Origin of the sequence: Allomesorhizobium aridi (genome assembly GCF_043769475.1) — a bacterium.
Taxonomy (GTDB): Bacteria; Pseudomonadota; Alphaproteobacteria; order Rhizobiales; family Rhizobiaceae; genus Allomesorhizobium.
On record NZ_CP171729.1, the window covers coordinates 685,145 to 913,142 of the forward strand.

The following is a 227,998-nucleotide window of genomic DNA, read 5'->3' on the forward strand; positions in this document are numbered from 1 at the left end:
GGCCGAGGAGGCTGTTCATGGCGCACCCACTGATATGACGGGAAATCAGCCCACGATGTAGGCGCGGCGGGCCGGTTCGGCAATGCGCGGCCGGATTTTCACTTCGGCAGGGCCGCGAAACCCTCTTCGAAACCGTTAAGTTCGACGGGAATGCCGATGCCTTCCTCCGGCGTCTGGAAGACGATGAAGGTCGCGGAGGTTCCGCTCTTCAGCGTATCGAGCAGGGGCTTTTCGAGGATCACTTCCGCATAGCAGCCGTCCTGGAAGCAGCGCACGAAATAGGCGCGGCCGATGTCCTTGCCGTCGACGTTAAGGCCAAGGCCGTTGGGCAGCAGCACGCCGAGCGGCGCGAGCACCCGCAGGATTTCGGCCTTGTTGTCGGCGGTGCGCAGCACCACGACCGAAAGCCCCATTTCGGGCCGGTCCTCGGCGATGACGTTCTGCATCATCACGCACTGCTCGGCGGTAGCACCGGCCGGCGTGTCGCAGATGATCGACCAGGCACCGTGGGTGGAGCGTACCGCGCCGCTCTGCTGGGCGCCGGCCGGAAGGGCCGCCCCAATGGAAAAGGCGGCGCCGAGGACGACTTTCGCCAGGCTTCCCGAAAGCCGAGATTTCATGGTGTCTCCATTGCGAGATCACGGCGCTATCGACCGTAACGGTGTCAACTATAGGACAAGACAAGGGCTGAACCAGCCGGATAGGTGAGTTTCCTCGCTTTTCGCGGCCGATTCCGCCCGAATTGCGGCCTTGCCGGCGGCGCGCTCCGGAGCGGCCCGAAGGCGGCTCTTCGCGCGCAAAAATGCCGCACGGCTTCTGCCGCTCCTTTCTTGCGGTTGGATACAGAGTATGGTTTGAACCTGCGACACAAACCGGCGGGATTCCTGTCCCGCGCGGATCGATATTCTTGGCGCGGCGAGCGCGTGGAATCGGGAGACGAAGAGGGCGATGAGGAAAGTCTTTGCAAGCGCCGGCGCGGCAGCAGCGTTTTTCGCGTCGACGGCCCCCCTGTTGGCGCAGGCCGACCCGTGGCAGACGCGCTTCCAGCCCGCGGCGACCGATATGATGCGGCAAATCGCGTGGTTCGAGCTCTACACGCTCTGGTTCATCGTGCCGATCACGCTGCTCGTCCTGGCGCTGCTCGCCTATTGCATCTGGAAGTTCCGCGAGAGCGCGAACCCGACGCCCTCGCGCACCAGCCACAACACGCTGATCGAGGTGATCTGGACGATCGGCCCGGTCATCATCCTGCTGTTCATCGCGATTCCGTCGTTCCAGCTGCTGACCGCGCAATACACGCCGCCGGAAGAGGCAAAGCTGACGCTGAAGGCGACCGGCAACCAGTGGAACTGGGATTACGAGTATCAGCTCGAGGAGCCGCTTTCGTTCAACTCCGCCTTGCTGCCGGATGCCGACCGCGCCACGGCGGGCAAGGAAGACCGCGCGGCCTATCCGCGGCTTCTGGCCGTCGACAATGAAGTCGTCGTGCCGGTCAACACGACCGTCCGCGTTCTGGTGACCGCCAGCGACGTAATGCACGCCTTCGCGATGCCGGCCTTCGGCGTCAAGACCGACGCGGTGCCCGGCCGCATCAACGAGATCTGGTTCAAGGCCGAGAAGGAAGGGCTTTATTACGGCCAGTGTTCCGAGCTTTGCGGCAAGGACCATGCCTTCATGCCGATCGCCATACGCGTGGTGACGGAAGAGCAGTACAACACCTGGCTGACGGCCGCCAAGGCCGACCTGCCGGGCGCAAACCGTGCCCTGATGGCAGCGATCGACGGCGCCAACAAGGTAGCGTCCGCCGGCAACTGATGCCGCGGACGGATAAAGAATTGGGAATGGAGCGGAACATGGCAGGCGCGGCAGCTCACGAACACCACGACCACAAGCCCCGCGGCTGGATGAGGTGGGTCAATTCCACAAACCACAAGGACATCGGTACGCTCTACCTGATCTTCGCGATCATGTCCGGCATCCTTGGCGGCGCACTGTCGGTGGTCATGCGCTGGGAACTCGCCGAGCCGGGCATCCAGATCTTCCATGGTCTGGCGGCGATGGTCTACGGCTTCGAAGGCGATGCGGCCCTCGACGGCGGCAAGCACATGTACAACGTCTTCACCACTGGCCATGCGCTGATCATGATCTTCTTCATGGTCATGCCGGCGCTGATCGGCGGCTTCGCCAACTGGATGGTGCCGATCATGATCGGCGCGCCGGACATGGCGTTTCCGCGCATGAACAACATCTCGTTCTGGCTGCTGCCGCCGGCCTTCATCCTGCTTCTGCTTTCCATGTTCGTGCCCGGCCCGACCGGCGGCTTCGGCGTCGGCGGCGGCTGGACGCTCTACCCGCCATTGTCGACATCCGGCCAGCCGGGTCCCGCGATGGACCTGGCCATCCTGTCGATCCACATCGCCGGCGCGTCGTCGATCCTCGGCGCGATCAACTTCATCACCACCATCTTCAACATGCGCGCGCCGGGCATGACGCTGCACAAGATGCCGCTGTTTGCCTGGTCGGTGCTGATCACCGCCTTCCTGCTGCTCCTGTCGCTGCCGGTGCTGGCGGGCGCCATCACCATGCTCCTGACCGACCGCAATTTCGGCACGGCCTTCTTCGCGCCAGAGGGCGGCGGCGATCCGATCCTGTTCCAGCACCTGTTCTGGTTCTTCGGCCATCCGGAAGTCTACATCCTGATCCTTCCGGGCTTCGGCATCGTCAGCCACATCGTCTCGACCTTCTCGCGCAAGCCGGTGTTCGGGTATCTCGGCATGGCCTACGCCATGGTGGCGATCGGCGCTGTCGGCTTCGTGGTCTGGGCGCATCACATGTACACGACCGGCCTGTCGCTCGACACGCAGCGCTACTTCGTGTTCGCCACCATGGTCATCGCGGTGCCGACCGGCGTGAAGATCTTCTCCTGGATCGCCACGATGTGGGGCGGATCGATCTCGATGCGCACGCCGATGCTGTGGGCGATCGGCTTCATCTTCCTGTTCACGGTCGGCGGCGTCACCGGCGTGCAGCTTGCCAATGCCGGCCTCGACCGCGCCATGCACGACACCTACTACGTGGTCGCGCATTTCCACTACGTGCTGTCGCTGGGCGCCGTGTTCGCGATCTTCGCGGCCTGGTACTACTGGTTCCCGAAGATGACCGGCTACATGTATTCGCCGTTCATCGCGCGCTCGCACTTCTGGATCACCTTCGTGGGAGTGAACCTGGTGTTCTTCCCGCAGCACTTCCTGGGGCTGGCCGGCATGCCGCGCCGCTACATCGACTATCCGGACGCGTTCGCCGGCTGGAACCTTGTGTCGTCCTACGGCTCGTATCTCTCGTTCTTCGGCGTGTTCGTGTTCCTCTACGGCGTCTTCGAGGCCTTCTCGAAGAAGCGCATCGCCGGCGCCAACCCCTGGGGCGAGGGCGCAACCACGCTGGAATGGCAGCTTTCTTCGCCGCCGCCGTTCCACCAGTGGGAACAGCTGCCGAGGATCAGGTAGGCAGCTTATATTCGGGACCGCCGGCCTCGCCGGCGGTTTCCGGCAACGGAATGAATGGACTGCGTGCCAATGGCGCTGGTTGAAAACAACAGGCTGGAAGACGCCGCGCTCCGGATTTCGGACGCGACCGCGGCCGACTTCGTCGAGCTGCTGAAGCCGCGCGTCATGTCGCTCGTCGTCTTCACCGCTTTTGTCGGGCTGGTTGCTGCCCCCACGACGCTCAACCCGCTGCTGGCGGTGATAGCCATCCTCGCCATCGCCATCGGCGCCGGCGCTTCGGGCGCGCTCAACATGTGGTACGACGCCGACATCGACGCCGTGATGAGCAGGACGGCCGGGCGTCCAGTGCCGTCGGGCCGCGTGCGGCCGGGCGAAGCGCTGGCTTTCGGGCTCGTGCTTTCGGTGCTTTCGGTGCTCACGCTCGGCGTGCTGGTCGACTGGCTCGCGGCATCGCTTCTGGCCTTCACCATTTTTTTCTACGTGGTCGTCTATACGATGTGGCTGAAGCGCTCGACGCCGCAGAACATCGTCATCGGCGGCGCTGCCGGCGCATTTCCGCCGATGATCGGCTGGGCGGCGGCGACCGGATCGATCGGCGTCGAAAGCGTCATACTGTTCGCGATCACCTTCCTGTGGACCCCGCCGCATTTCTGGGCGCTGGCGCTGTTCAAATGCGAGGACTACAGCCGCGCCGGCATCCCGATGATGCCGAACGTCGCCGGCGAGGCTTCGACCCGCCGCCAGATATTCGCCTACACGCTGCTGGTCGCGCCCGTCGGCGTCCTGCCCTGGCTGCTGGGCTATACCTCGGCGGCTTATGGCCTTGTCGCCGCCGCGCTCGGCGCCGGCTTCGTGTGGCATGCCTGGCACGTGCTGGCGATGCCGGACGGCGACCGTGCCATGAAGCCCGCCAAGGCCATGTTCGCCTATTCGCTGCTCTATCTTTTCGGCATCTTCGCCGCCTACCTGGCCGACAGCGTGGTCGAGCGGGCGCTGGCATTGTCCGGGAGCTGAGCCATGAAGGACGATGACCTGGTCACGATGACCGAAAAGCAGAAAAAGGCGCGCCGCAGCCGCTCTATAGCGATCGGCCTCGCGCTTGCCGTGCTGGTGGTGCTGTTCTATCTCGCCACGATCGCCAAGTTCGGCCCTGCCATACTCGACCGGCCGATGTGAGGATCGCATGGGCGCGCAAACGAAGATCGATCCAGGCACTCAGCGCTCCAACAAGCTGGTCGCCGGCATTTGCCTGGCGTTTATCGGCGGCATGGTCGGCATGTCCTACGCCGCGGTTCCGCTCTACGCGATGTTCTGCCAGATGACCGGCTATGGCGGGACGACGCAGCGCGTCGAACAGTATTCGGACCGCGTCCTCGACCGCGATATCACCGTGCGCTTCGACGCCAACACATCCAGCGTGCCATGGGATTTCAGGCCCGCGGCGCGCGACGTGACGATGAAGATCGGCGAGACGACCCAGATCCACTACACCGCGAAAAACCTGTCGACGCGGCCGACTTCCGGTCGCGCCACCTTCAACGTGACGCCGGAAATGGCCGGCGCCTATTTCAACAAGGTCGAGTGCTTCTGCTTTACCGACACGACGCTGAAGCCCGGCGAAACGCTCGACATGCCGGTGGTGTTTTATGTCGATCCCGACATTGCCGACGTGCCGGAACTCAGGGACGTGAAGACGATTACGCTTTCCTACACATTCTTCCCCATCGAGGGGGAAAAGCCGGTGGCCGCCGCGCCGCGGGTTGAAACCGAAAACGATACCGACGGAAAAGCCGGGGGCTGACATGGCAGACGCACACGCGAAACCGCAACACGACTATCACATCATCGATCCTAGCCCGTGGCCGTTCCTCGGCTCGGTCGGCGCGCTGGTCATGGCGCTCGGCGGCGTTGCCTGGATGCAGTATCTGAAGGGCGGCGATTTCCCGCTCTTCGGCGTCAACATCGCCAATCCGTGGCTGTTCTTCATCGGCCTGGCCATCGTGCTCTACACGATGTTCGGCTGGTGGTCCGACACCATCAAGGAAGCGCATGAGGGCCACCACACGCGGGTCGTGTCGCTGCACCTGCGCTACGGCATGATCATGTTCATCGCCTCGGAGGTGATGTTCTTCGTCGCCTGGTTCTGGGCTTTCTTCGACGCTAGCCTGTTTCCCGGCGAGGCCGCGCAGGTCGCGCGCACCGAATACACCGGCGGCGTCTGGCCTCCGCACGGCATCGAGGTGCTCGATCCCTTCCATCTGCCGCTCTACAACACCGTCATCCTGCTGCTTTCGGGAACGGCGGTCACTTGGGCTCACCATGCGCTCCTGCACGACGACCGCAAGGGCCTCGTCAACGGTCTGGTTCTCACGGTGGCGCTCGGCATCCTGTTCTCGATGGTGCAGGCCTACGAGTACATGCACGCGCCGTTCGGCTTCAGCGACTCGATTTACGGCGCGACCTTCTTCATGGCGACCGGCTTCCATGGCTTCCATGTGCTCATCGGCACCATCTTCCTGCTCGTCTGCCTGCTCCGGGCGATGAAAGGCGATTTCTCGCCGAAACAGCATTTCGGCTTCGAGGCCGCAGCCTGGTACTGGCATTTCGTCGACGTGGTCTGGCTGTTCCTGTTCGCCTCGATCTATGTCTGGGGCTCGATGGGAGCGACGGTCGCCCACGGCCACTGAGCGCATCGATAAGTTTGGCAGGCGGCCGTGGCGACGCGGCCGCCTTCTCTTTTCGGCGCAATATCTAGCAGATATTGCAAGGTGCGCAGCAGGGAAGCATTCTCCGGTTGCCTCTCCATCAGGCAGGCCTACACACTTCAGGAGAACTCATGTTTGACCACGTCAAATTTGGGGTCAGCGACTATGCAGCGAGCAAAGCGTTCTTCCTCAAGGCACTCGAACCGCTTGGCGTAGCCGTTGTTTCGGAGGGGCCGCCGACATACGGTGTCGAGCTTAGTACAAAGGGAAAGGCTTCATTGTGCCTCTACCAAACCGAGGAGAGGCCCGCGCATCTTCACTTGGCGTTCACCGCCGAGAATCGCCAGCAAGTCGAAGCTTTCTATCGCGCGGCTCTGGAGGCGGGTGGCAAAGACAATGGTGCGCCTGGGATGCGCCCGCACTACCACGCGAACTACTATGCAGCTTTCGTCATTGGTCCGGACGGGCACAACATCGAAGCGGTTTGCCACCAACCTGAGGCCTGACCCTTCCATCCAGGGGGACGCCTGCTTCCAGCCCCGGAACCGGAAATTCCGGGCGCTATCGGTGATTGGCAGCTTTGGGTCTGGCTGCATTGCCGTAACTAACGAGGAGATGGCCGGGATATGGGAAATGGTTCCCAACGGGACGCCGATCGGGATAAGCCAATGAATGACGACCAGACGATCTGGCCTCCGGTCGAGCCCATCGCGGCCGGCATCAAGGGCCGCTGCCCGCGCTGCGGCGAAGGCCAGCTATTCTCCGGCTTCCTGACGGTTGCGCCGCGCTGCGGCAATTGCGGGCTCGACAATTCCTTCGCAGACGCAGGCGACGGGCCGGCCGTCTTCGTGATCCTGATCATCGGGTTCATTGTCGTGGGCTCCGCGCTCTGGATGGAAGTGACGCTGAATCCGCCGCTCTGGCTGCATTTCATGCTGTGGATTCCGCTGACGATCGTGCTCAGTCTCGCCGGGCTTCGCATCGCCAAGGGCATCCTGATCACGCTGCAATACCGCAATAAGGCCGCCGAGGGGCGGCTGGAGGGCAGCGAGTGACGCAGCGGGTCGATTCACGCGGATCGGTAATTCTGCTGCTGGCGGTTGCTGTCTTCGGCTTCGCCACGCTCGTGTCGCTTGGCGTCTGGCAGGTTCAGCGGCTTCAGTGGAAAGAGGCGCTGATCGCCGACATCGACCAGCGCATCGCTTCCGAGCCGAAACCCCTCGACGAAATCGAACGGCTTGCCCGCGAGGGCGGCGATGTCGATTATTGGCCGGTGGAAATCCGGGGGCAGTTCGTCCATTCCGGGGAAAGTTTCTTCCTGGCCACCCATGGCGGCCGGTCCGGCTGGTACGTTTATACACCGCTGCAAATGGCCGATCGCCGCTTCGTCTTCGTCAATCGCGGCTTCGTTCCTTATGACCGCAAGGACGCTTCCACGCGAGCGGAGGGCCAGGTTCAAGGCGAGACGGCCGTGCAAGGTCTGGCGCGCAGCGCGCCGTCGCAAAAGCCGTCGTCGCTCGTGCCTGACAACGACCCCGCAGCCGGTGTATTCCACTGGAAGGATCTGACGGCGATGGCGAAAAGCGCGAACCTGCCGGCCAACGCCGAGGTGCTCCCCTTCTTTGTCGATGCGAACGCCGCGCGCAATCCGGGCGGCCTGCCGGTCGGCGGCGTCACCATCGTCCGCCTGCCCAACAGCCACCTGCAATATGCAGTCACCTGGTTCGGCCTAGCCCTCGCGCTCGCCGGCGTGGTTGGCGTCTGGCTTTGGGGACGTCGAAAACCGGGGTGACGATGCGCCGCCCTTGACAGGGGAGGGGTGCAGACATCATTTCGGCACCATCGCACGCACCGGAACGCCATGCTGAAGACATCCGTCAAATCGCCGCTGACCATCAGGCTCTGCCAGCCGCGCGGCTTCTGCGCCGGCGTTGACCGCGCCATCCAGATCGTCGTGCTGGCGCTGAAGAAGTACGGTGCGCCGGTCTATGTGCGGCACGAGATCGTGCACAATCGTTATGTCGTCGAGGGCCTGCAGAATCTCGGCGCCGTCTTCATCGAGGAACTGGACGAGATCCCGCCGGAACACCGGCAATGCCCGGTTGTGTTTTCCGCCCATGGTGTGCCGAAATCGGTGCCGGCCGACGCCCAGGCGCGGCAGCTTTTCTATCTGGACGCGACCTGCCCGCTGGTCTCCAAGGTGCACAAGCAGGCCATGCGCCACCAGCGCCTCGGCCGCCACGTGCTCCTGATCGGCCATGCCGGCCATCCGGAAGTGATCGGCACGATGGGACAGTTGCCGGAGGGCTCGGTGACGCTGATCGAGACCGACGCCGACGTGCAGAGTTTTGTTCCGGAAGACCCGTCGGCTCTCGGCTTCGTCACGCAGACCACGCTATCGGTCGAGGATACTGCGGGCATCATCCGCGCGCTGCAGGAGCGGTTCCCGCAGATGACGGCGCCGTCGGCCGAATCAATCTGCTACGCCACCACCAATCGCCAGGAGGCGGTGAAGGAAACCGCGGCAGGCGCCGACCTCTTCCTGATCGTCGGCGCGCCGAACTCCTCGAATTCCATGCGGCTTGTCGAGGTCGCCGAACGCGCCGGCGCGAAAATGTCGCTTCTCGTGCAGCGCGCCTCCGAAATTCCATGGGAAGAGATCGGCGAGATATCGACGCTGGGCCTGTCGGCGGGGGCATCCGCGCCGGAGATCATCGTCGACGAGATCATCGACGCCTTCCGCGCCCGCTTCGACGTTTCGGTCGAACTGGCAGTGATGGCGACCGAAACGGAGAACTTCCCGGTCATGAGCGCCTTGCGTGACGTCGAATTGACCGCGGCCGACATGGCTTTCGTCAACGGGACCGCGTGATGGCGGTCTATACCGACGTTTCCGAAAGCGAGCTCGAAGCGTTCCTGGCCGGTTATTCCGTCGGCCAGCTCCTGTCCTACAAGGGGATCGCCGAAGGTTCGGAAAACTCGAACTTCCTGCTCCACACGTCGAGTGGCGCCTACATTTTGACGCTCTACGAAAAGCGCGTCGACAAATCGGATCTGCCGTTCTTCCTCGGGCTGATGGAGCATCTGGCCCGGAAGGGAATATCCTGCCCGCTGCCGGTGCATCGGCGCGACGGCAGCGTCACCGGCACGCTTGCCGGCCGCACGGCGGCGCTGATCACCTTCCTCGAAGGCATGTGGATGCGCCGCCCGACCGCCGCCCATTGCCGCGAGGTCGGCAAGGCGCTGGCGGCGTTGCATCTTGCCGGCGCGGATTTTCCACTGACGCGCCCCAATGCGCTGCAGATCGACGGTTGGCGCAAATTGTGGGACGGTTCGCACGCCCGAGCCGACGAGGTCGAGCCGGGCCTTGCGGCGGAAGTCGATGCGGATTTCGCCGAACTCGGCAAGAAATGGCCGAAGGACCTGCCGGCCGGCATCATCCATGCCGACCTCTTTCCCGACAATGTGTTCTTCCTCGGCGAGAAACTGTCCGGGCTGATCGATTTCTATTTCGCCTGCAACGATTTTTATGCCTATGACGTGGCGACCTGTCTCAACGCCTGGTGCTTCGAGAAGGATTTTTCCTTCAACTTGACCAAGGGCACGGCGCTGCTTTCCGGCTACCAGTCGGTGCGGCCGTTGACCTCGGACGAAAAGGACGCGCTGCCGATCCTGGCGCGGGGCTCGGCGCTGCGCTTCATGCTGACCCGGCTTTATGACTGGCTCACCATCCCCGACGGCGCGCTGGTGCAGAAGCGCGACCCCATGGAATATATCCGCCGGCTGCGTTTTCACCGGCAGATCAAATCGCCTTCAGAATACGGACTGAGATGACAAAAAACGTTGAAGTTTTCACCGACGGCGCCTGCTCGGGCAATCCCGGTCCGGGCGGCTGGGGCGCGATCCTGCGCTTCAACGGCGTCATCAGGGAATTGTCGGGCGGCGAGGCCAACACGACCAACAACCGCATGGAGCTGATGGCGGCGATATCGGCGCTGGGCGCGCTGAAGGAGCCCTGCGCGGTCGACCTCTACACCGACAGCAATTACGTCAAGGACGGCATTTCGGGCTGGATCGAAGGCTGGAAGCGCAACGGCTGGAGGACCGCGGCCAAGCAGCCGGTAAAGAACGCAGAGCTATGGCAGGCGCTCGATGAAGCGCGCAAGCGTCACAAGGTCACCTGGCACTGGGTGCGCGGCCACGCCGGCCATCCGGAAAACGAGCGCGCCGATGAACTCGCCCGCATGGGCATGGCGCCATTCAAGCCGAAGAAAAATCCGCTCGCGAAGCCGGCTTCCGCGGCGCCTGCGGCCGCCCCTCGAAGGATCGCCAAGCCGATCCGGCGATAGCGCCGGATCACTGGTCTGCCTGGTCCTTTTTAGCCGGAAACAGGCGTATCTTGGTGCACGGAAGGACTTGTGAACAAAATTCCGGCCCTCAACGCGCCGGCCATGCCCAAGCCGTTCTGTTTATTGAACGATTTGGCTGTTCATTCCGGCTGCATGGCGGGTTTTGTCCACACTCCGGGGTCGGCTAGAGCTGCTCCAGGATCCGCGCGGCGCCGGAATCGATCGCTTGTCCCGGCTTGCCCTCGAGGTTGAGGGCAGTTACCGTGCCGTCTTCGACGATCATCGAGAAGCGCTTCGAGCGGACGCCCAAGCCGCCTGCGCTCATGTCGGCATCGAGGCCAGCAGCGCGCACGAAATCTCCGTTGCCATCAGCTAGATAGAGCAGCTTGCCTTCGCCGCCGCTGAAGCGGGCCCAGGCGCCCATCACGTGATGGTCGTTGACCGCGACGACCGCGATCGTATCGACGCCGCGCGTGAGAATGGCGTCATGGTTTTCGAGATAGCCGGGCAGGTGATCGTTGCTGCAGGTCGGCGTGAAGGCGCCGGGCACGCCGAACAGCACCACTTTCTTGCCGGCGCAGATCTCGTCGGTGGTGATGTTCTTGGCGCCGTCCGCGGTCATGGTCTTGAAGGTCGCCTGCGGCAGTTTCTCGCCAATGGAAATGGTCATAGCTCTTCCCTGATCGGATGAAGTTTGTAGGTGCGGGGTGCAGTACCGGACTACAGGACCGAGGGCAATCGTCCCGAACTCACATGAATGGTAGGATGCCTCCGACGGAACCGACGCTGGTGACCAGCGCGTAATGCAGCCCGCCGCCAGTTGGAACACTGTCGGGGCGGGCCAGCACGTCGACCGAAAACAGCGTCTTTCCGTCCTTCTCGATGCGCTCCGGCGTGCCGAACGCATAGCCTTCGGCCCCGGCGATGAAAAACTCGGCGGAAGCCGGATCGCCCGGAAACGTCGCCTCGACAAGCAGCTTCTCACCGTCCTTGCCGACAATGGTCGCACCGAATTCCGGTGTTGCAGGCGCCGGCAGGGCGGCCAGCGCTGCTGTGACCGCTGCCACATCCTCCGGATTGTCCGGGTCGCTTGCGGGGTCGAGCGTCAGCCTCGTCTGCACCGGAATGCAGATGGTCTCGCAGACGCCAAGGAACAAATCGGCCTGGATCAGCGCCGCATCGCCGGGCGATTTCAGTGTGAAGGTAATCGGCAGGGAGACCGGCTCGTCGTAGCCGGCCCATTTGAAGCTGCCATCATCGTGGCGCTCGGGCGTCGGGAAGGCGAATTCGGCCGATGCGATGTTGGTGCTTGCCGAGATGTCGATCTGCGGCGGCACGCCGGCATCGCCCGGATCGCGCCAGTAGGTTTTCCAGCCCGGCTGCAGATCAATTTCCAGCAAGCCTTTGAGCACCCCTGCCTCGTCGGGCATCCCCGCCGTCACAAGGCGGATGCGCGCGCCTTGAGTCTCGAACCAGTCCGACGACGAGGCCAGCGCCGGCGACGGATTCGCTCCCAACAGAAGCGCGAGGAAGGTCAAGCCGATGTTTCGCATGCGGCCGATTTGAGCGCTTGCGCAAGCTTTGGCAACGGGGAACCTCCCGGCCGTGAGTCATTTTTTTGTGACACCGCGGACCAATCCGATGGCATTTGGGCCCGGAACTATCTTTCAAGCCGGCCTGAAAAGCGTTAGGTTTACGCCATGGACCTTCTGCGGCAGAAAAAAACCGCGGCAAAGCGCGGGTTTCTCGACGATCAGTTCCTGATTGCCATGCCAGGCATGAAGGATGACCGCTTCACGCGCGCGGTCATCTATGTGTGCGCACATAGCGACGAGGGCGCGATGGGCCTGATCATCAACCAGGCCCAGCAGATGCTGTTTCCGGATCTTCTGGTGCAACTCGGCATACTGGACGAGCACGAGGCGATCCGCCTTCCGGCGCCGGCGCGCGACTTCGTCATCCGCAATGGCGGGCCGGTCGACCGCAGCCGCGGTTTCGTGTTGCACACCGGCGACTACAAGGTCGATTCCTCGCTGCCGGTTTCGGGCGACATCTGCCTGACCGCGACGGTCGATATTCTGCGCGCCATTTCGCTTGGCCGCGGTCCGCGCCGCGCGCTAATGGCCCTGGGCTATTCAGGTTGGGGCGCTGGGCAACTGGAACGGGAGATCGCCGACAATGGCTGGCTGACCTGTCCTGCCATTCCCGAGTTCCTGTTCGACAGCGACATGGATCGGAAATACGACCGCATCCTCGCGTCGATCGGCGTCGACCTCGCCCATCTCAGCGTGATCGCCGGTCACGCCTGAGCGAGCGGATACTGCTCCTTCAGCATTTTCAGAACCAAGTCGCTCGAAATCGGCGCGCCGAACATATAGCTCTGCACGTATTCGCAGCCCATCTGGCGTAGCTCCAGCGCGTCGTTCTCGTCGGCGACGCCCTCGGCGACCACCGACATGCCGAGCTCATGCGCCATGCTGACCATCGATTTGAGCAGGACGGCCCGCTTGGGCGAGGCATCGTCGACAAAGCTCTTGTCGATCTTGATCGTGTCGAACGGAAAGCGCGTCAGATAGGCCAGCGACGAATAGCCGGTGCCGAAATCGTCGAGCGACAGGCCGATGCCAAGCTTCTTCAGCTTCGAGAGGACATGTGCGCTCTGCTCCGGATTGTCCATGATGGAGACTCAGTCAGCTCGAGCCGGAAGCAGCGCGCCCTCAAATTCGCGCGCGCGATCACCGAGCGCACGTCGCTTACCAGATCGCGGCGTATGAGTTGGCGGCTGGAGAGATTGACCGAGACCGACAGCGGCGCGTCGCCGATCTGCTTCTGCCATCCGGCCAGGTCATCGGCTGCGCGCTGCATGGCGAAAAGGCCGAGCTGGACAATCAACCCGCAGCTTTCTGCGACAGGAATGAAGTCGGAGGGCGGGATCGAGCCGCGGCGCGGGTGTTCCCAACGCAATAGTGCTTCGAAGCCGGCGACCGACCTGTCTTCAAGACGCACGATTGGCTGGTAGACGAGGTTGAATTCCCGGCGTTCGACCGCACGATGCAGATCCGATTCGAGTTGCAGGCGGTCGGTGCCGACCGAGCGGAAAGCGGGTCTGAACGGCTCTATCCTGTCGCCGCCGAAGCGCTTGGCCTGATGCATGGCAAGTTCGGCGTCCTTGACCATGTCCTCCGCCGAGGCCTGCGCCGATGTCCAGGTGATGAGGCCGACGGACGCTGTGAGCACGATCTCGCGCTTGGCGAAATTGATCGGAGCGCGTACCGCCTGCTTGATGGTGTCAGCGACCGCCGCGATGCGGACCGGATCCTGTTCCGACAACAACATCAGCGCGAACTGGTCGCCTGCAAAGCGCGAAAGCGAATCCATCGGTTTGAGGAGCCGGTGCAGGCGTCGCGCGATGGTCAGCAGGATTGTGTCGCCGGCCGAAATGCCGAGGCCTTCATTGACCTGCTTGAAGCGGTCGATGTCGATCACGAACACGGTGGGGCGGACTTTCTCCTCGGTTTTGGCGATCGAGATGACCGCCTCCAGCCGGTTCATGAAAAGCTCGCGGTTCGGCAGACCGGTCAGATTGTCGTGCACAGCGTCGTGCAGCAGGCGCTCTTCCGATTTCTTCTGCTCCGTCACGTCGACCAAGGTGCCGACGCAGCGGATGACCTCGCCATCGGACCCGACGACCGGGCGGGCGCGCAGCGAAAACCAGTGATAGTGGCCGTCAGCCCCGCGCAGCCGAAAACTCTGCGCCACGCGTCCGCGCCGGTGTTCGAGCACGACGTCGAGCGTGGTGCGGAAGCTGTCGCGGTCGTCGGCATGCAAGACCGGCAGCCAGTTGCGCGCCGGGCCGCCGAGGCTGTTTGGCGTGAGACCGAGCTGGATGCTGACGTCGGGCCGGGTCACCACGCGGTCGCGCAGCACATCCCAGTCCCAGACGATATCGCCGGAGCCGGAGACCGCCAGCGCCTGCCGCTCCAGGTCGCTGAATAGGCCCTGATGCAGCGCGCCGCCGGCAAATGCGTGCTGGATGACCGTGAAACCGATGAGCAGGATGATGAGGATCAGCCCGCCGCCCAGTGCCGGCTGGACGATGTCGTTGTCTAGCATGCCGGTGACCGTCATCCAGGAGGCGGTGAGCCAGGTCAGCACCATCACCCAGCTCGGCACCAGCATGATGGCGCGGTCGTAGCCGCGTATTCCGAGGAAGACGATCAGGCCGAGCCCGGTCAAGGCGGTGGCTGCGAAGGATAGCCGCGCGATGCCCGCCGCCACCGCGGGATCGATGATCGCCACGCCGGCAATAAGCACGAGCCCGAAGATCCAGACGAAGGCGCCGTAGCTGAAATGGCCATGCCAGCGGTTGAGGTTGAGATAGGCGAACAGGAACACAACGAAGGTCGCGGCAAGGCTGACCTCGGTACCGGCCCGCCAGATCTGCTCGTTGCCCGGCGAGATTTCGATGACCTTGTTGAGAAAGCCGAAATCGACGCTGATATAGGCCAGTACCGCCCATGACAGCGCGGCCGTCGCCGGAAACATCGACGTGCCCTTGACCACGAACAGGATGGTCAGGAACAGCGCCAGCAGACCGGCGATGCCGATGACTATGCCGCGGAACAGCGTGTAGGAATTGACCGTGTCCTTGTACGCCTCAGGCTCCCAGAGATAGACCTGCGGCAGCTTTGGCGAGGCCAGTTCTGCGATGAAGGTCACCACTGCGCCGGGATTGAGCGTGATCTGGAACACGTCGGCGTCGGGGCTGGCCTGGCGATCGAGCGCGAAGCCCTCGCTGGGCGTGATCGCTGCGATCCGGCTGGAGCCGAGATCGGGCCAGAACACGCCTGAATCGACCAGCCGGAAATGCGGCGCGACGATCAGGCGGTCGAGCTGCTGGTCTGTGGTGTTGGCGAGGGCGAAAACCGCCCAGTCGCCGGTCGAGCGCTCGTCATTGGCCTCGACCTCGATGCGCCGCACGATGCCGTCGGGACCGGGCGCCGTCGAAACCTGAAAGTTCTCACCCTGGTTCCGGTAGATTTCGACTGCACCCGACAGATCGAGTGCGATGTCGTCGCGCGCGATCTTGATCGGTTCGACAGCCGAGGCGGGAGAAAGGGCGAACAGAACCGCCAATGCCGCAACGGCAAAGACCAGCAGTGCCCCGCTCCTGAAGAAATTCGCCAAAAATCAGCCCTTTGTCCTTTCGCCGAGCTGATCGTCCGCGATCAGGGCGTAGAGGTAGTGGTCCTGCCAGATGCCGTTGATCCTGAGGTAGGATCGCAAAAGTCCTTCACGCTGGAATCCGGCTTTTTCAAGCACGCGTATCGAGCGCTTGTTGTCGGGGATACAGGCGGCCTCGATCCGGTGCAACCTCAACGTATCGAACGCGAAGCGGGATACCAGGCCGAGCGCTTCGAGCATGTAGCCCTGGCCGGCGAACTGCTCGCCGATCCAGTAGCCGATCTGGCCGGATTGCGCGACGCCATGGCGAATGTTGGCCAGCGTTATGCCGCCGACGAGCTTGCTCGCGCCGGTTTCGAAGATAAAAAAAGCGACGGATGACCCTTGCGCGAAATCCGACCGGTAGCGTGCGAGGCGCTGGCGCCATGCGCCGCGCTCCAACTCATCGGCCGGCCAGCGCGGCTCCCACGGCTCAAGGAAGCGCCGGCTTGCGGCGCGCAAGGCCGCCCATTCGCGGTAATCCGACGCGACCGGCATTCGGAGCATGACGCGCTCGCCTTTCAGCGCCGGATACTCGCGGCGGAAAAAGGGAAGCGCGAACATGTTTGGGCGGAACTTCAGACCGCGAGTTTGCGGATACCGGGATCGCTTCCGGTAAGAGCATCGCGGATTGCCTCATAGGGCGCCAGCGTCCCGACCGGGCCGACCGCGGTGACGGTCGGCTTGGTCGAAAACAGCCGCGACGACAGATCACTCAGCCGTTCTACCGTGAGCGCAGAAAGCCGCTCCATGAGTTCGTCCTTGCCGATCGGCCGGCCGAAAAGCAGCATCTGGCGGGCGATTTGCGAAGCGCGGCTGGCGGGGCTCTCGGCCGACATGATCAGGCCGGCGCGGTATTGGGCGCGGGCCCTGTCGAGTTCCTCCTGCAGGATTTCGTCGCCGGACTTCTGCAACTCCGAGATGATCACCGGAACCAGTTCGGCTATGTCGCTCTGGCCGGTGGCGGCATGGACGCCGAAAATGCCGGTGTCGGAAAATCCCCAGTGAAAGGCGTAGACCGAGTAGCAGAGCCCGCGCTTCTCGCGCACCTCCTGGAAGAGCCGCGACGACATGCCGCCGCCAAGGATCATCGACAGCACCTGCGAAGCGTAGAAGTCGCGCACATGGTAGGCGCGGCCTTCGAAGCCGAGCACGATCTGCGCGTCCATCAGGTCGCGCTGCTCGCGGAAGTCGCCGCCGACATATTGCGCATATTGCGGCATCACGCTGTCAGACTTCGACCGGAAGGTTCCGAGCCGCTTCTCGACATCGCGCACGAATACGTCGTGCTTGATGTCGCCGGCCGCCACGACGACCATGTCGTCTGCGCCGTATTGCCGCTCCATGAAGGCGTGAAGTTGGGCCGAGGTGAAGGATTTGACTGTTTCGGGAGTGCCGAGGATGGAGCGGCCGATCGTCTGGTGGCGGTAGGCCGTCTCGGTGAAACGGTCGAATACCACGTCGTCTGGCGTGTCGTGAGCGGCGCCGATCTCCTGCAGGATCACATGCTGCTCACGCTCGAGTTCGTCCGGGTCGAATTCGGAATCCTGGAGGATGTCGGCGAGAAGATCGATGGCGAGAGGCGCGTCGTCGGCGAGCACCCGGGCGTAGAACGATGTCGTCTCCACGCTGGTGGCGGCGTTGATCTCGCCGCCGACATTCTCGATCTGCGAAGCGATTTCGAAGGCGCTTCTCGTGCTAGTCCCCTTGAACGCCATGTGTTCGAGGAGGTGGGCCATTCCATGTTCGTCATCACGTTCGTTGCGGGCCCCGGATTTGACCCACACGCCCAACGCGACGGATTCGATGCTTGGAAGGGTTTCGGTGGCGACTGTCAGGCCGTTCGACAGACGGCTTACCTCAACACCCATATAGATACTCCCTAACGCGCCGCCCGCGTGAGGCGGCCAATATGATCTTCCACCGTTTTAAGGTCGGATGGCAACACCGTATACTTTTCTTCACGCTCCATCAGGCCCGACAGCCATTCCGGCAGCGCGGGCGCAACGCCACATGCTTCCTCGACGGCGGCCGGAAACTTCGCCGGATGCGCGGTCCCCAAAACGATCATAGGCACATCGCCCGCCGCATGCAAATTGGCGACATGCATGGCGGTCGCGGTGTGCGGATCGAGCAGGTAGCCGCTGCCGGCCAGCGTGGCCTGGATCGTCGCGGCGGCCTCATCCATCGAGGCGCGGCCGGCGTCGAACTCGGTGCGTATCGCGGCGAGCGCCGCTTCGCCGATCGTGAACGCGCCCGATTGCTTCAGGCTGCCCATGTAGCGCCGGACCGAAACCGGATCGCGCTTTGACGCCTCGAACAGCAGGCGTTCGAAATTGGACGAGATCTGGATGTCCATGGACGGCGACGTGGTCGCCACGACCCCGCTCATCCGGTATTCGCCGGTTTCGAGCGTGCGGGCGAGGATATCGTTGTCATTGGTGGCGATCACCAGCCGCTCGATGGGCAGGCCCATGCGCTTGGCGGCGTAACCGGCGAAGATGTCGCCGAAATTGCCGGTCGGCACGGCGACGGAAACGGGCCGATCCGGCGCGCCGAGCGACAGGGCGGAAGAGAAATAATAGACGATCTGGGCCATGATGCGGGCCCAGTTGATCGAGTTCACGCCCGACAGCGAAACGCGATCGCGAAAACCGTGGTCGTTGAACATGTCTTTGACCAGGCCCTGGCAATCGTCGAAATTGCCTTCGATGGCCAGCGCATGGACGTTCGGGGCGGTGGAAGTCGTCATCTGCCGCTGCTGCACGGGCGAGACGCGCCCGTGCGGGAAAAGCACGAACATGTCGGTACGATCGCGGTCCGCAAAAGCGTCGATAGCCGCGCCGCCGGTATCGCCGGATGTGGCGGCCGACATTGTCGCGTGCTGGCCGCGCTCAGCGAGCACATGGTCAACGAGCCGCGCCAGCAACTGCATGGCGACGTCCTTGAAAGCCAGCGTCGGCCCATGGAAAAGCTCGAGAACGAATAGGTTCGAGCCGGTTTGGACGAGCGGGCAGATCGCCTCATGACGGAATGTGGCATAGGCCTCGCGCACGATTTTCGCGAACACCGCCTCCGGGATTTCGCCTCCCAGGAACGGGGTGAGCAGCCGAATCGCCAGGTCGGGATAGGTAAGGCCGCGCATGGCGCGGATCTCGGCCACGCTGAACTCCGGCCAGCTATCGGGAATATAGAGTCCCCCATCGCGCGCCAGTCCGGCAAGCACGGTGTCCGAAAAACCGAGTGCGGGCGCTTCCCCGCGGGTGCTGACATAGCGCATCGTCATCCGTCCATTGTGGTGCATGCCCGCCGCGTGCCGGCAAGCCTGTGAAAATCCGCCGCCGTCAGTCGCATTTTTGCCGCGCGGTTGCTATAGACGGCCTGCGTTTTGAAGGGGATGTGCGGCATATGGAGTTTCGATTGAACAATAGTCGTTTTATCAAGGGGTTCGCACTTTCCGGCTTTATCCTTGCCGTCGCGGGTTGCCAATCGGGCGACAGCGGCAACGTTCTGAATGCCGGCGGCGACAAGGCCGCGGATGAGACGAAGGTACTCGAAAGCGAACTACGCGCCTTTTGCCCGCCGGTAAAGCTGCGCGAAGGCACTGCCTATTTCAACACCTACACCAAGGGCGGCCAGGACGATCCGGCCAAGATGCTCTACCAGGCCTCCATCACCGACGTGACACGAACCTGCAGCAATGCCGGTGGAACGATGACCATGAACGTGGCGGTGGCCGGCAAGGTCGTTCCAGGGCCGGCCGGAGCGCCGGGCAACATCACCATGCCGATCCGCATTGCCGTCACCCGCGGCGACGAAGTGCTTTATTCGCAATTGCACAAATACCAGGTCGCTGTCGGCGACGCCTCTGCCGCCACGCAGTTCGTCTTCAACGACACCAGCGTCAGCTTCCCGACCCCGCAGCAGGCGGATGTGCAGGTATTCGCCGGCTATGATGAGGGCCCGCCGAAGAGCCAATAGTCAGGCGTCCGACCATTCCGACAGCGCCAGGAGCACGCTGCGGAAATCCGCCCAGCGGCGGATGACGGTCTCGGCGCCCGCCTCCGTCAGAACGTCGGCGTGGCCGGGATAGCTGTGGGCCGCGCCGGTAAAGCCGATGACGCGCATGCCAGCGGCTTTGGCCCCGGCTATGCCGTGGACGGAATCCTCGATGACGAAGGTGTTCGCCGGATCGGCGTCCATCGCGGCCGCGGCATGCAGGAAGACATCCGGCGCCGGCTTCGGCTTCATCACTTCCTTGCCGCATGAGGAGAAGACGCTCCCCTTGAAGAGCGGCAGAAGCATCGTCTTCGTCAGCATGATGTCGAGCCGCCCAGGCTTCGAGTTGGAACAGATACAGCGCTTGCCCGAAACGGAGGCGGCCGCCTCGCGCGCGCCTTCGATGATGCGGACCTCGGCCTGAAGGCGGCGATCGACCAGTTCTTCCGCGCGGCCGATCAGCGACGCCTGGAAGGGGATCTGCGACTGCTCCTCAATGCGCAGCATGATGTCCTTGAACGTCAGCCCGGCATAGACCTCCGATAATTCCTCGCCCGAAATCTCGTAGCCGGCTTCGGTCAGAAGCTCGGCCTCGACGCGCGCGGCGATAACTTCCGAATCGACGAGAACGCCGTCGCAATCGAAAATAACGAGATCAGGCTGGGTCATGGCAATCCGGAAAAATGGGGGGGAACAACGCCGAAGGCAATCGTGGCGCGGCATACACTATCGTCGCCGCGACGGCAAATTCCTGACCCGCTTCATTAAATATTTACGCGAAACGGTAACCATAACGGGGTGTAAACAGTAACGCGTATTCCGGGTACCCCAGCATGTCAGCCGTGCGCTCTCTCGCCGAACTTCGCCCCCAGCCGCAAAAGGCCAATTGGCTCGACACCATCATGAAAGGCGACTGCGTCGCGGCGATGGACCGGCTGCCGGAAAAATCCGTCGACCTAGTGTTTGCCGACCCGCCCTACAATCTGCAGCTCAACGGGGACCTGCACCGTCCCGACCAGTCGAAGGTCGATGCGGTCGACGATGCGTGGGACCAGTTCGACAGCTTCGCCGCCTACGATGCCTTCTCCCGCGCGTGGCTGCTTGCGGCGCGGCGCGTCCTGAAGCCGAACGGCACGATCTGGGTGATCGGCTCCTATCACAACATCTTCCGCGTCGGCTCGACGCTGCAGGATCTCGGCTTCTGGATCCTGAACGATGTCGTCTGGCGCAAGACCAACCCGATGCCGAACTTTCGCGGCCGACGTTTCCAGAACGCGCATGAGACGCTGATCTGGGCCTCGCGCGACCAGAACGGGAAGGGCTATACGTTTAACTATGATGCGCTGAAGGCGGCCAATGACGACGTGCAGATGCGCTCCGACTGGCTGTTTCCGATCTGCACCGGCGCCGAAAGGCTGAAGAACGACAACGGTGACAAACTGCATCCGACGCAGAAGCCGGAGGCGCTGCTGGCCCGCGTGATGCTGGCCTCGACAAAGCCGGGGGACGTGGTGCTTGATCCTTTCTTCGGCTCCGGAACGACCGGCGCTGTGGCCAAGCGCCTCGGCCGCCATTTTGTCGGCATCGAGCGCGAGCAGGATTATATCGACGCCGCCAACGAGCGCATTGCCGCCGTTGTGCCAATGGAGGATGCCGACCTGACTGTGCTCTCCGGCAAGCGGGCCGAGCCGCGCGTCGCTTTCGTCAGCCTGATCGACGCCGGCATCATGAAACCGGGCACCGTGCTCTACGATGCGAGAAAGCGCTTTGCCGCGAAAGTCCGTCCGGATGGCACGCTAGCCGCCGGCACGACGGCTGGCTCGATCCATCGGGTGGGAGCCGAATTGCAGGGGCTCGACGCCTGCAATGGCTGGACCTTCTGGCACTATGAGCGCAATGGCGGGCTGACCCAGATCGACGAACTGCGCCGCATCGCTCGCCTCGGCATGGAGCGCGCGGGCTAAAGTGTTGGCATTCAGGTGAGGCCGGCCTGACCTGAATCTCAATCACCCCTAGATCAACTCAGTTTACCGATGGGCCGGGGCTCCAGTCACCGGCTGATCCCGAAACGCTCGAGGTCCTCCTCGAGCGTTTTGGCATTCTGGAACAGTACGGCCTGCCAGCCGGCGGCCTTCGCGCCGTCGACATTTTTCTGGCTGTCGTCGATGAACAGCGAGGCCGCCGGATCGAGGCCGAACGTCTTGGCATGGTGGTCGTAGATGCCGCGATCCGGCTTGATCATGCCGATCTGGCCCGAGACCGTGACGCCGCGGGGACGTTCCAGAAAAGGAAAGCGCCCGCGCGCCTCTGAAAACGTGTCGGCGGCCCAGTTCGTCAGCAAGGTCACGTCGTGTCCGGCTTCGATCAGGCCCTCCATCAGCTCGACGCTATCGTCATAGGCGTGCGGCGCCATCTCGTGCCAGCAGAGGCGGAAGTTGCGGATGTTTTCGGCGTGCTCCGGATGCGTCTTGAGCAGCAGTTCCTCGGCCTCTTCCCAAGTTCGGCCGCGATCCTGCTCGATGTTCCAGGCCGGTGTGCAGACATTCTCGAAAAACCAGCGGCGCTCTTCCGGGTCCGGAATGAGCCGGCTGAACGGCAGGTCGGGATCGTAGTGGATCAGGACCTTGCCGATGTCGAACACGATATGACGGATTTCGCTCATGCATGCCTCGCTGGATTGTCGCGCCGCGCCTTGGTCGCACCGGGTATCGCAGCCTCGATTACCTTTTTCATGACGGTCGGCAAGGCCTCGCCGGAGATTCCGGCGGCCGGTGACCAGCGATGGCCGGCAGGCGCAGCTTTGTCGCCAGCGCTGGCGCGATAAACATCGAGCTCGAGCGCGAAATGGGTGAAAACGTGGGCGATGCTGCCGGCGTGCTGCCAGTCGGCGGCGAATGGAGCGGATTTGGCGCTGGTGTCGCCGTCGATGCGCGCCGTCCAGCCAGTAGTCGGCACTTCGCTCATTCCGCCGAGCAGTCCCTTGTCCGGGCGTGTTCGCAATAGGATCGCGCCGTCGTCCCGAACGGCCACGAAGGCGGCACCTCGCCGCTGCGGCTTTTCAGCCTTTTCCGCACGTACCGGCAGCAATTCGGGATCGCCCGAAAGGATGGCCCGACAATCCTCCCGGACCGGGCAGAGCATGCAGCGCGGCCGCCGAGGCGTGCAGATCGTTGCGCCGAGATCCATCATGGCCTGCGCGAAATCTCCGGGCCGCATGGCTGGAACCAGCTTTTCGACAGCGGCGCGGATTTCCGGTTTGACGTCGGGCAATGGCGTGCGGATTTCGAAGAGCCGCGCCGTGACGCGCTCGATATTGCCGTCGACGACCACCGCCGGGCGGTTGAATGCGATCGCCGCGATCGCCGCCGCCGTGTAGGCACCGATGCCGGGCAGTTTGCGCAATTCGTCTTCGATGTCGGGAAATCCCCCGGGAAGCGTCGCGACGATGTCCGCGCAGGCCTTCAGATTGCGGGCGCGCGAATAATAGCCGAGCCCGGCCCAGGCCCTCATGACCTCTTCGGTTTCGGCGGCAGCGAGCGCCTTGATGTTGGGCCATTTTTCCAGGAATGCGCGAAAATACGGCTTGACCGCTTCGACGGTCGTCTGCTGCAGCATGATTTCGGAAAGCCAGACCCGGTAAGGGTCGGGCCGTCCGCCCGAAGCAAGATCGCGCGGCGCCATTCGCCAGGGCAGCTCGCGATGATGGGCGTCGTACCAGCCGAGCAGGCGGCTGGCTATGTCGCCTTCTTTGGCCTGCCGGACGCTCTTGCGGGTCATGCCTGCTGGTGCCATTGATCGGTAGCTGGGCCTATGGTTGTCTGGTCGCACATTTGTCTGGAGAACGCATATGGCAGGGAAAAGGCCGAACGGCTATCCTGTTCCGGTTAGCGATCTCGCTTCGGAAATCCTCGACCCGGTGCTGCGCAAGCGGGCCGGTATTTCGGTCGGCCTCGTCCAGTCGTGGGAAGAGATTGCCGGGCCGCGCTTGGCGCAAAACACGCGGCCGGAAAAGATCCAGTGGCCCCGGCGCATGCATGAGGACGACCCGTTCGAGCCGGCGGTTCTCGTCATCGCCTGTGAGGGGGCGGCGGCTCTGCACCTGCAGCACGAGACCGGCGAAATCATCAGCCGCGTCAATGCCTTCCTCGGCTTCAACGCGATAGGCCGCATCCGCATAGTGCAGAAGCCGCTGTCATCGAAAGCAGGCGTTCCCAAGTCGCACCCCAGGCCGTTGACGGCGGGCGAAAAGGCCAAACTGTCGGGCACGGTCGAAAAAATCGAGGATGCCGGGCTTCGCGCTTCGCTCGAGCGGCTCGGCGCCACGATCGTCGGGACCAGGAAATAGCAATCTGCAACTCGCGGTTTCGTGATCGCGGGCCCGGTTTTCCCGATTGGATTGGGGACGGCGATGCCTTATTTCGCGCGAAGTCTCGCTTTCTGGTGCATTCGCATCGCAACATCCCAACAGCAGCCAGGTGATCCGCATGATCCGTTCCATTCCGCGCAGGACCATTCTCTCTTCGTTGGTCGCGCTCCCGGCTGCCCTCCTGCTCGCCGCCTGCAGCGACGGCGGCGAAGACAAGGCTGCGGAAGCGGCAAAGCCTGCCGAACCCGCAGCGGCTGCGCCAGCCGAAACCGCTGCTCCCGCCAAGCCGGCGGTTACCGCGCCCCCGTCGCAGGGCACGGTCGACATGGCCAAGCTTCTCGAAGCCGGCGCACTGCCTGAAAAGAGCCTCGGCAAGGCGGACGCGCCGGTCACCATCGTAGAATACGCCTCGATGACCTGCGGCCACTGCGCCCATTTCCATGAGACGACGCTTCCGGCGCTAAAGGAAAAATACATCGACACCGGCAAGGCGCGGCTGATCTTCCGCGAGTTCCCGTTCGATCCGCGCGCCGAAGCGGGCTTCATGCTGGCGCGTTGCTCCAACGACAACTACTTCGCCATGGTCGACGTGCTGTTCAAGCAGCAGGAAGCCTGGGCCGGCGTCGAAAACGCCAAGGAAGCGCTGCTGCAGATCTCCAAGCTCGCCGGTTTTTCACAGGAGTCGTTCGAGGCCTGCTTGACGGACCAGAAGCTTCTGGAGGATGTGAGAGCAGTGCGAGCCCGTGGCGAAGCTGATTTCAAGGTCGACTCTACGCCGACCTTCTTCATCAATGGCAATACCTACAAGGGGGCAATGTCGATTGAGGAAATGTCGGCGATCATCGACGGCATGCTCTGATCTTCATGCAGCGCCGGGGCGCAACCGCCCCGGCTTGACTGCGCGCGTCCGGCTGCGCCGATGAGATTTTCCCGGCTCCGCCTCCTCGGCTTCAAATCCTTCGTCGAACCCGGCGAGTTCGTCATCGAACGCGGCCTGACCGGCGTCGTCGGGCCGAATGGCTGCGGCAAGTCCAATCTCGTCGAGGCGCTACGCTGGGTGATGGGCGAAAGCTCGTACAAGAACATGCGCGCGTCGGGCATGGACGACGTGATCTTCTCGGGCTCCGGCACACGCCCCGCCCGCAACACCGCCGAAGTGACGCTGTTTCTTGACAACAGCGACCGCACCGCGCCCGCCGCCTTCAACGACGCCGACGAATTGCAGGTTTCGCGACGGATCGAGCGCGAGGCCGGTTCGATCTATCGCATCAACGGCAAGGAAGCGCGCGCCAAGGACGTGCAGCTACTGTTTGCCGACCAATCCACCGGCGCTCGCTCGCCCTCCATGGTCGGGCAGGGCCGCATCGGCGAGTTGATCCAGGCCAAGCCGCAGGCGCGCCGCGCGCTGCTGGAAGAGGCGGCCGGCATTTCCGGCCTGCACACCAGGCGTCACGAGGCGGAGCTTCGGCTGCGCGCAGCGGAGCAGAATCTGGAGCGGCTGGACGATGTCGTCGGCGAACTCGAAAGCCAAATCGAGAGCCTGAAGCGGCAGGCGCGGCAGGCGTCGCGCTTCAAGAACCTGTCGGCCGACATCCGCAAGGCGGAGGCAATCCTTTTCCACCTGCGTTGGACGCAGGCCAAGGCGCAGGAGGGCGAGGCGCGCTCGGCGCTTGCAACTGCCACATCGCTGGTCGGCGAGCGCGCTGCCGCGCAGATGAACGCCGCCAAGGAGCAGGCGGTCGGCGCGCATCATCTGCCCGAACTGCGCGAGGCGGAAGCCGCCGCAGCCGCTGTCTTCCAGCGCCTGTCGATCGCCAAGGCGCAGATCGAGGAGGAGGCGGGTCGCATTCGCGCGCGCCAGGCCGAACTCGACCGCCGCCTGCAGCAACTCGACGCCGACATCGCCCGCGAAGAGCAAATGGTGCGTGACAATGCCGATATTCTGGCGCGGCTTTCCACGGAAGAAGCGGGGCTGAATGCCGAGAATGAAGGCGCGGACGAACGCGAGATCGCGACACGGGCGGCTTTCGAGGAAGCCGCCGCGACGCTGGCACTGAGCGAAAGCGCGCTTTCCAAGCTGACCGCCGAGCGGGCGGAGGCGGCGGCCGCGCGCAACCAGATCGAGCGCGCCCTGCGCGAGACGGCGGAGCGTCGCGACCGCTTTTCCCGCCAACTCGCCGAGATCGACCGCGAGGCGGGCGACATTGAAGGCAAGATCGCCGGGCTGGCCGATCCCGCAGAGAAGAAAAAGCTCGCCGACGATGCGCAGGCGGCGTTGGATCGCGCCGAAGGTATTGCAACCACCGCTGAAAAATCGGTCGCCGAGGCGCGGCTTGCCGAAAACGCCGCGCGTCCGCCGCTGCAGGAAGCTCGGGCCGACCTAGCGCGCATCGAAACCGAGGCGCGTACGCTGGCGAAAATCCTGAATGCCGCAAGCGGTGATCTGTTTCCGGCGGTGCTCGAACAGATCAGCGTCGAGCGCGGCTTCGAGACCGCGCTGGGTGCTGCGCTCGGCGAGGATCTCGACGCGGCGCTGGACCGTGGCGCGCCTGTTCATTGGGGCGAGAGCGAACCGGCGGCCAGCGATCCGGCCCTGCCTGAAGGCGTGCGGAGCCTCGCAACCGTCGTGCGCGCGCCGCGTCAGCTCGCGCGGCGGCTGGCGCAGATCGGCATCGTGGACGCGGCCGACGGCGCGAGGCTGCAGAAGCTCCTGGCGCCGGGCCAGCGCCTCGTCAGCCGCGAAGGCGCGCTTTGGCGCTGGGATGGCCTGACCGCGAGCGCCGATGCGCCGACGGCCGCTGCGCAGCGCCTCGCCCAGAAGAATCGCCTTGCCGAACTCGATGCCGAAGCGGTTGCGGCCACACTGAAGGTTCGCGGCGCCGAGGAAATCTTGTCGAGGGCCGAGAACGCCGTGCGCCAGAAAACCGAGGCCGAGCGGATGTCGCGGCAAGCCTGGCGCGACGCCCAGCATGCGGTAGGCGCGGCCCGCGATGCGCTGGCGCGGGCCGAGAAGGCGGCAGGCGAACTGTCGAGTCGGCGCGCCGCGCTCGCCGAGGCGCGCACGCGTATCGCCGAAAGCCATGCGGAGGCCGAGGGCGCGTTCGGCGAGGCGCAGGCTCAGCTCAATGCTGCGCCCGATCTTTCCGAGTTGCAGGCGCGGCTCGACCAGGCGTCCGGTCATGTCGGTCGCGACCGTTCGACGCTTGCCGACGCCCGGGCGGTTCATGATGGGCTGAAGCGCGAGGCCGAACAGCGCCTGCGCCGGCTCGACGCGATCGCCGCTGAGCGCAAGAACTGGACGCTGCGCGCAGAAAACGCCGCAACTCATATCGCCGCACTCGCCGAGCGGCGCGCCGAGGCCGGCGAAGAGCGGGACAAGCTCGCGGATGCGCCCGACGAGATCGATCAGCGCCGCCGCGCTTTGCTGACCCAGCTTTCGCAGGCAGAGACGCTGCGCCAGACGGCGAGCGACCGGCTGCAGGAGGCCGAGACGCGCCAGGCCGCGCTCGACAAGGCTGCGACCGCCGCGATTCAGTCCCTCTCCGAGGCGCGCGAGGCGCGCGGCCGCGCCGAAGAGCGGCTGACCGCCGCCGACGACCGCCGCAAGGAAATCGAGGCGCGCATCCAGGAGGCGCTCAATACACCGCCGCATCTGGTGATCCGCCACACCGGCCTCGAAGCCGACAGCCCGCTGCCTGACACGGCCGATATCGAGCGCCAACTCGACCGGCTGAAGATCGAGCGCGAACGGCTGGGCGCGGTCAATCTGCGCGCCGAGGAGGAGCAGAAGGAACTTTCGGACCGGCTCGAAACGATCGTGTCGGAGCGCGAGGACATCATCGAGGCGATCCGCAAGCTGAGGCAGGCGATCCAAAGCTTGAACCGCGAGGGCCGCGACCGGCTGCTCGCCGCCTTCGACGTGGTCAATGCCCAGTTTCAGAGGCTGTTTTCGCACCTGTTCGGCGGCGGCACGGCTGAATTGCAGCTGATCGAATCCGACGATCCGCTGGAGGCGGGGCTTGAAATCCTCGCGCGTCCGCCGGGCAAGAAGCCGCAGACCATGACGCTGCTTTCGGGCGGCGAGCAGGCGCTCACCGCCATGGCGCTGATTTTCGCGGTGTTTCTAACCAACCCCGCGCCGATCTGCGTGCTCGACGAGGTCGACGCGCCGCTCGACGACCACAACGTCGAGCGCTTCTGCAATCTGATGGACGAGATGGCGCGCACCACCGAGACGCGCTTCGTCATCATCACCCACAACCCGATCACCATGGCGCGGATGGACCGGCTGTTCGGCGTGACCATGGCCGAGCAGGGCGTCAGCCAACTCGTGTCGGTCGATCTGCAGACGGCCGAGCAGCTGCGCGAGGCGAGCTGAGCATTGGCAGGGGCGCCTGGACTTTAACCCGAAATTTTTCAAGCCGCTGATTTTCAATAAGATATTACTTTTCAAAGCCTTTTACGCCTAGGACTGTTCCGGTTTGGTGTTACGGGGATAATATTGCAGGTCGCACTCGCGTTTCGCTATATTCAAGCAACTGAGGAAATGAGGTAGTTGTATGGGCGAAGAGTTGAAGCCGTATATATATAAATATGTCTCACCTGGTAATGTAGATAACGTCTTTTCTCACCCCGGGAAGGCAACTCTAAAATTTTCTCTGCCCAGTGAGTTCAATGACCCATATGAATTGTTTTTAACGATTGATTTCAATCGCGATCCAGAAGAGCTTGCGTTCTATCTGGACCTAATTGGCGAAAATTTGCAATTTCCTACTACGTGCTTCTCCCTATCGCCCAACGTTGTGCCTATGTGGGCGCACTATGCACAGAATCATCAGGGCCTTGTAATCGAATTTTCCGAGAAAAGCTAAAAGATGCGTTTCCAGAGGCGAGTTTTGGGAACGTCGACTACTCGGATAAACCAACTCATGATCTGTCTGATCTGCTCATGAGAGCTCATCAGATCAAGAAATTTCGATATAATCGGTGGTTGGTAAGTGCAGTATTCTCCTCAGCTTACTTCACAAAAACCTTGTGTTGGAGTTATGAGCAAGAGCGCAGGATGATCGTCGATAAGTCAGATACGCGAGCTGCTGGCGGTCTTATGCTCTTAGATGTCCCGCGCGATGCGATTACGGGCATCATTTGCGGAGCAAGGGCGACTGACGAGACGAAGGCAAAGCTCAGGCAGATAGCTCAAGATATCGGGTGCAGATACTTGGAGCTTCGCGTTGGTAGGAGCTCGGCGACACCGTTCATGGTCGACCCGAGCGGAGCACCCTTCGGGTTCGGAGAGGGCCAAATCGATGCGATCGAATATTATTGCGAAGAGTGCCAAGAGCCGACAGCCGACGGCGTTCTCCGTTGTTCGTGGTGTGACATCGATGATGACGTTAGACACCGTGCTGCGATGAGCAATTCGTTTAGAATACTTGATCGGTATGGACTGCTCGATTCCTATCTTGGGCGCGAACGGTAAATCGCGGCTATGTTCGTCACATATTTTGGCCTCGTCTCAATCTGGCAGCGTCAGGGGTAGAAGGTGAGTGATCTTCGACCTATGCGACGGCTCTATGCACCGGAAAATTGTTCCGGTTGCGATTTTTTCTTTTCGACTAAGTGATTGATTTATTGCAAATGTTGGCTGGGGCGGGAGGGTTCGAACCTCCGAATGGCGGTACCAAAAACCGCTGCCTTACCACTTGGCTACGCCCCAACGACCGGGAGCCCCGAGTCGAGCATGTGCGGCCTTATATGCAAGCCCGTTGAAAAGCACAATCGCGGCAAATTTGCCTTTGTGCATTCAGTTGCAGATAATGTGGAGCGAATGCCGCGCCTTGCCGCTCAGCCGGGACAGCCGCCGTTCACTCAGCCCATACGGCCAGTTCGTTGCCGGCGGGATCGGTGAAGTGAAATCTGCGTCCGCCCGGGAAGGAAAAGATCGGCTTGACGATTTTGCCGCCGGCGTTTTCGACCGCCTCGAGCGTCTCTTCCAAATTTTCCGAATAGAGCACCGGTAGCGGCTTGCCCGAAGCCTCGGTGCTTTCGGCTTGGAAGCCGCCGTCGAGGCCCTCGTCGAAAGCAGCGTAGGTCGGCCCGTAATCGGTGAAGGACCAGGAGAAGGCGGCGCTGTAGAACGCCTTGACGCTGTCGAGCGTGCCGCCGGTGGCGGGCATTTCGAGATAGTCGAGCTTGCCGGTCTGTTTCATGGAGGTTCCTCGCGTTCGTGGTATGTTCTATGGCGCGCCAGCTCGGAAATCAAGCTCTCAGCCCCTGCCAATTGCTTAATCGATTGTAAAACCGGCCTGCCGCGTTCGCGCCTTGCCTTTCGCACCGCAGCATTTTAACGCTCTCGCAGTGCCTTCAAATAGTCACCGGACTGACGAGGAGAGTGCATGACCAAGTGGGTCTATACGTTTGGAGACGGGGCGGCCGAAGGGCGCGCCGGAGACAGAAACCTGCTCGGCGGTAAGGGCGCCAACCTTGCCGAAATGTGCAGCCTGGGCCTGCCTGTGCCGCCCGGCTTCACCATCACCACTGAAGCCTGCAACTGGTTTTATGCCAACGGCCGGACCTATCCGCCCTCGCTTGAAGCAGATGTCCTTGCGGCGCTCGATCATATCGGCGCCTTGACGGGCCGTCGTTTCGGCGATCCCGAGAAGCTGCTTCTCGTCTCGGTCCGCTCGGGCGCCCGCGCGTCGATGCCGGGCATGATGGACACCGTGCTCAATCTCGGCCTGAACGACGAGACGGTGGAGGCGCTGGCGACCGATTCAGGCGATGCGCGCTTTGCATATGACAGCTATCGCCGCTTCATCCAGATGTATTCCAACGTTGTGCTCGATCTCGACCACGAGGTGTTCGAGGAAATCCTCGAGGAGGAAAAGGCGCGGCTCGGCTATGAGCTCGATACCGAGCTTTCCGCCATCGAGTGGCAGGGCGTGATTGCCCACTACAAGGCGACGATCGAGGAGGAACTCGGCAGCCCGTTCCCGCAGGATCCAAGAGAGCAGCTCTGTGGCGCGATCGGTGCGGTGTTTTCGAGCTGGATGAACCACCGCGCGATCACCTATCGCCGGCTGCACGACATACCCGAAAGCTGGGGCACCGCGGTCAACGTGCAGGCCATGGTGTTCGGCAATATGGGCGAGACCTCCGCTACTGGCGTCGCCTTCACCCGCAATCCCTCGACCGGCGAAAAGATGCTCTACGGCGAATTCCTGGTGAATGCGCAGGGCGAGGACGTGGTGGCCGGCATCCGCACGCCACAGAGCATCACCGAAAAGGCCCGCATAGACAGCGGATCGGACAAGCCGTCGCTGCAGAAAGTGATGCCACAGGCGTTCGCGTCCTTCGTGGAGATATCCGACCGCCTGGAAAAGCATTATCGCGACATGCAGGATCTCGAGTTCACCATAGAACGCGGCAAGCTGTGGATGCTGCAGACGCGCTCCGGCAAGCGCACGGCCAAGGCGGCGCTGCGCATGGCGGTGGACATGGCGGCCGAAGGTCTGATCGGCAGGGAAGAGGCTGTCGCGCGCATCGATCCTGCCTCGCTCGACCAACTCCTGCACCCGACCATCGACCCGAAGGCGGAGCGCAACGTCATTGCCGTCGGCCTGCCGGCTTCGCCGGGGGCCGCCACAGGGGAGATCGTGTTCTCCTCGCACGATGCCGAAGAGGCCAAGGCGCTCGGCAAGAAGGTCATTCTGGTGCGGGTCGAGACCAGCCCGGAAGACATTCACGGCATGCACGCCGCCGAGGGCATTCTGACGACACGTGGCGGCATGACCAGCCACGCGGCGGTGGTGGCGCGCGGCATGGGCAAGCCCTGTGTATCGGGCGCCGGCTCGCTGCGCGTCGACTACAGGGCTGGCACGCTGATGGTGATGGGGGAGACTTTCCGCAAGGGCGACATCATCACCATCGACGGCAGCAACGGCCAGGTTCTGAAGGGACCGGTCGCCATGCTGCAGCCGGAGCTTTCCGGCGATTTCGCCAAGATAATGGAATGGGCCGATGCAACGCGGCGCATGAAGGTGCGCACTAATGCGGAGACGCCGGCCGACGCCCGCATGGCACGTTCCTTCGGCGCGGAAGGCATCGGGCTCTGCCGGACCGAACACATGTTCTTCGAGGGCGACCGCATCATCGCAATGCGCGAGATGATCCTGGCCAACACCGAGAAGGATCGGAGGACGGCACTTGCCAAGTTGTTACCGATGCAGCGTTCGGACTTCCTTGAGCTGTTCGAGATCATGGCCGGGCTGCCGGTAACCATCCGGCTGCTTGATCCGCCGCTGCACGAATTCCTGCCGAAAACGGAAGAGGAGATCGCCGAAGTCGCTTCGGTGATGAATGTTTCGGCCGAAAAGCTGCGCCAACGGACTGAGGCGCTGCACGAATTCAATCCGATGCTCGGTCATCGCGGCTGCCGGCTGGCGGTTTCCTATCCCGAAATCGCCGAAATGCAGGCTCGCGCGATTTTCGAGGCCGCCGTCGAGGCCGGCAGGAAAACAGGCAACCCCGTGGTTCCCGAAATCATGGTGCCGCTGGTCGGGCTCAAAAAGGAGCTCGATTTCGTCAAGGCCCGCATCGATACCGTGGCGAGGAGCGTCATGGAAGAGACCGGCGCGACGGTTGAGTATCTGACAGGCACAATGATCGAACTGCCGCGCGCCGCGATCCGCGCCCATGTCATCGCAGAGGCCGCCGAATTCTTCTCCTTCGGCACCAATGACCTGACGCAGACGACCTTCGGCATTTCACGCGACGATGCGGCTTCGTTCCTGGACATCTACCGCCAGAAGGGCATCATCGAGCAGGATCCGTTCGTTTCGCTCGATATTGACGGCGTCGGCGAACTGGTGCGCATCGCGGCCGAAAAGGGCAGGGCGACGCGGCCCGACATCAAGCTCGGCATCTGCGGCGAGCATGGCGGCGACCCCGCCTCTATCCACTTCTGCGAGGAGGTCGGGCTCGATTACGTCTCGTGCTCGCCCTACCGCGTGCCGATTGCCCGGCTCGCGGCGGCGCAGGCGGCGGTGAAGAAGGGGTGAGGCGGAGTTATACCAAATTTGCGGATTTGGTATAACCGCTCTTGCTGGCAAAGCTGTCGCCCGTTATAACAAATTTGCAAATTTGTTATAACGGGTTTGAAGCCGTGGTTCGACAACTCGATATCGTCTACACAACCATGATCGCGGAACTGCTTGACCGGACCCTCGATGCGCAGTTCGACGCGGATTTTGACGAAAGCGGACTATTCAGGAAACGACCGGTAAAGGGGCGCGAATACTGGTATTACAAAGCGTCAGAGCGCGGTGCCCAAACCGCGAAGGACATCTACGTCGGTCCGGCCGACGATCCCGAAATCAACCGGCGCGTCGAAAATTTTGCCCAGATTAAAGACGATTATCAAAAGCGCCGGAAAATTGTTTCCACTCTGACACGCGAGGCTAGGCTTTTCAGTCCCGAACCGCGGGTTGGAAATATAGTCGAGGCATTCTGGAAAGCAGGACTGTTTCGGTTGCGGGCGTGTCTTGTGGGAACAATCGCATACCAGACATATGGAGCCGTACTCGGTTGTAGGCTCGCTGGAGCCGCCATGCAAACCGGCGACATCGATCTGGCCCAATTTCATTCCATTTCGGTCGCGGTCGATGACTCGATACCACCGGTTTTGGATGTCCTGAGGAGCGTGGATGAATCGTTCAAGCCCGCTCCCCATCTGAATGATGCGGCAGGCGCGACAAAGTACATAGGCGCAAACGGCCTTCGAGTGGATTTCCTGACGCCAAATCGCGGAAGCGACGATCTGATTGGCAAACCCGCAAAAATGCCATCTCTTGGCGGAGCTGCCGCGGAACCGCTGCGGTTTCTGGATTTTTTGAGCTACGAGCCGGTTAGAACTGTAATGCTCCACAAGGGCGGAATTCCTGTCTTGGTCCCTGACCCCTGCAGGTTTGCGGTTCACAAAATGATCGTGGCCGCGCGCCGGTCTGCCGGCAGCCAGAAAGACCTGAAAGATCTCGGGCAGGCCAATCAACTTGCTGAAGCTTTGAAGTTGGTGGGACGTGCCGAGGACTTGAGGGAGATGTTTCAAGTAGCGCGTGACCGGGGCTCTTCCTGGCGGGAAGCCCTCGATGCCTCGCTGGCAAGAATGGAGTTCCTCGGACTCTCGTCTGCGCCATCGGTTCTGAGGGCCGCCTGACCGATACCCTACGCGAGCAACTCACGTAGGGTATTTTTGCTGGCCGTATTTCGTTCGCGTGGGGTACCGTCCTACAAATCCGCTCCAACCGCGCCGGAACTCGGGTTGGCTTCGATCCGCACCTTGTCTGAATAGAAGGCGCCGTGGTTTTTTATCCGGACCATCTCGTCATAGGGCGCTTCGTAGGCCCACATGATGTCTTTGGCTGCCTCGCCGACCGCGCTGACATCCCAATAGGACGCATCGCCCTTGTAAGGGCAATGGGTCGAGGTGCCGGAAGGCTTGAGGAACTCGAAGTAGATGTCCTTGAACGGGATGTAGAAAACCGGCGGATAGTCTGCCTCACGCAGCACCAGCGCTTCGTCGGAGGAGGCGATGACGGCGTCTGAAAACGTTACCGTGACCGCGCCGTCGAAAGGCTCAACCGTAATGCGGTGAGATGGATTCCGCCGAAATCCGGGAGAAGGATTGGCTGCCTGGTCCATATCGAAGCTCCTTTCACCGGCCACAACGTCAGGCCACCGAGACTGTTCCCTTACACGGTGCGCAGAGCCCCGGTGGAGACCCACGCCTCCGCCTGGCCGAGTCCGACTTCGAACCGGTCGAACAATTCGTTCAACTCGGCCTCACTGATGATCATCGGCGGGCAGACGGCGATCGTGTCACCCAGCGCACGCAGGATCGCGCCGTTTTCCTCGATCAGCTTGGAAGTCTGTGGCCCGACGCCGTTCCTCGGATCGAAGGAGCGCTTGGAGGTCTTGTCGGCCACCAGTTCGGCGGCGCCGACCAGGCCGCAATAGCGCGCTTCGCCAACCAGCGGGTGCTCGCCGATCTTCTTCATCCGCTGCTCGAAAACCGGCATCAGCCTGCGCACGTGGCCGACTATGTCTCGCTTCTGGTAGATTTCGATCGCCTTGACGCCCAGCGCGCAGGAAAGCGGATGGCCGCCATAGGTGAAGCCGTGCGCGAATGTGCCGAGCGTCGCCGAATGGTCGACATAGGCCTGATAAACGTCCTCCGGCACCATCACCGCGCCGAGAGGCGCATAGGCGGAAGTCATCTGCTTGGCCGCCGAGATTGTCTTGGGCCGCATGTTGAAGGTCTGCGAGCCCCACCAGTTTCCGGTCCGGCCGAAACCGGTGATGACCTCGTCGGCAATCATCATGATGTCATGCTCGTCGAGCACAGCCTGAATCGCTTCGTAATAGCCCTTGGGCGGAATGATGACGCCGCCGGCGCCCATCAGCGGCTCGGCAATCATGGCCGCGATCGTGTCGGGTCCCTCGCGCTCGATAAGTTCGCGCAGCGACTTGGCCATGCGGGCCGTGAATTCCGCCTCGCTCTCGCCTTCGATTCCGAACCGGTAATGGTGCGGGCAATCGGTATGAAGCACCCGGTCGACGGGCAGATCCCAGCCATTATGGTTGGAGGGAAGTCCTGTCAGCGAGGCTGCCATGATGGTCACGCCATGGTAGGCCTTGATGCGCGAGATGATCTTTTTCTTGTTCGGCCGGCCCATGGCATTGTTCATGTACCAGGCGAGCTTGACCTGCGTGTCGTTGGCTTCCGATCCCGACGAGGTGAAGAACACTTTCGAGATGGGAACCGGCGCGATCTCCTTCAGCTTCTCGGCGAGTTCGATCGCCGGTTCGCTGCTCTTGGCGCCGAAGATGTGGTAGTAGGGCAGGGCGCGCATCTGTTCGATGGCCGCTTCGATCATCTCCTCGTCGCCGAAGCCAAGGCCGGCGCACCAAAGCCCGGACATGCCTTCGATATAGCCGCGGCCTTGGGTGTCGTAGACGTAGACGCCCTTGCCGCGCCCCATCACCACCGTGCCGGTGGATTTGAGCTGATGGATGGGCGTGTAGGGATGGACGAGGGATTCGATGTCCCTGGTCTGGAGATTGGTCAGCGGCGGATTCTCAAGCATGGACGGCTCCGGGAAAGAGGCGAAACTGCGTGCTCCCTCTTATCCCGTGCGTTCGTGCGCGAGAACCCCTTGTCGACTGGTCCAGCCGAACCGTTCGATTAGGCAGCGGTCGCGAAGGCCTGTGCAAGGCCGGCGTAGGAGGCCGCTATGCGTGCGACCGGGCTCTCGCTCTTGGCCGCGGTTTCGACGCGTAGCCGGCCGCCGCCGACCGGCAGCGTAAGCACCAGGAACTGCTGGCTTCCGCCGTCGCCTATGGCTGCCGCCGCGACGTGCTGGCCGTCGTCGTCGTTGCCGAGGCGCATCTTGAACAGCATGGTGCCATGAACCGCGTCCAGCGCCTGGCGCACGAGATGCTCAAAAGTCTCGTCGGAAACCGCATCGCCGGCCGGCGCGATCTTCAACGCGGTTTCAGCCCCTGTCTTTTCGAGATTTTCCGCTACAGCTTGCGCGTCCATGTGAGGCCTCACATCATAATACCCAACAGAGCCCCCTTAACGATGGTTAACGGCCAGAGTGGCCGGATTATGGCGTGGCGGCCGGTCCAACGGACACTGGACAATCGCGCAGTTCCTTCCACAATGCCGGAAAAACAATGATCGGGAGGAACGCGATGCTTGGACTGATGCAGGAATGGCCGCTGCTTTGCCACAAGATCATCGACCACGCCGGAATACAGCATCCGAACCGCGAGATCGTCTCGCGCTCGGTCGAAGGGCCAATCGTCCGAACCAGCTATGGTGAAGTGCGAAGGCGTGCTCTGAGCGTAGCCCAGCGCCTCGAACGCGACGGCTACCGCCTGGGCGACCGCATCGCAACGCTGGCCTGGAACACGGCTCGCCACATCGAGGCGTGGTACGGCATCATGGGCATGGGCGCCATCTATCACACGCTCAACCCGCGGCTTTTTCCCGAGCAGATCGCCTGGATCATGAACCACGCCGAGGACAAGGCGCTGTTCGTGGACCTGACCTTCGTGCCTCTGGTAGAGAAGATCGCCGCCTCGGTGCCGTCGCTGAAGAAGGTGATCGTGCTGACCGACGCCGCCCACATGCCGGCGACCGCACTTCCCAACGCCGTCGCCTATGAGGAATGGCTGGCGGAAACCGACGGCGACTTTACCTGGCGCAGCTTCCACGAGGAAACCGCTGCCGGAATGTGCTACACCTCGGGCACCACCGGCGAACCGAAGGGCGTGCTCTACAGCCATCGCTCCAACGTTCTGCACGCGATGATCGCCTGCATGCCCGATGCCATGGGCATGTCGAGCCGCGATGTGATCCTGCCGGTCGTGCCGATGTTCCACGCCAATGCCTGGGGCCTTGCCCAGAGCGCGCCGATGATAGGCGCCAAGCTGGTGATGCCCGGCGGCCGCATGGACGGCCCGTCGATCTATGAGTTGCTCGATACCGAGAAGGTGACGTTCACAGCGGCCGTGCCGACGGTCTGGCTGATGCTTCTCCAGCACCTGGAGGAAACCGGCAAGAAGCTGCCGCATCTGAAGAAGGTGATCATCGGCGGTTCGGCCTGCCCGCGGGCCATGACCAAGAAGTTCCAGGAGGACTACGACGTCCAGGTTTGCCACGCTTGGGGCATGACCGAGATGTCGCCGCTCGGAACGCTTGGCACGATCAAGCCGGAATACACCGAATTTCAGGGCGAAGAGCGCCTCGCGATCCAGGAAAAGCAGGGTCATCCGCCTTTCGGCGTCGAGATGAAGGTCACCGACGACGAGAACCGCGAGCTTCCGTGGGACGGCAAGACATTCGGGCGGCTGAAGGTTCGCGGCCCGGCGGTGGCGCGCGCCTATTATGGCGGGGCGGGCGCGGAGCAGTTCGATCCGGACGGCTGGTTCGACACGGGCGATGTCGCGCATATCGATCCCAACGGCTACATGCAGATCACCGACCGCGCCAAGGATGTCATCAAGTCGGGCGGCGAGTGGATTTCGACCATCGAACTCGAAAACCTGGCCGTGGGGCATCCGGACGTCGCGGAAGCCGCGGTAATCGACGTAAAGCACTCCAAATGGGGCGAGCGTCCGCTGCTGGTGGTCGTCCGAAAACCTGGCCGGGAGCCGGAAAAGTCGGACATTCTAGGATTCATGGACGGAAAGGTCGCGAAGTGGTGGATGCCCGACGATGTCAGCTTCGTCGAGGAAATCCCGCACACCGCGACGGGAAAGATCCAGAAGACGACCTTACGCGAGCAGTTCCGGGACTACCGCCTGCCGACCGAAGCCTGATGGAAAGGCGTTTGCGCTTTCAGGCGGAAACGATTTAGGAAAGGGCAAGGGCGACGGAGATCCATGGCGGCGTATCTGGAACAGCGCACATCGCAGGCCGCGGGCTGGTCGCGCACTCTTGCGACGTTTTCGGCCGTGCTGTTCATTGCCGCCGGCCTTGCCCACCGCTACGGGCTTATTCCCACGCCGCCATTCCTGTCGGTCCTTTCCATTGTCGCCGCGCTGGCGATCGCCGCGCTTGCGCTGGCTGCCTACGGCTTTTTGCGTTTCTGGTATCATGGCGATCTCGGCGGCCGTGACCTGACGATCGGAGGTTTTGTCGCCCTCGCAGTGCTCACGCCCTTTCTGCTGTCCGGCTACCGGGCTTTTATCCACCCGCAGCTCAACGACATTTCGACCGATCTCGGCGCGCCTCCGATGCTGGTCGCCGCCGCGATGTCCCGCAGCCCCGACATGAACGAGGTTGCAGAATTCACACCCGGACACCGCAAGCTGCAGACCGATCACTATCCGGAAGTTACCGGCAGGCGTTACGAGATGCCGCTCGACCGCGCGGCGGAGATTGTCGAGACCATGCTGCAGCGGCAAGGCTGGACAATCGCGACGTCGCGGCCGGCTTTCGTCGGCCAGAGCGAGATGACCATCGAGGCGCTGGCTCACACGCCTTGGCTCGGCTTTCCCTTCGATATAGCGGTGCGGCTGACCGACGAAGGAACTTCGACTTATGTCGACATGCGCTCGGCATCGCGTTACGGCCGGCATGATCTGGGCGACAACGCAGCGCAGATCACGGCATTTCTGGCCCTACTGGATGCCGAAATGGCCGCGCAGACCGGGGCAGCGACGGCGGAATAGCATCCGGAGAAACCGTCAGGCGGATGCGAAAATTCCGTCGATCGATGGAGCGCCCTCGGTCGCCGCAACGCCGCGCGTCACCAGATCCTCGAGGTGCGCAAGCACCGACAGGGCGGCCGCGCCATGCAGCCTCGGGTCGGTATCGCGATAGATCGCGCGGACCATGTCGGCTATGGTTCGGTCGCCTTGGCTCAGGCGTTCGATGATTGCGCGCTCTCGCATTTTACGGTGCGTCTTCAGGCCGCGCACAAAGGCGCGGGGGTTCCTGACCGGGCCACCATGTCCGGGCAGGAAAATCTTGTCGTCGCACTCAAGCAGCCGATCGAGCGAGGCCATGTAGTCGGCCATCGCGCCATCGGGCGGCGCCACGATCGAGGTCGCCCACGCCATCACGTGGTCGGCCGAAAACAGGATGCCGGTTCCGTCGAGCGCGAAGACGGCGTGGTTGGCGGTGTGGCCGGGCGTCAGGATGGTCCGGATCGCCCAGCCGTCTCCGGCCGTCACCGAATTGTCCTGCAATGTCAGGTCCGGCGCGAAGTCTGTATCGGCGCTGGCGTCAAGCGGGTTGATCTCGCCGATGCGCAGCGGCCGCGCCGGGCGGTGCGGTCCTTCGGCGGCGGTGATCGCTCCGGTCTGGCGCGCAAGCCGGCAAGCGAGCGGAGAGTGATCGCGATGAGTGTGGCTGACGAAGATGTGGCTGACCGGCCGACCGGCGATCGCCTGCAGCAAGGCCGAATAATGCGCGTCGTTCTGCGGACCGGGGTCGATGATTGCGAGCGTATCGCGGCCGATTACGTAGCTGTTGGTGCCGTGGAAGGTGAATGGGCCGGGATTGTTGACCGTCAGCCGCAAGACCCCGGGGGCAAGCTCGATCGCCTCGCCGTATGCCGGGTCGAATTGCGTGTCGAAGTTCAGAGCCATTCAAGACCTTGAGGAATACGTAAAATTGTTTGCCGCTTAGCATGGAAGCCAATATACGGAAACCCGACCGGCGTTCGCTCGGCCTCAACCGGAAATGGGGAAAACCATGGCAACTGCACTTACCGCCCGCCCGCTTGTTTCGCTTGCATTGCCCGAAAGCGGCGCCTGGCGGCTGGTAGGCCAATGCGCCCTGGCAATTGCCGGAACCCTTCTTTTGACACTCTCGGCCAAGACAAAAGTCGTGCTCGGACCGGTCGACATGTCGCTGCAGACGCTAGCCGTGTTCATGATCGCGGCCGCATTCGGCATGCGGCTGGCCGTCGCGACGCTGCTTCTGTACATGGCGCAGGGCGCGATTGGCTTTCCGGTGTTCCAGGGTACCCCCGAGAAGGGCGTAGGCCTCGTCTATATGCTCGGTTCGACCGGCGGCTACCTCGCTGGATTCGTCGTCATGGCCGCGATCGTCGGCTGGGCGGCCGACCGCGGCTGGGACCGCAACCCGGTAAAGCTGTTCGGCGCGATGTTGACCGCGGAAGTCGTTATGATGGCCATGGGATTCGCCTGGCTGGCAATGCTGATCGGGGTTGAAAAGTCCTGGCAGTTCGGCGTCGTCCCGTTCATCGTTCCCGACCTGATCAAGGTGGCGCTGGCTTCCGCGCTGGTGCCGGCAATCTGGTCGCTGCTGCCCCGGCAGCGCTGAGTAAACCAATCTCGCTTTCATTCAGCCGCGGCCATGCCGCGGCTGAATGCGTTTCAGCGGACGGATTTCATCCCCGAACGCTCGTTTATCCCCGCGGGGAATGGCATTCCACCAGCGTCGCACATCGCGCAAGTTCCGGCCGGTGATTGCCGCGAATTTGGTAGCCTTCTGCTTGAGAAGCCGGCCGCTTGTGGGAAAATGGCGTGAAATCCACATTTCGCCGCGCCACACCGGCAGGCGACGCTTCCAAGGCGTTCTCATGCTTGCCAAACTTTCCCATCTCGACCGGTTGGAGGCCGAGGCCATCCACATTTTCCGTGAGGTGGCGGCGACGTTTTCGAAGCCGGTGATGCTCTATTCGGTGGGCAAGGACTCGTCTGTCCTGCTGCATCTGGCCATCAAGGCGTTCTACCCCGCCAAGCCGCCGTTTCCGTTTCTCCATGTCGATACGACCTGGAAATTCCGCGAGATGATCGAGTTTCGCGATTCGATGGCCGAGAGACTGGGCTTCGACCTCCTCGTCCACGTCAACGAAGACGGCGTGCGCGACGGCATCAATCCCTTCGACCACGGTTCCAATACGCACACCCACGTCATGAAGACGGTGGGCCTTCGCCAGGCGCTCGACAAGTATGGTTTCGACGCAGCCTTTGGCGGGGCGCGCCGCGACGAGGAAAAGTCTCGCGCCAAGGAGCGCATCTTCTCGTTCCGCAACGCCCAGCATGTCTGGGACCCCAAGAACCAGCGTCCGGAAATGTGGAAGATCTATAACACCCGGATTTCCGCCGGCGAATCGATCCGCGTGTTTCCGCTGTCAAACTGGACCGAACTCGACATCTGGCAATACATCCTGCGGGAAGAGATCCCGATCGTGCCGCTGTATTTCGCCAAGAAGCGGCCGGTGGTCGAGCGCGACGGCATGCTGATCATGCGCGACGATGACCGCATGAAGCTCAGGCCAGGCGAGGTCATCGAAAACCGCATGGTCCGCTTCAGGACGCTTGGCTGCTATCCGCTGACCGGAGCGATCGATTCCGATGCCGACGATCTGGAAGGCATCGTGAACGAAATGCTGATCGCCCGTACTTCGGAACGTCAGGGCCGGCTGATCGACCGCGACGAGGCCGGCTCGATGGAAAAGAAGAAGCGCGAAGGGTATTTCTGAGAATGCGCCACATACTGGCAGAAAATCTCGTCGCGACCGAAACTGTTCGCGACTTCATTGCCGAACAGGAACAGAAATCGCTGCTGCGCTTCCTGACCTGCGGTTCGGTCGACGACGGCAAGTCGACGCTGATCGGCCGCCTGCTGTCCGACACCAAGCAGATTTTCGAAGACCAGCTCGCCACGCTAGAGCGCGATTCGAGGAAGTACGGCACGACCGGCGACGATGTTGATTTCGCATTGCTCGTGGATGGGCTGGAAGCCGAGCGTGAGCAGGGCATCACAATTGACGTCGCATACCGTTTCTTTGCCACGCCCAAGCGAAAATTCATCGTGGCCGACACGCCAGGCCACGAACAATACACGCGCAACATGGCGACAGGCGCTTCGACAGCCGATCTGGCCATAGTGCTCGTCGACGCCAGGCAGGGTGTGCTGCGCCAGACGCGCCGCCATTCGATCATAGCTTCGCTGCTCGGCATCCGCCACGTGGTGTTGGCCGTCAACAAGATCGATCTGGTTGGCTTCGACCGCGACGTGTTCGCGAAGATCGTTGCCGACTACACGGAATTCGCGAAGGATCTGGGCTTCTCGTCCATCGTGCCGATCCCGATGTCGGCGCGCTTCGGCGACAACGTGTCCCGGCGCTCCACCAAGACTGGCTGGTATGCCGGCCCGACCCTCATCGACCACCTCGAAACAGTGGCGGTCGATGCCGCGGCCGAACAGCCGTTCCGGTTTCCCGTGCAATATGTAAACCGGCCCAATCTCGATTTCCGCGGCTTCGCAGGGACGGTCGCTTCTGGCTCCATCGGGACGGGCGACGAGATCGTCGTCGCCAAATCCGGCAAGCAATCGCGCGTCAAGCGCATCGTTGCGCAGGGTGGCGATCTCGAACGGGCGGTGGAAGGGCAGGCTGTCACCATCGTCCTGGAAGACGAGGTCGAGGTTTCGCGCGGCAACCTGCTGGTTGCGCCCGAAGCACGGCCGCAGGTCGCCGATCAGTTCGCTGCCAATTTGGTCTGGTTCGACGAGCAGGCGCTTCTGCCCGGACGGTCATACTTGCTGCGCACCGAAACCGACCAGGCGAGCGCGACGGTTTCGGGATTGAAATACCGCGTCAATGTCAACGATTTTGCCCAGGAAGCGGCGAAATCGCTGGCGATGAACGAGGTCGGCGTCGTCAACATCTCGGCGCAATCGCCGATCGCCTTCGACAGCTTCGCAGAAAACCGGACCACCGGTGCCTTCATTCTCATCGACCGCATCAGCAATGCCACGGTCGGCGCCGGCATGATCCTGCACTCGCTGCGCCGCGCCGACAACATCCACTGGCAGTCGCTCGAGGTGACGAAGAACGCCCGCGCCGCCGCCAAGCAGCAGAAGCCGACGCTGCTCTGGTTCACCGGGCTTTCGGGTTCGGGCAAGTCGACCATCGCCAATCTGCTCGAAAAGAAGCTGCATGCGAGCGGCCGCCATACCTATATTCTCGACGGCGACAACATCCGCCACGGGCTGAACCGCGATCTCGGCTTCTCCGATGAGGATCGCGTGGAGAATATCCGCCGTGTCACCGAGGTGGCGCGCCTGATGGTCGACGCTGGCCTGATGGTAATCGTCTCCTTCATCTCGCCGTTTCGCGCCGAGCGCCGCATGGCACGTGAGATGATGGCGGAGGGCGAGTTCATAGAAGTATTCGTCGACACGCCGTTCGAGGAATGCGCCGCTCGCGATCCGAAAGGCCTCTATGCGAAGGCGCTCGGAGGCGAGATCAAGAACTTCACCGGCCTGGATTCCCCATACGAACGGCCGGAAAGACCGGAAATCCATCTTGAGACGCTCGGCAAGTCTCCCGAGGAGATGGTAGATATCCTCGAAAGCTGGCTAAGCGAGCGCGACATTGCGGACCAACAATACGACGACGGCGGCGGCATCTGACGACGAAGCCATGCTGACGATCTTCGAGCGCCTGGCCCTGGTGGCCGGGCGTCTGGTCATGGACGTGTTCCATGCCGGCATTCTGGTCGAGCACAAGCGCGACGCCTCTCCGGTGACGGCGGCCGACAGGGCGAGCGAGAGGCTGATCCTTGCCGGCCTGCGCGCCGAATACCCCGACATTCCCTGCGTGGCCGAAGAGGAGGCTGCCGAAGGACTTGCGCCGCGCGATCCCGGCCAGACCTTTTTCCTGATCGACCCACTCGACGGGACGAAGGAATTCGTCAGCCGCAACAGCGATTTCACGGTCAACATCGCGCTTGTCCGCCACGGTGTTCCGGAAATCGGCGTGGTGTATGCGCCGTGCAGCGGGCGGTTTTTTTCCGGCCGGCCGGGCAGGGCCGAAGCGATCGAGATTTCGGATCACAGGATCGTCGGGCGTCGCAGGATTTCGGTGCGCGAAGGCAGGACGCCGCTGACCATCGTGGCCAGCCGCTCCCACCGCACGCCCGAGACCGACGCGTTCATAAGAGACATCGAGGCGGCGGAGATCGTCTCCGTGGGCTCGTCGCTGAAATTCTGCCTGATCGCCGGCGGCGAGGCGGATGTCTATCCGCGGTTCGGCCGCACGATGGAGTGGGACACGGCGGCCGGCGACGCGATTTTGCGTGCGGCAGGCGGCATGACCCGCACGCCCGATGGGATGCCGCTCGTCTACGGCAAGCGCAGCCAGCCGGGCGAGTCCGACTACGCCAACCCGTCCTTCATCGCCAGAGGCAGCATTTCCTGAGCGGTGGGGACTACTCGGCCGCCTGCGCGGTCTTCATCTCGATGAAGCTGCGGATCGCACCGACGATCCGGTCCTGATCCTCGACCGTGAGGTAAGGGTGCATGGGCAGGCACAGGATGCGCTTGGGCAGCTCTTCGGAGACGGGCAGCCCGCCCGGTGCGACCGGGTAATCCCGGTATGCGACCTGCTGGTGCAGCGGCTTCACATAGTAGATCACCGTCGGAATGCCCCGTTCCTGCAGGTAGACCTTGAGTTCGTCTCGGTACGGCGTCTCGATGGCGTATTGCGCCCAGGCCGAGCGGCTGCCTTCAGGAATGTGGGCGGTCTTGACCAGATTGTGCAGAGCGCCGCGATAGCGCTGCGCCACGGCCTGCCGCGCGACCATCTCGTCTTCAAGGATGGCCAGCTTCTCGATCAGGATCGCCGCCTGCAGCGTGTCCAGCCGTGAGTTCAGGCCGACATGGATGTTGTCGTACTGGGTCTCGCCCTTGCCGTGGAAGGCGAAGGAGCGGAGCTTTGCCGCCATCTCGTCGTCATTGGTGAACATGGCGCCGCCGTCGCCATAGCAGCCGAGCGGCTTGGCCGGATAGAAGCTCGTCGCGCCAATGCTCCCGAAGGAGCCGCACATCCGGCCTCCAGTCGAGCCACCGATTGCCTGCGCGGCATCCTCGATGACCAGCAGGTTTTCGCGTTCGGCGATCTCCGAGATTGCCGCGTAGTCGGCGCCGAGCCCGAACAGGTCGACCGGGATGATCGCCCGTGGCGTCAGCCGCCCCTCTTTCTTGACCATGGCGATCGCGTCTTCGAGGCTGGCGATGTCGATATTGTACGTGTCGGCGTCGACGTCGACGAAGACCGGTTCGGCCTTGGCGAGCGCAACGACCTCGGCCGTTGCTGCGAAAGTGAAGCTCGGCACGAACACCGCGTCGCCCGGCCCGATGCCCGAAGCGAGAAGAGGCAGCAGCAGGGCATCGGTGCCGTTGGCGCAGGCAACCACGTGCTTGACGCCGACATAGGCGGCGAGCTGGTTCTCGAATTCGGTAACCTGCGGGCCGAGGATATAGCGGCCGTCGTCGACCACGCGGTCGATCGCCGCCCTCAGCTGGTCCCGAATTCTTTCGCGCTGCGCGCCGAGGTCGATAAATTGCATGCCTGCTCCGAATGGTGCTCTTTCCGATATCGCGCCGCTGATAGCACGAGTTGATTTGGCCAAGAAAGCTCAAGCCGGTGCGGCATTGCCGCGGCGCTGCGTCACGCGTTACCGGCTAAATGCCGGCATAGGCGCGCAATCCGGCGCATTGGGGCAAATTCTGCTTGCCGGTTGTCGCTTCCCGGAATCACCCGAAACATAAAGTGATGCAGGCCTTGGTGGCTTCAGACGCTTCAGACGATCTCATGCCGCCAGGGCGGATTTGCGCCGGCGCGCGAGACGGTGATGGCCGCAGCCTTTGCTCCGAGCGTGAGCGCGTCGCGAATGGCCTGTTCGGAAAGCTCTTCCAGAGCCGCTTTAGACAGCAGGCCGCCGTCATGCAGCGACGCCAGAATGCCGGCGTTGAAGGTGTCGCCCGCGCCGACGGTGTCGACGACCATAACGCGCTCGGGCATGACGGAAACGGTGTGGCGCTTCGTGTATCCCACCGCGCCCTTGCTGCCATGGGTGACGACGATGAGCTTAGGCCCGCTCTCCAGCCATTTGCGCACCTGATCCTCCTCGGAGCCCTCGTTTCCAAACCAGGCGAGATCCTCGTCGGAAAGTTTGATGATGTCTGCCAGCGCCATCATCCGGCGTATGCGGTCATTATGCTTTTCCTTGTCGGGGATGAAGCCTGGCCGGATATTGGGGTCGAGCATCGTCACGCGCCGGTCGGCTTCCCGCTTCATCAGCGCCTCGTAGGCCGAGCCGCACGGTTCCGGGATCAGGCTGATGGCGCCGAACAGCATCGCATCGACATCGTCGCCGAGAAGCGGCAGGTCGGCTTCGGTGAGCATGCGGCCGGCGGTGTTTTCGTCGTAAAACGTATAGGTGGCATGGCCGTCGGTCAGCCGCACGAACGCCAGCGTGGTCGGCCGCGCCGAAACGTCCGCGTAGCGGGAGCCCGCATTGCTGGAGGCCAGCACCTCCCGGATCTGCTGGCCGAACAGGTCGGACGACAGGCCGGAGAAGAATTCGACCGGCACGCCGAGCCGGCCGAGCGCGATCGCCGTATTGAAGATCGCTCCGCCGGCATAAGGCGCGAACGCCGCTTCGCCAGAAGTGCTTTCACGCGGCAGCATATCGATGAGCGCTTCGCCACAGCACAGGATCATGATTTCCGACTCCGATGGTCATGCGCCCCTGCATGGGCGGCTTTGCAAGCAATAGTGTCTGGCGCGGCTAACCGGCAACCGGCCAGCACGGGCGATCCGGGCGGCATCTTCGCTATCCTCAGGAAAGCCGTGTGTCGCCGATGAGGAAGCGCTCCGATAGCGGCAGGCTTGCGCCGCCGAGCGCGCGTGCATGTATGCCGACCGTGCCCTCTCGAACCAGCGGGACAGTCAGCCCTTCCACATCGACCTTCTGCAGCGAGGTCTTGACCGCTTCGACCAAGCGCTTGCGGATCGGCTCAGGCATCCAGCCCTCGATGATTGCGGCCTCGAAATCTATCACGGCCGAAGCCGAAACGATGGCGTAGGCGAGTGCGTCGGCCGCGGTCGACATCCACAAATCCAGGTCGGGGCCGATGTCTCCCCAATCTTCCGGAGAGGTCCACAGATACGATGCGTCGATGCCCTTGCCGTTGAGCGTACGTTCAAGAATGGCGATGGAGGCGACGTCGATCAGCTGGATTGGCCGGCCGTCTGGGCCAGGCACAGGCATCGAACCCAGTGCGCCGGCATTGCCGCTGGGGCCGGTATAAAGCCTGCCGTTCAGGACCAGCCCACCGCCGGCAAACGCGCCGATGTAGAAATAGATGAAATCGCGCAGCGGCCCACTTTGCCCGAATACCAGTTCGGCGCCGCATGCCGATGTCGCGTCGTTCTGCAGATAGACAGGAAAGTTGCACTCGGCCCGGATCTTTTCGCGTATGTCGAGATGACGCCACTGGTCCATGATCTCGGGTGGCGCTCCGGCCGTTTCCGCCCAGTTCCAGAGCTCGAAGGGCATGGCGATGCCGAGGCCGGCGATGCGCTTGTCCTGCTCCTCGTCGAGGCTGGCGCGCAGCTCCGCGATGCCGGATTTGACGAATTCGATAGTCTCCTCGGACGCCGGAAAGTGATAAGAATGCTGGAGCATGCCACGGACATTGCCGAGGAAATCGATCAGCACGAGTTCGGCGCTGCGCCGGCCGATCTTCAGCCCAAGGAAATAGGCCCCTTCCGGGTTGAGCGACATGGGAATCGACGGCTGGCCGATCTTTCCACGCACCGGCTCTTCGCGCACGAGCAGCCCGTCATCCTCTAGCTCGCGCATGATCACGGAGACGGTCTGCGCCGAAAGCCTGGTCATGCGCGCAATGTCGGACTTGGCCAGGCTGCCGTGGCGGCGAACAAGCGAGAGCACGAGCCGCTCGTTGTGATCCCTCATTCCGCTCTGGTTCGTGCCATGATGAAACCGGCTCTCCCCCAGTTCGCGCGAACCGTGCCTGAGATCGCCGGATTGCACCTATTCCTCCCCGTTGCTCGTTCTTGTCTTTTCCGCAAGAATGACCAGCAACCTTCGGCCTGTCAATAATAAATAAGAGTGATTTAATTATTGACAAACCAATTAGGCTGCTGTTTTCTGATGCGAGATTGCCGAGGGCGACAGCGCCTCGACGTCTGGAAGATGCCGGCTTTCCGGCATCGGTCGTGTTTCACTGGGAGGATAACCGTGACCAAAACCGCAATTCTGAAATCCACCGTTTTCGGGGCGGCTGCCGCTGCTCTTCTGGCGTTTGCGCCCGCCGCATCGGCGCAAGATGTGAGCGCCTGCCTCATTACCAAGACCGATACCAATCCGTTCTTCGTCAAGATGAAGGAAGGCGCCACCGCGAAGGCGACTGAACTCGGCATCACGCTGAAGGCTTATGCCGGCAAGGTAGATGGCGATTCGGAAAGCCAGGTCGCGGCCATCGAAAGCTGCATCGCCGACGGTGCCAAGGGCATCCTGATCACGGCGTCCGATACCAAGGGCATCGTGTCGACGGTCAAGAAGGCGCGCGACGCCGGCATTCTGGTCATCGCGCTCGATACTCCACTCGATCCGCTCGATGCTGCCGACGCAACCTTCGCGACCGACAACTTCGAGGCGGGCCGGCTGATAGGCGCTTGGGCCGCCGCGACGCTGGGCGACAAGGCGAAGGACGCGAAGATCGGCTTCCTCGACCTGACGCCGGACCAGCCGACCGTCGACGTGCTGCGCGACCAGGGCTTCATGGCGGGCTTCGGCATCGACACCAAGGACGTGAACAAGATCGGCGACGAGGACGATCCGCGCATCGTCGGCCACGATGTCACCAACGGCAACGAGGAAGGCGGCCGCAAGGCCATGGAAAACCTCTTGCAGAAGGATCCGTCGATCAACGTCATCCACACCATCAACGAGCCTGCCGCCGTCGGCGCCTATCAGGCGCTCAAGGCCGTCGGCATGGAAGGCAACGTCCTGATCGTTTCGGTCGACGGCGGCTGCCCCGGCGTGAAATCGGTAGCGGAGGGAGTGATTGGCGCCACGTCCCAGCAATATCCGCTGCAGATGGCCGCGCTCGGCATCGAGGCGATCGCCGCCTTCGCCAAGGACGGTACCAAGCCCAAGCCGACAGAAGGCAAGGAGTTCTTCGATACCGGCGTCAATCTGGTGACCGACAAGCCGGCCGAAGGCGTTCCGTCGATCGACACCAAGGAAGGCACGGCGAAGTGCTGGGGGTGAAAAAGCCGACGTGAATTCTACTCCGGCGGCCATCTGACGGCGTCTTCTGCGCTTCCGGTGCTCACGGACTTATGTCCGCTCCGCTCCGGTTCTCGAAGCCATCCGCCATCTGACTCGCCGGAGCGAATTCTCATCCGGCTTTGACGACCTTCAGATCTCCGACCCGGTCGGGACTTGATCCCCGACCGGTTTAGACTGACGATACATCCGCCGAAGCGACGAATAAAACTACGCCGGCAAAGACCGGCTTTCGGCAGGGAAACGCTGCGCTTTTGCGCGATGGGAGTTGATATGGCCGAAGCTCAGGAATTCGAAAAGGTTCTGTCGGGCAGCGACACGTCGGTCGCGGCGTTCGAGGATCACGGCGCATCGTTCGTGATGCGGATACAGCATTTCCTGCACTCGACGCCGGCGGCGGTCCCGCTGATCGTGCTTTTGCTGGCCATCGTCATTTTCGGCCTGAGCATCGGCGGACGGTTCTTCTCCTCCTATACGCTTACCTTGATCCTCCAGCAGATCGCCGTGGTGGGCATTCTAGGCGTGGCGCAGACTCTGGTGATCCTGACGGCTGGCATCGACCTGTCGATCGGCGTCGTGATGGTGATCTCGGCGGTCGTCATGGGCAATTTCGCCGTGGGCTACGGCTGGCCCGCGATCATCGCCATCCCGATTGGCCTGGTGGTTGGCGCGCTTTGCGGACTGCTGAATGGGGCGTTGGTCGCCTATGTGAAACTGCCGCCCTTCATCGTGACGCTGGGAACGTGGAACATCGTCATGGCGACGAATTTCATCTACTCCGCCAACGAGACGATCCGCGACGCCGACGTCGCTGCCCAGGCGCCGCTGCTGCATCTGTTCGGGACGAGCTTTAAGCTCGGAAATGCGGTGTTGACCTTCGGCGTTATCGCTATGGTTATACTGGTTCTAGTCCTCTGGTACGCCCTCAACCATACCGCCTGGGGGAGGCACGTCTATGCGGTCGGCGACGATCCAGAAGCGGCGAAGCTCTCCGGCATCGAGACGAAGAAAGTTCTGATGTCTGTCTACGCGCTGGCCGGGCTGATCGCTGCGTTCGCGGCCTGGGTTGCGATCGGCCGCAACGGCTCGATCTCCCCCTCCTGGGCGGTCACCGACTACAATCTTCAAGCCATCACCGCGACGGTCATCGGCGGCATATCGCTGTTCGGCGGGCGAGGCTCGATCCTCGGCACGCTGTTCGGCGCAATGATCGTCGGCGTCGTCTCCATGGGCTTGAACATGCTCGGCGCCGATCCGCAATGGAAGGTGCTTCTGACCGGTGTGCTCATCATCGGCGCCGTCGCCATCGACCAGTGGATCAGAAAGGTTTCGGTGTAGCCATGACCACCACGCAACCGTTGCTCACCGCGCGCGGGCTGACCAAGCGCTATGGCCGCGTCACCGCGCTCGACAATGCCGATTTTGACCTCTATCCGGGCGAAATCCTGGCGGTGATCGGAGACAACGGCGCCGGCAAGTCCTCGCTGATCAAGGCGATCTCCGGCGCAGTTCATCCCGATGAGGGTGAGATCCGCTTGAACGGCGAGGTGATCAATTTCAAGTCGCCGATGGAAGCGCGCGACGCCGGCATCGAGACGGTTTACCAGAATCTTGCCCTGTCGCCTGCGCTCTCGATCGCCGACAACATGTTTCTCGGGCGCGAGATCCGCAAGCCCGGTTTTCTCGGCCAGTGGTTCAGGATGCTGGACCGCCCGGCCATGGAAAAGCGCGCCCGGGAGAAGCTTACGGAACTCGGGCTGATGACCATCCAGAACATTGGCCAGGCCGTCGAAACGCTTTCGGGAGGGCAGCGCCAGGGCGTCGCCGTCGCGCGGGCGGCCGCATTCGGTTCGAAAGTGGTGATCATGGACGAGCCCACGGCGGCGCTCGGCGTCAAGGAATCGCGCCGCGTTTTGGAACTCATTCTGGACGTGAAACGGCGCGGCCTGCCGATCGTACTCATCTCGCACAACATGCCGCATGTATTCGAGGTCGCCGACCGCATCCATATCCACCGGCTCGGCCGCCGGCTGACGGTCATCGATCCGAAGCAGTACACGATGTCCGACGCCGTGGCTTTCATGACCGGGGCCAAGCCGGCGCCGGAGCAGATGGTGGCGGCATAGCCAAAAGTACGAACTTGCCTGCGGCGTTTAATCGATTGTGCTTGCCGCGGGATCGGATAGCATGAAAACGGGAGGAATCTGGAGCTACGCCGCTTTGACGGAGCTCCAATTCGAAAACGCTCAAGAGGCGATATGACGCTGACGACAACCGAACTCCCACGGCTGAATTTGACAAATCCCGACCCCAAAGCACTCGCTGCCGAAATCCTGGAAGCCCTGAAATACAGGGTCGGCAAGGATGCGGCGGTCGCGACGCGCGAGGACTGGCTGACCGCCGCGATCAAGGTTGTGCGCGATCGTATCGTCGACCGCTGGCACGAATCCACCAAGGAGGCGTACGAAGCCGGCGCCAAGCGCGTCTATTACCTGTCGCTGGAATTCCTGATCGGCCGGCTGATGCGGGATGCGTTCTCCAACCTCGGCGTGATGGACGCAATGCGCGAGGCGCTCGCCACGCTAGGCGTCGATCTGGACGTGATTGCCGCGCTGGAGCCCGACGCCGCACTCGGCAATGGCGGCCTGGGACGGCTCGCCGCCTGCTTCATGGAATCGATGGCGACGGTTGGCGTGCCGGCGCATGGCTACGGCATCCGCTATGCCAACGGCATGTTCCGCCAGGAAATCCATGACGGCTGGCAGGTCGAGCTGCCCGAGACCTGGCTCGACCACGGCAATCCATGGGAATTCGAGCGGCGGGAGCGGTCTTTCGAGGTTGGTTTCGGCGGAACGGTTGAATCGGTGACCAGCAAGGACGGACGCCTGGAGCGCCATGTCTGGAAGCCTCACGACCGGCTGCTGGCCGTCGCCTACGACACTCCCGTCGTTGGCTGGCGCGGCGCCCGCGTCAACACGCTGCGGCTGTGGTCGGGAATGCCGATCGACCCGATCCTGCTGGACGCCTTCAACGCCGGAGACCACATCGGCGCGCTGCGCGAGAGCAACAAGGCCGATGCGCTGTCTCGCGTGCTCTATCCCGCCGATTCGAGCGAAGCCGGCCAGGAACTGCGGCTGCGGCAGGAATATTTCTTCTCTACCGCCTCCCTGCAGGACATCATCCAGCGGCATCTCAGCCAATATGGCGATCTACTGTCGCTGCCCGATAAGGCGGCAATCCATCTCAACGACACCCATCCGGCAATCGCCGTGGCCGAACTGCTGCGGCTCCTGATGGACGTGCATCTGCTCGATTTCGACACCGCCTGGGACATCAGCAAGCGAACTTTCGCTTACACCAACCACACGCTGCTGCCCGAGGCGCTGGAAAGCTGGGCGGTGCCGCTGTTCGAGCGGCTGCTGCCGCGGCACATGCAGATCATCTACGCGATCAACGCGGAGATCCTGCTGGAGGCGCGAGCTTCGGATCAGTTCAACGGCGAGGAGATCAGCCGCATCTCGCTGATCCAGGAGAATGGCGAACGCCGGGTCCGCATGGGCAATCTGGCCTTCGCCGGTTCCCATTCGATCAACGGCGTTTCGGCCCTGCACACCGAATTGATGAAGGAAACGGTGTTCGCCGACCTGCACCGGCTCTATCCCGAGCGCATCAACAACAAGACCAACGGCATCACGCCGCGCCGCTGGCTGTTCCAGAGCAATCCCGGGCTGACGACGCTCATCCGCGAAGCCATCGGCGATCGCTTCCTGGACGAAATCGATGCGCTGAAGGAACTGGACGGATTTGCCGAAGATGCCTCGTTCCGCGAGCAGTTCGCATCGGTAAAGCGCGCCAACAAGGAGCGGCTGGCGGCGATGATCATGGAGCGCCAGGGCATCAGGATCGATCCGTCGGCGCTGTTCGATATCCAGATCAAGCGCATCCACGAATACAAGCGCCAGCTTTTGAACATCATCGAGGCCGTGGCGCTTTACGACCAGATCCGTTCGCATCCCGAGCGGGACTGGATGCCACGCGTAAAATTCTTTGGCGGCAAGGCGGCGCCCAGCTATCACAATGCCAAGCTGATCATCAAACTGGCCAACGACGTTGCCAGGGTGATCAATCGCGATCCGGCTGTCCGCGGCCTGCTCAAGGTGGTGTTCGTGCCGAACTACAATGTCAGCACGGCCGAGATCATGGTTCCCGCCGCCGACCTCTCCGAGCAGATTTCGACCGCCGGCATGGAGGCTTCCGGCACCGGCAACATGAAGTTCGCGCTGAACGGCGCCCTGACCATCGGCACGCTCGACGGGGCGAATGTCGAGATCAAGGAGTGCGTTGGCGATGAAAACATCTTCATTTTCGGCCTGACGGCCGCGGAGGTGGCCGAGAGGCGCGACAATGGCTACGCGCCGCGTTCGGTCATCGAGGGTTCGCCGGAGCTTTCGCAGGCGCTTGCCGCGATCTCTTCAGGCGTCTTTTCGCCGGACGATCGCGCCCGCTACCGCGGATTGACGGACGGGCTCTACCAGCATGACTGGTTCATGGTCGCGGCCGATTTCGACGCCTATGCCGACGCGCAGCGCCAGGTCGACGCCGTCTGGCGCGACAGTCCCGACTGGTATGCCAGGGCAATCCACAACGTCGCCCGGACGGGATGGTTCTCATCGGACCGCACCATTCGCCAATACGCCAACGAAATCTGGAACGTCCCGGCATGATGTGATTTCCTGACCGTAGTGCGGAAGCCTTGAGGAGGGGCGCCGATCATGAAGAAGCCGCGTGCGACCGCCGGGACGAAAGAGCTACCCGGCCTCACCGCGCGCAGCGATGTCGAGGCGATTGTTTCGGGCAGGCATGGTGATCCGTTTTCGGTCCTGGGAGTTCACGAAGCAGATGGCAGGCTGGTGGCGCGCTGCTTCGTGCCGCATGCGGAATTCGTGACCGCCTTCACGCTTCAGGGAAAGAAGGCAGGCGAACTTGCGCGCGTCCACGACGCCGGATTCTTCGAAGGCAAGCTTTCGATCCGCAAGCGCCAGCCGCTGAAATATCTGGCGAGGAATGCCGGCGGAGAATGGCAACTGACGGACCCTTATTCGTTCGGGCCGGTCCTTGGGCCCATGGACGATTATTTCATTGCCGAAGGCTCGCATCTCAGGCTTTTCGACAAGCTTGGCGCACATCTCATCTCACATGAGGGCGCCTCCGGCGTGCACTTCGCGGTCTGGGCGCCCAATGCCCGGCGCGTCTCCGTCGTCGGCGATTTCAACGAGTGGGATGGCCGTCGCCATTCCATGCGCCACCGCATCGATACCGGCATCTGGGAAGTGTTCGTGCCCGATCTCGGCGAGGGGCGACCGTATAAATACGAGATCATCGGGCCTAAGGGCGAAAAACTGCCGTTGAAGGCCGATCCGTTCGCTTTCCGCTCCGAACTCCGACCGGCGACGGCTTCGGTGACCACCACGCCGCTTCGGCACGAATGGGGCGACGAGGCGCACAAGGCGTTCTGGCGGGACGCGGACATTCGTCGCGAGGCGATCTCGATCTACGAGGTCCACGCCGGCTCGTGGCAGCGCCACCCGGACGGCTCCTTCCTGTCATGGGACGAACTTGCCGACCGGCTTATCCCCTATGTCGTCGATACCGGCTTCACGCATATCGAGTTCATGCCGATTACCGAGCATCCCTACGATCCTTCATGGGGCTATCAGACGACCGGTTTGTATGCGCCGACTGCGCGGTTCGGCGAGCCGGAGGGGTTTGCGCGCTTTGTCGACGGTGCGCATCGGGCAGGCCTCGGCGTCATTCTCGATTGGGTGCCGGCGCATTTCCCGGTCGACGAGCACGGCCTGATCTGGTTCGACGGCACAGCGCTCTACGAGCATGCCGACCCGCGCAAGGGGTTTCATCCCGACTGGAACACCGCGATCTACAATTTCGGCCGTCGGGAGGTCGTGTCGTTCCTCGTCAACAACGCGCTGTTCTGGGCCGAGAAATACCATCTCGACGGCCTGCGGGTCGATGCGGTCGCCTCGATGCTCTACCTCGATTATTCGCGCAAGGCGGGGGAGTGGATCCCCAACGAGCTTGGTGGGCGCGAGAACCTCGAAGCGGTGAAGTTTCTGCAAAAGATGAACATCGCCGTCTATGGCGCACATCCCGGTGTCATCACCATCGCCGAAGAGTCCACTTCCTGGCCAAAGGTGTCGCAGCCCGTGCATGAAGGCGGGCTAGGCTTCGGCTTCAAGTGGAATATGGGCTTCATGAACGACACGCTGGAATACCTGTCGAAAGAGCCGATCCACCGCAAGCACCACCATGGCGAGATCACATTCGGCCTAGTCTATGCGTTCAGCGAGAATTTTGTCTTGCCGCTTTCCCATGACGAGGTGGTGCACGGCAAAGGCTCGCTGCTCACCAAGATGGCCGGCGACGACTGGCAGAAGTTCGCGACGCTGCGCGCCTACTACGCCTTCATGTGGGGCTATCCCGGCAAGAAGCTTCTGTTCATGGGCCAGGAGTTTGCCCAGCGCGACGAATGGAGCGAAGCAAGGTCGCTGGACTGGCAGGTGCTCGACCACGCGCCGCACCGGGGCATGCGGCAGCTGGTGCGCGATCTCAATTATCTCTACCGCTCGCGTCCGTCGCTGCATGCGCGCGATTGCGAACCGGAGGGCTTTTCCTGGCTCGTGGTGGACGATAGCCAGAATTCGGTATTTGCCTGGCTGCGCACGGCGCCGGACGGCAATCCGGTCGCCGTCATTTCCAACTTCACGCCTGTGCCGCGCGAAAACTACCGTATTCCGCTGCCGTCTGCGGGGCGGTGGCGCGAGGTCATGAACACCGACGCCGCCGACTATGGTGGATCGGGCAAGGGCAATGCGGGCGTGATCGTGGCGACGGAAGGTGCTGGAGGAGAAGTGTCGGGGACGATGCTTCTGCCGCCGCTGGCCACGATCATGCTCGAATGCATGCCGGAATGAGTAAATGGGAGGGTAACATGGTGGACACGAAACGGACCCAACCGCTGGCGCGCGACGCAATGGCCTACGTGCTGGCGGGCGGACGCGGCAGCCGTCTCAAGGAATTGACCGACCGGCGCGCCAAGCCCGCTGTCTATTTCGGCGGCAAGACCCGCATCATCGATTTCGCCCTGTCCAACGCCCTGAATTCCGGCATTCGCCGCCTCGGTGTCGCGACGCAGTACAAGGCGCACTCGCTGATCCGCCATCTGCAGCGAGGCTGGAATTTCCTACGGCCCGAGCGCAATGAGAGCTTCGACATCCTGCCGGCGAGCCAGCGTGTTTCGGAAACGCAGTGGTATGAAGGCACCGCCGATGCAGTCTACCAGAACATCGACATAATCGAGAGCTACGGCCCCGAATACATGGTGATTCTGGCCGGCGACCACATCTACAAGATGGATTATGAAATGATGCTGCGCCAGCACGTCGAGGCCAACGCTGACGTGACGGTGGGCTGCCTGGAAGTGCCGCGCATGGAGGCGACCGGCTTCGGCGTGATGCATGTCGACAAGAAGGACAACATCATCTCCTTCATCGAAAAACCCGCCGACCCGCCCGGCATTCCCGACAAACCCGATCACGCGCTCGCTTCGATGGGCATCTACGTGTTCCGGACGAAATTCCTGATGGACCAGTTGCGCCGCGACGCCGCCGAGCCGGATTCTAGCCGCGATTTCGGCAAGGATATCATCCCCTACATAGTCCAGCACGGTAAGGCGATCGCGCACCGCTTCGCCAAGTCGTGCGTCCGTTCGACGGCTGAAAACGAGGCGTACTGGCGCGATGTCGGAACGGTCGACGCCTACTGGGAGGCGAATATCGACCTAACCGACATCACGCCGGAACTGGACCTCTACGATCGCGACTGGCCAATCTGGACCTATGCCGAACTGAAGCCGCCGGCAAAATTCGTCCACGACGAGGATGGCAGGCGCGGCGAGGCGATATCCTCGCTCGTTTCGGGCGACTGCATCGTTTCCGGCGCTTCGCTGAGACGTAGCCTGATCTTCACCGGCGCGCGCATCAATTCCTATTCGACGCTCGAGGAAGTCGTCATGCTTCCCGACTGCTATGTCGGGCGCGGCGCGAGGCTGAAGCGGGTCGTTATCGACCATGGCGTGAAAATCCCCGAAGGGCTGGTGGTCGGCGAGGATCCGGTGCTTGACGCCAAACGCTTCCGCGTATCTGAGAAAGGCATCTGCCTGATTACGCAGGAGATGATCGACAGGCTGGACGCCTGACGATGCAGGTGCTTGCCGTAACGCCGGAGATATTTCCGCTGATCAAGACCGGCGGGCTGGCCGACGTGACGGGCGCCTTGCCGGTGGCGCTGGCAGCGCAGGGCGTAGCAACGCGAACCCTGATCCCGGGCTACCCGACGGTGATGAGCGCCTTCAGGAAGAAGAAGGCGCTGTACCAGTATCCCGGCTTGCATGGCGGCAAGGCCGCGATCCACGCCGCCAGCGTCTCGGGCCTCGAACTCTTCGTGCTCGACGCGCCGCATTTGTTCGACCGCGCCGGCGGACCTTACGGCGATGCGACCGGAGCCGACTGGCCGGACAATTGGCGGCGGTTCGCCGCACTTAGCCAAGTCGGCGCGGACATAGCGGGCGGCGCGATTTCCGGCTATGCGCCCGACCTCGTCCATGTCCACGACTGGCAATCGGCGATGACGCTCGCTTACATGCGCTACGGAAAGGCTGGCACCGTTCCGTCCGTCATGACGGTCCACAATCTGGCCTTCCAGGGGCAGTTCGCCGCCGCGATATTTCCGGAGTTGGGGCTGCCGGCGTCGGCAATGGCGCTGGACGGCGTCGAATATTATGGCGGCGTCGGTTTCCTGAAAGCAGGCCTGCAGGCCGCGTCCGCGATCACCACGGTGAGCCCTACATATGCGCAGGAAATCTGTACGCCGGCCTTTGGAATGGGGCTCGACGGTCTCCTCAATTTGCGCGCAGGCGATCTGCACGGCATCGTCAACGGCATCGACACTGAGATCTGGAATCCGGCGACGGATCCGCACCTTATGGCGAACTATTCATCGAAATCGCTCAAGGCGCGCAAGACCAACCGCAAGGCTGTCGAAGACCGCTTCAATCTGGTTTCCGACGACAGCCCGATCGTCTGTGTCGTCAGCCGGCTGACCTGGCAGAAGGGCATGGACATCCTTGCCGCGTCGCTTGATGACCTCGTCGCGGCTGGCGCGCGGCTCGCTGTACTAGGCTCCGGCGATCAGGGTCTGGAAGGCGCGCTGCTGGCTGGCGCGGCACGGCATCGCGGCCGCGTCGGCATTGTCGTCGGCTACGACGAGGCCCTGTCGCACATGATGCAGGGCGGCTGCGACGCCATCGTCATACCGTCGCGCTTCGAGCCTTGCGGGCTGACGCAGCTTTACGGGCTGCGCTACGGCTGCGTGCCCGTCGTGGCGCGCACCGGCGGGCTGGCCGATACGGTGATCGACGCCAATGAGGCGGCGATCGCCGCTGGGGTGGCCACAGGATTCCAGTTCGCGCCGGAAAGTGCGGCTGCTCTCGGCCACGCGATCCGGCGGGTAGTATCGGCGCATGCCGATCCTGCCGTGTGGGCGGCGATGCAGAAACAGGGCATGAAATCTGATGTTTCGTGGGATCGCAGCGCCCAAAAATACGTTCAGCTCTACAAATCCTTGATAGCGAAAGGGCAGCCTGCCGAATGACGAGAACAGTTGAAACCAAACCGTTCAGCGACCAGAAGCCGGGTACCTCCGGCTTGCGCAAGAAAGTGCCGGTTTTCCAGCAGGAACATTATGCCGAGAATTTCATCCAGTCGGTTTTCGATTCCCTCGAAGGCTTTCAGGGCCAGACACTGGTGATCGGCGGCGATGGCCGCTACTTCAACCGTGAGGTCATCCAGACGGCGATTGCCATGGCTGCCGGCAACGGCTTTGGCCGCGTGATCGTCGGGCAGGGCGGCATCCTGTCGACGCCGGCCGCATCGCACATCATCCGCAAATACCAGGCGTTCGGCGGCCTTATCCTGTCGGCCAGCCACAATCCCGGCGGTCCGCACGAGGATTTCGGCATCAAGTACAATGCAGGCAATGGCGGCCCGGCGCCCGAAAAGCTGACAGATGCCATCTTTGAGCGATCCAAGGCGATTTCGCGCTTTTTGATTGCCGATATCGGCCAGATCGACCTCGACCGCCTGAACTCCGTCGATGCGGGCGGCATGAAAGTGGAGGTGATCGACCCGGTCGCCGACTATGCCGAACTTATGGAGACGCTGTTCGATTTCGATGCGATCCGGAATATGTTCAAGGGTGGGTTCCGCATGGCGTTCGACGCGATGCACGCGGTGACCGGACCCTACGCCAAGGAGATCCTCGAAAAGCGGCTCGGCGCGCCGGCCGGCACCGCGCGTAATTTCGTTCCGCTGCCGGATTTCGGCGGCCATCACCCCGATCCGAACCTCGTCCACGCCAAGGCGCTGTACGACGAGATGATGAGCGACAACGCTCCCGATTTCGGCGCGGCGTCCGATGGCGACGGCGACCGCAATCTGGTCATCGGCAGGGGCATCTTCATCACGCCGTCCGACTCGCTGGCGATGCTTGCCGCCAACGCGCATGTGGCGCCGGGCTACAAGGCCGGGCTGAAGGGCATCGCGCGCTCGATGCCGACCAGCGGCGCGGCCGACCGCGTCGCCGAAAAGCTCGGCATCGGCATGTATGAGACGCCGACCGGCTGGAAATTCTTCGGCAATCTGCTCGACGCCGGCATGGCGACGATCTGCGGCGAGGAAAGTGCCGGCACCGGCTCCGACCATGTCCGCGAAAAGGACGGGCTTTGGGCCGTGCTGCTCTGGCTGAACATTCTGGCGGTGCGCGGCGAGAGCGCCCGCGACATCGCAACGAAGCACTGGGCGACCTATGGCCGGAACTATTATTCGCGGCATGATTACGAAGAGGTCGAGGTCGAAGCCGCTAACCGGCTGATGACGGAACTGCGCGGCAGGCTGGCGGCGCTGCCCGGAACGGCGGTGCGTGGCATGAAAATCGCCGCCGCCGATGACTTTGCCTATCACGACCCGGTCGACGGTTCGGTGAGCAAGAACCAGGGAATCCGCATCATGTTCGAGGGTGGCTCGCGCGCGGTATTCCGGCTTTCCGGCACCGGCACGTCCGGCGCCACGCTCAGGCTCTATGTCGAGCGCTACGAGCCCGACCCCGCGCGCCATGATCTCGACACCCAGGAGGCGCTCTCCGAACTGATAGCGGCGGCGGGCGAGATCGCCGGCATCCGCCGCCATACCGGGCGGGAAAAGCCGAGCGTCATTACGTGAGGTTGCTGATGACAGCCACTGGCGGCGCTGTTCTCTGATGAATTTTCGCCCTCCTTTAGGCGCCATCCCGGCCGCCGACGGCATCCGCTTCTCCGTCTGGTCCGGCGCTGCCGAGCGGCTGTGGGTTTCTATCTTCGACGATACGGGCGACCGCGAAATCGATCGGCTCGAACTTGTGGCGGAGGGCGACGGCGTTCACGCCCTGACCGTGTCCGGTCTGAATGCCGGAACACGTTACGGATTTCGCGCCGACGGTGAATATGCGCCTGAACGCGGGCTGTGGTTCGACCCGGCAAAGCTGCTGATGGACCCGTATGCCGTTGCAATTGACAGGCCGTATGTATTCGATCCGCGCATTTCGGCTGGACGCGGCGAAGGTATGGATACGGCTGCGCTCACGCCGAAGGCCATCGCCGCAGTCCTGCCGCAGCCGGCTGCGGCGAAGCCGCCTTTGTTCAAATCCGGCGGGCTGATCTACGAGGTCGCTGTCCGGGCGTTCACGATGCGCCATCCGGCGGTGCCCGAAGCGCAGCGCGGTACAATCGCGGCGCTCGCCCATCCCGCCATCATCGAGCACCTCTCGAAGTTCGGCGTGTCGGCCGTCGAATTGATGCCGGTGGTCGCCTGGATCGATGAGCGGCATCTGCCGCCGCTCGGGCTGACCAACGCATGGGGCTACAATCCGGTTTCGTTCATGGCGCTCGATCCGCGGCTCGCGCCCGGTGGCATCGCCGAATTGCGTAACACGGTGGCGGCGCTGCGCGACGCGGGCATCGGCGTCATCCTAGACCTCGTCTTCAACCATACCGGCGAGAGCGACGAGCTTGGCCCGACGCTATCGCTGCGCGGGCTGGACAACCGGGCCTACTATCGCCATGCTCCCGGCAGTCCCGGAAAGCTGGTCAATCATACCGGAACCGGCAACACGATCGCCTGCGACCATCCGGCGGCGCGGCAACTAATTCTGGATTCGCTTCGGCATTTCGTCCTCCAAGCCGGCGTCGATGGCTTCCGCTTCGATCTGGCCCCAGTGCTGGGGCGCGCCGATGACGGCTTCGATCCACACGCCCCGCTTATGGCTGCGATAAGGAACGATCCTGTCCTGCAGGACAGGATCCTGATCGCCGAGCCTTGGGATATTGGCCCCGGCGGCTATCAACTCGGCAATTTCCCGGCCCCTTTTCTCGAATGGAACGATAAGTATCGCGACGATGTCAGGCGGTTCTGGCGGAGTGATCGTGGCATGATCGGCGCGCTGGCGACGCGGCTTGCCGGTTCGCACGACATTTTTGGCGGCCGCGGCGGGACCCGGACGCGCAGCGTGAACTTCATCGCTGCGCACGACGGCATGACGCTGGCCGACATCGCCCGCTACGAGCGCAAGCACAATGAAGCCAACGGCGAACAGAACCGCGACGGCCACAACGAAAACCTGTCATGGAACAATGGCGTCGAGGGCGACACGGACGATCCCGAAATCGCGGCGCAGCGGCGGCGCGATGTCATGGCCGTGCTGTCGACGCTGTTTGCCTCGCGCGGCAAGATCATGCTGACCGCCGGCGACGAGTTCGGGCGGACGCAACGCGGCAACAACAATGCCTACGCGCAGGACAACGCCATCACCTGGCTTGACTGGAGCGGGCGGGACAGACAGATCGAGGACCATGTGGCCGCGCTGTCGGCGATGCGCAGGGGCGTGGCCGCGCTTCGCGATGTGGGCTTCCTCACCGGTGAGGCGCAGGCCGGTATCCATGACGTCGAATGGCTGGACGAAACCGGGCAGCCGTTGGGCGAAAAGGGCTGGAACGACCCGGAGCGTCGCAGGCTTGCAATGGTGCTCGGAGCCAAGCCCGGAGGCCGTTTCGCGGCGGCCTTCAATGGCTCGATCGTGCCAGCGGAATTCAAGCTACCGACACGAGCCGGATTCCGGTGGAGCCCGGTGGAGAGACTGCCGGCGACTGTTCAGGGCGCGGCCGTGCTTGTTCCCGGCCGAAACGTCGTGTTTGTGGTCGAGCGCGGCACGCCGCAGCGGTAACGAATTTTCAGATCAGGAGCGAACAATGGCGACGATGGACAATGCGGACTGGTGGCGCGGCTCCGTCATCTATCAGGTTTATCCGCGGTCGTTTCAGGATACGACCGGAGATGGCAGCGGCGACCTCAGGGGCATTGCGCAGCGCGTCCCCTACATCGCCTCGCTGGGCGTCGATGCGATCTGGTTGTCGCCCTTCTTCAAATCGCCCATGGCGGATATGGGCTACGACGTCTCGGACTACTGCGCGGTAGACCCGACATTCGGCACGATCGAGGATTTCGACGCAATGATCGAAGCCGCGCACAGCCATGGCCTCAAGGTCATAATCGACCAGGTGCTGTCGCATTCGTCGGACCGGCATCCGTGGTTCATAGAAAGCCGCGCCAGCAGAACCGGCCGCAAGTCCGATTGGTATGTATGGGCCGATCCCAAGCCGGACGGGACGGCGCCGAACAACTGGCTGTCGATCTTCGGCGGGCCGGCCTGGGAGTGGGATTCGACGCGCAAGCAGTACTATCTGCACAATTTCCTGGCGTCGCAGCCGGACCTCAATTTCCATAATCCGAATGTGCAGGAGGCACTTTTGGAGACGGTGCGTTTCTGGCTTGAGTGCGGCGTCGACGGTTTTCGGCTGGATACCGTCAATTTCTATGTTCACGACCGGCAATTGCGCGACAACCCCAAATTGCGCATGAGCAAGGCGGCCAAAGCCAAACAGACCAATCCCTACGAGTACCAGAACCACCTCTTCGATAAGACCCAGCCGGAGAATTTGGGGTTCCTGAAGCGTTTCCGGGCGCTGCTGGACGACTACGGCAACCGCACCTCGGTGGGGGAGGTGGGTGACGGCAGACGGTCGCTGAAGACGGTAGCCACCTACACGTCGGGCGGCGACAAGCTGCACATGTGCTATACGTTCGACCTGCTCGGCCCGGACTTTTCCGCGGCCTATGTGCGCAAACGCGTTGAAGCCTTCGAAGCTGCGGTCGCGGATGGCTGGATCTGCTGGGCGTTTTCCAATCACGACGTGATCCGTCATGTGTCGCGCTGGACGAAGGCGGGCGGCGACACCGACGCGACGGCAAGATTCTCGATCGCGCTGCTCGCCTGCCTGCGTGGCTCCATCTGCATCTATCAGGGCGAGGAGCTCGGGCTGGAAGAGGCGGAACTCGCCTTCGAGGATCTGCGCGACCCCTACGGCATCCGCTTCTGGCCGGGATTCAAAGGCCGCGACGGCTGCCGCACGCCGATGGTGTGGAATTCGAATGAGCCCAATGGCGGCTTCTCCACGGCAAGGCCCTGGCTGCCGGTACCGGACGATCACCGGGCGCGCGCCGTCAACGTGCAGGAGCGCGACGGCGGATCGGTTCTTGCCAGCTACCGGGCGATGCTGGCGTTCCGCAAACAGCATCCGGCGCTGACCATAGGCAGGATCGAGTTGCTCGACGCCGGAAACGACCAACTGGCCTTCATACGCGAAGCCGGCAACGAGCGATTGCTCTGCCTGTTCAATTTCGCCGACATCTCAGCCGAGTGGCGTGTCCCAGCCGGAGCCGGGGCGGTCGTGCCGGTCGATTTTCCCGGAGCAAATGCTACTGTCGATGGCGATCGGATAGCGCTGCCGCCCTTGGGGGTGCTGGTCGCGCAGCTGGAGTAGCCTCAACCCAAGGTTCATCCAAGCGCAGCTTCCTTTACGTGAGCTACGCGCTGGTTGAATTAAGATTTTGCGGTGCTAGTGTCACCGACCAGAACGGCGGCCCCAACGACCGCCGGCTCGTTTGACGAAGCCGAAATGGTTTCGGCTTCAGGGCTTAATAACGACGCTCGCCGTGGCTGAGGGGCCGCGGCAAACCGGGAGAGTAGCATGTTTAAGAATGTTCTGAAGGCGACTGTGTTCGCCACAAGCCTGCTTGTCGTAAATGGAGTGGTGATCGCGCCGGCGATGTCGGAAGTGATCTACAACCGCGGCAACGACACCGATCCGACCACGCTGGATCACCACAAGACCTCGACCATTGCCGAAGCCAATCTGATGCGTGAGCTGTATGAAGGGCTGGTTGTCTACAACGCCAAGGCCGAAGTCGTCCCGGGCGTCGCCGAGAGCTGGGAAGTTTCAGACGACGGTTTGAAATACACGTTCAAGCTGCGCGAAAACGCCAAATGGTCGAACGGCGATCCGGTGAAGGCCAGCGATTTCGTGTTCAGCTTCCAGCGCATCCAGGATCCGGCCGTGGCCGCCCCCTATGCGAACATGCACTACGCGATCGCCAACGCCGAGTCCGTGAACAAGGGCGAGAAGAAACCCGAGGAGATGGGCGTCAAGGCTGTCGACGACCGGACGCTCGAGATCACGCTTGGCGCGCCGACGCCCTATTTTCTCGAACTCCTGACCCACCAGACCGGCCTTCCCGTTCATCAGGCTTCGGTGGAGAAGTTCGGCAATGATTTCACCAAGCCGGGCAACATGGTGACCAACGGCGCCTACATGCTCGAATCGTTCACCCCGAACGACAAGATCGTGATGAAGAAGAATCCTCATTTTCACGACGCGGCGAACGTGAAGATCGACGTCGTCAATTTCATCCCGTTCGAAGACCGTTCCGCCTGCCTGCGCCGCTTCGAGGCTGGCGAGGTGATGTCCTGCTCGGATATCCCGGCCGAACAGATGGATTATATGCGCGAAAAACTGGGCGAACAGGTCCACATCGCGCCCTATCTCGGCAGCTACTATCTGCCGGTGAAGGTGAAGAAGGAGAAGTTGGCTGATCCGCGCGTGCGCCATGCGATTTCCATGGCGATCGATCGCGACTTCCTCGCCAAGGAAATCTGGCGCGAAACCATGCTGCCCGGCTATTCGATCGTGCCGCCCGGCATCAGCAATTACAACGATCCGGTCTTCCTGGAGTACAAGGACATGGACATCCTCGATCGCGAGGACAAAGCCAAGGAACTGCTCAAGGAAGCCGGCGTCGAGGAAGGCGAGCTTTCCATCGAGCTTCGCTACAACACCAGCGAAAATCACAAGAACACCATGACGGCGATCGCCGACATGCTGAAGAACATCGGCATCAAAACCACCCTCTTCGAAATGGAGGGAACCGGCTATTTCGACTACATGAAGCAGGACGGCGATTTCGACATCACCCGCGCCGGCTGGATCGGCGACTACAGCGATCCGCAGAACTTCCTGTTCCTGTTCGAAAGCGACAATCTCGGCTTCAACTATCCGCGCTGGGAAAACGCCGAGTATGACGCGCTGATGGAAAAGGCGGAAACCACGATCGATCTGGCCGAACGGTCCAAGCTCCTGAGCCAGGCCGAGGCGATCTTCCTGAAGGAAGTTCCGGCCATCCCGATCCTCTACTACTCCTCGCGCGCGCTCGTTTCGACCAAGCTGAAGGGCTGGGAAGACAACATCCAGGACGTCCACGGCACGCGCTATCTCTCGATCGAAGGCTGATCCGGCGGGATGCGAACGTCCATGCGAAAGCAATTTCTTGCTTCCGCATGGACGCCCCTCCCGATGGTTGGCATGGTCGATACTGACGCAAACATCGCAGGCGCCGCTTGGCGATCGGCGAAGTCTTCTTGGCCTTCCGCATCGGGAACCCCTCAGATCAGGGGGCGTTATCCAGACGGCCCGCGGAGTTAGCCAATGTTTGCATATGTGCTGAGGCGATTTGCCGGCGCGGTGCCGACCCTTTTCGTTATCGTCACGATCGCCTTTTTCATGATCCGCCTAGCGCCAGGCGGGCCGTTCGATCTCGAACGTCCGCTCGACCCGCTCATCATGGAAAATCTCAACCGCGCCTATAATCTCGACAAGCCGCTTGTCTATCAATACGGCCATTATCTCTGGAACCTGCTCCAGGGCGATCTGGGGCCAAGCTTCACGCGCCGGGATTTTTCCGTCGTCGACCTGTTCCGAACAGGGTTGCCCGTGTCCATTCAACTCGGCGGCCTGGCCATCTCGCTCGCCCTGGTGATCGGCACGTTCCTGGGGGCGCTTGCCGCCCTCAAGCAGAACACGCTTATCGACTACGCGGTCGTTGGAACGGCGACGTTCGGTATCACCATCCCGCCCTTCGTCGTTGCGCCTATTCTGAGCCTGCTCTTCGGCGTCTGGCTCGGCTGGCTGCCGGCGGGCGGCTGGAGCGGCGGCTCGCTGCGGCACATGATTTTGCCGGTGGCGACGCTCGCACTGCCGCAGATCGCGATAGTGGCGCGGCTGACGCGGGGCGCCACGATCGAGGCGCTTCGCTCCGACCATGTACGGACTGCGCGCGCCTACGGTCTGCCGACCCGCATCGTCGTGGGCGTCCATGCATTGCGTGCCGCCATCCTGCCGGTCGTTTCCTATCTGGGGCCGACCGCCGCCGCGTTGCTGACGGGTTCGGTGGTCGTGGAGACGATCTTCGGCATACCGGGCATCGGCCGCTATTTCGTCCAGGGTGCGCTTGGCCGCGACTACACTCTGGTGATGGGAACGGTGGTCGTTATCGCCGTGTTCGTTGTCGTGTTCAATCTGATCGTCGACATCCTCTATGCGTTCCTCGATCCGAGGGTGCGCTATGACTGACCATTCGACGATCGCGACCCATGAAGTCCTTGCCGGAGCGAGCCCCACGATCGCCGGCAGATCCTTGTGGCAGGACGCCTGGCGGCGTCTGCGCAAGAACAAGGCGGCGGTCGCCAGCGCGGCCGTGCTGCTTTTCCTTGCGCTGGCCGGAATATTTGGTCCGTTGGTGGCGCCGCACCCATATGACCGCATCTATCCGCAATATGTGCGCACGCCGGCCAGCCTGGAAGCTTATCCCAAGACGGATCGCATCATCCCGGCCTTCGAAAGCGTGGTGAGCCGCGCGCGTGTCGAGACGGGCCCTGTCGAGGTCGAAGGGTCGACGGTGCGGATGCCGATATCGAGCGGCGAGCAGCTCGACCCGCGCATCGTGCGCTATGTCGACCGGTCGGACCTCTTCGAGAATGCACGCATCGAGGAACTGAGCGCAGATGGCCGCAGCGGCGTCATGGTGGCTGACGTTCACCGGTTGCGCTTTCTCTTCGGCACCGATTCCAATGGCCGCGACCTGCTTGCCCGCATTCTGATCGGAATTCGCGTCTCGCTGGCGATCGGCGTGCTCGCGTCCGCGATGGCGCTGTTGTTCGGCGTGTCCTACGGCGCAATCGCCGGCTATCTCGGCGGCCGCGTCGACGGCGTGATGATGCGCATTGTCGACATCCTCTACTCGCTGCCGTTCATCTTCTTCGTCATCCTGCTCGTGGTGTTCTTCGGGCGCAATTTCATCCTTATCTTCATCGCAATCGGGGCGACGGAGTGGCTGGACATGGCCCGTATCGTGCGCGGTCAGGCACTGATGCTCAAACGTCAGGAGTTCGTGCAGGCGGCCGAGGCGCTGGGCGTCGACAATTCCGGCATTCTAAGGCGTCACATCATTCCCAACACGCTCGGCCCTGTGGTGGTTTTCGTCACGCTTCTGGTGCCCAAGGCGATACTGCTCGAAAGCCTGCTGTCGTTTCTAGGCCTCGGCGTACAGGAACCGCTGACCAGCCTTGGCCTGCTGATCTCAGACGGCGCGGCAAACATACAGGGCGCAACCTGGCTGCTGATTTATCCCGCAATCGCGCTGACGGTCCTTCTGTTCGCCCTGAACTTCCTGGGCGATGGCCTGCGCGACGCGCTCGATCCGAAGGACCGCTAAAATGGAGGACAAGACGGACACCATCCTGAGTATTCGTGGCCTCAACGTGACCTTCGCCACCCATGACGGCGAGGTGCGTGCGGTGAGGAATGTCGATTTCGACGTGCGCCCCGGAGAGACGGTAGCCATCGTCGGCGAGTCCGGTTCCGGCAAAAGCCAATCCATGATGGCGCTGATGGGGCTCCTGGCCTCGAACGGGCGAGCCACCGGCTCGGCCCGCTACCGCGACCAGGAACTGATCGGTATGTCCGAGCGCCGCCTCAACAAGGTGCGCGGCGAAAAGATCACGATGATCTTCCAGGAGCCGATGACTTCGCTCGATCCGCTCTACAAGATCGGGCGCCAGATATCCGAACCGCTGATCCATCATGGAGGACTTCTTACCGGCGCGCAGGCTCGTCCACGCGTGCTGGAGCTTTTGAGGCTGGTCGGGATACCAGACCACGAACGGCGCATCGATTCCTACCCGCACGAACTCTCCGGAGGGCAGCGCCAGCGCGTCATGATTGCCATGGCGCTGGCTAATAATCCCGACATATTGATCGCGGATGAGCCGACGACGGCGCTCGACGTAACGGTGCAGGCGCAGATTTTGGCGCTTCTGGCCGAGCTGCAGAGCAGGCTGGGCATGGCGATTGTGTTCATTACCCACGATCTCGGCATCGTCCGCCGTTTCGCCGACCGGGTCTATGTCATGCGTTCCGGCGAGGTGGTCGAGGAAGGCGGGACCGAGGCGCTGTTCTCCGCACCGAAGCACGCCTACACGAAGATGCTGCTTGAGGCGGAGCCGACCGGCCGCAAGGCGCCGCCGCTCGCCAATGCGCCGATCCTGCTGGAAGGCAGGAACGTCGAGGTGACGTTCACGATCGGCGGCGGCTTCCTGGCGGGCGAGCCGCTGATGCTGCGGGCGGTCAACCGCATCTCCATCGCACTGAAGAAAGGGCAGACCATCGGCATCGTCGGCGAGTCCGGTTCAGGCAAGTCGACTCTTGGGCGCGCGCTGCTGAGACTATTGCCCAGCGACGGCGCTATTCGCTTCGGCGGGCGGGACATTTCAAAGATGGGCCGGGACGAGATGCGGCCGCTGCGGCGCGAGATGCAGCTTGTGTTCCAGGATCCGTTCGGCTCGCTGTCGCCGCGGATGACCATCGGCCAGGTTATCACCGAAGGGCTGCTCGTTCATGAGCCATCGCTGTCGGGTAGAGACCGAGACAAGCGGGCGGTCGAAGCTCTGCGCGAGGTCGGGCTCGATCCAAACATGCGCAACCGTTATGCGCATGAGTTTTCGGGCGGTCAGAGGCAGCGTATCGCGATTGCACGCGCAATCATCCTCAAGCCGAAAATCGTGGTGCTCGACGAGCCGACCTCGGCGCTTGACCGGTCGGTCCAGAAGCAGATCGTCGATCTCCTGCGTGACCTCCAGAAGGCGCATGACCTGTCCTACCTGTTCATAAGCCACGACCTTGCCGTGGTGCGGGCGATGTCGGACTACATCATCGTGATGAAGCAGGGCCAGATCGTCGAGGAGGGGCCGACGGCCGAGATTTTCGATGATCCGCGCGAGGAATATACTCAAACGCTCATGGCGGCGGCTATCGACGTGACGAAATTCCGGATGACTGCCGCAAGCTAGGCCACGTCACCTGAGTTTCGGCAGCGGCGCTTCGGTTCTGGCCACCTTTCGCCGGCTGCCTCAGCCTTCTGCCTTGAAGGTCTTTGCCAGTTCCATGAGCTTCTTGCGGTCGTTGCCGTGGCGGCGAATGAGTTCGCGAGCCTGGTTCGGCGACAGATCGGTGGTCTCCGCCAGATGGAGCGCCTCGGCCTCCAAATCGTCTGTCATGCTTGCCTGATGCTGGCCGTCGCTCTTCAGCTTGTCGTCTGCCATCGCGGGTCTCCTTGCCGATGGATGACTTATCCCAAAACCCCGGGACGCAATCGTTTGTTCCACGTGTTTGCGTTTCCAGCGCGCCTCGACGAGGACACGCCTTGGCTGCGCCTCTATCGAGGGCAGTTGACGCCGGCGGATTTTGCGTGGTTTGCCTGGGAGGCGAAGGATGTTTGCCAAGCTGTTGTTTTTTCTGGTCGGAGTGGCAGGATTTGAACCTGCGACCCCGTCGTCCCGAACGACGTGCGCTACCAGGCTGCGCTACACTCCGTGACCAGACGCGGGCTTATAGCCGCCGCGAAAAATTACCGCAAGCGCTTAAGCGGGCGCTCGCGCGGCCAATGCGACATTTTCCACCGGGCATGGCCACGCTTTTTGGTTTGCCGCGTGGCGAAGAGAGCCTAGAAGGCTTAAGGCGACGGTAAGCCGTTGCCGCTATTGTCGAAAATTCGATCGCGCGCCCGTTGGAGCCTCTGAACCGTGACACTGACGCTCGTTGGCGAAGCCAAGCCCAACACATTCGCCTTTGAAACCAGCGCCCTCGTCAAGCCGACCGGGTTCCGCGAATACGACGCGCGCTGGTGGTTCGGGCACCCGGGATCGCCGAAGGAGCCGGAACTGAACCTGATCGGTGTACAGGCGCTGGGCATGGGGCTAGGCACATTGATCCGCCGCATGGGAGCGGGCCCTGACATTGTTACCGGGCATGATTTCCGCAGCTATTCCATGGCGATCAAGCTTGCGCTGATCTCGGGCCTAATGGCGGCCGGTGCGCGCGTCAAGGATATCGGCCTGGCGCTGTCGCCCATGGCCTATTTCGCGCAGTTCGCGTTCGATGCGCAGTCGGTGGCGATGGTTACCGCCTCGCACAACGAGAACGGCTGGACCGGTGTCAAGATGGGGGCGCAGCGGCCGCTGACCTTTGGGCCGGACGAGATGAGCGCCTTGAAAGCCATTGTGCTGGGCGCGGATTTCGACCTCGGCGGTGGGGGTAGCTACGAATTCGTCCCGGGGTTTCGTGAAGCCTATATCGACGACCTGACGGCCGGAAAGAGCATCGGCCGCAAGCTGAAAGTGGTTGCAGCCTGCGGCAACGGCACCGCCGGCGCATTCGCACCTCAGGCGCTGGAGAAGATCGGCTGCGAAGTCGTCCCGCTGGACGTGGAACTCGACCACACATTTCCGCGCTACAACCCCAATCCCGAAGACATGGAAATGCTGCACGCGATCCGTGACAAGGTGCTGGAGACGGGCGCCGATATCGGGCTTGGCTTCGACGGCGACGGCGATCGCTGCGGCGTGGTGGACAATGAGGGCAACGAGATTTTCGCCGACAAGGTCGGCGTCATGCTGGCGCAGGATATTTCCGCGCTGTATCCGAAATCCGTCTTCGTCGTCGACGTGAAGTCGACCGGGCTGTTCATGACAGACGAAATTCTGAAGGCGAACGGCGCGGTCACGGATTACTGGAAGACGGGGCATTCCTACATCAAGCGGCGCGTGGCTGAGCTCGGCGCCATCGCCGGCTTCGAGAAATCGGGTCATTTCTTCTTCAATCCGCCGATCGGCCGCGGTTATGACGACGGTCTTGTCACAGCAGTAGCCATTTGCCAGATGCTCGACCGCAACCCGCAGAAGACCGTGGCGGACCTTTATCGTGCTCTGCCGGTGACGTTCGGCACGCCGACAATGTCGGCGCATTGCGACGACGAGGTCAAATATGGCGTCGTGGACCGCATAGTTGCGGATTTTCTAACCATGGAAGGGCGTGGCGCACATTTCGCGGGCCAGCCGATCGCCGGGCTGATCACGGTCAACGGCGTTCGCGTGGCGTCCGCGGATGGAACTTGGGGCTTGGTGAGGGCTTCGTCGAACAAGCCGGAAGTCGTCGTCGTTGTCGAGAGCCCGATTTCGGCCGCAAGGCGTCGCGAAATGTTCGAGGCGATGGACGCAGTGCTGCGCCGTAGTCCCGAGGTCGGCGCCTATAACCAGACATTCTGATGGAAACGGAACCGGCGGCAGAGGCATGACAGAACGCATCGTCAGTTTCGTGATGAGCGGCGGCGTCGGCTCGCGGCTGTGGCCGCTGTCGCGCGAAGACAATCCGAAACAGTTCCACGATCTGTCCGGCGACGGTTCGATGCTGGTCAAGACCCTGCGCCGGCTCAAGGCGCGGGAGGAGGGCGAGACGCCGGTCTATCTGATCGCATCGGAGCGGCATGCCGACCGCGTGCGCTCCGACATTGCCGGCATCGATCTGGCTGGCGGCGGCGCGATCTTTGAGCCCTCGGGGCGCAACACGGCGGCGGCCGTGGCTATCGCGACGCTCCAGACGCTTTCGGCGTATGGCGACGGCATCGTTCTCGTCGTCCCTTCCGACCACGAGATTTCGACGGACCGGCAATTCTGGGAAACGGTTTCGCGCGGGGTTCCGGCAGCAGAGGCCGGACGGCTGGTGGTGTTCGGCATCAGGCCGCACCAGCCCGAAACCGGCTATGGCTATATCGAAGTCTCGGGCAAGGGAGACGGCGTGCTCGATGTGTCGCGCTTCGTCGAGAAGCCGGATCTGGCGACGGCGGAAGCCTATATCCAGGCCGGCAATTTCTACTGGAACACCGGCATTTTTCTCTTTCGCGCCAGCGCCATGCGCGACGCCTTCCAGAAATTCCAGCCGGAAATCTGGCAAAGCGCCGAAACGGCGTGGAAAGGCGCGACGAGCGACCTGACCGGCCGCTACATGCCGTCCGATCTCTATGCGGCGATCCCCTCGATTTCGATCGACTACGCCATCATGGAGCGGGCCGAAGGCATCGCCATGGTGCCTGCGGGCTTCCGCTGGAACGATCTCGGCTCATGGCAGTCGCTGCTCGACGCCGGCCCATCCGACAAGGCCGGCAACGTCATCGTCGGCGATGTCGTCGCGATCGATTGCGAAAACTCCTACATCCGCAGCCAGGGGCGGCTGCTTTCGGCAATCGGGCTGAAAGACATTGCCATCGTCGCGACCGTCGACGCCACCTTCGTCGCGCCCGTGAGCCACAGCCAGAATGTCAAGAAGATCGTCGAGCAGCTCGAAAAGAGCGGCCGCCTCGAAACCAAGTTCACGCCGGCGCACGATCGCGTGCTGGTTAGCGGGGCGTGGCGGCGGCGCGTCCGCCACTGGTTGTTCGAGGAGACGCTGCCGCTCTGGTCGACGGCAGGCGTGGACGAGGCGCATGGCGGCTTCTTCGAGGCGCTGGGTTTCGATGCGGCGCCGCTGATGAAGCCGAAACGGATGCGCACCATGGCGCGGCAGGTCTATGCCTTCGCGGTAGCCAAGGCGCATGGCTGGGACGGACCGGCCGACCGGCTTATCGCCCATGGCCTGGATTTCATTGCCGGTAAAGGCCGCACGGACCGCGGCGGCTGGGTGAGGGTGCTCAACGTGGACGGCAGCGTCTCCGACGCGGCCGAAGACGCCTACGACCACGCCTGCGTGCTTCTGGCGCTGGCGCACGCGCATATGAGCGGCAACCCGGACGCGCTGCGGCTCGGCGAGGAGACCCTCGCCTTTCTCGACGCGCATCTCGAGGACCGGCGTATGACCGGGTTTCTCGAAACCTCGGCGGGAGAAGAGTCGCGGCGCTCCAATCCGCATATGCATCTCCTGGAAGCGTTCCTCGCCTGGCATACGGCGACGGGCGACCGTTCGCATCTACGCCGCGCGGCGCGCATCATCGACCTCTTCCGCAGCCATTTCTTCGACGCCGAGAGCTGGACGCTCGGGGAATATTTTGACGACGAATGGCGGCCGGCTAGCGGCGAAAAAGGAACCTGGACAGAGCCCGGCCACCATTTCGAATGGGCGTCGCTGCTCGTCGATTTCGGCAAGAAGAGCGGCCAGAAGGAACTCACCGCCTATGCGCGTAAGCTCTACGCCTCTGCGATCGCTAACGGGCTGAACCGGGCGACGGGGCTGGCCTATGGCGCGGTGTCTCGGCAGGGCCTGCCACTCGACCGCGTCTCGCGCAGTTGGCCTCAGAGCGAGGCGATCAAGGCCGCAATTGCGCTGGATGGCGCAGGCGGCGGTCCCGACCTCAAACCGGAGATCGAGGCCCGCGTCGGCCGGCTGTTCCGCTGGCATATAGACCCGGCCCCGCTCGGCCTGTGGATCGACCAGATCGACGAACGCGGCCGATCACAGGCCAAGGACGTTCCCGCCAGCATATTTTATCATCTCGTCTGCGCGCTGACGCAGTATCTCGACGGGACGGAGGGGACGGGCTCAACCTGAGCGCATCCAAGTTGCGTTGGAGACTACGATGTCGACAAGGCCCGCAAAACAGCTTCCGGCTCCTTTTCCATGACGCGCAGCAACGTACGTGCTGCGCCGTTAGGCTGGCGTTGCCCCTGTTCCCATTTTCTGTAGCCGGATGGGCTCGTCCCGAGAGCAATGGCCATCTGCTCCTGCGTCAGGCGAAGTTTTTTACGAACCGCCTTGGCGTCAACGGTCTCGACATTCACCTGACGCACTTTGATACCGGGAACATCGCTGCCCTGGGCATGTGCCAAAGCTTCCTTCAAGCCCTGAAGAATGTCGCTGCCGATTCTAGTCATGCCTAAACCTTTCGATGAAATGCCTTGATCGCGGCCGTCAGCTTCGCAAAGGCATTGATTTCCGCTTTAGAGAGATTGTCTCTCGTGTTCTTGCCGTAGCAAGTGATGAGATAGAGCGGTGCGTTCTCATTGTAGAAAAGTAGATCACTCGCGCACCACCGCTTTTTCCCTTGTTGCCGATCGCGTAGCGCACCTTTCTCAGGCCACCTGATCCAACGATTTCATCGCCAGCAAATGGAAACCTGCTGAGAAAATCCACAACCTCGGCTCTTTCCGTTTCAGAAAAGAGCCTTTCCGCCTCCTTCAAGAATTGAGGCGTTTCAACAACCGTCAACATGCTGACGTATGACCCATTGGGTTACACATAAGCCAGCCGCAGAGGGCGGTCAAGCTAACAAAGAAAGTAGTCAATACGGGCTCGCAACGTCTCCCGTCTCGACATAGACGGATTTCACCTGCGAGTAGTGGCCGAGCGCGGCGAGTGCATTTTCGCGGCCGATGCCCGACTGCTTGTAACCGCCGAAGGGCAGTTCAACCGGTGTCAGATTATAGGTATTGATCCAGCAGGTGCCGGCCTGCAACTCGCCGATGACGCGGTGCGCGCGCGCCAGGTCGCGCGTGAATACGCCGGCGGCCAGCCCGAACTCAATGTCGTTGGCTCGGGCAATCACCTCATCCTCGTCGTCGAAGACCAGCACGCTCATTACCGGCCCGAAGATTTCTTCACGCGCGATCGTCATGTTGTCGGTGACATTCGAGAAGACGGTGGGCTCGACGAAGAATCCGCCTTCGAAACCCTGCAGGGAAGGAGCGTTGCCGCCGCAGACGAGTGTGGCGCCCTCGCTCTTGCCGGTCTCAATGTAGCCGAGCACCTTGTCGTGCTGGGCCTTGTTGATGAGAGGTCCCATCTGGGTATCGGGATCCAGCGGATCGCCGATGCGGATCTTCTTGGTGCGTTCGGCCAGCCGCTCGAGGAAGCGGTCGTGCAGGCCGCGCTGCACGAATACGCGGGTCCCATTGGAGCAGACCTGCCCGGAGGAGTAAAAATTGCCGAGCATGGCGCCGCCGATCGCGTTTTCCACGTCGGCATCGCCAAAGACGATGAGCGGCGACTTGCCGCCGAGTTCCATCGTGGCGTGCTTCATCAGCGAGCCGGCGAGGCCCATCACCTTTCTCCCCGTCTGCACAGACCCGGTCACCGACACTTTTGCCGTGACGGGGTGCTGAACCAGTGCGGCGCCCACATCGCCATAACCCTGCACGACGTTGAACAGTCCGTCCGGCAGCCCAGCCTCCGAATAGATCTGGGCAAGCGCCAGCGTTGAAAGCGGCGTGTTCTCCGAAGGCTTGAACACCATGGCGTTGCCCATGGCGAGCGCCGGCGCCGACTTCCAACCGGTCACCTGGATAGGGTAGTTCCAGGCTCCGATGCCGACGCAGACGCCGAGCGGCTCGCGGCGCGTGTAGCCGAACGGACCGCCGAGATCGACAAAGTCGCCATTGTAGGTAGCGACGGCGCCAGCGAAGAACTCCAAGGCGTCCGCGGCCGAGGCTGCATCCGCGACGGTCGTTTCCTGGATCGGTTTGCCGGTGTCGAGCGTCTCCAGCCGCGACAGTTCATCGTTGCGGGCGCGCAGGATGTCGGCGGCGCGGCGCAGGATGCGGCCGCGCTCGACCGGCTTCAGCCGCGCCCATGCCGGCTGTGCGGCGCGGGCAGCCTCGATGGCGAGTTCAACAATGTTGGGCGTCGCGGAATGCAGCGTCGCGATCGTTTCGCCGGTGGCCGGATAAATCACGGGTATCGGCGCACCGCGCTCGTCGTCGACGAAGCGGCCGTTTATGTAGTGAGAGGCTTTGGGCTGGGCTTTCATCATGTCCTCACTTCAATCTCAGCGCTGCCCCTCACCCTTACCCTCTCCCCGTAAGGACGGGGAGGGGGTCGCTGGCGTCGGCGATCGCCCGCCAACGTTCTCGCCGGCAGGCAGGTGAGGGGGCATCGTAGATGTCACCGGTCGCTCTCGCGCCAGTGCGGATTAATCCACGGCTCCTGATTGGACGGGGCGAGAGGCGCACGGCCGAGAATATGGTCGGCCGCCTTTTCGCCAGTCATGATCGATGGCGCATTGAGGTTGCCGTTGGTCACACGCGGAAAGATCGAGGAATCGGCGACCCGCAAACCTTCCACGCCGATAACCCGGCATTCCGGGTCGACCACGCTCAGCGGGTCGTCTTGCCTTCCCATACGGCAGGTGCCGCAGGGATGATAGGCGCTTTCAGCGTGTTCACGGATAAACGCGTCGAGCTCGTCGTCGGTCTGGACATGGACGCCGGGAGAAATCTCCTTGCCGCGATACGGCGCAAAAGCCGGCTGGCCGAAGATTTCCCGCGTCAGCCGGATGCAGTGGCGGAAATCCGCCCAGTCGTCCGGGTGCGACATGTAGTTGAAGCGGATTTCCGGCTTGGCCCACGGATTGTTTGAGCGCAGCGTGACCGTTCCGCGCGACTTGGACCGCATTGGCCCGACATGGGCCTGGAAACCGTGTGACTTGGCCGCCGCCCTGCCGTCGTATCGGACGGCTGCCGGCAGGAAATGATACTGGATGTCGGGATAGTCGACGCCGGCCTTCGAGCGCACGAAGGCCGCCGCCTCGAAGTGGTTGGTGGCGCCGAGGCCGGTCTTGAAAAACATCCATTCGGCGCCGATGAGCGCCTTCGAAAACGGGTTCAGGATCGAGTAGAGCGTGATCGGCTGGATCGATTCCTGCTGGATGTAGAGTTCCATATGATCCTGCAGGTTCTGGCCGACGCCCGGACGGTCGACGATCACCTCTATGCCGTTCTGGCGCAGATGTTCGGCTGGCCCGATACCCGACAGCATAAGCAGCTTCGGCGAATTGATCGACGAGGCGGCAATGATCACTTCACGTCGCGCTTTAACGACTTGAATCTGTTTGCGAGCCTGAATCTCGACGCCGGTGGCGCGTTGATTCTCTATGACGATCTTTCGCGCGAAGCCTTTGACGAGACTCACGTTCTGGCGTTTCAGCGCGGGCCGCAGATAGGCGTTCGCGGTCGACCAGCGGCGGCCGCCATGGATGGTTTGCTCCATCGCGCCAAAACCTTCCTGCTTCGAGCCGTTGTAGTCGTCGGTAAGCTCGAAGCCAGCCTGCTGGCCGGCTTCGACGAAGGCGGCGTAGAGCGGGTTCTTGCGTGGCCCGCGCTGGATGTTGAGCGGGCCGCCTTTGCCGCGCCAGCCTTCCTCTCCGCCGATCGAATTTTCCATCCGCTTGAAGTAAGGCAGCACGTCGGCATAGGACCATCCGGCAGCGCCTTGTTCCGACCAATGATCGAAGTCGTGGGCATGGCCGCGAACATAGACCATGCCGTTGATGGACGACGATCCGCCGAGAACCTTGCCGCGCGGGGTGGCGAGAACTCTCCCGCCGAGATGCGGCTCGGGCTCGCTGGAAAAGCCCCAGTCGTAGCGGCTCATGTTCATCGGGAAGGAAAGCGCCGACGGCATCTGGATCAGCGGGCCGAAATCGGAGCCGCCATATTCGATGACGATGACCGAATGCTTGCCGTCCTCCGACAGGCGGTAGGCAAGTGCTGCGCCGGCGGAGCCGGACCCGATGATGACGAAATCGGCTTCAAGCATCGGCGATGTGCTTCATGAAGTCGGCCAGCGAAACATTACCGCCGCTGGCGACCACCAGGACGGTCTTGCTGGTGACGTCTACGTCACCCTCCATAAGAGCTGCGAGCGAGGCGGCACCGGAGGGCTCGAGCACCAGCTTCAGGCGCTCGAAGGCGAATTTCATCGCGCGGCGCACCGAGGCGTCGGTAACCGTCAGGCCGCGCACGCCGGCTGCGTTCACCGCAGCGAAGGGCGCCTCGCCGGGCTTGCGCGCCATCAGGCCGTCGCAGATCGATTTCGGCCCAAGGGGCATGGTTTCGATCGCGCCATGCGCAAGCGAGTTGCCCATGCCGTTGAAGCCTTCCGGTTCGACAGCGATGATTTGCGTCGCCGGCGAGAGATGGTGGAACGCAAGCGAGACGCCGCCGATTAGCCCCCCGCCGCCGACCGGACAAAACAGGATGTCGGCTTCCGCCCCCTTGGCCACAAGTTGGTCGAGCGCCTCGAGCCCGGCGCCGCCCTGTCCGGCGACGATCTCCGGATCGTCGAACGGATGCAGGAGCGCCAAGCCTTCATTGCTGGAGATTTGCCTGGCGCGCTCCGACGCCACTTCCTCGCGGGCGCGGTCGCCGTGGTCCGTCAAAACCACAGTAGCGCCATAGCCGGCCGTGGCTTCGCGCTTGGCCGCCGGCGCGTCGATGGGCATGACGATCGTCACCGGAATGCCAAGCGCCTGGCCGGCGGCGGCGAGCCCCTGCGCGAAATTTCCCGAAGAGTAGGCGACGACGCCTCGTTTGGCTTCGTCGGTGGAAAGCTGCTTCAGCCGCCAGTAAGCGCCGCAGATCTTGAACGAACCTGCCCATTGCAGCGATTCCGGTTTGACGAAAACTTGGCGCGCGCCGGTTTCCTTGGCGAGCGCAGCCGACTCCAGCAGCGGCGTGATCTGTGTCGCCTGCGAGGTGACGGCATACGCCTTCTTCAGATGGTCGAGCGTCGGAACAGTAACGGTCATCATTCGCCTCTCGGAAACCGCTTGCTCTCTTCGAGCACGTTGAGATCCATGTGGTTGCGCATGTAGCGTTCCGACGCCTTTTGCAGCGGCTGGAATTCCCACGGGTAATAGGCGCCGTTGCGCAGCGCCGGATACACCACCCAGCGCCGCGCCTGGCTCTGGCGCACAGCCGCATCGAACGCCGCCATGTCCCAGCGGGCGCGCACTTTTTCCATGAAAGATGCGACGAGTTGGGCGTGCTTGGGCTCGCTCGCGAGGTTTGTCAGTTCCAGCGGATCCGATTCAAGATCAAAAAGTTGCGGCGGGTCGATCTCGCAATGGACGAACTTGAACCGCCCCTCGCGGATCGCGACCATCGGCGAGTATGATCCCTCGGCGGCGTATTCCATCAGCACCGGGGCGCTCCGGGCAGCGCCCTTGGTCAGCGGCAGCAGCGACTGGCCGTCCGTCCACGGCATGATCGCGCTCATGTCGATGCCGGCCAGGTCGCAGAGCGTCGGCGCGACGTCCAAGTTGGAGACGGGAGCGGCGATCATGCCGGCCGGAATGCCCTTACCGGCGATCATCAACGGCACGCGGGCCGAACCTTCGAAGAAGCACATCTTGAACCACAGGCCGCGCTCGCCGAGCATGTCGCCATGGTCCGAGCAGAACAGGATGATCGTATCGTCGAGCATCCGCGTCCGTTCGAGCACGGAGACGAGTTCGCCTACCTTGTCGTCCAGGTAAGAAATGTTGGCGAAGTAACCCTGCCGAGACCGGCGGACATGCTCGGGTGTGATATCGAAGTTCGCGTAGTCGCTGGCGAGATAAAGCCGCTGCGAATGCGGATCCTGCTTTTCCTCCGGGATGAATCCGACCCGCCGTTCGAGTTCGGGGCAATCCTCATACAGGTCCCAGTACTGGCGGCGCGCCACATAGGGATCGTGCGGATGGGTGAAGGAAACGGTCAGGCACCACGGGCGGTGGTTCGGGTCGTCCGAAGCACGAGCGTAGTCGTAAAGCTTCTGCGTCGCGTGGAAAGCGACCTCGTCGTCATATTCCATCTGGTTGGTGATCTCGGCGACACCCGCGCCGATCACCGAACCTAGATTGTGGTACCACCAGTCGATCCGCTCGCCAGGCTTGCGATAGTCCGGCGTCCAGCCGAAATCGGCGGGATAAATGTCGGTTGTCAGCCTCTCCTCGTAGCCGTGCATCTGGTCCGGACCGACGAAGTGCATCTTGCCCGACAGGCAGGTGTGATAGCCGGCGGCGCGCAGGTGGTGCGCATAGGTCGGGATCGACGAGGCGAATTCGGCGGCGTTGTCATAGACCTCGGTGCGCGATGGCAACTGGCCGCTGGTGAAGGCGGCGCGCCCAGGCGCGCAGAGCGGCGAGGCCGTGTAATTGTTGGCGAAGCGTGCCGAGCGGGCGGCAAGCGCCTTCAAATGCGGCGCGTGGAGAAAGTCGGCCGGGCCATCGGGAAACAGCGTCCCGTTCAACTGGTCGACCATAATGATCAGGATGTTGGGACGACGGCTCATGCAGGCTTCTTGTGCTGGAGGAGTTTGGTTTCGAGATAGTCCTCGACGAGCGCGATAGCGCTCGCCGCATTGGGCGTGCCGTCCTTGAGAGCGCGGCGGATGTAGAGCCCGTCGATGAGCGCCGCGATGGCCTCCGCGGCGCGCCCGGCTTCGGAGGACGGCATCAGCTCGGTCAGGCCGCTCATCAGGTTCGAATGGAGCCGCCGCGCATAGACGCGCAACAGCCGCCGCAGCGTCTCCGATTTTTGCGCCTCGACATAAAAGGCGAGCCAGGCGGCGATGATTTCGGGCTGGAACTGCGTTTCGGAGAAGTTGACGGCAATGACCGCGGAGACCCGCTCCCGTGCCGTCCTGCTCCTTGCGAGGGCGTTGCGCGCGTCCGCATTGAGTTCGGACAATATGTGCCGCATCGTTGCCTGAAGCAGCCCGTCCTTGGCGCCGAAATAATGATGCGCCAACGCAGACGATACGCCCGCCCGCCCCGCAATCTCCGACATTGTGACGTCGAGCGTGCCGCGCTCGCCGATCGTCAGGATCGCGGCGTCTATGAGCGCTCTTCGGCGCAACGGTGGCATTCCAAGTTTCGGCATTGCGATCCTCTGCCGGCAATATTATTTTAATTGACTGATCAATCAATGAAAATCCGCCGGCGCCGCGTACTGGACCAACCGCTTGTGCTGAACTACATATCGTTCACAATTGAACAAAAATCAGGACGTTGGATTTCGTCCGCAAATGGCGCACCATGCGCCCCGCCGAAGGAGGTTCTCAATGACTGCATGTATCGTTGGATGGGCGCATTCGCGCTTCGGCAAGCTTGAAGGCGAAACGCTGGAGAGCCTGATCACAAAGGTGGCCGCGGAGGCGCTCGATCACGCAGGCATCGGCCCGGACGATGTCGACGAGATCGTGCTTGGGCATTTCAATGCCGGATTTTCACCGCAGGATTTTACCGCGAGCCTGGTGCTGCAGGCTGACGACCGACTGCGCTTCAAGCCGGCGACCCGCGTGGAAAATGCCTGCGCGACCGGTTCGGCCGCTGTGCGGCAGGGCATCCGTGCCATCGACGCGAAGGCGGCGCGCACGGTGCTGGTGGTCGGCGCCGAGCAGATGACCACCACGCCCGGTCCCGAGATCGGCAAGAACCTTTTGAAGGCTTCCTACCTGCCGGAAGACGGCGACACGCCGGCAGGCTTTGCCGGCGTGTTCGGCAAGATCGCGCAGGCCTATTTCCAGCGCCACGGCGACCAGTCCGATGCGCTGGCGATGATTGCCGCCAAGAACCACAAGAACGGCGTCGACAATCCCTACGCGCAGATGCGCAAGGATTTCGGCTACGAGTTCTGCCGCCAGGAGAGCGAGAAGAACCCGTTCGTCGCCGGGCCGCTGAAGCGCACCGACTGCTCGCTGGTTTCCGATGGAGCCGCCGCACTCGTGCTGACCGATTCGAGCAACGCGCTTTCGATGCGCCGCGCCATCGCGTTCCGCGCCAACGAGCATGTCCAGGATTTCCTGCCCATGTCGAAGCGCGACATCCTGCTTTTCGAGGGCTGCGAGGAAGCCTGGGGCCGCGCTTTGAAGAAAGCGGGCGTGAAGCTGGACGACCTGTCCTTTGTAGAGACGCATGACTGCTTCACCATCGCCGAACTGATCGAATACGAGGCGATGGGGCTGGCCAAGCGCGGCGAAGGCGGCAAGCTCGCACTGAGCGGCGAAACCGCGAAGGACGGGCGCCTGCCGGTCAATCCGTCGGGCGGGCTGAAGGCAAAAGGTCATCCGATCGGCGCCACCGGCGTCTCGATGCACGTCCTGACCTCCATGCAGCTTACTGGCGAGGCGGGCGGCATTCAGGTTCCGAATGCGAAGCTCGGCGGCATCTTCAACATGGGCGGTGCCGCGGTCGCAAACTATGTTTCGATCCTGGACCGCATCAGATGAAGCATTCGGCCATCGTCACCGGCGGCGCTTCCGGCATCGGCATGGCCGTTGTGAAGCGTCTGCTGGACGATGGCTGGCCGGTTGCGGTGATCGACGCCAATGATGTTGAACTGGCAAGGGCCGAGGACGCCTTCGCCGACGACAATGCGATCTTCCTGCAGGCCGATGTCACCGACGAGGATGAGATCTCGGCTGTATTCGACGAGGTGGTGGATCGGCTCGGCCTGATCGGCGGCCTCGTCAATTCGGCTGGCATCGCGCGCGACATTCCGGCGGAAGAAACCAGCGCGGAGCTTTTTCGCGAAGTTCTCGACATCAACCTCGTGGGCTCGTTCATTACCGCGAAAGCCGCGCTGGAGCGGATGGGCGCGACGCTTTCGATCGTCAATATAGGCTCGGTTTCCGGACTTCGCGCCAATCGCGGACGGCTTGCCTACGGTGCGTCGAAGGCCGGCGTAAAGATGATGTCGGAGGTGCTGGCTCTGGAATTCGGCAATCGTGGCGTCAGGGTCAACTGCGTGGCGCCCGGTCCGACCGAGACGCCGATGATCTCGAAGCTGCACGACGCCGACCAGCGCCGCCTGTGGCTTGGCCGCGTACCGCAAGGGCGCTATGGAGAGCCGGAAGAAGTCGCGGCGGCGGTTGCTTTCCTGCTGTCGCCGGAGGCCAGCTTCATCAACGGGCACACGCTCGCCGTGGACGGCGGCTTCCTCTCCGCCGGCATCATCGGCGGCGGCTGATCGAAACGCAAAATCAAGGCTCTGGATCGGAATTTTGAATCATGAAATTGCGCGTGATGTTTTCGGCCCTCTGCCTTCTGCCATGCTTCGTTGGCCAAGCCCTGGCAGCTGACACGCCGCGGAGCATTGCCGAGAAGTTCTGTGCAATCAGGCTTGATGGCGACGAGAAGGCCCTGCGGCCGCTGCTAACGCCGTCGCTTGTCAAGGTGATCGAGGAGGCGGAGGCGCGCAACGACATCATCGCCAAGGCTTCGCCGGACGAGAAGCCGCCATTCGGCGACGGCATTCCCTATCAGAGCTTTCCGGATGCAGCGCCGGTCTGCGAGGTGGGCGACGAGAAGCAGGTTCCAGGCCGGACCGAGATCGAGGTGCGATACATGTTCCCGGATACGGAAGGTGCAAACTGGACGGACAAGCTCGTCCTGCTTGCCTCGGATGGCCGCCTGCTGATCGACAACGTGGTATTCGAGACATCGGTGAACGATACCGACGAGATCAGCCTGCGCAGCGTATTGTTCAACGCTTTCGACCAGTGACGCAGGCCAATTCGGAAGCGGCCTTTGCATTGGCCAGCCGGACAGGCTATCGCGGCCGCTCATTCTTCCAATGGTGACCTCGTGACAAATCCGGTTCTCGTCGAAGTCCTGCGCGGCGGTCTTGTCGAAAGCGCCCATCGCGGCGCGCTTGCCGTATTCGAGGCAGGCGGCAAATCGGTGTGGGAGATGGGGGACACCGACCACCCTGTGTTTCCGCGCTCGGCGGTCAAAGCGATCCAGGCGCTGCCGCTGGTCGAAAGCGGTGCGGCCGATGCATATGGATTCGGCGACAGAGAATTGGCACTGGCCTGCGCGTCGCACAACGGCGAAGCCGCGCACGCCGAACTCGCCCGATCGATGCTGGCGAAGGCCGGCCTGGGCGAAGCTGTGCTCGAATGTGGAGCGCACTGGCCCAGTCGTCACGAGGCGACAATCGCGCTCGCCCGCGCCGGAAAGACACCAAGCAGCCTGCACAACAATTGCTCCGGGAAGCACTCCGGCTTCATTTGCACCTGCGCCCATGAAGGGATCGACCCTCGCGGCTATGTCGCCGCCGGCCACAAGCTCCAGGAGATGGTGCGCGAGGCAATGGAGGACGTGACCGGCGCTCCGCACAGTCCCGACAATCGCGCGACGGACGGCTGTTCGATCCCGACCTATGCGATCCCGCTGAAAAATCTCGCTAAGGGCTTTGCGAAGATGGCTACCGGACAGGGACTGTCTTCCGAGCGCGCCAAGGCGGCGAAGCGCCTGTTCGCCGCCTGCATGGCCGAGCCGTTCTATGTCGCAGGGACTGGCCGGGCCGACACGGCGCTGATGCAAGCTGCGCCCGGCCGTATTTTCGTGAAAATTGGAGCCGAGGGCGTCTATTGTGGCGCTGTTCCGGAACTTGGCCTGGGCATTGCGCTCAAATGCGACGACGGCGCCGGCAGGGCGGCCGAAGCCATGATTGCAACTGTACTGGCAAAGCTGCTGCGCCGCGACGAAATCCTCTCCGCCAGGCTGGACAGGCTAGCCAATCAGCCGATCACAAGCCGGATCGGCGCGGAAGTCGGCTCCATACGCCCGACCGCGGCCTTGCTGGGCATTTGAACTCAGCTGACGTGGTTGCGCTCGACTGTAAGGTGAGGAAAGCCAGGATTTCCCAAGGCAAGGTCGGCGGTGACCGGTTCGGACCAGCGGTGTCCTATGACCGCGCCATTTCGCACCCCGTCAATGACATTGTCCGCGATGACAGCCGAGCCGGCGCCTTCGACCACGGAAACCGCAATGCCGGTTCCGGACTTGCGGATGACGTTGCCGGTTGCCGCCACGTTGCGCATGAACGGGCCCCAGCCGATCTTCATGCCGTATAGCGGCGCGTTCTCGACCATGTTCCCGCTGACGGCGGTATCGGCCTCGACCGTGATGCCAACGCCGAAGCCTGGGGCGTCGGCGGGGTAGGGGCCTTCCGTCGAAAGGTTGCGCACGATATTGCCGGAGCAGACGCCCATGCGCCCGCCTTCGTTGAAATTGACGATCGATATGCCGTTCGCTGCGCCGTCGACGATGTTGCCGCTGATGATCGCGCCTTCGAAAGCGAATTCGGCGTAGAGCGCCGTTTCGCCGCTGCGCATGCAACTGTTGCCGGCGATCTGCAGATTGCTTGAACTGTTGGCGCGGATCGCCGAGAAAGCGCAATCCGAAACGGAATTGTTCGCAACCATCACGCTGTTGGCGCGGAATGTGTTGATGCCGTTGCCATTTTGGCCGGTCCCGCCGTTGCGCGCCGCAATGCGCTCGACGCGGTTTCCGGTCACGATCGTTCCGTCGTCCGCGATCTGCCAGCGATGCACCAGAATGCCGCCATTGGCGCAATCCGAGACGCTGTTGCCGGTGATGTCGAGACGCACGGCTTCAACCGAATAGATGCCGGCGTCTGCAGCGCCTGATATCGTCGACCGGTCGATGCGGCCGGCAACGCGTTCGAGGGCGATGCCGTTCTTGCCGCTGCCGATGACCTGGCAGTTTTCAACGACGAGATGGCCGACGCGGCGCAGATCCAACAGCCCTTGGGCATGGTCGCCGATCCAGCGGTTTGCGCCATCGAGAAGGAGCCCGGAAAGCTCGACATGTCCGGCTTCCTCGGCCAGCATCAGATGGCCGTCGCCGCCATAGATGATGCGGGTCGCGCCAGGAACGCCGCTGAGGCGGACATTGCGCGGCAGCGCAAGGTTGGAAACGATGTAGACGCCGGGCGGCAGGAACACCGGCATGTCGCGGTTCGCGGCCTCCTTCAGCATTTTCGCGAAAGCCTTGCTCTGGTCGTCAAAAGCACCGGGTCGCAGGCCAAGTTCGCCGGCATTGATCGAACCGCGCATGGCGGCCATCCTGATCCCGGAAAGTTCCGAAGCCGCGGTGCTCAGAGGTATGGCCAGGCCCGCCATTGAGAAGCCCGCCGTAGCGCTCAAAAAACTGCGTCTGTTCAACATCGGTACAATTCCGGTGATATTTTGCCCCAACACGCAGGAAACGTACCAACGCAGCAGGCGGGGGTTGTGCGACGGCTAGGCCGGGCTTAGGCTCCCTTGATGAGCAGGGCTTTCACGCGCGGAGACGACAACGACAACGCTCTTTCCGACATTGGCGAGCGGCCGGTAAGTGCACACCGCAACCTGGTGACGCCGGAAGGCTTCGCCGCCATCGACAGGGTGGTCGCCGGCCTGCGCGAAGAATTGGCTAGGGCTGAAAGAGAAAGCGATCGCGAGCGTATCGCGCTGGTTTCGCGCGACCTGCGCTACTGGAACGCCCGGCGCGAAAGCGCGGAGGTCTCGGTGCCCGAGCCCGACAGCAAGGTCGTTCGCTTCGGCATGACCGTGACCATCGAGAGCGAGGACGGAAAGAGCCATTCCTGGAAGATCGTCGGCGAGGACGAGGCCGACGCCGCGCATGGCATGATCTCGCATGTCTCGCCGATGGCGCAGGCGCTGTTCGGCAAGAAGGTAGGCGACCTCGCGGTCGTCAACGGTAAGGAATGGGAAATTGTGGAGGTTGGGTAGGAACCTCTATTGCGAACTGGCAACCCGGTGACGCTGCAACTGCCTTTCAGGTAAGCAGGGCGACCTTGGCATACAGCCTAATCGACCAACAACCCATCCAGCAGCCTCTCAGCCGCCTCCGGAATGACCGTGCCCGGCGGAAATATCTCGGCCACGCCGGCTTTCCGCACTGCGTCATAGTCCTGCGGCGGGATCACGCCGCCCACAATGATCCTGATATCGTCGCGGCCGAGCTTCTTCAGGGCTTCGCGAAGCTCCGGAATGAGCGTCAGGTGGCCGGCCGCGAGCGACGAAGCGCCGACTATGTGCACATCGTGGTTGGCAGCGAGCCTGGCGATCTCCTCCGGGGTCTGGAACATCGCGCCGACGGTAACCTCGAAACCGAGATCGGCGAAGGCGGAGGCGATGACCTTCTGGCCACGGTCGTGGCCGTCCTGTCCCATTTTGGCGACGAGGATGCGCGGCTTTGTGCCCGCCTTTTTCTCGAAGGCTGCGATCTTGTCCTGGACGCGGTCGACGGCTGCGTTTTGGCCGATCTCCTTGCGATAGACACCGGAGATCGTTTGAACCGAAGCGACGTGCCTGCCGAACGCCTTTTCGAGAGCCAGCGAGATTTCACCGACGGTCGCCTTGGCGCGGGCGGCGCGGATCGAGAATTCGAGCAGATTGCCGTCCGATCGAGCTGCATTTGTCAGCGCGTCCAGCGCCGCTTCCACCGCCGCGACGTCACGCGTGCCTTTCAGTTGCTGGAGCTTCGAGAGTTGGCGCGCCCGCACTTCGGCATTGTCGATCTTGAGGACATTGACCTCGATGTCCTTTTCCGGCCGGTAGGCATTGACCCCGACAAGCGCCTGCTGACCCGAATCGATGCGCGCCTGGGTGCGCGCCGCAGCCTCCTCGATGCGCAGCTTAGGGATGCTCTTCTCGACCGCCGCCGCCATGCCGCCCAGTCTCTCCACCTCCTCGATATGGCCGAGCGCCTTTGCCGCCAAATCGTGCGTCAGGCGCTCGACGAAGGCCGATCCGCCCCATGGGTCGATGATGCGCGTCGTGCCGGACTCTTTCTGCAGGATCAGTTGCGTGTTGCGGGCGATGCGGGCGGAGTGGTCTGTTGGCAGCGCCAGCGCCTCGTCGAAGGAATTGGTGTGCAGCGACTGCGTGTGCCCCTGCGTGGCGGCCATCGCTTCTAGCATTGTTCGCATGATGTTGTTGTAGGGATCCTGCGCGGTGAGGGACCAGCCGGAGGTCTGGCAGTGGGTGCGCAGCGACAGCGAGCGGGGATCCTTGGGCGAAAAGTTCTTCTGGATGAGCTCCGCCCAGAGCAGGCGCGCCGCCCGCATCTTGGCGACTTCCATGAAGAAGTTCATGCCGATCGCCCAGAAGAAGGACAGGCGCGGCGCGAAGCGGTCGATGTCGAGACCCGCCGCCACGCCGGCGCGGGCGTATTCGATGCCGTCCGCGATCGTGTAGGCAAGTTCGAGGTCGGCCGTCGCCCCGGCTTCCTGCATGTGGTAGCCCGAAATCGAGATGGAGTTGAACTTCGGCATATGCGTCGAAGTGTATGAAAAGATGTCGGAAACGATCCGCATCGAAGGCTTCGGCGGATAGATGTAGGTGTTGCGGACCATGAACTCCTTCAGAATGTCGTTCTGAATGGTTCCGGCGAGATCCTTCTGCGCCACGCCCTGTTCTTCCGCCGCGACGATGTAGAGCGCCATGATCGGCAGCACGGCGCCGTTCATCGTCATCGAAACGGTCATCTGGTCGAGCGGAATGCCGTCGAACAGTTGCCGCATGTCGAGGATCGAATCGATCGCTACGCCGGCCATGCCGACGTCGCCAGCCACGCGCGGATGATCGCTGTCGTAGCCGCGATGTGTCGCAAGGTCGAAAGCGACGGAGAGCCCCTTCTGGCCGCCGGCCAGGTTGCGCCGGTAGAAGGCGTTGGATTCCTCGGCTGTCGAGAAGCCGGCATATTGCCGGATCGTCCAGGGCTGCTGGACATACATTGTCGGATAGGGGCCACGAATGAAGGGCGCCGCACCCGGATAGGTGTCGAGATAAGGCAGCCCGGCAAGATCATTTTTGCCGTAGGTGCGCTTGACGGTGATCCCTTCAGGCGTGAGCCATGTCTCGGCGTCGTTCGACGACGTGCCGGCCTTCGGTTCGGACCACGCAATCCTGGTGAAGTCCGGGATCATCCGGCAACCTCTAGCAATTCGTCTATGCGCATGGCGTCCAGGCGCTGGCAGAACGCCGCTCCGTCGGTGGGCAAGGGGCGTCGCTTGGCTTCGAGCGTCCGGACCGGCACCTCCTGTTTCGCCGGATAGAGCGTGGTCCCGACCAGCACCCGCTTGCCATCACGGTATTCCTGGGTGCGCGCCTCGCGGGCAGCCAGGACGCGGTTCTGGATGTGGCCTTCGGACAGGCTGGCCAGTATGCCGCCTTCGGCCTCGATCCTCTGGAACTCCTTCCACGCCGCGTCGCAAAGCGCTGTCGTCAGAGCCTCGATGCCTCCCGACCCGGAGGCGGGGTCGGCGACGAAATCGACATGGCTTTCTCCCGCCAGGATAAGCTGCGTGTTGCGCCCGATCCGCCGGGCAAACGCGTCCGGCAGACCAAGCGCGATCGTGTGCGGGAGAACCGAGATCGAATCCGCGCCTCCGGCCGCCGCAGCAAACCCGGCGAGCGTGGTGCGCAATATGTTGGTTTCAGGGTCCTTTGCAGTCATCATCCGGTAAGACGTTTCGGCATGGATGGCGGCCGCCGAGGGTGGGATGGAGCAGGCCTGCTGCGCCCGCTCCCAGAGCCTCCGCAACGCCCTGATCTTGGCCATCGACAGCAACTGATCCTGATCGACGCTGAGCGAAAAGCCGATATGCGGCGCGGCATAGATAAGCGCCTGCCGCGCCTGCTCGAACAGCTTGAGGTGCGACACCGCCGCGGCGAGCACGATGCCGAGTTCCTGCGCCTCGGTGGCGCCGGCATTGTGGAACACCCGGCCGTCCGCCTCGAGCAGGACGCCCGGTACGCCGAGCGCGAAGAAATGCGCCAGCGATTGCGGCATCGACGCCTGCAGCGCCTCGATCGACATGCGCAGACGGCCGGTGCCGGCAAAGATGGCGGCGGAATCGATGCCGAACGACAGGCGCAATTTGGCCGGATCGGCCCGGCGCTTGGTCAGCAGCGCCACCAGCCAATCCGCCATCGCCCGGCTCGCCGGATGAACGTCGATCCTGAGATGAGTGCGGTTGAGGGCAATGTTTTCCAGAACGGCCTGCAGCGTTTCCGCCGTTCCGGGCAAGCCGTATCCGAAAGCGTTGGGAGCGCCCTCGAACACCAGCGACAGGCCGGTAGCGCCTTGCGCGATATCCTCCAGCGCCTGCGCGTTGGCGCGGGCGGGATCGGGATCGTCGACACGCTGCACGATAGTCCACGGCGCCTGCGGGTCCTTGCGCGTCAGCGGCTTGAACTGGGTAGCGCGCTCGTAGAGCGGCTCGACGCGAATGCCGTCGTCGGTGTGCGAAACCAGGGCTTCTTCAAAAGACATGCCGGCCAGGGCCTTTGCGGCAAGCGCCAGCCATTGTTCTTTATCGACCGCCGGGAACTTGACAGTGCCGATCGCATCTTCGGCGTCCATGCGCATTCCTTCTTCCTGCCGCCTGCCTCGCCCCAAATCGAATCTTATGGCCGGAAGCGGTGCGCGGCAATGCGCTCCGAACCCGCCTGTCATTGTTGCCCGCGGATCGCGGCCAAAATTAGCGTTGCGATCCGATTCTGGATTGCCAAACCCCGCCGCCCTCCGCAACCCTTGATCAGGCATTTTATCCGAACGGCATTGTGGCGCTGCAACCGCGCCACTATACCGGTTCGGACGCTGCAACGTCGCAAGTCCCTTTTAGGCCGGTTCCGGAGACTGAATTCATGGCGGGAGAAGACAGCATCTTTATCGGCGCGAGCCGAAAGCCGGACGACAGCTACCAGCAGCCGGAACAACTGCTTCTGAAATACGGCAACCGCCACGGGCTGGTGACCGGTGCTACCGGCACCGGCAAGACGGTGACGCTGCAGATCCTGGCCGAGGGCTTTTCCAATGCCGGTGTGCCGGTCTTCTGCGCCGACATAAAGGGCGACCTGTCGGGCATCGCCATGATGGGCGAAGCGAAGGATTTCCTGGTTGCGCGCGCCGAGGCGATAAAACTCGACCCTTATGAGTTCCAGGAATTCCCGGTCATCTTCTGGGACCTGTTCGGAGAGCAGGGCCACCCGATCAGGGCGACCGTTTCGGAAATGGGGCCGCTGCTCCTGTCGCGGCTGATGAACCTGTCCGAAGCGCAGGAAGGCATCATGAACATCGCCTTCCGGATCGCCGACGAAGAAGGGCTTCTGCTGCTCGACATGAAGGATCTGCAGTCGCTGCTGGCCAATATTGCCGATCGGGCCGGCGAGATCGGCGCGCGCTACGGCAATGTGACCAAGCCTTCGGTCGGCGCCATTCAGCGGTCGCTGCTGGTGCTGGAACAGCAGGGCGCGACGCACTTCTTCGGCGAGCCGGCGCTGAAGATCGCCGACATCATGCGCACGACGCGCGACGGTCGCGGCGCGATCAATGTGCTCGCCGCCGACAAGCTGATGATGAACCCGCGGCTCTATGCGACGTTCCTGCTCTGGCTCATGTCGGAACTTTTCGAGGAATTGCCGGAAGTCGGCGATCCCGACCAGCCGAAACTGGTGTTCTTCTTCGACGAGGCGCATTTGCTGTTCGACGAGGCGCCGAAGGCGCTGGTCGACCGCGTCGAGCAGGTGGTGCGGCTGATCAGGTCCAAGGGCGTCGGCGTCTATTTCGTTACGCAGAACCCGCTGGACATACCCGAGACGGTGCTCGCCCAGCTCGGCAACCGCGTCCAGCACGCGCTACGCGCTTACACGCCGCGCGAGCAGAAGGCGGTCAAGACTGCCGCCGACACCTTCCGGCCAAATCCGGATTTTGATTGCGCCAAGGCGATCACGCAGCTTGGAGTCGGCGAAGCGTTGGTCTCGACGCTTGAGGCCAAAGCCGTTCCGTCCATGGTGCAGCGGACGCTGATTCGCCCGCCATCTTCGCGCCTCGGGCCGATCACGCCCGAAGAGCGCCGGAAGCTTGTCGCCGAAAGCCCGGTGTCGGGGCAGTACGACAAGACGATCGACCGCGAATCCGCCTTCGAACTGCTGCAGAGGCGGGCCGCCGACGCCCTGAAGGCCGAGGAGGAAGCGCAAGGGCGCGAGCAGGAGGATACGGGCCGTTCACGCTGGACCATTCCCGGGTTCGGCGACGACGATGACGGCGACTACGCGCCGTCCCGCAATTCGCGGTCCCGCTCCGCGCCTCGGCCGCGCGCATCGAACCGCCAGACGGTCGCCGAAGCGGCGATCAAGTCGGTCGTGCGCTCGGTCGGCTCGTCTGTCGGTCGCGCACTGGTACGCGGCATTCTCGGCAGCCTGAAAAAGGGCTTCTGAAGCCGCGAAGCACTGATCCTAACGATGAAAATCTGACGCTTGGTACCTGACACAGACTCCGCTTTGGGCGGAAAGCTGCCGTCCGTTTTGCCCATCGGAACCGGCAGTCAGCGCCAAAACCGGACGATGGAACTGCTCCACAACGAGGTCCGTTCTACTGGCGAGCAGATCTCTGCTCCGCTAGAGTCCCAAGTCTCCACCGGGCTGCAGACCGAAAACCCGGAAAACGCTTATCTCATAGTAAGCTGATGCATCTGGAGCGCCTATGATGAAGCCGACCGGATTCACCGAGGCAGTGAGGATCGAGGACCTCGACGACGCGGGGCTGGTTGAACACGCGCGACAGCGTGACCCCGCCGCATTCTGGTTAATCATCAAGCGTCACAATCAGCGGCTTCACCGGGTCGCCCGCGCCGTCCTGAATGACGACACCGAGGCGGAGGACGTACTTCAGGAGACCTATATCCACGCCTTCACCCATCTGGCCGAATTCCGCGCGGAGGCGCGGCTGTCGACCTGGCTCACCCGGATCGCGCTGAACGAGGCGCTGGGACGCCGCCGGAAAAAGCGGCCCACCGTCGACGTGAAAGCCATCGAAGGCATGGTCGCTCCGTTCAGTGCTCACAAGCCTGATCCCGAAGAGGCGGCCGCTCTCGCTGAAATCCGCAGCCTCCTGGAGCGAGCCGTCGGTGGCTTGCCAGAGCCCTTTCGCATCGTCTTTGTCATGCGGGACGTCGAGGAAATGAGCATTGAGGAAACGGCTTTTCTTTTGGCATTGCGACCTCAGACAGTGAGCACCCGTCTTTTTCGCGCACGCCGGCTGCTCCGCGAGGCGCTACGGGACAAGCTCGCCACCGTGTTCACGGATACGTTTCTCTTCGCTGGCGCCCGTTGTGACCGCCTCGCGCAATCAGTCTTAGATCGGCTCGCAATCCGCCTGGTTCAAAAGGATGCTCATCAGTTGAACGCGGCGACTGAGCGCACGTAGACGCCGTCCACGCCGAGATTACGCCGGCTCCTTTCGCGGGGCTGGTGTAGCGGGACGCGGGAATATTTTGGCGGCCCGGACCATCCAATCGTCAGGCAAATGCATTCGGCGCCGCGGTGCTGACAGCGGTGTTGAATCAACAAACATAGGAGACCGCCATGCAGGGCGCATTTCACCTATCCCGGCGTCAGTCGCTTGAGGGACTTGTCGTACTCGGTGCCGGAGCGGCACTCGGCAGAATCGCGCGGCCTTCTCCGATATTGGCACAGGACATATCGGACGAGGACATTTTCCGCTTTGCGCTCAACCTCGAATATATGGAGGCTGAATACTACCTCCGCGGCACCACCGGAAAAGGCATCGACGCAGCCGATGTCGGTCCGAAACCCGGCGACGTCGTTGGTGGAAAACAAGTCTCGTTCGAGACGCCCGCCATCGGCGAATTCATGCAGGAAGTCGCCGAAAACGAACTCGCGCACGTCCGCTTCTACCGCAAGACGCTTGGAGCCAACGCCGTTGACCGGCCGGCAATCGATTTCGACGCGGGGTTCAAGGCCGTCGCGGAAGCGGCTGGTCTCGGTGCGGACTTCGATCCCTTCGGCAACGAAACGAACTTCGTGCTTTGCGGCATGCTGTTTGAGGATGTCGGCGTCACCGCTTATGCCGGTGCGGCGACAGTTCTGAAAAACAAGGACTTCCTCGCCGCCGCCGCAGGCATCCTGGCGGTCGAGGCCTACCACATGGGAATGGCGCGATCGACGCTATACCGGAAGGGAGAGGAAGCCTGGAAGGCGGCTAACGCCGTCTCCGATGCCCGGGACAAGATCGACGGATCAGAAGACAAGGACCAGGGCATCCAGGTGGACGGCAAAGCCAACATCGTTCCTTCGACGCCCGATGCGATCGCGTTCACCAGAACGCCGCAGGATGTGCTCCGGATCGTCTACCTCACCGACAAGGAAGGCGTGAGCAAGGGCGGCTTCTATCCGGAAGGCATGAACGGCACGCTCAAGAGCACCTGAACCGCTTGCGACGAGTGACGACGGGCCGCCGGAAACCGAGCGGCCTGACAGCGGCTGCTCTCGGAGAGAAACCATGAAAAAAGATGATGATGTGAACCACGGATCGGCTGCTTCAAACCGAGTGCTGTCTCGCCGCAGCTTCTTGAGAGTTTCTGTGGCCGGTGCGGCGATTGCCAGCGCCGGCGGCCTTTCGGCCTGCATGTCTCGACCGATGGCAGCCGGAAAGACTTCCAAGGCGGAGGCGGCTTACCAGGATACCCCGAATCGCGGCCAACGCTGCGCTGGATGTACTCACTTCCAAAAGCCAAACGGGTGTGAAATCGTCACTGGTGAAATCAGCCCGAACGGCTGGTGCCGTTTCTACGAAGCGCTGCCGGCTTGATGCAACAAGTTGCGGTCTCCCGCCTTATGTCTCGGGCGGGAGCAACGCGACGTCAGCCTCCGCGTCCGGAGCGGACGTTGGCCGGCCGGCGGCAAGCGTCTGCCTAGGGTCATGAGCATGAATTCGACCAAGCCCAACCGAATTTCCGCCAGGGTCGAAAACAGGTATTTCGGCTCCGGTACCAAGCGTCAGATTTTCACAAATAGTTGGCGGCGACGGCGCCAACTGCTTGACCCCCTCAGGCCATCGGAATGCCGGACGTGACCAGGATCGGCGTCTTGTTGGGGACGCGATCGTAGAGGTCGATGATGTCCTGGTTCATCAGCCGGACGCAGCCTGACGAAACCGATTTGCCGATCGAGTTCCATTCCGGCGAGCCGTGCACGCGGTAAAGCGTGTCCACGCCGTCCTGAAAGATATAGAGGGCGCGCGCGCCGAGCGGGTTCATGAGCCCCGGCTGCATGCCGCCATTGGCGGCGCTGTAGATTTCCAGCTTGGGATCGCGCCCGATCATTTCGGCGGGCGGCGTCCATTTCGGCCATTTACGCTTCCACTGGATGACCGCCCGGCCGGACCATTCGAAGCCGGCGCGGCCGAGGCCGACGCCGTAGCGCATCGCCTGTCCGCCTTCCCGGACGAGGTAGAGGAAATGGTTCGCCGTATCGACCACCACCGTCCCTGGCTGTTCGCCGGTCGGATCCTGGACGATCTGGCGGTAGTAGCGCTCGTCGACCTTCTCAATGGGTATTCCCGGGATTTCGTAACCCTCGTCGATCACAGGGGCGTACATCGATACGTAGCTGCCGAGCGAAGGCTCGATTTCGGGCGTGGGCGCTATCTGCACCGGGTCGAACCCGGCGTAGTGGGGCATGCTGGTGCATGCCGAAACCGTCAGCGCCGCCGCGCCGGTTGCGGCTGCGCCAAGAAACCGCCGACGAGTAAACTGGGAGGAAGAAACTGAAGTGATGCTCATGATGCCCTTTTAATTCCCGAGGCCGGGATGGATAGATTCCGACCTCGCAACAATGCGTGAACGCGTTCCTCCCGTTCGGGGCGCGATAGGCGGTTCCAGATCTGTCGCGAGGGTGAAAAAAGAAGGGCGAAGATGTGTCTGCCAGCCGCTGTTGCAATTCAGCAACGAGCGTCAGGCGCCGGCGAGCAGGCCTTCGAGCGAGGGCAGGATAAGCGCCGGCGGGTGATCGCGGTATTCGTCGGGCTGGTCGGTGCGATTGACCCAGACGGTGCGGAAACCGAACTTCGCCGCGCCGGCGATGTCCCAGCGGTTGGAAGACTGGAACGATATCAGATCTGGGTAAAGACGCCAGTTCGTCGCCACCAGATCGTAAACGGAGGGGTCGGTCTTGAACTTTTGGACCTGGTCGACGGAGAAGATGTCGTCGAGCACGGTATCGAGCGCTGCCGAACGGACGGCCGCCTCCAGCATCGCCGGCGAGCCGTTGGAAAGGATGGCGAGCCGCGCGCCTTCCGCCTTGAGCGCTTTCAGCACCGCCGGCACCTCGGGATAACAGTCGAGCCGCCAGTAGGCGTCGAGCAGGTCCTGTCGCAGCGACCGGTCGGCCGAAGGCACCTTATCGAAGGCGAAGTCGAGCGCCTGTTCGGTCAATTGCCAGAAATCGGCATAGGAGCCCATGAGGCTGCGGACCCAGGAATATTCGAGCTGCTTTGCCCGCCAGATGTCGGACAGCAACTGGCCCTCGGGGCCGATCGCGGCCGCATGCCGCCGCACCGCTGCGTGGACGTCGAACAGCGTGCCATAGGCGTCGAATACGAAGGCGGCGTGGCGCATTCCAGATTGGTTCACCATTGCGAGGCCGGACGCAAGTCTCGCGCCGCCTGAACGCCGGTTCTGGCCCCAACAATTCCTCCGGCTCGGCGGTTGACGGCGCGGGACAAAGCGTCTTCCATTGCGCCGCACAGATTTGGGACTTCACATGAGCTTATCGACGCCCGCGCAATCGACGACCTGGACCTATGTCGACGGAGACTGGCATGAGGGCAATGTCGCGCTCATCGGTCCGCGCAGCCACGCAATGTGGCTGGGCACCAGCGTGTTCGACGGCGGAAGGTGGTTCGAGGGCGTGTCACCTGATCTCGACCGGCATTGCGCGCGCGTCAACGCGTCGGCGGTCTCGCTCGGCCTGAACCCGACGATGGCCATCGAGGCGATCGTCGGCCTGGCATGGGACGGCTTGAAAAAATTCGACGGCAAGACGGCCGTCTATGTCCGGCCGATGTATTGGGCCGAGCATGGTGGCTATATGGGTGTTCCGGCCGACCCGGAATCGACCCGCTTCTGTCTTTGCCTCTATGAAGCGCCGATGATCCCGCCAACGGGTTTTTCGGTGACGGTTTCACCGTTCCGCCGCCCGACGCTGGAAACCATGCCGACCAACGCCAAAGCCGGTTGCCTGTACCCCAACAATGGCCGGGCAATCCTGGAAGCCAAGCAGCGGGGCTTTGACAATGCGCTGGTGCGCGACCTGCTCGGCAATGTCGCCGAAACCGGCACGTCGAATATTTTCCTGGTCAAGGACGGCCACGTTTTCACGCCGGCTCCGAACGGAACTTTCCTCTCGGGAATCACGCGTGCGCGCACAATTGCGCTGCTGGCGGATTACGGCTTCCGCACTACCGAGACCACGCTTTCGGTGCGCGATTTCATGGAAGCCGACGAGATTTTTTCCACCGGCAACCACTCCAAGGTGGTTCCCGTGACCAGGATCGAGGATCGCGACCTGCAGCCCGGGCCCGTAGCCAAGAAGGCGCGGGAACTCTATTGGGAGTGGGCGCATTCGGCTCCCGTCGGCTAAGCCGATAAAAAAGAGGCGAGGGCGCCTGTCGCGGAGTTGTCGCAGCAATATTCCAGCCTATCTCAAATCCGGCGGCTGCGCCGGAAACATTGCCACCGAGGAGTTACGACCATGGCTTTTGAATTGCCCGCATTGCCCTACGACTACGAGGCGCTCCAGCCTTACATGTCCAAGGAAACGCTCGAATATCACCACGACAAGCATCACAAGGCCTATGTCGACAACGGCAACAAGCTGGCTGCCGAAGCCGGCATGGAAGGCCTGTCGGTGGAAGAGATCGTCAAGCAGTCCTTCGGCAATAACGCCGGCCTCTTCAACAATGCCGGCCAGCACTACAACCACATCCATTTCTGGAAATGGATGAAGAAGGGCGGCGGCGGCAACAAGCTTCCGGGCGCCCTGCAGAAGGCTGTCGACAGCGACCTCGGCGGCTACGACAAGTTCAAGGCCGATTTCATCGCCGCAGGAACGACGCAGTTCGGCTCCGGCTGGGCCTGGCTTTCGGTGAAGGACGGCAAGCTCGCCATCTCCAAGACCCCGAATGGCGAGAACCCGCTCGTGCATGGCGCGTCGCCGATCCTCGGCGTCGATGTCTGGGAGCACTCCTATTACATCGACTACCGCAACGCGCGGCCGAAATACCTGGAAGCGTTCGTCGACAGCCTGATCAACTGGGACTACGTCCTGGAAATGTACGAAAAAGCCAGCGCGTAAAACGAAAAAGAAAACCCCGGCAAGTCCGGGGTTTTCTTTTTCGGGCGCGCTCTCGATCACGCGGAAATCACGGAAGCGTGACAGGCAGGCTGGAAGCTTTTCGGGCAGTTTTCGTTTTCCCAAGGCAGTCCTTTTGCAACCCAGGGGTCACTCAATGAAGAAATTTGTTATTGCCGTTTCCGCAATTGCGCTCGCTACCACCGCCGCGTTCGCCGACGTGATCGCCGACCGCAAGGCGGTCATGAAGGAGAACGGAAAGCAGGTCGGCGTGCTGGTGAAGATGGTCCAGGGCGAGGCCGATTTCGACGCCGCAGCGGTCATGGCGGCTTTGACCGCGCTCAACAATAATGTGCAGGCGATCGATGTCGCGGCGTCCTTCCCGCCGGGCAGCGACAAGGGTGACACCACAGCTTCCCCGAAAATCTGGGAAGACATGGCCGGCTTCCAGGCCGCTGTGGACAAGTTCAAGGCCGTCACGGCCGAGGCCGCCGCCGCTCCGGCCCAGGATCTCGAGGCGCTGAAGCCGCAGGTTGCCGCGATCGGGCAAAGCTGCTCAAGCTGCCACGAGGCGTTCCGGATCAAGAAGGGCTGACGCCAACCTATGAATTTGCCTGGAAAGCTCGCCGTCGCCGCCGTGATTGCGGCCGGCGTTGGCGGGCTGGCATTCTGGTACCTGACCGAGCCTGCTCGCATCGATGCCGAGACCGAGGCTTTGCTCGGATCCGGCGACGCGGAGAGAGGCGAACGCATTTTCTGGGCCGGTGGCTGCACCTCGTGTCACGCCAAGCCAAAATCCGAAGGCGAAGCGCGGCTCCAACTGGTCGGCGGCGTGCAGCTAAAAACGCAGTTCGGCACGTTCGTCGCACCGAACATTTCGCAGGACGCCAATGACGGCATCGGCGGGTGGTCGCAAGAAGATTTCGCCAACGCCATGCTGAAAGGCGTTTCGCCTTCGGGGGATCATTATTACCCGGCTTTTCCCTATGCATCCTATGCAAGGATGAGGCCGGAAGACGTGAGCGATCTCTACGCGTTCATGAAGACGCTGCCCGCGGTTGCCGGCCGGGCGCCGGATCGTACGCTCAGCTTTCCGTTCAGCTTCCGGCGCGGCATCGGCCTCTGGAAGCTGCTTTACGTCAGTGAGGATCCGGTCATCGCTATGGCGGAGGGCACGCCGGAGAATGTCCTGCTCGGCCGCTATCTGGTCGAGGGGCCTGGCCATTGCGGTGAGTGCCATACGCCGCGTTCGATCACAGGCGGCGCGGACAAGGGGCAGTGGCTTGCCGGCGCTGTCGCAGCCGAAGGCACGGGCGTCATTCCCAACGTCACATCGGGCGAGGGTGGCATCGGCGGCTGGTCCGAAGGCGATATCGCCAGCTTTCTCGAGACCGGCTTTACGCCCGATTTCGATTCGGTCGGCGGCTCTATGGTCGAGGTGCAGAAGAACATCGCCCAACTCACGCCCGACGACCGGGCGGCGATCGCAGCTTATCTCAAGGCCGTCCCGCAGCGTCCCAACGGCTATCCGGCGCGGCAGCCGTCGGGCGGATGAGCCGTGCGGTATGCCGCGCGGCCTTGGTCATGATCAGGTTGTACGGCCGAACGGCGCGGCCGAAGCCTTTCCGGCAATTTTCAGCGCGAACGCGTAGTTGAAGGCGATCTCCTCCAGCCGCGAAAAGCGTCCGGATGCTCCGGCGTGGCCGGAATCCATATTGATCTTGAAGAGCACCGGATTGTCGCCCTTCTTGCGGGCTCGCAGCCTGGCGACCCATTTTGCGGGCTCCCAGTAGGTTACGCGCGGGTCCGTGAGGCCGGCGACGGCGAGGATGGGCGGATAATCATGTGCGCCGACATTGTCGTAGGGAGAATAGGCGGCGATCGTCCTGTAGTCTTCGACTGATGCGATCGGGTTGCCCCATTCCGGCCATTCCGGCGGGGTGAGCGGCAGCGTGTCGTCGAGCATGGTGGTCAGCACGTCGACGAAGGCGACTTCCGCAATGACGCCGCCGAACGCGTCTGGCGCCATATTGGCGACGGCGCCCATAAGCATGCCGCCTGCCGACCCGCCCTGGGCGACAATCCGGTCGTGCGCGGTATAGCGCTCGCCGACCAGATGGTTTGCGGCGGCGATGAAGTCGAGAAATGTGTTCTGCTTCTTCGCCCGCTTGCCGTCCTCGTACCAGGCGTAGCCCTTGTCCTTGCCGCCGCGGATATGCGCGATCGCATAGACGAAGCCGCGATCGACAAGCGACAGGCAATTGGTGTTGAACGATGCGGGGATCGCGATGCCGTAGGAACCGTAGCCGTAGAGCAGGCAGGGCGCCGTGCCGTCCAGCGGCGTATCGCGGTGATGGATGAGCGAGATCGGCACCAACTCGCCGTCATGGGAAGGCGCCATCAGCCGGCGTGTCACATAGTCGGCGGCGTCGTGGCCGGAGGGGACTTCCTGCGTCTTCAACAGCGTGCGTTCGCGGGAGCGCATATTGTAGTCGAACAGCTGCGCGGGGGTCGTCATCGACGAATAAGAAAACCGCATAGTGTCGGTGTCGTATTCGTAGGAGCCGGACAGGCCCAGCGAAAAGGCCTCTTCCTCGAACGAAATCATGTGCTCTTCGCCGCTGGCGCGGTCGCGCACGACGATGCGCGGCAGGCCGTCCTTGCGCTCCAGACGCACCAGGAAATCCTTGAAGCTGAGCAGCGACAGTATCAGCCGGCCCGGTTCGTGGGCGACGAGTTCGGTCCAGTTGGCGCGGCCGGGGTCGCTCGCGGGCGCCGTCATGATCTTGAAATCCTTGGCGCCGTCGGCATTGGTCAGAATGAAGAAGATGTCGCCGCCTTCCTCGAGATCGTATTGCAGCCCGGTTTCGCGCGGCTGCACCGGGCGCGGCGCGGCCAACGGATCCTTCGCGCTCAGCAGGCGGTATTCCGTGGTCTCGTGGTCGTTGATGCCGATGAGTATCCATTCGTTGCTGCGCGTGCCCCCGACGCTCATGAAGAAACCGGGATCGGATTCTTCATAGACGAGGCGGTCGCTGGCATGCTCCGAGCCCAGCGCATGAAAAAATATCTTCGACGGACGATGGTTCTGGTCGAGACGGGTATAGAAGAAGCCGTCGCCGTCCGCGTTCCATACGCCGGAGCCGCCGGTGTCCGGAACCAATTCTGGAAGATCCTTGCCGTCAGACAGTTCGCGCACGCGCAGCGTGAAGAACTCCGAGCCCTTGTCGTCGAAGGCCCACAGAAGCCGGCGGTGGTCGGCCGAATGGTCGACGCCGCCGATGCGGAAATAGGGCTTGCCCTCGGCTTCCGCGTCACCGTCGAGGATGATGTCTTCCTCGCCGCCGTCGCGCGGCGTGCGGAAGTAGCGCGGCTGCTCGCCGCCCTTCTTGAATGAGGAGCCGTAGGCAAACGGTCCGTCTTTCATCGGCACCGAAGAATCGTCCTCCTTGATGCGGCCCTTCATCTCCTGGAACAGAACCTGCCGCAGGTCGGCGGTGTCGGCCATAAGAGCCTTCTGATAGTCGTTCTCGGCGTTCAGATGGTCGCGGATGGCGGGATCGAGCACCGACGGGTCGCGAAATACCTCCTGCCAGTTTTCGGCGCGCAGCCAGGCAAATTCATCGACCCGGGTAAAGCCGTGCCTTGTGTCGGAGACCGGGCGTTCGTCGGTTACGGGAGGAGCGATCTTCGGGAATGTACTGTTCATTGCAACTCGCTTCGGAACATTCTTGAATGGCAAATGAATACGCCCGTCACGGCGCGTTCAAGAGCGGAAATATAGGGTTCAGCGTGTCCGGTTTAGCCGGTTCGCCAGAGGAGGGATAGATGAATAGGCTTTTGGGGGGTACCGCGGCGCTGGCCGCATTTTTCACTGTCGCCGTCAGCGCAAGCCAGTCCGGGGCGACGGTTTTCGCGGCCTGGGAAGTCGCGAATGTCGAGTTTGGCGATACGTTGAACGTCCGGAAATATCCCGCCGGCACATCGCAGAAGCAATCCGCCTATCCCTATGGAACAGTGCTGCAGATGACGGGCAAATGCACCGGCGGGGGCAACCTGCTCGAAATTTCCAATCAGCCCGCATGGAAGCAGGAACAGGCGGTCCGTTATCGCTGGTGCGAAATCTGGCACGATCCGGCCCAGAACGGCAATTTCGTCACCGGTTGGGTCTACGGAAAGTACATCACGCCGCACTGAAGCGCAGGGCACAGTCGGCCTTGAAGTTTCAGCGGAAATCGCGCCATGGACAGATCCGGCTGGTCCCGCGGGTCCGAATCGGGCATTTAGCACCGCTTGCAAGAACGTCGGGCCAGCACGGCTGGCCGCTGAATCCACGGCAGGGAAATATATAGCGCTGTGGTGACGCGGCGTAATGTTGCTGCAACGAGTGAAATTCGGGTTTTGTCTAACCGGTTGCGGCACTACAACTGGCTGGTGAATATCTGGAATGACTAGAGCTGTCGCTAATATATACGAAAATTATGAATTGACTTACTTCAGGATGTGTCCGATAAGACATGTCAGCGCAGATCGTGGGAATTTGCCCGCGCCAAGCAGCGCAAACTGCCCCGGTATCATAAAGGGGCGCGACAATCTAGCTTAGTTGGGGCCCGAATAATATGGACACTGTGGAATCGCCTGCCCGAAATCATGAGATGCTGATCGAGCTCACCGCCGATGTTGTCGCTGCCTATGTGAGCAACAATCCGGTTCCGGTCGGCGAACTGCCCAATCTTATCGCTGACGTGCATTCGGCGCTCGGTCGCGTCGGCGGCGGCGCTGAGCAGCCGCCTGCGGACAAGCAGAAGCCGGCGGTCAATCCCAAGAGGTCCGTTCACGACGAGTACATCGTCTGTCTTGAAGACGGCAAGAAGTTCAAGTCGCTCAAACGGCATCTGATGACTCACTACGGCCTAACGCCCGACCAGTACCGGGAGAAGTGGTCGCTCGACGCCAGCTATCCGATGGTTGCCCCGAGCTACGCGGCAGCCCGCTCGCAGTTGGCCAAGAAGATGGGTCTTGGACGCAAGCGCAAGGCGGCCAGATAACCGGCTCTAGTCCGGCAGAGATCTTGCGACGGCGCCTTTGGGCGCCGTTTTGCTTTCCGGCCGTTGCCCGGCGCGGCGCAGCCTCTGTGCCTCGCAGCCGATCCAGCCCCTGCTTCAACGCTATGTGCCGGTTGAGGTCGTAGCTCCAGTGGCGGCGGAGCCCCTTGAGGCGCTCGCGCTCGATCGCCCTTTCGAGACGGGCGGCAAGCCTTAGTTTTTCGGCTGGCCCGGCGCTGAGCGCCTCCGACAGATCGATGCCGCAGGCAAGGTGGAGCGCGGCGATCTGCCGGGCATGCGCCGTTTCCAGCGATTTCCGTGTCTTGAAGTCTTCGGTTTCCTGGCGAAAGCCGTGCATGGCGAGTGTTTCCCGTTGGCGTCTATGCGTTCAGGCTAGGCGCGCCGCCGGGGGTGGGGACAAAATAAGCGCCTCTGTCGCAGCACGGAACGAAAAATCGCTGTCATTCCAAAGGCTTGGCATTTTCAGTGCGGAATATTAGTTCCCTGTTTGTTCACAGGGTGCTCGTCAGTCGATATAAGAACTTATTCCTATCATGCGGGGAGGATAAGTTCAGTGCAATTGACATCGGCGACGGTCAGGAAAGCGATCATCCAGGAGGAGCGGCGGCCAGGGCGCGTTCCGGTCCGGTCTGCCGAGCCCATCAGAGGCTCCCGTGGCGAGCGCGCCGTCGAACTGTGCGAGGCCATGATCGACATCACGGCGGCACTGTTCAATGTGCCGGGGAAGGAACTCCGTCGGGGCGGTCGCACCGAGATGGGCGTGTCGCGCGTTCGCCAGATCGCGATGTATGTCAGCCACGTGGTTCTGCGGCTCAGCATGAACGAGGTCGGCTTTGGCTTTGGGCGCGACCGCACAACGGTGCTTCATGCCTGCCATCTGGTCGAGGACCTGCGCGACGACGAGGATTTCGACAGGCTCGTCGCCAAAACCGAGCGGGTGGCGTTTGCCGCATTTCGCACGCGGCTGGGGCTCTGAAATGGCCGATAGGGCAAGGCAACGGATATTGGCATTTCTGTCGAGCGGCCCGGCGGTGGCGCGGGATGCGGCCAATGCCGGCAAGGTGCTGCTGGACGCCGGCGAGCGCGGGACGATCGCGGTCGACGCGGCTGTGCTGGCGGCGATGGCCAAGGAAGGCGTTCTGGTCCGGAAGGGCGCCCGTCTTTCGGTCGCGCCGGAGGACACAAGGACTGCAGACCGAGGCAGGACGGACCGGAACCGCTTCCAGGACCAGCATCGCGATCTGGAGATGAGGCAGGTCGACGCCGGCGGCGAGCCGGGGCTGGCGATGGTGAACCTCTCGGAATCGCCGCTCGGGCAATTGATGCGCCGGCGCGGGCCGGACGGCAGGCCATTTCTGAGCGCGACCGAATTCGGCGCCGGAGAGCGCCTGCGCGCCGACTACACGCGGGGCAGGATCATGCCGAGGCTCGGCGCGAACTGGGAGGCGAGCGTGGCCTCCGGTGCTCGCGGCCAAGGCGGCGGACTGGCCGACCTGACCGACGCAGCACTTGCGGCGCGCCAGCGCGTAGACGCGGCGATTGCCGCGGTCGGCCCGGAGCTTTCCGGCGTATTGATCGACGTGTGCTGTTTTCTGAAGGGCCTGGAACTGGTGGAGCGCGAGCGCGGCTGGCCGGTGCGCTCGGCCAAGATCATCTTGAAGACCGCGCTCGGCGTACTGAGCCGGCACTACAGCCCGCCTGCCTCCAGATACTCAAGGCAGACGCTTCATTGGGGAAGCGAAGGCTACCGGCCGAAGATGTCGCTTTAGGGTGATATTCGGGTGATGCCGGCCTGCAAATGGTGCCAATGCCTAAATCCTCCAAAACCCCCGTTGACGAATATTTGGGAAATCGGCACTCTGATGTTGCTGCATGTAGGGCGCATCGGCGGACGGCCGAAGGGGCAATGCCCACCTACGCAACGTCAATCGTAGTGCGCCCATGCCGAACCTCGAAAACCTCCGAAAGCAGGCCAAGCTCATCTTGCGCTGGCATCGTGACCGCTATTACCCGGTCGCGGCGCAGATCAGATCGGAATTGCCTCGCTATGGCCGGATGACCGATTCCGAAATTCTCGCGCAGAGCTTCAAATTGAGCGATGCACAGGAACTGGTCGCAAGGCAGCAGGGGTTCGAGAGCTGGCAAGCGCTCAAGACAGGATTGGAAACCATGTCGGACCATGCAGAAACCATTGTCGCCAAGGCTGTCATCGTCGACGCCGAACCACAACTATTCGTCGCCGATATCAAAGCTTCGTGCGCGTTCTTCACCAGCAAGCTCGGTTTCGCCACCGTATTTATGTATGGTGAGCCACCGTTCTATGCGCAAATCAAGCGCGATGGCGCACGTCTCAACCTGCGATGCGTCGCAGGGCCGGTGATCGAGGCCGACTTGCGCATCCGCGAGCAACTGCTTTCCGCCTCGTTTCCCGTCGCGACGGCGGACGAAATCAAGAAACTCTTCCTCGAATTTCAAGCTTCGGGCGTTACCTTTTTTCAGCCGCTCAAAAGCGAGCCGTGGGGCGCGAGAGATTTCATCATTACCGATCCTGACGGCAATCTGCTGCTTTTTGCAGGCCCAAGCGGCTAGGCGAAATATCCGCCTGCCGAATTTCAACACACCCGGGAAAAATCAGGCCGATTCGGCGAGGGCGGCCTGGGCGTCGCCCTTCATGCGCTTGACCATCGAGCGCAGACCGTTGGCGCGCTGCGGCGTCAGGTGCTCGTCGAGGCCGAGCGAGCGCATGAGCGCCTCGGCGTCGGTCGCCATGATTTCGCTGGCGCGCCTGCCGGAAAACAGCGCCAGCATGATCGCGACGAGGCCGCGGACGATATGAGCGTCGGAATCACCCTGGAAGATGACCACGGGATCCGGGCCGGAGCCCTTGTGCGTCACCAGCCAGACCTGGCTGACGCAACCCTGCACCTTGTGGGCAGAGTCGCGCGCCTCGTCGGGGAAGGGCGGCAGCGCCTCGCCGAGTTCGATGATGTAGCGATAACGCTCCTCCCATTCGTCAAGGAAGGAGAAGTCGTCGCGTATGGTTTCGATCGTGGTCGTCATTTGCCGTCGATATAGTGATTGGGCGCGGCCACGTCACGCAAAAAGACAAAGGAGACTCGGGCGTAGGCAGCGCAAGACGACGAAAATCCAGATGCGATCTATCCGCAAGATAAGGGGTTTGGCGGCTCAATCCGAGGCCGCAACGTCTGCCTTGGGCATCGGAATGCCGCCGGTCGTCGTGGCGGTGTCGGGTTCGCTGAAATTCTCGTCGAGCATTTCGAAGGCGATGCGGGCAGCCTCGCGCGCTCTGACGCCGACTGTATGCATGGCCGACTTTCCGGTCTCGCACACGTCGGGCTTGCGCTCGCAGATGCCGGTTACATCGCCGACGGCCTCGCGCGCGGCGAGAAATGCCTGAACGGGGCTGACGTTGGTGACGCCGTCCGCCGTGCCGCCCGGGTCCAGCGGGAGGACGAGCAATACCAGCGAAAACCAGAATGCCATCCGAACCAGAAAACCCATTTGACTGCCCTCATCTGCAGGGCCGCCTTAGCCGGCGGCCTCTTTCCTTATGCCATCATGATGACACGCGCATGCAAACCGGCGCTTGCGCCTTCAGTCGGCATTTTTGGAAAATTTCATTCAAATTTTAAGCGTCAGCCGTCACCGACAATTCGATTTGGACCTTAACGGAGCAGTTAAGGTTCGGTTAACCATCGAACCAGCTGATCTTGTTGAAGTTTTCCGCCAGGCAAGCTCGTTTTTTCCGGCGCGGGCCGCGTTCCGTTTCGCCCTGCAAGGCTAAACCCTCTGTTTACCATGGAAGCAATTCGCCCTGTGTTTATGCGCCGACGATCCAATATTTCGGTTTGAGCAGGGGTGGTCCGGCGATGCGCTTATCCATTCCTTAAACGCTCAATGCGAGTTTCGAACTCAACCAGAACCGGCCGGTGAACCCGGCTAATGCGAGTGCGTCGAGTGAGTTTTTTGGCGGCCAGATACAGCGACGTGCTCGGCGCAATCGCCGCCGGTTGCGACAGGCTGGTCCACCCGTCGGCGGCGGGTGAAGGCGAACGCCAACGCCATGGCCGCCTGATCGGCGTGCTGCTCGCCTCTCCCTTTCTTGCGGCTGCCGCGGCAAGCCTGCTTTTGCCGCCGTATCTCGGCGTTGCAGTCACGCTGGCGTTCATCTGCGCGGCCTGCGGGACGGCGTGGCTCGCCGCGCTGCTGGCGGCGGCGACGGGCAGGGACAAGGCGGCCGGGATCGTCGCGCTTGTCGCCGGCATCGCGGCGATCGCGGCATTGACCGCGGCTGCCGGGGGGCTTGCCTCGCCGATGGCGCTCACAGTGCTGGCCCTGCCGTTCGAGGCATACTGGACAGGGCGGACCGCGAAAGCGGCGGTTTGGGGAGGGGCCGGGGCTGTGGCCGCTCTCGCGCTGCAGGCCGCGCTTTCGTTTGGCGGCGCTTCGCCCGCCCTTTGGCACTGGCTGGTTCCGATGGCGTATGCGGCAACGCTGCTGGCGCGGCTGGCCCCGGCTGCTGGCAAAACGGTGGCCGCTCGTGACGAGATCGCCGCCCCAAGGCTCGAGGACATTATCGACGCCGTGGTTCTGAGGATCGCCCCGGGCGGCGACATTTTCGACGCCACCGAAAAATCCCGCCAAATCCTGAAACTGCCGCCGGAACTGCTTCTGGGCACGGGACTGTTCGACCGCATCCATATCGCCGACCGGGTCGGCTACCTCTGCGCGCTCGCCGACCTGCGCGAAGGCAGGGAAAGCCGGAAAGTGGAGGTCCGCATTCGGCTGCCGCAAAAGGGCGGCAATATGCCCGGCGACAACCACCGGCATTTCACCATCGAACTGCGCCGGGATCCGGGCGGACAGGCGTTCGTGGCCCTGGTGCGTGACAATCAGGAAATGGCCGAACTCCGGCAGGCGTTGGCCGAGGCGGTGGACGCCAACGATGGGATCGACCTCGCCAAGGGCCGCTTCCTGGCGGCCGTCAGCCACGAGCTGCGCACGCCGCTCAACGCCATCATCGGCTTTTCCGACATGCTCCTGCACGAGATGTTCGGGCCGTTCGGCGACCCGCGACAAAAGGAATATGTCGGTCTGGTCCGCGATTCGGGGCAGCACCTGCTCGAAGTCGTGAACTCGATCCTCGACGTGTCGAAGATCGAGGCCGGCTCCTATGCGATGTATCCCGAGCCTTTCCGGTTTCGCGAAGCCGTCGAGATGTGCCGCTCGATGATGAGCCTGCAGGCCAAGGACAAGAAGATCGGACTTCATGCCGAGGTGGCGGCCGAAACCGGCGAGATCCATGCCGACAAGCGCGCCGTGCAGCAGATGCTGATCAATCTGGTCTCGAACGCGGTCAAGTTCACGCCGGAGGGCGGCCGGGTGGTGATAGGCGGCAAGAGGATCGGGTCGCGCCTGCATTTCTGGGTCAGCGACACCGGCATCGGCATTGCCGAGCAGGACCTTTCCACGATCGGCAAGCCTTTCTCGCAGGTCCAGAACGATTATACGCGCCAGTATGAAGGCACGGGCCTCGGGCTGTCGCTCGTGAAGGGGCTGGTGGCGCTGCACGACGGCACGATGTCGATCGAAAGCGCGCTCGGCGAGGGCACCACGGTGACGATAAGCCTGCCGGTCGATGGTCCGGCCGGCGAGAGCGGCGGCGAGGCGGAATTGCTGCCGATGCCCGGCAGAACGAAAGAGAAGGCCGATGGCACGCTCCGCAAAGCAGGCTAAACGAAGCCGCGGCCGGGGCTACGCCCTCAACAGCGGCATCGCTGCCCTGGGCGGGCTGATCTCCCGCAACCCGGTGTTCGTGGGCGGCTCGACGGCCTTCCTGGTGACGCTGCTCTATGTCTCGGCGAATGCACTATGGTATCAGCCGCACCCGCATCCCGGCGCATTTTTCGCCACGCGCGATTTCGACCCTGCCGACTGGCCGCGCGATGACACGGACCAGGGGACGACGATCCATCTCGTGCGTCCGGACGAGGCCGCGGCCCGCCCGAAGGGCGATCCGCAGGTCGAGCAGGTGCAGGCGATCCTGAAGGAGCTCGGCTTTTATGATGGCACGGTCGACGGCATAGCCGGCCCGAACACCGGCAAGGCGATCGAAGATTACCGGCGCAAGATGGGCCTTGAGGTTTCAGGCAACGTTGACGCGGAGCTTCTCGAACTGCTCGGCGCCCCATCGACGACAGCAGGCATTGCACCGACACCAGCGCCGCGCGAAAGCGCCGTGCCCAAGCCCGCGCCTCGCGAGGAAGTCGCGACGGCGCCCAAGGACATGGTCATCAGGATCCAGGCCGGCCTGAAAGCCTTCGGCAATGACGAGATGGAGATTGACGGGGTGATCGGCGCGCGCACCAAGGCGGCGATCCGGGAATTCCAGTCCCTGTTCGGATTGCCGGAAACCGGCGAGCCGGACCATGCGGTTTATGGGAAGATGAAGGAAATCGGGCTGACGAATTGAGGGTGGGCATTGCCGCCGGTCACCGTGCCTTCAAGACTTGTTCCCCTTGCTGAACCGGCTCTGATGTCCTCTCTGTTGAGGTATGGATTCCCGACACTCTCCGCTCGTTCCTCGCTCACGAGGTCGGGAATGACAAGCTTCATGGGGTGTTTTTGCAACTCGCCGGGGTTGGAGACTAAACGGAGAGCCACCAAAGCAATCCGTCATTCCCGACCTCTTGAGCGAGCGCAGCGAGCGGAGAGTGTCGGGAATCCTGTGTGTTTGTTTTGGCGTATGGTGAGCGCGGGAAGGAGGCCGTGGGAATCCTGGTCGTCGGGTTTTGCCCGACAGGCCGCGGCATGGCTCGGCTCCCCTCCCGCTTCGAAACCATCAACCTGAACAGTTGCACGAGGCTGCTGCACAGACCTCGCACCACAGGAAGAGGCACGGTGATGATACAGCATAACTACATCGGTTGCGACATCTGCAAGGACATGCTCGACGTGTTCGATCCGTCCAGCCGCAGCTTCCGGCGGCTCGCCAACCGGGCCGGGCCGATCGAGGCTTTCGCGGCCGGACTTGCGCCGGGGCGCGATTTCGTCGTCTTCGAGGCGACCGGCGTCCACGACCGGCTGTTGCGCCACGCCCTGGCCGAGGCCGGCATCGCCAGCACCAGGCGCAACCCCGTCCAGACCCGCCGCTTCGCCGAGGCCGGCGGGCTTCTGGCTAAGACCGACAAGCTCGACGCCCGCATGCTGTCCGACTACGGCCGCCGCTTCACCCCGGCGCCCGACCAGCCGCCGTGCCGCCAGCGCGAGCGCATCGCCGCCTTGGCGCGCCGCCGCGACCAGCTCGTCGAGGCCCGCGCCCGCGAGGCCAGGCATCTCGGCGAAGCCTTCGATCCCGACGTCATCGCCGACATCGAGGCGGCCGTCGCCTGCCTCGCCAAGCGCATCGCGACCATCGAGGCGGTCATCGCAAGCGCCATCGCCGAAGCCGACGCCGCCACCGCCGCCACGTTCGCCATCCTGCGCTCGGCCCCCGGCGTCGGACCCGTCACCGCGCTCACCCTCATCGCCCATTTGCCCGAGCTCGGAGGCCGTTCGCCCAAAACCATCGCCAGCCTGGCCGGGCTGGCGCCGCGCAACAACGATTCGGGAACGCGGCGCGGCCGGCGCCCCATCCGCGGCGGCCGGCCGCGCGTGCGCAAGGCGCTCTATATGGCGGCGCTCGGCGCCATCCGCGCTGCGCCGCGCTTCAAGGCCTTCTACAGCGCCATCGCCGCCCGCTCCGGCTCCAGGAAACTCGCCGTCATCGCCGCAGCCAGAAAGCTCCTCACCATCCTCAACGCCATGCAACGCGACCAGAAAGCATATGCCTGAAACACAGTTGCCATGCCTCGGCGTTTCCATGATCGGCTACGGAAGGGGTCCCAGGGTCTTCTGCTTTTGCCCGTCATCCGGATGAGCTTGGTCGCCACCCCTTTCCCGTTCCACCGGGGGAGAGTAAGGGTGAGGGATTGATCACCCGACGGAAAAGTTCCTGAAACGATGCGCGTCACCACCGATCTGTTCGTATCGGCGCTTATGCGCCGGATTTTCGCCGCGGGCGGGTTCGCGGCGGTGGTCAAGCGCGGCGCGACGGAGGCGGGCGCGGTGTTCATCGTTTCGCGCGACCGGTTCGGCGAGGCCAGCCTTTTCGGCCCGGCGCCCCAGACGAGCTACGATCCGGGCAGGCCTGAAGAGCGCCGGTTCATGCGGCTGAACGAAGGGGAGGACAGTGCGGCGGTGGACCGGCGGCTGGAGAAGGAAGTGCGCTTCGATCCGGATGTCTGGGTCGTGGAGATCGAAGCCGGCCAGACGCCCATCGAGGAATTGATCGCGGTGGTCACGGCGTAGGTGCCTTGAGATTCAGGTGATGCCGGCCTGCAAATGGCGGCTTTCTGCGCTTCCGGTGCTCACGTACCCGAATGTACGCTCCGCTCCGGTTCTCGAAATCCACCATTTTGGTCGCTGCGCGCCCATCTTCGATTCCGGCGCGGCCTGACCTGAATCTCAACGCACCCTAGTGGTCGAAATCTGACGCTTGGTTCCGGGTCTGTAAGCCGCTCAGGGTGGCAAGCGGTCAGCCAATTGCAGTCAATGCGGTTCAGCCGGCGGTCCTTATCGGCTGAACTTGGCAGCCAAGGCCACCAGAAAAACGAGAGTCAAGACGGCGAGTGCCGCTCCTCCGCTCAACTCGCTGATACCGAACATATGCCGCATAAGTCCGGCAGTGACAGCAAAAAAGACTAAGTGTACACAAAGCAACTGCAAATACGATTACGCCAACTAGTGGATTGATTCCAACGTTTGGAACCCGCGGTTTCGGGCGGCGATGATGTCATCGGGGTTGGCTTTCCAGATGAATGGTTGCGGGTTCTCGGCATTGTATTCGCGGATAAAGCGGTTGATGGCGGCCTGAAGATCGACAACGGAATGGAAGACGCCGTGCTTGAGCCTGCGCCGGGTGAGTTTGGCGAAGAAGCCCTCGACGGCGTTGAGCCAGGAGCAGGATGTTGGGGTGAAATGGAAGGTCCAGCGCGGGTGGCGGTCGAGCCAGGCGCGGACCTTGTCTTTTTTGTGCGCGGCGTAATTGTCGAGGATCACATGGATTGCCTTGTCCGCCGGCACCTCGCGCTCGATGCGGTTGAGGAAGCGGATGAACTCCTGATGGCGGTGGCGCTGCATGTTCTGCGCCATGACCGTGCCGTCCAGCACGTTGAGGGCAGCGAAGAGCGTCGTTGTGCCGTGCCGCTTGTAGTCGTGTGTCATCGTGCCGGCGCGGCCCTTCTTCATTGGCAGGCCGGGCTGGGTTCGGTCGAGGGCCTGGATCTGCGACTTCTCGTCGACCGACAGCACCACGGCATGGGCCGGCGGATCGACATACAAGCCAACGATGGTCGTCAGCTTCTCGGCGAAGGCCGGGTCGTTGGAGAGCTTGAAGTGCCGCCAGCGATGCGGGCTGAGACCGTGGGCCTTCCAGATACCCTGCACCGTCGACGCTGCAATGCCGGCGACCTTGGCCATCGCGCGCAGCGTCCAATGGGTCGCCTCATGCGGCGGCGTCGCCTGCGTCAGGCGGACGATCTCGGCGACATGCTTCGGCGGGACCGGCGCCTTTCCAGGCGGACGGGACCGGTCGCGAAGCAGTCCATCGACGCCTTCGTGCATGAACCGCTCCTGCCAGCGCCAGACACAGGTCTTGGACTTGTCGGTCTCGGCCATGATTGCCGAGGTGCCCAGACCATCGCCGCTCAGAAGGACAATACGCGCCCGCCAGACATGCTTCTGCGGGCTTCCAGGGGCCGCGACGATCGCTTGCAAGCGCTGACGATCGCTGGCCGAAACGGTGAAGGAGATGCCATTGCGCATGCATCAAACTCGCACGCCACACCGCAAAACGGAATCCCAAAATCGGACTCTTTTGATCCGATCAATCCACTAGGCGTCGGAAAGTCACAACATCCGAGCTTCGGAGAACGAGACCAGTTTTTGACTGAATCGAGCCTGCTCTCCACGCAGACAAGAGTTCGCGAATGCAGTAAAAAGTGGCCAAGGCGAGAAAAACAAAAGCGATACTGCTAGTCACCGTGGCGCTTAGGATCGGGGTGTCTGATATCACTGGCATGATGCGAACTGCTTGGCGCTAGAATTTCGTGGAAATATAACGGCTGTCTGCTGGGATGTCTGCAATGGGTCCGATTGTGTTGAAAAACTCAGTCTTGAAGTAGCGTCGATCAACTGATTCACTCATTGCCAGCATCCGGAGAGTCGGCCGATGATGGGTGAGCGAACGGTGGCGCAGGAGACGCTGTTTTACAGCTTCAACCTGGATCGACACGTGCCGGCGGACCATCTGCTACGCTCGATCGACCGGTTCTTGGACCTGTCGGACATCCGCGAGCACTTGCGCCCCTTCTATAGCGAGACAGGTCGGCCTTCGATTGATCCCGAGCTGATGATCCGGATGCTGATCATCGGCTATTGCATGGGCATCCGCTCCGAACGGCGTCTGTGCGAGGAAGTTCATCTGAACCTGGCGTATCGCTGGTTCTGCCGTCTTGGCCTCGAGGGCGACGTGCCCGACCACTCGACCTTCTCCAAGAACCGACACGGGCGCTTCCGCGACAGCAATCTGCTGCGCGAGCTGTTCGAGATGACGGTGGCGCGTTGCATTGCCGAGGGGCTGGTCGGCGGCGAAGGCTTCGCGGTCGACGCCAGCCTGGTCCGGGCCGATGTGAGCCGGCAGCACGCCGTCGATCGTCACGAGCAGCTGCCGCAAGAACGTGTCAGCCACGCCGTGCGAGAGTATCTGGCGGTGCTCGACGATGCCGCGTTCGGTGGCGCGACGCCGGTCACACCCAAGCAACTGGCGGTGGCCGACCCTGCCTCGCGATGGACCGCCGCGACGCGCGAGCGCGCCTTCTTCGCTTACAGCACCAACTATCTGATCGACCTCGAACATGCCGTGATCGTTGACGTCGAGGCGACCACCTCGGTACGCCAGGCCGAGGTGACTGCCCAGCGCAGGATGATCGACCGCGCGCAGGCACGGTTCGGCCTGCGGCCCGACCGGCTGGCTGCCGATGCCAGCTATGGCGATGCCGCCAACCTAGCCTGGCTGGTCGAGGACAAGGGCATTGCGCCGCACATCCCGGTGTTCGACAAATCCGCCCGCACCGACGGAACATTCGAGCGATCGGCCTTCACCTTCGACCAGAAGGATGACAGCTATATCTGTCCCGGCGGCAAGCGCCTGCGACCTCGAAACCGGAACTTTACCGTCCCCCGGTCCAATGTCGATCAGGATGGCTTCATTCGGTATCGTGCGCGCCAGCAGGACTGCAGCGACTGCGCTCTACGCCAGCGCTGCACGCCCAACATGCCGGCTCGCAAGATCATGCGATCAATCCATGAAGGCGCCCGCGACAGGGCGCGCGATATCGCCACGACCGACGCCTACCTCACTTCACGAAGGCAACGAAAGAAGGTCGAAATGTTGTTCGCGCACCTCAAACGCATCCTGAAGCTCGATCGCCTGCGCCTGCGAGGTCCAAACGGTGCCAAAGACGAGTTCCTCCTCGCTGCCACCGCCCAGAACCTCCGCAAGATCGCCAAGCTGATCCCGATGTCACCTCTGCCGGCCCCCGCCTGAGGGGGCAAGGCATCCATCGGTCACGTCGAGCGGGCCAACAACTCGCTCCGATCAGCGACTTCTTCAACACAATCGGTCCGGCAGCGGTGTTCCGTTCGGATACCAAGCGTCAGGTTTTTACCACCAGGGAACTCTTACTCCACGATCTTCCAATATGAGTCCTTGCGGGTCACCTTGCCGTTGCGAAACGTGTAGAAATCGCAGCCTTGGACCTCCTTTTTCGTCCCCTCGCGGGTCGTGCCTGTGAGTGTCCATTTCGACATGCCGGTATCGGCGGTCAGATCCACGAAATGCTCATCATTGCCGTAGTGGATATCAGGCAGGCCTGCAAAGCGTGTTGCCAGCGCCTCTCGTACGTTCCGCTTGCCCTCGAAACGGGAACCCCAAGGCTGGCTTCCCCTCGGCATCTCCAAGACACAATCGTCAGAAAAGAACGTCATGATGCGATCGAGATCGTGCGCGTTGAAGGCCTCGCATAGCTCCTTTAGGGTCGATCGAATGTCCATTGCCGTCTCCGTCCAGTCGGATAATCGACATGTTGTTCGCGCGTTCGATGTCCGTATAGGTCACTAACAACCAGGGCCGGTCAAGGCCGTAGGCGCTTCACCTTCGGGCCGGCGACAGACGTGCTTACCGATAGACGGTGGCGCCGGTGGCGGGACTGCATTGATCGACTTCCACCCCAAATGCCATGAGCAGGAATTTGCCTTTTTCCCGGTGAACGACCTGGAGGCCTGGCCCGCCAAAGCCGCTTTTCGTCTCCGGGTTGTCGACAAGATAGACATCGGAGAGTTCGGTGGTGGCCAGTTCCTTGATGTACAGCTCGTGCTTGCTTTTCGTTATCTCCGCAACGTTCCAGAAGGAGCAATCGGCGCTGCGAACAAAATAGGCGAGTGCAACGGGATGCATGCCGAGAATGTCTTTGGCCCTGGTGGCAAGTGCATCCCTGGCCTTGGTCAATTCGTCGGCGGAATTTATGGTCAAGTTCACGTCGATTTTATCTATCTGCTGCACCAAAGTTACGCCGTTCTTATCTATTGCAGATATTCTCTTGATCATCGCCGAGAGATCGGCCTTGAAGATGAACATCCCTCCGATCGCGCACACGACAAGCGCCGCCGGCCATATCAGCTTTTCCATATTACGCCCCCGCCCAGGGTTATAACCCTGAGTTGAACGATATCACATTATGTATACTCTTGGTAGCACCATGTCGCAGAAGCGGTCAGCGTCCGAGGCGCGGCTGAACGCGGGCGATGATCCGGTCAGGTCTGGAGGGCGAGATGCAAGGCGGGCGTTCACCGGCGTGGTTCCGCGGACGGCGAGTGCAGCGGCTTCCATCTGCCAGCAGCGGACGCGCTCGACCGCGGTCTCCCGGTCGAGGGCGCGGTAGCGCTCGAGAAACAGGCGGATGGCTTCCGGATGCGGGAAATGCGCCGGGAACGTCGCGGCGACGATGAGAAAGGCGCATTCCTCGGCAAGGTCGAGAGAGCGCAGGCCCGCAAGCAACGCGGAGTGGCTGGACATGCCGGCGACCGACCGTGCGGCCGCGGCGTCGACGCCGAGCGCGTCGGCCAGCGCTGCATGGAAGAACGCCGGATTGCCGGTGAGTGCCGCGGCGCGCAGCCGCGAGTAGTTGCGTTCCGGAAAAGCTGCCTCCGCCCGATCGGCATCGGCGTTGCCGACCGGACGCATCATAGACCGCAGGCGCCGGCGTGTGTTGTCGGCGGCGGACCCCGACGATGAACCGGGCACGGCCGCCGCTTCTTCGGCCGGTTGCGGCGCGGGGTCGGCGCCGGGCGGGGCTTTGCGTTCGAGCGCCCGGATCAGGTGGCCGATCGTGGGATTGAGGCTGGGCCGGCGGGCGATGGCGCGGGCATGCGGCAGACCGTGCCGGCCGATCAGGGCGATGAGATCTATGTCTGTCAGCGCTTTCGAGCGGACGAGCAGCGGCGCGGCGATGTCGACGGTTTCGGCGCAGAGACGGTCGATCAGTGCCTTCGGCGCCTGCTCGCATTCCGAGAGGGCGGCGGCAACGAAACGGCGGGACTCCACCGAGACCATTTCGAAGAGCGGCATGGCGAGATCTTCGAGTTGCGCGATCTCGCGGCGCGACGGGCGGGTCAGCGAGCAGAAGGCCGAAACCGCGGCGCGAAACAGCTGTTCGGCCTTGCGCGCCTCGCCCTTGATGGCGATCTGCCTGAAATCGGATGCTGACACGAATTACGCCTGACAAGGTACACGCCGCGCTGCCGCCCGCTTTTGAACCTGCGGGGCGGAACGCAAAGCTAAAGTTAGCGCCGATCCGTTAGCAGACTGTTAACTCTCTGCTGGCCTTAATCGAGGTGGAGGCGTTGCGTGGTTGCTCCGGTTCAACCGAGAGGGAATTCGCAAGTCATGGGCAGCATAGTTTCCTTCGTGCAGAAGAGAGCGGGAGCGCCCCGGTCCGACCGGACCGCCGGAGCGCCCGCGACAGTCATCATCTTTCCCGGCGTGCGCTACGAGCGTCCTGGTGCTCCAGGCGCAGTTTCGGTGGCGGTCAGCAGGCTGCCGCCGCAGCGGACTAAGCCGCAGCATTGAAGTCGTCGGCGGGCATCAGCCCTGCGTGCAGGAGACGCTGCCGAGATAGCGGCTGACGACTTCCTCCCAGCTTTCGTCCGGCACGAAGGCACGAACGACGACGATGCCTTCATCGAGCGGGGCTTCCACGAAGATGGACTGCTGCAGCTCTTCGGGCAGGTCCTTGCGCAGTTCGATCATCTGCGTCGGCGTCAAGATCACGAAATCGAGAAGACCGGTGGCCGCGGTGCGGTCGTTGAAGCTGTAGATATTCTGGCCGCCGCGATTGTAGACCGACACTGACCAGAACGGCACGTTACCGGGCGCGCCGACCTGGACGACGCCATCCGAAAGATCGAAGCGGCAAGCGGCCGCATGAAAGAGCGGGTCGACCGAACCGACCAACGCGGAACCGCCGGCGTCCGGATCGATGCGTATCATGCGGTACGGGCCGGCCGCCGCGGAAAGCCGCGACCAGGCATCCCGCTCCGACAGTTCGGGCACCAGAAGCAGGATGACGATGTGAACGATGCCGGCGCCAAACAGGCCGAGCGCAATGGCATAGGCGATCCTAAGCATCGCACCCCACGTTCACCACCGTCGGCATTTCCATGTCGGCGACGCCGGTGCTGCCGGCGACAGGAGTGTCGTAGAGCGTCAGCACGAACCGCATGGGGCCGGCGCCAGGCACGCCGAACCAGTTGCCCGGAGCGGGCTTGCGGCTGACGGCGATGGAGAAGGAATTGTCAGGCCGGCGCAGGAGTTCGAGCGAATGGAGCGCGGTCTTGCGCTGGTTGGCCATGATGACATTGCGCGCCGAGTCGGCCGCGTAAAGCGTCCAGAAGCGCGCCGGCGGGGCGATGCCTTCGATCCTGTAGGAGCACTCGCGCCGGAGCGGCTGGCCGCCGGCGTCGTGCGTGGCCGCAAAGGCCAGGCCTTCGGCGCGGCCGAGAGCCAGGATGCCCTGGCGCGAAACGCGAGCCTTCGAATAGGGGTCGGCATCGGGCGTGCCGATGTCGGGAAACGCCGTCCAGCCGCCGATAGCGACCGCGCCTACGCCGTCGCGCGCATCCAGCACATACCAAAGGCTGACAGCGCCCCCCCGATGGCGATGGCAAGCGTTAAAAGAGCGAGGAAGGCAATCTTGAGCATGAGGCGCGCCGGCGGGAAGAGATGCGTCGTTCGAGTATCGCGTTACGCGAGTATCGCGTTACGGGCGGGCGGCGCAAGCCGTATGACTTCGGCGGGACGGCTGCGCGGTTTTATGGCTTCGGCGGACGGGTTCACATGGCCGACAGGGTTTCGGGCTCGGCCGGCGCTTCGATGACCGGCGCGGTGCGGAACGTGCTGCTCATCTGGCGCAGGAGGCGCGTCGTCGTGCTGGACAACAGCGGAGGCCGTCCGATGTCGGCAACCGGCGCTGCGTCTTCGCCCGGCGTTTTGGCCGCGGCCTTGGCCGCCTCTGCAATCGCCTTGGCCGCTACCTTCGGATCGACAAAGGGGTTCTCGATACCCGGGATCGGCTTCAGGTCGACATTCTGGTGCGCATAGGCCATCAGCCTCTGCCAGACCATCGCCGGCAGCGAGCCGCCGGTCATGTCGTTGGTGGGCGAAAAGTCGTCATTGCCGAGCCAGACGGCGGCCGTGTAGTTGCCGGTGTAGCCGACATACCAGGCATCGCGATAGGACTGCGTCGTGCCGGTTTTGCCGGCGGAGCGGATCGACGGCAGGGCCGCGCGGCGGCCGGTGCCGCGCTCGGGTATCTGGACCATGATGGAATTCATGGCCGTCACCGCCTGTTGCGACAGGACCCGCCTGGGGATGGGGGCGTCCTTCCCGTGGTCGTAGATTACCTCGCCGGAATGAGTGAGAAGCTGGGTTATGCCATGCCGCGTGCCGGCATAGCCGCCATTGGCGAACACGTTGTAGCCGGTCACCTGGTCCATGACGGTCATGCCCGACGTGCCGAGCACCGTCGTCTTGAACACTTCGAGCGGCGATTCCACGCCCATCGCATGCGCCAGTTCGACGACCGGCTTGACGCCGAAATGATCTTTGGCCAACCGCACCGGCACAGTGTTGATCGACCTGACCAGCGCGTCCGTCAGGCTCACGCGGCCCGAATAGCCGCGCGAATAGTTCTTCGGCGACCAGGTGCCCCACCAGATCGGGCCGTCGGAAATGATCGATTTCGGCTCGAAGCCGTGTTCCATGGCGGTCGCATAGACATAAGGCTTGAACGACGAGCCTGCCTGGCGAAGCGCGCGCGTCGCGCGGTTGAACTGGCTCGTGCCGTAATCCCTGCCGCCGACCATGGCGCGCACCGCGCCGTCGTTTTCCATCACCACGACCGCGCCTTCGGCCACACGATATGCCTTGCCGTGCTGGCGCAGGTGGAACTCGACGGATTCTTCCGCCGCCTTCTGGAGGTTCATGTCGATCGTGGTGCGCGCCACGACCGAATGGACGCCGGATTTCGCCGCAATGCGCTTGACCTCCTCGAAGGCCCAGTCGAGGAAATAGTCCGGGCTCTGGAGATCGCCCCGGTCGACGATGTCGGCAGGCCTCAGCCGGGCCGAGAGAACCTGGCCCTCGGTCATGAATCCGCCCTGCACCAGGGTGTTCAAGACGGTGTTTGCGCGGGCGCGGGCGGCGGGAAGGTTGATGTGCGGCGCGTATTTGGCCGGCGCCTTGAACAGGCCGGCGAGCATGGCCGCCTCGGCGAGATTCAGATCCTTGACCGTCTTGCCGAAGTAGAAATCGGCCGCGGCCGCGATGCCGAACGTGCCGCCGCCCATATAGGCGCGGTCGAGATAGAGCTGCAGGATCTCTTCCTTCGTCAGGTTCATCTCGAGCCAGACCGCCAGGAAGGCCTCCTTGACCTTGCGTTCGATCGTGCGTTCGTTGGTCAGGAAAAGGTTCTTGGCGAGCTGCTGGGTGATGCTGGATCCGCCCTGGACGACCGAGTTGGCGCGGACGTTTTCCGACATGGCCCGGACGAGGCCGAGAAAATCGATCCCGTAATGCTCGAAAAACCGGCGGTCCTCGATCGCCAGGACGGCCTTGACGACATGGTCGGGCATTTCGTCGACCGGCACGGAATCGCGCTGGATGATGCCGCGCTGGCCGATCTCGTTGCCGTAGCGGTCGGTGAAGGTGACGGCGAAATCGTCCTGGGCGCGCCAGTCGCCGTACGTCTCCTCGAAGGCGGGCAGCGCCAGCGCCAGCATCACCACCGAGCCGGCCGCGCCGAGCGTAAAACCTTCGCTCAGGAGCTCGACGAGGCCGCGCCGCCAGCCCGAGACGCGAAATCGGCGGAAGAAGATGGTGAGGTTTTCCCAGAATTCCCGCGCCGCAAAACCGGCCTCGTAGAGTGTGGTATCGATCCAGGCGTCAATCGCCAGCAGCCGCCCCGCCCTCGGGCTTGTCGATTTCTTCGGTTTGTACGGGTCGTCCATTCGGGCGGCATCCGAAAGTTGCTGCGCTCGAAACCGAAACGCACGAAGCTTCATCTGGACGCAAACGCCCATACTATCATTTTAGGAGTGCGGCCGTGCGAAATCCAGTTCCGGCGAGGCTGGACGCGAAATATCGTAAAGATGGGACGCGACTCCGCGCCTGCGACAGCCAGTTAAAACCAAATCGAGCCCGGCAGGATCGGCGTGAGGGGAGCGACCTGCCAGGACTCGATTCACCCGTCCTGTGGAAAACGGGCTGCCCGTTAACGGGTGGAAGAATTGTTGGTTCCGTACAATTCTCGACCGCACCGCGATTCCAAGGGCGTTTTTTTCGCCATTGCGAGTCTCGCCGCCCAAATTCAACCGAAACACTCCCGACAGCGCGGTAGTGTCTCAGTTCGACTACGCGATGCTTGTGAAGCAGTACGGCGAGCCGGAAGGCAAGAAGGCGAGCGCAGAACGCCGCTACAGCCCCGCCGTTTGCACCGGAGCTAACAAGGACCCGCATCGAAGGCTCACCCGATCTGGCGCATGTAAGCATGTCGCACATCGAACGCCAGAACCTTACCATGCGGATGCATATGCGCCGGTTTACCCGCCTTACCAACGCCTTTTCAAAGAAGTTTGAAAGCCACGTTCACATGGTGGCGCTGTACACTGTCTGGTACAACTTTATTCGCATCCACAAGACCTTGAAAATTTCGCCCGCAATTGCCGCTGGCGTTTCAGAAACACTCTGGTCTATGGACGATCTTTGCGTCATGATGGATGAAGTTGCCGCGAAGCCGGGACCGCGCGGACCGTACAAAACGAAAGCCGTCGCCTGATGCCGACAAAAGATAGCACCGGGCGGGCCGCGTGAAACGCGCGTTTCTATTCGGGCTCATGGCCCAACTAATCTTCGTTAGCGCGATCTTTCTTGTTTTTGATGATCTAATGCTTCCAATGACGCGGTCTCCGACCATTGGCATTGTCACATTGGGTTTGGGCGTCGCGAGCGCATATTTCGCTTGGAAGGCTACCCCTCATCCGTCATGGCTGGTCAAAATCGGGATGTGGATTGCCGGCTTTCTTGCCGTCTACGTGGTAATCCCCCTCATCGAAGTCGTCGCCGTGCTGATCATTGCGCAAATTTCAAACTGAGACACTACCGACAGCGCCTGCAACTGGACATCATGCGCAAACAGGATAGCATGAACGGTCATGAACAGGCTTGCCCGCATCCTTGCGCTCGTCCTGCTCGCGGTGTTCGCCGCGGGCACGGTTGCGCACGCAACGCAGGCGACGAGCATGTCGTTGGCGATGTCGGTCTCCACGATGGGCGACGGAGATATGGGCGATTGCGATGCCTGCCCGCCGGAGGGCGGCAAGGCCCCGGTGTGCGGCCAGGCCTGTATGGCGCCGTTTGCCGCAGTTCCGGCGGCTGCCGGAATTGAACTGCCCTTCGTGGCCGCCGGTATCGCGAGTTCTCCGCTGAAAGCGCCGGACGGTCTTATCCGTTCGCCGGATCCCTCTCCTCCACGAACCATCTTCCTGAACTGACACGAGCCGGGCATGCCCGGCTGCCGGTGTCGTCGCGTCGATCGCTGGCGAACTTGCCGCCGGTGATCGCAATTTTCGCATGAGGCGTCTTTTCCGACGCTGTCATGCGGATGAACGACAGACTTTTCAGGATGGTTGATCCATGTCGAGATTTCCAATGCCGGCGCTGACGCGTCGGGGCTTTCTTGCATCGGCCGCCGCAGGCGCGGCGGGTGTGATGCTCCCCCTCTACCAGCAACCGCCAGCCAATGCCGCGGCTATGCGCGAGGTCCGGTTGCGGGCAGTACCCGATCGGGTGCGGCTAGTGCCGGAGCCGTTCAGCAAGACGACTATCTGGGGCTACAACGGCGCCGTTCCCGGTCCCGAGATCCGCGTCCGCCAGCGTGAGCGACTGCGGGTGGAGGTTGAGAACGGCCTTGCCGAAGAGACGACCGTGCACTGGCACGGCGTGCGCGTGCCGAACGCAATGGACGGCGTGCCGCACCTGACCCAGACGCCGATCGCGGTGGGCGAGCGCTTCGTCTATGAGTTCGACGCGGTAGACGCCGGCACCTTCTGGTATCACCCGCACCAGCGCGGCTTCGAGCAGGTCGGGCGCGGGCTTTACGGCCCGCTGATCGTCGAGGAGCCGGAACCGATCCGGGTCGACCGCGATGTAACCTGGGTTCTCGGCGACTGGCGGCTGAAGAAATCGGGCGAAATCAGCGAGGATTTCGGCAACCGGCACGACATCCATCACAACGGCCGCGTCGGAAACACAGTGACCATCAACGGGCGCGTGCCGGACAGTTTTGCGGTCAAAAAGGGCGAGCGCATCCGTCTGCGGCTCATCAACGCCGCCAATGCGCGCATCTTCAGTCTCGACTTCGCCGGCCATGAGCCGGTCGTGATCGCGCTCGACGGCCAACCGGTGACGCCGCACGCGCCGTACGGTGGGCGGGTGGTTTTAGGGCCGGCGATGCGCGCCGATCTGATCATCGACATGACGGGCGAGCCCGGCAGCCAGTCTTCGATCATGGACCGGTTCTATGAAGGGCTCGAGTTCCGGCTCGTCGATTTCGTCTATGCCGACGCCTCCCTGAGAGAACGCGCGCCGGACTGGCCGGTGGCCCTGCCGGCCAATCCGCTGCCGGAGCCGGATCTCGAAAACGCGTCCCGTAACGAGGTCCTCTTCAACGGCGGTATGATGGGCGAAATGATCGCCGCGGAGATGGGCGCTAAGATGGGGCCGGGTGCGCCGGGGGCCGGATGGGCGACATGAAGCCGGGGGGCATGATGGGCGACATGAATTCGATGATGGGAGGGATGATGGAGATGATGAACTCCAGCAACGCATGGTTCATCAACGGCGTTGCCGCCGACGAAACCAGCCACGTCATGAAGCCTATGCTGTCGCTCGCGCGCGACAAGAGCCACGTCATCGCAATGACCAATGCGACGGCGTGGCACCACCCGATGCATCTGCACGGCCATTCGTTCCGGGTGATTTCCCGCAACGGCCAGCCTACCCAGCGCCGGGAGTGGCAGGACACGGTGCTGATCTCGCCGCGCGAGAAGGTCGAGATCGCCTTCGTTGCCGACAATCCAGGCAACTGGATGTTTCACTGCCACGTTCTCGAACACCAGGCCGGCGGCATGATGGGCGTCATCCGCGTCACCTGAACGTCAATACCAAATGGAGAAACGAATATGTCCAACATCTTGAAAGCTCTTGTCCTGGCTTCCCTGCTCTCAGGCGCCGGTCCGGCCCTGGCGGGTGAAAAGGACGTCACGCTCTACAAGAACCCGCAATGCGGCTGCTGCGAGGGTTATGCCGACTACCTGCGTGAAAACGGCTTTGCCGTCACTGTCAAGCCGACGCACGACCTTTCCGGCATGAGCCGGGAGGCCGGCATTCCGGAGGAGGCCGAGGGCTGCCATCTCTCCTTCATCGACGGCTATGTGGTTGGCGGTCATGTGCCGGTCGGGACTGTCAACAAGCTGCTGACGGAGCGCCCCGACATCAAGGGCGTGACGCTGCCGGGCATGCCAATGGGTTCGCCCGGCATGAGCGGCACCAAGGAAGCGCCGTTCGAGATCCTGGAAATCCAGAAATCCGGCGGTGTCGGCGGCGTTTACGCGAAGGAATAGGAGCGGTCCGATTATGATGGAAGGCATGAGCGGCACGATGATGTTCGGCATGGGCCTGGTGTGGCTGCTTGTCGTCGTCGTGCTCGTCCTGGCTGCTGCCGCACTGGTCAAATATCTGTTCTTCAGCGGCGGCAGATGAGGAGGACGGCTGTTCTCTTCTCGATGTTCGGCGTTGCCGCGGCTGGCCTGGGGCTGGCCTGGACATGGCCCTGGCTCGCCGATCGGCTAGGGGGCGATGCCGCCACGATTGCGCGAGGTGAGACGCTTTATGTCGAGCGCTGCGCGTCCTGCCACGGCGCAAAGCTCGAAGGGCAGCCGAACTGGAAGAGCCCGCTGCCTTCCGGGCGAATGCCGGCGCCGCCGCACGACGCTTCCGGCCACACCTGGCACCATCCGGACGGCGTGCTCTTCCGCATCACCAAGGAGGGCCCGGCCGCTGTCGTCGGCGGCGGTTACGAAAGCGATATGCAGGGTTTCGGAGGCATTCTCGGCGACGAGGACATCCGGGCGGTCCTCGCTTTCATCAAGAGCAAATGGCCGGAGCGGGAACGCGCCTATCAGGCGGAGATGAGCCTCCGGGAACGGGAGAAGACACAGTGAGAGCAGTTTTGACCGCACATGCGTTAACGGGCGCAGCCGGAAAGGATCGGCCATGAAAGCGAAGCCGTTGCTTCTTGCGCTGTCTCTCCTGCTGGGCTTTGCCTTGCCTGTGCATGCTCACCATCCGGGCGCCGATCTCGACCAGATCATGGGCAGCGAGGAGAAATTCTTCCAGGCGATCGACGAGCCTGCCGCGCCAGCTTTCGAACTGGCCGATGCCGATGGCATGACGGTTCGGCTTTCCGATTTTTCCGACAAGATCGTCGTGCTCAATTTCATCTTCGCGAGTTGCACGGATTTCTGCCCGATCCATTCGGAGGTGATCGCCGACATTCAGGAAAAGATCAACGCGACGCCGATGAAGGACAGGGTGCAGTTCCTGACCGTCACGACCGACCCAGCCAAGGATACGGCGCAGGTGCTCAAGGATTATGGCCCGGCGCACGGACTGGACGCGGAGAACTGGATGTTCCTGACCAAGCTTCCCGGCCAGCCTGAGGATGCGACGCGAAAGCTGTCCGAGGAATACGACGTCCGTTTCGAACCACTCGAGGACGGGCAGCAGATGCACGGAGCCGTCACCCACGTCATCGATCGCGGCGGGCGCTTTGCCGCAAAATTCCACGGCCTGCGCTTCGATCCGTTGAACATGGTTGTCTATATCAACGGCCTCACCAACAATATCCGGAAACCGGCGAAGCCCGAGCCCGGCTGGTGGGACAGGCTGAAGGCCATGTTTCGATGAGCCTCGGCTGAAACAGGCAAGCCGCCTGCAGCGGTGCTGTTGTCCGTTTGGCGTGCGTTTCAGTGCTCAGCGAGCTACCAACGGGCGAGACGGCTGGCGCTGGCGGCGCCGACAAGGGCAAGCCCGGCGATGGCGATCGTGTACCAGATGGCCACGAAAAGCGGAGAATCGTCCGTGCAATGGACTACGTAGATCGCCGCGGCAATTCCGCCGGCAAGAAGTCCGGCGACCGCCCCTGCAACTCCCGGATTGGACGGCGCCCCGCGGCGCAACGCCAGCAGCAGGATCGAAAGCGGCGCGAGGCCGATCATCATTACAAGGAGCGAGCAAAAGACGTTGCTGTCGCCGATCATTCTTTCCGGCCAGGTCTCAGGGGGAACAGCCAGCAGTTCCGCAACGACCGCCGCAGTCAGCAAAGCCGGCGCTGCGGTCAACAGCAGCAGCGCCGTGCGCAAATTGCCTTCCGGCCGGGAAAGAGCCCGCAAGGCGCCGAAAGCGCCGCCTGCCAAGGCCAGCATCACCACGATCTTGAACAGGAAGCGCGCTGTGCCGGCGGCAGCGGCGATATCGGGCCGCGGGCCGAGCGTGGCGAGGAAGACGGCGGCGGCGACGGCCACCGCGAGTGCCGCGGCACCCCACCAAACGGTAGAAAGCGATGCTGAGCGCGGCCGTGCGTCGGCCGCCAGCGCCTTGATGAGTTCATTCGTATCCATATCAGCCCCGCCCGAACCGCCTGGCGATTGCCGCCAGGCCGCGATGCAGAGCGACCCGGACCGCCGTTTCGCTCATGCCTAGATTGCTTGCCGTCTCGCTGATCGAACGGCCATCCACGGAAACAGCCGCGACCACGGATCGCTGGCCCGGCGCAAGGCTCTCCAGCGCACGGTCGATCTCCCATTCCCGCGCCGATTCCGCCTGGGGTTCGGCAGCCGCTTCCGCGATCTCGCCGATGTCGATCTCCATCCGGCGGCCCCGGCGGCGAAACGCGTCGATGAGCTTGAAGCGCGCGATCGCATAGAGCCATGGCGTCACGGGCGCATCGTCCCGCCACGTATGGCGCTTGATGTGGATCGCAAGCAATGTCTCCTGCACGATATCCTCCGGGTCGATCCCGCCCTTCACGATCTTTCGCCGGGCAAAGCCGCGCACGAGGCAGGCCGCCCGCCGGAGGAAATCGCCATAGGCCCTTTCATCTCCCGCGATCGCCGCGCGCATCAGCCGGGCAAGTTCGCTTTCTTCGCTGCTGTTCAAGCCTGCTCTATCCCCGAATTACGTTTGCGGGCGGTCCTTTGTTACGGCGTCGGCAAAATATTGTCCAAGCCGCGGCAGGGGGCGATCACGAATTTGTGTGGCCGAGGGGATGTAACGCACGGCCTGCTGGGATCGAAGTGACCACTGCGCGTCCGAGATGCGGCGCGCTGACCAACCCAACGGGAGAAGAAAACATGCAGATGAAATCAACCATGAGCGTTGCGATGCTGGCCGGCGCAGTTGCGACCGCGCTTGCATCGTTTGCCACTGCTGCCCCCTTGTCTGAAGCGGAAGTGAAGGCGGCGATGGATGCAGGCAAGGAGAAGTGCTTCGGCGTCGCCTTGAAGGGCCAGAACGACTGCAAGGCCGGCCCCGGCACCACCTGCCAGGGCACCTCGACCGTCGACTACCAGGGCAATGCCTGGAAGTTCGTCGACGGCGGCACCTGCACGACGATGGAACTGCCGGGCGACCGAAAGGGCTCGGCCTCCGAACTGACGCGCGACGTGCCGTCTTAAGCAACGCAATTGCCGGAAAGCGGAGACCAAGATGAACGGACTGGCCCCAGCGCACCGCGCGCCGGAAACCTTCCGCTTTCCGGCGTACCCCGTCGCCGGCCTTGCCGGCACCAGCTTCAAGCACGAGCATCTCGGCGCGATCCTCTCCGATACCGTCGATCGCGGCTTCTTCGAGGTGCATGCGGAGAATTACATGGGCGCAGGCGGCCCGCCGCACGATGCGCTGACCAGGATCCGCCGCGACCATCCGGTCTCGCTGCACGGCGTGTGCATGTCGATCGGCGGGCCGCAGCCGCTCGACAGGGCGCATCTTCAGCGCTTCAAGGAGCTCGTCGACCGCTACGAGCCAGCGCTCGTTTCCGAGCATCTCGCGTGGTCGACCCACGACACCACCTACTTCAACGACCTGCTTCCGCTGCCCTATACGCCGGCGACGGTTTCGCGCGTCGCCGATCATATCGACGAGGTGCAGGAGACGATCGGCCGCCAGCTCCTGCTCGAGAATCCCTCGACCTACGTCCTTTTCCCGGAATCGACGATGAGCGAGACGGCGTTCATCCGCGAACTGGTGCGGCGCACCGGCTGCGGCCTGCTGCTCGACATCAACAACGTCTTCGTTTCAGCCAACAATCATGGCTATTCAGCACTTTCCTATCTCGCGGATTTCCCGCTCGAACATGTCGGCGAGATCCATCTGGCGGGGCATGCCGAGCAGGAGGACGACGAGGGCGACCTGCTGTTGATCGACAGCCATGACGGCCCGGTCGCCGACGCGGTGTGGAAACTCTTCGATGTCGTGATCGGCCGATGCGGCCCCATCCCGACGCTGGTCGAGTGGGACAGCGCCATTCCCGAATGGCCGGTGCTCGAGGCCGAAGCGGTCGCCGCCCAGGCGATCCTCGACCGTCATGCCGGCGGCACTATGCTCGGAAAAGCCCATGCCGGTTGAGCTCCAGCGGGAAGATGGCCGGTTCGGCTATGCGGCGGCGTTCACCGCCGGCCTGCTCGATCCCGAGCGCGGCGTGCCCAATGCTGTTTCGGGGCCGAACGGGAAGGCCGCGGTCAAGCGGTATGCCGTCTACCGCAACAACGTCACCGTCAGCCTGGTGGACGCACTCGCTGCGACCTTCCCCGCGACGGAGCGCATCACCGGGCGGGATTTTTTCCGTGCGATGGCGCGATTCCATATTCGCGAAACGCCGCCGGCCTCGCCGCTGCTCTTCGAGTACGGCCGCGATTTTCCCGATTTCATCGAGCGCTACGAATACGCGCAGCCGATGCCGTGGCTGGGCGATGTCGCGCGGATAGAGCGGGCCTGGCTCGACGCCTATCACGCCGCCGACGCGGAACCGCTGGCTTCCGGAGTGCTGGCGTCGATCCCGCCCGAACGGCTGGCCGATGCCGTGTTCGCGCCGCATCCGGCGACGCGCGTCCTGCGCTCGCGCTTTCCGGCGGTGACGATCTTCGCGGCCAATCGGGGCGACGGTCCTGTCGGACGGATAGAGGCGAGCGAGCCGGAAGATGCGCTGGTCACGCGGCCCGGCCTCGAGGTCTTTGTCCGCCACCTGCCGCCCGGCGGCGCGGTGTTCATTTCGCATCTGACCGCGGGCGAGCCGCTCGGCGCGGCGGCCGCGGCGGCATTTGCGGAGAGCGCCGAATTCGATCTTTCAGCCAACATTGCCGGCGTGCTGGAGGCCGGCGCCTTCACAGCGGCGCGCCAGGGAGGTTCTGCATCATGAACAGTGAGCGAAATGCGAGCAGTGACGCCCGGCCGCGAGGCATCGCCGCCATCGCCGGCAAGGTGAACGCCGCGCTGCGCATGGTCGCGGCGCCGTCGCTGACCCAGCTTGCCCTGCGCTGCGGGCTGGCCGTTCCCTTCTGGCGATCAGGCGTCAACAAATGGGACGGCTTTCTGCAGCTGAACGACGTTGCCGTGCTGCTTTTCAGCTCGGAGTTCAAGCTGCACCTGCCGGGCGGGCCTTACGATTTTCCCGCGCCCGGCGTCATGGCGTTCGCCGCCGGTTCGGCGGAAATCCTGTTCCCCATTCTCCTCGTTTTCGGCCTGGCGACACGGCTGGCGGCATTCGGACTGCTCCTGATGACGCTGGTGGTACAGCTCACCGTGCCGGACGGCTGGCCGCTGCACCTCACCTGGGCGGCAATGGCGCTCGGCGTCATGGCATGGGGACCGGGGCGGATTTCGCTCGATCACTTGATCGGCACCGATAAGGGCTGAACTGCACTGCTACGCGCGCTGGCGCTCCCGCCCGTGCGCGCGTTCGAGATTGTCGTTCATGCGCCGGATGGTTTCAGCGTCCGAAACGATCTGTTCGGGCACCTGCCTGCGCCCGAACAGCCATCTGGCGACTTCGGTCCAGTCCCAGAGAGGGCTCTCGGTGGTGACCCGAGCGACCGGAAGCGGGAAAGCCTTCCCCCTGTCTCCCTTGGCGTAATTGGTGATCGCCGCCCTCGTCAGATTGGCGCGTTCGGCTATGTCGGAAAGGCTGACCAGCCAGTCGGGTTCGATGCGCTCCACCAAAGCGCCTGCCTTCCCGACATCTTCGATCGCCGAATTGATGGCGGAAGCGAGGTTGTCGGCCTCGCGCGCGAACTCCAGGACGGTGACGCCGCGCGAAAAACCGATCGTGGCATCATCGCAGCCGGCCTCGAAAAAGCGATCCTCGAAATCATCCGATTCCGGATCCGGCCCGGAAGCGATGATGGTGAATTCGTGAGCCTTCATCTCACGTCTCCTTCTCGTGGGGGCATCGCTTGCCTGCGCGCATCAGCGAAGCTGCGTGGTTCTGCGGGTTCCTGGGCGTCGACCAGACCGACACCTGGCATCCGTTCCGATCATGGTGCGCGCACAGCATCCGGCCCCAGGCATGTGCGCTGGTTCCAGGCTTTTTCCAAATCCATCCAAGCGATTCGAGATGCGACACGGCAGCCTCGATCTCCTTGTTGGGATGCCTGGGGCGTGTGCTCATTCAAGCGCCTTCAAGATGGGGGAAGTGTTAACGGATGTCAACGGAGTTCGAAACCAGGTCTGTATTCCCTACCGCCCGTTCACCAGGTTGAGGATGAGCTGGTGGACCGCGCCGCCGTCGCTGAGCTCGACCCGGTCGAAATCACGGCTTTTCTGGCGCTGGGCCAGCGACAGCGCCGACAGGCGTTTTGTCATCTCGGTCCTGATCTTGCGGCACTCGGGGTCGCCGGGGACGGAGAGGCCGACGGTGGCGGCCTCGATCGCCTTGACCATGTCGACGATGAATTCGCCATGCACCTTTTCATGGGCGCTGACGCCGGCTGAAAATTTCTCCCAGAGTTCTTTCGTGGCGGCCGGCAGTTTTTCCGCGGGTTTTGGCAGCCTGTAGGTGATGATGAGCTTCGGCCGCGCCGAAACCAGCGTGCAGGCGCCGTTTTGCGGCTCGTATTTGCGCTGCCAGGTCAGCTTGAAATCGGTGTAGGCGATGGCGCGGCCGATGCTGGCTTTCGGTCCGCGCTCGCCGATCGAGGCGTAGAGCTCGGGGCCGGATTTGCCGGAGATCGCGTAGGGTTTTACCGTCTCGACGGCCTGCCACTCCGCGGCGGCGGCGGTTGGCGGGGAGGCGAGGGCGGTTGCCAGAAGCAGAAGCTGGATGGTGGATTTCAAGCGATTCCCCGCAAATTGGTTCGGGCGGCAGGGTAGGAGGAGCGGCGAGGGGATTCAATCGGGTGCGGGGAGCACCGGCCGCCGACGCCCGGCAGGGGCATCAGGCCGATCGGCCGGCGCGCGCCAGCCCGTGCGCCACCAGCCGGTCGATGATCTCGGAATAGCCGACGCCGCTTGCCGCCATCGCCTTGGAATACATGCTGATGTCGGTGAAACCGGGAATGGTGTTGAGCTCGTTGACGAGGAAGCGCATGTCCGGCGTCACGAAGAAATCGACGCGCGCCATGCTGTCGCAGCCGACCGCCCGGAAGGCCCTTGCCGCCGTCGCGCGGATGCTGGCTTCGATCTCTTCCGGCAGCTCTGCCGGCACTTGCAGGGCCGCGCCGTTCTCGTCGATATATTTGGCGTCGTAGCTGTAGAAGCCGTGGCTCTCAGCCGGCACGATCTCGCCCGGTCGGGAAACGAAGAGGCCGCCTTCCGTATCCTCCAGCACGCTGCATTCGATCTCGCGGCCCCGGATGAATTCTTCGGCCAAAAGCTTGCGGTCGTGCCTGAAACCTGCGGCAAGCGCCGTCTCATATTCCGCTTCGGTCGAAACCTTGCTCACGCCGACGGAGGAGCCCTGCCGGGCGGGCTTGATGAAAAGCGGAAGCCCGAGCGCGCCCTGCAGCCCTGCAAAGGCCGGTGCGGCGCCGTGGTGGATCGTGACGGATCGCGCGACAGGCAGGCCCGCCTCGTTCAGCAGGCGCTTGGCGATGTCCTTGTCGAGTGCGGTCGCGGAACCGAGAATGCCGCAGCCGGCCAGCGGAATGCGCGCCACCTCCGCGAGCCCCTGCACCGCGCCGTCCTCGCCATGCAGGCCGTGCAGCACCGGGAAGAGGATTTTTATCCGCGGCAGCTCGTAGGGCGCGCCTTTGGCCGGGATCGCCATCATCCGCCCCTGTCCGCCCGGCACCAGGCAGATCTCCGTGCCGCTCGAAGGTTTCGCCAGCACGCCGTCCTCGAAGCTGCTCAGCAGCCATTGCCCTTCGCGGGTGATGAAGACGGGAACGGCGTCGTATTTCGCGGGCTCCAGCGCACGCATGACATTGGTTGCCGAAAGCACCGAAACGTCATGCTCGGCGGAGCGTCCGCCAAAGAGCACGGCGATACGCAGTCTGTTCGAAGAAGCGGCCATGAAAGGCTCCAAGATGATCTGAACGGCCTTGCCGACGGCGATCTCGCGGGCGGCGATCAGTGGGGACACGAGGCAGGCGGCCAGCAGCAGAAGTCGGATAGGTGGATTTCACGCGACTTCCCCGCGGGTTTGTTGGGCGGGCGAGAGACTAGGGGGAGCGCAGAGGGGTTTCAATCGGTACGGCTGCGTTGAAGACGTATTTCAGTGTTCAAGCTCGGCATGGTCGGCGTCATCAGCATTGCGGCGAGGCTGACTTGCACTGCTCCCTTGTCGATTTCAATTTCCGCTACAACCACCGTGCTGTTTCTCGGTTTCACCGATAGATGGCAAGCGTCCGGCCTGAGGCGTCTGCGCAGGGAACGCGGCGATGATGGCCATGATCTCAAGGGCTCGACCTATTGCGTGACTTAATGTCCGATGGATAGATGTGGCCGCGACATCGCAAGTTGCTGAGTATAGTCGCCCAAGCTTACGAACTCGCAAGTCTCGATCAGGTCATCGATCACCCTTGGCTCCTGGGTCGCGACCATGTTGAACGGCATCCAGTCCACGCAAACAAGAAGGCGTTTTTGGTCTACCCCCTGTGAACATCAGCCCCACTGCGACCTCACAGGAACTCAACGCCACACGAGGCACCTCGCCAGGCCGCGCTGCATCCTGACCTAGTGGATCGACCCCGAAGGTTGGTCCTGGATCTTCTGGCTTGAAGATATACTCGGCGCGCCTCAGGACATCCACGCGCCACTCGTCGAACGGCCAGGGGCGGAACTCCGACGGTGCCGGAGGTGCAAACCTGAAATTTGACGCTGCCTCCTCGACCCGGAGGGTGAATACCTCGAACTTGTGTTCGAGATCCCTTTGATCGACGCTGAGCACCCACAATATTTCATCTTCGCCTTTCAACCATGTCTGGTTGCCGTTCGCTGACACTGCAAAACTGGTCAGCCCCTTGCCGAGGGCAGCAAGGTCAGATGGCAAGGCCTGAAGGTCGAAAGGTGAGTGCACGTTCATGTTCGGCAAGCCCTTTGCTTGGTGCCGCGATCTGCCGTCCGCGGCCACATCTATCCATCGGACATTAAATTCACGCAATAGGTCGAACCCTGCCGTTTGGCATCATAGCCACCGTCACCGCGTTTCCTGCGGAGACGCCTCAGACCGGACGCTTACGACGCGGAACGCGCCGAAGACTTGCTTCGCATGGCCCGCGACAAAAGCCTTACTATCGGCGGATTGGTGAAGCCGGTCACGCCTAAGCAGAAGGCGGCTGCTTTCCTGCGCTGGCGTAAACGCAAGAAACCGTGATTGTGAATCTAGTGTACGGAACGGGAACACCGCTTGCGTTCCGCAAACGTCATGCTCCAATGGAAAAGGGCGGTGATCTCGCAGTCACCGCCCTTTTGATGCAACCAAGCCACAGGACGGCTCGGCACATGAACAACGATCACCAAACTAATCAGTTGGCTGATTCCGTCAAGCGTCCTGTTGGCCTAAAACAGGAAAAAGCCAATGGCGAACTATTTTGTCTCTTACGATCTTAACGGAAAAACCCCAACCCACGCCCAAATGGACGAGCACTTAAAAAAGCTCGGAAAGTGCGTGCACCGCGTTCTTGAAACGGTTTGGTATGTCCACTCTGCGGGCACCAAGGAAGCCATTTACAATTACGTCAACGGGTTTGTATCGGCCGACGACCGCGTCCTCGTTATTGAGGCGAAAGATTGTTACATGCGGAACCTCCTTGTGCCGATTGAGAGTGTCCAAAATTGCTGGAACGCTTAACCCCCACCGCTACCCCTTCGCATCGAATTTGAAGACGCAGCAGACTGGCAACAAGGTAATTATCACTATCCGCGTCCGCATTATTTAATCCTTCTTCTGCGGCTTCGAAGGGCGCATCTCGTCCCTTCTTTGCCCTTCCCGGTCTTATGATCGGGAGGGGTTTTCAGAAGGCGGCGCAATACCTCGTCGCCCTTCTCCTGGTCTGTCTTTGGGGGTTTCTGACATGGCTAATCCTTGGGACCCGCTTCCCTTACCGATACTGGGGAACCACGACGAAGGAGTGCTTTTTGCGGCACTGGGGCGCACCCTTAACAGATGGGAATACATCGAAGTCGGCCTATCCATCCTGTTTAGCCTGTTCGCCGGGGATCCATCTTTCACGAAGATGCAGGCATACGGCGCTTCTGGCAAGATTTTCAGAAACCGTCTTGACGGCCTGAAACGCGCGGCTGACGGATGGTTCGCCAGATCGCCCAGCCAAGAAATCGAGGGCGAGTTCGACAAGCTGGTTACAGCTGCTGGCGGCTTTGCCGACCGCCGCAATGAGGTTGCCCATGGGCTGGTGATGGACGCCAGCGTGTTCCTGTTCTGGCGAGAGAAAATGATCCTGGCCTCGCCCAACCGTCCGCAGTTTCTCGTTATACCGCCATACTATTTGGTGAGCCGCCATAACGACCTGACCGGCATGCCGGATTACGGGTATTCGAGTATCGAACTTGATGCGCTTGACGAACGGCTGATCGACTTCGAGATTGAGGTCGACTCCTTCACACATCGTCTTTGGCCCGGCCAATGGCCGTCAGCATACAGCGCACCATCTCACGGAACGTGTAGGGCATAAACGTCGAACTCGCGTTCCAACGCCTTTGCGCCTTCCATGATGTCGCGGGCGCTCAGCCCCTCCGGGACCCAAACACCGCGCCCTTCGTACCCTTCAACTGTGCTGGCCTGTCGCGAATCATTTCGCATTTTCGATCCTTGTTACGTCAAGTATACGAATAGGAAAATAATCCTTGACACCGTGACGGTGCTCTGGTAGGTTTTCGTTATCGTCGGAAAAGTGTGGGTAGCGGGAAGCCGGGAGCGAAAGCTCACGGGGGATAGGGATGCCCCTTATCCGGCCCTTCGGGCCACCTTCTCCCTCGTTCCTTCGACAAGCTCAGGAGGGGAGAAGAGGACCACGGCGATGCCGCGTTCCTTCGCGCCTCTCTCTGTCCTGCCGGACATCTCCCCCACTTGGGGGGAGATCGGCTGGCATATACGTTCGAGCGAAAATCACAAACAGAATGGAGAATTTGCCATGCATCCGCCAGTCAGTGCGGCGCGGTGGGCAGCGCTTCGCGCCTTGCGCGAAGGCGCGACGCCAACCTTTCCGCGGCTCGCCGCCGCAGCAGACCTGAACCCCGCAACGATCCGGGAGCGCGCCCTACGCGACAATTGGCCAAAGCGGCGTTCAAAAGCGGCCCAAGCCGCGGCCTTGGCAGGGGAGGCGCTGCCCGACCTGCCGGAGGGCATGTCGCTGGAAGACGTCCGCAAGCGGCTGGCCGAGGTGTTGCCGCGGCTTCTTGCGCGCATCGTTGACCTGGCTGAACGGGGCGTTCTCGACAAGGCGCGCATCGACGCGCTGCTGGCGACGGGACGCATACTGGAACAGTTGGATGCGGCGGCCCAGGTGTCCGCGTCCGAACAGCAGAAAAGAAGCGATGACGAACTCGCCGCAATGCTCGAACGGATCGACGAACGAATTATCGAACTTGCTCAGGCTTATGCAGAAAGACTGGGCGGCGCAACACATCGGGACGGATCGGGCTGAACGCGCGCTGGCCGAATGGGTCGGCCGCGCCCGGCCCCGGCAATATCCGCTGCTGGAAGGAGAGCCGGCGACCTGGGTGGTGATGGGCGGGCGCGGCGCCGGCAAGACCAGGCTGGGCGCCGAATGGGTGAACGGGCTGGTGCGCGGGCTGCCGCCCTTCAGCTTCAACAAGCGCAAATATCGGCGGATCGCGCTGGTGGGCGACACGCTGGGCGATGTGCGCGAGGTGATGATCGAGGGGCCTTCGGGCATTTTGACCATCTCGCGCACGCCCCGGCCGCGCTTCGAGGCCAGCCGGCGCAGGCTGGTGTGGGACAATGGCGCGGTGGCGCTGATGTTTTCGGCCGAGGATCCGGAGAGCCTGCGCGGGCCGCAATTCGACGCCGCCTGGTGCGACGAGCTGGCCAAGTGGAAGAACGCGGAAGCCTGTTTCGACATGCTGCAGATGGGCTTGCGGCTCGGGGAATTGCCGCGGCAGCTGATCACCACGACGCCGAAGCCGCTGAAGCTTCTGAAGCGGCTGATCGCCGACCCGGCCGTGCCGGTGGCGACGATGCGGACAGGCGACAATGCGGCCAATCTGGCGGCGGGATTTTTGAGCGCGGTGGAGCGGCGCTATGGCGGGACCGTGCTCGGCCGGCAGGAGCTGGAAGGCGAGCTGATCGAGGACCGCGAGGACGCGCTGTGGTCGCGCGAGATGCTGGAGAGCAGGCGGCTGGAAAATGTGCCGGAGCTTGGCCGCATCGTGGTGGCGATCGATCCGCCGGCGTGTTCGCGAAAGACATCGGACGCCTGCGGCATCGTCGCGGCGGGGCTGGACGAGGCCGGCCGCGCGGTGGTGATCGCCGATGGGACGGTGCGCGCGGCGAGGCCGCAGGACTGGGCGGGCGCCGCCGTGGCGCTTTACCGGCGGCTGCAGGCGGACTGCCTGCTGGCCGAGGTGAACCAGGGCGGCGACATGGTGAGCGCGGTGATCCGCACCGTGGACCCGGCGATCGCGGTGAAGGCGGTGCGGGCGCGGCGCGGAAAATGGCTGCGCGCCGAGCCGGTCGCCGCGCTCTACAGCCAGGGCCGGGTGCTGCACGCCGGGCGCTTTCCCGAGCTGGAGGACGAGATGTGCGACTTCGGCCCGAACGGGCTTTCGACCAGGCGCTCGCCGGATCGTGTGGACGCGCTGGTCTGGGCGGTGAGCGAGTTGATGCCGGAAAGGCGGGCAGAACCGAAGGTGCGGGAGTTTTGAGGAGTGAGTAGTGAGTAGTGAGTAGTGAGTAGTGAGTAGTGAGTAGTGAAGATACTCCAAGACACGCGATTTGCTCCGATCATCACTTACCAAAATCTCACTACTCACTACTCACTACTCACTGATCACTCATCCCGCCTCCATCAACACAGGACAACACACCATGTCATTCAAATGGCCTTGGCCCCGCAATGCGGGGAATGGCGGCGCTTTGCCTGAACGCAAGCAGGCAACCGGCTTCGTGGCGCTGCATGCGCAGGGGGAGGCGCGGTGGACGCGGCGGGATTATGCGACGCTGGCGCGGGAAGGTTTTATGCGCAACCCCGTGGTGCACCGGGCGGTGCGGCTGATCTCGGAGACGGCGTCGGCGGTGCCGTGGCTGCTCCATGAGGGTGCGGCCGAGCTTGACGACCATCCGCTGCTGAAGCTGCTCGACCGGCCGAACCAGCGCCAGGCCGGCGCGTCGTTCATGGAGGCGCTGTACGGGCATCTGCTGATTGCCGGCAACGCCTATGTCGAGCTGATCGAGGCCGGCGGCGACATGCGCGAACTGCATCTGCTGCGGCCGGACAGGGTGTCGGTGGCGACGGATTCGGCCGGCTGGCCGGTGGCGATCGAGTACCGCGAGGGCAGCGCGAAGCGCAGGGTGCCGCTTGGGGCTTCGACTGGCTCGGGCCCTTCGACTGGCTCAGGACAGGCCGCTTCTGCCCTTCGACAGGCTCAGGGCGAGGGCCCTTCGGCAAGCTCAGCAGCGCATCTGACGCTGTTTCATCCGCTCGACGACCATTACGGCTTTCCGCCGCTGGAGGCGGCGCTGATTGCGCTCGACACGCACAATGCCGCCGGGCGCTGGAACAAGGCGCTGCTCGACAATTCCGCGCGGCCTTCGGGCGCGCTGGTCTATGCGCCGAAGGAGGGCGGCAACTTGACCGACGAGCAGTTCGACCGGCTGAAGGCCGAGCTCGAGGACGGCTATTCGGGCACGACCCGCGCCGGCCGGCCGCTGCTGCTGGAGGGCGGGCTCGACTGGAAGGCGATGGGCATGACGCCCAAGGACATGGATTTCATCGAAGCAAAACATTCGGCGAGCCGCGACATCGCGCTGGCCTTCGGCGTGCCGCCGATGCTGCTCGGCATTCCCGGCGACAACACCTACGCGAACTACCAGGAGGCGAACCGCGCCTTCTACCGCCTGACGGTGCTGCCGCTGGTGGCGCGCACCGCGAAAGATCTGTCGGCCTGGCTGACGCCGGTGTTCGGCGGGGGACTCAGGCTGTGGTTCGACGCCGACCGCGTCGACGGACTGGCGGCCGAACGCGACGCGCTGTGGGCGCGGCTCGGCGCGGCGGAGTTTTTGAGCGACGATGAGAAGCGGGAGGCGGTGGGGTATCAGCCACTGGGCGGATTATAAGCCAAGGCTGGGTTTCGGCCGGGTCAGTCCCGCGTGCCGGCCGGCAGTTCCGCCGGCGGACGATGGACGGACGACAAGGCGGGACAACTCATTCCTGTGCAGGGCCGTCCACGCGGTTCCGGCGGCCCGCCACGCCGAATATTGGGGCGACGGGTTGATGTCACGCCCGCGCAGGCCACACGGTTGGAAATCAGCCATGCGCAGATGCAGGCGGCTATAAGACGAGTAAGGGAACTGGATCCGAGATGGAAACCTAGACCGAGTTTATACGAAACGGTCGAAGGAGAAATCGCCGCGAACGAGAGTGCAACTCGCCAAGCTCAAGATAGGCTCTTCGAACTGCAGCGCGGAGGTATCGGTCCAGGCCGTTTCGCCGTGGAGTCGCAACCAGCGCGAGGTTCAGGTCGACGATGGACCGCCGAAGAAATTCGTGAAAATAATCGAATTGGCAAATCCTTTGGCTGCCATACCTGTGGAACTAAAGATCCCGGAACCAGAAGCAGAAACTTCATACTTGATCATCAGCGCTCGAATGCATTGAACAATGAAGGTGAAGCGCAGCGTATATTCCCTCAGTGTCTGACATGCAGCAATAGGCAAGGAGGACAGGTTAGAGGACTAATCTATAGGAACCATCATGATTCAAACGATTAAACAGTCACTTCAGAACGGCCTGATCTTCATCGAGGATATCAAAGGTGGTGAGCCGCCTTCACTCGCGACCGACGAGAAGGTTCAGTTCTCAGCGTCGTGTATCTCGGTCGCCTGTCTGCATGAAATCGATGGCGAGGCGGAGTTGATCTTTGGCCCCGCGGATGAGGTCGCTCCGACCTATGACCTTGCGTTCGACGGAACGCTCGAGACCCCTAGCAGGGAAGTGGTGGTCGCAACCGTAACCGGCGCGCCTTTGCTGAAGGCGAAGGTTCCAGATGTTAGAACTCGCGTACGGGTTTGGCGTAGCCATCCTATTTGGCCGGAGCAGGTTGCAATAGGTTGGGGCTAGCCATTCGGTCTCAGACAGCAACAAGCAGGATTAAGGCAATGGCTGAGACCATAACGATAGCACCGCCGAATGCCGTCATATTCATTGCAGACGCGCGGGCCGCAACGCTCCAGAGTTCGTTGAGAACAGACCAGTCCTCGCGTCGGACACCGTCATTTCGGTGAACTGCCTTCCGAACATGGATGGCGAGACACAGATCACGCTGGGATTTGCGAGCGAAGTCGGGTCCGGGAATGGGGCCGATATTCGATGGCATCCTTAAGACGCCCACGGACAGGGTCGTCGTATCAACGTAGACCGAGAAGAAGTCTTAGGCACGCCCGTACCGTCTCACGAGACGAGAATTCTCATCTGGACTAACAAGGCCGATGAACCCGATCAGATTGTCATAGCCACAGGCGGCTAGGTCCAGACCCAATTATTCGGAAGCTCAAGGGACAAGGCAGGTGAGATCGGTCGATGCCGACCGTTCCCTGTATGTGTACGGAATTTTCCCCTCCGGCGCGAAGGAAATCAACATCATGACAGACCTTACCGACACGGCCTGGCTGTGGGCCGCGAAAGGTGCTGGCGCGGTTGCCGGTTCGGCGATCTCGCTGGCCTACATTCTGCCGCGCGAGCGGCGCGAGGCGGCGGCGCGTTTCGCCGTCGGCGTGGTGTGCGGCTTGGTCTTCGGCGGCACGGCCGGCCTGAAGATCGCGAGCGAACTCGGCATCCGCGAGGCCATCGGCGCGAACGAGAGCGTGCTGATGGGTTCGGCAATCGCCAGCCTCTGCGCCTGGTGGGTGCTGGGCTTCGCCAGGCGGGCGCTCGACCACAGCGCCTTCGAGCGCGTGTTTCTGGAGCACGACCCCGAAAGCCCGAACCGGTTTTCGGAGCGGATCATACGCAGGCTGAGAGCGTCGGAGCGTCCTCAGGGGACGCTGGACGCAGAGAAACGGGAAGGGGAGGGCGTCGATGAACGCTGAACAGATGGCCGGTTTCACCGAACGGAAGTTCGTCGGACTGGCGCTCGACAAGGTGGACGAGGACGGCATTTTCGCCGGCTATGCCAGCCTGTTCGGGCGCGTCGACCTCGGCAAGGATCTGGTCGAGCACGGCGCCTTCGCGAAGTCGCTGAAGACGCGCAGCGTGGCCGGGATCAGGATGCTTTTCCAGCACGATCCGGCCGAGCCGATCGGCGCATGGACCGAACTCAAGGAGGACGCGCGCGGGCTGCATGTGCGCGGCCGGCTGAACACCGATGTCGCCCGAGCCCGCGAGGTGCTCTCGCTGATGCGGGGCGGCGCGCTGGACGGGCTCTCCATCGGCTTTAGCGCGGTGAGGACAAAACGCGACCCGGCGACCGGCGTGCGCCGCATCATCGAGGCCGAACTCTGGGAGATATCGGTCGTCACCTTCCCGATGCTGCCCGGCGCGCGCATCGACACGGTGAAGGGCCGGCCGCGACCGGCCTTCCCGGACTTCGAGCGCTGGGTGAGGCGACAGACCACGCTGGCGAGGCTCGACGCCGGCAGGGCGGCGACCAAGGGCGGCTTCCCGAACGGGCGGCTCTCCAGGGCCGAAACATCACGACGGCTGGCGGAAAGGATCCGCGCGGCGGCACGCATGATCAACAAGAGAGGAAGCACCGAGAATGACTGACCTGACCAGTTCGAACCCGCTGGAAACCAAGGCGGCCGACGGCGATGTTGTCGACGCGTTCGGCGAATTCATGGCGACCTTCGAGGCATTCAAGGAGGCCAACGACGAAAAGCTGGCGCGGCTGGAAAAGCGCGCCGACGTGCTCGACACCGAGAAGGTCGATCGCATCCAGCGTTCGCTCGACGAACAGAAGCGGGCGATCGACCAATTGTCCCTGAAGCGGGCGAGGCCGGCGCTGGGCCGCGAGGGCCGCGCCATGCCGAGCGAGCACAAGGGAGCCTTCGAGGCCTATATGCGCAGCGGCGACGACCGGCTCATACGCTCGCTCGACACCAAGGCGATGTCCTACGGCTCCGGCCAGGACGGCGGCTATCTCGTGCCCGACGAGACCGAGGCGGAAATCGGCAAACGGCTTTCGGCGCTGTCGCCGATCCGCTCGATCGCCTCGGTACGCCAGGTTTCGTCCGCCGTGCTGAAGAAGCCGTTCGCGGTTGGCGGTCCGGCGGTCGGCTGGGTGGCCGAGACGGCGGCGCGGCCGCAGACGGCTTCGCCGACGTTGGCCGAGCTGCAGTTCCCGACGATGGAGCTCTACGCCATGCCGGCGGCGACCGCCTCGCTGCTGGAGGATTCGGTGGTCGATCTCGACCAGTGGATTTCCGGCGAGGTGGACGCGGCCTTCGCCGAACAGGAAGGCCTGGCCTTCGTATCCGGCGACGGCGTCAACAAGCCGAAGGGTTTCTTGAGCTACACCGAAGTGGCGGAGGCGAGCTGGAGCTGGGGCAATATCGGCTACATCGCCACCGGCGTTTCGGGTGCGCTGCCGGCCAGCAATCCGTCGGACATACTGATCGACACGGTCTATGCGCTGAAGGCCGGATACCGGCAGAACGCGGCCTGGGTGATGAACCGCAAGACGCAGGCCTCCATCCGCAAGCTGAAGGACGCCGACGGCAACTATCTCTGGCAGCCGCCGGCCGGACCCGGCCAGCGCGCCATGCTGATGGGCTTTCCGCTGGTCGAGGCCGAGGACATGCCGGACGCCGGCGCCGATGCGACGCCGGTCGCCTTCGGCGATTTCTCGCGCGGCTATCTGGTGGTCGACCGCACCGGCGTGCGGGTGCTGCGCGACCCGTATTCCGCAAAGCCGTACGTGCTGTTCTACACGACCAAGCGGGTCGGCGGCGGCGTGCAGGATTTCGATGCGATAAAGCTGCTGAAGTTCGGCGTGTCTTGAGGCGCGGCCCGCAAATTCTACTCTGCCGGCTGCCTTGCGCCGTTTTCTCCGCTTCCGGTGCTCACGGGCTTGATGTCCGCTGCGCTCCGGTTCTCGAAAACGATGCCATCCAACTCGGCAGAGCGAATTATCGGACCGGCTCTCGCGAGAACCGTCGGCAAACCTTGCTCTGCCGGATGATTGAGCTGATGCCCGGTCGGGCTATTTACGGCTCGGTCTGCGCCGCCCCTCACCTGCCTGCGGCATCCTCTCCCCGTAAGGACGGGGAGAGGAGATCTGGCCGCGACGCTGGCGACCCCCTCTCCCCGTTCTTCACGGGGAGAGGGTAAGGGTGAGGGGCAGCTCCTACCCTAACGAGTGGTCCCACAAATCTTCCGGCCGGCATGCGGGTACGCACACGCTCCGTCCATGCCGGCCGACGCGGCCCTGGTTCTCTCCCTTAGCCGCATGATCCTGTCCGCAAAGTCTGCAACTTTGCGGGGTCATGCTCTGACCAGGGCCGCTCCCTTTCCCCAATAACGAGGTGACGAATGACGCTTTTGCGAACCGGCGAGCCGCTGGCCGAGCCGGTGACGGTTGCCGAGGTGAAGAGCCATCTGCGCCTGCAGCATGCGAGCGAGGATGATCTCATCGCCGGGCTGATCCGCGCGGCGCGCGAGGAGGTCGAGCGGACGACCGGCATGGCGCTGATCGACCAGACCTGGCGGCTGGTTCTCGACCGCTGGCCGCATGGCGGCCGGGCAGTGCTGACGCGCCATCCGGTGCGGCAAGTGCTTTCGGTGACGGCCTATGGCACAGAGGGTGAGGCGTCGCTGGTCGCCCCGGCCGACTACGAGGTCGATGCGCTGTCGCGGCCGGCCCGCATCCATTTCGAGCGCAGGCCGGAGCCGCTGCGCGCCATGAACGGCATCGAGATCGATTTTTCCGCCGGCTTCGGCGAGGCGGGGACGGACGTGCCCGACTTGTTGCGCCGGGCGATCCTGGTGCTTGCCGCGCACTGGTACGAGTTCCGGTCGAGCTACAGCCCGGCGGACCAGCCGGTTTCCTATCCGCCGAACTACGAGCGGATGATCGCCGGCTATCGCGACCGGAGGCTATAGAGCCTTTCCTGCCTTGATTGAACCCGGTTCTGCCGGGTCAATTCGGGGCCAAATCCTTCGGTCTTCGGTTTGACCGTATCCCCGATACGGCCTGCACCGAAGCCCTCGACCTTGTCCCGAATTGCCTCCGGCAGAACGATTCAATCAAACAGGAAAGACTCTAATGGCGGCATTGTTCATAGACCCCGGCCGCCTGCGCAGCGAATGCGCGCTGGAAGCGTGCGTGCCCGAGACGGACGCGATGGGCGGGCACACGGAAAATTGGGTCGAAGTCGCGACCGTGTTCGCGTTGATCGAGCCGGTTTCGGCGGCAAGCGCCTTCGGCGCCGGCCAGACGCTGGAAACGGTGACGCATCGCTTGACGATCAGGCACCGGAGTGGCGTGGCGAGCGGCATGAGGTTCGGCAGACAGGGCCGGATCTTCGACATCGTGACTGTTCATGATCCGGACGAAACCGCGCGCTATCTCGTCTGCAGGGTGAAGGAGATCGGAGCATGAAGCTCGCCATGAAACTGACGCTGGACGGGCTGGTGCGCGGCCTGCGCTGGAAGGCGCATGCTCTGGCGGAGAACGCGGAACAGCGGTACCGTGGGCCGGCGCGGACGGAGATCGCCAAGGATCGCGCGAGGGCCGCACGGAGCAGGAGGCAGAGCGATGACCGCCCCGGCCGCTGAACTGCAGAAGGCCGTGTTCGAGGCCTTGGCGGCCGATCCGCAGGTCACCGCGCTTCTGGGCACGGGCAAGATCTTCGACCACGCGCCGGCGCACGTGACCTTTCCCTACATTACCTTCGGCCGGACCAGCATTTTCGACTGGAGCACCGGCACCGAAATCGGCACCGAACAGCTTTTCACCCTGCATATCTGGTCGAAGACCAAGGGCAAGAAGGAAACGCTCGCCATCATGGAGGCGGCGCGGGTGCTGCTCGACGACGCTGCGCTCGAACTCGACGAGCATCATCTCGTCAACATGCGCCTGGAATTCGCCGAGGAGCGATACGACGAGGATCTCTCGGTGCATCACGGATTGCTGCGGTTTCGGGCGGTAACGGAACCGGCATGAAGCTCCACCTTCTCCCCTTGTGGGAGAAGGTGGATTGGCGCGAAGCGCCAAGACGGATGAGGGGTGCTGGAAGAAACTCCGCGCTGACACTCCGTCCAACACCCCTCATCCGTCCTCGCTGCGCTCGGCCACCTTCTCCCACAAGGGGAGAAGGGAGGAGTTTCAATTTCCCCTAAACCAAGGAGACCGAAATGGTCGCTCAGAAGGGCAAGGACCTTCTTCTCAAGATCGATGGCGACGGGCTTGGAGCCTTCGTTACCGTCGCCGGGCTGCGCTCGAAGCGGATCGCCTTCAACAGCGAGACGGTCGACATAACCGACGCCGATTCCGCCGGGCGCTGGCGCGAACTTTTGGCCGGAAGCGGCGTACAGCGGGCATCGCTGAGCGGCTCCGGCATCTTCAAGGACGCGCAGTCCGACGCGGCGATACGGGCAAAATTCTTCGCCGGCGAGATCTCCGGCTGGCAGCTTGCAGTGCCGAGCTTCGGCACGGTGGAGGGGCCGTTCCAGATCACCGCGCTTGAATATACCGGCAGCCATGACGGCGAGGTGACGTTCGAGATCGCGCTGGAATCGGCCGGCGCGATCGGCTTCGCGGCCGCGCCATGAACGCCAACCGACGCCGCGGCGAAATCGCCGCCGAACTGGACGGCAAGCCGTTCCGGCTCTGCCTGACGCTGGGCGCGCTGGCCGAACTGGAGGCCGCCTATGCGGCAGCCGACCTCGGCGAACTGGTGGAGCGCTTTTCGCGCGGCCGCCTGTCGGCGACCGATCTGATACGGGTCGTCGGCGCAGGCTTGCGCGGCGCCGGGCACCCGGTTGAGGACGAGGCGGTGCGGACAATGCAGGCGGAGGACGGCGCGGCCGGCTTCGCGCGGATCGTGGCGGAGCTTTTGACCGCAACCTTCGGGGCCGCGCCGAAGGAGGGGCCGCCGCCGGGCCCTTGATCGCCGCAGCCGGCGAGACGAACGAATTTCCCTGGGACCGGATCATGGCCGCGGGGTTCGGCCTGCTGCGGCTATCTCCAAGAACATTCTGGTCGATGACGCCACGCGAACTGGAGCGCGCGATGAGCGTGCTGGCGCCTGCGTCGCGCGCGACGATCGGGAGGCGTGAGCTGTCAGAACTGATGCGAGTGTTCCCAGACAAATACGAAAAGGAGGCGGAGGATGGCTGAAGAGGTCAGGGTCTCGATAGAGGCCGACACCGCGCCATTCATGGCGGCGCTGGAGAATTTGCAGGGGCTTTCCGACCGGTTCGGCTCGCACCTGACCGGAGCGCTGAAGGGCGCGGCCGTCGGCGGGCGGGAACTCGACGACGTGCTGCGCCGGATCGGTCTGAACCTCGCCGGCATGGCGCTGGACCAGGGGCTGAAACCGCTGCAGAATCTGGCCGGCTCGCTGTTTTCGAACCTGCTTGGCGGGCTTTCGGGCGCGCTGCCCTTCGCCAAAGGCGGCGTAGCCGTCGCGCCGTTTGCCAGCGGCGGCGTGGTTTCGGCGCCAACCTATTTTCCGATGGGCCGCGATGTCGGCCTGATGGGCGAGGCGGGGGCCGAAGCGATCCTGCCTTTGCAGCGATCGGCGGACGGGCGGCTGGGTGTCGCGGCTTCCGGCGGCGGCGCGCCGATCAACGTCGTCTTCAACGTCACCGCGCAGGACGCCGCCTCGTTCCGCAAGTCCGAAGCGCAGATCACCGGCATGCTGGCGCGGGCCGTCTCGCGGGGGACCAAGACATTTTAGCGTAGCGGCGTAACCCGGATTTTTGATCAGGCTTTGATATCGCCGATGTCGAGGCATGGATTCCCGACACTCTCCGCTCGTTCCTCGCTCACGAGGTCGGGAATGACGAATTGCATTGACGTGCCGCCAATCTCCACCTCCGGCGATCTGCAGAAGCGCTGACTTTAATGAGTTGCGGAAGCGCGCTCCATGAAGCGTCATTCCCGACCTCGTGAGCGAGGAACGAGCGGAGAGTGTCGGGAATCCATGCCTCGACGGCGGTGAAGCCACAATCGCTCCAGGACATTAACCAGCAACGTCACCACTATCTGAGAGGCCAAAATTGTCCGAACTCGCAAGCTTTCACGATGTGCGGTTTCCGGCCGCGATCTCGTTTGGCGCGACCGGCGGTCCGGAACGGCGCAACGAGATCGTGCAGCTGACCTCCGGCCGCGAAAAGCGCAATGCGCGGTTTGCGCAGTCGCGTCATCATTATGATGCGGGGACCGGCGTCCGGTCGTTGGCCGACCTGCACGATATCCTGGATTTTTTCGAGGCGCGGCGCGGGTCGCTGCATGCGTTCCGGTTCCGCGATCCGTTCGACATGAAATCCTGCCGTCTCGGTGAGACAGCATCGGCGCTTGACCAGGTGCTCGGCACGGGCGACGGAACGGCTACGCGGTTCGCGCTGGTGAAGCGCTATGGCGACGATGACGATGCCTATGCCAGGCGCATATCCAAGCCGGTCTCGGGAAGCCTGAAGGTGGCAGTCGGCGGCGTCGAGGCGATGGATTTTTCCTTCGACGAGGCAACGAGTGAAGTTGTTTTCGCGCCGGCTGCGATACCGGCGGCGGGGCTGGGGGTGACGGCCGGTTACGAATTCGACGTGCCGGTGCGCTTCGATGCCGAGCGGCTGTCGATCAGCCTCACCGCGTTCAAGGCCGGCCAAATCCCGTCCATTCCGCTCGTCGAGGTGCAGCTATGACCGTTTATCCCGAAGCGCTGGCTGAGCATCTCGCCCGCGACGTGACTACCGCTTGCCACTGCTGGCGGCTGACCAGGGCCGACGGCGCGGTTTCGGGCTTCACCGATAACGACCGGCCGCTGACCGTCGACGGAACCACGTTCGAGCCGGAGACCGGCTTCAGCGCCAGCGAGGCGCGCGACACGCTCGGGCTCGCGGTCGATACGGTCGATGTCGAGGGGGTGCTGTCTTCGGCGAGGATCAGCGAGGCGGACATCGCCGCCGGGCTCTATGATGGCGCGACCGTCGAGACGCTGCTGGTCAACTGGCGCGCGCCTCAGGATTTCGCGCGGCTGAGGAAGGCGACGATCGGCAAGATCACCCGCAGCGATGGCCGCTTCGTCGCGGAGCTGGAGAGCCTGGCGCATGCGCTGGACAGGCCGAGCGGGCGGTATATTACGCGCGCCTGCGACGCGGAACTGGGCGACGCACGCTGTGGCGTGCTGCTTGACCATCCCGACTATGCCGGAGCCGGCGCAGTGCTGTCGGTCGAGACAGCCGAGACGGTGGCGGTGTCGGGGCTGGGCGGATTTGCGACCGGCTGGTTCTCGCATGGGACGATAGACTGGACGACGGGCGCGCGGCCCGGGCGCGGCGAGCGCATCGTCGGCCATCGCAAGGATGCGGCTGGCGTTACATTGACGCTGCGGCCCGGCGGAGGGCCGGCGATTGGCGTGGGCGATGCTTTCACGGTCAAGGCCGGGTGCGACAAGACTTTCACCACATGCAAAGCGAAGTTCGCCAATGCGGTGAATTTTCGTGGCTTTCCACATCTGCCCGGCAATGACGCGGCCTACAGCTATGTCGCCGACGGCGGCAAGTTCGATGGCGGCCCGGTGGTGCCATGAGTGACTGGGCGGAAGACTCAGTCGCATCCGCCGTGGTGAGCGAAGCCTTGAGCTGGGTGGGCACGCCCTACCGGCACCAGGGATCGCGCAAGGGCGTCGGCTGCGATTGCCTCGGCCTGCTGCTCGGCGTGTGGCGCGCGCTCTATGGCGCGGAGCCGGAAGCGCCGGGGCCTTACGCGCCGGACTGGGCGGAGGCCGGCGGCGAGGACCGCTTTCTCGACGCGGCGAGGCGGCATTGCGTGGCGAAGCCGCTGGCAGAGCTCCGCGCGGGCGACCTCGTGCTGTTCCGCTGGCGGCCTCATCTGCCGGCCAAGCATGCCGGCATCATGGTCGAACCGGATCGCTTCGTGCATGCCTATCAGGGCAGCGCCGTCGTGGTTTCGGCGCTGGTGCCGCAATGGCGCAGGCGCATTGCCGGCGTGTTTTCCTTTCCCACTATCTGAATCCGATTACGCCGGGAGGCCATGAATGGCGACCATATTGCTGCAGGCCGCGGGCGCGTTTGTCGGCGGCCTGCTTGGCCCCGTCGGCAGCGCGATCGGCGCGGCGGCTGGCGCGCTCGCCGGCTACGCGGTCGACCAGGCGCTGATCAACGGCACGCGGCGCATCGAGGGGCCGCGGCTTTCGGGCGCGCGGCCGTTCACGGCGGAGGAGGGCGCGTCGCTGGCCCGCGTCTACGGCACGGCGCGGATCGGCGGCACGCTGATCTGGGCGACGCGCTTCGAGGAGAGCCGCACGACCAAGCGGCAGGGCGGTAAGGGCGGGCCGCGCGTGACCGAATATTCGTATTTCGCCAATGTGGCCTTCGCGCTGTGCGAGGGCGAGATTTCCGGCATCCGCAGGATGTGGGCCGACGGGCGGGAACTCGACCAGACCGGGCTGGAGATCCGCGTCTATCGCGGCGGCGAGGCGCAGCCCGCCGATCCGCTAGTTGAGGCGAAGCAGGGAGCGGGCAACGCGCCGGCCTATCGCGGCGTCGCCTATGTGGTGTTGGAGCGTTTCGCGCTCGCGCAATACGGCAACCGCATTCCGCAGCTGCAGTTCGAGGTGCTGCGACCGCTTGGCGTGCTGCGTGGGCAAATTCGCGCGATATCGCTGATCCCAGGGGCGACCGAATACGGGCTTTCGCCCGGGCTGGTTACGCGGCAGAAGCGTCCCGGCGAGACGCAGGCGCAGAACCGGCACGTGCTGCACGCCGGGAGCGATCTGGCGGCGTCGCTCGACGAATTGCAGGCGCTGTGCCCCAATCTGGAAAGCGTGGCGCTGGTGGCGACCTGGTTCGGCGACGATCTGCGGGCCGGGCACTGCCGCATCCGGCCGGCCGTGACCAGCGCGGCGGGCGGCGGGCTATCAGCTGCCTGGCAGGTTTCGGGCGTCGGGCGCGAGGCGGCGGCGGTGCTGTCCTCGCATGGCGGCGGCGCGGCCTATGGCGGGACCCCTTCGGACAGGAGCGTCATCGACGCCATCGCCGAGATCAAAGCGCGCGGCCTGAAGGTCACGCTCTACCCGTTCATCATGATGGACGTGCCGGCGGGCAATGGGCTGCCCGACCCATATGGCGGCGCGGAGCAGGCGGCCTATCCCTGGCGCGGGCGCATCACCGCCGATCCGGCGCCGCTAATGCCTGGTAGCGCAGACAAGACGGCTGCGGCGCGGGCGCAAATTTCGGTCTTTTGCGGTGAGGCGCTGGCCGGTGAGTTTTCGCCGGCAGGAGACACCGTCGCATTCTCGGGAGCGGCGGACGATTGGGGATACCGCCGCTTCGTGCTGCATTTCGCGCATATGGCGGCGGCGGCCGGCGGCGTCGACGCTTTCCTGCTCGGCTCGGAACTGCACGGCCTGACCACGCTGCGCGATGAGGAGAACGTATTTCCCTTTGTCGAAGAACTATGCGAATTGGCGGCGGACGTGCGTGCGGTGCTCGGGCCGGAGACGGCGCTGACCTATGGCGCGGACTGGAGCGAATATTTCGGCCACCAACCGGCAGACGGCAGCGGCGACGCCTGGTTCCATCTCGACGCGCTGTGGGCGCATCCGGCGGTGAGCGCCGTCGGCATCGACAATTATATGCCGCTGTCGGACAGGCGCGACGCCGATTATTCGAGCGCCAATCCCGATGGCTTTGCCGGACCCTATGACCCGGACGGGCTAAGGGCAGGGATTGCCGGTGGCGAGGGCTTCGACTGGTATTATGCTTCGCCAGAGGCAAGGCGGGCGCGGGAGCGTTCGCCGATCGGCGACGGCGCCTACGGCAAGCACTGGATCTATCGCTACAAGGATCTGGCCGGCTGGTGGTCGAACCTGCACTACAACCGCGTCGGTGGGGTGGAGGCTGCCGAATCGACGGCCTGGCAGCCGCAGGGAAAGCCGATCTGGTTCACCGAACTCGGCTGTCCCGCGGCCGACAAGGGGCCGAACCAGCCCAATGTCTTTCCCGACGCGAAATCGGCGGAGAACGCGATTCCGTATTTTTCCAGCGGCGGCCGGTCGGACCTGGCGCAGCAGCGCTTTCTCGAAGCGCATGCGGCTTATTGGAACCCGGCAGAACCGAATTTTGACGAGACGCAAAACCCGCTCTCGCCGGTCTATGGCGGCCGCATGGTGGATATCGAACGCGTCTATGTCTGGGCGTGGGACGCGCGGCCTTTTCCTGCTTTTCCAGCCCGCGGCGACCGCTGGACCGATGGGTCCAACTGGCATTGCGGCCACTGGCTGAACGGCCGGCTCGGCAACCCGGATGCGGGCGCGCTGATCAACGCGATACTCGCCGACCACGGCCTGCCGCCAGCGGATGTTGTCCATGCCGACGGCACGCTGCACGGCTATGTCATCGCCGACCCCACATCGGCGCGGGCGGCGCTGGAGCCGATCGTCGAGCTGTTCGACCTGGCGGTGTGCGAGGAGGCCGATGGCCTCGCTTTCAGGCGCAGGGGCGCTCAAAATACGCCGCCGGCCGAGATTTCCGAACTCGTCTCGGACGGCGGCAATCCGGTCATCGAGACGATAAGATCGCCGGATCACCAGCTTCCGGTGGAACTGGTGCTGGCCTTCCGCGAGCCCTTCGCCGAATACCAGACGGTGGCAGTGAGGAATGTCCGCTTCGGCGCCGATGGCAGCCGGCAGCGGACGATCGATTTTCCGGGCGTTATGGAGACGGGGCAGGGTCGCGCGCTGCTCGACGATCTGATGCGGCGCATCTGGGCCGAACGCGAGCAGGTGACTTTCGCGATCGCTGAGCACCGCGCCGACATCCGGCCCGGCGCGGTTCTGCGCCTTCCGGCCGTGGATTTCGATTTCATCATCACCGAGATCGAGGACGGGCTGGTCAGGAGGATTACCGCGCGGCAGATTGCGCGGACGCCGCCGTCGCCATGGCTTCCCTCCGGCTTCGGCCCGGCCGCGGCGCAGGAGGCGCTTGCCGGCAAGCCGCACGCGCTGTTCCTCGATTTGCCCTCATCCGGCGCCAATGCGCCGCAGGATCAGTTCCGCGTCGCGGTCTGGCAGAAGCCGTGGCGAAGCCAGGTCGTGCTGGCGTCGCCGGAGGATACCGGCTTCGGCTTCCGGACGGTGGTCGACAAGCCTGCGGATCTCGGGCTGCTGGTCGAGCCGCTGCCCGCCGGCTTCGAGGGGCGGATCGACCGCGCGACAACGATCACGGTCGAGCTGTTCGATGCCGAGGCGGCGAGCGTCAGCCGCCTGCAATTTTTGAACGGCGCCAGTGCCGCCGCCATACGCTCGGCGATCGGCGTGTGGGAGGTCGTTCAGTTCCAGAGCGCCGAGGAGATCGAGCGCGGCGTGTGGCGCTTGAGCGACCTGCTACGCGGCCAGCTCGGAACTTCGGACGCAATGGCGGCCGGCACCCCCGCGGGCGCGGATTTCGTCCTGCTTGACGACGCCGTTCAGCCGGCGGGACTGCGCGCCAGCGAAGCCGGCCTTCTGCTCAACTGGCGGGTCGGACCTTCCGACACGGACATTTCCAGCGAGAATTTCTTCGCCCACGCCGGAATTGGCGGCCTCAGGGCGCGCCTGCCGCTGTCGCCGGTCCATCTTCGCTGCCGGGTGAACGCCGGCGGCGCGGAAATATCATGGATCAGGCGCGGCCGGATCGACGCCGACGATTGGGGCCAAAGCGAAATCCCGCTTGGCGAGGAGCGGGAGGAATATCAAATCGAGATCGCCGCAGCCGGCGGGCCGGTCGTGCGCACCTCCTTGTCGCCGCAACAATACTGGCAATACGCCTCGGCAGACATTGCCGTCGATTTCGGCGGCTTGCCGGCGGAAATCGATGTCACCGTCAGGCAGTTCAGCGCCGCCGCCGGCTTCGGACTGCCGGCAACGCGCCGTTTCACCCTTTCATGATCAGACCTTTCAATTCGCCTCAACAACAGGAGCATTTCATGACTGCAAGCAAACCCTGGTATCTGTCACGCACCATCTGGGCGTCGCTGGTGACCATCCTCACCGCTTCGATGGGGCTGATTGGCCTGCCGGGTGGTGCCATAGACGGCGCGGCGCTGACCGACGCGGTGCTGCAGACAGTGACCGCGATGGCGGGCCTTATCGCGTTATTCGGCCGGTTATCGGCGAGGGACAGGATCGGGTGAGGGGTTCTCCTGTGGGGATCTAAGTTCTTTTTGGTCGAACGGCGACCCTGCCCTCACGCACTCCTTGACCCCACCACCCCGCCCTGTTTGACTGTTCATTCCACGTTCAGCACTCCCGGGTTACAACCGGCGCCATGAAAACGCTACGTTCCATACGCCGGTCCGCAACGCTCGCGCTCTGCGCGGCGCTGACGGTCTCGCAGGCTCCGGCAGCGCCTCTGGCGGTCCAGGAGCAGGTAGAGCCGGTGATCGTCGCCCAGGCCGATTGCTACTCGATCGGCCAGCAGGTTGCCGCGCAAAGCGGAGGCACGCTGGCGCGGGCGAGCTCGTCGACCCAGGGCGGCCGGCCGGTCTGCGTCATCGTTGTGCTCGTGCCGGGCAAGGAAGGGCAGCGCCCGCGGCGGCGGGAGATCGTTGTACCGGCGGGCTGACCTCCTGAAGGCCCCCCGCTGTTTCCCCGATGCGAAAAGCCTCCTATACCTGACGCTCCTTCAGTCAACAGGCACATGATTCCATGCGGATACTCGTCGTCGAGGATGACAAGGACCTGAACCGGCAACTTACCGAAGCGCTGGCGGACGCCGGCTACGTCGTCGACAAGGCCTTTGACGGCGAGGAGGGGCACTTCCTTGGCGACACCGAGCCCTATGACGCCGTCGTTCTCGACATCGGCCTGCCGCAGATGGACGGCATCAGCGTGGTCGAGCGCTGGCGCCGCGCCGGCCGCAAGATGCCGGTGCTGATCCTGACGGCGCGCGACCGCTGGAGCGACAAGGTTTCGGGCATCGACGCCGGCGCCGACGACTACGTGACCAAGCCTTTCCATATCGAGGAAGTGCTGGCGAGGGTGAGGGCGCTGATCCGCCGCGCCGCCGGCCATGCTTCGTCGGAACTGTCCTGCGGGCCGCTGCGGCTCGACACCAAGGCTTCGAAGGCCGACGTCAACGGCGTGCCGCTGAAACTCACCTCACACGAATTCCGGCTGCTCGCCTATCTGATGCATCACATGGGCGAGGTGGTGTCCCGCACCGAACTGGTCGAGCATCTCTACGACCAGGACTTCGATCGCGATTCCAACACGATCGAGGTTTTCGTCGGCCGCCTGCGCCGCAAGATGGGCATCGACATGATCGAAACGGTGCGGGGCATGGGCTACCGCATGCGCGAGCCGGAGGCGTGACGCGGAGGCGTTCCAGCAAAGATCCAGCCGGCGGAAACGGCCGATGACCTTCGTGCCGCGCTCGCTGACCTTCCGGGTCATCGCTTTTTCGACCGTATGGGCGATCCTGGCCCTGGTCGTGATCTACACGGTCATCGCGACGCTTTACCGCCAGACCAGCGAGCGCGGCTTCGACAGCCTGCTTTCAGCGCATCTCTTCAATCTGATCGGGTCCGTCGGCGTTTCGGCCGCCGGCGAACTGACCGGCGGCCCCAATCTGGGCGACCTGCGCTTTTCGCAGCCGAATTCGGGCTGGTACTGGGCGGTCGAGCCGGTCGCGCGCGGCCTGACGGGCGAGCTTCGCTCTCCATCGATGACAGAGGCCATTCCCTCGCCGAGCGCGGCAGAGGCGCCCTTCAACATCAATTTCCAGCGCAATTACGCGATGGAGGGCATAGACGGGGAAGAACTGGAGGTTCTCGAAAGCGAGTTCGTGCTCGATGCGCAAAATCGCGTCGGCCGGTTCAGGGTGATGGGCAATCGCAGCGAACTGGAAGACGAGATCGGCATCTTCGAGTGGCGCCTGTTCACCTACCTGTCGCTGTTCGGCATCGGCATGATTGCCATCAATGCCGCCGCCATCCTGCTCGGTCTGCGGCCGCTCAGCAGGGTGCGCGCCTCGCTCGCCCTTGTCCGGCAGGGAGCGGCGCAGCGGCTGGACGGGCGTTTTCCCGCCGAGATCGAGCCGCTGGTGAACGAGACCAACGCGCTGATCGAGAACAACCGGCGCATCGTCGAGCGTTCGCGCACGCAGGTCGGCAATCTCGCGCATTCGCTGAAGACGCCGCTGGCGGTGCTCCTGAACGAAGGCCGCGCCCTCGGAGGCGACAAGGGCAGGCTGATCGTGGACCAGGCGGCGTCGATGCAGAGCCAGGTCGATCATTATCTGCGGCGCGCCCGCGTCGCAGCCCAGCGCGACAGCGTCGTCTACCGCACCCCGGTCGCGCCCCTCGTGAGGCGCCTGGTGCGGGTCATGGAGAAGCTCAATCCGGGAACGCAGGTGTCGCTCCGCCTGCCGCCGGCCGACATCGTCTTTGCCGGCGAACGCGAAGACCTTGAAGAAATCGTCGGCAACCTGCTCGAGAATGCGATGAAATGGGCGCGCGGCATGGTGACGGTAAGCCTTGCGCCGGCTGCCGACGCGCAGGGCCGGTTCGCGATCACGATCGACGACGATGGGCCGGGCATACCGGAGGAGAAGGCGCGCGAGGCGCTGAAGCGCGGCAGGCGCCTCGACGAAACCAAGCCGGGAACCGGACTGGGACTGGCGATCGTCGCCGACCTCGTCAACGAGTATAATGGCGGGCTGGAACTGGAACGTTCGGCGCTGGGCGGATTGAAAGCGGTTGTCCAGCTTCGCAGCGTTCAGTAGAAGCTTTGTGTCGTCCGTTCGGCCAAATTTCGGCCAAACATCGAAACTATCGCAGCGCCGCGACTGGCGGCAATTTATCGGTGAATCAGCATGAACATTCGCGCGGCGTTGGTTGCCGGACTGCTCGCCATATCCGGCTGCACGACGACGGGTCTGGGCAACACCAAGGTTGGCTCAGCCGCGGGCGCGCTTGCCGGCAGGATCACCGGTGACGATGGCGGCAGCGGCAAGGTGGCGGCCGCGATCATCGCAGAGATGAACGGCGGCCTTGTCGGCGGTCAGATCGGCGCCGGGATGGATGAGCGCGACCGGCGCATTGCGCTCGAAGCCGAATACCGCGCCCTCGAACACACACAAAGCGGCCAGCCGGTGACCTGGAAAAGCGACCGGTCGGGCCTGTATGGCACGGTGGTCGCGGCGCAGCCCTATCGCGTCGGCTCGCAGGACTGCCGCCAGTACAGCCACACTGTGTTCGCGTCGGGCCAGTCGCGCAATGCGCGCGGCACCGCCTGCCGCAATGCCGACGGAAGCTGGACGCCGCTGACGTAGGACAGGCCATAGACCGTCAATCAGCCGCAGGCCCGCAATGTTGGCAGGCGGGCCGGCGCTGGCTATTGAGATGGACATGCTGTTCTGGATCGTTGCCGCATTGATGACGCTGGGCGCCAGCCTGGCGGTCCTGCTGCCGCTGGCGAGCCGGCGGCCGCGGAACGATGCTGCCAATGCGCATGATCTCGAGGTTTACCGGGACCAGCTTGGCGAGATCGACCGCGACGCCGCACGCGGTCTGATCGGCGACGCTGAGGCCGAGCAAGCCCGCGCCGAGATCGCGCGTCGCATTCTGCGCCTGGATGCCGGCGGCAATTCTCCTGCTGCTCCGCGCTTCGCCGGGGCGGGACGCGTGATCGGCGCCGCCGCCGTCCTGGCCGTCCCGCTGGTAAGCTGGGGCCTCTATGTCGCGCTCGGGTCGCCCGGACTTCCTTCCCAGCCGCTGGCGCAAAGACTGGCGCAGAATCCGGCCGAAAGCTCGGTCGAGGAACTCGTGGCGCGCGCCGAGGCACATCTTGCCGCCAATCCGTCCGATGGGCGCGGCTGGGACGTGCTGGCGCCGATCTATCTGCGCACCGGCCGCTCCGCCGAGGCGGTGACCGCGTATCGCAACGCGATCCGCCTGGAAGGAGCAACCGCCGACAGGCAAGCCGGTCTCGGCGAGGCGATCGCCAGCGCAGGCGGCGGCATTGTGACGGCCGACGCGCGGGCGGCTTTCGAACAGGCGCTGCAATTGGAGAGCGGCCATTCCAAAGCGCTCTACTATCTGGCGGTCGCGCTCGCCCAGGAGGGCCGGACCGCCGAAGCGGTTTCGGCCTGGCGGGCCATGTCCGAAAGCCTTCCGGAGGGTTCGCCCTGGCGCCAGGCGGCCGGGGAGGCGATCGCCGCGGCCGAGAGCCGCGCGGCAGGCGATGACGCGAAGCCGGCTGCCGGTCCGAGCCGGGAGGAGATGGATGCAGCGGCGGAGATGCCGGCTGGCGACCGGACCGCGATGATCGAAAACATGGTTGCCGGTCTTGACCAGAGGCTGCGGCAAAATCCAGACGACCCGGAAGGTTGGTCGCGGCTGGTGCGTTCCTATATGGTGCTCGGCAAGCCCGCCGAGGCAAAGGATGCGCTCGATCGTGGCTTGAAGGCGTTGGGCCCAACCACGGATAAGGGCAAAAAATTCGCCGAATTTGCCGCCACGCTCGGCGTGGCGGCAACGGAGTAGCGATGCGATGACGCGAAAGCAGAAACGATTGTCCGTGATCGCCGGCGCGCTTGCCTTCCTCGGCGCGGCAACGGCGCTGACATTCTATGCGCTCGGCCAGAAGGCGTCGTTCTTCTACATGCCGGCCGAACTGCAGGCGGCGACGCTCGAGCCCGGCCAGCGCATCAGGTTGGGCGGCCTGGTCGAAAAGGGCACGATCGTGCGTGGCCAGGGCACAAAGGTCGCCTTCTCTGTGACGGACATGGAAGGCTCGGTGCCCGTGACCTATGTCGGCATTCTGCCGGACCTGTTTCGCGAGGAGCAGGGCGTCATCGCCGAAGGCAGCTTCGGGCCGGACGGCGTCTTCGTCGCCGACTCGGTGCTGGCCAAGCACGACGAGACCTACATGCCCAAGGAGGTCGCCGACAGCCTGAAAGCCAAGGGCGTCTGGCAGGAGAATTGAGCGGCATGGTCGAAACCGGACATTTCGCGCTCGTTCTCGCCTTCGCCATGGCGTTGGTGCAGTCGGTCGTGCCGCTGTTTGGCGCGCGCACCGGCAACGAGCGAATGATGGCGGTCGGCGGGCCGGTCGCGATCGCCGGCTTCGCGCTGACGGCGCTGTCCTTCGCGGCACTGACCGCGGCCTATGTGCAATCCGATTTCTCGGTCGCCAACGTCTGGGAAAACTCGCATTCGCTGAAGCCGCTGCTCTACAAATTCACCGGAACCTGGGGCAACCACGAAGGCTCGATGCTGCTCTGGGTGTTGATCCTGACGCTTTTCGGGGCGCTTGTGGCGGTGTTCGGCTCGAACCTGCCCGCACCGCTGCGCGCCAATGTGCTGGCCGTGCAGGGCTGGATCGGCGCGGCGTTCCTCCTTTTCATCCTGGCGACGTCGAACCCGTTCGCGCGGCTGGTCCCGGCGCCGATCGAGGGACGCGACCTCAACCCCATCCTGCAGGACATCGGCCTCGCGGTGCATCCGCCGATGCTCTATCTCGGCTATGTCGGCTTTTCGGTCTGTTTTTCGTTCGCCGTGGCCGCTCTGATCGAAGGCAGGATCGATGCCGCGTGGGCGCGCTGGGTGCGGCCATGGACGCTCGCCGCATGGATGTTCCTGACCGGCGGCATCGCCATGGGCTCGTACTGGGCCTATTACGAGCTCGGCTGGGGCGGCTTCTGGTTCTGGGATCCTGTCGAGAACGCCTCGTTCATGCCCTGGCTGGCCGGCACTGCGCTCCTTCATTCCGCGATCGTCATGGAAAAGCGCTCGGCCCTCAAGATCTGGACGCTGCTGCTCGCCATCCTGACGTTTTCGCTGTCGCTGCTCGGCACCTTCCTTGTCCGCTCCGGCGTGCTGACCTCGGTGCACGCCTTCGCCACAGACCCGAGCCGCGGCGTCTTCATTCTCTGCATCCTGACGCTGTTCATCGGCGGCTCGCTGGCGCTTTTCGCCTTGCGTGCGGGAAGCCTGACGGCCGGCGGCGTGTTCCATCCGGTCTCGCGCGAGGGCGCGCTGGTCCTCAACAATTTGTTCCTGACCACCGCCACGGCCACCGTGCTGGTCGGCACTTTGTATCCGCTGGTCGTGGAGGCGGTGACCGGCGACAAGATCTCGGTCGGCGCGCCGTTCTTCAACTTGACCTTCGGACCGCTGATGGTCCCGCTGCTGGCAATCGTGCCGTTCGGCCCGGTGCTGGCATGGAAGCGCGGCGACCTCTACGGCGCGGCGCAGCGGCTGATGGCGGCGTTCGCCGGCGCGCTTCTGGCGGTGTTGGCGGTCATGATGTTCGTCGACGGCGCTTCGGTGTTCGCGGCGCTGGGCACGGGGCTGGCCGTGTGGCTGATCCTCGGGGCGCTGACCGACATAGCGTTGAAGTCGGGCTTCGGCAGCGTTTCGGGCGGCATCATGCTGCGGCGCTTCGCCGGCCTGCCGCGATCGGTTTTCGGGACGGCGCTGGCGCATCTCGGCGTCGGGCTGACGACCCTCGGGCTTGTCGGCGTCCTGTCCTTCGAGCAGGAAAAAATCCTCACAATGCGCCCCGGCGAGACCATGGAAATCGCTGGCTACACGCTGCGCTTCGATGGCCTGACCCCGGCGCGCGGGCCGAACTACACGGAAGATCGCGGCCGGTTCGAGCTGATCGGCGCGGACGGCGCGGCGCAGCGCGAACTGGTCTCGTCGAAGCGCTTCTACACCGCGCGCGGGATGCCGACGACCGAAGCCGGCATCAGGACTATGGGGTTCAGCCAGCTCTACGTTTCGCTCGGCGACGAGACCGCCGATGGCGGCGTGGTCGTCAGGGTCTGGTGGAAGCCGCTGGTGACGCTGATCTGGATCGGCGGGCTGGTGATGATGGCGGCCGGCGCCGTCTCGCTCATGGACCGGCGGCTCCGCGTCGGCGCTCCGTCGCGGCGGGCGCGCGCGGCCTCGCAAAACCCGGCTCCGGACATGCCGGCATGAAACGGGTGGTTGCCGGCTTCTGTGTGGTTTGCGCGCTGCTTCTGGCGGGCCCGGCCGCTTCGGTCCAGCCCGACGAGGTTCTGCAGGACGCGGCGCTTGAAAGCCGTGCGCGAAATCTGTCGGCGCAATTGCGCTGCATGGTCTGCCAGAACCAGTCGATCGACGAATCCGACGCCGAACTCGCGCGCGACCTGCGGGTTCTGGTGCGCGACCGGCTGAAGGCGGGGGACAGCGACGAGGAAGTCATCGACTACGTGGTTTCCCGCTATGGCGAGTTCGTGCTGCTGAAACCCCGCTTCAGCCTGCAAAACGCGCTGCTGTGGGGAACGCCGCTCATCCTGCTCATCGGTGGCGCAGTCTTTGCGTTGATCTCCGTCCGGTCCCGGAGACGAACAGAGACCAAACTGTCGGAAGAGGAAGAGGCGGCGCTGCGCCGTATCCTGGCAGAGACCAGGAAATAGCAGCGCGTTGCGGCCGGGGCGAACTGTTCAGGCGCCAGGATCTTGGAAAGTTTTACGCCCCGTCGGCTATCGGATCAGGGAGCTATGCCCCGGCAGGCCCAGGCGACGTTCGCGAAGGACCTCGGGCCGTCGGGCCGTCCGGCCTCGTAGGCGTCGCGCACGGCGGCGTCAGTACGCGCCCGCTCCGCGGCATCCAGCGTGGCCACATACTTGCCGAGCGGCCCTTCGCCCGCGGCAATCGGCGTCCAGTAGTCGTCGAAGTTTTGATAGTCCATGCGGATCATCAGCTGGGTTTCCTCGACGTCCACCAGCCCCTGCTCGACAAAGCTCCGTTTCATTTCACCCGGCTGCATCATCGGCTGGAAGCAATAGCGGGCGCGCAACTGGCGCCCGCTTTCGCTGAGTGCCGCCACCGTGTCGACCATCATGCGCATGCCGGGCATGCCGCCGAGATGGTCCCACACGGCCGCCGCGACCACGCCGCCCGGCCGCACGACGCGGCGCATCTCGGCCACTGCCTTGCCGGTTTCGGGCACGAAATGGAGCACGAGCAGCGCCAGGGCGCGATCGAACGTGCCGCCCTCGAAAGGCAAGGCGCAGGCATCCGCCTGCCGGATCTTTATGCGGGGGTCCATATTGCGCCGGATCGCCTCCGCGACAAAGACGGGCGAGTAGTCGATCGCGGCGATCTCGCCAAAATCGGCAGCCTTGGCGAGCGCGAAGGTCAAGCTGCCAGTGCCGCAGCCAACGTCGAGAATCCTTTCGCCATCCGTAACTCCCGCGAAGTCGATGAACAGGGGCGCGAGTTTTTGGCTCCAGCGGCCCATGAGCTGCTCATAGCCGGTCGCATCGTTGACATTGAAGCTTGAGGTCATCGAAGTCTCCCATACCCATGGCGTATGCTAGGCCTCGACAGGGCGGTTGCCAAGGAGCGGGAGCGATCATAGCGAATGTCGATAAACCCATGTTGGCAGCAAGTCGGATGGGCAGATGAATCACTGGGAGTCAGTTACCGGTCGACTGCCCTTATCTCAAACACCGCCTGCGGGTCGGCAAATCCCTTTAGCGTATGCCGGCCAAGATCGCGGATCATGCCCGGTGGCAGCACCGAGGCGACTTCTTTCGAGCAGACGGCCTTCTTGTCGAGCAGCTTGGCCGCGGTTTCGAGGCGGCTGAGATAGTTCACGGTCGGGCCGACGACGGTAAAGTCAAGGCGATCGAGGCTGCCGATATTGCCGTAGACGACGGAGCCGACATGTACTGCGGCGACGAAGGGTTTTTCCGAAACGGCTGGCTGTCCAAAGGCTCGGATGATGCTGCGGGCGGCACGCATGCATGCCTCCTCGCGGTCGTGCTCCTCGGCCGAGAAGACGGAAAGCACCCCGTCGCCGATAAATTTCAGCACATCGCCGCCCTCTGAACGCACTGCGTCAACGACGACCTCGAAGTAGCTTCCCAGGCTGTCCAGCAGATCTCCCGGCGGCAACCGTTCCGATAGCCCGGTGAAATCGCGCAGATCGGTGACCAGCACCGCCGCTTCGATCTCCGTCGTCTCCCCGCGCCGGAAAGCGCCTTTGCCGATGCGGTCGGCGGGACCGGTGCCAAGATAGACCTCGAGCAGGCTCGCCATCGAGTGACGCATGGCGGCTGGCTCAAGCGCGGCGGCGATCGCCGGCGCGAGCCCTTCGATCAGGGCCAGGTCGCGTTCGGAAAAACCCCCGGGGCGGTCCGTGGTGAAGGAACCGCCCTGGACCGAACCGTCGCCATACTCGATGGGCAGGACCAGATAGTCGGTCCCGCCCGCCGCGGCTTGCTCGAGAAGGACTATGTGATCACGGCCTTCTTCAAGGCGTTCCAGTCGGCTGCGGAAGCTCTGCCGGGTTTCGTTGATCCATTCGAACGGGCTGCCGCGATAGGAGGGCGTCGCCAGCATGCTGCGCGGGACCGTGTAGCGCTCGGCCCCCTTGCCGCGTGTCCATATCACGCCCCAGGCGCTCGTCATGGGATTGGCGACCCGCTGGCCGATGCGCACGCGCAACAACGGGACGCCGGCCGCAGCAAGCCGGTCGATCAGTCCCGTGACGATGTCCCCGGGGCTGAGGCTCAGCCGCGCCGGGCCGATCAGCCAGAACGCGATGTCGGCCTGAACCGCCGCAATGTCTTCCGTTTCAGCCAATTGTCTTCATCCTGCGACCGCCCTCGACATTACCAAAAATTCATCCCTCGGAAATGGCGCGGTAATGTGCCGCTCCTTATCTCTTTTGCCAGTGATGCCGCTCCCCGGCATCCCGGAATCCGCAGAAGAGGACACGAGATACGATGAATAGTTCACAAAATCCCGTTTCAGGCACCCGCAAGCGGCTTCTGGCCGCCGTCGCCTCGGTGGCGATTGCCGGGGCAGTCGGCATAGGCGCAGTCGCGTCCGGCTCGGCGCCGGTACTCGCCGAGGCAGTGCGCGTCGAAGCCCCAACCCAAGCGCCCGGTTTTGCCGACGTCGTCGAGCGCGTTTCGCCGGCGGTCGTGGGCGTTCAGGTAAAGGCCAAGTTCGAACCTGCCGCCGAAAGAGGCGGAGAACTCTTCCAGGGGCCGGAAGGCTTCGAAGACCTGCCAGACGACCACCCGCTGAAGCGGTTTTTCCGTGAGTTCCGCGGCGACCGTGACCAGGATCGCGGCCGACGCTTCGAACGTCGGGGCGGCCGCGGGCAGGCTCGCCCGATGGCGCAGGGCTCCGGCTTCTTCATCTCCGAGGACGGCTACCTGGTCACCAACAACCATGTGGTCCAGGGCGGCTCCGAGTTGGTCGTCGTGATGGACAATGGCGACGAACTCGACGCCAAGCTGGTCGGCACCGATCCGCGTACCGACCTCGCGGTCCTCAAGGTCGAGGAAAACGGCCGCAAGTTCACCTATGTCGATTTCGCCGATGATGCGAAGGTCCGCGTCGGCGACTGGGTTGTTGCAGTCGGCAATCCGTTCGGCCTTGGCGGCACCGTCACGGCGGGCATTGTCTCGGCCCGCGGCCGCGACATCGGCGCAGGTCCGTACGACGACTTCATCCAGATCGACGCGGCGGTGAACCGCGGTAATTCCGGCGGACCCGCCTTCAATCTGAACGGCGAGGTCGTCGGCATCAACACCGCCATCTTCTCGCCCTCGGGCGGCAATGTCGGCATCGCCTTCGCTATCCCCGCTTCGACCGCGAAGCTGGTGGTCGGCGAGCTGATGAAGGACGGCAGCGTCTCCCGCGGCTGGCTCGGCGTTCAGATCCAGCCGGTGACCGATGAGATCGGCGAATCGCTTGGCCTGGCCAATGCCAAGGGCGCGCTGGTGTCCGAAGCCCAGCCCGACGGCCCGGCAAAGGATGCCGGCATCGTCGCCGGCGACGTGATCACCAAGGTCGACGGCAAGGACGTTGCTTCGCCGCGCGAACTCGCCCGCCTCATAGCCGGTTACGAGCCTGGCAAGACCGTCGACGTCACTGTGTGGCGCAACGGCAAGAACGAGACCGTGAAGCTCCAACTCGGCGAATTGCCGGGTGAGGAACAGCAGGCGTCGATCGATCCGCAGGCTCCGGCCCAGGAGACCGGCACGCTTGCCGATCTCGGCCTGACCGTCACCACCGCGGATGACGGCAAGGGCCTCGTCGTCACCGATGTCGATCCCGACAGCGACGCGGCGGAGCGCGGCATCCAGGCGGGCGACGTCATCACCTCCGTCAATTCGGCGGCAGTGAACGGCCCCGACGATGTCGCCAAGGCGATGCAGGACGCGGCCAAGGCCGGCCGCAAGTCGGTCCTGGTGCAGGTATCGCGCGAGGACAGCAACCTGTTCGTCGCACTGCCCGTCGCCAAGAGCTGATGGACTTTCCGGCGCGCGCGGTCTCAACACCCCCGAGCCGCCGCGCCGGTAAGGATGGAACCGGTCAGTATCCTCGTTCTCAGTACCGGCTCCAGCGGCAGCAGGCTCCCATCGCCCGCTGCCGTGTCTCTTGGAGACGATGATGAAGATCGCAAACGCAGCCGATGACGATTTTGCTTATAGTGACCGAATGAAGATTCTGGTCATCGAAGACGACCGCGAGGCGGCCGACTATCTGCAGAAGGCGCTGGCCGAGGCCGGCCATACCGCGCATGTCGCCGGAGACGGCGAAACCGGCTTTGCGCTTGCCGACACCGGCGACTACGACGTGATGATCGTGGACCGCATGATGCCGAGGCGCGACGGGCTCTCCGTGATCGCGGGGCTGAGGTCGCGCGGCAACACGACGCCGGTGCTGATCCTGTCGGCGCTGGGCGAGGTCGACGACCGCGTGACGGGTCTCCGGGCCGGCGGCGACGACTATCTGACCAAACCTTATGCGTTCACCGAACTCCTGGCGCGCGTCGAGGTTCTATATCGTCGGGCGAGCTTCAAGGAGGCCGAAACCGTCTATCGCATTGGCGATCTCGAACTTGACCGGCTGTCGCATACGGTGCGCCGCGGCGGGCGCGAGATTGCGCTGCAGCCGCGCGAATTCAAGCTGCTCGAATATCTGATGCGCCACGCCGGCCAGGTCGTGACGCGGACCATGCTGCTCGAAAATGTCTGGGATTATCATTTCGATCCGCAGACCAACGTGATCGACGTCCACGTCTCGCGATTGCGGGGCAAGATCGAGAAGGGCTTCGACAGCCCGATCCTGCACACGGTGCGGGGCGCCGGCTACATGCTCAAGGCTGCCTGACCGATGGCGCTGCCGACGGTCATGAAGACGACGGCGGCACGCCTGTCGGCGATGTACCTGCTGCTGTTCACGATCTGCGCGGTGCTTCTGGTCTTCTACATGACCTCGCTTTCCGTGCGCATGCTGACGGCGCAGACGCAGGAGACCATCAACGAGGAAGTCCAGGGCCTCGGCCGCGCCTACCAGCGCGGCGGCCTGCCGCTCCTGGTGCGGACGATCGAGCGGCGCGCGCGCCAGCCGGGCGCCAACCTCTATCTGATCGCCGACGCCAACGGCCGCATCCTTTCCGGCAATGTCGAAAGTCTCGAGCCCGGCGTGCTCGAGGTCGAAGGCTGGACCGAGAGCCCCTTTGCCTACGAGCGTTTCGGCGAAAGCAATCCGGAACGCCGCACGGGAACCGGGCAGGAGCAGGCCGGCGGGCGCAGCGAGACACATGAAGCCATAGCGCTCGTGCTGCGCCTGCCGAACCAGATGATCGTGCTGGTCGGACGCGATCTCGGCGAGCCCGAACGCTTCCGCATCGTCGTGCGCCGGGCGTTGATGGTGGCGCTCGGCATGATGGCTCTGGGCGGTCTGCTGATCTGGTATTTCGTCGGACGCCGCGCCCTGAAGCGCATCGACAACGTTTCCAAGGCTTCGCGCCGCATCATGGGCGGCGATCTCTCCGGCCGGCTGCCGGTGACCGGCGCCGGAGACGAATTCGACCGGCTTTCCGAGAACCTCAACGCGATGCTGGCCAGGATCGCCAATCTGAACGAGGGGCTGAAGCAGGTTTCCGACAACATCGCGCACGACCTGAAAACGCCGCTGACGCGGCTCAGGAACCGCGCAGAAGCGGCGCTGTCGGGCAAGGCCAAGACCGCGGAGTACCGCGAAGCGCTGGAAAGCACGATCGCCGAATCCGACCAGCTGATCAAAACCTTCAACGCCATACTGATGATCTCGCGGTTGGAGGCCGGCTATTCGGCCGAATCCGTATCGAAGGTCGACCTTGCGGACGCGGTGCGCGACGTGGTCGAACTCTACGAGCCGGCGGCCGAGGAGGTCGGCGTGACGCTGGAGACCGCGGTTTCGGGCGAGTTCGTGATCGAAGGCAACCGCGAACTGATCGGCCAGGCGCTTTCCAACGTCGTCGACAACGCGATCAAATATTCAGCGGGCGCGACGGAGAAGCCGACCGTGCGCGTCACGCTCGAAAAGATCGCGGGCGAGGTCCGGCTCCGCGTGACCGACAACGGCCCGGGCATCGCCGACGAGGCTGACCGGCAGCGGGCGACGGAACGCTTCGTGCGCCTCGAGCACAGCCGGACGCAGCCCGGCTCCGGGCTGGGCCTGAGCCTCGCCAAGGCTGTCATGACGTTCCATGGCGGGCGGCTTGATCTTTTACCCGCCGATCCGGGATTATCCGTCGTGATGAGTTTCCCGAGCGGAGCGAACAGATGACGGCTGGTGCGGCGGCGAAGGCAGGGGCGGCGGAACTGCTGATCAGGCCGACGCAGGCTCTGAAGCCGCTCGACAAGGCCGGTGGGCGGCGCGAACTCTCCGAGATCGCCGATGCCGCAGGCGAGGCTGGTCTTCAGCGGCTCGCGGTATTTCTGGCCGGCAAGGGAGCGCAGCAGGACCTGCTTGCCGCCGTGCTCGACCTCTCCGTCTTCATGCGCGACTGCGCCCGCCGCCGGCCGGAGATTCTCGATGCGCTTTTCGATCAACCCGTCGAGGAGCGGCTTGCCGCGATCCGCGCCGCAATAGCGCAATCCGCGCGGGCGGAATCGGTGTCGGAAAAGAGCCTGATGATGGATCTGCGCCGGCTGAAGCTGGAGGCGCATTTCCTGATCGCGCTGGCCGAACTGGCCGGCGAGGGCGATACCGAGACGACGGTCGGCAGGTTGAGCGATCTCGCCGACGCCTGCACCACCGCCGCGGCGGATTTCCTGCTTCGCGAGGCGCATTTCCAGGGCAAGCTGAAACTGCCCGATCCCGACCGTCCGGCCGAAGGCTCGGGCTGGATCCTGCTCGGCATGGGCAAGCTCGGCGCGCACGAACTCAATTTTTCTTCGGATATCGACCTGATCGTCTTCTTCGACCCTGAAGCGCCGGCGATCATCGATTCGTACGAGGCATCCGAACTCTTCGCCCGGCTGACGCGCCGGCTGGTGCGCATCCTCCAGGACCGCACGGAGCACGGCTATGTCTTCCGGACCGATCTGCGCCTGCGCCCCGATCCGGGTTCGACCCCGCTCGCGATTCCGGTTCGGGCGGCGCTCAACTATTATGAGAGCCGCGGCCAGAACTGGGAACGCGCGGCCATGATCAAGGCGCGGCCGGTGGCGGGCGACCTCGCGGCGGGCGCCAGCTTCCTGCGCGAACTCCAGCCCTATGTCTGGCGCAAATACATGGATTTCGCCGCCATCGCCGACGTCCATTCGATCAAGCGCCAGATCCACGCCCATCGGGGGCACGGCGAGATCGCCGTGAAGGGTCACAACGTCAAACTCGGGCGCGGCGGCATTCGCGAGATCGAGTTCTTCGTGCAGACACAGCAACTGATAGCGGGCGGCCGCTTTCCGGAACTGCGCGGCCGCCAGACCGTGCCGATGCTGGGCGAGCTGGCGGCGCGCGGCTGGATCACCGCCGAGGCGCGCGACGCTCTGATCAGCCAGTACTGGTTCCTGCGGCGGGTCGAGCATGCCCTCCAGATGGTCGCCGACGAGCAGACGCACATCCTGCCGGACGACGACGAGGGGCTGGAGCGGATCGCCCATATGCTGGGTTTCGCGGACTCGGATGCATTTTCGGCGCGCTTTCGTGCCTCCCTGCACGAGGTCGAACGCCACTATGCGGCTCTGTTCGAGACCGCGCCGGAACTCTCCTCCGGCATCGGCAATCTCGTGTTCACCGGCGACGTCGACGATCCCGACACGCTGCAGACGTTGCACCGCCTGGGTTTCCAGCGGCCGAGCGACATCTGCCGTGTTATCCGCACCTGGCATTTCGGACGCTACCGCGCCACGCAATCGGCCGAGGCGCGCGAAAGGCTGACGGAATTGACGCCCGCGCTGCTCGAGGCGTTCGGCTCCACGAAGCGCGCCGACGAGGCGTTGATGCGCTTCGACGAATTCCTGGCCGGCCTGCCGGCGGGCATCCAGTTGTTTTCGCTGCTGCAATCCAACCCGGCGCTGCTGCAGCTTCTGGCGACCATCATGGGCGCCGCGCCGCGGCTTGCCGTCATCATCACCCGCCGTCCACACGTCTTCGACGGGCTGCTCGATCCGGCGCTTCTGGCGGAACTGCCCAACAAGGCCTATCTGGCCGGCCGGCTTTCGGCCTTTCTCGAAGGGGTGAAAGTCCACGAGGAAGTGCTCGACCGGCTGCGCATTTTCGCCGCCGAACAGAAGTTCCTGATCGGCGTGCGCCTGCTTGCAGGCTCTATCGACGCGTCACGTGCCGGCAAGGCGTTTTCCGATCTCGCCGATCTCACGATCGGGGCAGCCCTCGACGCGGTGATCGTCGAGTTCGCGCGGCGTCACGGCAGGATCGCGGGGGGCAAGGCGGCGATCCTGGGCATGGGTAAGCTCGGCAGCCGGGAACTGACGGCCGGCTCGGATGTCGATCTCATCCTGCTCTACGATCACGATGACGACGCGGAGGAATCGGACGGCGAAAAGCCGCTCGCGCCCTCGCATTATTTCGCGCGCATGACGCAGCGTCTGATCGCCGCAGTTTCCGCTCCGACGGCCGAAGGCGTGCTCTACGAACTCGACCTGCGCCTGCGGCCCTCCGGCAACAAGGGACCGGTCGCGACCCACATAGATGCTTTCAGGAAATATCAGCGCGAGAACGCCTGGACCTGGGAACATTTGGCGCTGACGCGGGCGAGGGCAGTCGCCGGCGATCCATCGCTCTGTCTCGAAGCCGAGATCGAGGTAGCGGCGGTGCTGGACCTGCCGCGCGACCGAGCCAAGATCACCATGGATGCGCTGGAGATGCGCAAGCTGCTCGAGGAGGAAAAGCCGCCGCGCGACCAGTGGGACATCAAGCTGATCCCCGGCGGGCTGATCGACCTCGAATTCATCGCGCAGTTCGCCGTGCTGACGCATCAGGTTGAATCGGGAAGCCGCACGACGGGCACCGCGGAGATACTGTCGCGGCTTGCTCCGGAATTCGCGGATCAGCAGACGAGGCAGGATCTTTGCGAGGCCTACGCGCTCTACCTCGCGCTGACGCAGATGATGCGGCTCTGCCTGACCGGCCCATTCGACCGCAACGACGTGCCGCCGGGTCTGTCGGACCTGATGCTGCGCGCGACAGACCTGCCAGAATTCGGCGTGCTTGAAGCCCACGTCAACGAGACGGCGCAAAAGGTGCGAAGCCATTTCGACCTTTTGCTTCGAGCGAAACGGAAATGAAGGCGATGGGAAGCCCGACAATCCGTTTCGAACCGCATCGGGGGTGACGATGCAACAGGAGAAGACCATGAAGAAATCGACCAAACTTGCGATCGCGTTTCTCGCGCTTGCCGGAACCGCGGGTTCCGTCGCCGTTGCCGCGGATGGCCAGGGCCGTCGCGGCGGCATGGGTCAACGCGGCATGCACTTCGAACAGACCGATGCCGACAAAAGCGGCGACGTCACCTTCGAGGAGTTCGCGGCGGCTATGAAGGCCCGCATCGGCACCGCCGACGCCAATGGCGACGGCAAGATGACGGTGGCCGAAATCGCCTCCGAGATCGAGCGTATGCGAGCAGAACGCCGGGCGCAACGCATCGTCGAGCGCTTCGACAAGGACGGCGACGGCATGCTTACGCTCGCGGAAATCGAGGCACGTCAGAAGAAGATGTTCGCCCTGATGGACCGCAACGACGACGGCAAGGTGGTCAAGGAGGAGATGCCGGACCGCATGCATGGGCGCAGAGGCCGCCACTAGCCTAAGCAATAGCGCCGGCGGGGGAATCCTCGCCGGCGTCCGCCGAAGCGCTTCAGGCGGCGGCTTTGGTCGCCGCCGAGCCCTTGCGGACGGGGATGCGCACCGACACGATGGTGCCGACGCCTTCGGTCGAGCGTATCTTCAGCGCGCCGCCATGCAGTTCGGCGAGCGACCTGGAAATCGCGAGGCCGAGGCCGGAGCCGGCATGGCTTTTGGAGAACTGGTTCTGCACCTGCTCGAACGGACGGCCGAGTTTGCCCAGCGCGTCCCTGGGAATGCCGCAGCCGGTGTCTTCGATGGTCAGCATCAGCGCGCCGGAGACGTTGCGCGCCCTGACCGAGATATGGCCGCCCTGGCCGGTGAATTTCACCGCGTTCGACAAAAGGTTGATGACGATCTGCTTGATCGCTCGGCGGTCGGCGACAAGCCGCATCGACTCGGCGATCTGCGTCTCGACCGCGATCGACTTTTCCGCCGCCTGTAGAGAGACCACGCGCACGGTTTCGCGAATCAGCGGGCAGAGGTCGATCTCCTCGCGCTCCATCGAGAACTGCCCCGCCTCGATCTTCGACATGTCGAGAATGTCGTTGATGACGCCGAGCAGGTATTTGCCGCTGTTGGCGATGTCGCTGGCATATTCCTCATAGCGATCGGAGCCGAGCGGTCCGAAAAGGCCGGACTCCATCAGTTCCGAAAAGCCGATGATGGCGTTGAGCGGCGTGCGCAGCTCATGCGACATGTTGGCCAGGAATTCGGACTTGGCGCGGTTCGCGGCTTCGGCGCGCTCGGTTTCGCGCATGTATTTGCGGTTGAGCTCGACCAGTTCGCGCCCCCGCTCTTCCTCGGCGCGCCGCGCCAGGCTGAGATCGTGGATAGTGGCCATCAACCGCCGCTCGCTATCGACCAGCTTTTCCTGATGTTGCTTGATGAGCGTGATGTCGGAGCCAACCGAGACCGTGCCACCGTCGCGCGTCTTCAATTCGTTGACCTGAAGCCAGCGTCCGTCGGCCAGCTGCCGCTCAAAGGTCGCGCCGCCACCGGGGCCGTTGGCGTTGGCCAGCCGCCGCTCCGATGCGAAGGCGATCATCCGCTCTTCCAGCGCCTGGCGCGAGATTCCCGGCACGACGTCGCGGTCCGACAGGCCGTTATCCTGCTGGTACTTGCTGTTACACATGACGAGGCGCTGCTGCGAATCCCACAGAACGAAGGATTCGTTGATGTTTTCGATCGCGGTCCGCAAGCGCATGTCGGCGGCTTCGGAGCGCAGCGCCAGATGCCGTTGCTCGGTGACATCGACGGCGATGCCGATCAACTGGATTTCGGGCGCTTCCGGATCGATCACCTGCGCCCGCGCGCGCACCCAGACCCAGCGGCCGTCGGCATGGCGCATGCGGAACACCTGGTCGATATGGTCGATCTCGCGCGCCACGATGCGGTTGGCGAGTTGGAACAGGTCGCCGTCATCCGCATGGATAATGTCGTCGACCTCGCCGAAGGACAGCATGGTGTCGCAGGGCTTGTAGCCGAGCATGTCGTACATGGAGCGCGACCAGTACATCTTGCCGCGCACCATGTCCCAGTCCCACAGGCCGCAGCGGCCGCGCACCAGCGCCAGGTCGATGCGCTGATGCGCCTCGAGATAGATGCGGTCGGCTGCCTGGGCGCGGGCGGCCTGCGTGAAATAGGCGTAGAGAATGATGATCAGCACGCCGGCGGTCAGCACGAACAGCGTGACGTTCAGCGACACCGTCTTGCGCCATTCGGCAAAGACCGCGTCGCGCGGGATCATCGCCGCGGCAGCGCCCTTTCGGTCCTCCGTCAGGTTGACTGCGGCGTACCAGTCGCGGCCGTCGATGCGCACTTCCATGATCCCGGCGCGCTCGCCGAACATGAACAGCGGCTGGCCGCCGGTCATGATGGCGTCCAGCATCTTGCCTTCCCAGTCGGTCGATTCAGGGGTGACGGCGACGATCCTGAACGCCTCGTCGGTCAGCGCCAGAACGTGCCGGCTGCCCATCGCGCCGTGCTGGACGGTGCGTTCCAGCAGATCGCGGCTTGCTGTGTCGTCGAGTTCGCCGCCCGCCGCCGACACCATCATCGAGTTGACGAGTTCGCCGGCTGCCAGGCTTAGGATGGCCTTGGCGTTGCGCTCGACCTCGTCCTGCCAGGCTATCAGCGAAAGAAAGCGCGCGGCTGCAACGACGAGCAGGAAGATGACGATCAGGGCGGGAATGGACCGACGCAACAGAGGCTCCGCGGCGAGAAGCCGCCTGTAGGCAGGTTCGGCGATGATGCGGGCATTGCCGGCAAGGGTGTTACCCTTGCGCCGGACAAAATCAGTGCCGCCGGGCGCGCCCCACGCGTCCGTCTTCGCCATGGACTGGCTCCCCAAGACTTTTTTCATTGACGATCCGGCAACGCCGCACATCCGAATCTGCCCTAAAGAATCAGAGGTGATTCGGCTTGTCCAGTGGCGAGGGCAAAAGAATTGCGCCTGATCGCCCTAGAAGGGCGGTCAGGCCAGCGTCCGCTCGATGATGTCGCGAAGATCGGCCGAGAGGTTTGGCGTCGAGGAGATCGCCAGCAGCGCCTCGCGCGCCTTGGCCTGGCGCACCGGTTCGAGCGAGCGCCAAGACCGGAGCGCGGTGGCAAGTCGCGCCGCGACCTGCGGATTGCGCTTCTCGACCGCCAGCACGGTCTCGACGAAAAGCTGGTATCCCGCGCCGTCGGGGCGGTGGAAGCCGGTCTGGTTGGCGCTGACGAAAGTGCCGACCAGCGAGCGTACCCGGTTGGGATTTGTCATCGAGAAACCGGGATGCTTCATCAGCGCCCTGACCGCGTCGACCGTGCCATGTCCCGGCGTCGCCGCCTGGATCTGGAACCATTTGTCCATGACCAGCGGATCGGCCCGGTATTTCCGTTCGAAGGCGGCAAGCGCCTCGCGGGCTTCGGCCGAACCGGCGTGGCGGTGCGCGAGCGCGGTGAGCGCCGCCGCCCGGTCGGTCATGTTGGTGGCGCTGGCGAAGTGGGCAGCGGCAAGCGCCGCGCCGCCTTCGAGCGCCGATAGATAGTCCAAAAGCGCATTGCGCAGCGCCCGCCGCCCCGCACTTGCCGCGTCAGGGTTGAACGGACCCGTGCCGTCCAACTGACCATAGAGCGCCGAAAACTGGCCGCGATTGGCTTTGGCGATCGTGGCCGTCAGGGCTTCGCGCCCGGCGTAGATCGCGTCGGGATCGATGTTGGCGCTGATCTCGCGCGCAATGTCGGCTTCGCCCGGCAGGGTCAGCGCGAGCGCGCGAAAGGCATGCTCCAGCGCCTCGTCGCCGGCAATCGTTCCGGCGAGTTCGGCCAACCCTTCCGAGAATTCAGGCTGCTTGCCGCCGAGATTGCTGCGGAACGCCGCGATCAGCGCTTCGCTGAGCAGGGTATTGAATGCCTGCCAGCGCGAGAACGCGTCGCTGTCATGCCGGGCGAGGAAGAACTGGTCCTCCGCCCGCTGCTCGACCGACAGCGTGATCGGCGCGGAAAAGCCGCGGTTGAGCGAAACCGCCGGGCGCTCGGAGACGCCGGAAAACTTCACGACATGACGCCGCTTGCGGATATGGACGACGCCGCCCTCGACGCTCGCGCCTTCCGCACTTCCATAGGCAAGGTCCTTGCCGTCCGGCCCGACGAGGCCGAAGGCCAGCGGAATGTGCATCAGGCGCTTGCGGCTTTCCGACGGCGTCGGCGGCACCGACTGCTCGATCTCCAGCGTGAATTCCGCTGATGCCGGATTGTGCGAGGTGGTGACGGCGAGATTGGGCGTGCCGGCCTGGTGGTACCAGAGCGCGAACTGCGAGAGGTCGCGGCCCGACACATCCTCGAACACCTTCAGGAAGTCCTCGATCGTCGCGGCCTCGCCATCATGGCGCTCGAAGTAGAGGTCCATGCCCTTGCGGAACAGCTTTGCCCCGAGAATGGTGCGGATCATGCGCACGACCTCGGAGCCCTTTTCGTAGACGGTGGCCGTGTAGAAATTGTTGATCTCGCGGTAGCGGCGCGGGCGCACCGGATGCGCGAGCGGCCCCTGGTCCTCGGGAAACTGATGTGCCCTGAGCGTCCGCACCTCGGCGATGCGCTTGACGGCGCGCGAGCGCTGGTCGGCCGAGAATTCATGGTCGCGGTAAACCGTCAGCCCTTCCTTAAGGCAAAGCTGGAACCAATCGCGGCAAGTGATTCTGTTGCCTGTCCAATTGTGGAAATATTCATGGGCGATGATCGCCTCGATATTGGCGAAATCGGCGTCGGTGGCGGTCTCTTCGTCGGCCAGGACATATTTGTCGTTGAAGACGTTGAGCCCCTTGTTTTCCATGGCTCCCATGTTGAAATCCGACACCGCGACGATGTTGAAGACGTCGAGGTCGTATTCCAGCCCGAACACCTCCTCGTCCCAGCGCATCGACCGCTTCAGCGCGTCCATGGCGTAGGCTGCGAGCCGCTCCTTGCCGTGCTCGACATAGATGCCGAGTTCCACATTGCGGCCCGAAGCGGTGACGAACGTATCGCGCACGATGCCGAGATCGCCGGCCACCAGAGCAAAAAGATAGGACGGCTTTGGGAAGGGATCGCGCCAGACGGCGTAATGCCGGCCGTCGCCGAGATCGCCGCTTTCCGCGAGGTTGCCGTTGGATAGGAGCAGCGGCGCTTCCTCGCGATGCGCCTCGATACGGACTGTATAGACCGAGAGGATGTCCGGGCGGTCGAGGAAATAAGTGATGCGGCGGAAACCCTCGGCTTCGCATTGCGTGCAATAGACGCGGTTGGAGCGGTAGAGGCCCATCAGCGCCTGGTTCTTCGACGGCGCAATCTCGGTCTCGATCAGCAACTGGAACCGCGGCTCCGATGGCGGGACCGGTATTATCAGCCTGTCCGGCGTCGCCCCGTAGTCGGAAGCCGTCAGCGACCGGCCGTCGATCGCGATGCCGGTAAGCACGAGACCGTCGCCATCGAGAACCAGCGCCGCGCCCTTGTCGACGCCGGCCCGGCGCTCGATGGTCAGTTCGGCGACGACGACCGTCATGTCCGGCGAAAGCCTGAAGGTCAGCTTCGTCTGCGGGATAAGATAATCGCTGGGACGGTAGTCTTCGAGCCGGAAAACCTGGCCGGTGTCTGTGCGCATTTCAGTACTTTCCTGTCGAATTCCGGCAGTTCGAGGGCTGGGCGGCTGGTCCAATAAAATGAGGGTGGTGCTCTTTACACGAAAGACCCACTCGACAAAACTGCCATCGAGCCTATTTGAGGCTGGCATTTTCCAACCATCCTTATGGGGCCTTCATGACCGTCGTCACGCCGAAATTCGGGATGGGCGCTTCCGTCCTGCGTCTGGAAGATCAGGCATTCATCACCGGCCAGGGCCGCTATACCGACGATATCGCGCCTGCAGGCGTCCTGCACGGCTATGTGCTGCGCTCGCCCGTCGCCAAGGGAACTTTCAGTATCGGCTCGATCGAGGCAGCGAAAGCGGCGCCGGGCGTGCATCTGGTTCTGACAGGGCAGGATGTCGCGCATCTCGGCGCTTTGCGTTCCGGCGCCATGCAGAAACAGCCGGACGGCAGCAGGGCGCCTACGCGCGACATTCCCATCCTCTGCCGGGAACGGGTGAATTATGTCGGCGATGCCGTCGCCTTCGTGGTCGCCGACAGCCGCGCGCTGGCACAGGACGCCGCCGAACTCATCGAGATCGACTATGAGGGCGAGGAAGCGGCAAGCGGGACGGCGGCCGCACTCGACCCCGAAACACAGCTGGTGTGGCCGGAATTCGGCTCGAACCGCGCCTTCACCTATCATTTCGGCGACCGCGCCAAGGCCGAGGCGGCCTTTGCCCGCGCGGCGAGCGTCACCCGCATCGAATTCGTCAACAACCGGCTCGTCTGCAACTACATGGAGGCGCGCTCGGCGATCGGCGAGTGGAAAGCGGACGAAGATCGCTTTGTGCTGACCACCGGTTCGCAGGGCGTGCATTCGATGCAAACCATCATCGCCAAGCAGGTGCTGAAGATCGCGCCGGAAAAGCTGCGCGTCATCACCCCCGACGTCGGCGGTGGGTTCGGTCCCAAGACCTTCGTCTATCGGGAATATCCGCTGGTGCTGGAAGCTGCCAAGCGGCTCGGCCGCCCGGTCAAATGGGCCGGCGACCGGACCGAGCATTTCCTGACAGATGCCCAGGGGCGCGACAATGTCGTGACCGCCGAAATGGCTATGGACGGCGATGGCCGCTTCCTGGCTCTGCGCGTCGATCTCGTCGCCAATATCGGCGCCTATGTTTCCCAATACGGCCCGTTCATCCCCTATGTCGGCGCGACCATGTCGACCGGCGTCTACGACATCCAGGCGCTCGATGTGTCGATTGCCGGCGTATACACCAACACCTGCCCGGTCGACGCCTATCGCGGCGCTGGGCGGCCCGAGGCGGCGTTCCTGCTGGAAAAGCTGGTGGATGCTTGTGCGCGCGACCTCGGTGTCGGCCCCGACGAAATCCGCCGCCGCAATTTCATCCGGCCTGACCAGTTTCCCTACCGCACCCAGACCGACAGGCTCTATGACGTCGGCGAGTTCGAAGGACATATGCGGCAGGCCATGGAGCGGGCCGGCTGGGAAAGTTTTGACCAGAGGCTCGCGGCGTCGAAGGCCGCCGGAAAAATCCGCGGCATTGGCATGGCGACCTATATCGAGGCTTGCGCCTTCGCGGGCTCCGAGCCGGCGCATCTCGAACTGAATGGAGACGGCACGGTGACTCTGCTGATCGGCACCCAGACCAATGGGCAGGGCCACGCCACCGCCTACGCGCAGTTCGTCGCCGAAAAGCTCAACATCGACATTTCGAAGGTGAAGATGCACCAAGGCGACACCGACCGGCTCGCCACCGGCGGAGGCACCGGCGGCTCGCGCTCAATCCCGCTGGGCGGCGTTTCGGCGGCTCGCGCCGGCGAGGACCTTGCGGAGAAGATCCGCAGGATCGCCGCCGATGAACTCGAGGCTTCGGCGGCCGACATCGAACTGGTCGACGGATCGGCCCGCATCGTCGGAACCGACAGCGCGATCAGCTTCGCGGACGTGGCCAAGGCTGCCAAGCAGCCCGAGGACCTGACGGGGTTCGGTGAGTTCGTGCAGGACGAGGCGACCTATCCGAACGGCACGCATATTTGCGAAGTCGAGATCGACCCTGACACCGGGCAGACGGAGATTGTCGGCTACACCATCGTCGACGATTTCGGCGCGACGGTGAACCCGATCCTGCTGGCGGGCCAGGTGCATGGCGGCGTGGTGCAGGGCATCGGCCAGGCGCTGAGCGAGGACACGGTCTACTCCGAGGACGGGCAGCTCCTGACCGCGAGCTTCATGGACTATGCAATGCCGCGCGCCGACAATTTTCCGTTCTTCCATTTCGAGACGCGCAACGTGCCCTCCACCACCAACGCGCTCGGCATAAAGGGTGCCGGCGAGGCCGGAACGATCGGCGCCGCCCCCGCTGCAATCAACGCGGTGACGGACGCGCTTCATCGCGCCTACGGCATAGGCCATATCGATATGCCGGCGACGCCGCACCGCATCTGGTCGGCCATTCAGGCGGCGGAGAAGTGACGCCCGGTTCGACAGGGCAGAGCAGTCCGCTTACAGGCATTGCGTTCAAGGTCGCCTCCGTGGCGATTTTCGTGGCGATGTCGGCGCTGATCAAGGCTGCGGGGCAGCTTCCCGCCGGTCAGATCGTCTTCTTCCGCTCCTTCTTTGCGATGCTGCCGATCCTGGTCTTTCTCGCCTGGCGCGGCGATTTGTTGACCGCGTTCCACACCACGCGGCCCATGAGCCATGTCGCGCGCGGACTTGTCGGCGTTGCAGCCATGGGGTTGAGCTTCTTTGCGCTGACGCGCCTGCCGCTGCCCGAGGCGATCACGCTGAACTATGCCCAGCCGCTGCTGGTGGTCGTCATGGGCGCACTCTTCCTCGGCGAGATCGTGCGGGCCTATCGCTGGAGCGCGGTGGTGGTCGGGCTGATCGGCGTCTGTATCGTCTCCTGGCCACAGATGACGCTGTTCCGCGCCGGCCCAGCGATGGCGGACCAGCAAATGCTCGGCGTCATCGCTGCACTTGCGGGGGCCGCCATGTCGGCGGGCGCCATGCTGCTCGTGCGGAACCTCGTCCATACGGAAAAGACCGGCACTATCGTGCTGTGGTTCTCGCTGACGGCGAGCGTCATTTCGCTTTTGACCTTGCCGTTCGGCTGGGATGGGCTTTCCGCGACACAGTCGGCGCTGCTGATCTCGGCCGGCATCTGCGGCGGCATCGCGCAATTGCTGATGACGGAAGCCTACCGGCACGCAAATGTGTCGACGGTCGCGCCGTTCGAATACACCTCGATGATCCTTGCCATTGCAGTCGGCTATTTCGCCTTCGGCGATATCCCGACCGTCCACATGCTGGTCGGCGGCACCATCGTGGTGGCCGCGGGGCTTTTCATCATCTGGCGCGAGCACCAGCTTGGATTGAAGCGCGGTGCGGCGCGAAAGGTCACTCCGCCGCAAGGGTGAGGAGCGATCGATTTACTTCCCGGCGAGGCTGCGCAGCGCCGCTCCGGTCTCCTCGTCCGCCGGAAAGAAGGATCTCGATCGCCAGTTCCGAAAGCGTCACGTCGAGCGGCGTGCCGAACACGGTGATGGTGCTGATGAAGGACAGAACCGCGCCGCCCTGCCTGATGCGCAGCGGGTGCGCGATCGCCATCGGGTCCGGTTGCGGCGGGCGGCCGGTTCGCGGCGCGCCGGGATAGGACAGAAGCTCTTTTTCAAGTTCGGCCAGCACCGGATCGGCGACGGCGTCGTTCTGGCGCTTCAGCCGCTCAATCAGATGCGCGCGCCATTCGTTGAGATTGACGATGCGCGGAGCTAGCCCGCCAGGATGGAGGCTGAGCCGCAGCACGTTGACGGGCGGCGCAAGCAGCGACTGGTCCCCTATGTCCTCCAGGAATGGGCCGATCGAGGCGTTGCCGGCGATCAGGTTCCAGTGGCGGTCGACGGCAATGGCTGGATACGGTTCGTGGCCCTTGAGCACCAGGTTGACGGCCGCCATCGCCGGCGCGAGCGACGGGTCGTCGAGCCGCCTTTCGTTGAAGCTCGGCGCGAAGCCAGCGGCCAGCAGCAGCTGGTTGCGTTCGCGCAGCGGGATGTCCAGCTGCTCGGCGAGGTGCAGCACCATGTCGCGCGAGGGCGCGGCGCGGCCGCTTTCCACAAAGCTCAGATGCCGCTGCGAAATTTCGGCTTCCGAAGCGAGATCGAGTTGGCTCATGCGGCGGCGGGTCCGCCATTCGCGCAGCATGGCGCCGACGGGGGAGGCGGGGGTGAGGGTGGAGGCTGTCATCGTCATGCTGCGAGACTAGCCCGATGCGCGAGGCATTCCTATTACCTCCCGCATAATCGCCAAGGTGCGGCGAACGCGGCAATCTCCACCCATGGCCGCAGCGACGGCCGGACACGAGACAACAGGAGTTTTGCCATGACCGTCACCACCATGACCCCCTTCCTCCGCAACATTCTGGCAGCCGACGCAGCCGTCAGCGGCGCGGCCGCCATCCTGATGATTGTCGGCGCGCCCTATCTGTCGCCGTTCCTCGGCCTGCCGTCGGGGCTGTTGTTCTGGGCAGGCGTTACGCTGGTTCCGTTCCTGGCGCTGCTTCTCGTCACGCTGCGCCGGCAATCCGCGCCGCGGCTGATCCTGATCGACATCATCGGCATAAATGCGCTCTGGGTCGCGGCAAGCTTCGGCCTGCTGTTCAGCGGGCTCGTCTCGCCGAATATTCTCGGCATCGCCTTCGTGGCCGCGCAGGCATTGGCCGTGGCGGTGCTGGCCGAGCTTCAGTTCGTCGGCATGCGTCGGGCGACGAGTGCGGCGGCCTCAGCCTAACTCCTTCAGCCGCGCCTTCACTTCGAGGAAATCCCGCCATGCAAGTTTCTTGTGGGCGGGATTTCTCAACAGATAGGCCGGGTGAAGAGTGGGCATGGTCGGGATAGCGATGCCGGAAGCCGTCACATGCGAGCGCCAGTTGCCGCGCAGCCGCAGTATGCCGTCGGCCGTATTGAGCAGGAGCTTTGCCGACGGCCCGCCGAGCGTGATCAGCAGTTTGGGACCGGCGAGTTCGATCTGCCGCTCTATGAACGGGCGGCAGATTTCCGTTTCGTGCGGTGTCGGCGTGCGGTTGCCGGGCGGCCGCCAGGGGATGACGTTGGCGATGTAGACGGAGGTTCGATCCAGGCCGATCGCCGCAAGTATCCGGTCGAGCAATTGGCCGGAGCGGCCGACGAAGGGAAGCCCCTCGACATCCTCGTCGCGCCCTGGCGCCTCGCCAACCAGCATGACTGCCGCGTCCGGATTGCCATCGGCAAAGACGGTGCTCTTGGCGGTGAATTTGAGATTGCAGCCTTCGAACCGGTTCAGATGCTCGCGCAACTCGTCAAGCGTGGCCGACTTCGCGGCGAGTTCGCGCGCCAGCGCCGCCTGCGCGCCGTCAGGCACGGCGGCTTTTGGTTGGCCGATCTCCGCTCTTGTGGGGAGGGTGGCGGCGAAGCCGCCGGATGGGATTGCTGCGGCAGAGATCGAGGTTTCTTTGCGCCCGGGACTTCCTTGACCAACCCCCTCTGGCTGCTTCGCAGGCTTCTCCCCGTCAGGGGGAGATTGGCGCAAGCCTGTTCACCGGCTCTTCGACCAGCGCTTCGTATGCGCCGGCTTCGGCGTAGAAGGCGAGCAGGTCACGCAGGTCCGGGGGCTGGTTTCGGGCGGCCGAGGTCATGGCGCACATTCCTCCGCAGGCCATGCGAATGCAAGTCACGAGGACGGGATGCGCGGATCCTGCACCAGATAAAATTGCCGCTTGGGCGTGAAGTCGGTGATCAGGAAGCCGAACACGGCCGTCCGGCACGGGTCGATCTTGCCGTTGCGAAACAGTAGCTTGTCGTATGGTTCGAAATCGCGGCTGAACTCGATGAAGCTGTCCGAGGAAATGTTGGACTTGTCGGTGGTTCTCTGGTCGAAGGACAGGCCGTCTCCGAACACGCTTGCCTGCCCGAGCAGTTCCTGGAGTTCGAACTCGAATTCCACCCAGCCCTGTTCGCTGCCGTTCAGCACTTCGATGCGCAGGTGCAGGATGCCGTTGGCGTAGTAGATCGGCGACTCGAACGGCCGAATCGGACGCGTCGTCCGGATCACCAGCGTTACCGGCGTCGCCGAAAGCAATTCCTGGGAGACGACGATCGGGTCTGCCTTCGTTCCCATGCCCCTGACGCCGATAATGTGAAAACCGCCGAGTTCGTCGGAGAACGAATAGGCGCCGGCGAGCCAGAGCCCATCGTCTCCCACCATCTGGGCCTGGACCCCGGCCGAAGCGAACAGGCAAAACAGCGCTACGACGCTTCCAAGCAAATGCGATACGCTGCCGCGTCCGGGACGCAGGCATTGCAGAATGCATCGGAAGACCCTTGCGCACCGCATGCAGCAAGTATGAAGGAAAATTCAGCCGGCGAACACATCAATTCGGTTGAATTGGCCAATGCAGCAGCCGCCAAATTGACGTTTACGTGCACGTTAGATATGGCTGGCTGTGGCGTTGCGCGCGGCGTAAACTATGACAGGTGCGCCCGTTTCGCGTCGCTTGCGGATAGGCTATTGAGCGCCATTGCCAGCAAGATGCCTGGGTGGCGGCAAGCCTGGAAAGCAGGCGCGCGATTCGGGAAGCAGCCAGCCCGGAGGAATTGATGAGCGAGATCGAACGCGAGAGCATGGAATTCGACGTGGTCGTCGTCGGCGCGGGGCCGGCCGGCCTCGCCGCGGCGATCCGCCTGAAGCAGGTCAATCCCGAGCTTTCGGTCGTGGTGCTGGAAAAAGGCGCCGAGGTCGGCGCTCATATCCTTTCCGGCGCGGTGGTCGATCCGATCGGCATCGACCGCCTGCTGCCCGGCTGGCGCGACGAGGAAGGCCACCCGTTCAGGACGCCGGTCACCGACGACCAGTTCCTCGTGCTTGGCAAGGCCGGATCGCTCCGCCTGCCGAATTTCGCCATGCCGCCGCTGATGAACAATCACGGCAACTTCATCGTCTCGCTGGGCAATGTCTGCCGCTGGCTCGCCGGACATGCCGAGGCGCTGGGCGTGGAGATATATCCCGGCTTTGCCGCCGCAAGCCTGGTCTACAATGATGCCGGCGCCGTCACCGGCGTCATCACCGGCGACATGGGCGTCGAGCGCGACGGCACGCACGGACCGGGCTTCGCCCCCGGCATGGCGCTGCTCGGCAAATATGTGCTGATCGGCGAGGGTGCGCGCGGTTCGCTGGCCAAGGAACTGATCGCCAAGTACCGGCTGGACGAGGGTCGCCAGCCCGGAAAATACGGCATCGGCCTCAAGGAACTCTGGCAGGTCAAGCCGGAGAACCACAAGCCTGGCCTGGTCCAGCACACATTCGGCTGGCCGCTGGACCTGAAGACGGGCGGCGGATCGTTCCTCTATCACCTCGAGGACAACCAGGTCGCCGTCGGCTTCGTCGTGCACCTGAACTACAAGAACCCTTATCTGAATCCCTTCGAGGAGTTCCAGCGCTTCAAGACCCATCCGGCCATCCGCGGGACGTTCGAGGGCGGCAAGCGCATCTCCTACGGCGCGCGCGCGATCACCGAGGGCGGCTGGCAGTCGGTGCCGAAGCTGTCCTTTCCCGGCGGCGCGTTGATCGGATGTTCGGCCGGCATGGTCAACGTCCCGCGCATCAAGGGTTCGCACAATGCGGTCCTGTCGGGCATGCTCGCGGCCGAACACGCCGCGGCCGCAATCGCAGCCGGGCGGACTAATGACGAGCTGGAAGCTTATGAAAACGCCTGGCGCGACACCGATATCGGCAAGGACCTGAAGAAGGTCCGCAACGTCAAGCCGCTCTGGTCGCGTTTCGGCACCGTCGTTGGCGTCGCGCTCGGCGGCTTCGACATGTGGACCAATACGCTGTTCGGCCTCTCGCTGTTTGGCACGATGAAGCACGGCAAGCCGGACTATGCCACCCTCGAACCGGCCGAGAAGCACAAGAAGATCGACTATCCGAAGCCCGACGGCGTGCTGACCTTCGACAGGCTGTCGTCGGTGTTCCTGTCCAACACCAACCACGAGGAGAACCAGCCGGTCCACCTCCAGGTCAAGGACATGGAACTGCAGAAGCGCTCGGAATATCAGGTTTTCGCGGGGCCCTCGTCACGCTACTGCCCGGCGGCCGTTTATGAATGGGTGGATGCGGACGGCAATTCGATCGCGAGCGATCCCGGGCATGCCAATGCGCGCTTCGTCATCAACGCGCAGAACTGCGTCCACTGCAAGACCTGCGACATCAAGGATCCCAACCAGAACATCAACTGGGTGCCGCCGCAGGGCGGCGAGGGGCCGGTCTATCCCAATATGTGATGTCAGGGGTCGCCGGCGCGGCGAAACCATTGAAAAACCCCCGGCATTGTGGTGTGATTTGCTTCTTGTGGGAGCGAGGGCATGCGGGGGATCTGCATTGCATTGGTGGTGTGCCTGGGCGCTGGCCCGGCGCTGGCGGACGTGAAGACCGTCGTCAGGACCGAAACTTACGCCGTTGCCGGGAAGAGTGGCGAGGAACTGCTGGACGCGATGGACCGCAAAGGGCCGAGACACGGCCTGCGCGCGCGCGCCATGGCGCAGACACGCTACGAGGTGGACTGGAAGATCGACTGGCTTAAATCAGACGGCAAATGCCGCCTGAACTCGGCGGACGCAACGCTGTCGATAGTCTACCGCTATCCCGCACTTGCCGGACCCACTTCGCCAAGGCTCGCGCGGCGCTGGAAGACGTTCATTGCAGGTGTGCGCCGGCACGAGGAAATGCATGGGAAGATCGCCCGCCAGATGGTCGCGGCGATCCACAAGTCCGTGTCGGGGCGGGCTGTCGGGAACGACCGCTACTGCATCAAGTCGCAGAAGAAGATCGAGCGCCTGATAGAAGCGGGCTATGACAAATACGAGGCCAGGCAGGCGCGGTTCGACGACAAGGAACATGCCGAAGGCGGCAATGTCGACCAGCTGCTGGATATGCTGACCAGGTAGCGCCTCAGAGCATCGTGCCGAAAAGTGGATGCCGGTTTTCGGCAAAAACGATGCGAAGAGAACGAGATGCCCGATTCCGAAAACGGGCGGCTTGCTCTAGCTTCGTGTCGGCTGATCGACGGAGACGGTCACCGGGTCGGGCGGGATTTCGCGGCCGCTAAGCCTGATCGAGAATTCGACCAGCACCGGCCGGTGATCCGAACCTGAATCTTCCAGCGTCCGCACCGAATTGACCTGCACGTCGCCCTTCGCGAAAACCTGGTCGATCGGCAGCCCGAACGAGCGGAAACCGTCGGGCAGCCGGCGCGACAGCCAGGTCGCTCCGGGCGAGGGGACCAGCGTCAGTCCGCCCGCTTGCGCCACCTTTTTGACCGCCGCGCTCCACGGCGTAGCGTTCATGTCGCCGGCAAGCAGCGCCGTCTCCGAAAGCTTCGCAAGCCGCGGCGAGACGGCGGCTATGTTTCCTGGTTGTTCAAACGGCCAAGGCCAACCGAGATGCATCGCTGCGACCTCGACCTCGCGCCCGCCGAAATCGATCGAGGCCACGGCAAGCGAGCCGCGACCGTCGCAACTCGGCTCTTTCCCGGCCGAGAAGGGCCGCTTCGACAGGATCGCGGCTCCCCAGAGACGCCCCGGAAACGGGCAAAGGATGCGGTGGGGATAAGCGGCGGAGAGCAGTTCCAGCTTTTCCGCCCACATCGACGACACTTCGTTGAGTGTGATCACGTCCGGCTGGACGCGGCCGATCAGCGACAATATCCGCGCCGGATCGGCATTGTCGAAGCGAACATTCATCTGCAGCAGGCGGTAGACCGCCTGTCCTTCTTGCTTCTGGCCAAATGCCGCGTGCACCTGGCCAAGCCCCGGCAAGCTTATCGAGGCGGATGTGGTCGCGATTGCCGCCAGCGCGAAGGCGAGAGCGGCCACAGCCTCCTTCACCAGCGAAAGTGCGAGGAGCAGCACCGCGCAGGCCGCGATCAGCACCGCGAGATGGATGCGGAAATGCGCGAAGGAATCGAATGCCGGGTGCACGTTTCCGAAGAAGCCGGCAATCAGCGGCAGCGACAGGGCGACGGGCGCCGCCAAGGCCGACAGGGACATTTTGGTTCGCATGTTCGTCGGGTGCATCGCGGCCCTTATCGGCAGAAATGCGGCCCATTCATGGTCGGCGCGGGCCGCCGGCACGTCTATTGGAATGCGGTCTCCGAAAAACTGCGCAGCTTGCGCGAATGCAGCCGGTCCATCGGCATTTCGGCAAGCTTTTCCATGGCGCGGATGCCGATAGTCAGGTGCTGGGCGACCTGGCGCTTGTAGAACTCCGACGCCATGCCGGGTAGCTTCAGTTCGCCGTGCAGCGGCTTGTCGGAAACGCACAGCAGCGTTCCGTACGGGACGCGGAAGCGGAAGCCGTTTGCCGCGATCGTCGCCGATTCCATGTCGAGCGCGATCGCCCGCGACTGAGACAGCCGCTGCACCGGCCCACGCTGCTCGCGCAGTTCCCAGTTGCGGTTGTCGATGGTGGCGACCGTCCCGGTGCGCATGATGCGCTTCAGATCGTAGCCAGACAGCCCGGTGACCTCCGCGACCGCCTCCTGCAGCGCCACCTGTATCTCCGCCAGCGGTGGGACCGGCACCCACACCGGCAGGTCGGCGTCGAGCACGTGGTCCTCGCGCACATAGGCGTGCGCCAGCACGTAGTCGCCGAGCGCCTGCGTGTTGCGGAGGCCGGCGCAATGGCCGAGCATCAGCCAGGCATGCGGCCGCAGCACGGCGACATGATCGGTGATGGTCTTGGCGTTGGACGGGCCGATCCCGATATTGATCATGGTGATGCCGCCATGGTTCGGCTTTTTCAGGTGATAGGTCGGCATCTGCGGCAGGCGCGACGGCGTTGCGCCCTCGGTGGGCTTGGTCTCGCCGGCGAGCGTGATGACGTTGCCCGGCTCGACGAATTCGGAGTAGCTCCCTCCGCCCTTGGCCATCAGCTCGCGCGCGTAGACGCAGAACTCGTCGATATAGAACTGGTAGTTGGTGAACAGCACGAAATTCTGGAAATGCTCCGGACTGGTCGCGGTGTAGTGCGTCAGCCGATGCAGCGAATAGTCGATGCGCTGGGCGGTGAACGGCGCCAGCGGCCGCGGCTCGCCGGGTACTGCCTCGAAAGTGCCGTTGGCGATAAGATCGTCGGTGCCGTCGAGATCTGGCACGTCGAACAGGTCGCGGATAGGCCGCTTGATGCGTTCGGCGATCGACCCGTCGACATGGGTGCCCTCGAGGAAGGCGAAATGCACCGGGATCGGCGTCTCCGATTCCGATACCACCACCGGCACGCCGTGGTTTCGCATGATCAGGCCCAGCTGTTCGACAAGATAGTTCTTGAACAGGTCAGGCCTGGTGATGGTCGTCGTATAGTGGCCGGGCGACGGCATGTGGCCGTAGGCCTGCCGTGAATCAACTTGGGAATAGGACGAAGTCGTGACGCCGACTTCGGGATAGTAAGCGCGGTACTTGCGGTGAGTGTCGCCGCCATTGCCAAGCGCTATGAATGAATCGCGCAGGAAGGAAGTGTTGCGCCGGTAAAGCGCATCGAGCGCCGCCACCGCTTCGCGCGGGTCGGTAAAGCTCTGCCTGGCGAACGGCTCGGGCGAGGCGATGCTCTGGATCGGTTCGGGGTAGATTCTCTTTTCCATGACCCATTATAGAGACTTGGAACGGGGTGCGGGAGGGGTGCGCACCGCGAAAGCTGGTCGCAGCCTTCTATTTCTTCAGCCGCGCTGCAGGCTGATCATCAGCACGAAGCCCATGCCCTTCTTCTTCATCTTCGGCGCATCGATCGTGGTGCCTATTTCGCCGCGCGCCATCGGCACGGCCAATACGGGCGCGGCAAGCAGCAGCGTGATGAGCGCCGCCCGGGGCAACAGCCGGAGGACCGTGAGAGTTTGGGCGGCGAAGAGGGTCATTGTCATCAATTCCAGGCTGCAGTTTCCGTTATTTGCGTTTGGGCGGAGCGCAGCGAAAACCATCTTCGAATACGCAGGGTACGACCATGCCGATGCCCCATGATCGTGCGGGGCGGCTCGAATGGGCCACGAGGAGCGCCAACAACATGCCGAACAGGGTCATGAACAGGCAGACTATGGTGAACCGGCGCGCGAGCATGGAAGCGTTTCCCTCGATCGAACGCAGATTGCCTTGTCGCGGCTGAACCGGCTCTGATGCCCGCGTTCATCTGGCGTTCAATATCGTTGAGAAGCGTCGGCCGGGGCTTGCCAGTGCCCCGCGGTCATCGACCCAAGAGGCCCGGGAGCCTTCTGATCTCGATCTTCGAGCCAGAGGCCATAGTCCCACTATGTGGGGGCGAAAGTTCGGCAGGTGTGTGCGGCGGATGAACGCACCCGCGCTGAAATCGAGCAAGGCCTGTTCTGGCAGGCGGGTCTTGGGGCCGCTAGGTGGCCGGCCAGGCGCATCATTTCCGCCAGTATGCGCCCGAGCAAATCCCCTATGCGACCGCCACACCAACGAGTGCAACCGCTGAGGCGCCGAGCCTCAAAGCGAAAAAAGCCCCGCAAAGCCGATTCGCGGGACTTTTCTATGGGAGTGAGGCCAAGCCTAGAGCTTGGTCCACTTCTGCGTTTTGCAGAAGATCTTGAGCGCGCAACCGGTCATGTTGAGGCTCGATCCCGAAAGGCTGGCCGATCCGGAATAGGTCTTGTCGTCGGCGGGATCGGTTATGGTGCCCTTGTACTTGCTGTCGCCGCTCGCGTTCATCTTGCCGATCTGCTTGCCGGCATGCTTGCCGGTCTTCAGCGTGATGCAAAAGCCGCCGCCGCAGCCGCCGATAGCCGCGGTCTCGCCGCTCTGCGTCTTCCAGTTGCCTTCGATCGGGTCCGCATAGGCGGCGCCCGCTGAAAGCAACGTTGCGGCCAAGACCATGCTCATTTTGCGAAACATCTCGTGTCCTCCTCCCTTGGGTGTTCGACGGGCCGGGGCTTCTCCTCCGCCCGGCGTCCCTTTACGCAAACGTAAGCTAGTCCAGCCGCGACGAAAACAAAAGCGGTGCCGCTGGGGAAGAACAGCAAGGATTTTCCGCGTCGTTTTCCCGTCCGGAAAGCCCGATGCGTCTGCGCGACCGGTTTTCGTGGTGAACGAAGTCTTTCGCTGGAAGGCACGAATTTTCGGCAAATTTCAGCCAAATCCCAAGCAATGCAAGCGTCCATATCCCTAATGAATTCCGAAGTTTACCTCTTGTTTGAATTTTGTTTGCGGCAAATTAAGCACGCCACTTAACGACGGATTCAAGGCTGCGCGGCATTCTCGAAAGCATCGGAAGAGCAGGCCGCGACGGCAAAAAGGCAGCTCTCAGGAACAGACAGGGGACTTGTCGAAATGGCACGTTTTGAAATGTTTGAAGCAGGCTTCGGCGCGATGGGCGCAACCGCCCAGGCCGACATTCTTTTCGAACTCGGCATGATGTATGCGACCGGCCGCGATTGCGAGGCCGACCTCGTCACCGCGCACAAATGGTTCAACATCGCGGCGATCAAAGGCTCGGACCGGGCCGCGGAACTGCGCTCGGAGCTTTCGGCGACCATGTCGAAGCAGGAGATTGCCCGGGCGCTTCGCGAGGCCCGCGAATGGATGACGATGCACTGAGCGCACCGGATCGACTGAATACCCGGGCCCAAGCCGCACAGACGGATCGGCCTCAACTTTAAAGAACGCGGCAGCCTGGAGGCGGGCCAGTCGCGCAGTCAAGACAGGGTGAGCGGCGAATTCACGAGCGTGGGGACGCTTTCGGGGATCGTGTTCGACAAGGAAACAGCCGCGACCGGCGGGAACAAAGCCGGCGTGGCTGTTTCCTTTTTCGCAGGCTTGCCGCAATATGGCGGCTTCACGCCGTGCCGTCATTCAGGCTTTCTCGGCCGTCCGAAATGGTGGCGGCGACGCGCGGCATTTTTCTGGCACGGGAGGAAAACCAATGGGCCTTCGCATCAACGACACTGCCCCTGATTTCAGCGCCGACACGACCGAGGGGCCGATAAATTTTCACGAATGGATCGGCGACGGCTATGCCGTGCTTTTCTCGCATCCCAAGGATTTCACGCCCGTCTGCACGACCGAACTCGGCTACATGGCGGGGCTGAAGGACGAGTTCGCGCGCAGGAACACCAAGATGATCGGCATTTCGGTCGATCCGGTGGAAAACCACAACAGGTGGAAGGCAGACATCGAGAAACTGTCGGGCAACAAGGTCAACTATCCGATGATCGGCGACCCGACGCTCTCAGTCGCCAAGCTTTACGACATGCTGCCGGCTGGCGCCGGCGACACCTCGGAAGGCAGGACGCCCGCCGACAACGCGACGGTACGCTCGGTGTTCCTGATCGGTCCCGACAAGAAGATCAAGCTGATGCTGACCTATCCGATGACGACGGGGCGCAACTTCGACGAAATCCTACGCGCGCTGGATTCGATCCAGTTGACCGCCAAGCATCAGGTTGCGACGCCGGCGCAGTGGAAGCAGGGCGAGGACGTGATCATCACAGCCGCCGTTTCCGACGAGGACGCGACAAAGCGCTTCGGCAGTTTCGACCGCGTGCTGCCCTATCTGCGCAAAACGAAGCAACCGGCGCTCGATTCCTGAGACGGCCGTATCAGGCCGCCGGCGCATGCGTCGGCGGCTAAGTCTATGAGGCCTCCTCGAACCGCACCAGCACGGTTCCGTCGGTGACCTGCGCGCCCTCCGCCGCGATCTCGGCGATGACGCCGTCATGCGGCGCGGCCACTGTGTGCTCCATCTTCATGGCTTCGAGGATGAGCAGCGGCTGACCTTTGCGAACGATCTCGCCGCTGACGGCCTTCACCACCTTCACCAGCCCCGGCATCGGTGCGCGCATCGAAGCTATGCCGGCTTCGGCGTCGGCGGCTTTGGCAAACGGGTCGGGTATCGCGAACGTGTAGGACGCAACGCGCTCGAAGACGGTGACGTGGCCTGGCCAAAGGGCGACGCGCACCTTGCGATCCGGCTCCTCATCCCTCTGCCGGGATCTTCTCCCCGTGAAGGGGACTGGTCGCAACGCTGACGCCCCTCTCTCCCCGTCAGTCACGGGGAGAGGGTAAGGGTGAGAGGCGGCGCCATCCAGAGCAACGTCGAATAGTCCGTCAGGGCGCGGTGAGATCAGCGCGACCGTTTCGGTTTCCCCGTGACGCAGAACCGTCCGCCGCGCGCCGGCGTGGAAATGCGCATAACCGGCGAGCGCGTCCCAAGGGTCGCCCGCTGCAGCACTTCCCATGCCCGACGCGGCGAGCGCCGCCTGCGCGATCGTCTCCGCACTTGCCGGCGCGACCGTGGTCAGCGCCTCCTGTTTGCGTGCGATCAGCCCGGTGTCGACATCGCCGGCGGCGAAATCCGGATCGCGGGCAAGGGCCGCCAGGAAGCTCGTATTGGTGATCGACCCGGCGATCTCGGTGCGCTCCAGCACATCGGCGAGCACCGTCAGCGCCGTCTCGCGGTCGGGTCCGTGCACGACCAACTTGGCGATCATCGGATCGTAGAAGGGCGAGACGGCGTCGCCGGCCCGCACCCCGGTCTCGACCCGAAGCTTTGCGCTGTTCGCCACATCCGCGAATTGCAGATGGTGCAGCGTGCCAATGGCGGGCAAAAAGCCCCGCGCCGGATCCTCTGCGTAGATGCGCGCCTCGAAAGCGTGGCCGTCGAGCTTGATCTCGTCCTGCTTCATAGGCACCTTCTCGCCCGCCGCCACCCTGAGTTGCCATTCGACCAAGTCGACGCCGGTCACCATCTCGGTCACCGGGTGCTCGACCTGCAGGCGCGTGTTCATTTCCATGAACCAGAAGCGGTCGGGCCGGAGCCCCTCGGAGGCGTCGACGATGAACTCGATCGTGCCGGCGCCTGAATATTTTATCGTCTTCGCCGCCTTTACAGCGGCGTCGGTCATTGCCTTGCGAACGGCCTCCGGCATGCCGGGGGCAGGGGCCTCCTCGATCACTTTCTGGTGGCGGCGCTGCGCCGAGCAGTCGCGCTCGAAGAGATGCACCGCATTGCCGAAATTGTCGCCGAACACCTGCACCTCGATGTGGCGCGGCTTGTCGACGTATTTTTCCACCAGCACATGGTCGTCGCCGAACGAGGCCTTGGCCTCCCGCTTGGCCCCCGACAGCGCCTCGGCGAAATCGTCGGGGCTTTCGACCCGCCGCATGCCCTTGCCGCCGCCGCCGGCCCGCGCCTTGATCAGCACGGGATAGCCGATCTCGCGCGCCTTGGTGGCGAGCAGCACCAGCGCCTGGCCGTCGCCGTGGTAGCCCGGCACAACCGGCACGCCGGCCTTTTCCATCAGGAGCTTTGCCGCGTCCTTCAATCCCATGGCGCGGATCGAGGCGGCCGAAGGTCCGATGAAGATAAGGCCTGCTGTCGTCACCTTGTCGACGAAATCGGGATTTTCGGACAGAAAGCCATAGCCAGGATGGATCGCCTTGGCGCCGGTATCCAACGCCGCCGCGATGATCCTGTCGCCGACGAGGTAGCTTTCGCCGACCGGCGAGGGGCCGATATGCACGGCCTCGTCGGCCATGGCGACATGCAGTGATTTGGCATCGGCGTCCGAATAGACGGCGACGGTCTTCACGCCCATCTTGCGCGCGGTGCGGATGACGCGGACTGCGATCTCGCCGCGATTGGCGATCAGGATTTTGCTGAACATCGAGCCTCCGTTGGGGACAGTTTACTTTTTGCCCCTTGCGCGAACGCGGAGCCGTCGATGCCCTCCCGGGGCAAAAAAGTAAACTGTCCCCGACGCCTGCCCAATATTTTAGCCCTTGCGGCCTACCAGCGCGAACATTGCGCCCTGCGGGTCGCTTGCCTGAATGATCCAGCCGCCGCCGGGCACCTCCATCGGGCCCATCAGCACTTTGCCGCCATTGCCGGTGACGCGCTGGGTCGCGGCGTCGATATCGCCGACGTTGAAATAAAAGAGCCAGTACGGGGCAGGCACATCGGCCGGCTTGTTAAACATGCCGCCGATCGCCTCGCCGCCGACGGAGAACATCTGGTAGGTCCCCATCTCACCCATATCCATCGCGTCGGTCTTGGTCCAGCCAAACTGGCCGGCATAGAAATCGAACGCGCTCTTCCACTCTGCCGCATAGAGTTCGTGCCAGCCGACATGGCCGGGCGTCATCGGCGGCGCGGGCGGCTGGCCCTCGCCCTGCGGCTTGAACAGCACGAACATCGCGCCTTGCGGGTCGGCTACGACCGAGAAGCGTCCGACCTCCGGAATGTCGGCCGGCTGGCGATGGACCGTGCCGCCGGCCTGTCTCACGCTTTCGGTTCCGGCGTCGACATCTCCGGTCTCTATGTAGCCGGTCCATGCCGGCCGTGCGCCCATTGCAGCGGCCTGCTCGGGAATGGTCATCAGCCCTCCGACTGCAGTATCGCCGGCCTTCACGATCACGTAGCGCATCTCGGGGCTGTCCCAGGCTTCGGAGTTCCAGCCCACGACGGTCTTGTAGAAGGATTCGGCGGCGTCGAGGTCGGTGGTCATCAGCTCGTACCAGACGAAATTCGATGGCATTGTTTCGCTCCCTGGTTAGATTTGTGTCCCGCGCCTGATCGCATTCTAGGCAGCTGAGGCAGGTGGCGCAAATGGATGCTCCGTCCCCTGGCCTCAATCGACGCATTCGCCACGAGAAGGAGTGAGCAATTTTTATGCACATTTCCAGAAAGCCCGGTTCTTGGGCACATCCGTTTGCATCTGCCTAATTCAGCCGCACCGTACTGACCAGCGCGTTGTCAGTTCAGCCCGAGTCGTCGGTTAACCAATTGTAAAAACCCGAAAATCCAGCCTGCCGAAACCCTCCTTCCGAACTGGCACGGTCGTTGCGTTGGCTATTGCCGTGCAACTCTGTTCGGAGGTTTTTTCTAATGAGGGGTGATTTATCGGCGATGGCGAAGCTGTTTTCCGCGGGCGCGCTCGCGGCGGGCATGCTGATGGCGGCGCCAGCAAGGGCGCAGGACGACACTATCAAGGTCGGCGTACTCCATTCGCTGTCGGGGACGATGGCGATTTCGGAGACGACGCTGAAGGATACGATGCTGTTCCTCATCGAGGAGCAGAACAAGAAGGGCGGCGTGCTCGGCAAAAAGCTCGAAGCCGTGGTCGTGGACCCGGCTTCCGACTGGCCGCTGTTTGCGGAGAAGGCCCGCGAGCTGATCGAGAAGGACAAGGTCGCCGCGGTTTTCGGCTGCTGGACCTCGGTGTCGCGCAAGTCCGTGCTGCCGGTGTTCGAGGAACTGAACTCGCTGCTCTTCTATCCCGTCCAGTATGAGGGCGAGGAAAGCCAGCGCAACGTGTTCTACACAGGCGCGGCGCCCAACCAGCAGGCAATTCCCGCGGTCGACTACCTGATGAATGACGAAGGCGTCGAGCGCTGGGTGCTGGCCGGCACGGACTACGTCTATCCGCAGACCACCAACAAGATCCTCCAGGCCTATCTCGAAGCGAAGGGCGTGGCCAAGGAAGACATCATGGTCAACTACACGCCGTTCGGTCATTCCGACTGGCAGACCATCGTGACCGACATCAAGAACTTCGGCTCGGCGGGCAAGAAAACCGCCGTGGTCTCGACCATTAACGGCGACGCCAACGTGCCGTTCTACAAGGAGCTCGGTAACCAGGGCATCAAGGCCGAGGATATCCCGGTCGTTGCCTTCTCGGTAGGCGAAGAGGAACTTGCCGGCCTCGATACTGCGCCGCTGGTCGGACACCTGACCGCGTGGAACTACTTCCAGTCGGTCGACACGCCAGAAAACGCCGACTTCATCGCCAAGTGGCAGGAATATACCAAGAATCCGAAGCGCGTCACCAACGACCCAATGGAAGCCCATGTCATCGGCTTCAACATGTGGGTCAAAGCAGTCGAAAAGGCCGGCAGCACCGATCCCGATGCCGTCATCGATTCGATCGTCGGCGTTTCAGTGCCGAACCTTTCCGGCGGCTTCTCCACCATGATGCCGAACCATCACATCACCAAGCCGGTGCTGATCGGCGAAATCCAGGCCGATGGCCAGATGGAAACCGTCTGGGAGACGTCGGGCCTGGTGGTCGGCGACGAATGGTCGGACTACCTGCCGGATTCGAAGGACCTGATCGCCGACTGGCGCGCGCCGCTCTCGTGCGGAAACTTCAATGTCGCCTCCGGAAAATGCGGCGGCAAGGGCATCAACTGACTTGAAGTTGACCGCGAGCGCTTCCGGGCGGGCTCCCTCCTCCTCCCTCCCGCCCGGAAGCTTGAATTCGACAAGAAATCGAGAGCGTCAGTTTAGATGAGCCTTTCCGCTCCATGTTGCCTCGCTCTGCCCCTGAGCCTGTCGAAGGGCCGGACATCTCCCCTCTTGTTGGGGGGAGATGTCGCCTGCGACGGGTTCGGGGGCAGAGGGATGCGCAAAAGGGCGCTGTGTATGCGGCGATGCTGTTGCTCTTCTCGCTGATTGCCATGTTTGCCTTACCCGCCCACGCCGACGAAGCCGGCTTGCGCGAAATCATCGCAAAATTCGCGGCGGCCAGGAATTTCAAGGCCACCGAGGCGGTCGTGCAGGAACTGGCGGCGACCGGCGATCCGGCGGTCGAGCGCCCGCTGGCAGCACTCGCCGAGGGCGATCTCTATTTCCGCAAGGCGGATTCGTCCGTCTTCATCGGCAAGGAAAAGGGCCAGGACGTGCGGCTCTCGGACCCGCTGACCGGCGAGGCCGTTGGCGAGGCCAAAAAGCTCGAAATGACAAAGATCAAGGTGAACAACGCGCTGCGTCGAACCATCCGCGATGCGCTCGGCGGGTTGACCCTCGGCTCGCCCGATGCCAACGCCCGCATCGCCGCCGCCGACACCATGTTCAAGACGCCGGCCGCCGCGAATGTCGAAGCGCTCGACGCCGCCATCGCCAGGGAAACCGTCGGCTCGGTGAGGACGAAACTGGATCAGGCGCGCGCCTCCTCGGTGCTCGTCTCCGACCTGCCCGAAGCCGAAAAGCTCGCCGCCATCGATATGATCGCAGGCATGGGTAGCCGCGACGCGCTGTCGCTGCTCACCGCCTTCGAGGCGGGCGCGGAGGGTCCGCTCAGAGATGCCGCCGCTTCGGCGATTGCCGGCGTCGAGGGCCGCCTGGCGGTCTGGGCCTCCGCCCAGAACGTCTGGTACGGCGTGTCGCTCGGCTCAGTCCTGCTGCTCGCCGCCATCGGCCTCGCGATCACCTTCGGCGTCATGGGCGTCATCAACATGGCGCATGGCGAAATGGTGATGCTCGGCGCCTACACCACCTTCGTGGTGCAAAATGTCATCCGCGCTTCCTTTCCCGGCCTGTTCGACTGGTCGCTGGCCATTGCCCTGCCGCTCGCCTTCCTGGTGGCCGGCGCCGTCGGCCTCGCCATCGAGCGAGGCGTCATCCGCTTCCTCTACGGCCGCCCGCTGGAAACGCTGCTCGCCACCTGGGGCGTGTCGCTGATCCTGCAGCAGGCGGTGCGGACGATCTTCGGGCCGACCAACCGCGAGGTCGGCAATCCGTCATGGATGTCGGGCGGCTTCGAAATCGGCCAGCTTGCCGTGACCTGGAACCGGCTTTGGATCCTGGCCTTCGCGCTCGCGGTCTTCTTCGCGCTGCTCTACATCATGAAACGCACGCCCTGGGGCCTGCAGATGCGCGCGGTTACGCAGAACCGGCGCATGGCGTCTTCGATGGGCATCAGGACGCCCTGGATCGACGCACTGACCTTCGCGCTCGGCTCCGGCATCGCCGGCATCGCCGGCGTTGCGCTCAGCCAGATCGACAATGTCTCCCCCAATCTCGGCCAGGGCTACATCATCGACAGTTTCATGGTGGTCGTGTTCGGCGGCGTCGGCAATCTGTGGGGCACACTGGTCGGCGCCTTCTCGCTCGGCATCCTGAACAAGTTCCTTGAGCCCTATGCCGGCGCGGTGCTGGGCAAGATCCTCGTCCTCGTGCTGATCATCCTGTTCATCCAGAAGCGTCCGCGCGGCCTGTTCGCGCTGAAGGGCAGGGCGGTGGAAGCATGATCACGGGCCGCTTCTTCGCCGCCGGTGCCGACCGCCGCATCCTGATCACCATTCTCCTTTTGCTCGCGGCGGCGATCGTCGTTCCCGTTCTCAACCTCGCGGTTCCGCCGACCAGCGCGCTGCATGTGCCGAGCTACATCGTCGCGCTCACCGGCAAATATCTCTGCTATGCCCTGCTGGCGCTCGCGCTCGATCTCGTCTGGGGCTATTGCGGCATTCTCTCGCTCGGCCACGGTGCCTTCTTCGCGCTCGGCGGCTATGCGATGGGCATGTATTTGATGCGCCAGATCGGCGATCGCGGCGTCTACGGCAATCCCGTCCTGCCCGACTTCATGGTGTTCCTGAACTGGGAGGAGCTGCCCTGGTTCTGGTACGGCTTCGATCAGTTCTGGTTCGCGGCATTGATGGTGATGCTGGTTCCAGGGCTGCTCGCCTTCACCTTCGGCTGGTTCGCGTTCCGCTCCAGGGTCACCGGCGTCTACCTGTCGATCATCACCCAGGCGATGACCTATGCGCTGCTGCTCGCCTTTTTCCGCAACGACATGGGTTTCGGCGGCAATAACGGCCTGACCGACTTCAAGGACATTCTCGGCTTCAACGTCCAGGCCAGCGGCACCCGCTCGGCGCTGTTTGCCGCAAGCGCTTCGGCGCTGGCGCTCGCCGTCTTCGTCACCTGGCGCACGGTCGGCTCGAAATACGGCAAGCTGCTGATCGCGGTGCGCGACGCCGAGAGCCGCACGCGCTTCCTCGGCTGGCGGACGGAGAACGTAAAACTGTTCGCCTTCACCGTTTCGGCGGTCATGGCCGGCATCGCCGGGGCGCTCTACGTGCCGCAGGTTGGCATCATCAACCCCGGCGAGTTCGACCCCGCCAATTCGATCGAGATCGTCATCTGGACTGCCGTCGGTGGTCGCGGAACCATCGTCGGCCCGATCGTCGGCGCCATCCTGGTCAACACCGGAAAGAGCTGGTTCACCGGAGTGCTGCCGGAATTCTGGCTGTTCGCGCTCGGCGGCCTCTTCGTGGCTGTGACGCTGTTCCTGCCGAGCGGCATCATCGGCATGTGGGACCAGTGGCGGGCCGGCGCCAGGGCGCGCCGCGCAGCCCGCTTGGAGATGCCGCCGCCTGATGCCGGCCGCCCGGCCGTTCGTGCCGTGCCGGCCAAGCCGGGCGAATGGCTTGGCTCGCGCCCCGACGCAGCGCCCGAACCGCAGCCGGCGGAGTGAGCGATGAGCAAAAGCAACACCATCCTCTATCTCAACGGCGTCTCGGTCTCGTTCGACGGCTTTCGCGCCGTCAACAACCTGTCGCTGGTGCTCGACAAGGGCGAGATGCGCGCCATCATCGGCCCCAACGGCGCCGGCAAGACGACGATGATGGACATCGTCACCGGCAAGACCCGGCCCGACGCCGGCGAGGTTTTCTTCGACGGCGACACCGATCTCACCCGCCACGACGAAGCCGAGATCGCCATGATGGGCATCGGCCGCAAGTTCCAGAAGCCGACCGTCTTCGAAAGCCATACCGTCGAGGACAATCTGCTGCTTTCGCTGAAAGGCCCGCGCTCGATTTTCCCGGCGCTATTCCACCGCCGCTCTGCGCCGGAGAAGCGGCGCATCGACGAGATCCTCGGCATCATTCGCCTCGGCGACAAGCGCGGCGACCTCGCCGCCAATCTGAGCCATGGGCAGAAGCAGTGGCTCGAGATCGGCATGCTGCTCGCGCAGGATCCCAAGCTTCTGCTGGTCGACGAACCGGTCGCCGGCATGACCGACGCCGAGACCGAGGAGACCGCGCGCCTCCTGAAGGACATCGCCCGCGAGCACTCCGTCATCGTGGTCGAGCACGACATGCATTTCGTGCGCGAGCTCGGCGTAAAAGTCACATGCCTGCACGAAGGTTCGGTTCTTTCCGAAGGAACACTTGATTTTGTGTCATCGGATGAGCGAGTAGTGGAGGTATACCTTGGGCGGTAGGGACAACCATGATTTCTCGCGAGCTTTTTTCGCGCTTGCGCGCCGGCCTCAGGGTTGGCCAATTTCAGGACGGGAAGGTCGAGTGGCGCGGCGATATCGGCGCGCCGCCGTTCAAATTGAAAGCCATGTGGGCGACGCCGGCGGCTTTCGGCGCGCAGGAGCGCTGGCGGGTTTCGTTCAGCTGTCACCACAAGACAATCATCGTCGAAACGAGAAAGCCGCGCGCGCGGCTGACGCTGGTGCGGTCGCAGGCCTCCTGACCTTTTCCGGAGGCTTCTGATGCTCGAAGTCTCCAACGCCACCCTCCATTACGGCGCCGCCCAGGCGCTGCGCGGCGTCTCGCTCAAGGCGGACGCCGGCAAGATCACTTGCGTGCTCGGCCGCAACGGTGTCGGCAAAACCAGTCTGATGAGATCGATCGTCGGCCATCATCGGCTGACGTCGGGAAGCGTAGCCTTCGAGGGGAAGGCGCTCGACCGGAGCGCGGCGTACGATCGCGCCCGGTCGGGCATCGCATTCGTGCCGCAGGGGCGGGAAATCTTTCCGCTGCTGACGGTCAGGGAAAACCTCGAATCCGGCTATGCGCCGCTGAAGCGCGCCGATCGCGCGATCCCGGACCACGTTTTCGAGCTTTTTCCGGTTCTGAAGCAGATGCTGTCGCGCCGGGGCGGCGATCTCTCCGGCGGCCAGCAGCAGCAACTGGCGATCGGCCGCGCGCTCGTCATGCGGCCGAAGCTGCTCGTCCTCGACGAGCCGACAGAAGGCATCCAGCCCTCGATCATCAAGGATATCGGCCGCGCCATCCGCTACCTGCGCGACCAGGCAGGCATCGCCGTGCTTCTGGTCGAGCAGTATCTCGACTTCTGCCGCGAACTCGCCGACGAGGTCAACATCATGGATCGCGGCCTGATCGTGCATACCGGCCTGGCGCAGGACCTCGACCGGCCGGAGGTGCGGAAGTTTTTGACGGTGTGAGGCGGCGGGTTCTCCCTTCTCCCCTTGTGGGAGAAGGTGGCCGACTGTGAGCTTGTCGAAGGGGAGGTCGGATGAGGGGTGTTGGACGGAGTGCCACGTTGAGGATTGTCCTCGCTTCGACATTGTAAGAGCCTTATTCTCCGTCTCGTTTCTTCCAACACCCCTCATCCGCCTTCACTTCGTTCAGGCACCTTCTCCCACAAGGGGAGAAGGGAGAGGCATGCACTTCTCCCTCGCCACGCTGCGTTTCCGCCCTGGCTATTGTGGGAAAATGGGAAGACGGGCGGGCAGGAAAGCGCCGCACGAATTCGTAAAAGGAACAGGCACTCCCATGCCCGCCCGTCCGGTGTCTGTCGCCCCAGTCGACCGGTCACGCGCCCCGCTCCATGTTCTTTCCATGGACAATGACGCGCGGATGATCCGCCTTCCGTTCACGAAGCATTGGCGCTTCGCTCGGAATGCCGGCCCGTCGGACGCCCTCGGAGACGTGGATACCGAACCCACGCCGGGAGGTCACCGCCGTCCTGCCTGATACCCGGTGCGCACCAGGTCCCGTCAGAACGGTGAGGAGATTATGAGGGAGCGGCGGAGGGTGTGGATAAAATTTTTTTCGCGGCTTTGCGCCGGCGCGCGCAATCCGGTCAGAACTGCGCTTGCGCGACCTCGACCGGCGGCAATCCGCCCGTGACCACGATCGGCGTACCTTCGGGTACGCGGTCATAGAGATCGATGACGTCCTGGTGCATGAGCCGTACGCAGCCCGAGGAGACGGACTTGCCGATCGACGCCCATTCCGGCGAGCCGTGCAGGCGAAACAGCGTGTCCTTGCCGTCCTGATAGATGTAGAGCGCGCGGGCGCCGAGCGGATTGTTGACGCCCGCCGGCATGCCGCCCTCCCAATTGTTCGTGCCGGGGATCTGCCGCGCGCGGTATTTTTCCAGCTCGGGCTGGCGGTCGATCATTTCGTTCGGCGGGAACCAGCGCGGCCATTTCTGTTTCCACTCGACCACGCCGCGGCCGGCCCACTCGAAACCCTCGCGGCCGAGGCCGACGCCATAACGGATCGCCTGCTCGAAATTGCCGACGACGTAGAGAAAATGGTTGCCCGTATCGACGACGACCGTTCCCGGCATCTCGCCGGTCGGGTTCGGCACGATCTGCCGATAGTATCGCGGGTCGATCTGCTCGATCGGTACGGCCGGAATCTCATGGCCCTCGTCGACCATGGCGGCATACATCAGGCGGGGGTCGCCAAAGCCGGGATCGAGACTGAGCTGCGGACCCTGGAAAGGCGCGAGCGGCTGGGTGTAGGCTGTCGTGGCGCGCTCACGCGTGCTGGTGCAGGCGGAAAGCGCGGCGGAGGCGGCGCTTGTAGCGGCCAGGGTGAGAAGCCTGCGGCGGCTGAGATTCAACATTCGGACTTTCTACCAGTGTTTCGAAATCCAGCAACGCACGGAATGCGTGCTGCGTTCCGAAGGGCTGCTCACATATGCTGCCGAATACGGCGTTGTGTAGGCCATCGGCGGGCGGAGCGACGCCGATGAGCATGAGAAAGGGATTTTCGTCAGGCCGGATCGAGGCTCGAGATCACTTCTCGGTGCAACGCGGCTGCGGGCTCGTTGAAACAGCAGAAGATGATTTTTTGGGGAAAATCGCTTCCGCGCAAAAAGCCGGCGACAGCGTGCACCGCCACCGATGCAGCCTCGTCCTTCGGATAGCCATAAACGCCCGTCGAGATCGCCGGGAAAGCAACCGTCCTGCAGCCATGCGCAGCGGCAAGCTCGAGCGAGCGGCGATAGCACGAGGCGAGCAGGTGGGCTTCACCTTTATTGCCGCCTCGCCAGACGGGGCCGACCGTGTGGATGACGTGCCGGGCGGGCAGATCGTAGCCGCCGGTGATCTTTGCATCGCCTGTCTCGCATCCGCCCAGCGTCCGGCATTCGGCCAGCAGCTTCGGCCCGGCAGCCCGATGGATCGCGCCATCGACGCCGCCTCCGCCGAGCAGCGAGGAATTGGCGGCGTTGACGATGGCGTCGACATTCAACTTGGTGATGTCGCTTGTGATGACCTGCATGCGCTGAGATACGGACATGTTGTTCACATCCTGGACGCCGAACTTCGTCTCGCACGTCTTTGCCTGCTGGTGATGCCGCAGTCCCGCCCAACGTAGCCGCGCCGATGTGGTTCCGGTTACTTCGAAACCATGATCGAGACTTGTGGACGCCGCAATCGCTGCTCTAAAGCGCGCGCTGTTCGGCCTCCTTCTGTGGAAGCGCATTGCAATCCGCGCCGCAGACCGAATATCACAAACGTGATACACTCAAGGAGTGTGCTAACCACTCACTGCTTGAAGCAATTCTCTCGCCAGCACTTCGCGCGATTTCGCTGGGTCGATGATGCCGTCGTCCACAGGCGGGCGCCGGCTACGCCATCTCACCCCGCCCTCAATATCTTCTCCATCTTCTTCCCCTTCGCCAGTTCGTCGATCAGCTTGTCGAGGTAGCGGATTTCGCGCATCAGCGGGTCCTCGATGTCCTCGACGCGGATGCCGCAGATCACACCCTTGATCAGCGCGCGGGAGGAGTTGAGGGCAGGGGCATTCGTGTAGAAGGTTTCGAGGTCGGTTCGGTCCTCCAGGATGGTGGCGAGCTCGCCGGGGCCGTAGCCCGTCAGCCAGAAGATGATCTCGTCGACCTCGGCCTTGGTGCGGCCCTTCTTCTCCGCTTTCGCGACGTAGTGGGGGTAAACGCTTGCGAAGCTGATCGAATAGATGCGATGTTTGGGCATGGGTGGTCCTCCGTAGTTGGCGGCATGCAGCGCCTGAGTCCATTGGGGTGTGAAACCTCGACAGGGGCCGTGAAGCCCAGCGAGATTGCCCCTCTCTTGCGATTTCTAGCGCTTAGCGTCGCTGACGACCTTCGGCCTGCGCCGTAAGATGCTGAAATCGCTTTCTCCCCCACAAGGGGGGAGATAGAGCGCCTCTATATCCTCCAAACTCCCACCTTCGTCTCCTTCACCTCCGCGTTGAGCGCCGCGGAGAGGCTGAGCGCCAGCACTTCGCGCGAGCGCGCCGGGTCGATGATGCCGTCGTCCCAGAGGCGGGCGGAGGAATAGCGGGGGTTGGCCCTCGCGCTCGTATTTTTCGAGGATCGGCTGGCGGAATTCGGCCTCCTCCTCGGCCGACCATTTCTTGCCGCGGCGCTCGATGCCCTCGCGCTTGACCATGGCGAGCACGGTCGCCGCCTGCCCGCCGCCCATGCGATATGTCCAGGCGGCCGGCTTCCCGGTCATGCCATGCTACTGCCAGCGCGATTCATCCCGATGCTCGAGTTCGATGCCGTAGGCCCGCAGCGGTTCGATCAAGTCGTTACGGTTCGCACTGCGGATGTTGAAATGCTTGTAAAGCCAGTCCCTCGAGATCACGCGGATGTCCAGTCTCTCGTCTATCGAGGGAATCGAGCTAAGGTCGGCATCGAGCATGCTGCCGAACACCGGGATCGCCTTGTCAGGCGCCCAGTCCATGACCGCTCCCGCCGCCCTCACTCGAACGTAGAGCGTTGCGTGCCCCAAAAGCTTCTCGATTTCAGCTCTGCCCTCCGCCGTTTTGGAGAGCGCTTCGGCCGCCGCAGCAGCTTTCAAGACGTATTTGTTTGCCTCCGGCACATCCAGCCTGCGTACGGCTTGCATGCGCAGTTCCTCACAATCGAGAAAAGCCTGCAATAGGTCGTGGACGGAGTTTTCAGAAGTCCGAGGGGTCATAGCCATAGTCCTCCAGTATCTCTCGAACAAGATCCAGTCCGTCGTCCTATTGTTCGGCGAATTTACGCTTCTCGATCCCAAAGCGTCGAATGTTGAAGTTGTACGCCTTGTCACGCATGCTCATTCTGGCACTTACGCGCCGGTGAACTTCGATAGGCAAGCTAACGATGTTGTCGGTGCTATGTATTTTTTCTGGCGGGAAACCTTCTCGACCGGCGAGCCGCTTTTCGACGATGTGATGCCATTCGCGGCCAGGGCCGGCAGGGCCGAGATATCTTCGCAGCTCGTCTTCATTGCGGAAGCGTATGTTGGGCTCGCCGCGTCGTTACCAGGAGTTGTGGCTGATACGTCGGGTCTCGTCGTCATAGCTGTCTTCCGAGGGCTGAAGCAGAATCGTTCCAACGTCGCGGGAGCCTCCGTAGTACTGGCCCAAGGCGGCGTGCCTCTGTGCGCAGGCGCTGGAGTGCCGCGAGGCCGACGCGTTGGAGTACTGGCAGCAACGATCCGGCTGCGCCCACAAGATAGGCCAACCACTGCCCGCCATCAGGATCGCCGACGGGGACACGCGGCTGAAGATGCCAGTTCGGGTTCTGCTTCAAGGCAAGTTGCAGCCGGAGACCTGCGGCGAAGACGCGGCTAGCGGCGATTTGGGCCTTTAATCTGTAGATGGAAGTTTCCAGTTCCGAATCCTGCATCCCTGCTTTCCTTCGCCAAAGTACGAAGGATAACCGCATGCAGCCGGGCGTGGATAAAACAGCGAAGATATTTGTAGGGAAGGTTTGCTCAGAGGGAATCTACCGGCCGGCTCCTCACATCCTGAAAACCCCGAACTTCGTCTCCTTCACCTCCGCGTTCAGCGCGGCCGACAGGCTCAGCGCCAGCACTTCGCGCGACTTTGCCGGGTCGATGATGCCGTCGTCCCAGAGGCGGGCGGAGGAATAGAGCGGGTGGCCTTCGCGCTCGTATTTTTCCAGGATCGGCTGGCGGAATTCGGCTTCCTCCTGCGCCGACCATTTCTTGCCGCGGCGCTCGATGCCTTCGCGCTTGACCATGGCGAGCACGGTCGCGGCCTGCTCGCCGCCCATCACCGAAATGCGCGCATTGGGCCACATCCACAGGAAGCGGGGAGAATAGGCGCGGCCGCACATGCCGTAATTGCCGGCGCCGAACGAGCCGCCGATGATCATCGTCACCTTCGGCACCTGGGCGGTGGCGACCGCCGTGACCAGCTTGGCGCCGTCGCGGGCTATGCCGCCGGCCTCGTATTTCTTGCCGACCATGAAGCCGGTGATGTTCTGCAGGAAGACCAGCGGGATTTTGCGCTGGCAGCACAGCTCGATGAAATGCGCGCCCTTGAGCGCGGATTCGGAAAACAGCACGCCATTGTTGGCGATGATGCCAACCGGCATGCCGTGCAGATGCGCGAAGCCGGTGACCAGCGTCGTGCCGTAATTCTGCTTGAACTCGTCGAGTTCCGAGCTGTCGACGATGCGGGCAATGATCTCGCGCACGTCGTAGGGCTGGCGCGTATCCTGCGGGACGATGCCGTAGATCTCGTCGGCCGAATGCAGCGGCGGGAGGGGTTCGCGAAGGTCGAGGCCGATCTGCTTCTTGCGATTGAGGTTGCGGACGATGCGGCGGACGATGGCGAGCGCGTGGTCGTCGTCCATGGCGTAGTGGTCGGCGACGCCGGAGAGCCGCGTGTGGACGTCGGCCCCGCCGAGTTCCTCCGCGGTCACATCCTCGCCGGTGGCAGCCTTCACCAGCGGCGGGCCGCCGAGGAAGATCGTCGCCTGGTTCTTCACCATGATGGATTCGTCGGCCATGGCCGGCACATAGGCGCCGCCCGCCGTGCATGAGCCCATCACGCAGGCGATCTGCGGAATGCCCATGGCCGACATGTTGGCCTGGTTGTAGAAGATGCGGCCGAAATGGTCGCGGTCCGGAAAGACCTCGTCCTGGTTAGGCAAATTGGCGCCGCCTGAATCGACCAGATAGACGCAGGGCAGATTGTTCTCTCTGGCGATCTCCTGGGCGCGGAGATGCTTTTTCACGGTCAGCGGATAATAGGTGCCGCCCTTCACCGTGGCGTCGTTGACGACGACCATGATTTCTTTGGCTTCGATGCGGCCGATGCCGGCGATCATGCCGGCCGACGCGATGTTGTCGTCATACATGCCGAAGGCGGCGAACTGGCCGATTTCGAGGAAGGGCGAGCCGGGATCGAGCAGTTGCGTCAGCCGGTCGCGCGGCAGGAGCTTTCCGCGCGACGCGTGGCGCTCTCGGGCCTCGTCCGACCCGCCACGCTGCACGGTCGCGGCTTTTTCAGAAATGTCGGCGACGAGCGACTGCATCTTTTCCGCGTTGGCGCGGAAGAGATCGGAGGAGGTGGAGATCTGGGACTGGATGACGGTCATGGAGGCCTGCTGCGCCGTTCGCTGGACCCGGATGTTTACACAGGTCGGGCAAGCCGGCGCAACAGTGGGCCGGAACGGCTTCCGCCAGCCGTGCGGCGCCGCAGTGTCGCAATGGTTCCGCCGTGTCATATGGCGGATGTGCGGCTGACGTAGGGTGAGGAGAGTTGCAAAGGAAGACACGCAGGAGTAGTATTGCGGCAGGGCTTGGGAACGATTTTCAACCTGGAGGGGAGAAAAATTGTGGGCGGGACGTTTCATTTTTCCTACGAAATCATCAACGCGGCGGCTGATCGCTGGGAGGCGACGAAGCCCGAACGCGACAAGAGGGCGCGAGCAAAGGCGGAGGGGCGCCACGACGAGATCGACAGCAAGGATCGCATCGTCAAGCACGCCAACCGGCTGCGCCAGCAGTTGCGTGCGCCGCTGGAGAACATAGCGGCGATGGAGAAGGCGGCGGTGCCCGCGCCGGTGCGCGAACTGGCCGCGCGCAAGCCGGTCACCAGGGCCGACATAGATTCCCTGTTCGTCGAGCGGGTGATAGGCCCGACCAAGGATTTCCTCTCGGCGGAGTTCTTCGAACTCGGCTCGTTCGCCATGCGTTCGGTGGCCCGCATCAGGACCGAGTTTGGCGGGAGCCTCGGCTATGGCACCGGCTTCATGGTGTCACCGTCGCTGCTGCTCACCAACGAGCATGTGCTGGAGAACGCCGACTGGGCCGCCGCCAGCGTCGCCGAGTTCGACTATCAGCGCGACCGTCTCGGCAGGCAAAAGCTGGTCCAGTCGTTCCATCTCAATCCCGAACGCTTTTTCCTCAACGACAAGACGCTAGATTTTGCGCTGGTTGCGGTGAAGCCCGCGCCGGGAGTGGCGACCGCAAAACTCGCCGATTTCGGCTTCTGCCCGCTGGTCGGCGTGGAGGGAAAAATCCTCGTTACCGATCCGGTCAACATCGTCCAGCATCCGCAGGGCCGGATGAAGGAAGTGGTGATCCGCGAGAACGAGCTCAGCGCGCTACCGCTCGGCGATCTCGACGGCTTCGCGCATTATCTCGGCGACACCGAGCCCGGCTCGTCGGGCTCCCCGGTCTTCAACGACCGCTGGGAGGTGGTCGCGCTGCATCATTCCTCGGTACCTGCGCGTGATGCTGCGGGAAAGTACCTGACCAGGGACGGCAAGGTCTGGAAGGACACCATGCCCGTCGAGGACATCGCCTGGATCGGCAATGAGGGCATCCGCATCTCGCGCATCATCAACCACCTGAAACAACGCGATGGCCTGTCGGCCGGCGCGGCCGCACTCTTGAAGGAACTGCTGGAAAAATCCGACACGACGGAGATCGGGCCGCTCCAGGAAGCTCGCGTGGCGCTGAACGGCGGCTCCGAAAAAACCTGCGCGCTCGATCTCCCTGGAACGGCGACGATCACCGTGCCGGTGACGATCACGGTGGCGGTCGGCGGCGCACGCGCGGTGCGCGCCGAGCTTGGCCACGCGGCGCTGCTGGCGGAGCGGGTGCGGCCCGCGCCCGACTATGACGGCCGGCCGGGCTTCGATGTCGGCTTTCTTGGCGTTGCGGTTCCGATGCCCGACCTGGTCGACCGAGGGCACGGCGAACCGGCTGCGCTCGCCGACGGTTCCGTCGAGCTGAAATACCACCATTTCAGCGTTCTCATGAATGCGGACCGGCGCCTGGCCTATGTCTCGGCGGTGAATTACGACGCCGCCGCGCCCTTCGTCGAGGAACGCGGCGCCGACGACTGGTTCCTCGATCCCCGCATCGACGTGGGCCTGCAGGCCGACAACCGCTTCTACAAGAACAACCCGCTCGACCGCGGTCATCTGGCCCGGCGCTACGACGCCGGATGGGGCATGACCGCGGAAGAGGCCAAGCTCGCCAACGACGACACCTTCCACTGGACCAATTGCGCGCCGCAGCACCAGGTCTTCAACCAGAGCAAGCTGTCGCAGCCGGGCGATCTGCGGCTTTGGGGCGAGTTGGAGAACCACATAACCGACCAGGCGAAACAGGACATGCAGCGCCTGTCGATCTTCAACGGCCCGGTGTTCGGCAAGGACGACAGGACGCATCGCGGCCTGCTCATTCCGAGCGCGTTCTGGAAAGTGGTGGCTTACCGCTCGAGAGGCGACGAGTTGCGCGCCGTCGGCTTCGTGCTGCACCAGGCGGATCTCATCAGCAATCTCGCGGCCGAGCGCTTCGACGTCGGGCGGTTCGATCTGCGCCAGGTCCGGATAAGCCGGATCGAGGAACTGACGGGGCTCGATTTCAAGGGCTTGCGCAATGTCGATCCAATGGCCGCCACCGGCGTGCGCGAGGTTTTCGAGGGCGCGGTTGCGGCCGAGCGCAAGCTGAAGTCTGCGACGGATATCAGGTTCTGAGGGGCTGCTGGTTCGGGGTGATCGAGCTCATCCGCGTTAGCGGATGAGCTCGATCGGACAACCGAAATCGAGGTCGGCCCAGGAGCGATCGGCGGTAACAGCGACGGCGTTCTCGTGGATGGCCAGCGCGATGCAGGCTCGGTCGCCGAGGGAGAGGCCCTTGTGCCGTGTGGCCAGACGCAGCCGCCCGGCAAGAACAGCGCTCTCAGGGCTAAATCCGGAGATGTCCAGCCCCAATGCCTCAAAGTCGCTCACCGCCTCATCCGGAGTGCGACCCTTGTCGATCAGACGCGCGACGATTTCCGCAACGTTCACGCCGCAGCACTGCCCGTCCTTGAAATAGCGCAACGAGTTGTCTGCGCCTTTTTCGTTGAACAGCACCGCGAGCACGACCGAACTGTCGAGTATGTATGCCGTCATGGCTTTTTCAATGCCATGCCTTCAGCATGCAGCCGGTTGAGCCTCTCATCGCTTCGCCGTTGCTCTTCCCGCCGATCCGCCAGAAACCCGTCGACCACGCTCTCTCCCGGCTTCTTGTAGGAAGCCAGGCGCTCTTGGACCTTTCGGATCGAGACCAATTGAGAGATTGCCGTCAGTTCGCCATCCTGGACCTTGAGGACCAACGTATCTCCCGGCTTGACTCCCATTGCTTTCCGCATTTCGGCCGGGATGACCAGCCGCCCGCCTTCACCCACTATCGCCCTCACAGGGCCGACGGAAACGGTCCCGGCTACAGCTTGTGCGTGGTTGAACTCAGCGGCTTCTTCGGTAAACCCGCGAGCTTTCTTGGGAGGAGGCATCATTCACTCCGTCATTTCGGACCGGATGCTACCAGACAAGCCAGAATATGGCAAATGTGCAAAATTTGCCAACATGTACAAACGCTGCCAATTAATCCCCCTCCGCCATGATCTCCCGCCCGATCAGCCACCGCCTTATCTCGCTGGTGCCCGCGCCGATCTCGTAGAGCTTGGCGTCGCGTAACAGGCGGCCGGTGGGGTAGTCGTTGATGTAGCCGTTGCCACCGAGCAACTGGATCGCGTCGAGCGCCAGTTGCGTCGCGCGCTCGGCCGCGAAGAGCACGCAGCCGGCCGCGTCCTTGCGGGTCGTCTCGCCGCGGTCGCAGGCGGCCGCGACCGCGTAGACATAGGCGCGGGAAGCGTTCATCGCCGTATACATGTCGGCGAGCTTCGCCTGGACCAACTGGAACTCGCCGATCGGCTGGCCGAACTGCTTGCGCTCGTGACAATAGGGGACGCCGACATCCAGGCAAGCCGCCATCAGGCCGAGCGGCCCGCCGGCCAGCACCACGCGTTCGTAGTCGAGGCCCGACATCAGCACCTCGACACCGCGGCCTTCCTCGTGCAGCACGTTCTCGAACGGCACCTCGACATTCTCGAACACCAGTTCGCCGGTGTTCGAGCCGCGCATGCCAAGCTTGTCGAGCTTTTGCGCAACGGAGAAGCCGGGCGTTTCCTTCTCGACGATGAAGGCGGTGATGCCGCGTGAATTCCGCTCCGGGTCGGTCTTGGCGTAGACGACCATCGTATCGGCGTCGGGCCCGTTGGTGATCCACATCTTGGTGCCGTTCAGCACGAAGCGGTCGTTTTTCTTCTCGGCTCTCAGACGCATCGACACGACATCGGATCCGGAGCCGCTCTCCGACATGGCGAGTGCACCGACCTTCTCGCCGCTGCACAGGGCAGGGAGATATTTCGCCTTCTGCTCAGGTGTCGCCCAGCGGTTGATCTGGTTGACGCAGAGATTGGAGTGAGCGCCGTAGGAGAGGCCGACCGAGGCCGAGGCGCGCGAAATCTCCTCCACCGCCACGACATGGGCGAGATAACCCATACCCGAGCCGCCGAAATCGGGATGGGCGGTGATGCCGAGCACACCCAGCGCGCCGAGTTCGGCCCACAGATGCGCGGGGAAGACGTTTTCGCGGTCGATCTCCGCCGCGATCGGCGCGATCCTGTCCTGGGCGAAGCGGCGCACCAGGTCGCGCAAGCTGTCGATGTCCTCACCCAGCCCGAAATTCAGCGTGCGGTCGTACATTTCGCATCTCCCTCGAGGCGTCCGCGCCCACGAGGCGCTTTGTCATGGAAAGGTAGGTTTCTGCGACCTCTTCGACAGAGAGCCGCTCGTCCGGGCGGAACCAGACGATCACGCCTGTAATCATCTGGATGACGGCCATCGCGGTCATGCCAACATCGTCGATGGTGAACGCCCCTAACTCGGCGCCATCACGAAGAATCCGGCGCAGTTCCTTCTCGTATGATCCGCGCAGGCGCAGGATTTGGGAAAGCCGGTCCTTGGACAGGCTGCGCAACTCCATGTTCGAGACATGGGTGGAATGGCGGCGGGCGACATGGAAGCGGATGTGGTTTTCGACGAAGGCCGAGAGCCGCGCGGCGGGATCTGGCACTGCCGGCCGCGCCGCCTCCCAAGCTTGCTGCAGGCCCTCCATATGCTCGCGCATCAGCGTGAACAGCAGGTCTTCCTTGGTCGGGAAATAGCGATAGAGCGCCGCCGCCTGCACGCCGACCTCGGCGGCGAGCTGCCGCATCGACATCGCTTCGTAGCCATGGCGGGCAAGGAGACTGAGCGCCGCTTCGCGCGTCGCTGCCTCCGTCCTGCCGCCGTCCGATCCTGTCGTGCGCGCCATTGTCGCTCCTCTTGTGGCGATAATAAAACGAACGTTTAATTAATTCAAGCCAAATGGAGGTCTTGCATGAAAGTCCATAACGGCTGAAGCTGAGGCATGGCGGCAAGAAGCGCAGGTACTCTCGTTTATCGTAAGCGGGCAGAGGCGATCGAAGTCCTGCTCGTCCATCCGGGCGGGCCGTTCTGGCAAAACCGCGACCTGGGCGCGTGGTCCGTCCCGAAAGGCGAATATGCCGACCATGAGGACGCGGAAGCCACGGCCCGGCGAGAATTCACCGAAGAGACCGGTTGGACGATCGCCGGCGTAATGACGCCGCTCGGCGACATAAGGCAGAAGGCCGGCAAGACCGTTACCGCCTTCGCGGCCGAATGCGATTTCAATCCCGCCACTTTGGCAAGCAACAGCTTCGAGATGGAATGGCCACCGCGAAGCGGACGCGTCGCCTCCTTCCCGGAAGTCGATCGCGCCGGCTGGTTCTCGCTGGCGGATGCGCATGAAAAGATCATCGAGGGCCAGCGGCCGCTGCTCGACCGGCTGGAGGAGCTTCTGGGCGGTGTGTAGCGGCCGCTGCCGGCCAACGCTTTCCATCTGTCAGGCCTATACGAAAACAAGCCGTTTGCCGGATAGTGCAGAAGCCTTTGCGAAAAGATCGTTTGTCCCGAAATCCTGCCAGAGAAAGCTACGCCATGGATCTGCCGCCTTTTCTCCTCGACCACTGGCTCGCAAAGTACCAGTTCGCGTCGCCTCCCATTGCGTTTGATCTGGCAGCGAGCACCGGGCCGAAATGGACCGTCGGCGAATTGCTGTCGCTCGGAACCGAAACGTCACGTCTCGACGATGTGACCGTCAGCTATGCGCCGGCCGAGGGAAGCAGCGCGCTTCGCGAGGAAATCGGAGAATTTCTCGGGGTCGATCCCGACTGGGTCGTGGTGACGACCGGCGCGTCGGAGGCCCTGTCGGTGCTTCTCTGCCTGGCGGCCCGGCCGGGCGGCAACGTCGTCCTGCCGTCGCCGGCATTCCCGGCCTTCGAGGCCATGGCGAACGTCTGGGGCCTCGGCGCGCGCCACTACAACATGGCCCGCGAAGGCAATTATCGGCAGTCCGCACGAGACGTGCTGGCCGCGGCCGACGGCGAAACCGTGCTTGCGCTGGTGAACACGCCGCACAATCCGACCGGCGCGATCATGTCGCCGGACGAGACAGGCACGCTCGCCGCCGCGCTGGCGGAACGCCGCGTGCCGCTCATCGTCGACGAGGTCTATCACCCGCTCTATTTCGGTGCACGGCCGCCGTCTGCGGCGTCCATGAGCAACGTGCTTGTAATTGGCGACATGTCCAAGGCGCTGTCGCTGGCGGGTCTGCGCATGGGCTGGATCGTCGACGCCGATCCCGAACGGCGCAAGAAGATCATCGACGCGCGAAGCTATTTCACGATCAGCAGTTCGCCGGTTCTCGAGGCGCTGGCGACGCATGCCTTGCGTTATCGCGAGACGTTGCTGGCGAGGCTGCAGGCGGTCGCGGAGGAAAATCTAGCCGCGCTCTCGGAGCATATGGAGCGTGTGGCTGACATATTGGCGTGGGTGAAGCCTGCGGGCGGAACCGTCGCCTTCCCGTGGTTTCGCGACGGACGCGACAGCCGCCCGTTCTGCGAGGCTCTGGCGGCCAAGGGCGTGCTTGTCGCGCCGGGTGACTGCTTCGCAATGCCTGATCACATGCGCGTCGGCTTTGCAGTGCTGAAAGGTGACCAGTTCGCCGAGGCGCTCTCGATTTTGGAAGGCACCTTGCGCGAGCACTTGCGAGAGTGAACCGCGACCACGGAAGCGGGCTAGGGCGCTTCTGGTTTAGTCAGTGCTGCCCCTCACCCTTACCCTCTCCCGTGATCCTTCGACAAGCTCAGGACGGGGAGAGGGGCATCAACGCTGGAGCGCGCTCCTCTCCCCGTCCTGAACTTGTCGAAGGATTACGGGGAGAGGATGCCGCCCATCGACTTCGCTCAGGAGGCAGGTGAGGGGCGGCACAGACTGAGCCAAAAATGCTCTGATCAGCGGCGCGCGGCTTCAAGCGCGCCGGGCAACTCTTCGGCAAACAGCGTCAGTTCTGCCGGCAGCCCGACGCTGATGCGGATGCAGCGGTCGAGCCCGGGAGCCATCGGCTTGCGGAGGAAGATGCCGCGCGACAGCAGTCCCTGCAGCACGTGGAGCGCAAAAGCGCCGTCTCTGCCGCAGTCGATGGTGACGAAATTGGTGGCCGAGGGAATGGGGGAGAGACCGTTGGCGGTTGCGATGCCCGCGATCCGCTCGCGCCCTGCGGCGACCTTGCCGACGACCTCGTGGAGATAAGTCTGGTCGGCAAGTGCGGCGAGCCCGGCTATCTGCGCCATCCGGCTGACGCCGTAATGGTCGCGGACCTTCTCGAAATCGGCGATGGCCTGCGCTTCGCCGACCGCGTAACCGCAGCGTATGCCGGCAAGCCCATAAGCCTTCGAGAACGTCCGCATGCGCAGCACATTGGGACGCGCAATATCGATCGGGGGCATGGCCGATGCCGGCCCGGTCTCGCCATAGGCCTCGTCGAGGATGAGCATCGTCGTTTCCGGCAGCGCCTCGACGAAGCGGGTGATCTCATTCGCCTCCCACCAAGTACCCATCGGATTGTCGGGGTTGGACAGATAGACCATGCGGGCGTTTTCTCGCCTGACGGCTGCGAGCAGGCCGTCGAGGCTTTCGCGGTCGTCAACATAGGGAACGGTGACCAGTCGGCCGCCGCTCGCCGCGACGTGGAAGTTGAAGGTGGGATAGGCGCCGAGCGAAGTGACCACCACGTCGCCGGGCGCGACATGCATGCGGACCGCGATGTTGAGCAGCCCGTCTATGCCCTGGCCGACGACGACATTCCCGAGCTCCACGCCGAGATGGGCTGCAAGTGCGGCCTTCAGGTCGTGATTGTCGGGATCGCAATACATCCACATGTCGGGCGCGGCAGCCGCCATCGCCGCGATGACGCTCGGGGAAGGTCCAAAGCTGCTTTCATTGGCGCCGATGCGCGCCCGGAACGGCTTGCCGCTGGCGCGCTGCTGCGCCTCGGGGCCGACGAACGGTACCGTGGCGGGAAGGGCTTCGACGATCGGCGTAAGCGGCGGGCGGCTGGGCATGGGCGGTACTCGGTAATGGGAGAGGACGGTTGGTCAGCGATAGCAAATAACTCGGAGATTGCATGCGATTTTTTGCGGGTAGGCGGGTTGGCTTCTACGGCCTTACCCCTTCGCTCAAGGGGAGTGGATCAGCCGGTCCTGCTGTGAGTGTCTTAGTGTCCGTTCCAAAAGAGTTGAGTGATTTCAGCAGGTTGTGATTCCGTCGGATTTGCGAGATCTCGATGGAGATCACGATGGCCTGGACTGAAATCACCCGTGCGCATTATGAGCGGCGTTGCGCCCGTTACGCAAGCGATCTGACCGATGCGGAGTGGGCGCTGATTGCGCCGATGATGCCGTCGGCGAACCGCATCGGCCGGCCGCGCAAGACGGACCTGCGCGAGGTCGTGAACGCACTTCTTTACCTCGCCTCGTCGGGCGGCGCGTGGCGATTGCTGCCGAAAGACTTCCCACCCTTTTCAACGGTGCAGAAGTACTTCTATCGCTGGCGTGAGGAGGGCCTGTTGCGGACCATCAGCAACAGCCTCGTCATGGCGGCGCGCGAGGCCGAGGGTCGGGAAGCGAGTCCGACGGCGGGCGTGATCGACAGCCAATCGGTCAAGACCACGGAAAGCGGCGGAATTCGGGGCTTCGACGCAGGAAAGAAGATCAACGGGCGCAAGCGTCACATCGTTGTCGACACCATCGGGCTGATGGTCGGTCTCGTCGTCCATGCCGCCGATATCCAGGACCGGGACGGCGCACCGGCTGCCCTCAAGACCATTCTCGAACGCTGGCCGTGGCTGCGACACGTCTTCGCCGACGGCGGCTATGCCGGGCCGAAGCTTAAGGGCGCGATGCAAAAGATCGGCACGTTCACCCTGGAGATCGTCAAGCGGACGGACAAAGCCAAAGGCTTCGAGGTCCTGCCGCGCCGCTGGGTCGTGGAGCGCACATTCGCATGGCTGGGGCGATGCCGCAGGCTGGCTAAGGACTGGGAGAAATCCATCGCCTCCGCAGAAGCCTGGTTATACGTCGCCCACATTCGCCTGCTCACACGCAGGCTCGCAAGAGCTTGATATCAAAACATCCTTTTTGATTCAGGCTCTTAGGCGTTCAGGCATGGATTCCCGACACTCTCCGCTCGTTCCTCGCTTACGAGGTCGGGAATGACGGCTTCATGGAGCGCTTCCGCAAATCGTCAGCGCTGGAGATTGGCGGAGGCATTCTTGCAGATCGTCATTCCCGACCTCGTGAGCGAGGAACGAGCGGAGAGTGTCGGGAATCCATGCCTGAACGCCGAATAAATCAGGAATCGGAGCAAGGGGGTGTTGAACGCTCTTTCCAACGATGGGGTTTCATCCAAGCGCTGCCTTCGCCCAGGAGAAGTGAGGAATGGAAGCCGTACTTGTGAGATCGACCTCAATGCGGCGCAGGCTGGGCGACCGGTTCGAGCGACTCGTGCTGAACAAGTTCCTTGCGCGAGATGAAGGTATAGAACATCGGCACGACGAACAGGGTGAACATCGTGCCGACGAGAACGCCGGAGAAGATCACCAGGCCCATGGAATAGCGCGCGGCCGCGCCCGCCCCGGAGGCGAGGATCAACGGCACCACGCCCAGCGCCATGGCGGCGGTGGTCATCAGGATCGGCCGCAGGCGCACCTTTGCGGAAGCGACAATGGCTTCGCGGCGCGACAATCCATGCTGCTCGCGCTGCTGGTTGGCGAACTCGACCAAAAGGATGCCGTGCTTGGTTATGAGGCCGATGAGCGTGATCAGGCCGACCTGGGTGTAGATGTTCAGCGTGCCGAGACCGAGGTTGAGCGGCACGATGGCGCCGAAGATCGACAGCGGCACCGACATCATGATGATCAGTGGATCGCGAAAACTCTCGAACTGCGCCGCGAGAACCAGATAGATGACGATCACGGCGAGCGCGAACGCGATCAGGATCGTGTTGCCCTGTTCGGCCTCCAGCCGCGACTGGCCCGAATAGTCGATGAAGAAGCCTGCCGGAAGCAGCGGCCGGGCGATGTTCTCGATCGTCGCCAGTCCGTCGCCTGTGGTGACGCCAGGCACGGGAAGCGCCGTGATCGTTGCGGAATTCAGCTGGTTGAACTGCTCGATCGAAGCCGGGGAGGCGTTGACCGAAATATCCACCACCGCCGACAGCGGCACCATTTCCTCCGAAACGCTGCGGACGAAGAACTGCCCGAGCCTTTCGGGATTGTTGCGGAACTCCGGCGGCACCTGGGTAATGATGTCGTAGCTGTTGGAATCGCGGTCGAACTGCGCCACTGCGCCGCCACCGACAAGCAGGCCGAGCGTCGTCCCGATGTCGCGGATCGGCAGGCCGAGAGCCGCGGCGCGGTCGCGGTCGATGGTGATCGTCACCTGCGGCGCGTCGAAGGCCAGCGAGTTCTGGACGACGATGAACTGGCCGGTCGCCTGCGCCTCCTGCTTGATCTGCTCGGCGACCTCGAACACCTGGCTCGGATCGCCGGTCGACTGGATCACCAGCGAGATCGGCAGGCCGCCGCCGGCGCCGGGCAGGGATGGCGGTGCAAACACCAGCGCCTGCGCGCCAGCAACATGCGCAAGCCGGCCCTGTATGTCCTGCTGGATCTCCGCCTGCGAACGCTCGCGCTCGGCCCAGTCCTTGAACGCCCAGACGGCGAAGCCCGTATTGTTTTCGCCGCCCATGCCGACGATGGAGAAATTCGCCCGCAGTTCTGGAATATCCTTGGTCAGTTCGCGAATCTGGTCGGCATAGAGGCTGGTATATTCCGAGGTTGCGTAGCGCGGCGCCTGGATGAGCGAAAACAGCGCGCCGGAATCCTCTTCCGGTGCCAGTTCGCTCGACGTTTTGAAGAACATGTAGCCGGTGACGCCCATCAGCGCGACGACGATCATCAAGGTCACCGGCCGGTAGTCCAGCGAGCCGGACACCAGCCGTTCGTAACGGTTGGCGACCCGTTCGAAGGTGCGGTCGACGAAACTCTGGAAGCGGCTGTGGATGTCAGCCTTGAGGATGCGCGCCGACATCATCGGGGTGATCGTGAGCGCCACGAAGCCCGAGATGATGACCGCGCCAGCGAGCGTAACGGCAAATTCGCGAAACAGCGATCCGGTAAGCCCGCCGGTAAACATCAGCGGCGCGAACACCGCGGCCAGCGTGATGGTCATGGCGATGACAGGCCCGGTGATCTCCTTCATGCCGACTGACGCCGCCTGCATCGGCGTCAGCCCTTCCTCAATGTGGCGGTGGATGTTTTCGAGCACCACGATGGCGTCGTCGACCACAAGGCCGATGGCCAGGACCATGGCGAGCAGCGACAAAAGGTTGATCGAATAGCCGAGCACGAACAGCAGGAAGCAGACACCGATCAGCGAAAGCGGAATGGTTACGACCGGCATCAGCACCGACCGGAACGAACCGAGGAACAGGAGGATCACGATCACCACGATCACCACGGCCTCGGCGATGGTCGTGAACACTTCCTCGATCGAGGCGCTGATCGTTTCGGTCGCATCGTAGACCATGGTGATCGTCATGCCTTCGGGAAGGCTGGCCTGGAGCGCCGGCAATTCGTCGATGACGGCGGCCGCGGTGTCCAGCGGGTTGGCCGCCGGCGTCGGGAATATGCCGATGAACGTGCCGGGTTCGCCGTTGAACTTGACGACCGTGTCGGTGCTTTCGGCCGCCAGTTCGACCTTGGCGACATCGCGCAGGCGCACCACATTGCCGTTTTGCGTCTTTAGCGGCAATTCCGCGAAGGCTTGCGGCGTCTGCAGCGTGGATTGCAGCGTGATCGAATAGGCGACGTATTCGTTCTTGGTCTTGCCCGGCGCCGATAGATAGTTCGAAGATTCAATGGCTGTGAGCACGTCGGTGGCGGTCAGGCCACGCGCGGCGAGCAGCACCGGATCGATCCAGACGCGCATCGAATAATTCGCCGCGCCGAGGATTTGCACCTCCGCCACGCCCTGGACGGTGGAAAGACGCGGCCTGATGACCCGCTCGATATACTCTGTGAGTTGCTCCGAGGTCATGTTCGGGTTCTGCATCGCCAGATACATGATGGCGAACTGCTCGCCCGTTCCCTTGACGATGGTCGGATCCTCGGCGTCGGTCGGCAGTTGGCCCCTGACCTGCTGCACTTTCGACATCACCTCGGTAAGCGCAACATCGGGATTGGAGCCGAGTTGCATCTGCACGGTGACGATGCTCGTCGAGGGGCGGCTCTGCGAAGTGACGTAGTCGATGTTTTCGGTCGTCGCGACGGCCGCCGCGATCGGCGCTGTGATAAAACCCTGGATGAGATCGGGGCTGGCGCCGGGATAGACCGTCGTGATGGTGATCACGGTCTCCTCGACCTCCGGATACTGGCGCACCGACAGGTTGAATATGCCCTGGAAGCCGAGCAGCAGGATCATGAAGGCGGTGACGAGCGACAGGACCGGCCGGCGGATGAAGATGTCGGAGAAGCTCATTTCGAGGCCGCCGTGATGTTTGCCGGATTGACGGTGTTGTCGACCTTGACCGGCGCACCGTTCGACAGGCGATTCTGGCCTGCCGTCACCACCTGGTCTCCGGGCTCGATGCCCTTGAGTACCTCGACCAGCCCCTGGGAGCGGCGGCCGGTGGTGACGAAGACCTGATCGACGACGAGTGCGGGTTCGGCGCTCTCCTGGTTTTCGGCTGGCGCTTCAGCGGCCGGCGCGGCGCCAGCCTGCGCCGGCTGGGCAGTTTCGGCTTCACCGGCCTTGTCTTCCGCCGGCCGCACGACAAAGACGTAATCGCCGTAGAGGCTGGTGACGACGGCCGTCTGCGGTAATGCGAGCACGCCGTCTTCCTCGGGCAGTTGCACCCGCACCTGGACGAACTGGCCGGGGCTCAGCCGGCCTTCGGGCTTCACGACCTCCGCCCGGATGGAGACCAGGCGCGACACCGGGTCGACCTTGGGTTCGATGCCGATGATGGAACCTGAAAAGGGCATGTCGGCGGCGCTCACGCCGAGCCGCACCGTCTGCCCGATCTCGACCAGTTCGAGCTGCTGTTCGGGTATCGAGAAATCGACGCGCATCGTTTCGAGATCCTGCAGTGTGGCGACGATCGTGCCGGGCGCGATATATTGTCCGTTATCGATGCGCGGAATGCCCATCGTGCCGGCGAAGGGCGCCGTCAGCTGCTTCTGCTCGAGAACCGCCTGGAATTTGGCCACCTGCGAGGCCGACGCCTCGGCCGCCGCCTTGGCGGACTCCACGTTTACGTCGGTCCCGACGCCGCGCTTCTGCAACTCGAGCGCGCGGTCGTAGGCAGTCTTGTCGAGCGCTGCCTGGGTCAGGCCTGCCGCAAGGTCGGCCTGCTGGACCACGTCGTCGAGCTGGACGAGAACGTCGCCCTGTTCGACGCGCTGATTGGCGGTAAACAAGACGTCCTTGATGATCCCGGAAGTCTCGACGGTCAGGTCGACGCCGCGCGCCGCGCCTATGGTTCCGATGGCTTCGATCCCCGGCGTCCACTTCATCGGTTCGACGATTGTCGCCGACACCGTGGCAGCCGCGACCGGCGCGTTCGCGAAATATTGCTCGATGGCCCGATCGCGGAAAATGTTGAAACCGATGATGCCGCCGCAGACCAGCACGAGCAGGACGAAGGCGATGATGAGGCGCTTGATCATGAAAATACCAGGGGTTCGAAACAATCTACGAACATTTGGCGATCCTGCAGGTTCCGCCCGTGCCGGACGGCAGCCCTTGCAAATCGAGCCGTTTACTGTACCGTCCGGACGGTATTGTCAACCTCCGGATGTAATCGGAGGAACTGTCAAAGGCGGGTTTGGGTCCGTGAAAAAGGCTATGCGCGAGAAAATACTGTCGGCCGCGGCCGCCTTGGCAGGCGACATCGGCCCGGGAAACCTGTCTCTCGATGCAGTGGCGGAGCGGGCCGGGGTGTCGAAGGGCGGCCTGCTCTACCATTTCCCGTCGAAATCGAAGCTCCTCGAGGCGCTGGTGGAGCAGCATCTGCGGGATTTCGACGCTGCGCTCAGCGAGAAGGAAAAGGCCCATGGCGGCGGGCCGAACAGCCTTGCAGCGGCCTATATCGACATGTTCGTTGCCGAGCAGGCGGAGCCTCCGCCCTCCGGTGTGCTCGCGGCGTTGGCGGAAAATCCGCAGCTTCTCGTGCCCGTGAGCCGCTTCAAGCGTTCGATGCTCGACCGCCTGAAAGAAAATGCCCGCGATCGGAACGCCGTGCTCGCCATTTTCCTGGCGGCTCGAGGGCATGCGCAGCCTGCGGCTGTTCGAGACGGACATCGTCACGCCCGCCGAGCGCGAAGCCGTCCTGGCCTTTCTGGCGGCTATGCTGGAAGCCGATCCCGAGTAGCGGTCACAAATGAACAGCGGGCCGAGGCCCGCTGTTTCGATGGCGCGAAGTACTTCGTGCTTACATGTTTTCGACAGCGCCGCAGAACTCGCGATACTTGATGGACGGGTTCTCCTCGCAATCCCTGCGCATGGTCGTGCGATTCTGCTCGGACATTGCCGCCCAGGCGCTCCTCAGCTCCTCGACCGGACGCAACGTGGTCAACGTGTCGTCGGTAAAGAAGGGTCTCATCAGAGTGGTATCTTCCAGGGAACTGGTGGTGGTCGGGTCGACCGCCGGGGCCGGGCCTGTATCGTCCTGGACCGGAGCGGTCTGCGCAAAGGCGCCGCTGGCGAGTCCAGCGGCAAGCGCTGCGATCGGGAGCATCTTGAATTTCATGACGGATTCCTTTCCTGTTCGAGTTGATCGATCAGCAGGCGATCACTGTTCAAAACGGTCCCAAAAAGGGATGGTTCCCCAAATCCACGCCTCCGCCGGAGCCATTGCGGCCGGCTGCCGGAGGCTGGAAGGCTCAGCTCTTGCGCTTGGGAATGCTGACGATGCGCGGGGTCCGGAAGGCCAGCGGATGAGCGTCGACCGGCGGCCGCGATGCGGCTTGAGGGTCCAGATTCTGCAGCGGCAGCTGCAGATAGGCGCCGTCGCGGATGCCCTGAAAGGTCTGCTCGACCATGGCGCCGAAGCCGCCGCCATGCATCCCGCTCAGGAATGCCAGCGTGTAGGCGGCCTTGCCCGAAAAGGAGAACGAGCAGTTTTCGAAGGAGCAGCCGGAAAGGACCGGCGGGACGCCGCCGCCGTAATCCAGTTCGCAACGGTCGAAGACGCAGTTCTCGAATCGCTTGCCGTCGAGCGAAAGCTGCTTGCCGCGGTAGGTCTTGCCCGTGTCCTGCACCGCCTGCGGCCTATTCGATGGCGTCCAGCTTGTCGATCGCGGCGGTGAAACCGTTCAGCGACAGCGGGATGGCGACCGGCTTGCGCGTCACCGATTCCATGCCGATGTTGAGGTTGGTTCCGGTCTTGAGCGCGGCGATGAGCGCCGCGTCGAGCGGCACGGCCGCATATGCGCCGTTCTGGTCGCTGGTCTGGATCGCAACGGATTTCTTTTCGCCGGCGTCGATCTGGTAGGAGGCGCCGGCCGGAATGAACAGGCCGTGTGGAAGCGCGAGCAGCATGGCCATCGAGCCGTCCTTCTGCTGCTTCCTGATCGTTACGGTAAGCACGCGCTGTCCGGTCTTGGCCTCTGTCAGGTTCTGCGACATCTGGCACTCGAGCGCGCCGGCATTGGCGCCGCTGGCGCAATTCACGACCCATGCGTTCACCGGTTTCTGAGGCGCCGCGGCTTTCCGGCTTGGGCGTTTCCTGCGCGAAGGCCGCTCCCGCGGCCGCCGCGAGCGTCAGCACAACCGGCAGGAGCAATACGCGCTTCGCGAGCGAACCGGCGGACAGGCGAGCCAACAATCCAGAAAAATGCATAGGTTACACCCGCTTAGTCGTTCGAGATATTGACTGGCGGATTAGTACAACTGTCGGGCCCAAGAAGAAAGACCGGTGGTCACTGAAAAGAGTTCGGCGACCGTGGCGGGAATGTCACAGTAATCCGGTTTTTCCATGCCAGTCCTTCGCATCCAAATTCCATGCTCGCAAATGGACGTAGAATGTTTACGCTCCGTAACGCGCGGTTGCGTGTGAGGGGTTCGGGGCATGGATTCGGGGGCAGGATCGCGCCAGACGCGGTCGCGGGCAACGTTTGCGGCCGACGCCGCCCGTGTCACTCGGCTTGGCTGGCGCGAGTTCTCGCGGCATCTGTGGAAAACCTCGGCCCTGTCCACCATCGCAATCGCCGGCTCGGGAGCCGCCGCGGCGCAGGAAGGTGTGCTCTGGCAGCCGCAGGTGCAGACCATCATCGGCGCCGACGAGCAGGGTGGCTACTCCTCGCTCGAAGGGTTCATTCCGCTTGCGCAGACGCCGGATTCCGTGCTGTTCCTGGATTTGCGGATAAAGCATGATTTCTCGAACGGAACCGGCGGCGATGTCGGCCTCGGTTTCCGCCATGTCGTCAATCCGGACCTCATCCTCGGCGGATACGCCTATCTGAATGTCGAGCGTTTCGACGGGCATCAATATACCGGCGCGACCCTCGGCGTCGAAGCGATCGGCACCAATTTCGACGCCCATGTCAACGTACACCTGCCGTTCGGCGAGACATCGGAAACGACGTCCAGCTCTTCCTCCAGCCTTTCCCTAGTGGGCAACCAGCTGCTCGAGCAGATTTCTGTCCTGGACAGCCGCGACTACGCTTCCTCGGGCATAGAGGGCGAATTCGGGGTCCAGGCGCCGGTGGACCTGCCCGAGGACCATTCGCTCAGGCTGCATGTCGGCGGCTATCATTTCGACGATGTGGACGACATCGCCGGCAGCATTACCGGCGGCAAGGCGGGCTTCGAATACAAGATCGGCGACGTCTTCGGCGACAGCGGCGCGTCCGTGGTGTTTGGCGGCGAGGTCCGCTACGACAATCGCGACGGAACCCATTTCGCCGGCTCGGTGCGGCTGACGGTTCCGCTTGGCGGGACGGATCGCGCCGAGGGCGACACCCGCCCTGAACCCGCCTATGCGGTAAGCGAAGGCCTGCGCAAGCGCGCCAATGAGCGCGTGCGCGGAGACATCGGCGTGCGGGTCGACAATGTCGAGAGTGGCAGTTCGCTGAGCCGCCGGGCGATAAACGCGCGCACGGGCAGCGCCTTCGGCTTTTTCTTCGCCGCCGACGGGGAGAACACGCTCGGCCTTGGCACGCTCGGCGATCCGACCACCCTCGACGACGCGGTCACGAGGGCCGGGGTCAATGGCTTCGTGGTGGCGCTCGGCGGCTCCGGTAATCTCCTGACCGAGGGCGTCACCCTGCAAAATCGCCAGACCGTCATCGGCGGCGGGCAGTCGGTGCAGGCGCGGCTCATCAGCGGAGCAACGGAAGACTTCAGCTTCGGCGGCAGCGATGGCACGATCGGAGGCACTAACGCCGCAAATCCGGTGATCTCGCTGGCGAACGGCAATACGCTGAACGGCATCACCGTCACCGGCGGCCGCGTCGGCATCTTCGGCAACAACATCAACGGCGCGACGCTGACCAACGTCACCGTCAACGCGGCGGGCTCGCACGGCGCGTCCTTCACCGGCACGTCGACAGGCGTGAACGCCTCGAACTTCACCGCCTCGAACAATGGCGGCTCGGGCCTGTCGATCGAGGGCGACGGCACCTACAATTTCACCGGTACGACGCTGCTTTCGGGCAATGCCGTCGACGGCCTAAACATAACCGGGGACGGCACTTACAATTTCCAGACGCTGAACACGATCGACAACGCCGACGACGGTATCGACGTGACGTCCAATGGCGGAAAGTTCAACACCACGGGCGGCACGGTTTCAGGCAGTGGCGATGTCGGCGTGATCATCGACCCGATCACGGCGAATGTCGTGCTGACCTCGATCAGCCATGACGGCGGAACGTCCGGCGTCGTGCTCGACGCGGTTTCCGGCAGTTTCACCGTGACCGGCGAGACGACGATCTCGAACACCTCCGGCCCGGCGATCGCGATCTCCAACTCGCCGGCGTCGATCCGGTTCGCCGACATCACGATCACCCAGCCGGGCGGCGACGGCCTGACCTTTGCGGGAACCAACGGCCCGGTCGTAGTCGGCGATATCGTTATCACGGGACTCGGCGCCGGCAATGCCGGCCTCGATTTTTCCGGCAGCCGGACCACTTTCACCGCGCAGTCGGTGGCGATCAGCGGAACCGGAGCGGCCGGCTCGACCGGCATCGACCTCTCCGGCACGCTTGGGGGCTCGTCGATAATCATAACCGCCGGAGGCGTTATCGCGAGCGTCGAAACCGGCGTGCAGCTCGGCGTGAACGGTGCAGGCGCGGCGACGGCGAACGCGAATTTCGTCTTCGGCGGTGGCACGATCGCCGGCTCCAATGCGGCGCTCGACGCGCGGGGCCTCAACCCGCTTGCCGGCACATATGCCTTCGGCTCGACCGTGTTCAACGGCGCGCAGCTGTTCGACCTCGCCAACCTCATATTCGTCGGCTCGACAGCCACCGGCGCGGGCGACGGCTCCTCGGTCAACGATCTGGCCAGCATCGACACGGCCGACGCCAATGCCGGGTCGGGCATCGTTTTCGCGCTGGTCAATGACGGCGCCGTCATCAACGACGCGAACGGATTTACACTCGACGACGGTCAGACGCTGGCCTCCTTTGGCAATGGCCGCCAGTTCGCGCTCGGCGGGGTGCCGCTCAATGTCACCGGCGGCAATGTCCAGCACGGGGCGATGCAGGACGATCCGACCGGGCTGGGCGCGGCGACGCTGACCAATCTCGGCGTCGGCAATACCGTTATCCTGGGCGACGGCACGATCGTCGCCGACATCGATATCTCGAATGGGACCGGCGGCGCCGGCATCTTCGGCGACAATGTCGACGGCGCGACGCTGACCCGCGTCGATCTCGTCGGCGCAGGCGCGCTCTTCACCGGCACGTCGACCAATGTCAGTGCCACCGATTTCAGCGCGACCGGAAGTTCCGGCTCGGGATTGCAGATCGAAAGCGACGGCACGTTCGTCTTCGACGGCACCACGACGCTGTCGGGCAACCAGGCCGACGGCCTCAACAGCTTTGGCGGTGGCGACTACACGTTCGCCCGGCTGAATGTTCTGAACAATGGCGGCGGCGGAATTGCAGCTTCGTCTGGATCGTTTGTCATCGGGGCCGGTATCGTCGCCGGCAACGGGCTAGCCGCCGTCCATTTCAATTCCGCGGTTCTCGACGTCACGCTCGATTCTGTTTCACATGACGCCTCCTCCGCTGGGGGCTCCAGCGGCATAGTATTGTCGGCCACCGAGGGCAGCTTCGCCGTTTTGGGCGCCACGTCGATCAGCAATACCGAAATTGGCGGAATCAGCATAGGCGGCGGTTCGATCGATGTCGGGTTTGGGGGAGCTGTATCCGTCGAAGACGTCTCCCTCGGCGGCGGCATCTCAATAATATCCACGGCGGGGACAGTTGCGTTCAGCGACACGGTCGACATTCGCCGTGTGAGCGACGTCGGCCTCTGGATAGGGAATTCAGGCGTCGATTTTAATGGCGCCGTGGCCGTGGAAGGGGCCGGCTTCGACGGCATTTTCGTGCAGTCGACGGATAGGCCAGTCAACTTCCATGCTCCAGTTGTTGTCAATGGCGCCGGAGCCACTGGTTTCGCTGTTAGCGGCGGCAACGGCCCTATAACCCTGGACGGCGGGCTGACTGTCGAGCGCGCGGCTTTCGGCGGTATTTCTGTCGATAATTTCGGCGGGTCAATCAGCTTCGGTGGCCCGGTCTCGTTAAGCGAGGTGGGCGACGGCATCAGGATCGGAGATTCGGCGGGGAGTGTGAGCTTCACCGGTCAAGTCGCGATCAATCAATCGTTCGGCAACGGCGTAACGCTGGACACGAATACCGGCGCCGTCACCTTCGCTGACATATTGGTTAGCGATGTTTTCCTTAACGGTATCGAGGTCATCGGCGTCAACGGCACGATCGACTTCGGCAATATTGACATCAGCGGCATCGGGGCGGCCACTGGCCTCGACCTTTCCGGCAGCACGTCGATCTTCTCGGCGCTCTCGCTGGATATAGCCGGAACCGGAGCGGCAGGCTCGACCGGCATCGACCTTTCCGGCACGCAGGGCGGGTCCGTGACCATCGCCAATGGCGGCGTCATCCAGGACGTCGATACCGGCGTGCAGATGGGTGTGAACGGCCCCGCCGGTACGATGGCGAACACGGATTTCGTGTTCGGCGGCGGTTCGGTCGAAGGCGCGACCGCCTCGCTCGACATGCGCGGGCTGATCTCGTCGAGCGGCACCTATGCTTTCGGCTCGACGGCGCTGACCGGACCGCAGCTTTTCGATCCGACCAACATCATCTTCGTTGGCGCCAGCGCCACCGGGGCGGGCGACGGATCGTCGGTCAATGATCTGATCGACGAGGCCGGAGCCGACGCCATTGTCGACGCCGACGCGATCTTCGTGCTGGTCAACCAGGGCGTCGACATCGTCACCGATATCTTCGGCTTCAGCCTTGCCGACGGCCAGACGCTCGCCTCGTTCGGCAATGGCGCGACCTTCAACGTCGGCGGCGCGCCGATCAACGTCACCGGCGACAATGTCGCGAGCGGCTTTGTGCAGGCCGACCCGACCGGCCTTGGCGCGGCGCGCCTCGTCAACAACAGCGTCAGCGGCGCCACGATCATGTTGGGCAGCGGCAATCTGGTCGCCGACCTGATCGCGGGCGGCAACGCCACGGGCTCCGCAATTCAGGGCATAAACGTCAATAATGTGCGCATCTCCGGCGTCGAGATCGACAGCGGCTCCCGTGGACTCCTCTTCAGCGGCGTCACCGGCGTGGTCGAGATCGACGGCATCGCCATCGACGGAACCGTCCACGACGCCATCAGCATCGACAACTCGACTGCTGCGTTTGATTTCCAGGGAACCACGCGGATAACGAACGCTGGGCGCGATGGCATATCTTTCACAGGCGTGTCCGGCAGCGTCGTCTTCGATTCGATCGATATCGACAGCGCGTCGAACAACGGCGTCAGCATCGCCAATTCGTCCGCGACCTTTACGTTTGGCGGGACCACGGACGTAACGAATGCCGGCGTCGACGGCGTTTCGCTTACGGCGACGAGCGGTACGGTCGATTTCAGTTCGCTCGCGATCGCCGGCGCCGGCCGCGACGGCCTCTCTATCATTGGCGCCATCGGCGACGTGACCATCGCCGGCGGCTCTATCGCGTCGCCGGGGCTCAACGGCATCACGATCCGCGACCAGAACGTGGCGAGCGTTATCGACATTTCGAATGTCAACGTCACCGCTTCCGGCGGCGACGCACTCGCTATTTTCAACGCGCTCGGGCAAATCGCCTTTGCCGGCGGTTCGCTTGTGCAGACGGGCAACGGCGGGATCGTCGACATTGCGGATAGCGGCGGCGACATTGACATCAATACCGCAATGTCAATCGCGGGCAATGGCGCAGGCGTCGCCATCGAGGG

The 227,998-nt window shown here is 63.4% G+C and carries 204 protein-coding genes, 2 tRNA genes and 7 pseudogenes (2 of these 213 cut by a window edge); 133 read left to right on the forward strand and 80 right to left on the reverse strand.

Going from position 1 to position 227,998, the window contains the following annotated elements; all coding sequences use genetic code 11:
- On the reverse strand, nt 1–19 hold the beginning of the coding sequence (gene tldD, locus ACG873_RS05325) for a metalloprotease TldD (protein ID WP_394890773.1). Its footprint begins 1,394 nt before the window's first position; the window shows 19 of its 1,413 coding nt (coding positions 1–19); the start codon lies at nt 17–19; the stop codon falls past the left edge of the window.
- 79 nt (nt 20–98) lie between these two features.
- On the reverse strand, nt 99–620 hold the full coding sequence (locus tag ACG873_RS05330) for an invasion associated locus B family protein (RefSeq protein ID WP_394890774.1): 522 nt from the start codon (nt 618–620) through the stop codon (nt 99–101).
- Between the two features lie 328 nt (nt 621–948).
- On the opposite strand from ACG873_RS05330, the gene coxB reads away from it, so the two are divergent.
- The 12 genes from coxB (at nt 949) to rnhA (ending at nt 10,557) form a co-directional block, all read left to right on the forward strand.
- The gene (coxB, locus tag ACG873_RS05335) at nt 949–1,815 is read left to right on the forward strand and encodes a cytochrome c oxidase subunit II (RefSeq protein WP_394890775.1); all 867 of its coding nucleotides are present in this window, start codon (nt 949–951) and stop codon (nt 1,813–1,815) included.
- Nucleotides 1,816–1,853: 38 nt separating this feature from the next.
- Nucleotides 1,854–3,503, forward strand: a complete 1,650-nt coding sequence (gene ctaD / locus ACG873_RS05340; RefSeq protein ID WP_394890776.1) for a cytochrome c oxidase subunit I — start codon at nt 1,854–1,856, stop codon at nt 3,501–3,503.
- A gap of 69 nt (nt 3,504–3,572) precedes the next feature.
- Entirely contained in the window at nt 3,573–4,517 is a 945-nt protein-coding gene (locus ACG873_RS05345; protein ID WP_394890777.1) for a heme o synthase, read from the forward strand.
- 3 nt (nt 4,518–4,520) lie between these two features.
- Nucleotides 4,521–4,679, forward strand: coding sequence for a hypothetical protein (locus ACG873_RS05350; RefSeq protein WP_394890778.1), 159 nt, complete (start codon nt 4,521–4,523; stop codon nt 4,677–4,679).
- Nucleotides 4,680–4,686: 7 nt separating this feature from the next.
- Complete coding sequence (locus ACG873_RS05355) at nt 4,687–5,304, forward strand: cytochrome c oxidase assembly protein (protein ID WP_394890779.1); 618 nt, start codon at nt 4,687–4,689, stop codon at nt 5,302–5,304.
- Between the two features lies 1 nt (nt 5,305).
- Nucleotides 5,306–6,190, forward strand: coding sequence for a cytochrome c oxidase subunit 3 (locus ACG873_RS05360; RefSeq protein WP_394890780.1), 885 nt, complete (start codon nt 5,306–5,308; stop codon nt 6,188–6,190).
- A 149-nt stretch (nt 6,191–6,339) separates the two neighbouring features.
- Nucleotides 6,340–6,714 carry a VOC family protein gene (locus ACG873_RS05365; RefSeq protein ID WP_394890781.1) on the forward strand — a complete coding sequence of 125 codons (375 nt, stop codon included), beginning with the start codon at nt 6,340–6,342 and terminating at the stop codon, nt 6,712–6,714.
- Between the two features lie 162 nt (nt 6,715–6,876).
- On the forward strand, nt 6,877–7,263 hold the full coding sequence (locus ACG873_RS05370) for a DUF983 domain-containing protein (protein ID WP_394890782.1): 387 nt from the start codon (nt 6,877–6,879) through the stop codon (nt 7,261–7,263).
- Nucleotides 7,260–8,000, forward strand: a complete 741-nt coding sequence (locus ACG873_RS05375; protein ID WP_394890783.1) for an SURF1 family protein — start codon at nt 7,260–7,262, stop codon at nt 7,998–8,000. Before ACG873_RS05370 ends, ACG873_RS05375 begins: the two co-directional genes overlap by 4 nt.
- Nucleotides 8,001–8,069: 69 nt before the next feature.
- A complete protein-coding gene (ispH, locus tag ACG873_RS05380; RefSeq protein WP_394890784.1) occupies nt 8,070–9,080 on the forward strand; it encodes a 4-hydroxy-3-methylbut-2-enyl diphosphate reductase in 1,011 nt (336 codons plus the stop codon).
- Complete coding sequence (locus ACG873_RS05385; RefSeq protein ID WP_394890785.1) at nt 9,080–10,042, forward strand: homoserine kinase; 963 nt, start codon at nt 9,080–9,082, stop codon at nt 10,040–10,042. Before ispH ends, ACG873_RS05385 begins: the two co-directional genes overlap by 1 nt.
- The gene (gene rnhA / locus ACG873_RS05390; RefSeq protein ID WP_394890786.1) at nt 10,039–10,557 is read left to right on the forward strand and encodes a ribonuclease HI; all 519 of its coding nucleotides are present in this window, start codon (nt 10,039–10,041) and stop codon (nt 10,555–10,557) included. The genes ACG873_RS05385 and rnhA overlap by 4 nt, the downstream gene beginning before the upstream one ends.
- A gap of 184 nt (nt 10,558–10,741) precedes the next feature.
- Here rnhA and ACG873_RS05395 read toward each other — a convergent pair whose 3' ends face one another.
- Together ACG873_RS05395 and ACG873_RS05400 are read right to left on the reverse strand one after the other, a co-directional pair.
- Complete coding sequence (locus ACG873_RS05395) at nt 10,742–11,227, reverse strand: peroxiredoxin (protein WP_394890787.1); 486 nt, start codon at nt 11,225–11,227, stop codon at nt 10,742–10,744.
- Between the two features lie 79 nt (nt 11,228–11,306).
- Nucleotides 11,307–12,110: a protein-disulfide reductase DsbD domain-containing protein gene (locus ACG873_RS05400; RefSeq protein ID WP_394890788.1), complete on the reverse strand. Its 804-nt coding sequence runs from the start codon at nt 12,108–12,110 to the stop codon at nt 11,307–11,309.
- Between the two features lie 147 nt (nt 12,111–12,257).
- Here ACG873_RS05400 and ACG873_RS05405 point away from each other — a divergent pair, with 147 nt between their 5' ends.
- On the forward strand, nt 12,258–12,866 hold the full coding sequence (locus ACG873_RS05405) for a YqgE/AlgH family protein (RefSeq protein ID WP_394890789.1): 609 nt from the start codon (nt 12,258–12,260) through the stop codon (nt 12,864–12,866).
- Here ACG873_RS05405 and ACG873_RS05410 read toward each other — a convergent pair.
- The 4 genes and pseudogenes from ACG873_RS05410 to thrC all read right to left on the reverse strand — a co-directional run bounded on the left by ACG873_RS05410 (nt 12,857) and on the right by thrC (nt 19,060).
- Nucleotides 12,857–15,744 (reverse strand): annotated as a pseudogene (locus tag ACG873_RS05410) (EAL domain-containing protein). The gene ACG873_RS05405 and the pseudogene ACG873_RS05410 overlap by 10 nt on opposite strands.
- A gap of 3 nt (nt 15,745–15,747) precedes the next feature.
- Nucleotides 15,748–16,344, reverse strand: a complete 597-nt coding sequence (locus ACG873_RS05415; RefSeq protein WP_394890790.1) for a GNAT family N-acetyltransferase — start codon at nt 16,342–16,344, stop codon at nt 15,748–15,750.
- A 14-nt stretch (nt 16,345–16,358) separates the two neighbouring features.
- Nucleotides 16,359–17,651: a M16 family metallopeptidase gene (locus tag ACG873_RS05420; RefSeq protein WP_394890791.1), complete on the reverse strand. Its 1,293-nt coding sequence runs from the start codon at nt 17,649–17,651 to the stop codon at nt 16,359–16,361.
- 11 nt (nt 17,652–17,662) lie between these two features.
- A complete protein-coding gene (thrC, locus tag ACG873_RS05425) occupies nt 17,663–19,060 on the reverse strand; it encodes a threonine synthase (RefSeq protein ID WP_394890792.1) in 1,398 nt (465 codons plus the stop codon).
- 128 nt (nt 19,061–19,188) lie between these two features.
- Here thrC and ACG873_RS05430 point away from each other — a divergent pair, with 128 nt between their 5' ends.
- Nucleotides 19,189–19,761, forward strand: coding sequence for a hypothetical protein (locus ACG873_RS05430; RefSeq protein WP_417568622.1), 573 nt, complete (start codon nt 19,189–19,191; stop codon nt 19,759–19,761).
- On the opposite strand, the gene ACG873_RS05435 is transcribed toward ACG873_RS05430, so the two are convergent.
- Nucleotides 19,762–20,448 carry an HAD family hydrolase gene (locus ACG873_RS05435; RefSeq protein ID WP_394890794.1) on the reverse strand — a complete coding sequence of 229 codons (687 nt, stop codon included), beginning with the start codon at nt 20,446–20,448 and terminating at the stop codon, nt 19,762–19,764.
- A gap of 164 nt (nt 20,449–20,612) precedes the next feature.
- On the opposite strand from ACG873_RS05435, the gene ACG873_RS05440 reads away from it, so the two are divergent.
- The gene (locus ACG873_RS05440; RefSeq protein ID WP_394890795.1) at nt 20,613–21,743 is read left to right on the forward strand and encodes a site-specific DNA-methyltransferase; all 1,131 of its coding nucleotides are present in this window, start codon (nt 20,613–20,615) and stop codon (nt 21,741–21,743) included.
- An 86-nt stretch (nt 21,744–21,829) separates the two neighbouring features.
- Here ACG873_RS05440 and ACG873_RS05445 read toward each other — a convergent pair whose 3' ends face one another.
- On the reverse strand, nt 21,830–22,441 hold the full coding sequence (locus ACG873_RS05445) for an HAD family hydrolase (protein WP_394890796.1): 612 nt from the start codon (nt 22,439–22,441) through the stop codon (nt 21,830–21,832).
- Nucleotides 22,438–23,556: an A/G-specific adenine glycosylase gene (mutY, locus tag ACG873_RS05450; RefSeq protein ID WP_394890797.1), complete on the reverse strand. Its 1,119-nt coding sequence runs from the start codon at nt 23,554–23,556 to the stop codon at nt 22,438–22,440. Before mutY ends, ACG873_RS05445 begins: the two co-directional genes overlap by 4 nt.
- Nucleotides 23,557–23,626: 70 nt before the next feature.
- Here mutY and ACG873_RS05455 point away from each other — a divergent pair, with 70 nt between their 5' ends.
- From ACG873_RS05455 to smc, 3 genes are all read left to right on the forward strand, one after another.
- Entirely contained in the window at nt 23,627–24,124 is a 498-nt protein-coding gene (locus tag ACG873_RS05455) for a DUF721 domain-containing protein (protein WP_394890798.1), read from the forward strand.
- 139 nt (nt 24,125–24,263) lie between these two features.
- Nucleotides 24,264–25,004 carry a DsbA family protein gene (locus ACG873_RS05460; RefSeq protein ID WP_394890799.1) on the forward strand — a complete coding sequence of 247 codons (741 nt, stop codon included), beginning with the start codon at nt 24,264–24,266 and terminating at the stop codon, nt 25,002–25,004.
- 60 nt (nt 25,005–25,064) lie between these two features.
- Entirely contained in the window at nt 25,065–28,523 is a 3,459-nt protein-coding gene (gene smc, locus ACG873_RS05465; RefSeq protein ID WP_394890800.1) for a chromosome segregation protein SMC, read from the forward strand.
- Between the two features lie 1,263 nt (nt 28,524–29,786).
- Here the strand turns inward: smc and ACG873_RS05470 are convergent.
- Both ACG873_RS05470 and ACG873_RS05475 read right to left on the reverse strand, forming a co-directional pair.
- A tRNA-Gln gene (locus ACG873_RS05470) sits at nt 29,787–29,861 on the reverse strand.
- Between the two features lie 148 nt (nt 29,862–30,009).
- Nucleotides 30,010–30,354: a VOC family protein gene (locus ACG873_RS05475; RefSeq protein ID WP_394890801.1), complete on the reverse strand. Its 345-nt coding sequence runs from the start codon at nt 30,352–30,354 to the stop codon at nt 30,010–30,012.
- A 186-nt stretch (nt 30,355–30,540) separates the two neighbouring features.
- Between ACG873_RS05475 and ppdK the strand changes: the two genes are divergently transcribed.
- Nucleotides 30,541–33,204, forward strand: a complete 2,664-nt coding sequence (gene ppdK / locus ACG873_RS05480) for a pyruvate, phosphate dikinase (RefSeq protein WP_394890802.1) — start codon at nt 30,541–30,543, stop codon at nt 33,202–33,204.
- A gap of 41 nt (nt 33,205–33,245) precedes the next feature.
- Nucleotides 33,246–34,358 carry a GSU2403 family nucleotidyltransferase fold protein gene (locus ACG873_RS05485; protein ID WP_394890803.1) on the forward strand — a complete coding sequence of 371 codons (1,113 nt, stop codon included), beginning with the start codon at nt 33,246–33,248 and terminating at the stop codon, nt 34,356–34,358.
- Between the two features lie 71 nt (nt 34,359–34,429).
- Here ACG873_RS05485 and ACG873_RS05490 read toward each other — a convergent pair whose 3' ends face one another.
- The 3 genes from ACG873_RS05490 to ACG873_RS05500 all read right to left on the reverse strand — a co-directional run bounded on the left by ACG873_RS05490 (nt 34,430) and on the right by ACG873_RS05500 (nt 36,743).
- Nucleotides 34,430–34,843, reverse strand: a complete 414-nt coding sequence (locus tag ACG873_RS05490) for a DUF427 domain-containing protein (protein WP_394890804.1) — start codon at nt 34,841–34,843, stop codon at nt 34,430–34,432.
- 50 nt (nt 34,844–34,893) lie between these two features.
- Nucleotides 34,894–36,288: an aminotransferase gene (locus ACG873_RS05495; protein WP_394890805.1), complete on the reverse strand. Its 1,395-nt coding sequence runs from the start codon at nt 36,286–36,288 to the stop codon at nt 34,894–34,896.
- Between the two features lie 98 nt (nt 36,289–36,386).
- A complete protein-coding gene (locus ACG873_RS05500) occupies nt 36,387–36,743 on the reverse strand; it encodes a hypothetical protein (protein ID WP_394890806.1) in 357 nt (118 codons plus the stop codon).
- A gap of 155 nt (nt 36,744–36,898) precedes the next feature.
- Between ACG873_RS05500 and ACG873_RS05505 the strand changes: the two genes are divergently transcribed.
- Nucleotides 36,899–38,530, forward strand: coding sequence for a fatty-acid--CoA ligase (locus ACG873_RS05505; RefSeq protein WP_394893369.1), 1,632 nt, complete (start codon nt 36,899–36,901; stop codon nt 38,528–38,530).
- Nucleotides 38,531–38,593: 63 nt separating this feature from the next.
- On the forward strand, nt 38,594–39,385 hold the full coding sequence (locus ACG873_RS05510) for a DUF1499 domain-containing protein (protein ID WP_394890807.1): 792 nt from the start codon (nt 38,594–38,596) through the stop codon (nt 39,383–39,385).
- A gap of 15 nt (nt 39,386–39,400) precedes the next feature.
- Here the strand turns inward: ACG873_RS05510 and ACG873_RS05515 are convergent, their stop codons facing one another.
- The gene (locus ACG873_RS05515) at nt 39,401–40,306 is read right to left on the reverse strand and encodes an MBL fold metallo-hydrolase (RefSeq protein WP_394890808.1); all 906 of its coding nucleotides are present in this window, start codon (nt 40,304–40,306) and stop codon (nt 39,401–39,403) included.
- A 106-nt stretch (nt 40,307–40,412) separates the two neighbouring features.
- On the opposite strand from ACG873_RS05515, the gene ACG873_RS05520 reads away from it, so the two are divergent.
- From ACG873_RS05520 to cysQ, 4 genes are all read left to right on the forward strand, one after another.
- Complete coding sequence (locus tag ACG873_RS05520) at nt 40,413–41,006, forward strand: biotin transporter BioY (protein WP_394890809.1); 594 nt, start codon at nt 40,413–40,415, stop codon at nt 41,004–41,006.
- Between the two features lie 259 nt (nt 41,007–41,265).
- Nucleotides 41,266–42,171, forward strand: coding sequence for a sulfate adenylyltransferase subunit CysD (gene cysD, locus ACG873_RS05525; protein WP_394890810.1), 906 nt, complete (start codon nt 41,266–41,268; stop codon nt 42,169–42,171).
- Between the two features lie 2 nt (nt 42,172–42,173).
- Entirely contained in the window at nt 42,174–44,108 is a 1,935-nt protein-coding gene (gene cysN / locus ACG873_RS05530; RefSeq protein ID WP_394890811.1) for a sulfate adenylyltransferase subunit CysN, read from the forward strand.
- A gap of 10 nt (nt 44,109–44,118) precedes the next feature.
- Complete coding sequence (gene cysQ, locus ACG873_RS05535; protein WP_394893371.1) at nt 44,119–44,895, forward strand: 3'(2'),5'-bisphosphate nucleotidase CysQ; 777 nt, start codon at nt 44,119–44,121, stop codon at nt 44,893–44,895.
- A 10-nt stretch (nt 44,896–44,905) separates the two neighbouring features.
- Here the strand turns inward: cysQ and ACG873_RS05540 are convergent, their stop codons facing one another.
- From ACG873_RS05540 to ACG873_RS05550, 3 genes are all read right to left on the reverse strand, one after another.
- Nucleotides 44,906–46,045 (reverse strand): DegT/DnrJ/EryC1/StrS family aminotransferase, encoded by a 1,140-nt coding sequence (locus ACG873_RS05540; protein WP_394890812.1) that lies wholly within the window; start codon nt 46,043–46,045, stop codon nt 44,906–44,908.
- Between the two features lie 233 nt (nt 46,046–46,278).
- Entirely contained in the window at nt 46,279–47,202 is a 924-nt protein-coding gene (locus tag ACG873_RS05545) for a carbohydrate kinase family protein (RefSeq protein WP_394890813.1), read from the reverse strand.
- 118 nt (nt 47,203–47,320) lie between these two features.
- Nucleotides 47,321–48,538 carry an ROK family transcriptional regulator gene (locus ACG873_RS05550; RefSeq protein WP_394890814.1) on the reverse strand — a complete coding sequence of 406 codons (1,218 nt, stop codon included), beginning with the start codon at nt 48,536–48,538 and terminating at the stop codon, nt 47,321–47,323.
- Nucleotides 48,539–48,745: 207 nt separating this feature from the next.
- On the opposite strand from ACG873_RS05550, the gene ACG873_RS05555 reads away from it, so the two are divergent.
- From ACG873_RS05555 to ACG873_RS05620, 14 genes are all read left to right on the forward strand, one after another.
- A complete protein-coding gene (locus ACG873_RS05555; RefSeq protein ID WP_394890815.1) occupies nt 48,746–49,780 on the forward strand; it encodes a sugar ABC transporter substrate-binding protein in 1,035 nt (344 codons plus the stop codon).
- 291 nt (nt 49,781–50,071) lie between these two features.
- A complete protein-coding gene (locus tag ACG873_RS05560) occupies nt 50,072–51,136 on the forward strand; it encodes an ABC transporter permease (protein ID WP_394890816.1) in 1,065 nt (354 codons plus the stop codon).
- 2 nt (nt 51,137–51,138) lie between these two features.
- Nucleotides 51,139–51,924 (forward strand): ATP-binding cassette domain-containing protein, encoded by a 786-nt coding sequence (locus ACG873_RS05565; RefSeq protein WP_394890817.1) that lies wholly within the window; start codon nt 51,139–51,141, stop codon nt 51,922–51,924.
- Between the two features lie 132 nt (nt 51,925–52,056).
- On the forward strand, nt 52,057–54,522 hold the full coding sequence (locus ACG873_RS05570) for a glycogen/starch/alpha-glucan phosphorylase (protein WP_394890818.1): 2,466 nt from the start codon (nt 52,057–52,059) through the stop codon (nt 54,520–54,522).
- A 48-nt stretch (nt 54,523–54,570) separates the two neighbouring features.
- On the forward strand, nt 54,571–56,787 hold the full coding sequence (glgB, locus tag ACG873_RS05575) for a 1,4-alpha-glucan branching protein GlgB (RefSeq protein ID WP_394890819.1): 2,217 nt from the start codon (nt 54,571–54,573) through the stop codon (nt 56,785–56,787).
- Between the two features lie 17 nt (nt 56,788–56,804).
- Nucleotides 56,805–58,070 carry a glucose-1-phosphate adenylyltransferase gene (glgC, locus tag ACG873_RS05580; RefSeq protein ID WP_394890820.1) on the forward strand — a complete coding sequence of 422 codons (1,266 nt, stop codon included), beginning with the start codon at nt 56,805–56,807 and terminating at the stop codon, nt 58,068–58,070.
- Between the two features lie 2 nt (nt 58,071–58,072).
- On the forward strand, nt 58,073–59,524 hold the full coding sequence (gene glgA, locus ACG873_RS05585) for a glycogen synthase GlgA (RefSeq protein ID WP_394890821.1): 1,452 nt from the start codon (nt 58,073–58,075) through the stop codon (nt 59,522–59,524).
- The gene (locus ACG873_RS05590) at nt 59,521–61,149 is read left to right on the forward strand and encodes an alpha-D-glucose phosphate-specific phosphoglucomutase (RefSeq protein ID WP_394890822.1); all 1,629 of its coding nucleotides are present in this window, start codon (nt 59,521–59,523) and stop codon (nt 61,147–61,149) included. The genes glgA and ACG873_RS05590 overlap by 4 nt, the downstream gene beginning before the upstream one ends.
- Before the next feature lie 37 nt (nt 61,150–61,186).
- Entirely contained in the window at nt 61,187–63,184 is a 1,998-nt protein-coding gene (gene glgX, locus ACG873_RS05595) for a glycogen debranching protein GlgX (protein ID WP_394890823.1), read from the forward strand.
- A gap of 25 nt (nt 63,185–63,209) precedes the next feature.
- On the forward strand, nt 63,210–64,841 hold the full coding sequence (locus tag ACG873_RS05600; protein WP_394890824.1) for an alpha-glucosidase family protein: 1,632 nt from the start codon (nt 63,210–63,212) through the stop codon (nt 64,839–64,841).
- Nucleotides 64,842–65,126: 285 nt separating this feature from the next.
- Nucleotides 65,127–66,644 carry a peptide ABC transporter substrate-binding protein gene (locus ACG873_RS05605; RefSeq protein WP_394893372.1) on the forward strand — a complete coding sequence of 506 codons (1,518 nt, stop codon included), beginning with the start codon at nt 65,127–65,129 and terminating at the stop codon, nt 66,642–66,644.
- Between the two features lie 195 nt (nt 66,645–66,839).
- Nucleotides 66,840–67,763 carry an ABC transporter permease subunit gene (locus ACG873_RS05610; protein ID WP_394890825.1) on the forward strand — a complete coding sequence of 308 codons (924 nt, stop codon included), beginning with the start codon at nt 66,840–66,842 and terminating at the stop codon, nt 67,761–67,763.
- The gene (locus tag ACG873_RS05615; protein WP_394890826.1) at nt 67,756–68,904 is read left to right on the forward strand and encodes an ABC transporter permease subunit; all 1,149 of its coding nucleotides are present in this window, start codon (nt 67,756–67,758) and stop codon (nt 68,902–68,904) included. Before ACG873_RS05610 ends, ACG873_RS05615 begins: the two co-directional genes overlap by 8 nt.
- A 1-nt stretch (nt 68,905) precedes the next feature.
- Entirely contained in the window at nt 68,906–70,537 is a 1,632-nt protein-coding gene (locus ACG873_RS05620; RefSeq protein ID WP_394890827.1) for an ABC transporter ATP-binding protein, read from the forward strand.
- A gap of 60 nt (nt 70,538–70,597) precedes the next feature.
- On the opposite strand, the gene ACG873_RS05625 is transcribed toward ACG873_RS05620, so the two are convergent.
- Together ACG873_RS05625 and ACG873_RS05630 are read right to left on the reverse strand one after the other, a co-directional pair.
- On the reverse strand, nt 70,598–70,789 hold the full coding sequence (locus ACG873_RS05625; RefSeq protein ID WP_394890828.1) for a hypothetical protein: 192 nt from the start codon (nt 70,787–70,789) through the stop codon (nt 70,598–70,600).
- A 194-nt stretch (nt 70,790–70,983) separates the two neighbouring features.
- Nucleotides 70,984–71,060: transfer RNA gene (locus tag ACG873_RS05630), tRNA-Pro, on the reverse strand.
- A gap of 209 nt (nt 71,061–71,269) precedes the next feature.
- On the opposite strand from ACG873_RS05630, the gene ACG873_RS05635 reads away from it, so the two are divergent.
- A complete protein-coding gene (locus ACG873_RS05635) occupies nt 71,270–72,790 on the forward strand; it encodes a phosphomannomutase/phosphoglucomutase (protein ID WP_394890829.1) in 1,521 nt (506 codons plus the stop codon).
- A gap of 25 nt (nt 72,791–72,815) precedes the next feature.
- Nucleotides 72,816–75,062: an AGE family epimerase/isomerase gene (locus ACG873_RS05640; protein WP_394890830.1), complete on the forward strand. Its 2,247-nt coding sequence runs from the start codon at nt 72,816–72,818 to the stop codon at nt 75,060–75,062.
- Between the two features lie 23 nt (nt 75,063–75,085).
- Here the strand turns inward: ACG873_RS05640 and ACG873_RS05645 are convergent, their stop codons facing one another.
- The 6 genes from ACG873_RS05645 to betI all read right to left on the reverse strand — a co-directional run bounded on the left by ACG873_RS05645 (nt 75,086) and on the right by betI (nt 82,150).
- Complete coding sequence (locus tag ACG873_RS05645; RefSeq protein ID WP_394890831.1) at nt 75,086–75,385, reverse strand: helix-turn-helix domain-containing protein; 300 nt, start codon at nt 75,383–75,385, stop codon at nt 75,086–75,088.
- 407 nt (nt 75,386–75,792) lie between these two features.
- Nucleotides 75,793–77,256 carry a betaine-aldehyde dehydrogenase gene (gene betB / locus ACG873_RS05650; RefSeq protein ID WP_394893373.1) on the reverse strand — a complete coding sequence of 488 codons (1,464 nt, stop codon included), beginning with the start codon at nt 77,254–77,256 and terminating at the stop codon, nt 75,793–75,795.
- Between the two features lie 134 nt (nt 77,257–77,390).
- The gene (gene betA / locus ACG873_RS05655) at nt 77,391–79,043 is read right to left on the reverse strand and encodes a choline dehydrogenase (RefSeq protein WP_394890832.1); all 1,653 of its coding nucleotides are present in this window, start codon (nt 79,041–79,043) and stop codon (nt 77,391–77,393) included.
- Nucleotides 79,036–80,037 (reverse strand): threonine/serine dehydratase, encoded by a 1,002-nt coding sequence (locus ACG873_RS05660; RefSeq protein WP_394890833.1) that lies wholly within the window; start codon nt 80,035–80,037, stop codon nt 79,036–79,038. Before ACG873_RS05660 ends, betA begins: the two co-directional genes overlap by 8 nt.
- Nucleotides 80,034–81,560 (reverse strand): choline-sulfatase, encoded by a 1,527-nt coding sequence (gene betC, locus ACG873_RS05665; protein WP_394890834.1) that lies wholly within the window; start codon nt 81,558–81,560, stop codon nt 80,034–80,036. Before betC ends, ACG873_RS05660 begins: the two co-directional genes overlap by 4 nt.
- Nucleotides 81,557–82,150 carry a choline-responsive transcriptional repressor BetI gene (gene betI, locus ACG873_RS05670; RefSeq protein ID WP_394890835.1) on the reverse strand — a complete coding sequence of 198 codons (594 nt, stop codon included), beginning with the start codon at nt 82,148–82,150 and terminating at the stop codon, nt 81,557–81,559. The genes betC and betI overlap by 4 nt, the downstream gene beginning before the upstream one ends.
- A gap of 181 nt (nt 82,151–82,331) precedes the next feature.
- On the opposite strand from betI, the gene ACG873_RS05675 reads away from it, so the two are divergent.
- The 4 genes from ACG873_RS05675 (at nt 82,332) to ACG873_RS05690 (ending at nt 85,866) form a co-directional block, all read left to right on the forward strand.
- Entirely contained in the window at nt 82,332–83,498 is a 1,167-nt protein-coding gene (locus ACG873_RS05675; RefSeq protein ID WP_394890836.1) for an acetyl-CoA acetyltransferase, read from the forward strand.
- Nucleotides 83,495–84,238: an SDR family NAD(P)-dependent oxidoreductase gene (locus ACG873_RS05680; protein ID WP_394890837.1), complete on the forward strand. Its 744-nt coding sequence runs from the start codon at nt 83,495–83,497 to the stop codon at nt 84,236–84,238. Before ACG873_RS05675 ends, ACG873_RS05680 begins: the two co-directional genes overlap by 4 nt.
- Nucleotides 84,239–84,279: 41 nt before the next feature.
- The gene (locus ACG873_RS05685) at nt 84,280–84,774 is read left to right on the forward strand and encodes a hypothetical protein (protein WP_394890838.1); all 495 of its coding nucleotides are present in this window, start codon (nt 84,280–84,282) and stop codon (nt 84,772–84,774) included.
- An 81-nt stretch (nt 84,775–84,855) separates the two neighbouring features.
- On the forward strand, nt 84,856–85,866 hold the full coding sequence (locus ACG873_RS05690) for an asparaginase (protein WP_394890839.1): 1,011 nt from the start codon (nt 84,856–84,858) through the stop codon (nt 85,864–85,866).
- A 2-nt stretch (nt 85,867–85,868) separates the two neighbouring features.
- On the opposite strand, the gene ACG873_RS05695 is transcribed toward ACG873_RS05690, so the two are convergent.
- A complete protein-coding gene (locus ACG873_RS05695; protein ID WP_394893374.1) occupies nt 85,869–87,200 on the reverse strand; it encodes a TIGR03808 family TAT-translocated repetitive protein in 1,332 nt (443 codons plus the stop codon).
- On the opposite strand from ACG873_RS05695, the gene ACG873_RS05700 reads away from it, so the two are divergent.
- Together ACG873_RS05700 and ACG873_RS05705 are read left to right on the forward strand one after the other, a co-directional pair.
- Complete coding sequence (locus ACG873_RS05700) at nt 87,133–87,324, forward strand: hypothetical protein (RefSeq protein WP_394893845.1); 192 nt, start codon at nt 87,133–87,135, stop codon at nt 87,322–87,324. The two genes, ACG873_RS05695 and ACG873_RS05700, sit on opposite strands and share 68 nt — an antisense overlap.
- A 20-nt stretch (nt 87,325–87,344) precedes the next feature.
- Nucleotides 87,345–87,812: a GreA/GreB family elongation factor gene (locus ACG873_RS05705; protein WP_394890840.1), complete on the forward strand. Its 468-nt coding sequence runs from the start codon at nt 87,345–87,347 to the stop codon at nt 87,810–87,812.
- A 77-nt stretch (nt 87,813–87,889) separates the two neighbouring features.
- On the opposite strand, the gene scpA is transcribed toward ACG873_RS05705, so the two are convergent.
- Both scpA and ACG873_RS05715 read right to left on the reverse strand, forming a co-directional pair.
- Nucleotides 87,890–90,013: a methylmalonyl-CoA mutase gene (scpA, locus tag ACG873_RS05710; protein ID WP_394890841.1), complete on the reverse strand. Its 2,124-nt coding sequence runs from the start codon at nt 90,011–90,013 to the stop codon at nt 87,890–87,892.
- Nucleotides 90,010–91,452 carry a methylmalonyl-CoA mutase family protein gene (locus ACG873_RS05715; protein WP_394893375.1) on the reverse strand — a complete coding sequence of 481 codons (1,443 nt, stop codon included), beginning with the start codon at nt 91,450–91,452 and terminating at the stop codon, nt 90,010–90,012. Before ACG873_RS05715 ends, scpA begins: the two co-directional genes overlap by 4 nt.
- A 284-nt stretch (nt 91,453–91,736) precedes the next feature.
- Between ACG873_RS05715 and ACG873_RS05720 the strand changes: the two genes are divergently transcribed.
- The 4 genes from ACG873_RS05720 (at nt 91,737) to ACG873_RS05735 (ending at nt 95,700) form a co-directional block, all read left to right on the forward strand.
- A complete protein-coding gene (locus tag ACG873_RS05720; protein WP_394890842.1) occupies nt 91,737–93,308 on the forward strand; it encodes a helicase HerA-like C-terminal domain-containing protein in 1,572 nt (523 codons plus the stop codon).
- Nucleotides 93,309–93,573: 265 nt separating this feature from the next.
- Complete coding sequence (locus tag ACG873_RS05725; RefSeq protein ID WP_394890843.1) at nt 93,574–94,296, forward strand: RNA polymerase sigma factor; 723 nt, start codon at nt 93,574–93,576, stop codon at nt 94,294–94,296.
- Between the two features lie 158 nt (nt 94,297–94,454).
- Nucleotides 94,455–95,318, forward strand: coding sequence for a ferritin-like domain-containing protein (locus tag ACG873_RS05730; RefSeq protein WP_394890844.1), 864 nt, complete (start codon nt 94,455–94,457; stop codon nt 95,316–95,318).
- 73 nt (nt 95,319–95,391) lie between these two features.
- The gene (locus ACG873_RS05735) at nt 95,392–95,700 is read left to right on the forward strand and encodes a high-potential iron-sulfur protein (RefSeq protein ID WP_394890845.1); all 309 of its coding nucleotides are present in this window, start codon (nt 95,392–95,394) and stop codon (nt 95,698–95,700) included.
- A 238-nt stretch (nt 95,701–95,938) separates the two neighbouring features.
- Here the strand turns inward: ACG873_RS05735 and ACG873_RS05740 are convergent, their stop codons facing one another.
- Both ACG873_RS05740 and ACG873_RS05745 read right to left on the reverse strand, forming a co-directional pair.
- Nucleotides 95,939–96,673 (reverse strand): L,D-transpeptidase, encoded by a 735-nt coding sequence (locus tag ACG873_RS05740; protein WP_394890846.1) that lies wholly within the window; start codon nt 96,671–96,673, stop codon nt 95,939–95,941.
- A 171-nt stretch (nt 96,674–96,844) separates the two neighbouring features.
- A complete protein-coding gene (locus ACG873_RS05745) occupies nt 96,845–97,507 on the reverse strand; it encodes a haloacid dehalogenase type II (RefSeq protein WP_394890847.1) in 663 nt (220 codons plus the stop codon).
- 145 nt (nt 97,508–97,652) lie between these two features.
- Between ACG873_RS05745 and ACG873_RS05750 the strand changes: the two genes are divergently transcribed.
- The 4 genes from ACG873_RS05750 to ACG873_RS05765 all read left to right on the forward strand — a co-directional run bounded on the left by ACG873_RS05750 (nt 97,653) and on the right by ACG873_RS05765 (nt 100,797).
- Nucleotides 97,653–98,531: a branched-chain amino acid aminotransferase gene (locus tag ACG873_RS05750; protein ID WP_394890848.1), complete on the forward strand. Its 879-nt coding sequence runs from the start codon at nt 97,653–97,655 to the stop codon at nt 98,529–98,531.
- A 111-nt stretch (nt 98,532–98,642) separates the two neighbouring features.
- Entirely contained in the window at nt 98,643–99,245 is a 603-nt protein-coding gene (locus ACG873_RS05755; RefSeq protein ID WP_394890849.1) for a superoxide dismutase, read from the forward strand.
- Nucleotides 99,246–99,399: 154 nt separating this feature from the next.
- On the forward strand, nt 99,400–99,837 hold the full coding sequence (locus ACG873_RS05760; protein ID WP_394890850.1) for a c-type cytochrome: 438 nt from the start codon (nt 99,400–99,402) through the stop codon (nt 99,835–99,837).
- 9 nt (nt 99,838–99,846) lie between these two features.
- Nucleotides 99,847–100,797, forward strand: coding sequence for a cytochrome c (locus ACG873_RS05765; protein ID WP_394890851.1), 951 nt, complete (start codon nt 99,847–99,849; stop codon nt 100,795–100,797).
- 33 nt (nt 100,798–100,830) lie between these two features.
- On the opposite strand, the gene ACG873_RS05770 is transcribed toward ACG873_RS05765, so the two are convergent.
- The gene (locus tag ACG873_RS05770; protein WP_394890852.1) at nt 100,831–102,951 is read right to left on the reverse strand and encodes a S9 family peptidase; all 2,121 of its coding nucleotides are present in this window, start codon (nt 102,949–102,951) and stop codon (nt 100,831–100,833) included.
- Nucleotides 102,952–103,070: 119 nt separating this feature from the next.
- Between ACG873_RS05770 and ACG873_RS05775 the strand changes: the two genes are divergently transcribed.
- Both ACG873_RS05775 and ACG873_RS05780 read left to right on the forward strand, forming a co-directional pair.
- Entirely contained in the window at nt 103,071–103,439 is a 369-nt protein-coding gene (locus ACG873_RS05775) for an SH3 domain-containing protein (protein ID WP_394890853.1), read from the forward strand.
- 422 nt (nt 103,440–103,861) lie between these two features.
- The gene (locus ACG873_RS05780; protein WP_394890854.1) at nt 103,862–104,290 is read left to right on the forward strand and encodes a MucR family transcriptional regulator; all 429 of its coding nucleotides are present in this window, start codon (nt 103,862–103,864) and stop codon (nt 104,288–104,290) included.
- Nucleotides 104,291–104,357: 67 nt separating this feature from the next.
- On the opposite strand, the pseudogene ACG873_RS05785 reads toward ACG873_RS05780, so the two are convergent.
- Nucleotides 104,358–104,645, reverse strand: a pseudogene (locus ACG873_RS05785) (cytoplasmic protein); the annotation flags it as partial.
- 216 nt (nt 104,646–104,861) lie between these two features.
- Between ACG873_RS05785 and ACG873_RS05790 the strand changes: the two are divergent.
- The 3 genes from ACG873_RS05790 to ACG873_RS05800 all read left to right on the forward strand — a co-directional run bounded on the left by ACG873_RS05790 (nt 104,862) and on the right by ACG873_RS05800 (nt 106,897).
- On the forward strand, nt 104,862–105,284 hold the full coding sequence (locus ACG873_RS05790; protein WP_394890855.1) for a helix-turn-helix domain-containing protein: 423 nt from the start codon (nt 104,862–104,864) through the stop codon (nt 105,282–105,284).
- A 28-nt stretch (nt 105,285–105,312) separates the two neighbouring features.
- A complete protein-coding gene (locus tag ACG873_RS05795; protein WP_394890856.1) occupies nt 105,313–106,077 on the forward strand; it encodes a DUF6456 domain-containing protein in 765 nt (254 codons plus the stop codon).
- Nucleotides 106,078–106,249: 172 nt separating this feature from the next.
- Nucleotides 106,250–106,897 carry a VOC family protein gene (locus ACG873_RS05800; protein ID WP_394890857.1) on the forward strand — a complete coding sequence of 216 codons (648 nt, stop codon included), beginning with the start codon at nt 106,250–106,252 and terminating at the stop codon, nt 106,895–106,897.
- Between the two features lie 42 nt (nt 106,898–106,939).
- Here the strand turns inward: ACG873_RS05800 and ACG873_RS05805 are convergent, their stop codons facing one another.
- Nucleotides 106,940–107,368, reverse strand: coding sequence for a SufE family protein (locus ACG873_RS05805; RefSeq protein ID WP_394890858.1), 429 nt, complete (start codon nt 107,366–107,368; stop codon nt 106,940–106,942).
- Nucleotides 107,369–107,494: 126 nt separating this feature from the next.
- On the reverse strand, nt 107,495–107,830 hold the full coding sequence (locus ACG873_RS05810; protein ID WP_394890859.1) for a DUF5330 domain-containing protein: 336 nt from the start codon (nt 107,828–107,830) through the stop codon (nt 107,495–107,497).
- Nucleotides 107,831–108,271: 441 nt separating this feature from the next.
- On the opposite strand from ACG873_RS05810, the gene ACG873_RS05815 reads away from it, so the two are divergent.
- The 4 genes from ACG873_RS05815 (at nt 108,272) to ACG873_RS05830 (ending at nt 112,678) form a co-directional block, all read left to right on the forward strand.
- The gene (locus tag ACG873_RS05815; protein WP_394890860.1) at nt 108,272–110,065 is read left to right on the forward strand and encodes a PAS domain-containing sensor histidine kinase; all 1,794 of its coding nucleotides are present in this window, start codon (nt 108,272–108,274) and stop codon (nt 110,063–110,065) included.
- Nucleotides 110,040–110,801, forward strand: a complete 762-nt coding sequence (locus ACG873_RS05820; RefSeq protein ID WP_394890861.1) for a peptidoglycan-binding protein — start codon at nt 110,040–110,042, stop codon at nt 110,799–110,801. The genes ACG873_RS05815 and ACG873_RS05820 overlap by 26 nt, the downstream gene beginning before the upstream one ends.
- Nucleotides 110,802–111,232: 431 nt before the next feature.
- The gene (locus tag ACG873_RS05825; protein ID WP_394886544.1) at nt 111,233–112,162 is read left to right on the forward strand and encodes an IS110 family transposase; all 930 of its coding nucleotides are present in this window, start codon (nt 111,233–111,235) and stop codon (nt 112,160–112,162) included.
- A 168-nt stretch (nt 112,163–112,330) separates the two neighbouring features.
- Nucleotides 112,331–112,678 carry a DUF1491 family protein gene (locus ACG873_RS05830; RefSeq protein ID WP_394890862.1) on the forward strand — a complete coding sequence of 116 codons (348 nt, stop codon included), beginning with the start codon at nt 112,331–112,333 and terminating at the stop codon, nt 112,676–112,678.
- A gap of 432 nt (nt 112,679–113,110) precedes the next feature.
- On the opposite strand, the gene ACG873_RS05835 is transcribed toward ACG873_RS05830, so the two are convergent.
- Nucleotides 113,111–114,193 (reverse strand): IS630 family transposase, encoded by a 1,083-nt coding sequence (locus tag ACG873_RS05835; RefSeq protein ID WP_394887369.1) that lies wholly within the window; start codon nt 114,191–114,193, stop codon nt 113,111–113,113.
- A gap of 406 nt (nt 114,194–114,599) precedes the next feature.
- Here ACG873_RS05835 and ACG873_RS05840 point away from each other — a divergent pair, with 406 nt between their 5' ends.
- The gene (locus ACG873_RS05840) at nt 114,600–115,976 is read left to right on the forward strand and encodes a transposase (RefSeq protein ID WP_394889650.1); all 1,377 of its coding nucleotides are present in this window, start codon (nt 114,600–114,602) and stop codon (nt 115,974–115,976) included.
- Nucleotides 115,977–116,110: 134 nt separating this feature from the next.
- Here ACG873_RS05840 and ACG873_RS05845 read toward each other — a convergent pair whose 3' ends face one another.
- The 6 genes from ACG873_RS05845 to ACG873_RS05870 form a co-directional block, all read right to left on the reverse strand.
- Nucleotides 116,111–116,482, reverse strand: coding sequence for a nuclear transport factor 2 family protein (locus tag ACG873_RS05845; protein ID WP_394890863.1), 372 nt, complete (start codon nt 116,480–116,482; stop codon nt 116,111–116,113).
- A 124-nt stretch (nt 116,483–116,606) separates the two neighbouring features.
- A complete protein-coding gene (locus ACG873_RS05850; protein WP_394890864.1) occupies nt 116,607–117,116 on the reverse strand; it encodes a hypothetical protein in 510 nt (169 codons plus the stop codon).
- A gap of 42 nt (nt 117,117–117,158) precedes the next feature.
- The gene (locus tag ACG873_RS05855) at nt 117,159–118,196 is read right to left on the reverse strand and encodes a hypothetical protein (RefSeq protein ID WP_394890865.1); all 1,038 of its coding nucleotides are present in this window, start codon (nt 118,194–118,196) and stop codon (nt 117,159–117,161) included.
- 375 nt (nt 118,197–118,571) lie between these two features.
- On the reverse strand, nt 118,572–119,114 hold the full coding sequence (locus tag ACG873_RS05860) for a DUF1254 domain-containing protein (RefSeq protein WP_394890866.1): 543 nt from the start codon (nt 119,112–119,114) through the stop codon (nt 118,572–118,574).
- Nucleotides 119,107–119,613, reverse strand: coding sequence for a DUF1214 domain-containing protein (locus ACG873_RS05865; RefSeq protein ID WP_394890867.1), 507 nt, complete (start codon nt 119,611–119,613; stop codon nt 119,107–119,109). The genes ACG873_RS05860 and ACG873_RS05865 overlap by 8 nt, the downstream gene beginning before the upstream one ends.
- Nucleotides 119,614–119,818: 205 nt before the next feature.
- Nucleotides 119,819–121,993 carry a transglycosylase domain-containing protein gene (locus ACG873_RS05870; protein ID WP_394890868.1) on the reverse strand — a complete coding sequence of 725 codons (2,175 nt, stop codon included), beginning with the start codon at nt 121,991–121,993 and terminating at the stop codon, nt 119,819–119,821.
- 376 nt (nt 121,994–122,369) lie between these two features.
- Here ACG873_RS05870 and ACG873_RS05875 point away from each other — a divergent pair.
- From ACG873_RS05875 to ACG873_RS05915, 9 genes and pseudogenes are all read left to right on the forward strand, one after another.
- A pseudogene (locus ACG873_RS05875) lies at nt 122,370–122,766 on the forward strand (IS1 family transposase); the annotation flags it as partial.
- Nucleotides 122,767–122,851: 85 nt separating this feature from the next.
- Entirely contained in the window at nt 122,852–123,136 is a 285-nt protein-coding gene (locus ACG873_RS05880; protein ID WP_394890869.1) for a hypothetical protein, read from the forward strand.
- 60 nt (nt 123,137–123,196) lie between these two features.
- Nucleotides 123,197–123,535 (forward strand): hypothetical protein, encoded by a 339-nt coding sequence (locus ACG873_RS05885; protein WP_394890870.1) that lies wholly within the window; start codon nt 123,197–123,199, stop codon nt 123,533–123,535.
- A gap of 142 nt (nt 123,536–123,677) precedes the next feature.
- Nucleotides 123,678–124,796: a multicopper oxidase family protein gene (locus ACG873_RS05890; RefSeq protein ID WP_394890871.1), complete on the forward strand. Its 1,119-nt coding sequence runs from the start codon at nt 123,678–123,680 to the stop codon at nt 124,794–124,796.
- Complete coding sequence (locus ACG873_RS05895) at nt 124,793–125,197, forward strand: multicopper oxidase domain-containing protein (protein WP_394890872.1); 405 nt, start codon at nt 124,793–124,795, stop codon at nt 125,195–125,197. The genes ACG873_RS05890 and ACG873_RS05895 overlap by 4 nt, the downstream gene beginning before the upstream one ends.
- Nucleotides 125,198–125,224: 27 nt before the next feature.
- Complete coding sequence (locus ACG873_RS05900; protein ID WP_394890873.1) at nt 125,225–125,665, forward strand: DUF411 domain-containing protein; 441 nt, start codon at nt 125,225–125,227, stop codon at nt 125,663–125,665.
- Between the two features lie 13 nt (nt 125,666–125,678).
- On the forward strand, nt 125,679–125,804 hold the full coding sequence (locus ACG873_RS05905; protein ID WP_394890874.1) for a hypothetical protein: 126 nt from the start codon (nt 125,679–125,681) through the stop codon (nt 125,802–125,804).
- Complete coding sequence (locus ACG873_RS05910) at nt 125,801–126,265, forward strand: c-type cytochrome (protein WP_394890875.1); 465 nt, start codon at nt 125,801–125,803, stop codon at nt 126,263–126,265. The genes ACG873_RS05905 and ACG873_RS05910 overlap by 4 nt, the downstream gene beginning before the upstream one ends.
- A gap of 52 nt (nt 126,266–126,317) precedes the next feature.
- A complete protein-coding gene (locus ACG873_RS05915; RefSeq protein ID WP_394890876.1) occupies nt 126,318–127,010 on the forward strand; it encodes an SCO family protein in 693 nt (230 codons plus the stop codon).
- 74 nt (nt 127,011–127,084) lie between these two features.
- On the opposite strand, the gene ACG873_RS05920 is transcribed toward ACG873_RS05915, so the two are convergent.
- Both ACG873_RS05920 and ACG873_RS05925 read right to left on the reverse strand, forming a co-directional pair.
- A complete protein-coding gene (locus ACG873_RS05920; RefSeq protein ID WP_394890877.1) occupies nt 127,085–127,723 on the reverse strand; it encodes an NrsF family protein in 639 nt (212 codons plus the stop codon).
- A gap of 1 nt (nt 127,724) precedes the next feature.
- Entirely contained in the window at nt 127,725–128,225 is a 501-nt protein-coding gene (locus ACG873_RS05925) for a sigma-70 family RNA polymerase sigma factor (protein ID WP_394893376.1), read from the reverse strand.
- A 230-nt stretch (nt 128,226–128,455) separates the two neighbouring features.
- Here ACG873_RS05925 and ACG873_RS05930 point away from each other — a divergent pair, with 230 nt between their 5' ends.
- The 4 genes from ACG873_RS05930 to ACG873_RS05945 all read left to right on the forward strand — a co-directional run bounded on the left by ACG873_RS05930 (nt 128,456) and on the right by ACG873_RS05945 (nt 131,015).
- Nucleotides 128,456–128,779, forward strand: a complete 324-nt coding sequence (locus ACG873_RS05930) for a DUF2282 domain-containing protein (protein WP_394890878.1) — start codon at nt 128,456–128,458, stop codon at nt 128,777–128,779.
- Between the two features lie 31 nt (nt 128,780–128,810).
- Nucleotides 128,811–129,728, forward strand: coding sequence for a DUF692 domain-containing protein (locus ACG873_RS05935; protein ID WP_394890879.1), 918 nt, complete (start codon nt 128,811–128,813; stop codon nt 129,726–129,728).
- Nucleotides 129,718–130,518, forward strand: coding sequence for a DNA-binding domain-containing protein (locus ACG873_RS05940; protein WP_394890880.1), 801 nt, complete (start codon nt 129,718–129,720; stop codon nt 130,516–130,518). The genes ACG873_RS05935 and ACG873_RS05940 overlap by 11 nt, the downstream gene beginning before the upstream one ends.
- 80 nt (nt 130,519–130,598) lie before the next feature.
- Nucleotides 130,599–131,015 (forward strand): DoxX family protein, encoded by a 417-nt coding sequence (locus ACG873_RS05945; protein ID WP_394893377.1) that lies wholly within the window; start codon nt 130,599–130,601, stop codon nt 131,013–131,015.
- Nucleotides 131,016–131,024: 9 nt separating this feature from the next.
- On the opposite strand, the gene ACG873_RS05950 is transcribed toward ACG873_RS05945, so the two are convergent.
- From ACG873_RS05950 to ACG873_RS05970, 5 genes are all read right to left on the reverse strand, one after another.
- Nucleotides 131,025–131,522, reverse strand: coding sequence for a hypothetical protein (locus ACG873_RS05950; protein WP_394890881.1), 498 nt, complete (start codon nt 131,520–131,522; stop codon nt 131,025–131,027).
- 1 nt (nt 131,523) lies between these two features.
- Nucleotides 131,524–131,766: a hypothetical protein gene (locus ACG873_RS05955; protein ID WP_394890882.1), complete on the reverse strand. Its 243-nt coding sequence runs from the start codon at nt 131,764–131,766 to the stop codon at nt 131,524–131,526.
- Between the two features lie 68 nt (nt 131,767–131,834).
- Nucleotides 131,835–132,431 (reverse strand): DUF922 domain-containing Zn-dependent protease, encoded by a 597-nt coding sequence (locus ACG873_RS05960; RefSeq protein ID WP_394890883.1) that lies wholly within the window; start codon nt 132,429–132,431, stop codon nt 131,835–131,837.
- A gap of 100 nt (nt 132,432–132,531) precedes the next feature.
- Nucleotides 132,532–133,608, reverse strand: coding sequence for a D-alanine--D-alanine ligase family protein (locus ACG873_RS05965; protein WP_394893378.1), 1,077 nt, complete (start codon nt 133,606–133,608; stop codon nt 132,532–132,534).
- A gap of 495 nt (nt 133,609–134,103) precedes the next feature.
- Nucleotides 134,104–134,628, reverse strand: a complete 525-nt coding sequence (locus ACG873_RS05970) for a hypothetical protein (protein ID WP_394890884.1) — start codon at nt 134,626–134,628, stop codon at nt 134,104–134,106.
- Between the two features lie 486 nt (nt 134,629–135,114).
- On the opposite strand from ACG873_RS05970, the gene ACG873_RS05975 reads away from it, so the two are divergent.
- The 30 genes and pseudogenes from ACG873_RS05975 to ACG873_RS06120 all read left to right on the forward strand — a co-directional run bounded on the left by ACG873_RS05975 (nt 135,115) and on the right by ACG873_RS06120 (nt 161,344).
- The gene (locus ACG873_RS05975) at nt 135,115–135,387 is read left to right on the forward strand and encodes a hypothetical protein (RefSeq protein WP_394890885.1); all 273 of its coding nucleotides are present in this window, start codon (nt 135,115–135,117) and stop codon (nt 135,385–135,387) included.
- Between the two features lie 223 nt (nt 135,388–135,610).
- A complete protein-coding gene (locus ACG873_RS05980) occupies nt 135,611–136,228 on the forward strand; it encodes a hypothetical protein (protein WP_394890886.1) in 618 nt (205 codons plus the stop codon).
- 504 nt (nt 136,229–136,732) lie between these two features.
- Complete coding sequence (locus ACG873_RS05985) at nt 136,733–137,200, forward strand: hypothetical protein (protein WP_394890887.1); 468 nt, start codon at nt 136,733–136,735, stop codon at nt 137,198–137,200.
- Nucleotides 137,154–138,440, forward strand: coding sequence for a DNA-packaging protein (locus ACG873_RS05990; protein WP_394890888.1), 1,287 nt, complete (start codon nt 137,154–137,156; stop codon nt 138,438–138,440). The genes ACG873_RS05985 and ACG873_RS05990 overlap by 47 nt, the downstream gene beginning before the upstream one ends.
- Before the next feature lie 163 nt (nt 138,441–138,603).
- The gene (locus tag ACG873_RS05995; protein WP_394890889.1) at nt 138,604–139,851 is read left to right on the forward strand and encodes a phage portal protein; all 1,248 of its coding nucleotides are present in this window, start codon (nt 138,604–138,606) and stop codon (nt 139,849–139,851) included.
- A 637-nt stretch (nt 139,852–140,488) separates the two neighbouring features.
- Entirely contained in the window at nt 140,489–140,854 is a 366-nt protein-coding gene (locus ACG873_RS06000; protein WP_394890890.1) for a hypothetical protein, read from the forward strand.
- 521 nt (nt 140,855–141,375) lie between these two features.
- Nucleotides 141,376–141,660: pseudogene (locus ACG873_RS06005) on the forward strand (DUF6107 family protein); the annotation flags it as partial.
- 151 nt (nt 141,661–141,811) lie between these two features.
- Nucleotides 141,812–142,498 carry an HK97 family phage prohead protease gene (locus ACG873_RS06010; RefSeq protein ID WP_394890891.1) on the forward strand — a complete coding sequence of 229 codons (687 nt, stop codon included), beginning with the start codon at nt 141,812–141,814 and terminating at the stop codon, nt 142,496–142,498.
- Nucleotides 142,491–143,732, forward strand: coding sequence for a phage major capsid protein (locus ACG873_RS06015; protein WP_394890892.1), 1,242 nt, complete (start codon nt 142,491–142,493; stop codon nt 143,730–143,732). Before ACG873_RS06010 ends, ACG873_RS06015 begins: the two co-directional genes overlap by 8 nt.
- Before the next feature lie 530 nt (nt 143,733–144,262).
- On the forward strand, nt 144,263–144,832 hold the full coding sequence (locus tag ACG873_RS06020; protein ID WP_394890893.1) for a head-tail connector protein: 570 nt from the start codon (nt 144,263–144,265) through the stop codon (nt 144,830–144,832).
- A 163-nt stretch (nt 144,833–144,995) separates the two neighbouring features.
- Nucleotides 144,996–145,331, forward strand: a complete 336-nt coding sequence (locus ACG873_RS06025) for a phage head closure protein (RefSeq protein ID WP_394890894.1) — start codon at nt 144,996–144,998, stop codon at nt 145,329–145,331.
- The gene (locus ACG873_RS06030) at nt 145,328–145,507 is read left to right on the forward strand and encodes a hypothetical protein (RefSeq protein WP_394890895.1); all 180 of its coding nucleotides are present in this window, start codon (nt 145,328–145,330) and stop codon (nt 145,505–145,507) included. The genes ACG873_RS06025 and ACG873_RS06030 overlap by 4 nt, the downstream gene beginning before the upstream one ends.
- Nucleotides 145,488–145,895 carry a DUF3168 domain-containing protein gene (locus ACG873_RS06035; protein WP_394890896.1) on the forward strand — a complete coding sequence of 136 codons (408 nt, stop codon included), beginning with the start codon at nt 145,488–145,490 and terminating at the stop codon, nt 145,893–145,895. The genes ACG873_RS06030 and ACG873_RS06035 overlap by 20 nt, the downstream gene beginning before the upstream one ends.
- Before the next feature lie 191 nt (nt 145,896–146,086).
- The gene (locus ACG873_RS06040) at nt 146,087–146,503 is read left to right on the forward strand and encodes a phage major tail protein, TP901-1 family (RefSeq protein ID WP_394890897.1); all 417 of its coding nucleotides are present in this window, start codon (nt 146,087–146,089) and stop codon (nt 146,501–146,503) included.
- Nucleotides 146,500–146,841, forward strand: a complete 342-nt coding sequence (locus ACG873_RS06045; RefSeq protein ID WP_394890898.1) for a gene transfer agent family protein — start codon at nt 146,500–146,502, stop codon at nt 146,839–146,841. The genes ACG873_RS06040 and ACG873_RS06045 overlap by 4 nt, the downstream gene beginning before the upstream one ends.
- Nucleotides 146,838–147,071: a rcc01693 family protein gene (locus tag ACG873_RS06050; protein WP_394890899.1), complete on the forward strand. Its 234-nt coding sequence runs from the start codon at nt 146,838–146,840 to the stop codon at nt 147,069–147,071. Before ACG873_RS06045 ends, ACG873_RS06050 begins: the two co-directional genes overlap by 4 nt.
- Entirely contained in the window at nt 147,064–147,633 is a 570-nt protein-coding gene (locus ACG873_RS06055; RefSeq protein ID WP_394890900.1) for a phage tail tape measure protein, read from the forward strand. The genes ACG873_RS06050 and ACG873_RS06055 overlap by 8 nt, the downstream gene beginning before the upstream one ends.
- Before the next feature lie 322 nt (nt 147,634–147,955).
- Nucleotides 147,956–148,597, forward strand: coding sequence for a TIGR02217 family protein (locus ACG873_RS06060; protein WP_394890901.1), 642 nt, complete (start codon nt 147,956–147,958; stop codon nt 148,595–148,597).
- Entirely contained in the window at nt 148,594–149,484 is an 891-nt protein-coding gene (locus ACG873_RS06065; protein ID WP_394890902.1) for a DUF2163 domain-containing protein, read from the forward strand. The genes ACG873_RS06060 and ACG873_RS06065 overlap by 4 nt, the downstream gene beginning before the upstream one ends.
- Entirely contained in the window at nt 149,481–149,927 is a 447-nt protein-coding gene (locus ACG873_RS06070; RefSeq protein ID WP_394890903.1) for an NlpC/P60 family protein, read from the forward strand. The genes ACG873_RS06065 and ACG873_RS06070 overlap by 4 nt, the downstream gene beginning before the upstream one ends.
- A 25-nt stretch (nt 149,928–149,952) precedes the next feature.
- Nucleotides 149,953–153,843 (forward strand): baseplate multidomain protein megatron, encoded by a 3,891-nt coding sequence (locus ACG873_RS06075; protein ID WP_394890904.1) that lies wholly within the window; start codon nt 149,953–149,955, stop codon nt 153,841–153,843.
- Nucleotides 153,844–153,881: 38 nt separating this feature from the next.
- Nucleotides 153,882–154,088, forward strand: coding sequence for a hypothetical protein (locus tag ACG873_RS06080; protein ID WP_394890905.1), 207 nt, complete (start codon nt 153,882–153,884; stop codon nt 154,086–154,088).
- A gap of 134 nt (nt 154,089–154,222) precedes the next feature.
- Complete coding sequence (locus tag ACG873_RS06085; RefSeq protein WP_394890906.1) at nt 154,223–154,519, forward strand: hypothetical protein; 297 nt, start codon at nt 154,223–154,225, stop codon at nt 154,517–154,519.
- An 83-nt stretch (nt 154,520–154,602) separates the two neighbouring features.
- Nucleotides 154,603–155,268 carry a response regulator transcription factor gene (locus tag ACG873_RS06090; RefSeq protein WP_165031186.1) on the forward strand — a complete coding sequence of 222 codons (666 nt, stop codon included), beginning with the start codon at nt 154,603–154,605 and terminating at the stop codon, nt 155,266–155,268.
- Between the two features lie 43 nt (nt 155,269–155,311).
- Nucleotides 155,312–156,679: an ATP-binding protein gene (locus ACG873_RS06095; RefSeq protein ID WP_394890907.1), complete on the forward strand. Its 1,368-nt coding sequence runs from the start codon at nt 155,312–155,314 to the stop codon at nt 156,677–156,679.
- 90 nt (nt 156,680–156,769) lie between these two features.
- Entirely contained in the window at nt 156,770–157,228 is a 459-nt protein-coding gene (locus tag ACG873_RS06100; RefSeq protein ID WP_394890908.1) for a hypothetical protein, read from the forward strand.
- 37 nt (nt 157,229–157,265) lie between these two features.
- Nucleotides 157,266–158,441 carry a c-type cytochrome biogenesis protein CcmI gene (gene ccmI / locus ACG873_RS06105; protein ID WP_394890909.1) on the forward strand — a complete coding sequence of 392 codons (1,176 nt, stop codon included), beginning with the start codon at nt 157,266–157,268 and terminating at the stop codon, nt 158,439–158,441.
- Nucleotides 158,442–158,448: 7 nt separating this feature from the next.
- Nucleotides 158,449–158,883 carry a cytochrome c maturation protein CcmE gene (ccmE, locus tag ACG873_RS06110; protein WP_394890910.1) on the forward strand — a complete coding sequence of 145 codons (435 nt, stop codon included), beginning with the start codon at nt 158,449–158,451 and terminating at the stop codon, nt 158,881–158,883.
- Between the two features lie 5 nt (nt 158,884–158,888).
- Nucleotides 158,889–160,883, forward strand: a complete 1,995-nt coding sequence (locus tag ACG873_RS06115) for a heme lyase CcmF/NrfE family subunit (protein WP_394890911.1) — start codon at nt 158,889–158,891, stop codon at nt 160,881–160,883.
- Nucleotides 160,880–161,344, forward strand: a complete 465-nt coding sequence (locus ACG873_RS06120; RefSeq protein WP_394890912.1) for a cytochrome c-type biogenesis protein — start codon at nt 160,880–160,882, stop codon at nt 161,342–161,344. Before ACG873_RS06115 ends, ACG873_RS06120 begins: the two co-directional genes overlap by 4 nt.
- A gap of 74 nt (nt 161,345–161,418) precedes the next feature.
- Here the strand turns inward: ACG873_RS06120 and ACG873_RS06125 are convergent, their stop codons facing one another.
- Both ACG873_RS06125 and ACG873_RS06130 read right to left on the reverse strand, forming a co-directional pair.
- The gene (locus ACG873_RS06125) at nt 161,419–162,219 is read right to left on the reverse strand and encodes a class I SAM-dependent methyltransferase (RefSeq protein ID WP_394890913.1); all 801 of its coding nucleotides are present in this window, start codon (nt 162,217–162,219) and stop codon (nt 161,419–161,421) included.
- Between the two features lie 134 nt (nt 162,220–162,353).
- Nucleotides 162,354–163,520 carry an adenylate/guanylate cyclase domain-containing protein gene (locus ACG873_RS06130; protein WP_394890914.1) on the reverse strand — a complete coding sequence of 389 codons (1,167 nt, stop codon included), beginning with the start codon at nt 163,518–163,520 and terminating at the stop codon, nt 162,354–162,356.
- Between the two features lie 143 nt (nt 163,521–163,663).
- On the opposite strand from ACG873_RS06130, the gene ACG873_RS06135 reads away from it, so the two are divergent.
- The 5 genes from ACG873_RS06135 to ACG873_RS06155 all read left to right on the forward strand — a co-directional run bounded on the left by ACG873_RS06135 (nt 163,664) and on the right by ACG873_RS06155 (nt 170,990).
- A complete protein-coding gene (locus tag ACG873_RS06135) occupies nt 163,664–165,202 on the forward strand; it encodes a Do family serine endopeptidase (RefSeq protein ID WP_394890915.1) in 1,539 nt (512 codons plus the stop codon).
- Nucleotides 165,203–165,392: 190 nt separating this feature from the next.
- Complete coding sequence (locus ACG873_RS06140) at nt 165,393–166,067, forward strand: response regulator transcription factor (RefSeq protein ID WP_394893379.1); 675 nt, start codon at nt 165,393–165,395, stop codon at nt 166,065–166,067.
- Between the two features lie 3 nt (nt 166,068–166,070).
- A complete protein-coding gene (locus tag ACG873_RS06145) occupies nt 166,071–167,510 on the forward strand; it encodes a sensor histidine kinase (protein ID WP_394890916.1) in 1,440 nt (479 codons plus the stop codon).
- Nucleotides 167,507–170,473 carry a bifunctional [glutamine synthetase] adenylyltransferase/[glutamine synthetase]-adenylyl-L-tyrosine phosphorylase gene (locus ACG873_RS06150; RefSeq protein WP_394890917.1) on the forward strand — a complete coding sequence of 989 codons (2,967 nt, stop codon included), beginning with the start codon at nt 167,507–167,509 and terminating at the stop codon, nt 170,471–170,473. The genes ACG873_RS06145 and ACG873_RS06150 overlap by 4 nt, the downstream gene beginning before the upstream one ends.
- A gap of 67 nt (nt 170,474–170,540) precedes the next feature.
- Nucleotides 170,541–170,990 (forward strand): EF-hand domain-containing protein, encoded by a 450-nt coding sequence (locus ACG873_RS06155; RefSeq protein WP_394890918.1) that lies wholly within the window; start codon nt 170,541–170,543, stop codon nt 170,988–170,990.
- A 52-nt stretch (nt 170,991–171,042) separates the two neighbouring features.
- On the opposite strand, the gene ACG873_RS06160 is transcribed toward ACG873_RS06155, so the two are convergent.
- Nucleotides 171,043–173,367, reverse strand: coding sequence for a PAS domain-containing sensor histidine kinase (locus tag ACG873_RS06160; protein WP_394890919.1), 2,325 nt, complete (start codon nt 173,365–173,367; stop codon nt 171,043–171,045).
- Between the two features lie 138 nt (nt 173,368–173,505).
- On the reverse strand, nt 173,506–176,151 hold the full coding sequence (gene pepN, locus ACG873_RS06165) for an aminopeptidase N (protein WP_394890920.1): 2,646 nt from the start codon (nt 176,149–176,151) through the stop codon (nt 173,506–173,508).
- 155 nt (nt 176,152–176,306) lie between these two features.
- Here pepN and ACG873_RS06170 point away from each other — a divergent pair, with 155 nt between their 5' ends.
- Entirely contained in the window at nt 176,307–178,613 is a 2,307-nt protein-coding gene (locus tag ACG873_RS06170; RefSeq protein WP_394890921.1) for a xanthine dehydrogenase family protein molybdopterin-binding subunit, read from the forward strand.
- Between the two features lie 77 nt (nt 178,614–178,690).
- Nucleotides 178,691–179,557 (forward strand): DMT family transporter, encoded by an 867-nt coding sequence (locus tag ACG873_RS06175; protein WP_394893381.1) that lies wholly within the window; start codon nt 178,691–178,693, stop codon nt 179,555–179,557.
- Between the two features lie 12 nt (nt 179,558–179,569).
- On the opposite strand, the pseudogene ACG873_RS06180 reads toward ACG873_RS06175, so the two are convergent.
- Nucleotides 179,570–180,338, reverse strand: a pseudogene (locus ACG873_RS06180) (helix-turn-helix domain-containing protein).
- 177 nt (nt 180,339–180,515) lie between these two features.
- Here ACG873_RS06180 and ACG873_RS06185 point away from each other — a divergent pair.
- Nucleotides 180,516–180,923 carry a hypothetical protein gene (locus ACG873_RS06185; protein WP_394890922.1) on the forward strand — a complete coding sequence of 136 codons (408 nt, stop codon included), beginning with the start codon at nt 180,516–180,518 and terminating at the stop codon, nt 180,921–180,923.
- Here the strand turns inward: ACG873_RS06185 and ACG873_RS06190 are convergent.
- Nucleotides 180,915–181,806 (reverse strand): annotated as a pseudogene (locus tag ACG873_RS06190) (uracil-DNA glycosylase). The gene ACG873_RS06185 and the pseudogene ACG873_RS06190 sit on opposite strands and share 9 nt — an antisense overlap.
- Before the next feature lie 35 nt (nt 181,807–181,841).
- Entirely contained in the window at nt 181,842–182,375 is a 534-nt protein-coding gene (locus tag ACG873_RS06195) for a hypothetical protein (RefSeq protein WP_394890923.1), read from the reverse strand.
- A 392-nt stretch (nt 182,376–182,767) separates the two neighbouring features.
- Between ACG873_RS06195 and ACG873_RS06200 the strand changes: the two genes are divergently transcribed.
- Together ACG873_RS06200 and ACG873_RS06205 are read left to right on the forward strand one after the other, a co-directional pair.
- Nucleotides 182,768–184,450, forward strand: a complete 1,683-nt coding sequence (locus ACG873_RS06200) for an electron transfer flavoprotein-ubiquinone oxidoreductase (protein ID WP_394890924.1) — start codon at nt 182,768–182,770, stop codon at nt 184,448–184,450.
- Nucleotides 184,451–184,531: 81 nt separating this feature from the next.
- Complete coding sequence (locus ACG873_RS06205) at nt 184,532–185,113, forward strand: DUF922 domain-containing protein (RefSeq protein ID WP_394890925.1); 582 nt, start codon at nt 184,532–184,534, stop codon at nt 185,111–185,113.
- A gap of 96 nt (nt 185,114–185,209) precedes the next feature.
- Here ACG873_RS06205 and ACG873_RS06210 read toward each other — a convergent pair whose 3' ends face one another.
- From ACG873_RS06210 to ACG873_RS06225, 4 genes are all read right to left on the reverse strand, one after another.
- Nucleotides 185,210–186,214: an endonuclease/exonuclease/phosphatase family protein gene (locus tag ACG873_RS06210; RefSeq protein ID WP_394890926.1), complete on the reverse strand. Its 1,005-nt coding sequence runs from the start codon at nt 186,212–186,214 to the stop codon at nt 185,210–185,212.
- An 86-nt stretch (nt 186,215–186,300) separates the two neighbouring features.
- On the reverse strand, nt 186,301–187,803 hold the full coding sequence (locus ACG873_RS06215; RefSeq protein ID WP_394890927.1) for an AMP nucleosidase: 1,503 nt from the start codon (nt 187,801–187,803) through the stop codon (nt 186,301–186,303).
- Nucleotides 187,804–187,878: 75 nt separating this feature from the next.
- Nucleotides 187,879–188,073: a hypothetical protein gene (locus ACG873_RS06220; RefSeq protein ID WP_394890928.1), complete on the reverse strand. Its 195-nt coding sequence runs from the start codon at nt 188,071–188,073 to the stop codon at nt 187,879–187,881.
- Between the two features lie 649 nt (nt 188,074–188,722).
- Complete coding sequence (locus ACG873_RS06225; RefSeq protein WP_394890929.1) at nt 188,723–189,064, reverse strand: DUF2147 domain-containing protein; 342 nt, start codon at nt 189,062–189,064, stop codon at nt 188,723–188,725.
- A 435-nt stretch (nt 189,065–189,499) separates the two neighbouring features.
- On the opposite strand from ACG873_RS06225, the gene ACG873_RS06230 reads away from it, so the two are divergent.
- Both ACG873_RS06230 and ACG873_RS06235 read left to right on the forward strand, forming a co-directional pair.
- Nucleotides 189,500–189,766, forward strand: coding sequence for a sel1 repeat family protein (locus tag ACG873_RS06230; protein ID WP_394890930.1), 267 nt, complete (start codon nt 189,500–189,502; stop codon nt 189,764–189,766).
- 325 nt (nt 189,767–190,091) lie between these two features.
- Nucleotides 190,092–190,757, forward strand: a complete 666-nt coding sequence (locus ACG873_RS06235) for a peroxiredoxin (protein ID WP_394890931.1) — start codon at nt 190,092–190,094, stop codon at nt 190,755–190,757.
- A gap of 43 nt (nt 190,758–190,800) precedes the next feature.
- Here ACG873_RS06235 and ACG873_RS06240 read toward each other — a convergent pair whose 3' ends face one another.
- Nucleotides 190,801–192,834 carry an acetyl/propionyl/methylcrotonyl-CoA carboxylase subunit alpha gene (locus ACG873_RS06240; RefSeq protein WP_394890932.1) on the reverse strand — a complete coding sequence of 678 codons (2,034 nt, stop codon included), beginning with the start codon at nt 192,832–192,834 and terminating at the stop codon, nt 190,801–190,803.
- 108 nt (nt 192,835–192,942) lie between these two features.
- Nucleotides 192,943–193,704: a VOC family protein gene (locus tag ACG873_RS06245; RefSeq protein WP_394890933.1), complete on the reverse strand. Its 762-nt coding sequence runs from the start codon at nt 193,702–193,704 to the stop codon at nt 192,943–192,945.
- Between the two features lie 371 nt (nt 193,705–194,075).
- On the opposite strand from ACG873_RS06245, the gene urtA reads away from it, so the two are divergent.
- From urtA to urtE, 6 genes are all read left to right on the forward strand, one after another.
- Entirely contained in the window at nt 194,076–195,359 is a 1,284-nt protein-coding gene (gene urtA, locus ACG873_RS06250) for an urea ABC transporter substrate-binding protein (RefSeq protein WP_394893382.1), read from the forward strand.
- Nucleotides 195,360–195,598: 239 nt separating this feature from the next.
- Nucleotides 195,599–197,197 (forward strand): urea ABC transporter permease subunit UrtB, encoded by a 1,599-nt coding sequence (gene urtB / locus ACG873_RS06255; RefSeq protein WP_394890934.1) that lies wholly within the window; start codon nt 195,599–195,601, stop codon nt 197,195–197,197.
- A complete protein-coding gene (urtC, locus tag ACG873_RS06260; RefSeq protein ID WP_394890935.1) occupies nt 197,194–198,423 on the forward strand; it encodes an urea ABC transporter permease subunit UrtC in 1,230 nt (409 codons plus the stop codon). The genes urtB and urtC overlap by 4 nt, the downstream gene beginning before the upstream one ends.
- Nucleotides 198,424–198,426: 3 nt before the next feature.
- A complete protein-coding gene (gene urtD / locus ACG873_RS06265) occupies nt 198,427–199,173 on the forward strand; it encodes an urea ABC transporter ATP-binding protein UrtD (RefSeq protein ID WP_394890936.1) in 747 nt (248 codons plus the stop codon).
- Between the two features lie 35 nt (nt 199,174–199,208).
- Nucleotides 199,209–199,433 (forward strand): hypothetical protein, encoded by a 225-nt coding sequence (locus tag ACG873_RS06270; RefSeq protein ID WP_394890937.1) that lies wholly within the window; start codon nt 199,209–199,211, stop codon nt 199,431–199,433.
- 19 nt (nt 199,434–199,452) lie between these two features.
- Nucleotides 199,453–200,148: an urea ABC transporter ATP-binding subunit UrtE gene (gene urtE / locus ACG873_RS06275; protein WP_394890938.1), complete on the forward strand. Its 696-nt coding sequence runs from the start codon at nt 199,453–199,455 to the stop codon at nt 200,146–200,148.
- Nucleotides 200,149–200,789: 641 nt separating this feature from the next.
- On the opposite strand, the gene ACG873_RS06280 is transcribed toward urtE, so the two are convergent.
- From ACG873_RS06280 to ACG873_RS06305, 6 genes and pseudogenes are all read right to left on the reverse strand, one after another.
- Nucleotides 200,790–201,563 carry a L,D-transpeptidase gene (locus ACG873_RS06280; RefSeq protein ID WP_394890939.1) on the reverse strand — a complete coding sequence of 258 codons (774 nt, stop codon included), beginning with the start codon at nt 201,561–201,563 and terminating at the stop codon, nt 200,790–200,792.
- 149 nt (nt 201,564–201,712) lie between these two features.
- The gene (locus ACG873_RS06285; protein WP_394890940.1) at nt 201,713–202,240 is read right to left on the reverse strand and encodes an O-acetyl-ADP-ribose deacetylase; all 528 of its coding nucleotides are present in this window, start codon (nt 202,238–202,240) and stop codon (nt 201,713–201,715) included.
- 341 nt (nt 202,241–202,581) lie between these two features.
- The gene (locus tag ACG873_RS06290; protein ID WP_394890941.1) at nt 202,582–202,935 is read right to left on the reverse strand and encodes a DUF2200 domain-containing protein; all 354 of its coding nucleotides are present in this window, start codon (nt 202,933–202,935) and stop codon (nt 202,582–202,584) included.
- A gap of 194 nt (nt 202,936–203,129) precedes the next feature.
- Nucleotides 203,130–203,406: pseudogene (locus ACG873_RS06295) on the reverse strand (carboxyl transferase domain-containing protein); the annotation flags it as partial.
- Nucleotides 203,407–203,445: 39 nt separating this feature from the next.
- Nucleotides 203,446–203,868 carry a hypothetical protein gene (locus tag ACG873_RS06300; protein WP_394890942.1) on the reverse strand — a complete coding sequence of 141 codons (423 nt, stop codon included), beginning with the start codon at nt 203,866–203,868 and terminating at the stop codon, nt 203,446–203,448.
- A gap of 848 nt (nt 203,869–204,716) precedes the next feature.
- A complete protein-coding gene (locus ACG873_RS06305; protein WP_394890943.1) occupies nt 204,717–206,324 on the reverse strand; it encodes a carboxyl transferase domain-containing protein in 1,608 nt (535 codons plus the stop codon).
- 240 nt (nt 206,325–206,564) lie between these two features.
- On the opposite strand from ACG873_RS06305, the gene ACG873_RS06310 reads away from it, so the two are divergent.
- Nucleotides 206,565–208,718, forward strand: coding sequence for a DNA/RNA non-specific endonuclease (locus tag ACG873_RS06310; protein WP_394890944.1), 2,154 nt, complete (start codon nt 206,565–206,567; stop codon nt 208,716–208,718).
- 36 nt (nt 208,719–208,754) lie between these two features.
- Here the strand turns inward: ACG873_RS06310 and ACG873_RS06315 are convergent, their stop codons facing one another.
- The 4 genes from ACG873_RS06315 to ACG873_RS06330 all read right to left on the reverse strand — a co-directional run bounded on the left by ACG873_RS06315 (nt 208,755) and on the right by ACG873_RS06330 (nt 211,383).
- Nucleotides 208,755–209,108 (reverse strand): type II toxin-antitoxin system VapC family toxin, encoded by a 354-nt coding sequence (locus ACG873_RS06315; RefSeq protein WP_394890945.1) that lies wholly within the window; start codon nt 209,106–209,108, stop codon nt 208,755–208,757.
- A 26-nt stretch (nt 209,109–209,134) separates the two neighbouring features.
- Nucleotides 209,135–209,521: an AbrB/MazE/SpoVT family DNA-binding domain-containing protein gene (locus ACG873_RS06320; RefSeq protein WP_394890946.1), complete on the reverse strand. Its 387-nt coding sequence runs from the start codon at nt 209,519–209,521 to the stop codon at nt 209,135–209,137.
- An 88-nt stretch (nt 209,522–209,609) separates the two neighbouring features.
- The gene (locus ACG873_RS06325) at nt 209,610–210,773 is read right to left on the reverse strand and encodes an isovaleryl-CoA dehydrogenase (protein ID WP_394890947.1); all 1,164 of its coding nucleotides are present in this window, start codon (nt 210,771–210,773) and stop codon (nt 209,610–209,612) included.
- Nucleotides 210,739–211,383 (reverse strand): TetR/AcrR family transcriptional regulator, encoded by a 645-nt coding sequence (locus ACG873_RS06330; RefSeq protein ID WP_394890948.1) that lies wholly within the window; start codon nt 211,381–211,383, stop codon nt 210,739–210,741. Before ACG873_RS06330 ends, ACG873_RS06325 begins: the two co-directional genes overlap by 35 nt.
- Nucleotides 211,384–211,479: 96 nt before the next feature.
- On the opposite strand from ACG873_RS06330, the gene ACG873_RS06335 reads away from it, so the two are divergent.
- Both ACG873_RS06335 and ACG873_RS06340 read left to right on the forward strand, forming a co-directional pair.
- The gene (locus tag ACG873_RS06335; RefSeq protein ID WP_394890949.1) at nt 211,480–211,944 is read left to right on the forward strand and encodes an NUDIX domain-containing protein; all 465 of its coding nucleotides are present in this window, start codon (nt 211,480–211,482) and stop codon (nt 211,942–211,944) included.
- Between the two features lie 125 nt (nt 211,945–212,069).
- Nucleotides 212,070–213,188 (forward strand): pyridoxal phosphate-dependent aminotransferase, encoded by a 1,119-nt coding sequence (locus ACG873_RS06340; protein ID WP_394890950.1) that lies wholly within the window; start codon nt 212,070–212,072, stop codon nt 213,186–213,188.
- Between the two features lie 236 nt (nt 213,189–213,424).
- Here ACG873_RS06340 and ACG873_RS06345 read toward each other — a convergent pair whose 3' ends face one another.
- Nucleotides 213,425–214,534, reverse strand: a complete 1,110-nt coding sequence (locus ACG873_RS06345; protein ID WP_394890951.1) for a pyridoxal phosphate-dependent aminotransferase — start codon at nt 214,532–214,534, stop codon at nt 213,425–213,427.
- A 233-nt stretch (nt 214,535–214,767) separates the two neighbouring features.
- On the opposite strand from ACG873_RS06345, the gene ACG873_RS06350 reads away from it, so the two are divergent.
- On the forward strand, nt 214,768–215,592 hold the full coding sequence (locus ACG873_RS06350) for an IS5 family transposase (protein WP_394885740.1): 825 nt from the start codon (nt 214,768–214,770) through the stop codon (nt 215,590–215,592).
- A gap of 343 nt (nt 215,593–215,935) precedes the next feature.
- Here the strand turns inward: ACG873_RS06350 and ACG873_RS06355 are convergent, their stop codons facing one another.
- Both ACG873_RS06355 and ACG873_RS06360 read right to left on the reverse strand, forming a co-directional pair.
- On the reverse strand, nt 215,936–219,010 hold the full coding sequence (locus ACG873_RS06355) for an efflux RND transporter permease subunit (protein ID WP_394890952.1): 3,075 nt from the start codon (nt 219,008–219,010) through the stop codon (nt 215,936–215,938).
- The gene (locus ACG873_RS06360) at nt 219,007–220,200 is read right to left on the reverse strand and encodes an efflux RND transporter periplasmic adaptor subunit (RefSeq protein WP_394890953.1); all 1,194 of its coding nucleotides are present in this window, start codon (nt 220,198–220,200) and stop codon (nt 219,007–219,009) included. Before ACG873_RS06360 ends, ACG873_RS06355 begins: the two co-directional genes overlap by 4 nt.
- A 178-nt stretch (nt 220,201–220,378) precedes the next feature.
- Here ACG873_RS06360 and ACG873_RS06365 point away from each other — a divergent pair, with 178 nt between their 5' ends.
- Nucleotides 220,379–221,005: a TetR/AcrR family transcriptional regulator gene (locus tag ACG873_RS06365; protein ID WP_394890954.1), complete on the forward strand. Its 627-nt coding sequence runs from the start codon at nt 220,379–220,381 to the stop codon at nt 221,003–221,005.
- Here ACG873_RS06365 and ACG873_RS06370 read toward each other — a convergent pair.
- From ACG873_RS06370 to ACG873_RS06380, 3 genes are all read right to left on the reverse strand, one after another.
- A complete protein-coding gene (locus ACG873_RS06370; RefSeq protein WP_394890955.1) occupies nt 220,965–221,282 on the reverse strand; it encodes a hypothetical protein in 318 nt (105 codons plus the stop codon). The genes ACG873_RS06365 and ACG873_RS06370 overlap by 41 nt on opposite strands.
- 133 nt (nt 221,283–221,415) lie before the next feature.
- Nucleotides 221,416–221,793, reverse strand: a complete 378-nt coding sequence (locus ACG873_RS06375) for a hypothetical protein (protein WP_394890956.1) — start codon at nt 221,791–221,793, stop codon at nt 221,416–221,418.
- A 10-nt stretch (nt 221,794–221,803) separates the two neighbouring features.
- Nucleotides 221,804–222,220 carry an invasion associated locus B family protein gene (locus ACG873_RS06380; protein WP_394890957.1) on the reverse strand — a complete coding sequence of 139 codons (417 nt, stop codon included), beginning with the start codon at nt 222,218–222,220 and terminating at the stop codon, nt 221,804–221,806.
- 382 nt (nt 222,221–222,602) lie between these two features.
- On the opposite strand from ACG873_RS06380, the gene ACG873_RS06385 reads away from it, so the two are divergent.
- Nucleotides 222,603–227,998 carry the beginning of a hypothetical protein gene (locus ACG873_RS06385; RefSeq protein ID WP_394890958.1) on the forward strand. Its footprint extends 12,985 nt past the window's final position, so 5,396 of the gene's 18,381 nt are visible here — the first part of the coding sequence; it begins with the start codon at nt 222,603–222,605; its stop codon lies beyond the right edge, outside the window.

What these genes read in the sequence shown, in the direction of transcription:
- ACG873_RS05330 (WP_394890774.1), bottom strand. Translation starts at nt 620, where the DNA reads ATGAAATCTCGGCTTTCGGGAAGCCTGGCGAAAGTCGTCCTCGGCGCC.
- coxB (WP_394890775.1), top strand. Translation starts at nt 949, where the DNA reads ATGAGGAAAGTCTTTGCAAGCGCCGGCGCGGCAGCAGCGTTTTTCGCG.
- ctaD (WP_394890776.1), top strand. Translation starts at nt 1,854, where the DNA reads ATGGCAGGCGCGGCAGCTCACGAACACCACGACCACAAGCCCCGCGGC.
- ACG873_RS05345 (WP_394890777.1), top strand. Translation starts at nt 3,573, where the DNA reads ATGGCGCTGGTTGAAAACAACAGGCTGGAAGACGCCGCGCTCCGGATT.
- ACG873_RS05350 (WP_394890778.1), top strand. Translation starts at nt 4,521, where the DNA reads ATGAAGGACGATGACCTGGTCACGATGACCGAAAAGCAGAAAAAGGCG.
- ACG873_RS05355 (WP_394890779.1), top strand. Translation starts at nt 4,687, where the DNA reads ATGGGCGCGCAAACGAAGATCGATCCAGGCACTCAGCGCTCCAACAAG.
- ACG873_RS05360 (WP_394890780.1), top strand. Translation starts at nt 5,306, where the DNA reads ATGGCAGACGCACACGCGAAACCGCAACACGACTATCACATCATCGAT.
- ACG873_RS05365 (WP_394890781.1), top strand. Translation starts at nt 6,340, where the DNA reads ATGTTTGACCACGTCAAATTTGGGGTCAGCGACTATGCAGCGAGCAAA.
- ACG873_RS05370 (WP_394890782.1), top strand. Translation starts at nt 6,877, where the DNA reads ATGAATGACGACCAGACGATCTGGCCTCCGGTCGAGCCCATCGCGGCC.
- ispH (WP_394890784.1), top strand. Translation starts at nt 8,070, where the DNA reads ATGCTGAAGACATCCGTCAAATCGCCGCTGACCATCAGGCTCTGCCAG.
- ACG873_RS05385 (WP_394890785.1), top strand. Translation starts at nt 9,080, where the DNA reads ATGGCGGTCTATACCGACGTTTCCGAAAGCGAGCTCGAAGCGTTCCTG.
- rnhA (WP_394890786.1), top strand. Translation starts at nt 10,039, where the DNA reads ATGACAAAAAACGTTGAAGTTTTCACCGACGGCGCCTGCTCGGGCAAT.
- ACG873_RS05395 (WP_394890787.1), bottom strand. Translation starts at nt 11,227, where the DNA reads ATGACCATTTCCATTGGCGAGAAACTGCCGCAGGCGACCTTCAAGACC.
- ACG873_RS05400 (WP_394890788.1), bottom strand. Translation starts at nt 12,110, where the DNA reads ATGCGAAACATCGGCTTGACCTTCCTCGCGCTTCTGTTGGGAGCGAAT.
- ACG873_RS05405 (WP_394890789.1), top strand. Translation starts at nt 12,258, where the DNA reads ATGGACCTTCTGCGGCAGAAAAAAACCGCGGCAAAGCGCGGGTTTCTC.
- ACG873_RS05415 (WP_394890790.1), bottom strand. Translation starts at nt 16,344, where the DNA reads ATGTTCGCGCTTCCCTTTTTCCGCCGCGAGTATCCGGCGCTGAAAGGC.
- ACG873_RS05420 (WP_394890791.1), bottom strand. Translation starts at nt 17,651, where the DNA reads ATGGGTGTTGAGGTAAGCCGTCTGTCGAACGGCCTGACAGTCGCCACC.
- thrC (WP_394890792.1), bottom strand. Translation starts at nt 19,060, where the DNA reads ATGCGCTATGTCAGCACCCGCGGGGAAGCGCCCGCACTCGGTTTTTCG.
- ACG873_RS05430 (WP_417568622.1), top strand. Translation starts at nt 19,189, where the DNA reads ATGGAGTTTCGATTGAACAATAGTCGTTTTATCAAGGGGTTCGCACTT.
- ACG873_RS05435 (WP_394890794.1), bottom strand. Translation starts at nt 20,448, where the DNA reads ATGACCCAGCCTGATCTCGTTATTTTCGATTGCGACGGCGTTCTCGTC.
- ACG873_RS05440 (WP_394890795.1), top strand. Translation starts at nt 20,613, where the DNA reads ATGTCAGCCGTGCGCTCTCTCGCCGAACTTCGCCCCCAGCCGCAAAAG.
- ACG873_RS05445 (WP_394890796.1), bottom strand. Translation starts at nt 22,441, where the DNA reads ATGAGCGAAATCCGTCATATCGTGTTCGACATCGGCAAGGTCCTGATC.
- mutY (WP_394890797.1), bottom strand. Translation starts at nt 23,556, where the DNA reads ATGACCCGCAAGAGCGTCCGGCAGGCCAAAGAAGGCGACATAGCCAGC.
- ACG873_RS05455 (WP_394890798.1), top strand. Translation starts at nt 23,627, where the DNA reads ATGGCAGGGAAAAGGCCGAACGGCTATCCTGTTCCGGTTAGCGATCTC.
- ACG873_RS05460 (WP_394890799.1), top strand. Translation starts at nt 24,264, where the DNA reads ATGATCCGTTCCATTCCGCGCAGGACCATTCTCTCTTCGTTGGTCGCG.
- smc (WP_394890800.1), top strand. Translation starts at nt 25,065, where the DNA reads ATGAGATTTTCCCGGCTCCGCCTCCTCGGCTTCAAATCCTTCGTCGAA.
- ACG873_RS05475 (WP_394890801.1), bottom strand. Translation starts at nt 30,354, where the DNA reads ATGAAACAGACCGGCAAGCTCGACTATCTCGAAATGCCCGCCACCGGC.
- ppdK (WP_394890802.1), top strand. Translation starts at nt 30,541, where the DNA reads ATGACCAAGTGGGTCTATACGTTTGGAGACGGGGCGGCCGAAGGGCGC.
- ACG873_RS05490 (WP_394890804.1), bottom strand. Translation starts at nt 34,843, where the DNA reads ATGGACCAGGCAGCCAATCCTTCTCCCGGATTTCGGCGGAATCCATCT.
- ACG873_RS05495 (WP_394890805.1), bottom strand. Translation starts at nt 36,288, where the DNA reads ATGCTTGAGAATCCGCCGCTGACCAATCTCCAGACCAGGGACATCGAA.
- ACG873_RS05500 (WP_394890806.1), bottom strand. Translation starts at nt 36,743, where the DNA reads ATGGACGCGCAAGCTGTAGCGGAAAATCTCGAAAAGACAGGGGCTGAA.
- ACG873_RS05505 (WP_394893369.1), top strand. Translation starts at nt 36,899, where the DNA reads ATGCTTGGACTGATGCAGGAATGGCCGCTGCTTTGCCACAAGATCATC.
- ACG873_RS05510 (WP_394890807.1), top strand. Translation starts at nt 38,594, where the DNA reads ATGGCGGCGTATCTGGAACAGCGCACATCGCAGGCCGCGGGCTGGTCG.
- ACG873_RS05515 (WP_394890808.1), bottom strand. Translation starts at nt 40,306, where the DNA reads ATGGCTCTGAACTTCGACACGCAATTCGACCCGGCATACGGCGAGGCG.
- ACG873_RS05520 (WP_394890809.1), top strand. Translation starts at nt 40,413, where the DNA reads ATGGCAACTGCACTTACCGCCCGCCCGCTTGTTTCGCTTGCATTGCCC.
- cysD (WP_394890810.1), top strand. Translation starts at nt 41,266, where the DNA reads ATGCTTGCCAAACTTTCCCATCTCGACCGGTTGGAGGCCGAGGCCATC.
- cysN (WP_394890811.1), top strand. Translation starts at nt 42,174, where the DNA reads ATGCGCCACATACTGGCAGAAAATCTCGTCGCGACCGAAACTGTTCGC.
- cysQ (WP_394893371.1), top strand. Translation starts at nt 44,119, where the DNA reads ATGCTGACGATCTTCGAGCGCCTGGCCCTGGTGGCCGGGCGTCTGGTC.
- ACG873_RS05540 (WP_394890812.1), bottom strand. Translation starts at nt 46,045, where the DNA reads ATGCAATTTATCGACCTCGGCGCGCAGCGCGAAAGAATTCGGGACCAG.
- ACG873_RS05545 (WP_394890813.1), bottom strand. Translation starts at nt 47,202, where the DNA reads ATGATCCTGTGCTGTGGCGAAGCGCTCATCGATATGCTGCCGCGTGAA.
- ACG873_RS05560 (WP_394890816.1), top strand. Translation starts at nt 50,072, where the DNA reads ATGGCCGAAGCTCAGGAATTCGAAAAGGTTCTGTCGGGCAGCGACACG.
- ACG873_RS05565 (WP_394890817.1), top strand. Translation starts at nt 51,139, where the DNA reads ATGACCACCACGCAACCGTTGCTCACCGCGCGCGGGCTGACCAAGCGC.
- ACG873_RS05570 (WP_394890818.1), top strand. Translation starts at nt 52,057, where the DNA reads ATGACGCTGACGACAACCGAACTCCCACGGCTGAATTTGACAAATCCC.
- glgB (WP_394890819.1), top strand. Translation starts at nt 54,571, where the DNA reads ATGAAGAAGCCGCGTGCGACCGCCGGGACGAAAGAGCTACCCGGCCTC.
- glgC (WP_394890820.1), top strand. Translation starts at nt 56,805, where the DNA reads ATGGTGGACACGAAACGGACCCAACCGCTGGCGCGCGACGCAATGGCC.
- glgA (WP_394890821.1), top strand. Translation starts at nt 58,073, where the DNA reads ATGCAGGTGCTTGCCGTAACGCCGGAGATATTTCCGCTGATCAAGACC.
- ACG873_RS05590 (WP_394890822.1), top strand. Translation starts at nt 59,521, where the DNA reads ATGACGAGAACAGTTGAAACCAAACCGTTCAGCGACCAGAAGCCGGGT.
- glgX (WP_394890823.1), top strand. Translation starts at nt 61,187, where the DNA reads ATGAATTTTCGCCCTCCTTTAGGCGCCATCCCGGCCGCCGACGGCATC.
- ACG873_RS05600 (WP_394890824.1), top strand. Translation starts at nt 63,210, where the DNA reads ATGGCGACGATGGACAATGCGGACTGGTGGCGCGGCTCCGTCATCTAT.
- ACG873_RS05605 (WP_394893372.1), top strand. Translation starts at nt 65,127, where the DNA reads ATGTCGGAAGTGATCTACAACCGCGGCAACGACACCGATCCGACCACG.
- ACG873_RS05610 (WP_394890825.1), top strand. Translation starts at nt 66,840, where the DNA reads ATGTTTGCATATGTGCTGAGGCGATTTGCCGGCGCGGTGCCGACCCTT.
- ACG873_RS05615 (WP_394890826.1), top strand. Translation starts at nt 67,756, where the DNA reads ATGACTGACCATTCGACGATCGCGACCCATGAAGTCCTTGCCGGAGCG.
- ACG873_RS05620 (WP_394890827.1), top strand. Translation starts at nt 68,906, where the DNA reads ATGGAGGACAAGACGGACACCATCCTGAGTATTCGTGGCCTCAACGTG.
- ACG873_RS05625 (WP_394890828.1), bottom strand. Translation starts at nt 70,789, where the DNA reads ATGGCAGACGACAAGCTGAAGAGCGACGGCCAGCATCAGGCAAGCATG.
- ACG873_RS05640 (WP_394890830.1), top strand. Translation starts at nt 72,816, where the DNA reads ATGACAGAACGCATCGTCAGTTTCGTGATGAGCGGCGGCGTCGGCTCG.
- ACG873_RS05645 (WP_394890831.1), bottom strand. Translation starts at nt 75,385, where the DNA reads ATGACTAGAATCGGCAGCGACATTCTTCAGGGCTTGAAGGAAGCTTTG.
- betB (WP_394893373.1), bottom strand. Translation starts at nt 77,256, where the DNA reads ATGAAAGCCCAGCCCAAAGCCTCTCACTACATAAACGGCCGCTTCGTC.
- betA (WP_394890832.1), bottom strand. Translation starts at nt 79,043, where the DNA reads ATGCTTGAAGCCGATTTCGTCATCATCGGGTCCGGCTCCGCCGGCGCA.
- ACG873_RS05660 (WP_394890833.1), bottom strand. Translation starts at nt 80,037, where the DNA reads ATGATGACCGTTACTGTTCCGACGCTCGACCATCTGAAGAAGGCGTAT.
- betC (WP_394890834.1), bottom strand. Translation starts at nt 81,560, where the DNA reads ATGAGCCGTCGTCCCAACATCCTGATCATTATGGTCGACCAGTTGAAC.
- betI (WP_394890835.1), bottom strand. Translation starts at nt 82,150, where the DNA reads ATGCCGAAACTTGGAATGCCACCGTTGCGCCGAAGAGCGCTCATAGAC.
- ACG873_RS05675 (WP_394890836.1), top strand. Translation starts at nt 82,332, where the DNA reads ATGACTGCATGTATCGTTGGATGGGCGCATTCGCGCTTCGGCAAGCTT.
- ACG873_RS05680 (WP_394890837.1), top strand. Translation starts at nt 83,495, where the DNA reads ATGAAGCATTCGGCCATCGTCACCGGCGGCGCTTCCGGCATCGGCATG.
- ACG873_RS05685 (WP_394890838.1), top strand. Translation starts at nt 84,280, where the DNA reads ATGAAATTGCGCGTGATGTTTTCGGCCCTCTGCCTTCTGCCATGCTTC.
- ACG873_RS05700 (WP_394893845.1), top strand. Translation starts at nt 87,133, where the DNA reads ATGGCGGCCATCCTGATCCCGGAAAGTTCCGAAGCCGCGGTGCTCAGA.
- ACG873_RS05695 (WP_394893374.1), bottom strand. Translation starts at nt 87,200, where the DNA reads ATGGCGGGCCTGGCCATACCTCTGAGCACCGCGGCTTCGGAACTTTCC.
- ACG873_RS05705 (WP_394890840.1), top strand. Translation starts at nt 87,345, where the DNA reads ATGAGCAGGGCTTTCACGCGCGGAGACGACAACGACAACGCTCTTTCC.
- scpA (WP_394890841.1), bottom strand. Translation starts at nt 90,013, where the DNA reads ATGATCCCGGACTTCACCAGGATTGCGTGGTCCGAACCGAAGGCCGGC.
- ACG873_RS05715 (WP_394893375.1), bottom strand. Translation starts at nt 91,452, where the DNA reads ATGGACGCCGAAGATGCGATCGGCACTGTCAAGTTCCCGGCGGTCGAT.
- ACG873_RS05720 (WP_394890842.1), top strand. Translation starts at nt 91,737, where the DNA reads ATGGCGGGAGAAGACAGCATCTTTATCGGCGCGAGCCGAAAGCCGGAC.
- ACG873_RS05725 (WP_394890843.1), top strand. Translation starts at nt 93,574, where the DNA reads ATGATGAAGCCGACCGGATTCACCGAGGCAGTGAGGATCGAGGACCTC.
- ACG873_RS05730 (WP_394890844.1), top strand. Translation starts at nt 94,455, where the DNA reads ATGCAGGGCGCATTTCACCTATCCCGGCGTCAGTCGCTTGAGGGACTT.
- ACG873_RS05735 (WP_394890845.1), top strand. Translation starts at nt 95,392, where the DNA reads ATGAAAAAAGATGATGATGTGAACCACGGATCGGCTGCTTCAAACCGA.
- ACG873_RS05740 (WP_394890846.1), bottom strand. Translation starts at nt 96,673, where the DNA reads ATGAGCATCACTTCAGTTTCTTCCTCCCAGTTTACTCGTCGGCGGTTT.
- ACG873_RS05745 (WP_394890847.1), bottom strand. Translation starts at nt 97,507, where the DNA reads ATGCGCCACGCCGCCTTCGTATTCGACGCCTATGGCACGCTGTTCGAC.
- ACG873_RS05750 (WP_394890848.1), top strand. Translation starts at nt 97,653, where the DNA reads ATGAGCTTATCGACGCCCGCGCAATCGACGACCTGGACCTATGTCGAC.
- ACG873_RS05755 (WP_394890849.1), top strand. Translation starts at nt 98,643, where the DNA reads ATGGCTTTTGAATTGCCCGCATTGCCCTACGACTACGAGGCGCTCCAG.
- ACG873_RS05760 (WP_394890850.1), top strand. Translation starts at nt 99,400, where the DNA reads ATGAAGAAATTTGTTATTGCCGTTTCCGCAATTGCGCTCGCTACCACC.
- ACG873_RS05765 (WP_394890851.1), top strand. Translation starts at nt 99,847, where the DNA reads ATGAATTTGCCTGGAAAGCTCGCCGTCGCCGCCGTGATTGCGGCCGGC.
- ACG873_RS05770 (WP_394890852.1), bottom strand. Translation starts at nt 102,951, where the DNA reads ATGAACAGTACATTCCCGAAGATCGCTCCTCCCGTAACCGACGAACGC.
- ACG873_RS05775 (WP_394890853.1), top strand. Translation starts at nt 103,071, where the DNA reads ATGAATAGGCTTTTGGGGGGTACCGCGGCGCTGGCCGCATTTTTCACT.
- ACG873_RS05780 (WP_394890854.1), top strand. Translation starts at nt 103,862, where the DNA reads ATGGACACTGTGGAATCGCCTGCCCGAAATCATGAGATGCTGATCGAG.
- ACG873_RS05800 (WP_394890857.1), top strand. Translation starts at nt 106,250, where the DNA reads ATGCCGAACCTCGAAAACCTCCGAAAGCAGGCCAAGCTCATCTTGCGC.
- ACG873_RS05805 (WP_394890858.1), bottom strand. Translation starts at nt 107,368, where the DNA reads ATGACGACCACGATCGAAACCATACGCGACGACTTCTCCTTCCTTGAC.
- ACG873_RS05810 (WP_394890859.1), bottom strand. Translation starts at nt 107,830, where the DNA reads ATGGGTTTTCTGGTTCGGATGGCATTCTGGTTTTCGCTGGTATTGCTC.
- ACG873_RS05815 (WP_394890860.1), top strand. Translation starts at nt 108,272, where the DNA reads ATGCGAGTGCGTCGAGTGAGTTTTTTGGCGGCCAGATACAGCGACGTG.
- ACG873_RS05820 (WP_394890861.1), top strand. Translation starts at nt 110,040, where the DNA reads ATGGCACGCTCCGCAAAGCAGGCTAAACGAAGCCGCGGCCGGGGCTAC.
- ACG873_RS05825 (WP_394886544.1), top strand. Translation starts at nt 111,233, where the DNA reads ATGATACAGCATAACTACATCGGTTGCGACATCTGCAAGGACATGCTC.
- ACG873_RS05830 (WP_394890862.1), top strand. Translation starts at nt 112,331, where the DNA reads ATGCGCGTCACCACCGATCTGTTCGTATCGGCGCTTATGCGCCGGATT.
- ACG873_RS05835 (WP_394887369.1), bottom strand. Translation starts at nt 114,193, where the DNA reads ATGCGCAATGGCATCTCCTTCACCGTTTCGGCCAGCGATCGTCAGCGC.
- ACG873_RS05840 (WP_394889650.1), top strand. Translation starts at nt 114,600, where the DNA reads ATGATGGGTGAGCGAACGGTGGCGCAGGAGACGCTGTTTTACAGCTTC.
- ACG873_RS05845 (WP_394890863.1), bottom strand. Translation starts at nt 116,482, where the DNA reads ATGGACATTCGATCGACCCTAAAGGAGCTATGCGAGGCCTTCAACGCG.
- ACG873_RS05850 (WP_394890864.1), bottom strand. Translation starts at nt 117,116, where the DNA reads ATGGAAAAGCTGATATGGCCGGCGGCGCTTGTCGTGTGCGCGATCGGA.
- ACG873_RS05860 (WP_394890866.1), bottom strand. Translation starts at nt 119,114, where the DNA reads ATGCTTAGGATCGCCTATGCCATTGCGCTCGGCCTGTTTGGCGCCGGC.
- ACG873_RS05870 (WP_394890868.1), bottom strand. Translation starts at nt 121,993, where the DNA reads ATGGACGACCCGTACAAACCGAAGAAATCGACAAGCCCGAGGGCGGGG.
- ACG873_RS05885 (WP_394890870.1), top strand. Translation starts at nt 123,197, where the DNA reads ATGAACAGGCTTGCCCGCATCCTTGCGCTCGTCCTGCTCGCGGTGTTC.
- ACG873_RS05890 (WP_394890871.1), top strand. Translation starts at nt 123,678, where the DNA reads ATGTCGAGATTTCCAATGCCGGCGCTGACGCGTCGGGGCTTTCTTGCA.
- ACG873_RS05895 (WP_394890872.1), top strand. Translation starts at nt 124,793, where the DNA reads ATGAAGCCGGGGGGCATGATGGGCGACATGAATTCGATGATGGGAGGG.
- ACG873_RS05900 (WP_394890873.1), top strand. Translation starts at nt 125,225, where the DNA reads ATGTCCAACATCTTGAAAGCTCTTGTCCTGGCTTCCCTGCTCTCAGGC.
- ACG873_RS05905 (WP_394890874.1), top strand. Translation starts at nt 125,679, where the DNA reads ATGATGGAAGGCATGAGCGGCACGATGATGTTCGGCATGGGCCTGGTG.
- ACG873_RS05910 (WP_394890875.1), top strand. Translation starts at nt 125,801, where the DNA reads ATGAGGAGGACGGCTGTTCTCTTCTCGATGTTCGGCGTTGCCGCGGCT.
- ACG873_RS05915 (WP_394890876.1), top strand. Translation starts at nt 126,318, where the DNA reads ATGAAAGCGAAGCCGTTGCTTCTTGCGCTGTCTCTCCTGCTGGGCTTT.
- ACG873_RS05920 (WP_394890877.1), bottom strand. Translation starts at nt 127,723, where the DNA reads ATGGATACGAATGAACTCATCAAGGCGCTGGCGGCCGACGCACGGCCG.
- ACG873_RS05925 (WP_394893376.1), bottom strand. Translation starts at nt 128,225, where the DNA reads ATGCGCGCGGCGATCGCGGGAGATGAAAGGGCCTATGGCGATTTCCTC.
- ACG873_RS05930 (WP_394890878.1), top strand. Translation starts at nt 128,456, where the DNA reads ATGCAGATGAAATCAACCATGAGCGTTGCGATGCTGGCCGGCGCAGTT.
- ACG873_RS05935 (WP_394890879.1), top strand. Translation starts at nt 128,811, where the DNA reads ATGAACGGACTGGCCCCAGCGCACCGCGCGCCGGAAACCTTCCGCTTT.
- ACG873_RS05940 (WP_394890880.1), top strand. Translation starts at nt 129,718, where the DNA reads ATGCCGGTTGAGCTCCAGCGGGAAGATGGCCGGTTCGGCTATGCGGCG.
- ACG873_RS05945 (WP_394893377.1), top strand. Translation starts at nt 130,599, where the DNA reads ATGGTCGCGGCGCCGTCGCTGACCCAGCTTGCCCTGCGCTGCGGGCTG.
- ACG873_RS05950 (WP_394890881.1), bottom strand. Translation starts at nt 131,522, where the DNA reads ATGAAGGCTCACGAATTCACCATCATCGCTTCCGGGCCGGATCCGGAA.
- ACG873_RS05955 (WP_394890882.1), bottom strand. Translation starts at nt 131,766, where the DNA reads ATGAGCACACGCCCCAGGCATCCCAACAAGGAGATCGAGGCTGCCGTG.
- ACG873_RS05965 (WP_394893378.1), bottom strand. Translation starts at nt 133,608, where the DNA reads ATGGCCGCTTCTTCGAACAGACTGCGTATCGCCGTGCTCTTTGGCGGA.
- ACG873_RS05975 (WP_394890885.1), top strand. Translation starts at nt 135,115, where the DNA reads ATGGCGAACTATTTTGTCTCTTACGATCTTAACGGAAAAACCCCAACC.
- ACG873_RS05980 (WP_394890886.1), top strand. Translation starts at nt 135,611, where the DNA reads ATGGCTAATCCTTGGGACCCGCTTCCCTTACCGATACTGGGGAACCAC.
- ACG873_RS05990 (WP_394890888.1), top strand. Translation starts at nt 137,154, where the DNA reads ATGCAGAAAGACTGGGCGGCGCAACACATCGGGACGGATCGGGCTGAA.
- ACG873_RS05995 (WP_394890889.1), top strand. Translation starts at nt 138,604, where the DNA reads ATGTCATTCAAATGGCCTTGGCCCCGCAATGCGGGGAATGGCGGCGCT.
- ACG873_RS06000 (WP_394890890.1), top strand. Translation starts at nt 140,489, where the DNA reads ATGATTCAAACGATTAAACAGTCACTTCAGAACGGCCTGATCTTCATC.
- ACG873_RS06010 (WP_394890891.1), top strand. Translation starts at nt 141,812, where the DNA reads ATGAACGCTGAACAGATGGCCGGTTTCACCGAACGGAAGTTCGTCGGA.
- ACG873_RS06015 (WP_394890892.1), top strand. Translation starts at nt 142,491, where the DNA reads ATGACTGACCTGACCAGTTCGAACCCGCTGGAAACCAAGGCGGCCGAC.
- ACG873_RS06020 (WP_394890893.1), top strand. Translation starts at nt 144,263, where the DNA reads ATGACGCTTTTGCGAACCGGCGAGCCGCTGGCCGAGCCGGTGACGGTT.
- ACG873_RS06025 (WP_394890894.1), top strand. Translation starts at nt 144,996, where the DNA reads ATGGCGGCATTGTTCATAGACCCCGGCCGCCTGCGCAGCGAATGCGCG.
- ACG873_RS06030 (WP_394890895.1), top strand. Translation starts at nt 145,328, where the DNA reads ATGAAGCTCGCCATGAAACTGACGCTGGACGGGCTGGTGCGCGGCCTG.
- ACG873_RS06035 (WP_394890896.1), top strand. Translation starts at nt 145,488, where the DNA reads ATGACCGCCCCGGCCGCTGAACTGCAGAAGGCCGTGTTCGAGGCCTTG.
- ACG873_RS06040 (WP_394890897.1), top strand. Translation starts at nt 146,087, where the DNA reads ATGGTCGCTCAGAAGGGCAAGGACCTTCTTCTCAAGATCGATGGCGAC.
- ACG873_RS06045 (WP_394890898.1), top strand. Translation starts at nt 146,500, where the DNA reads ATGAACGCCAACCGACGCCGCGGCGAAATCGCCGCCGAACTGGACGGC.
- ACG873_RS06055 (WP_394890900.1), top strand. Translation starts at nt 147,064, where the DNA reads ATGGCTGAAGAGGTCAGGGTCTCGATAGAGGCCGACACCGCGCCATTC.
- ACG873_RS06065 (WP_394890902.1), top strand. Translation starts at nt 148,594, where the DNA reads ATGACCGTTTATCCCGAAGCGCTGGCTGAGCATCTCGCCCGCGACGTG.
- ACG873_RS06070 (WP_394890903.1), top strand. Translation starts at nt 149,481, where the DNA reads ATGAGTGACTGGGCGGAAGACTCAGTCGCATCCGCCGTGGTGAGCGAA.
- ACG873_RS06075 (WP_394890904.1), top strand. Translation starts at nt 149,953, where the DNA reads ATGGCGACCATATTGCTGCAGGCCGCGGGCGCGTTTGTCGGCGGCCTG.
- ACG873_RS06080 (WP_394890905.1), top strand. Translation starts at nt 153,882, where the DNA reads ATGACTGCAAGCAAACCCTGGTATCTGTCACGCACCATCTGGGCGTCG.
- ACG873_RS06085 (WP_394890906.1), top strand. Translation starts at nt 154,223, where the DNA reads ATGAAAACGCTACGTTCCATACGCCGGTCCGCAACGCTCGCGCTCTGC.
- ACG873_RS06090 (WP_165031186.1), top strand. Translation starts at nt 154,603, where the DNA reads ATGCGGATACTCGTCGTCGAGGATGACAAGGACCTGAACCGGCAACTT.
- ACG873_RS06095 (WP_394890907.1), top strand. Translation starts at nt 155,312, where the DNA reads ATGACCTTCGTGCCGCGCTCGCTGACCTTCCGGGTCATCGCTTTTTCG.
- ACG873_RS06100 (WP_394890908.1), top strand. Translation starts at nt 156,770, where the DNA reads ATGAACATTCGCGCGGCGTTGGTTGCCGGACTGCTCGCCATATCCGGC.
- ccmI (WP_394890909.1), top strand. Translation starts at nt 157,266, where the DNA reads ATGTTGGCAGGCGGGCCGGCGCTGGCTATTGAGATGGACATGCTGTTC.
- ccmE (WP_394890910.1), top strand. Translation starts at nt 158,449, where the DNA reads ATGACGCGAAAGCAGAAACGATTGTCCGTGATCGCCGGCGCGCTTGCC.
- ACG873_RS06115 (WP_394890911.1), top strand. Translation starts at nt 158,889, where the DNA reads ATGGTCGAAACCGGACATTTCGCGCTCGTTCTCGCCTTCGCCATGGCG.
- ACG873_RS06120 (WP_394890912.1), top strand. Translation starts at nt 160,880, where the DNA reads ATGAAACGGGTGGTTGCCGGCTTCTGTGTGGTTTGCGCGCTGCTTCTG.
- ACG873_RS06125 (WP_394890913.1), bottom strand. Translation starts at nt 162,219, where the DNA reads ATGACCTCAAGCTTCAATGTCAACGATGCGACCGGCTATGAGCAGCTC.
- ACG873_RS06135 (WP_394890915.1), top strand. Translation starts at nt 163,664, where the DNA reads ATGAATAGTTCACAAAATCCCGTTTCAGGCACCCGCAAGCGGCTTCTG.
- ACG873_RS06140 (WP_394893379.1), top strand. Translation starts at nt 165,393, where the DNA reads ATGAAGATTCTGGTCATCGAAGACGACCGCGAGGCGGCCGACTATCTG.
- ACG873_RS06145 (WP_394890916.1), top strand. Translation starts at nt 166,071, where the DNA reads ATGGCGCTGCCGACGGTCATGAAGACGACGGCGGCACGCCTGTCGGCG.
- ACG873_RS06150 (WP_394890917.1), top strand. Translation starts at nt 167,507, where the DNA reads ATGACGGCTGGTGCGGCGGCGAAGGCAGGGGCGGCGGAACTGCTGATC.
- ACG873_RS06155 (WP_394890918.1), top strand. Translation starts at nt 170,541, where the DNA reads ATGAAGAAATCGACCAAACTTGCGATCGCGTTTCTCGCGCTTGCCGGA.
- ACG873_RS06160 (WP_394890919.1), bottom strand. Translation starts at nt 173,367, where the DNA reads ATGGCGAAGACGGACGCGTGGGGCGCGCCCGGCGGCACTGATTTTGTC.
- pepN (WP_394890920.1), bottom strand. Translation starts at nt 176,151, where the DNA reads ATGCGCACAGACACCGGCCAGGTTTTCCGGCTCGAAGACTACCGTCCC.
- ACG873_RS06170 (WP_394890921.1), top strand. Translation starts at nt 176,307, where the DNA reads ATGACCGTCGTCACGCCGAAATTCGGGATGGGCGCTTCCGTCCTGCGT.
- ACG873_RS06175 (WP_394893381.1), top strand. Translation starts at nt 178,691, where the DNA reads ATGTCGGCGCTGATCAAGGCTGCGGGGCAGCTTCCCGCCGGTCAGATC.
- ACG873_RS06185 (WP_394890922.1), top strand. Translation starts at nt 180,516, where the DNA reads ATGACCGTCACCACCATGACCCCCTTCCTCCGCAACATTCTGGCAGCC.
- ACG873_RS06195 (WP_394890923.1), bottom strand. Translation starts at nt 182,375, where the DNA reads ATGGTGGGAGACGATGGGCTCTGGCTCGCCGGCGCCTATTCGTTCTCC.
- ACG873_RS06200 (WP_394890924.1), top strand. Translation starts at nt 182,768, where the DNA reads ATGAGCGAGATCGAACGCGAGAGCATGGAATTCGACGTGGTCGTCGTC.
- ACG873_RS06205 (WP_394890925.1), top strand. Translation starts at nt 184,532, where the DNA reads ATGCGGGGGATCTGCATTGCATTGGTGGTGTGCCTGGGCGCTGGCCCG.
- ACG873_RS06210 (WP_394890926.1), bottom strand. Translation starts at nt 186,214, where the DNA reads ATGTCCCTGTCGGCCTTGGCGGCGCCCGTCGCCCTGTCGCTGCCGCTG.
- ACG873_RS06215 (WP_394890927.1), bottom strand. Translation starts at nt 187,803, where the DNA reads ATGGAAAAGAGAATCTACCCCGAACCGATCCAGAGCATCGCCTCGCCC.
- ACG873_RS06220 (WP_394890928.1), bottom strand. Translation starts at nt 188,073, where the DNA reads ATGACCCTCTTCGCCGCCCAAACTCTCACGGTCCTCCGGCTGTTGCCC.
- ACG873_RS06225 (WP_394890929.1), bottom strand. Translation starts at nt 189,064, where the DNA reads ATGTTTCGCAAAATGAGCATGGTCTTGGCCGCAACGTTGCTTTCAGCG.
- ACG873_RS06230 (WP_394890930.1), top strand. Translation starts at nt 189,500, where the DNA reads ATGGCACGTTTTGAAATGTTTGAAGCAGGCTTCGGCGCGATGGGCGCA.
- ACG873_RS06235 (WP_394890931.1), top strand. Translation starts at nt 190,092, where the DNA reads ATGGGCCTTCGCATCAACGACACTGCCCCTGATTTCAGCGCCGACACG.
- ACG873_RS06240 (WP_394890932.1), bottom strand. Translation starts at nt 192,834, where the DNA reads ATGTTCAGCAAAATCCTGATCGCCAATCGCGGCGAGATCGCAGTCCGC.
- ACG873_RS06245 (WP_394890933.1), bottom strand. Translation starts at nt 193,704, where the DNA reads ATGCCATCGAATTTCGTCTGGTACGAGCTGATGACCACCGACCTCGAC.
- urtA (WP_394893382.1), top strand. Translation starts at nt 194,076, where the DNA reads ATGGCGAAGCTGTTTTCCGCGGGCGCGCTCGCGGCGGGCATGCTGATG.
- urtB (WP_394890934.1), top strand. Translation starts at nt 195,599, where the DNA reads ATGCTGTTGCTCTTCTCGCTGATTGCCATGTTTGCCTTACCCGCCCAC.
- urtC (WP_394890935.1), top strand. Translation starts at nt 197,194, where the DNA reads ATGATCACGGGCCGCTTCTTCGCCGCCGGTGCCGACCGCCGCATCCTG.
- urtD (WP_394890936.1), top strand. Translation starts at nt 198,427, where the DNA reads ATGAGCAAAAGCAACACCATCCTCTATCTCAACGGCGTCTCGGTCTCG.
- urtE (WP_394890938.1), top strand. Translation starts at nt 199,453, where the DNA reads ATGCTCGAAGTCTCCAACGCCACCCTCCATTACGGCGCCGCCCAGGCG.
- ACG873_RS06280 (WP_394890939.1), bottom strand. Translation starts at nt 201,563, where the DNA reads ATGTTGAATCTCAGCCGCCGCAGGCTTCTCACCCTGGCCGCTACAAGC.
- ACG873_RS06285 (WP_394890940.1), bottom strand. Translation starts at nt 202,240, where the DNA reads ATGTCCGTATCTCAGCGCATGCAGGTCATCACAAGCGACATCACCAAG.
- ACG873_RS06290 (WP_394890941.1), bottom strand. Translation starts at nt 202,935, where the DNA reads ATGCCCAAACATCGCATCTATTCGATCAGCTTCGCAAGCGTTTACCCC.
- ACG873_RS06305 (WP_394890943.1), bottom strand. Translation starts at nt 206,324, where the DNA reads ATGACCGTCATCCAGTCCCAGATCTCCACCTCCTCCGATCTCTTCCGC.
- ACG873_RS06320 (WP_394890946.1), bottom strand. Translation starts at nt 209,521, where the DNA reads ATGATGCCTCCTCCCAAGAAAGCTCGCGGGTTTACCGAAGAAGCCGCT.
- ACG873_RS06325 (WP_394890947.1), bottom strand. Translation starts at nt 210,773, where the DNA reads ATGTACGACCGCACGCTGAATTTCGGGCTGGGTGAGGACATCGACAGC.
- ACG873_RS06330 (WP_394890948.1), bottom strand. Translation starts at nt 211,383, where the DNA reads ATGGCGCGCACGACAGGATCGGACGGCGGCAGGACGGAGGCAGCGACG.
- ACG873_RS06335 (WP_394890949.1), top strand. Translation starts at nt 211,480, where the DNA reads ATGGCGGCAAGAAGCGCAGGTACTCTCGTTTATCGTAAGCGGGCAGAG.
- ACG873_RS06340 (WP_394890950.1), top strand. Translation starts at nt 212,070, where the DNA reads ATGGATCTGCCGCCTTTTCTCCTCGACCACTGGCTCGCAAAGTACCAG.
- ACG873_RS06345 (WP_394890951.1), bottom strand. Translation starts at nt 214,534, where the DNA reads ATGCCCAGCCGCCCGCCGCTTACGCCGATCGTCGAAGCCCTTCCCGCC.
- ACG873_RS06350 (WP_394885740.1), top strand. Translation starts at nt 214,768, where the DNA reads ATGGCCTGGACTGAAATCACCCGTGCGCATTATGAGCGGCGTTGCGCC.
- ACG873_RS06355 (WP_394890952.1), bottom strand. Translation starts at nt 219,010, where the DNA reads ATGAGCTTCTCCGACATCTTCATCCGCCGGCCGGTCCTGTCGCTCGTC.
- ACG873_RS06360 (WP_394890953.1), bottom strand. Translation starts at nt 220,200, where the DNA reads ATGATCAAGCGCCTCATCATCGCCTTCGTCCTGCTCGTGCTGGTCTGC.
- ACG873_RS06365 (WP_394890954.1), top strand. Translation starts at nt 220,379, where the DNA reads ATGCGCGAGAAAATACTGTCGGCCGCGGCCGCCTTGGCAGGCGACATC.
- ACG873_RS06370 (WP_394890955.1), bottom strand. Translation starts at nt 221,282, where the DNA reads ATGAAATTCAAGATGCTCCCGATCGCAGCGCTTGCCGCTGGACTCGCC.